Source organism: Dyadobacter soli, from assembly GCF_900101885.1.
Taxonomy (GTDB): domain Bacteria; phylum Bacteroidota; class Bacteroidia; order Cytophagales; family Spirosomataceae; genus Dyadobacter; species Dyadobacter soli.
Window position 1 is genome coordinate 1 of sequence record NZ_FNAN01000001.1, and the last position, 230,686, is coordinate 230,686.

163 protein-coding genes and 1 pseudogene (1 of these 164 cut by a window edge) are annotated in these 230,686 nt (G+C 52.9%); 89 read left to right on the top strand and 75 right to left on the bottom strand.

Going from position 1 to position 230,686, the window contains the following annotated elements:
- Window positions 1–96 precede the first annotated feature (96 nt).
- Window positions 97–1,632, top strand: a complete 1,536-nt coding sequence (locus BLQ88_RS00005; protein ID WP_090145524.1) for an IS1182 family transposase — start codon at window positions 97–99, stop codon at window positions 1,630–1,632.
- Window positions 1,633–1,760: 128 nt separating this feature from the next.
- On the opposite strand, the gene BLQ88_RS00010 is transcribed toward BLQ88_RS00005, so the two are convergent.
- Entirely contained in the window at window positions 1,761–2,543 is a 783-nt protein-coding gene (locus tag BLQ88_RS00010) for a methyltransferase, TIGR04325 family (RefSeq protein ID WP_090145525.1), read from the bottom strand.
- A 267-nt stretch (window positions 2,544–2,810) separates the two neighbouring features.
- Between BLQ88_RS00010 and BLQ88_RS00015 the strand changes: the two genes are divergently transcribed.
- From BLQ88_RS00015 to BLQ88_RS00025, 3 genes are read left to right on the top strand one after another with little or no spacing between them, the layout of a single operon-like run.
- Entirely contained in the window at window positions 2,811–3,800 is a 990-nt protein-coding gene (locus BLQ88_RS00015) for a glycosyl transferase (protein WP_090145526.1), read from the top strand.
- Between the two features lie 18 nt (window positions 3,801–3,818).
- The gene (locus BLQ88_RS00020; RefSeq protein ID WP_090145527.1) at window positions 3,819–4,199 is read left to right on the top strand and encodes a sugar 3,4-ketoisomerase; all 381 of its coding nucleotides are present in this window, start codon (window positions 3,819–3,821) and stop codon (window positions 4,197–4,199) included.
- A 24-nt stretch (window positions 4,200–4,223) separates the two neighbouring features.
- Window positions 4,224–5,087 (top strand): glycosyltransferase family 2 protein, encoded by an 864-nt coding sequence (locus tag BLQ88_RS00025; protein WP_090145528.1) that lies wholly within the window; start codon window positions 4,224–4,226, stop codon window positions 5,085–5,087.
- Here BLQ88_RS00025 and BLQ88_RS00030 read toward each other — a convergent pair.
- The 4 genes from BLQ88_RS00030 to BLQ88_RS00045 all read right to left on the bottom strand — a co-directional run bounded on the left by BLQ88_RS00030 (window position 5,084) and on the right by BLQ88_RS00045 (window position 9,538).
- Window positions 5,084–5,788, bottom strand: a complete 705-nt coding sequence (locus BLQ88_RS00030; protein WP_090145529.1) for a glycosyltransferase — start codon at window positions 5,786–5,788, stop codon at window positions 5,084–5,086. The two genes, BLQ88_RS00025 and BLQ88_RS00030, sit on opposite strands and share 4 nt — an antisense overlap.
- 3 nt (window positions 5,789–5,791) lie before the next feature.
- Entirely contained in the window at window positions 5,792–6,640 is an 849-nt protein-coding gene (locus BLQ88_RS00035; RefSeq protein WP_090146256.1) for a glycosyltransferase family 2 protein, read from the bottom strand.
- Window positions 6,624–7,421: a glycosyltransferase family 2 protein gene (locus BLQ88_RS00040; RefSeq protein ID WP_090145530.1), complete on the bottom strand. Its 798-nt coding sequence runs from the start codon at window positions 7,419–7,421 to the stop codon at window positions 6,624–6,626. The genes BLQ88_RS00035 and BLQ88_RS00040 overlap by 17 nt, the downstream gene beginning before the upstream one ends.
- Window positions 7,422–8,113: 692 nt before the next feature.
- Entirely contained in the window at window positions 8,114–9,538 is a 1,425-nt protein-coding gene (locus tag BLQ88_RS00045) for a sulfatase (protein WP_176884827.1), read from the bottom strand.
- A gap of 149 nt (window positions 9,539–9,687) precedes the next feature.
- On the opposite strand from BLQ88_RS00045, the gene BLQ88_RS00050 reads away from it, so the two are divergent.
- A complete protein-coding gene (locus tag BLQ88_RS00050; RefSeq protein ID WP_090145532.1) occupies window positions 9,688–10,827 on the top strand; it encodes a TlpA disulfide reductase family protein in 1,140 nt (379 codons plus the stop codon).
- Between the two features lie 14 nt (window positions 10,828–10,841).
- On the opposite strand, the gene BLQ88_RS00055 is transcribed toward BLQ88_RS00050, so the two are convergent.
- The 3 genes from BLQ88_RS00055 to BLQ88_RS00065 all read right to left on the bottom strand — a co-directional run bounded on the left by BLQ88_RS00055 (window position 10,842) and on the right by BLQ88_RS00065 (window position 14,467).
- Window positions 10,842–12,077, bottom strand: coding sequence for an MFS transporter (locus tag BLQ88_RS00055; RefSeq protein ID WP_090145533.1), 1,236 nt, complete (start codon window positions 12,075–12,077; stop codon window positions 10,842–10,844).
- 86 nt (window positions 12,078–12,163) lie between these two features.
- Window positions 12,164–13,066: a helix-turn-helix domain-containing protein gene (locus BLQ88_RS00060; protein WP_176884829.1), complete on the bottom strand. Its 903-nt coding sequence runs from the start codon at window positions 13,064–13,066 to the stop codon at window positions 12,164–12,166.
- Between the two features lie 45 nt (window positions 13,067–13,111).
- On the bottom strand, window positions 13,112–14,467 hold the full coding sequence (locus BLQ88_RS00065) for a hypothetical protein (protein ID WP_090145535.1): 1,356 nt from the start codon (window positions 14,465–14,467) through the stop codon (window positions 13,112–13,114).
- A gap of 231 nt (window positions 14,468–14,698) precedes the next feature.
- On the opposite strand from BLQ88_RS00065, the gene BLQ88_RS00070 reads away from it, so the two are divergent.
- The 13 genes from BLQ88_RS00070 (at window position 14,699) to BLQ88_RS00130 (ending at window position 31,893) form a co-directional block, all read left to right on the top strand.
- On the top strand, window positions 14,699–17,113 hold the full coding sequence (locus BLQ88_RS00070; RefSeq protein ID WP_090145536.1) for an ABC transporter permease: 2,415 nt from the start codon (window positions 14,699–14,701) through the stop codon (window positions 17,111–17,113).
- Window positions 17,114–17,280: 167 nt separating this feature from the next.
- A complete protein-coding gene (locus BLQ88_RS00075) occupies window positions 17,281–18,417 on the top strand; it encodes a cytochrome-c peroxidase (RefSeq protein ID WP_090145537.1) in 1,137 nt (378 codons plus the stop codon).
- Window positions 18,418–18,492: 75 nt separating this feature from the next.
- The gene (locus BLQ88_RS00080; protein ID WP_090145538.1) at window positions 18,493–19,470 is read left to right on the top strand and encodes a ThuA domain-containing protein; all 978 of its coding nucleotides are present in this window, start codon (window positions 18,493–18,495) and stop codon (window positions 19,468–19,470) included.
- Between the two features lie 301 nt (window positions 19,471–19,771).
- Window positions 19,772–20,944 (top strand): tail fiber domain-containing protein, encoded by a 1,173-nt coding sequence (locus tag BLQ88_RS00085; protein ID WP_090145539.1) that lies wholly within the window; start codon window positions 19,772–19,774, stop codon window positions 20,942–20,944.
- A 43-nt stretch (window positions 20,945–20,987) separates the two neighbouring features.
- Window positions 20,988–22,424, top strand: coding sequence for a T9SS type A sorting domain-containing protein (locus BLQ88_RS00090; RefSeq protein ID WP_090145540.1), 1,437 nt, complete (start codon window positions 20,988–20,990; stop codon window positions 22,422–22,424).
- 28 nt (window positions 22,425–22,452) lie between these two features.
- Complete coding sequence (locus BLQ88_RS00095) at window positions 22,453–23,640, top strand: tail fiber domain-containing protein (protein WP_090145541.1); 1,188 nt, start codon at window positions 22,453–22,455, stop codon at window positions 23,638–23,640.
- 472 nt (window positions 23,641–24,112) lie between these two features.
- On the top strand, window positions 24,113–25,105 hold the full coding sequence (locus BLQ88_RS00100; protein ID WP_090145546.1) for an alpha/beta hydrolase: 993 nt from the start codon (window positions 24,113–24,115) through the stop codon (window positions 25,103–25,105).
- Window positions 25,106–25,150: 45 nt separating this feature from the next.
- A complete protein-coding gene (locus BLQ88_RS00105; RefSeq protein WP_090145547.1) occupies window positions 25,151–25,963 on the top strand; it encodes an alpha/beta fold hydrolase in 813 nt (270 codons plus the stop codon).
- Window positions 25,964–26,043: 80 nt separating this feature from the next.
- Window positions 26,044–27,090 (top strand): alpha/beta fold hydrolase, encoded by a 1,047-nt coding sequence (locus BLQ88_RS00110; protein ID WP_090145550.1) that lies wholly within the window; start codon window positions 26,044–26,046, stop codon window positions 27,088–27,090.
- Window positions 27,091–27,131: 41 nt separating this feature from the next.
- A complete protein-coding gene (locus tag BLQ88_RS00115; RefSeq protein ID WP_090145553.1) occupies window positions 27,132–28,139 on the top strand; it encodes a bestrophin family protein in 1,008 nt (335 codons plus the stop codon).
- Window positions 28,140–28,158: 19 nt separating this feature from the next.
- Window positions 28,159–29,226: a hypothetical protein gene (locus BLQ88_RS00120; RefSeq protein ID WP_090145554.1), complete on the top strand. Its 1,068-nt coding sequence runs from the start codon at window positions 28,159–28,161 to the stop codon at window positions 29,224–29,226.
- A gap of 98 nt (window positions 29,227–29,324) precedes the next feature.
- On the top strand, window positions 29,325–31,406 hold the full coding sequence (locus BLQ88_RS00125; RefSeq protein WP_229212505.1) for a sigma-54-dependent Fis family transcriptional regulator: 2,082 nt from the start codon (window positions 29,325–29,327) through the stop codon (window positions 31,404–31,406).
- Between the two features lie 169 nt (window positions 31,407–31,575).
- Window positions 31,576–31,893, top strand: coding sequence for a YciI family protein (locus BLQ88_RS00130; RefSeq protein WP_090145557.1), 318 nt, complete (start codon window positions 31,576–31,578; stop codon window positions 31,891–31,893).
- A 69-nt stretch (window positions 31,894–31,962) separates the two neighbouring features.
- Here the strand turns inward: BLQ88_RS00130 and BLQ88_RS00135 are convergent, their stop codons facing one another.
- The 8 genes from BLQ88_RS00135 to BLQ88_RS00165 all read right to left on the bottom strand — a co-directional run bounded on the left by BLQ88_RS00135 (window position 31,963) and on the right by BLQ88_RS00165 (window position 38,862).
- On the bottom strand, window positions 31,963–32,313 hold the full coding sequence (locus BLQ88_RS00135; RefSeq protein ID WP_090145558.1) for a YciI family protein: 351 nt from the start codon (window positions 32,311–32,313) through the stop codon (window positions 31,963–31,965).
- 50 nt (window positions 32,314–32,363) lie between these two features.
- The gene (locus BLQ88_RS00140) at window positions 32,364–32,591 is read right to left on the bottom strand and encodes a hypothetical protein (protein WP_090145560.1); all 228 of its coding nucleotides are present in this window, start codon (window positions 32,589–32,591) and stop codon (window positions 32,364–32,366) included.
- Window positions 32,592–32,606: 15 nt separating this feature from the next.
- Entirely contained in the window at window positions 32,607–33,485 is an 879-nt protein-coding gene (locus BLQ88_RS00145; RefSeq protein ID WP_090145562.1) for a pirin family protein, read from the bottom strand.
- A gap of 75 nt (window positions 33,486–33,560) precedes the next feature.
- A complete protein-coding gene (locus BLQ88_RS36620) occupies window positions 33,561–33,734 on the bottom strand; it encodes a hypothetical protein (RefSeq protein ID WP_176884832.1) in 174 nt (57 codons plus the stop codon).
- Window positions 33,735–33,791: 57 nt separating this feature from the next.
- Window positions 33,792–34,541: an SDR family oxidoreductase gene (locus tag BLQ88_RS00150; protein ID WP_090145563.1), complete on the bottom strand. Its 750-nt coding sequence runs from the start codon at window positions 34,539–34,541 to the stop codon at window positions 33,792–33,794.
- Window positions 34,542–34,713: 172 nt separating this feature from the next.
- Complete coding sequence (locus BLQ88_RS00155) at window positions 34,714–37,368, bottom strand: sigma-54-dependent Fis family transcriptional regulator (RefSeq protein ID WP_090145567.1); 2,655 nt, start codon at window positions 37,366–37,368, stop codon at window positions 34,714–34,716.
- A gap of 144 nt (window positions 37,369–37,512) precedes the next feature.
- Complete coding sequence (locus tag BLQ88_RS00160; protein ID WP_090145568.1) at window positions 37,513–38,376, bottom strand: hypothetical protein; 864 nt, start codon at window positions 38,374–38,376, stop codon at window positions 37,513–37,515.
- Window positions 38,377–38,556: 180 nt separating this feature from the next.
- Window positions 38,557–38,862 carry a recombinase family protein gene (locus BLQ88_RS00165; protein WP_090145569.1) on the bottom strand — a complete coding sequence of 102 codons (306 nt, stop codon included), beginning with the start codon at window positions 38,860–38,862 and terminating at the stop codon, window positions 38,557–38,559.
- 162 nt (window positions 38,863–39,024) lie between these two features.
- Here BLQ88_RS00165 and BLQ88_RS36330 point away from each other — a divergent pair, with 162 nt between their 5' ends.
- Window positions 39,025–39,498: a hypothetical protein gene (locus BLQ88_RS36330; RefSeq protein WP_143016760.1), complete on the top strand. Its 474-nt coding sequence runs from the start codon at window positions 39,025–39,027 to the stop codon at window positions 39,496–39,498.
- Window positions 39,499–39,833: 335 nt separating this feature from the next.
- Here the strand turns inward: BLQ88_RS36330 and BLQ88_RS00180 are convergent, their stop codons facing one another.
- Window positions 39,834–40,280, bottom strand: a complete 447-nt coding sequence (locus BLQ88_RS00180; protein WP_090145572.1) for a hypothetical protein — start codon at window positions 40,278–40,280, stop codon at window positions 39,834–39,836.
- 276 nt (window positions 40,281–40,556) lie between these two features.
- Between BLQ88_RS00180 and BLQ88_RS00185 the strand changes: the two genes are divergently transcribed.
- From BLQ88_RS00185 to BLQ88_RS00195, 3 genes are all read left to right on the top strand, one after another.
- Window positions 40,557–42,959, top strand: a complete 2,403-nt coding sequence (locus BLQ88_RS00185) for an ABC transporter permease (protein ID WP_090146260.1) — start codon at window positions 40,557–40,559, stop codon at window positions 42,957–42,959.
- A gap of 47 nt (window positions 42,960–43,006) precedes the next feature.
- Complete coding sequence (locus tag BLQ88_RS00190; protein ID WP_090145574.1) at window positions 43,007–44,389, top strand: sulfatase-like hydrolase/transferase; 1,383 nt, start codon at window positions 43,007–43,009, stop codon at window positions 44,387–44,389.
- Window positions 44,390–44,506: 117 nt separating this feature from the next.
- Complete coding sequence (locus tag BLQ88_RS00195) at window positions 44,507–45,259, top strand: SDR family oxidoreductase (protein WP_090145575.1); 753 nt, start codon at window positions 44,507–44,509, stop codon at window positions 45,257–45,259.
- A gap of 6 nt (window positions 45,260–45,265) precedes the next feature.
- Here the strand turns inward: BLQ88_RS00195 and glgX are convergent, their stop codons facing one another.
- Window positions 45,266–47,437 carry a glycogen debranching protein GlgX gene (glgX, locus tag BLQ88_RS00200; RefSeq protein WP_090145577.1) on the bottom strand — a complete coding sequence of 724 codons (2,172 nt, stop codon included), beginning with the start codon at window positions 47,435–47,437 and terminating at the stop codon, window positions 45,266–45,268.
- A gap of 231 nt (window positions 47,438–47,668) precedes the next feature.
- On the opposite strand from glgX, the gene BLQ88_RS00205 reads away from it, so the two are divergent.
- The 9 genes and pseudogenes from BLQ88_RS00205 to BLQ88_RS00250 all read left to right on the top strand — a co-directional run.
- Entirely contained in the window at window positions 47,669–48,157 is a 489-nt protein-coding gene (locus BLQ88_RS00205) for a response regulator (protein ID WP_176884835.1), read from the top strand.
- Window positions 48,158–48,160: 3 nt separating this feature from the next.
- Window positions 48,161–48,631, top strand: coding sequence for a (2Fe-2S)-binding protein (locus BLQ88_RS00210; protein ID WP_090145578.1), 471 nt, complete (start codon window positions 48,161–48,163; stop codon window positions 48,629–48,631).
- A complete protein-coding gene (locus tag BLQ88_RS00215) occupies window positions 48,624–49,643 on the top strand; it encodes an FAD binding domain-containing protein (RefSeq protein ID WP_090145579.1) in 1,020 nt (339 codons plus the stop codon). The genes BLQ88_RS00210 and BLQ88_RS00215 overlap by 8 nt, the downstream gene beginning before the upstream one ends.
- A 22-nt stretch (window positions 49,644–49,665) precedes the next feature.
- A complete protein-coding gene (locus BLQ88_RS00220) occupies window positions 49,666–51,903 on the top strand; it encodes a xanthine dehydrogenase family protein molybdopterin-binding subunit (protein ID WP_090145581.1) in 2,238 nt (745 codons plus the stop codon).
- 42 nt (window positions 51,904–51,945) lie between these two features.
- Window positions 51,946–55,209, top strand: coding sequence for a histidine kinase dimerization/phosphoacceptor domain -containing protein (locus tag BLQ88_RS00225; RefSeq protein WP_143016761.1), 3,264 nt, complete (start codon window positions 51,946–51,948; stop codon window positions 55,207–55,209).
- A 6-nt stretch (window positions 55,210–55,215) separates the two neighbouring features.
- Entirely contained in the window at window positions 55,216–55,950 is a 735-nt protein-coding gene (locus BLQ88_RS00230; protein ID WP_090145585.1) for a LytR/AlgR family response regulator transcription factor, read from the top strand.
- 373 nt (window positions 55,951–56,323) lie between these two features.
- Window positions 56,324–56,989: a peroxiredoxin gene (locus BLQ88_RS00240; protein WP_090145588.1), complete on the top strand. Its 666-nt coding sequence runs from the start codon at window positions 56,324–56,326 to the stop codon at window positions 56,987–56,989.
- A gap of 77 nt (window positions 56,990–57,066) precedes the next feature.
- Window positions 57,067–61,464 carry a T9SS type A sorting domain-containing protein gene (locus tag BLQ88_RS00245; protein WP_176884837.1) on the top strand — a complete coding sequence of 1,466 codons (4,398 nt, stop codon included), beginning with the start codon at window positions 57,067–57,069 and terminating at the stop codon, window positions 61,462–61,464.
- Between the two features lie 18 nt (window positions 61,465–61,482).
- Window positions 61,483–62,220, top strand: a pseudogene (locus BLQ88_RS00250) (KilA-N domain-containing protein); the annotation flags it as partial.
- Between the two features lie 75 nt (window positions 62,221–62,295).
- Here BLQ88_RS00250 and BLQ88_RS00255 read toward each other — a convergent pair.
- The gene (locus tag BLQ88_RS00255) at window positions 62,296–63,273 is read right to left on the bottom strand and encodes a GntR family transcriptional regulator (RefSeq protein ID WP_090146263.1); all 978 of its coding nucleotides are present in this window, start codon (window positions 63,271–63,273) and stop codon (window positions 62,296–62,298) included.
- A 117-nt stretch (window positions 63,274–63,390) separates the two neighbouring features.
- On the opposite strand from BLQ88_RS00255, the gene BLQ88_RS00260 reads away from it, so the two are divergent.
- The gene (locus BLQ88_RS00260) at window positions 63,391–65,469 is read left to right on the top strand and encodes a glycoside hydrolase family 127 protein (RefSeq protein ID WP_090145593.1); all 2,079 of its coding nucleotides are present in this window, start codon (window positions 63,391–63,393) and stop codon (window positions 65,467–65,469) included.
- Here BLQ88_RS00260 and BLQ88_RS00265 read toward each other — a convergent pair whose 3' ends face one another.
- Window positions 65,470–66,729, bottom strand: a complete 1,260-nt coding sequence (locus BLQ88_RS00265; protein ID WP_090146264.1) for an Hsp70 family protein — start codon at window positions 66,727–66,729, stop codon at window positions 65,470–65,472.
- A 453-nt stretch (window positions 66,730–67,182) separates the two neighbouring features.
- Here BLQ88_RS00265 and BLQ88_RS00270 point away from each other — a divergent pair, with 453 nt between their 5' ends.
- The 5 genes from BLQ88_RS00270 (at window position 67,183) to BLQ88_RS00290 (ending at window position 70,861) form a co-directional block, all read left to right on the top strand.
- Complete coding sequence (locus tag BLQ88_RS00270) at window positions 67,183–67,404, top strand: tautomerase family protein (RefSeq protein WP_090145594.1); 222 nt, start codon at window positions 67,183–67,185, stop codon at window positions 67,402–67,404.
- Between the two features lie 18 nt (window positions 67,405–67,422).
- Window positions 67,423–68,169 (top strand): SDR family NAD(P)-dependent oxidoreductase, encoded by a 747-nt coding sequence (locus tag BLQ88_RS00275; protein WP_090145596.1) that lies wholly within the window; start codon window positions 67,423–67,425, stop codon window positions 68,167–68,169.
- 115 nt (window positions 68,170–68,284) lie between these two features.
- Entirely contained in the window at window positions 68,285–70,168 is a 1,884-nt protein-coding gene (locus tag BLQ88_RS00280; RefSeq protein ID WP_090145597.1) for a PAS domain-containing sensor histidine kinase, read from the top strand.
- A gap of 9 nt (window positions 70,169–70,177) precedes the next feature.
- Window positions 70,178–70,579 (top strand): response regulator, encoded by a 402-nt coding sequence (locus tag BLQ88_RS00285; protein WP_090145599.1) that lies wholly within the window; start codon window positions 70,178–70,180, stop codon window positions 70,577–70,579.
- A 27-nt stretch (window positions 70,580–70,606) separates the two neighbouring features.
- The gene (locus tag BLQ88_RS00290) at window positions 70,607–70,861 is read left to right on the top strand and encodes a SemiSWEET transporter (protein ID WP_090145600.1); all 255 of its coding nucleotides are present in this window, start codon (window positions 70,607–70,609) and stop codon (window positions 70,859–70,861) included.
- 21 nt (window positions 70,862–70,882) lie between these two features.
- On the opposite strand, the gene BLQ88_RS00295 is transcribed toward BLQ88_RS00290, so the two are convergent.
- Complete coding sequence (locus BLQ88_RS00295; protein WP_090145602.1) at window positions 70,883–71,893, bottom strand: AraC family transcriptional regulator; 1,011 nt, start codon at window positions 71,891–71,893, stop codon at window positions 70,883–70,885.
- 156 nt (window positions 71,894–72,049) lie between these two features.
- Here BLQ88_RS00295 and BLQ88_RS00300 point away from each other — a divergent pair, with 156 nt between their 5' ends.
- Together BLQ88_RS00300 and BLQ88_RS00305 are read left to right on the top strand one after the other, a co-directional pair.
- Window positions 72,050–73,105, top strand: coding sequence for a hypothetical protein (locus BLQ88_RS00300; RefSeq protein ID WP_090145603.1), 1,056 nt, complete (start codon window positions 72,050–72,052; stop codon window positions 73,103–73,105).
- 18 nt (window positions 73,106–73,123) lie between these two features.
- On the top strand, window positions 73,124–74,590 hold the full coding sequence (locus tag BLQ88_RS00305; protein ID WP_090145605.1) for an MBOAT family O-acyltransferase: 1,467 nt from the start codon (window positions 73,124–73,126) through the stop codon (window positions 74,588–74,590).
- Between the two features lie 56 nt (window positions 74,591–74,646).
- Here BLQ88_RS00305 and BLQ88_RS00310 read toward each other — a convergent pair whose 3' ends face one another.
- From BLQ88_RS00310 to BLQ88_RS00320, 3 genes are all read right to left on the bottom strand, one after another.
- Window positions 74,647–75,975, bottom strand: coding sequence for a rhamnogalacturonidase (locus BLQ88_RS00310; protein ID WP_090145606.1), 1,329 nt, complete (start codon window positions 75,973–75,975; stop codon window positions 74,647–74,649).
- Between the two features lie 75 nt (window positions 75,976–76,050).
- Window positions 76,051–76,791, bottom strand: coding sequence for an SDR family oxidoreductase (locus BLQ88_RS00315; RefSeq protein WP_090145608.1), 741 nt, complete (start codon window positions 76,789–76,791; stop codon window positions 76,051–76,053).
- Between the two features lie 187 nt (window positions 76,792–76,978).
- The gene (locus BLQ88_RS00320; RefSeq protein WP_090145609.1) at window positions 76,979–78,235 is read right to left on the bottom strand and encodes a hypothetical protein; all 1,257 of its coding nucleotides are present in this window, start codon (window positions 78,233–78,235) and stop codon (window positions 76,979–76,981) included.
- A 246-nt stretch (window positions 78,236–78,481) separates the two neighbouring features.
- Here BLQ88_RS00320 and BLQ88_RS37330 point away from each other — a divergent pair, with 246 nt between their 5' ends.
- The 3 genes from BLQ88_RS37330 (at window position 78,482) to BLQ88_RS00330 (ending at window position 80,506) form a co-directional block, all read left to right on the top strand.
- Window positions 78,482–78,610: a hypothetical protein gene (locus tag BLQ88_RS37330; RefSeq protein ID WP_262485689.1), complete on the top strand. Its 129-nt coding sequence runs from the start codon at window positions 78,482–78,484 to the stop codon at window positions 78,608–78,610.
- Window positions 78,611–78,747: 137 nt separating this feature from the next.
- Window positions 78,748–79,512 carry a hypothetical protein gene (locus BLQ88_RS00325; protein ID WP_218132870.1) on the top strand — a complete coding sequence of 255 codons (765 nt, stop codon included), beginning with the start codon at window positions 78,748–78,750 and terminating at the stop codon, window positions 79,510–79,512.
- Window positions 79,513–79,585: 73 nt separating this feature from the next.
- Window positions 79,586–80,506, top strand: a complete 921-nt coding sequence (locus BLQ88_RS00330) for a sugar phosphate isomerase/epimerase family protein (RefSeq protein WP_090145613.1) — start codon at window positions 79,586–79,588, stop codon at window positions 80,504–80,506.
- Here the strand turns inward: BLQ88_RS00330 and BLQ88_RS00335 are convergent.
- A complete protein-coding gene (locus BLQ88_RS00335; protein ID WP_090145614.1) occupies window positions 80,503–82,077 on the bottom strand; it encodes a glycoside hydrolase family 43 protein in 1,575 nt (524 codons plus the stop codon). The genes BLQ88_RS00330 and BLQ88_RS00335 overlap by 4 nt on opposite strands.
- Before the next feature lie 150 nt (window positions 82,078–82,227).
- On the opposite strand from BLQ88_RS00335, the gene BLQ88_RS00340 reads away from it, so the two are divergent.
- Window positions 82,228–83,289 (top strand): endonuclease/exonuclease/phosphatase family protein, encoded by a 1,062-nt coding sequence (locus tag BLQ88_RS00340; RefSeq protein ID WP_090145616.1) that lies wholly within the window; start codon window positions 82,228–82,230, stop codon window positions 83,287–83,289.
- A 416-nt stretch (window positions 83,290–83,705) separates the two neighbouring features.
- A complete protein-coding gene (locus tag BLQ88_RS00345; protein ID WP_090145617.1) occupies window positions 83,706–84,386 on the top strand; it encodes a hypothetical protein in 681 nt (226 codons plus the stop codon).
- Between the two features lie 147 nt (window positions 84,387–84,533).
- Here the strand turns inward: BLQ88_RS00345 and BLQ88_RS00350 are convergent, their stop codons facing one another.
- Entirely contained in the window at window positions 84,534–87,839 is a 3,306-nt protein-coding gene (locus BLQ88_RS00350) for a glycosyl hydrolase (RefSeq protein ID WP_090145619.1), read from the bottom strand.
- A gap of 175 nt (window positions 87,840–88,014) precedes the next feature.
- Here BLQ88_RS00350 and BLQ88_RS00355 point away from each other — a divergent pair, with 175 nt between their 5' ends.
- Window positions 88,015–88,476, top strand: coding sequence for a hypothetical protein (locus BLQ88_RS00355; RefSeq protein ID WP_143016764.1), 462 nt, complete (start codon window positions 88,015–88,017; stop codon window positions 88,474–88,476).
- 2 nt (window positions 88,477–88,478) lie between these two features.
- Window positions 88,479–88,784 (top strand): helix-turn-helix domain-containing protein, encoded by a 306-nt coding sequence (locus BLQ88_RS00360; RefSeq protein ID WP_090145622.1) that lies wholly within the window; start codon window positions 88,479–88,481, stop codon window positions 88,782–88,784.
- A gap of 97 nt (window positions 88,785–88,881) precedes the next feature.
- Here BLQ88_RS00360 and BLQ88_RS00365 read toward each other — a convergent pair whose 3' ends face one another.
- From BLQ88_RS00365 to BLQ88_RS00375, 3 genes are all read right to left on the bottom strand, one after another.
- Window positions 88,882–91,446, bottom strand: coding sequence for a TonB-dependent receptor (locus BLQ88_RS00365; RefSeq protein ID WP_090145624.1), 2,565 nt, complete (start codon window positions 91,444–91,446; stop codon window positions 88,882–88,884).
- A gap of 263 nt (window positions 91,447–91,709) precedes the next feature.
- A complete protein-coding gene (locus BLQ88_RS00370) occupies window positions 91,710–91,940 on the bottom strand; it encodes a thioredoxin family protein (RefSeq protein WP_090145625.1) in 231 nt (76 codons plus the stop codon).
- Window positions 91,941–92,064: 124 nt separating this feature from the next.
- Window positions 92,065–92,478: a DoxX family protein gene (locus tag BLQ88_RS00375; RefSeq protein ID WP_090145627.1), complete on the bottom strand. Its 414-nt coding sequence runs from the start codon at window positions 92,476–92,478 to the stop codon at window positions 92,065–92,067.
- Between the two features lie 220 nt (window positions 92,479–92,698).
- Here BLQ88_RS00375 and BLQ88_RS00380 point away from each other — a divergent pair, with 220 nt between their 5' ends.
- The gene (locus tag BLQ88_RS00380) at window positions 92,699–93,586 is read left to right on the top strand and encodes a glycoside hydrolase family 43 protein (protein WP_090145629.1); all 888 of its coding nucleotides are present in this window, start codon (window positions 92,699–92,701) and stop codon (window positions 93,584–93,586) included.
- 825 nt (window positions 93,587–94,411) lie between these two features.
- Window positions 94,412–96,067: an arylsulfatase gene (locus BLQ88_RS00385; protein WP_090145631.1), complete on the top strand. Its 1,656-nt coding sequence runs from the start codon at window positions 94,412–94,414 to the stop codon at window positions 96,065–96,067.
- Window positions 96,068–96,268: 201 nt separating this feature from the next.
- Here the strand turns inward: BLQ88_RS00385 and BLQ88_RS00390 are convergent, their stop codons facing one another.
- Both BLQ88_RS00390 and BLQ88_RS00395 read right to left on the bottom strand, forming a co-directional pair.
- Window positions 96,269–97,081 (bottom strand): helix-turn-helix domain-containing protein, encoded by an 813-nt coding sequence (locus BLQ88_RS00390; protein ID WP_090145633.1) that lies wholly within the window; start codon window positions 97,079–97,081, stop codon window positions 96,269–96,271.
- 6 nt (window positions 97,082–97,087) lie between these two features.
- A complete protein-coding gene (locus tag BLQ88_RS00395; RefSeq protein WP_090145635.1) occupies window positions 97,088–98,119 on the bottom strand; it encodes an SDR family NAD(P)-dependent oxidoreductase in 1,032 nt (343 codons plus the stop codon).
- Between the two features lie 140 nt (window positions 98,120–98,259).
- Here BLQ88_RS00395 and BLQ88_RS00400 point away from each other — a divergent pair, with 140 nt between their 5' ends.
- The 4 genes from BLQ88_RS00400 to BLQ88_RS00415 all read left to right on the top strand — a co-directional run bounded on the left by BLQ88_RS00400 (window position 98,260) and on the right by BLQ88_RS00415 (window position 100,678).
- Complete coding sequence (locus BLQ88_RS00400) at window positions 98,260–99,267, top strand: glycoside hydrolase family 43 protein (RefSeq protein WP_090145637.1); 1,008 nt, start codon at window positions 98,260–98,262, stop codon at window positions 99,265–99,267.
- An 82-nt stretch (window positions 99,268–99,349) separates the two neighbouring features.
- Complete coding sequence (locus tag BLQ88_RS00405) at window positions 99,350–99,775, top strand: hypothetical protein (RefSeq protein ID WP_090145639.1); 426 nt, start codon at window positions 99,350–99,352, stop codon at window positions 99,773–99,775.
- Window positions 99,776–99,953: 178 nt separating this feature from the next.
- On the top strand, window positions 99,954–100,133 hold the full coding sequence (locus tag BLQ88_RS00410; RefSeq protein ID WP_090145641.1) for a hypothetical protein: 180 nt from the start codon (window positions 99,954–99,956) through the stop codon (window positions 100,131–100,133).
- A 167-nt stretch (window positions 100,134–100,300) separates the two neighbouring features.
- Entirely contained in the window at window positions 100,301–100,678 is a 378-nt protein-coding gene (locus BLQ88_RS00415) for a hypothetical protein (RefSeq protein WP_090145642.1), read from the top strand.
- Between the two features lie 232 nt (window positions 100,679–100,910).
- On the opposite strand, the gene BLQ88_RS00420 is transcribed toward BLQ88_RS00415, so the two are convergent.
- A complete protein-coding gene (locus BLQ88_RS00420; protein ID WP_090145644.1) occupies window positions 100,911–101,615 on the bottom strand; it encodes a DKNYY domain-containing protein in 705 nt (234 codons plus the stop codon).
- A gap of 284 nt (window positions 101,616–101,899) precedes the next feature.
- Here BLQ88_RS00420 and BLQ88_RS00425 point away from each other — a divergent pair, with 284 nt between their 5' ends.
- From BLQ88_RS00425 to BLQ88_RS00435, 3 genes are all read left to right on the top strand, one after another.
- Window positions 101,900–105,505: a two-component regulator propeller domain-containing protein gene (locus BLQ88_RS00425; RefSeq protein ID WP_090145646.1), complete on the top strand. Its 3,606-nt coding sequence runs from the start codon at window positions 101,900–101,902 to the stop codon at window positions 105,503–105,505.
- 3 nt (window positions 105,506–105,508) lie between these two features.
- Window positions 105,509–106,273: a LytR/AlgR family response regulator transcription factor gene (locus BLQ88_RS00430; RefSeq protein WP_090145647.1), complete on the top strand. Its 765-nt coding sequence runs from the start codon at window positions 105,509–105,511 to the stop codon at window positions 106,271–106,273.
- Window positions 106,274–106,349: 76 nt separating this feature from the next.
- Window positions 106,350–106,736 carry a hypothetical protein gene (locus BLQ88_RS00435; protein ID WP_090145649.1) on the top strand — a complete coding sequence of 129 codons (387 nt, stop codon included), beginning with the start codon at window positions 106,350–106,352 and terminating at the stop codon, window positions 106,734–106,736.
- Between the two features lie 9 nt (window positions 106,737–106,745).
- Here the strand turns inward: BLQ88_RS00435 and BLQ88_RS00440 are convergent, their stop codons facing one another.
- The 6 genes from BLQ88_RS00440 to BLQ88_RS00465 form a co-directional block, all read right to left on the bottom strand.
- A complete protein-coding gene (locus BLQ88_RS00440; protein ID WP_090145650.1) occupies window positions 106,746–108,461 on the bottom strand; it encodes a glycoside hydrolase family 43 protein in 1,716 nt (571 codons plus the stop codon).
- Entirely contained in the window at window positions 108,448–110,112 is a 1,665-nt protein-coding gene (locus BLQ88_RS00445) for a glycoside hydrolase family 28 protein (RefSeq protein ID WP_090145651.1), read from the bottom strand. Before BLQ88_RS00445 ends, BLQ88_RS00440 begins: the two co-directional genes overlap by 14 nt.
- A gap of 48 nt (window positions 110,113–110,160) precedes the next feature.
- A complete protein-coding gene (locus tag BLQ88_RS00450; RefSeq protein ID WP_176884841.1) occupies window positions 110,161–111,807 on the bottom strand; it encodes a RagB/SusD family nutrient uptake outer membrane protein in 1,647 nt (548 codons plus the stop codon).
- Between the two features lie 21 nt (window positions 111,808–111,828).
- Complete coding sequence (locus BLQ88_RS00455) at window positions 111,829–115,128, bottom strand: TonB-dependent receptor (RefSeq protein ID WP_090145654.1); 3,300 nt, start codon at window positions 115,126–115,128, stop codon at window positions 111,829–111,831.
- Window positions 115,129–115,260: 132 nt separating this feature from the next.
- On the bottom strand, window positions 115,261–116,307 hold the full coding sequence (locus BLQ88_RS00460) for a FecR family protein (RefSeq protein ID WP_090145655.1): 1,047 nt from the start codon (window positions 116,305–116,307) through the stop codon (window positions 115,261–115,263).
- Window positions 116,308–116,713: 406 nt separating this feature from the next.
- Window positions 116,714–117,262, bottom strand: coding sequence for an RNA polymerase sigma-70 factor (locus BLQ88_RS00465; RefSeq protein WP_090145657.1), 549 nt, complete (start codon window positions 117,260–117,262; stop codon window positions 116,714–116,716).
- A 344-nt stretch (window positions 117,263–117,606) separates the two neighbouring features.
- Between BLQ88_RS00465 and BLQ88_RS00475 the strand changes: the two genes are divergently transcribed.
- The 3 genes from BLQ88_RS00475 (at window position 117,607) to BLQ88_RS00485 (ending at window position 120,049) form a co-directional block, all read left to right on the top strand.
- A complete protein-coding gene (locus BLQ88_RS00475; protein WP_090145661.1) occupies window positions 117,607–118,917 on the top strand; it encodes a Gfo/Idh/MocA family protein in 1,311 nt (436 codons plus the stop codon).
- A gap of 75 nt (window positions 118,918–118,992) precedes the next feature.
- On the top strand, window positions 118,993–119,562 hold the full coding sequence (locus tag BLQ88_RS00480; protein ID WP_176884843.1) for a Crp/Fnr family transcriptional regulator: 570 nt from the start codon (window positions 118,993–118,995) through the stop codon (window positions 119,560–119,562).
- A 13-nt stretch (window positions 119,563–119,575) separates the two neighbouring features.
- The gene (locus BLQ88_RS00485; protein WP_090145664.1) at window positions 119,576–120,049 is read left to right on the top strand and encodes a hypothetical protein; all 474 of its coding nucleotides are present in this window, start codon (window positions 119,576–119,578) and stop codon (window positions 120,047–120,049) included.
- Here BLQ88_RS00485 and BLQ88_RS00490 read toward each other — a convergent pair.
- The 7 genes from BLQ88_RS00490 to BLQ88_RS00520 all read right to left on the bottom strand — a co-directional run bounded on the left by BLQ88_RS00490 (window position 120,046) and on the right by BLQ88_RS00520 (window position 132,456).
- Entirely contained in the window at window positions 120,046–121,005 is a 960-nt protein-coding gene (locus tag BLQ88_RS00490; protein ID WP_090145666.1) for a c-type cytochrome, read from the bottom strand. The two genes, BLQ88_RS00485 and BLQ88_RS00490, sit on opposite strands and share 4 nt — an antisense overlap.
- Window positions 121,006–121,131: 126 nt before the next feature.
- Window positions 121,132–123,651, bottom strand: coding sequence for a sodium:solute symporter family protein (locus BLQ88_RS00495; RefSeq protein WP_090145668.1), 2,520 nt, complete (start codon window positions 123,649–123,651; stop codon window positions 121,132–121,134).
- A 28-nt stretch (window positions 123,652–123,679) separates the two neighbouring features.
- Window positions 123,680–124,597 (bottom strand): dihydrodipicolinate synthase family protein, encoded by a 918-nt coding sequence (locus BLQ88_RS00500; protein ID WP_090145669.1) that lies wholly within the window; start codon window positions 124,595–124,597, stop codon window positions 123,680–123,682.
- A gap of 25 nt (window positions 124,598–124,622) precedes the next feature.
- Window positions 124,623–125,771 (bottom strand): sialidase family protein, encoded by a 1,149-nt coding sequence (locus BLQ88_RS00505; RefSeq protein ID WP_090145671.1) that lies wholly within the window; start codon window positions 125,769–125,771, stop codon window positions 124,623–124,625.
- A 36-nt stretch (window positions 125,772–125,807) separates the two neighbouring features.
- Window positions 125,808–127,280: a RagB/SusD family nutrient uptake outer membrane protein gene (locus BLQ88_RS00510; protein WP_090145673.1), complete on the bottom strand. Its 1,473-nt coding sequence runs from the start codon at window positions 127,278–127,280 to the stop codon at window positions 125,808–125,810.
- A gap of 235 nt (window positions 127,281–127,515) precedes the next feature.
- Window positions 127,516–130,860 (bottom strand): SusC/RagA family TonB-linked outer membrane protein, encoded by a 3,345-nt coding sequence (locus tag BLQ88_RS00515; protein WP_090145674.1) that lies wholly within the window; start codon window positions 130,858–130,860, stop codon window positions 127,516–127,518.
- Between the two features lie 897 nt (window positions 130,861–131,757).
- Window positions 131,758–132,456: a FadR/GntR family transcriptional regulator gene (locus tag BLQ88_RS00520; RefSeq protein ID WP_090145676.1), complete on the bottom strand. Its 699-nt coding sequence runs from the start codon at window positions 132,454–132,456 to the stop codon at window positions 131,758–131,760.
- A 467-nt stretch (window positions 132,457–132,923) separates the two neighbouring features.
- Between BLQ88_RS00520 and BLQ88_RS00525 the strand changes: the two genes are divergently transcribed.
- The 4 genes from BLQ88_RS00525 to ggt are packed head-to-tail and all read left to right on the top strand — an operon-like array spanning window position 132,924 to window position 138,570.
- Complete coding sequence (locus BLQ88_RS00525; RefSeq protein WP_229212506.1) at window positions 132,924–133,769, top strand: heme-binding protein; 846 nt, start codon at window positions 132,924–132,926, stop codon at window positions 133,767–133,769.
- Window positions 133,770–133,805: 36 nt separating this feature from the next.
- Entirely contained in the window at window positions 133,806–135,002 is a 1,197-nt protein-coding gene (locus tag BLQ88_RS00530; RefSeq protein ID WP_090145677.1) for an FAD-dependent oxidoreductase, read from the top strand.
- A 10-nt stretch (window positions 135,003–135,012) separates the two neighbouring features.
- Window positions 135,013–136,776: a flavin monoamine oxidase family protein gene (locus BLQ88_RS00535; RefSeq protein WP_090145679.1), complete on the top strand. Its 1,764-nt coding sequence runs from the start codon at window positions 135,013–135,015 to the stop codon at window positions 136,774–136,776.
- A gap of 54 nt (window positions 136,777–136,830) precedes the next feature.
- The gene (gene ggt, locus BLQ88_RS00540; protein WP_090145680.1) at window positions 136,831–138,570 is read left to right on the top strand and encodes a gamma-glutamyltransferase; all 1,740 of its coding nucleotides are present in this window, start codon (window positions 136,831–136,833) and stop codon (window positions 138,568–138,570) included.
- Window positions 138,571–138,764: 194 nt separating this feature from the next.
- Here ggt and BLQ88_RS00545 read toward each other — a convergent pair whose 3' ends face one another.
- Together BLQ88_RS00545 and BLQ88_RS00550 are read right to left on the bottom strand one after the other, a co-directional pair.
- On the bottom strand, window positions 138,765–139,328 hold the full coding sequence (locus tag BLQ88_RS00545; RefSeq protein ID WP_090145682.1) for a hypothetical protein: 564 nt from the start codon (window positions 139,326–139,328) through the stop codon (window positions 138,765–138,767).
- A 312-nt stretch (window positions 139,329–139,640) separates the two neighbouring features.
- Window positions 139,641–140,375 carry a DUF3800 domain-containing protein gene (locus BLQ88_RS00550; protein WP_090145683.1) on the bottom strand — a complete coding sequence of 245 codons (735 nt, stop codon included), beginning with the start codon at window positions 140,373–140,375 and terminating at the stop codon, window positions 139,641–139,643.
- Between the two features lie 154 nt (window positions 140,376–140,529).
- Between BLQ88_RS00550 and BLQ88_RS00555 the strand changes: the two genes are divergently transcribed.
- The 8 genes from BLQ88_RS00555 (at window position 140,530) to BLQ88_RS00590 (ending at window position 159,542) form a co-directional block, all read left to right on the top strand.
- Window positions 140,530–142,887: a right-handed parallel beta-helix repeat-containing protein gene (locus tag BLQ88_RS00555; RefSeq protein ID WP_090145685.1), complete on the top strand. Its 2,358-nt coding sequence runs from the start codon at window positions 140,530–140,532 to the stop codon at window positions 142,885–142,887.
- Between the two features lie 103 nt (window positions 142,888–142,990).
- Window positions 142,991–147,289: a hybrid sensor histidine kinase/response regulator transcription factor gene (locus BLQ88_RS00560; protein WP_229212507.1), complete on the top strand. Its 4,299-nt coding sequence runs from the start codon at window positions 142,991–142,993 to the stop codon at window positions 147,287–147,289.
- A gap of 223 nt (window positions 147,290–147,512) precedes the next feature.
- Entirely contained in the window at window positions 147,513–150,644 is a 3,132-nt protein-coding gene (locus BLQ88_RS00565; protein ID WP_090145688.1) for a SusC/RagA family TonB-linked outer membrane protein, read from the top strand.
- Window positions 150,645–150,661: 17 nt separating this feature from the next.
- Window positions 150,662–152,341, top strand: a complete 1,680-nt coding sequence (locus BLQ88_RS00570) for a RagB/SusD family nutrient uptake outer membrane protein (protein ID WP_229212508.1) — start codon at window positions 150,662–150,664, stop codon at window positions 152,339–152,341.
- Window positions 152,342–152,410: 69 nt separating this feature from the next.
- Entirely contained in the window at window positions 152,411–153,979 is a 1,569-nt protein-coding gene (locus tag BLQ88_RS00575; protein WP_090145689.1) for a glycoside hydrolase family 30 protein, read from the top strand.
- A gap of 301 nt (window positions 153,980–154,280) precedes the next feature.
- Window positions 154,281–155,591, top strand: a complete 1,311-nt coding sequence (locus BLQ88_RS00580) for a hypothetical protein (RefSeq protein ID WP_090146268.1) — start codon at window positions 154,281–154,283, stop codon at window positions 155,589–155,591.
- Window positions 155,592–155,771: 180 nt separating this feature from the next.
- A complete protein-coding gene (locus BLQ88_RS00585) occupies window positions 155,772–156,374 on the top strand; it encodes a DinB family protein (protein WP_090146270.1) in 603 nt (200 codons plus the stop codon).
- A gap of 330 nt (window positions 156,375–156,704) precedes the next feature.
- The gene (locus tag BLQ88_RS00590; RefSeq protein WP_090146272.1) at window positions 156,705–159,542 is read left to right on the top strand and encodes a PQQ-dependent sugar dehydrogenase; all 2,838 of its coding nucleotides are present in this window, start codon (window positions 156,705–156,707) and stop codon (window positions 159,540–159,542) included.
- A gap of 63 nt (window positions 159,543–159,605) precedes the next feature.
- Here BLQ88_RS00590 and BLQ88_RS00595 read toward each other — a convergent pair whose 3' ends face one another.
- Together BLQ88_RS00595 and BLQ88_RS00600 are read right to left on the bottom strand one after the other, a co-directional pair.
- On the bottom strand, window positions 159,606–161,330 hold the full coding sequence (locus BLQ88_RS00595; protein WP_090145691.1) for an alpha-L-fucosidase: 1,725 nt from the start codon (window positions 161,328–161,330) through the stop codon (window positions 159,606–159,608).
- A gap of 2 nt (window positions 161,331–161,332) precedes the next feature.
- A complete protein-coding gene (locus tag BLQ88_RS00600; protein WP_090145692.1) occupies window positions 161,333–161,923 on the bottom strand; it encodes a hypothetical protein in 591 nt (196 codons plus the stop codon).
- Between the two features lie 300 nt (window positions 161,924–162,223).
- Between BLQ88_RS00600 and BLQ88_RS00605 the strand changes: the two genes are divergently transcribed.
- The 3 genes from BLQ88_RS00605 (at window position 162,224) to BLQ88_RS00615 (ending at window position 168,154) form a co-directional block, all read left to right on the top strand.
- Window positions 162,224–165,400 (top strand): SusC/RagA family TonB-linked outer membrane protein, encoded by a 3,177-nt coding sequence (locus BLQ88_RS00605; RefSeq protein ID WP_229212510.1) that lies wholly within the window; start codon window positions 162,224–162,226, stop codon window positions 165,398–165,400.
- 24 nt (window positions 165,401–165,424) lie between these two features.
- Complete coding sequence (locus BLQ88_RS00610) at window positions 165,425–167,275, top strand: RagB/SusD family nutrient uptake outer membrane protein (RefSeq protein ID WP_090145695.1); 1,851 nt, start codon at window positions 165,425–165,427, stop codon at window positions 167,273–167,275.
- 165 nt (window positions 167,276–167,440) lie between these two features.
- On the top strand, window positions 167,441–168,154 hold the full coding sequence (locus BLQ88_RS00615) for a hypothetical protein (RefSeq protein ID WP_090145697.1): 714 nt from the start codon (window positions 167,441–167,443) through the stop codon (window positions 168,152–168,154).
- Window positions 168,155–168,159: 5 nt separating this feature from the next.
- Here BLQ88_RS00615 and BLQ88_RS00620 read toward each other — a convergent pair whose 3' ends face one another.
- From BLQ88_RS00620 to BLQ88_RS00655, 8 genes are all read right to left on the bottom strand, one after another.
- Window positions 168,160–170,880: a substrate-binding domain-containing protein gene (locus BLQ88_RS00620; protein WP_090145698.1), complete on the bottom strand. Its 2,721-nt coding sequence runs from the start codon at window positions 170,878–170,880 to the stop codon at window positions 168,160–168,162.
- A gap of 94 nt (window positions 170,881–170,974) precedes the next feature.
- Window positions 170,975–172,477, bottom strand: coding sequence for a glycoside hydrolase family 32 protein (locus BLQ88_RS00625; protein WP_090146274.1), 1,503 nt, complete (start codon window positions 172,475–172,477; stop codon window positions 170,975–170,977).
- 76 nt (window positions 172,478–172,553) lie between these two features.
- Window positions 172,554–174,266 (bottom strand): RagB/SusD family nutrient uptake outer membrane protein, encoded by a 1,713-nt coding sequence (locus BLQ88_RS00630; protein ID WP_090145700.1) that lies wholly within the window; start codon window positions 174,264–174,266, stop codon window positions 172,554–172,556.
- A gap of 19 nt (window positions 174,267–174,285) precedes the next feature.
- Window positions 174,286–177,447, bottom strand: a complete 3,162-nt coding sequence (locus BLQ88_RS00635; RefSeq protein WP_090145702.1) for a SusC/RagA family TonB-linked outer membrane protein — start codon at window positions 177,445–177,447, stop codon at window positions 174,286–174,288.
- Between the two features lie 31 nt (window positions 177,448–177,478).
- Window positions 177,479–178,450: a carbohydrate kinase family protein gene (locus BLQ88_RS00640; protein ID WP_090145703.1), complete on the bottom strand. Its 972-nt coding sequence runs from the start codon at window positions 178,448–178,450 to the stop codon at window positions 177,479–177,481.
- 24 nt (window positions 178,451–178,474) lie between these two features.
- Complete coding sequence (locus tag BLQ88_RS00645) at window positions 178,475–179,809, bottom strand: sugar porter family MFS transporter (protein WP_176884845.1); 1,335 nt, start codon at window positions 179,807–179,809, stop codon at window positions 178,475–178,477.
- A 193-nt stretch (window positions 179,810–180,002) separates the two neighbouring features.
- Window positions 180,003–180,638 carry an NUDIX hydrolase gene (locus BLQ88_RS00650; protein ID WP_090145705.1) on the bottom strand — a complete coding sequence of 212 codons (636 nt, stop codon included), beginning with the start codon at window positions 180,636–180,638 and terminating at the stop codon, window positions 180,003–180,005.
- Window positions 180,639–180,779: 141 nt separating this feature from the next.
- Window positions 180,780–184,433 carry a choice-of-anchor Q domain-containing protein gene (locus BLQ88_RS00655; RefSeq protein ID WP_090145707.1) on the bottom strand — a complete coding sequence of 1,218 codons (3,654 nt, stop codon included), beginning with the start codon at window positions 184,431–184,433 and terminating at the stop codon, window positions 180,780–180,782.
- A 146-nt stretch (window positions 184,434–184,579) separates the two neighbouring features.
- Here BLQ88_RS00655 and BLQ88_RS00660 point away from each other — a divergent pair, with 146 nt between their 5' ends.
- Window positions 184,580–188,548, top strand: coding sequence for a hybrid sensor histidine kinase/response regulator transcription factor (locus BLQ88_RS00660; RefSeq protein WP_176884847.1), 3,969 nt, complete (start codon window positions 184,580–184,582; stop codon window positions 188,546–188,548).
- Window positions 188,549–188,550: 2 nt separating this feature from the next.
- Here the strand turns inward: BLQ88_RS00660 and BLQ88_RS00665 are convergent, their stop codons facing one another.
- Complete coding sequence (locus tag BLQ88_RS00665; RefSeq protein WP_090145710.1) at window positions 188,551–189,414, bottom strand: AraC family transcriptional regulator; 864 nt, start codon at window positions 189,412–189,414, stop codon at window positions 188,551–188,553.
- 86 nt (window positions 189,415–189,500) lie between these two features.
- Here BLQ88_RS00665 and BLQ88_RS00670 point away from each other — a divergent pair, with 86 nt between their 5' ends.
- A complete protein-coding gene (locus BLQ88_RS00670; RefSeq protein ID WP_090145711.1) occupies window positions 189,501–190,634 on the top strand; it encodes an alkene reductase in 1,134 nt (377 codons plus the stop codon).
- 63 nt (window positions 190,635–190,697) lie between these two features.
- Window positions 190,698–191,231 carry a DinB family protein gene (locus BLQ88_RS00675; RefSeq protein ID WP_090145713.1) on the top strand — a complete coding sequence of 178 codons (534 nt, stop codon included), beginning with the start codon at window positions 190,698–190,700 and terminating at the stop codon, window positions 191,229–191,231.
- Window positions 191,232–191,446: 215 nt separating this feature from the next.
- Here BLQ88_RS00675 and BLQ88_RS00680 read toward each other — a convergent pair whose 3' ends face one another.
- The 10 genes from BLQ88_RS00680 to BLQ88_RS00725 all read right to left on the bottom strand — a co-directional run bounded on the left by BLQ88_RS00680 (window position 191,447) and on the right by BLQ88_RS00725 (window position 201,455).
- Window positions 191,447–191,923, bottom strand: coding sequence for a hypothetical protein (locus BLQ88_RS00680; protein ID WP_090145714.1), 477 nt, complete (start codon window positions 191,921–191,923; stop codon window positions 191,447–191,449).
- The gene (locus BLQ88_RS00685) at window positions 191,923–192,456 is read right to left on the bottom strand and encodes a hypothetical protein (protein ID WP_229212511.1); all 534 of its coding nucleotides are present in this window, start codon (window positions 192,454–192,456) and stop codon (window positions 191,923–191,925) included. Before BLQ88_RS00685 ends, BLQ88_RS00680 begins: the two co-directional genes overlap by 1 nt.
- Before the next feature lie 8 nt (window positions 192,457–192,464).
- Entirely contained in the window at window positions 192,465–195,182 is a 2,718-nt protein-coding gene (locus BLQ88_RS00690) for a hypothetical protein (RefSeq protein ID WP_229212512.1), read from the bottom strand.
- Entirely contained in the window at window positions 195,175–195,957 is a 783-nt protein-coding gene (locus tag BLQ88_RS00695; RefSeq protein WP_229212513.1) for a hypothetical protein, read from the bottom strand. Before BLQ88_RS00695 ends, BLQ88_RS00690 begins: the two co-directional genes overlap by 8 nt.
- A gap of 9 nt (window positions 195,958–195,966) precedes the next feature.
- Window positions 195,967–196,536 carry a hypothetical protein gene (locus tag BLQ88_RS00700; protein ID WP_229212514.1) on the bottom strand — a complete coding sequence of 190 codons (570 nt, stop codon included), beginning with the start codon at window positions 196,534–196,536 and terminating at the stop codon, window positions 195,967–195,969.
- A gap of 669 nt (window positions 196,537–197,205) precedes the next feature.
- The gene (locus BLQ88_RS00705) at window positions 197,206–197,973 is read right to left on the bottom strand and encodes a LytR/AlgR family response regulator transcription factor (RefSeq protein WP_090145718.1); all 768 of its coding nucleotides are present in this window, start codon (window positions 197,971–197,973) and stop codon (window positions 197,206–197,208) included.
- On the bottom strand, window positions 197,954–198,973 hold the full coding sequence (locus tag BLQ88_RS00710) for a sensor histidine kinase (RefSeq protein ID WP_090145720.1): 1,020 nt from the start codon (window positions 198,971–198,973) through the stop codon (window positions 197,954–197,956). The genes BLQ88_RS00705 and BLQ88_RS00710 overlap by 20 nt, the downstream gene beginning before the upstream one ends.
- 18 nt (window positions 198,974–198,991) lie before the next feature.
- Window positions 198,992–199,459: a hypothetical protein gene (locus tag BLQ88_RS00715; RefSeq protein WP_090145722.1), complete on the bottom strand. Its 468-nt coding sequence runs from the start codon at window positions 199,457–199,459 to the stop codon at window positions 198,992–198,994.
- Between the two features lie 89 nt (window positions 199,460–199,548).
- Window positions 199,549–200,322 (bottom strand): DUF1223 domain-containing protein, encoded by a 774-nt coding sequence (locus BLQ88_RS00720; protein ID WP_090145724.1) that lies wholly within the window; start codon window positions 200,320–200,322, stop codon window positions 199,549–199,551.
- 191 nt (window positions 200,323–200,513) lie between these two features.
- Window positions 200,514–201,455 carry a heme-binding domain-containing protein gene (locus BLQ88_RS00725; RefSeq protein WP_090145725.1) on the bottom strand — a complete coding sequence of 314 codons (942 nt, stop codon included), beginning with the start codon at window positions 201,453–201,455 and terminating at the stop codon, window positions 200,514–200,516.
- 512 nt (window positions 201,456–201,967) lie between these two features.
- Here BLQ88_RS00725 and BLQ88_RS00730 point away from each other — a divergent pair.
- Window positions 201,968–202,420 carry an organic hydroperoxide resistance protein gene (locus BLQ88_RS00730; protein ID WP_090145727.1) on the top strand — a complete coding sequence of 151 codons (453 nt, stop codon included), beginning with the start codon at window positions 201,968–201,970 and terminating at the stop codon, window positions 202,418–202,420.
- A gap of 238 nt (window positions 202,421–202,658) precedes the next feature.
- Here BLQ88_RS00730 and BLQ88_RS00735 read toward each other — a convergent pair whose 3' ends face one another.
- Window positions 202,659–203,579 carry a LysR family transcriptional regulator gene (locus BLQ88_RS00735; RefSeq protein WP_090145728.1) on the bottom strand — a complete coding sequence of 307 codons (921 nt, stop codon included), beginning with the start codon at window positions 203,577–203,579 and terminating at the stop codon, window positions 202,659–202,661.
- A gap of 98 nt (window positions 203,580–203,677) precedes the next feature.
- Here BLQ88_RS00735 and BLQ88_RS00740 point away from each other — a divergent pair, with 98 nt between their 5' ends.
- Window positions 203,678–204,301, top strand: coding sequence for an NAD(P)H-dependent oxidoreductase (locus BLQ88_RS00740; RefSeq protein ID WP_090145730.1), 624 nt, complete (start codon window positions 203,678–203,680; stop codon window positions 204,299–204,301).
- Between the two features lie 12 nt (window positions 204,302–204,313).
- Window positions 204,314–205,360, top strand: a complete 1,047-nt coding sequence (locus BLQ88_RS00745; protein WP_090145732.1) for an SDR family oxidoreductase — start codon at window positions 204,314–204,316, stop codon at window positions 205,358–205,360.
- Here BLQ88_RS00745 and BLQ88_RS00750 read toward each other — a convergent pair.
- From BLQ88_RS00750 to BLQ88_RS00770, 5 genes are all read right to left on the bottom strand, one after another.
- Window positions 205,357–205,788 (bottom strand): SRPBCC family protein, encoded by a 432-nt coding sequence (locus tag BLQ88_RS00750; protein WP_090145733.1) that lies wholly within the window; start codon window positions 205,786–205,788, stop codon window positions 205,357–205,359. The genes BLQ88_RS00745 and BLQ88_RS00750 overlap by 4 nt on opposite strands.
- Before the next feature lie 21 nt (window positions 205,789–205,809).
- The gene (locus BLQ88_RS00755) at window positions 205,810–206,142 is read right to left on the bottom strand and encodes an ArsR/SmtB family transcription factor (protein WP_090145735.1); all 333 of its coding nucleotides are present in this window, start codon (window positions 206,140–206,142) and stop codon (window positions 205,810–205,812) included.
- A gap of 149 nt (window positions 206,143–206,291) precedes the next feature.
- Window positions 206,292–208,697, bottom strand: a complete 2,406-nt coding sequence (locus BLQ88_RS00760) for a TonB-dependent receptor (protein ID WP_090145737.1) — start codon at window positions 208,695–208,697, stop codon at window positions 206,292–206,294.
- Window positions 208,698–208,865: 168 nt separating this feature from the next.
- On the bottom strand, window positions 208,866–209,090 hold the full coding sequence (locus BLQ88_RS00765) for an SH2 domain-containing protein (RefSeq protein ID WP_090145739.1): 225 nt from the start codon (window positions 209,088–209,090) through the stop codon (window positions 208,866–208,868).
- Window positions 209,091–209,173: 83 nt separating this feature from the next.
- On the bottom strand, window positions 209,174–209,764 hold the full coding sequence (locus BLQ88_RS00770) for a hypothetical protein (protein ID WP_090145740.1): 591 nt from the start codon (window positions 209,762–209,764) through the stop codon (window positions 209,174–209,176).
- Window positions 209,765–210,107: 343 nt separating this feature from the next.
- Between BLQ88_RS00770 and BLQ88_RS00775 the strand changes: the two genes are divergently transcribed.
- The 7 genes from BLQ88_RS00775 to BLQ88_RS00805 all read left to right on the top strand — a co-directional run bounded on the left by BLQ88_RS00775 (window position 210,108) and on the right by BLQ88_RS00805 (window position 222,625).
- A complete protein-coding gene (locus tag BLQ88_RS00775; protein WP_090145742.1) occupies window positions 210,108–210,512 on the top strand; it encodes a response regulator in 405 nt (134 codons plus the stop codon).
- Window positions 210,509–213,502 (top strand): ATP-binding response regulator, encoded by a 2,994-nt coding sequence (locus tag BLQ88_RS00780; RefSeq protein ID WP_090145743.1) that lies wholly within the window; start codon window positions 210,509–210,511, stop codon window positions 213,500–213,502. Before BLQ88_RS00775 ends, BLQ88_RS00780 begins: the two co-directional genes overlap by 4 nt.
- Before the next feature lie 141 nt (window positions 213,503–213,643).
- Window positions 213,644–214,237 carry an RNA polymerase sigma factor gene (locus BLQ88_RS00785; RefSeq protein WP_090145745.1) on the top strand — a complete coding sequence of 198 codons (594 nt, stop codon included), beginning with the start codon at window positions 213,644–213,646 and terminating at the stop codon, window positions 214,235–214,237.
- Window positions 214,238–214,322: 85 nt separating this feature from the next.
- Window positions 214,323–215,423 carry a FecR family protein gene (locus BLQ88_RS00790; protein WP_090145747.1) on the top strand — a complete coding sequence of 367 codons (1,101 nt, stop codon included), beginning with the start codon at window positions 214,323–214,325 and terminating at the stop codon, window positions 215,421–215,423.
- A gap of 210 nt (window positions 215,424–215,633) precedes the next feature.
- Window positions 215,634–219,203: a TonB-dependent receptor gene (locus BLQ88_RS00795; RefSeq protein WP_090145749.1), complete on the top strand. Its 3,570-nt coding sequence runs from the start codon at window positions 215,634–215,636 to the stop codon at window positions 219,201–219,203.
- A 23-nt stretch (window positions 219,204–219,226) separates the two neighbouring features.
- A complete protein-coding gene (locus BLQ88_RS00800; RefSeq protein ID WP_090145751.1) occupies window positions 219,227–221,005 on the top strand; it encodes a RagB/SusD family nutrient uptake outer membrane protein in 1,779 nt (592 codons plus the stop codon).
- Window positions 221,006–221,098: 93 nt separating this feature from the next.
- Window positions 221,099–222,625 carry an FG-GAP-like repeat-containing protein gene (locus tag BLQ88_RS00805; RefSeq protein WP_090145754.1) on the top strand — a complete coding sequence of 509 codons (1,527 nt, stop codon included), beginning with the start codon at window positions 221,099–221,101 and terminating at the stop codon, window positions 222,623–222,625.
- A gap of 272 nt (window positions 222,626–222,897) precedes the next feature.
- On the opposite strand, the gene BLQ88_RS00810 is transcribed toward BLQ88_RS00805, so the two are convergent.
- A complete protein-coding gene (locus tag BLQ88_RS00810) occupies window positions 222,898–227,064 on the bottom strand; it encodes a DUF6923 family protein (protein WP_090145757.1) in 4,167 nt (1,388 codons plus the stop codon).
- Window positions 227,065–227,495: 431 nt separating this feature from the next.
- On the opposite strand from BLQ88_RS00810, the gene BLQ88_RS00815 reads away from it, so the two are divergent.
- From BLQ88_RS00815 to BLQ88_RS00825, 3 genes are all read left to right on the top strand, one after another.
- Complete coding sequence (locus BLQ88_RS00815) at window positions 227,496–228,029, top strand: YceI family protein (protein ID WP_090146282.1); 534 nt, start codon at window positions 227,496–227,498, stop codon at window positions 228,027–228,029.
- A 133-nt stretch (window positions 228,030–228,162) separates the two neighbouring features.
- Complete coding sequence (locus BLQ88_RS00820) at window positions 228,163–228,978, top strand: helix-turn-helix domain-containing protein (protein ID WP_090145759.1); 816 nt, start codon at window positions 228,163–228,165, stop codon at window positions 228,976–228,978.
- 99 nt (window positions 228,979–229,077) lie between these two features.
- Window positions 229,078–230,686, top strand: the 5' portion of a protein-coding gene (locus BLQ88_RS00825; protein ID WP_090145761.1) for a TonB-dependent receptor domain-containing protein. The gene runs 842 nt beyond the window's last position; the window shows 1,609 of its 2,451 coding nt (coding positions 1–1,609); it begins with the start codon at window positions 229,078–229,080; the stop codon falls past the right edge of the window.

Sequence of the window (230,686 nt, forward strand, 5' to 3'; positions counted from 1 at the left end):
AAGAGGCTGTCTCACATGAGGCAGTCTTTTTTCATTTTCATGGTTGGGTAATTTTTCTGAATTGATTATCTTTAGGTATAAGCAAATCAAGGAAAAATGGGTCGACGACAGCCTAATTTCAAGCCCTATCACCAGCAGCAGTTAATGCTGCTTCCCCCAAGTTTAGATGAATTAGTCCCCAAAGGTCACGTTGTACGTGTGGTCGATGATGTGATCAATAAGATCAATTTAGAGTCGCTCAATGCTGCCTACTACCTGACCGGCCCGGCGAGCTACCATCCCCAGATGCTGTTAAAAGTGCTTGTATTCGGCTACATGAGCAATATTTATTCAAGTAGGAAGCTGGAAGCGGCTTGTAAGGAGAGCATTTACTTTATGTATTTGAGCTCAATGAGCTTCCCTGATCATAACACCATTAACCGTTTTAGGGGCGTTCGTTTAAAGGATACGTTCAGGACGATTTTTGAGCAAGTGGTCAGCTTGCTTGCCCAGGAAGGATATCTGAGCATTGAGGAAGTATTTACCGATGGAACCAAAATTGAAGCGAACGCCAATAAATACACATTTGTCTGGAAGAAGGCGATTGCCAGCAATAAGGAGAAAATGAAAAAACAACTGGCTGAGATCTGGGCGTATGCACAGAGCGTGGCTGCCACCGAAGACAACATGCCCGAGCCGCCAGACTTGACCACAATCAATAAGGAGAAAGTCCAGGATACGGTCGATACGCTTAACCAGGTGCTCGGTAAAAAGGAGAACATCGACAAGAAAATGAAGACCAAACTGGGTTATGTGACCAAGCATTACCCGGCCAATATTGCCCGCTACGAGCAGCAGGAAGCCATTTTAGGTAGACGAAACAGTTATAGCAAGACCGATCCTGACGCTACCTTTATGAAGTTGAAGGAGGACCATATGCGCAACGGCCAGCTCAAACCTGCCTATAATGTTCAGATATCAACCTCAAATCAGTTCATCGTAAATTACTCCATCCACCCCAATACCACTGATACGAACACGCTGTCCAGTCACCTGGAACAGCATGAGAAAAGCTTTGGCGCTGCCCCCAAATCGCTGACTGCCGATGCCGGTTACGGCTCGGAGGAAAACTACACTTTATTGGAAGAAAAGAAGGTGACTGCCTTTGTGAAGTACAACCTATTTGACAAACGCCAGAACCGCGCCTTCAACAGGAAACACCCATTTGCCACCGACAAACTTTATTACAACCCGGGGCAGGACTATTATATCTGTCCGATGGGTCAGAAAATGGCTTACATAGGCGATCGGACAAGGAAAACAACCACCGGCTTTGGGCAGACCGTAAGGCTTTACAAAGCCAGAAACTGTCAAAATTGCCCATTGAACGGAGCTTGTCACAAGTCACAAGGCGATCGGGTGATTCAGATAAATGTCAATCTAGAAAGGCAAAAGCAGCAAGCTGACCAGCTGCTAACAAGTGAAGAAGGCATCCAGAAACGAAAGAAGCGATGCTATGATGTTGAACCGGTCTTTGGCAACATCAAAAACAATCACGGCTTCCGGCGATTCATGCTCCGCGGCAAGCAAAAGGTCGAAATCGAGTGGGGATTAATAGCATTAGCCCAAAATCTAAGGAAAAGAGCGGCCTAAGACAGCCGTTTTTTGCCTTCATTAACCAAATCGAGCCCAATAGCTTCTTGTCTAAGATATTACTGCCGATTCCAGATCATCAAAAATAAAATGAAAGAGGGTGCCTCGTTTTTTAATTGAGACACCCTCTATTTTTTTATCAGGAAAAATCCTTTGTCATACCCGGCCTTCACGTGGTCGATCTCCATTTCCTGTTCGCCTGCCACAAACGATTCGAACTCCATTTTGATCTCGTAGCCTTCGAAATGTGCGAGAAAGCGCTTTTCATTGAAAAACCAGGCGGGATAATGGGCTTCGTAAATCTCCGGCGGCACTACTTGCAGCGTGAGCCGGTCGGCGCGGTCGCCCTTGATGAAGGCCGTCCGGTCGACGAGGATGTATTTGAAATTGTACTTTTTAATCTCTTCCAGGAAATCGTGGGGCTTTTCGAGGTATTGCACCACGCTCGATAGCAGCAGTACATTGGCCTTTTGCGCTGCCATACTTTCTTCGATCGTGAAATGAAATTTTAATATTTCATCCTCAAAATGCGCCTGCCCGCAGCGCACGTAACTTTCCTGTTCCACAACGCTCCAATGCAGCCGCACGTTTTGCGGAACGACGTCTTTTACCTGATAATAGGTACTGCCCAATGATCCGCCGAAATCGATCACATTCAGCTCGTTGCCGCATTCGATAGCAGCATAAAGTAGCGCGGAAATGACGGAATAGGGATAGATTTTTTGATCAAACAAAACCGAATCGCGCTCGTACACCGCTTCGCCGTTCTTCACTTTCAGGAGCGCATTCTTCGTTTTTTCCAAAATAGGCTCAGCCTCGTAACCTCCGGACAGCGCGGTGAGTGCTTCCCATTTTTTGTAGTCACCAAACCAGCCGTACGGATTCTTCTTTTTGGGTTTAAAGAACGACATATTATTCTTTTAGGATTGCCCGCAAGTTAAGGCTTTATTTAGTAACTCCGGTATAATACGATCTTAGCACAGCCAACTCGATGAATATGAGCGTAGTTGTAAATTATATAACTGACAGTCAATTATTTCAAAAGATATTTTCCAACCTTGTCTCTGAAAAAATAGTCGGTAATATATTATTTTACCAACCGGGAGGATAGCCACTTTTACGATTTATCACAGATATTTGTACAAGAAGTTACCCTCTTCTACCCCTAACATACTTTAATGCAGCATTTTTGTACCCTTTTCAACTCGGGCTACCTCTCGCGGGGATTGGCGATGTACCATTCGCTGGTGCGGCAAGGGGCTGATTTTCACTTGTATATTTTCGCATTCGACGATGCCTCCGATGCATTGCTGCGCCGCCTGGAGCTGCCGCACGCGACAGTCATTTCACTGCAAGAATTCGAAACCCCCGACCTGCTGGCGGTAAAGGGTACACGTACGGCGGGGGAGTATTGCTGGACCTGCACGTCCTTCACGATCTGGCATTGCATTCACACGTTTGCTCTCGACCATTGCACTTATGTCGATGCGGACCTGCTGTTTTTTGCCAACCCGAAAGTCCTCACCGACGAAATGGGCGAAAATTCCGTGCTGATCACCGCGCACCGCTATGCCGCGGAGTACGATCAGTCGGAGAATAGCGGCATTTACTGTGTTCAGTTTGTGACATTTAAAAATACACCCGACGGCCTGGCAACGCTTGCCTGGTGGATGAATGCCTGCCTGGAATGGTGCTATGCCCGGTTCGAGGACGGCAAGTTCGGGGATCAGAAGTACCTCGACGACTGGACCGAGCGCTTCGCAGGTGTACACGTGCTGGCCCATGCGGGTGGTGGGGTTGCGCCCTGGAACTCTGTCGATTATGCTTGTGAGAATGTGAATGAGCAGGTGTTTGTGCGCAAATCAGGGGAACAGGCGGTCCCGCTCGTATTCTACCATTTTCACGATTTCCGGTACTGTGTGGATGGCAGCTTCCGTCTCACAGCCGAGCAATACCGACTTCCCGAAGGCATCGTCCGGTATGTATACGGCCCCTATATCCAAGCACTTTCCGCTGCGGAATCGCAAATCATAGCGACTGATCCGACGGCTGTTTTCCATGAGCCACCGATGGTTTTGAAATGGATAAAGGTCAGTTTGTCGCGACGTATACAGTTCCGGTTGCGGGGCCGCTATAAGAATTATACCAAAAAGAATGCATTAACCTAATCTAATCGTAAACACCCCTTGGCTCATTTAATCAACCTGAAAACCTTTACGGATACCCGCGGCAGCCTGACTGTCATCGAGCGCGTGATCCCGTTCGAAATCAAACGTATCTTTTACGTCAACGGGCCCGATCATTTCAAAAATAGCGGCAGGCGCCAGGCCATGAAGCAGGCTGTCATTTGTCTGAAAGGAAGTTGCCTCATTACCAGCCACACCGGTACCGAAGAGCAACGCTTTGTGCTGAATACGGCGGACCAATGCCTGCTGCTCGCGCCCGAAGACCGTCACGAGATGCTCGAAATCACGGACGAATCCATTCTGATGGTGCTGGCCTCAGAGCCATTCGAGCATGAGATCGTCGTGCAGGAGCCCCGGGAATACGAATTTTCGCTTACTTAACGGATTGTTAACGAGCCAGATGTAATGCATACCCCGCTGCCGAAAATTACCGTCGTGACCCCATCGTTCAACCAGGCGAAATACCTGGAAAGTACCATTCTTTCCGTGCTTGGGCAGGGCTACCCCAACCTGGAATACATGATCATCGACGGCGGCAGTACCGATGGGTCGGTAGACATTATCCAGAAGTATGAGCAGCAGCTTGCCTATTGGGTAAGCGAGCCCGATAACGGCCTGTACGACGCATTACAAAAAGGCTTCGCGCGGTCGTCGGGAGACATCATGGCCTGGCTCAATGCCGATGATATGTACCATTCGAAATCCCTGTTCACGGTTGCGGAAATGTTCGGGCGGTTTGAGCATGTGAAATGGATTATGGGCACCAACACGTTTTTCGACGAAGCGGGCCGGCCGTTCGTATACGACGACCTGCCGTACGGTCAACGCTGGTCGCGGTTACGGCTGCAATTGTACGATGGGCGGTTTATTCAGCAGGAATCCGTTTTCTGGCGGCGCACATTGTGGCAGCAGGCGGGTGGCTTTATCGATCAGAATTATGCATTAGCGGCCGATTTCGAGCTTTGGCTGCGGTTTTTCAAGTACGAGCGCTTGTATTCGACCTCATTCATGCTCGGTGGCTTCCGCTTCCGGACCGAAAACCAGAAGAGCTACAATCAGCGCGATCAATACCTTGCAGAAATGAAGCGTTTGCTCGCAAAAGAAAACAGCAATGCACCACAACTGGCACTTTGCCGCGTGATGATGTTTTTAATTAGAATAGTACCCAAAAGAAAATGGCGGAGCCGCCTGTTGGCGAAGGTGCTCGGTTTGCCTCCCAAAATTGTATTCGACAGAAATGCCGGAATGGTGATGCAGAATGTTTCTTAGCGGTTGAAAAGCCGCTCCTTCAACCTTTTGAACAAAAATCTCAGGTAAATAGCCGGGCCGAAATGTCGCAAGATCAGTCCGGCTTTTTCTTGCTCGAAGACGGCGTCTTTCTGCAACGACGATATGCCCGTATCGTTGAAAATAGCAATGTCGAAATCTCTGAAAATGAACTGGTAACGCTTGTCGCTGTGACACTGCATGTTGAACACGTGGTCGGCGGAAATGCGGTAACGGGTGTCGTACCTGCGCGTGGAAAATATCCCCGCCGGGTAGATGATCGCCTGGTGGTTGATGCCCGTCTTCGCCTGCTTGTAAGGCGCCATTTCGCCCAGGTATTTCTGGCCTGCTTTGAGGACGCTTCCGTAGTAAATCGCTTGCGTATCGGTTAACTGTTCCGCCATTCCGGAGAATGCGGAGGTTAGAATATCGTCGGCACCAATGAAGTAGATCCATTGCCCGCGCGCGTGGTCGAGGGCTTTGTTCATGGCCTCGTAAATACCGCTGTCTCGTTCGCTTTTCCAGAAAGCGATGTTGTCGGTATTTTCATAAAGGATAGCGGCGGTGCGGTCGGTGCTGCCGCCGTCCATGACAATGATCTCTAAATGAGGATATTGCTGATCGTAGATGCTGTCGAGGCACCGTTGCAAAAACTTTTCCGCATTGTATGTGACCAGGATGACGGAGATCAGTGGGTTATTCATGCATTAAAGCGCAAATTCTCTTTCGGTCAGTCGCACCGGCTCGACGTGGGCAATGTATTGATGAAGCCCCTGGCCGCAGTACACCGTCTTGTTCAACAATGCCTCCGTAAGGTATGCCTCGTTCTTGGGGCAATGGCCACGGTCGACCTCGGGGTGGTAAATGTGAAAAACGACCCCGGCAAATTTGGCGGCGCGTTTTTTGAGACCCGAATTAAGCAGCCTGACTGCAATTTCATTATCCTCGCGGCCCCAGCCGTGAAAAACTTCATTGTATCCGTTCACGCGCAGCAGGTCCTCGCGCCAGAACGCCATGTTGCAGCCGCGCAATGCGAAAATATCGTGCGTTTTGTAACGGTCGGCCATGTACCGGCTTAGCCATGCAATGCTGAACCGGTTCGTAAAGTTGCCAAGCCCCGACTGGAACGGCGTGACCTGCGACTTGCGCAGGCTGAGCATTTTTTCGGAAAGTTCGCGGTTCATCAGCACCCTGCTGCCTGCTACGAAAGTCCCCCGTTTGCTCAGTGAAAGGTGGTCTTTGATAAAATTTTTATGGAGAATGAGGTCGCCGTCGATCTGGATAATGTAGTCGCACGAACTCGTGGCAATGGCTTTATTGCGGATTTTTGACAGCTGAAAACCTTCGTCTTCCTGCCATACATGAACCAGTTTCACCGGAAACATCGGCCGCAACGCTTCGATCACCTCCGCGGTTTGCCCGGTGGAGCCATCATCGGCGATAATTACTTCATCGGGCAATACCGACTGCCCCAATACGCTGAGCAGGCAAAGCTGCAATGCTTCCGGCCAATTGTAGGTGGAAATAATCAGCGCGCTTTTAGAGAAGGTTTTCATATCCATTACGGCATCTTTTGACTTTTGTTAGCAGGGTATTTTCGATGATCTCGCGATGAAACGGCTCGTTCGACCGGGGCAGTTCTTCGTGATGAAGGTGGTATTGCACCGCGCCCAGCTTCACGATCTTCTTGATGATATTGTTATTGATGAAGCGGGCTGCCAGTTCTTCGTCTTCGTGGCCCCACCCGCTGAGTTCGTTGTTATAGCCGTTTACCCGCAGGAAATCGTCTTTCCAGTATGCCAGGTTGCTGCCGCGCACACTCCGCGATTTCATTTCCTTTCGCTGCCCGAGCGATTGCAGCACCGGCAGCCGCACGGCATTGAAGCGGTTGTAAACGCCCTTTGAAAAGATACTTACAGTCGAATCGGCATTCCGGAGCAGCTCGTCGGTTTTCGCGGGCGTAAGGCGCGCACGCGTACCGCGTATGAAGGCGCCGCGCTCGGCCGCCGCGATGTGATCCTGGATGAACGAGCTATGCAAAAGCACGTCGCCATCCACCTGGATTAGATACGAACCCGAGCATTGGCCGACCGCCTTGTTGAGAATCTGGCTTTTACGGAAACCGAGGTCCTCGTGCCAGGCATGGATGATAGGTACGGGAAACTTTTCCTGCATTTTGCGGACAAGTTCTTTGGTCCGTTCGTCGGACCCGTCGTCGGCAATAACCACCTCCGTTGGTAAAATTTTTTGCTTACTAACGCTCAAAAGGCTGCAATGCAGCGCTTCCGCCCAGTTATAAGTAGCGATAATGAGCGATGTTGTCTGTGCGGAGACCATCAATAATCTGAGTTATTTTCCTGATACACCTGGTGTCGGATATTTCAAAAGCCTTCCTGGTCTGATTGTCAACCATACTTTTCCTTTTTGAAGGGATATAGCAAGCATGAGACACACGCGGATTATCCATGGTTGTAACCGAATGATAATTCATCGGTTAAATAGATAATTGCCTATCCGAAAGAGGAAAAATACAATTCAGGCCGGGAAATGAGGAATTATTCGGGAAACCGCCAGTTACTTGTGTTACTATACGTTGGGCGGTATTTGCGCCGGACCTGCGGCGAGAGGTTATGCAGAAAACTGTTGATAGGGGACATGCTTTACGTTTGTTAGGGATTGAGCGTCTTCTCTTTTTTGGAGACGTCATAAAGATCGAAAAAGTATAATAATTAAAGCAAAGCAGTTTCTGATTTTTTCTAATTTATTTTTAATCTTCCTCTGAATGTTGATTTGGAGTGGATTAGGTAAGAATATACAGAAAAAAGCCACTCTGTGCGCTTGAATGGCGTTTTTAAGGCTAATTGCGTTAGTCTGCCAGGCTGCCGGTGGGTTATTCAAAACTCCCGACTGGGCAATCGAATGGACCCGTTAGCCAAGCAAGAAAAAGCCCCGTTTCGTTCCGGATGGATTTGCGAAAATCGTATAGTAATTAGTGGTAATCCTATACAGATCAATACACTGATACGTCGTTATTTCTTCCCGATCAATGCCCTGAGCTGGCTGCGCAGCGAATCGCGCAGTGTTCCCGCCATTTGCGCTTCGATATTATCCGTTTCGTCCGGGTCGTTCCGGTGATCATAAAGCTCGCGCGCGACGACCGAATCGGTATTGAAGCGATACCATTCGGTGTAGCGATAGCGGTCGGTGCGGAGTGAGTAGCCCATGGTTTCGATCTTGCTTTCATTTTGCAGGGCAGCGTATGGGCGGATAAACTGGCTCAATGCAAAACCTTTGAATGCAGCCTGAGGATTTTGAAGCAATGCAGACAAGCTGTGGCCTTGTACCTCCCTTCGCCGCGGCAAGCCGCAAAGCTCCGAAAGGGTAGGATACAAGTCGAGCAGCTCCACAATCGCGTCCGACTTCGCTGGCTTTGCAATGCCCGGCGTAGCGATGATGAATGGCACGCGGACTGCATTTTCAAAGTTGGTCGATTTGGCCCACTGGCCCTGCTCGCCGAGGTGAAAACCATGGTCCGACACAAGTACGATAATGGTATTCCGGCGGAGCTTCAACCGATCCAACTCAGCAAGTACCTTACCGATCTGGGCATCTGTGTAGCTCACCGCTGCGTAATATCCCTGCCACAATTGCTTCGCCAGTTGTTCCGAAATGGGTTCTTGCTGCGGAATATCCGAATAGCCGTGCAGCTCCTGCGAGTTGTGGAACGCGATGGCGGGCGCGTTTTTGGGACGTTGGTATTTTGGAAAAGGGAAATTGGTTTTATCAAACGGCTTCCAGTACTTATCAGGTGCGGTGAACGGCAAATGCGGACGCCGGAAGCCTATCGCCAGAAAAAATGGTTTCCCCGCAACCTGCCGCAATACCTCGATGGACGCCTCGGCTACCTTGCCATCGATATAGGAAGTATCGGCTGTGGTTTCGCGCTCGGTGGACGCGCCTTTTCCGCCTTTCAGATTGGCGTCGAGGATGTATTTGTGGCCTTTCCCATTGCCCGTGACATTGTACATAACCGGCCCCGACCACGAGGCACTGTCCTGATGCGATGCCGGGTCATGGAAAATCTTCCCGACCTGCGCCGTAACGTAACCATTGTTTTTGAAATGCTGCGGCAGCGTGACGGCATCCGGCATGGTCTCCCGGAATGCCCTTTTTAAGCCCCATACCTGCGTTTCGTCGGGTCGCAGGCCTGTGAGCATGGACGTACGCGAGGGGGAGCATACCGCCTGCTGGCAATAGGCGCGGCTGAATAGCGTGCCTGTACGTGCGAGCGCGTCCATGTGCGGGGTGCGTGCGAGGGCATCACCATAGCAACCCATTGCCGGCCGAAGGTCGTCCACCATGATAAAAAGCACATTCGGCTTCGGCGCCGCATTTGGCCTGCCGTGGGTATTGAGTGCTGCACCAGCCAGCGCCAGCAGTAGGAGAAATTTCACAGAATGCATTGTTGTATTGTTAACCTATCAAATTTATAGTTTTTAATATTGATAAAGACTATTCCAAAACATAAGACGGTAGGAACCTGCAATAGCCATCTTTTGCCATTCGTTACACAAGTAACCGTTATTCACTAAAATATCACTCAATGAAAGGTCTGGTAACCCTGATTATATCTTCCATTCCCCTGTTTTCGATGGCGCAATCCGCATTCACCATTCAGGGTAAAGTGAGCCAGTTGAAAAACAATGATAAAATATTTCTCATTTACCAGGTGGGCGACCGGCATGTTACCGATTCGGCCACGGTTCAAAACGGTGGGTTTCAGTTCAAAGGAAAGTTGGATTACCCGGCGCTGGCGGGCCTCTATCTTCATAAAGACCCTTATAAAACCAAACTGCAAGCAGGCGAAAAAATGGATTACCTCCGGTTTTACCTTGCGCCCGAGCAGCAGGTAATGTCGGCCAGTGATTCTTTGAAAAACGTCGTGATCGCCGGTTCTGAAATCAATCAGCTAAATAAGAAGCTCCGGACGATGCTGAAAAAGAATGAGGACGATTTTACGGCTTTGCAAAAGGAATTCGAAGCATTACCGGCCGAAAAGCAAAAGGATAAGTCGGTGTTCGACGGTTTTGTGGCGAGAGAGCGGCAGTTATTGAACGAAAGCTTTCAGGTGCACCTCGATTTCGTGAACCAGCACCCGGATTCGTACCTGAGCGTCATCAGCTTATCGCACATCGCGGCGCAGCCTGCCGTGACGGATGGTGCCGCCAAGGCTTATCAAAAGTTACCGGAAAACCTCAAAAATACGCCGATGGGTAAGGAAATACCGGTATTGCTCGCCTCGCAGAGCCTGGTGCAGGCCGGGAAACCTGCGCCGGATTTCACGCAACCGGCCGTGGACGGCAGCGAAGTGAAGCTTTCCGATTTCCGGGGTAAATATGTGCTGCTGGACTTTTGGGCAAGCTGGTGCGGGCCCTGCCGTGAGGAAAACCCAAATATCGCGGCTACATACAAGATGTACCGCGACAAGGGTTTCGAGGTACTCGGCGTGTCGCTCGATGGCCCGTCTCAAAAAGCCGCCTGGCTCAAAGCCATTGAAAAGGATCAACTGACCTGGAAGCAGGTCACCGATTTGAAAGGCTGGGACAATGCCGTCGCCAAATTGTATGGAATCCGCGGAATCCCGGCCAACTTCCTGATCGACCCTGAGGGTAAGATCGTTGCCCGGGATTTGCGGGGGAAAGATTTGCCCGAAAAATTACAAAGCATCCTGGCGGGGAAATAGTATCCCATCCGGTTTTACTCTACGGCCAATCTGACTTCCTGCTCGTTCAATGCTTCGCTTTTTGCGCCGCGTTCAATCCATTTCGTACGGATAATGAGCGTTAGCACGGCGAAAATCAGCACCGCGTAGCCCGCGCCGAGCCACACCTGGCTATCTATCTGAATGGTTTTGACGATGATGTAGCTGAATGCCGAGGTGGAAATAATGTAGCCGCCGCCTGTCAGGCCACTTGCCAGGCCACCGTATTGTGAAAATCTGGTAAGGCAATAGGCAAGCATGCCGTTGAAAATAAAGCCGGATGCCGAATGGAGCAAAACCACGTAGACCATCAGCGTGTACAGGTTATGGTACTGCAATGTGAGCAGTATGAGCGCCCCCGACACGGTCAGTTGTGCGATGGCCGCCGTGAAAAGTCGTTTGTAAAATGGCTTGGAAATGAGCGCTTTCGATAACAAACTGCCGCCCAGCATGGCCAGCCCTGAAATCATGGAGCAATTGCCGGTGACCGTCGCAGGGTAATGCATTACTTCCTCGATCAGGAACGGGCTCGACATGTTGTAGATCATCAGCACCGCGTACGACAGGCCAAGAATGAGCAAGCCCGACGTGAAATCCCAGGTGCCGAGCATCGATCGATAAGCATTGCCAATGGTTTTGAGGCGGAATGGCGCTTTGGCGGCGATGGTCTCGCCGCTGAATACGAGCTCCAATACGAGAAATGCCAGCGCGAATACGCCGAGGAAGTAAAAGTTGGACTGCCAGCCGAAATGCGTTTGCAGGTAGCCGCCCAGAAATGGCGCGATAATGGGTGCCGCCGACCAGATCACCGAGAACAGGCTGGTGTAATGTCTCAGTTTTTCGCCTTGGAAAAGATCGAAGAAAAACGAGCGCTTGCTCACCACGATCACCGCCGACATTACCCCCTGAATCGCCCGCATGACGTATATTATTTCCAGGTTTTCGGTACCGGCAATGACGAAACTGGCGACGCCGAAACCCGCCAGGGCGAAGATGTTAGGCCAGAAGCGACCGTAGCTGTCCAGCAAGCCGCCGACCAGCAGCTGGCTCACGCCGTAAGTTGCGAGAAAAATAGAAATGCACAGCTGTACGGCTTCAGGCGTAGCGTGCAGCCGTGCGCTCATGGCCGGGAGCGAGGGAATGAACACGTCGAGCGCGAAGCCGGTGATGGGGATCAAGGCCAAGGCGAGAACGGTACTTACTGCTTTATTGGATTCTTTAAGTGTTTTCATATGCTTACAATTAATGTCCCAAAGGTAGGGCTGCAAGCGGGATCACAGGTAATAAGAATCAAAGCAATGCTTATACAAATCAAATGTCAGTTGGCATGCCGCAATTGCTCGCGGAAGAGCAGGGGAGTAGTTTGGGTGTTTTGTTTGAAATACTTGTTGAAATGGGAAGGATATTCAAAACCAAGCGTGTAGGCGATCTGGGCGGCATCCCAATCTGTGTTCAGTAACAGTGTTTTAGCCTCTTCCACAATGCGCTCGTGAATGATCTCCCGGGTGGTTTTGCCGGTCGATTTTTTGAGCACATTATTCAAATGGTTCACGTGGATGCTCAACTGGTCGGCGTACGCGGCGGGAGTGAGCAGTCGCAATGGATTTTCCGGTGAGTCGACGGGGAATTGCTGGTTGAGTAATCCGAAGAAGCGCGAAATCAGACGATCGTTGGTGTTTTCGCTCACGACCGGCCCTTGTAAACGGATTCCTTCGAGGATGATCATTTGCAAAACGCTCCGGATCATATCGAGACGGTAGGTATAAGTGCCTGACAATAAGGATTCCATCTCGCCGAATAGCTGGCGAAAGCGCTCCTGGTCGGCCGTTGTGAGCGGGATAACCGCCTGAATGGCAGGATTGAACAACGCGCTCCGGTACCGGACCTCCTGCCGGACGCTGTTCAGCAAAAATGTGTCATTAAAAAGGCAGTAAAACCCCGTTTGCGATTCCGAAACAGCGTGGTACGACGACGGTACCCCCGGATTGGAAAAGATAATGCCCGCGCCTTCGATGGGCGTTTCGCGGCCGTCGGCAACATGCATGCCCTGCCCGATGATGAGGCATATCTTATAGTAATCGCGCCGGTTGTACGGCGTCATGCGGTTCAGGCAGGTGCGCTGCTTCACATTGAAATGGCTGACATTCGCCTGCGACGCCAGTTCCGCGGGCATTGGCTGTTTCGTCCGTTCGTAAAACTGTTGAAGCGTTTCGGTATGCATGGGTACTTTGGTGTTATACAAATCAAAGCCAAAGATAACCATTTATTAGTCCATAATATGAATGAACTGGCCGTACTTCTCAGTTTTGTCGTTGCCGGTAATCATGTATGCTTCATACTTTCCCGCCGGAACATCATTCGGAATCTCGTAGGCCAGGAACACTATAAAGCCATCGAAAATCGGGTAGAAATTGCCTTGATAAGACATAATGTATTCTTTTTTGCTTTGCGCGTCCACCAGCACGAGGTCGTTTCTATCCGGAAAAGCGCCCGAACGCTGCCGGTAGGCGATGATCGGCTCGCTCCGGGAAACATCCACGAAGGAAGGGAAGTAACCGAGCCGGACCCCCATTTCCGTGACAAACGATTTTCTGCGGGAGGGCTGGCTGAGAATACGCAAAACCGGCTGATCCGTCGCTTTTTTGATATAGAATTGATCCTCGCCCATGTATTTTTCAACACCCGTTTTGTCGTCGTAAGGCTCCACGACCTTGCCGTCTTTCCAGTAAATCGCTTTGTAATTGCCGGTTGGAAGGTCGGCGGGCAGCTCACCGCTCAGCGCACCGGCGTTTTTGAACTGTAAAGGAATCCTGAGCGACGCTGCGTGGTCGTTACCGATGGTCATTTCGTATTTGCCGTCTTTTGGAATATTGTAGCCGCTCAATTCGAAATACCGGGTGGATTGGAGCATTTGCCATCTTGGCGTTTGAAGTTGCAGCGCGCCGGGCTGAATGGTGATGCTACGTGACAAAACCTCGGTTTTCGCGCCCCAGATTACCTCTGCTGTATAAGTGCCGGCGGGTATGGTGGGCGGAAATGCAAGGCTGAGCTTCTGACCGTCCTCCGAATGTTTCTCGGTCGGGTACAACCAGTGGGCTATCGCGCCTGTCGATTGGTTTTTCAGCACAACGACCGGATGCTGGACAATCGCCCCGCTATCATTTACTGTGAACCTCGTGCCGCCAAAGCTGGCCGGTACCGCAATGGCGGCGTCCGGCCCCAGCACGACCTGGTGATCGCGCGCAGGTTCCGTGAGCGTGACAGACTTATGTGGAATTACGATAATTTGAAAAGTCCGGGGATTTCTCGTGGCGCTTTCGAGCGGTAGGCTCAACTCTTTTCCCTCAAAACTAAACCCTTTCACAAGCTCCGACCGGCTGGAATATCCCGTTCCGAATGTGATATGCGGTTTGATAAAATCGCCACCCGCATAATTCTCAGGTAAGTGAATGACTATCAGGTCCTTTTCGACGATGACGTCCTTCGATTCGACACCGTCGACGGAGATATCGATTACGTCTATTTCCTCAATGGGACCGGTTTGAGGGATAGGGCCATCCTTTTTCCTGCATTGCTGGAAAAGTAATGCCAATAACAGTGTCAGGGATAGAATTCGCTTCATAAGTTTACCGTCGTTTACCTGTTAAAGTTAGTAAAAACTAAATGATACTCAGTGCGTTTCGCGTACAGGTTGTAAAAGCGTCCTTCTTCGGTCACATCTGTGCGATAATGGACATTATTTTTAGTTTATTTTTATTTAATTAATTGAAATACAATTGCTTGTGTATTTGGCATTTGTTTTTACTACCCTACCGCAGCAGACATATCATTTCGCGTAAAAACATCCTGAGCCATGTTCAGAAATTACCTCAAAATCGCCTGGCGTAACCTCTGGAAAAGCAAGACTTTTTCATTCGTCAATATCACGGGACTGGCTGTCGGCATTGCCGGTGTGCTGCTCATCACGTTTCACATCCGCCACGAGCTGAGCTACGAGAAAGGTTTTGAAAAGGCCGATCGCATTTACCGGGTGACTTACCAAAGTACCGACGAAGACGCCCGGCATTGGGCTGCCACTGCGCCCCCGCTGGTGCCGGCATTGCAGCGTGCTTTTCCGCAGATCGAGGCGGGCGTGAGGCTGCACCGGTTGTTTCCGTACCAGCTTTTCAGCTACACCAATCCCGGCGGTGAGGTGAAGCGGTTTGAAGAAAAGGGCGGTTTTTTTGCTAATGAAAACGTGACAGAGGTGTTCGAGCTGCCATTCGCGGCGGGCGACCCGAAATCTGCGTTGAAAAACGCGAACACCATCGTACTCAGCGAGGCCATGGCGAAAAAGTACTTCGGAAACGCCGATCCGATGGGCAAAACGATCCGCGACGAGCGTGCCGGAATACCGCTGCTGGTAACCGGCGTCGTAAAAGCACTCGATTTCCCGAGCCATTTCCAGTTCGATTACCTGGTTTCGATGCCGACCGTTGAGCGATATATCAACCAGCGGATGATGGAAAACACCGGTTGGGCTGGCTTTTACAACTATGTTTTGCTTCGCGAGGGTACTACGCAGGCGCAGGTTGAGGCCGCATTACCTGCATTTGCCGTTAAATTTTTTGAACCTTCGGGCGATTCCGAGCAAAAGATCCTCGCCACCCGTCACCTGCATTTACAGCCTATTCGCGACATTCATTTGCATTCAAAGCTGGAAAAGGAAATGTATCCCAACAGCGATATTACCTACATCTATATTTTCGCCGTTGCGGCAATATTCATTTTGCTCGTAGCGACCGTCAACTTCATCAATATTTCTACCGCGCTCGCGTTCAACCGCATGAAAGAGATCGGTTTGCGCAAAGTTGTGGGCGGCACGCGGGGCCAGCTGCTGCGGCAGTTCCTGGGCGAATCGTTGCTCATTACCCTGCTGTCTACGGCGGTGGCGGTGCTGCTTTTCAAAATCATTATCCCTTATTATACCAATGTAGCCTCGGGTGGTTTTGTGTTCGAAAGCATGTTTACCTGGGCCAATATGGGCATCGTCGCATTGCTCATCATAGGCATTGCATTGCTGGCGGGGCTGTATCCGGCGTGGTTTGTGGCGCGGTTCAACCCGGTGGTGTCGCTGAAAGGCAAGCGCCTTTCAGGCACGACCGTGAATTTCGTCCGAAAAGGGCTGATTGTCTTCCAGTTTACAGTCTCGGTGTTCATGATATTCGGCACGATGATCGTCTACCGGCAAATGCGGTTATTCCATGAACAAGATCTTGGCTTCAATAAAGACCAGTTGGTGGCCGTAACGATGTACGACCAGATGCAGGAAAAATACGGCGTACTCGCGGACGATATGTCAAAAAACAGCAACATCGCCAGTTTTTCAATCATTTCCACGCTGCCAGGCGAACGTTTCGGTAACTACGACGCGTCGCCGCTGCACCGGCCGGAGCAGAATCCGCTGCCGGAAAACTCGCGCATGCTCTGGTCGGATGAGAAGTTCTTAACCACGCTCGGTATTCAGCTGAAAGACGGCAGGGCTTTCCGCAAGCAATTTCCCGAAGTCAAAAACCATGAATTTATCCTCAACGAAGCGGCTGTCAAAGTGTACCGCCTCAAAAATCCGGTCGGTGAGGCATTTGTGGCCGATGGTGATACGGGTACGGTGGTAGGCGTGGTCAAGAACTTTAATTTTGCTTCGCTGCACGGAGGCGTGGAGCCGCTGGTGATCCAGTATATCCCTTTCCGGTCCAATTACATTCTCGTGAAAGTGAAGGGCGGGTCGTTGCCCGCGACCATCCAGTTCCTTGAAAGCCGCGTGCACGCGCTGGCACCGGATGCTAAATTCACCTACTCGTTCCTGGACCAAAATCTCGACAAGCTTTACGTGACCGAGAACCGCATGAGCAAAGTGTTCACCGGCTTTGCGGCATTGTCCATATTCATTTCCTGCCTCGGTTTGTTCGGGTTATCGGCCTATTCGGCGAAGCTGCGGGTGAAAGAAGTAGGCGTTCGAAAAGTGCTGGGCGCCTCGGTGGGCAGTGTGGCATTCCTGCTCTCGCGCGACTTCCTGCTGCTCGTGCTCATTGCCATCGCGGTATCGCTGCCATTGGCCTGGTGGGCGATGGATCGTTGGCTGGGAGCATTCACCTACCGCATTACCATTGGCTGGGAAGTGCCGGTAGTGGCTGCCCTGGCGGCATTGCTGCTGGCGGTGGTGACGATCAGTTTCCAGGCTGTCAAGACGGCGCTGCTGAACCCCGTCCGGAATTTGCGGGCCGATTAAGAAGAACAGTATGACCTTCGTCATTGTTATTCAGGTCGTGTGAATGGTAAATTTCAGTTCCTACTCGCCTTATATAAGGGAGTTTGAGTTGAACAGGAGATTTTGGAATGGCAGGAATAACGATTGGAATACTAAGGAACTGTATTTTAACCCTGGGTGCGGCCACTATGCTTTGGGCTTGCAGTGGCGAACGAAATGCACCGTCGGAAAAGGAAGAAGAACGGGTGGAAACGATCGCCGACCTGGGCGCATTGCCGTTGAAGGCTGTCGATCCCGCGGATAACCCCTCGACGCCCGAAAAGGTGGCGCTGGGCCGGTTGTTATTCTTCGATCCGGTACTTTCGGGGAACAAAGATGTATCCTGCGCCACCTGTCACCAGCCCGAATTTAACTATGCCGAATTCCTCGAAACGTCCATTGGCGTAAATGGTGTCGGGCGTGGGCAAAGCCGCCGGTTTGTGGATCCCAACGACATTCCGTTTGTAAAAAGAAACTCACAAAGCGTGCTCAATACCGCCTTTAACGGGCTCAGAAACAATGAGGAATACGACCCGGCATCCGCTCCGATGTTCTGGGATATGCGCGCCAAAGGCTTGGAACAGCAGGCGTTGGAACCGATCAGGACTTTGGAGGAAATGCGCGGGAACGGCTTTCACGAAACCGGTATCCTGGATGAAGTCGTGATCAGGCTTTCCAAAATCCCCGAATACCGCCGGCTGTTTGCTGTGGCTTTTCCGGCAGAGCAGTCGCCCGTCAGCCAGCTCAGCCTCGCACGCGCGCTCGCTGCGTACGAGCGCACGCTCATCGCGACCAACACGCGTTTCGACCAGTACATGCGCGGCGACAGCAATGCATTATCGACCGGCGAGAAAGAGGGGATGAATGCATTCCTCGTTACGGGTTGTGCCAAATGCCATTCCGGCCCGATGTTCTCGGATTTCAAATTGCACACCCTGGGCGTGCCCGACACCGAAAACCGGAAGGAAAGCGACTCGGGAGCCGATAAAAAGTACGGATTCCGCACACCGACACTCCGCAACCTCCGCTTTACCGGCCCTTATATGCACAGCGGCAAGTTCGCCACGCTCGACCAGGTGCTCATGTTCTATGAAGATATCGCCGGTGGTAAACTGCTGAACCCTTATGTAAAAGAAGGGCAGGTGGACCCGCTTGCGACGCATATGGACGTCAATTTCAAAGACATATCGCGGATCGTCGAGTTTTTGAATACGCTCAATGACGATTCGTTCGACAAATCGGTACCCGAAAGTGTTCCCAGCGGATTGCCGGTGATGGGTAGATAAGGCATGCAGGCTACATTTGGTTTGAAGTATACATTGCTTTACCTTGAAAACTTTCTCCCAGTAACCCGTCGATTTATGACAATCAATACTAAAATCCTGGTTTTCCTGCTCGCATTGCTTGGGGCGGGCACCATTTCCGTTCCGTCGTCCGCGCAAAAGTCGCCTTTGAAAGTGCTCATTGTCGATGGGCAGAACAACCATGAGCAATGGCCCAAGATCACGGCCATGATGAAGTACTACCTGGAAGACAGCAAAAAATTCGCCGTCGACATCCAGCGCACGCGCTACACCTGGCAGGGCGACAAGCTTGTGCAGGAATATCCCGTAAGCGGCCCGGCCACCGAAGCGTTGAAACAGCCCAAAATGGATTCCGCTTTTCACCCCAAATTCTCCAATTATGATGTGGTGATATGCAATTTCGGCTGGAATGCGGCGCCGTGGTCGGCCGAAGCGCAGAAGGACTTTGAAAAATTCATGAAAAACGGTGGCGGGCTCGTGGTCATTCACGCAGCCAACAACTCGTTTCCGCAATGGCCCGCCTACAACCAGATGATCGGCCTCGGCGGCTGGGGCGACCGGACCGAAAAAGACGGCCCGTACGTTTACTACGACCAGAACGGCAAAGAAGTGCGGGACACTCAGCCGGGTAAAGCGGGCTCTCACGGTGCGCAAATGGAGTTTAAAATCACCGTCCGCGAACCAAATCACCCCATTACCAAGGGCATGCCTGCCAGCTGGCTGCACAGCCGCGACGAGCTTTACGACCGTCTCCGCGGCCCTGCCGAAAACATGCAGATCCTGGCCACCGCATTTTCCCCGAAAACAAACAACGGTACCGACCGCAACGAGCCGATGCTGATCGCGCTACGCTACGGCAAAGGACGCATTTTCCACATGGCATTAGGCCACGCCGACTATTCGGTGGAATGCGTGGGCTTTATTACCTGCCTGCAACGCGGGAGCCAGTGGGCCGCAACCGGGAAAACAGATATCCCTATTCCTTCCGATTTCCCGACAGAGACCGAAACGAAGCAGCGCAAGTTTGCAAAGTGATTTACCTTAAATGTGGACCGGCAAGCGCCGCGGAACGATCTTCCGCGGCGCTTTTTTGTAAATACTTATTAAACGGTTTGGGAAGGATTGGTCGGGGTGTATCCGGCGGTAAATCAGTGAGTTATAAATGCCGACGGTCGGGTGCAAAAAAGGTCGCGTAGGGAAGTTTGGCCTTGTAATAGGGTTGTAAATATATTCTACAAATACATGAAAGATTCATTTAGAAGTATTTCATCTTCATAGTTGTATTTTTGGAAATAGTTGTACTATTTATAACAGCACCTAATCCAATATTTCTACTATGATTACATTTTTTACCTCGAAGTTTTATTTCAAAAAGTCGTCGAAACTGCCATTGCGGCGCCTGGGCCTGAAAGCCCTGATTGGTTCATTGCTTGTGCCTGCGGGCGTATACGCGCAGCAGACCGATACACTTCTTGTAGCGAAAGATACTATTCAGAATGTGCGAATGGCCGTTTTTCAAAACGGCGGTTTCGTCCTGGGCGGCGAATATACCGGAGACGCGATGGGAATCGTGCCTGCCGCGGGGCCCGGGACGCGCCTGTTTTGGTATCCCGGAAAGGCAGCATTTCGTGCGGGGTCAGTAACCGGTTCGCAGTGGGCTGGCCAGCTAGTAGGAGATTATTCCATTGCCGTAGGCTACAATGTACGTGCATCGGCATCGGGCGCAACGGCGTTCGGCAATGGCACGACCGCAGCACAGGTGTCATCATTTGCAGTAGGTGAAAGTAACGTCGCCAGCGGAGCCGCCTCTGTTGCAATGGGTTATCACGCACATACCAATGCCCGCCAGGGAAGCTTTGTATTTTCCGACAGGTCTTCCGCGGACACGCTCCGTGCCGGTGTGAACCACTCAGCCAACTGGCGCCTGAGCGGCGGGTTCCGCATATTCACTTCTTCCAATCTTAGTACCGGCCTGACAGTCCAGAGCGGATCTACTGTCAGTAACTGGGGACAATCGGATGCCGTGATCTCTACTTCTACCGGCGCTATGCTAACGACTGGCGGGGTATGGCAGAATGCGTCGGACGTGAACCGCAAGCACCGCTTCGAACAGATAGCAAACGAAGAGATACTCGAAAAGCTCAGGAAGCTACCGGTAACGCGCTGGAGCTACAAAACGGAGGCCGAAAATATCAGGCATATCGGGCCGATGGCGCAGGATTTCTATGCGGCATTCGGGCTGGGCAGCGATAACCGGGGTATCGGCACCGTCGATGCCGACGGTGTGGCACTAGCCGGTATCAAGGCACTGGAAGAGCGCACCCGCAACCTCGCGGGTGAACTGGAAAGCCTGAAAGCGGAAAACGCAGCGCTTCGTCAGCAAATGCAGGATAACAATGGTAATTCCTGGATGGGATTTGCCGGTTTCGGTTTGCTTGCGCTGGGAGGTGGTTTGGTGTGGGCACGCCGGCGGATGGCGTCGGGCGGAAGCCGGGTTTTCCAGGCGTAGCGCATTCAGTCCTTTCCTTTTTATTTAATCCAAAATATTCCAAATGAAAGCTATACTTATGATGGCGGTCCTTGCCGGGCTCAGCGGGAGTGCCGCTGCGCAGGGATTGTCAACCGTCGACGGGGCGCTTACCGTCCAGGGCGGCATTTTGCAGGTGAAAGGCAACCTGGAATTGGGCGGCGGATCATTTACGAACAATGGCAATGTATTCGTGTCCGGAAACGTGGTCAACAACCAGGCGATGGCGGAAGCGGATACAGGGACATTGACGCTCGACGGCTCCGCGTCGCAAACCATAGGCGGCAGCCAGGCCTATTTTACTCGTCTTCTGACGATCAACAACCCCTCGGGCATAGTGCTCACCAACAACCTCAAAGTCGGAGGGAAAGTTATCTTCTCCAATGGGCTCGTGGACGCTACCAACGGCCTGGGTGCGCTGGTGATTGGGGATACCGCTACGGTGGTGGGGGTATCCGACGAAAGACATGTGAAGGGTTACGTGGTCAAAACCGGGACGGGCAGCTTTGCGTATCCTGTTGGCGATGGGCTTCGGTACCAGCCCGTTACATTGGAGCTGACCGACAACAGCGCCGGCATGAGCGTTCGTTACTATGCGGAGGATGCGGGTACAGGCACTTTCACAGGTACCGGCGCTTCCGACATTGCCCTGGAAGCCTACAACAACGAAGAATACTGGGATCTTTCGCCAAGAGGAACCGCTACCGGCAAGGTGATTATTACCTATGACGATTATAGAAACCCGACTATCACCGCCTCCGAAAACCCGAACGTTTTCAGCATTGCCCACCTCACGGGAGGCAACTGGCTCAATGAAGGCCATAATGTCAGCGGCACGCTTACAGCCGGCACCGTAACGAGCGAGGTGATCTCCGTGTGGAGCCCGTTCACCGTTGGCGCCATCCCGGAAGCCGGTTTGCCTGTAACGCTTGTCAGCTTTAATGCCAGGGCGGTCGAGAACAATGCACTGATCGAATGGCAGACGACGAGCGAGGAAAATGCTTCGCATTTTGAAGTGGAGCGCAGCCTCGATGCCAGGAAGTTTGTGAAAATCGGTACTGTCAATGCGGCGGGTAACAGCAATGCATTGCAACGGTACAGCCTCACAGACCGCACTTTCGGCAGCCAGACGCAAACGGTGTACTACCGTCTCCGCTCCGTGGATCTGGACGGTACTTTCAGCTTGACGAGGGCTGTTTCCCTGCAACCGCGTGGCGCGGGCCGGTATGCAGGCGTGTATCCGAACCCCGCCCGCAAGGCGGGCACGGTAACTGTCTCTTCCGGCATTCCGTCAGGCCAGGTGAGCCTTTGGGACATGCTTGGTCGTGAAATACCCGTGCGTAAATCGTCCCTGTCCGACGGTTCGGTACAGGTGAACCTGAACGGCGTCGCATCCGGTATGTATTTGCTGAAACTCACTACCAATCAGGGTGTTGTGAGCCACAAGCTTGTTGTTGAATAGCCATTAACCCCCCTTTGATCCATCAGACATGAAACGAATTATCATAACTTCTCTTTTTGCATCTATATCCATTTACGCCAACGCCCAGGTGGGAATAGGCACAACCACGCCCCGCGCCGGATTGCATGTGGCCGACAGCAGCGTCGTGTTTGCCGCCCCCGGTGACGTGTCCGGCAACAAACCCGTGCCCGTAACTGGAGACGGGCGGCGCATGATGTGGTATGTTGACAAAGCTGCATTTCGTGTTGGTTATGTAGGTTCATTTTCAAGTGATTATTGGGATGCCGAGAATATCGGTAACTACTCGTTCGCAGCGGGCCAGCATGTGCGTGCTTCCGGTGCAGGTTCTTTCTCCGTCGGCTTGGCGACTACCGCAAGAGGTGAGGCGTCGGTAGCATTGGGAAACAGCAGCACGGCGTCTTCAGACCGCTCTCTGGCATTTAATGGAACTGCCGAAGGAGTGGGTGCCATCGCAATCGGCAGCGGCGCGCAGGCGTTGAACGACGACGCGACAGCCATCGGACCGTCGTCCATCGCGCTCGGACTTGCTTCGGTTGTGATCGGGCCGTCCATTGCCCACGGCGATTTTGCGGTTGCCATCGGCTTGCAAAACAGCGCGAGGGCCCGATTCTCAATGGCACTCGGCAAGAATGCGCGGGCAAAGCACCAGGGATCGATTGTGATCAGCGACGCCAGTGCCGGGTTCAGCAGTGACAGCGCTTACAGCACGGTCAATAATCAGCTGACGATGCGTTTTGCCGGAGGGGCACGGATATTCACCAATCAGGGGCTTAGCAGTGGGGTTGAAATTTCCGCAGGCGGAGGATCGTGGAGTGCCGTCAGCGACCGCCGCAAAAAGGAGCATTTCGAAGTATTGAATACTGAAAACATCCTTCAAAAAGTAGCGCAGTTGCCGCTTACCAGCTGGAACTACAAAAGCCAGCCTGCAACCACCAGGCACATCGGCCCGATGGCGCAGGATTTCTATGCTGCATTTGGCCTGGATGGTATCGGAGCCGATACGACGATCAATTCCTCGGATATCGACGGTGTGAATATGGCGGCCATCCAGGCGCTTGAAAAACGCACCAGGGATTTGCAGGAGGAAAATGACCGCCTGAAAGCAAAACTGGAATCCATGGACGCGAAAATGGCTTCCATCGAAAAGATGATCATGGGTGTACCGCGGAAAGAGGAAGTTTCGGCTTCCAGGTAACCTGAATATTCAAAGGAGCTGGACGCGGCGCGTCCGGCCATTGTTCAAGCCCGTATTCTCCTGGCAGGATACGGGCTTATTTATTTTATCCCTCCGCGCAAACACTGTATTTAGCGCCATATCACGTAATTATACGAAATATCGTATCGTAATTTGGAGTTAATATTATTTTAATTAACTGTAAATCAGTTGGTTAAAATAATGGCACGCGCCTTGCAATTGAATATACCGTCCGGGCAGTTTTTCACTGGTGATACAGTATGACAATCCTGCCGGGACAACCCATTTCACTTTCATTGAAACGAAGATGACGGATGCCAGCTCACCGAGGCTGCTGTAAGGGGTGTGCACTTTCCATCCGTTCGTGCACGGGACAAACCAACGTCGGCGCGCCGTTCCCGCGAAGTCCGATCAGCAACACGGTGATTCAATGAGGGGGAGTTTTCAGGATTAATAAAAGAACTTAACCAACATGAAAAAGAAGAAAAAAAAGCAAGCTATCAAAGACTATGCGACTGATCCTAACCTTTCCAGGGACGTCCGGGAGTTCCTGAAAATCGTCAATAATTCCGGGGGGCCCGCTCTCGAAACATTACCGCTGGCCGATGCACAAGCCGGGCTGGCCAATGCACAGGCTTCCGTGGAAGTAGATGTTTCGGGTGTTAAAATAGACCTGAAAACCATTACCAGCGACGGCTACACGGTAGATCTGCACATTGTACGTCCCGAAAACGCAACCGGCACGCTGCCTGTATTCATGTTCATTCACGGAGGCGGCTGGATACTCGGCGATTTCCCGACGCACCACCGGCTCGTCCGCGACATCGTGCTCGAATCGGGTATGGCGGCGGTTTTTGTGAACTACTCCCGCACTTCCGAGGCGCGTTACCCGCAGGCGATCAACGAAATTTATGCCGCTACGAAATGGGTTGCGGCCAACGGGGCGACAATCAATGTCGACGGCAGCAATATGGCCATCGTCGGAAACAGCGTAGGCGGTAATATGAGTACCGTTACCTGTCTGATGGCGAAGGAAAAAGGCGGGCCGGAGATCAAGCTGCAAGTGATGATGTGGCCGATCGTGGATGCCGATTTTGAAACCAAATCCTACCGGAAATTCGGCAAAGACCGCTTCCTGAGCACCTCGCTCATGAAATGGATGTACGACCTCTACATCGAAAATCCCGAGGAGCGCAAAAGCATTTACGCCTCACCATTGCAAGCGACGCTGGAACAGCTGAAAGGCCTGCCGCCAGCCCTTATCCAAACCGCCGAAAACGATATTCTCCGCGACGAAGGCGAGGCCTACGGCCGCAAACTCGACGAAGCCGGCGTGCCGGTTACCACTGTACGCTACGACGGAATGATCCACGACTTCGGGCTGCTCAATGGCCTGGCCACATTACCGGCCGTGCGTTCGCACATCCGGCAGATCGGCGCGGAACTGAAAAAATACCTGGGCTAGTCCCCGTCATTCTCCAAAAGATTCACCCCTAATCCATTGAATATCATGTCAAAATTTAACTCCATCGCTGTTGGAATGCTCGCTACTGCATTGTTTGCATTCGTGTCGCGCCAGCAAATAGAATCGAAACAGAAAGCGGAAGAACCGAAAAAAGGCGTCAAAAACATCGTGCTGGTACACGGCGCATTCGCCGACGGTTCGAGCTGGTCGAGAGTGATCCCGCTCCTCGAAGCAAAAGGTTTCAAAGTGACCGCGGTACAGAACCCGCTCACCTCGCTCAATGACGACGTTACTGCTGCCAAACGCATTATCGCATTGCAGGATGGCCCGGTGCTGCTCGTAGGGCATTCGTGGGGTGGCGTGGTGATTTCCGAAGCCGGCAACGACCCGAAAGTAGCCGGGCTCGTATATGTAGCAGCGTTCGCGCCCGACAACGGCGAGTCGCTCAATGACGTGGCGCAAACCGCCTCGCCGGGACCGGGCAACGAGCAGGTAAAAGCCGACGCCTCAGGCTTCCTATCATTGACGCCCAAGGGGATTTTCGAAGATTTCGCACAGGATCTTCCCATGTCCGAGCGAAGGGTGATCCTCGCCACACAAGGCCAATGGGCCGCCTTCACCACCGGCGAAAAGGTGAGCAAAGCCGCCTGGCACGACAAGCCATCGTGGTTCATCGTAGGCGGGAAGGACCGGATGATCAATCCCGGATTGCAACGCACATTGGCCAAAAAAATCGGTGCACAAACCCTTGAACTGAATTCCAGCCACGTACCGATGCTCTCGCAGCCTGCGAAAGTGGCCGCATTCATCGCCAATGCCGCCAGTAACGTGGATAGCAAAGGGTTGGCTTCCAAATGATTTTAAAAGTTCCCAGGTCACCTTTCACTTCGTCGACAGGTGGCCGGGAATTTCTTTTCGCATTTAAACACATAACGCTGATGAGCGCCCGATACAGCCGCCGAAACTTCCTGGACAATGCCGTGCTCACCCTGGCAGCGGGGCCATTTATGTTTCCCCAGGCCTCGTACATACACATGTACCGCGTGGGCAGGCGCGCGGCGCCCGAAACCCTGCCGCAGGACCCGTTGGGGAATATCCTGCAAATTGAAGCGGGGGAACTGTCGATCGGATACGCCGAGCTCGGCCCGAGAGACGGGACGCCCGTGCTGCTCCTGCATGGCTGGCCCTACGATATGCACAGCTACGAAGCAGTAGCGCCTATGCTCGCTTCGCGCGGGTGCCGCGTGATCGTACCGCATTTGCGCGGGCACGGTACCACGCGCTTCCTGAGCGATTCCACGCCGCGCGCGGGACAGCAGGCGGCCGTCGGTAATGATGTGATTGCCTTGATGGACGCATTGAAAATTCCCCGCGCCGTGCTGGCCGGGTACGATTGGGGCGGGAGGGCTGCCTGCGTGGCGGCCGCGCTGTGGCCCGAGCGGTGCATTGGGTTGGTGTCGGTGAACGGCTACCTGATTCAGGATATCGCCCATGCATCCCGGCCATTGCCTGCCCGTATCGAGGCGGGTTTCTGGTACCAGTACTATTTCCTCACCGAGCGCGGCCACGCCGGGCTGACCGCCAACCGCCGCGAGATCGCCCGGCTGATGTGGACGCGCAATTCACCTCAATGGAAGTTCGGCGAGGACACGTTCAACCGCAGCGCAGCCGCATTCGATAACCCCGATTACGTCGATATTACCATTCATTCATACCGTCACCGGCTGGGTTTTGCCGAAGGTTTTCCGCTCTACGACGACATCGAGCAGCGCCTCGCCGCGCAGCCCGTGATTACCGTGCCAACCATTACCCTCGACGGTGGTGCGGATGGCGTGGTACCCGCCACGGACGGCAAAGCGGCCGCCGCCCGTTTTTCGGGCGAGCGGCAACACCGCATTGTACCCCGCGCGGGGCATAATCTCCCGCAGGAAGATCCGCGCGCATTTGCCGCGGCGGTGTGGGAGCTCGTCTCACGACACAGGTAAGCGAATTCATTTTTTTATACCAAAACAAATACCAAAACACAATGCACATTGGCAAATCATACCGGCTCGGTGAATTTCTGGTCTGGACCCGGCGGAACACTTACATCCTTTTCTTCTTCGGACTTTTTGCGGTGGTGATCCACGAAGTTTGGGGGCTGAAATGGCTGAATGTACCCTGGCCGGTAGTGGCGCTGCTGGGTACGGCTACGGCTTTTACCGTGGGTTTTAAGAATGCCCAAACCTATAACCGGGCGTCGGAAGGGGGGCGGCTGTGGACGGACATTCTGAGCCTGAGCCGTTTCTGGGGCGTTATGAGCCTCGATTTTTTGAATAATCCTGCCAAAAGCAAAGAGCTGATTTACCGCCACATTGCCTGGCTCACGGCGCTGCGCTACTACCTGCGCGAGGACCGCGTGTGGGAGAGCAACGAAAAGAGTCATAACAAGGAGTACCAGCGGTTTTTTCACATTCCGGAACGCATTAATTCCCTGGAAACGGAGCTGAAAGCGCTGCTGCCGGCAGATGAGCTGGAACAGGTATTACAGGCGAGAAACAAGATGAGCAAAATACTGGGCTTGCAAAGCAAAACCGTCAAATACCTGATGGAGCATGGGGAGCTGATCGCGCCGCAATATCCCGCCATGCAGCAGATGATGAAAGACTTTCACGGCTTGCAGGGCAAATGCGAGCAGCTCAAAGATTCGCCTTACCCGAGGCAATACGCGGTGATCAACAGCATTTTCGTGTGGACATTCTGTTTTATGCTGCCGTTCGGAATTGTGCACGATTTCGATTTGCTCAATGAAGTAGTGAATGAGCCGTTGCGCGGGTACATGGCCTGGGTGACGATCCCGTTCAGTATGCTCATTTCCTGGATGTACATTTCCCTCGAACAGGTAGGGGAGAGCACCGAGAACCCGTTTGAAGGAGGCGCCAACGATGTGCCTATCTCGCAGATCAGCCAGCAGCTGAACATAGAGCTTCGCGAAATGCTGGGCGAAACCAACCTGCCCGACGATTTGCAGCCAAACCGTAACATTATCCTTTAACCTTAAACCAAACCTCGAAATGGAAACGCTGAACCTTGAAATCCTGAATCCCGGCCCCATCCTCACCGACATGCGGGGCCAATTGCAAACCCTGGCCATGCTGCCCCACCATTACCTCCGCCGTCCCACGCCCAGCGGCTCGCCCGATTTTTCGATATGGGATTTTGGCGCCGGTCCGCTGGGTGTGCGGGAATCGGCGCTCCCCGAAGTGCTGCAACTCATGGGCATCCGCAGCCTCACGCTGAATACCGCGCAGGACCTGAGCCCGCTGTACCGCCTGAGCGCAGGCATCCCGCATACCGGCGACGAGGAGAATAAATGGCGATACCTGATGAGCGATGCCGTGACGCGCGTCTTGCAGCCGTTGCTCAGCAATTGCCGAACCATCGCATTCCACGACTGGGCCGGCCTTTCCGGCGCTTCCAATCTCTGGACGATCCTGCTCCGGGAGGCGATCAGGCCCCTCGGTTCGCAGGGTATCGAGTTCGTTTTCTACCTCGGTGATCCGCTCACCCGGCGCACATTTCAGGTGGAGGAGGCGATCGACGTTATCACCGATTTCTCCGAATACGGGCAGGTTACCATTGCGCTCGATGAAGAGGAGGCCGTTAAATTGTGGATGGTGCTGAATGGCGTGCACGAGTATGGCAGCGTGGTGAACCAGACTTTCCCGGATTTGAAAAGAAAATACATTTCCATTTTCAGGACCATCAATATCGATCGCCTGGTGGTGTACTCGGCCACGCAGGTGATGTTGTTTACCAAACAAACCCAGTTGGTACTCGCCCGCAAAAAAGTAGCGTCGTCGTTCGAGATTGCTCCCGAAGCCCGGGACCATTTCATGGAAGGTTTCTGCATTGGCCTGGTACGGCAGATGGACATCGTCCGGTGCCTCGCGCTGGGGCTGGTAGTCTTCGGCTCGCGGACCGAAAGACATTCCGTGGCAGACCATTCCGTCCCAATCCGGCACAATACACACCGGATCGGTGCGACCCGGCAAGGTGCGACCCGGCAAGGGCTCGTCGATTACATTGATCAATGGGTCGACGACCTTCAACAGCAGGAAATCATGTATCTTTACCAGTAATACATGTAATTACTGAAAGGCAATATTCCACAACAACAGGTCAACCGATGTGGGGATGAAGTGTGTGGGGCGTGAAACTTGTTGATAGGCAAACTAGTATGCTTAAAAACGAAGAACTTGCGGAAAAGGAGCGGATCAACGAGGCTTTGCTCGAACTGAGCAACAGGATGGTGAAGGTGCGCGACCGAAGGGACCTTCTGCACGTGATCAATACCGGCCTGCGCAAGGCGATTAATTTCACGGCCTGCGTGATGACGATTCTCGACGACGTACACCAGACCTACAAGGCCTTTCTGACGGACCCCGACTCCAAATCCCGCGATTATGCGGCCTATAACGAGGCGATCAGCACGCCATACCCGGTTGCGGACGGCATTTACGACGTCGCGGCACAATCAGACGCGCCGGTACTGTTCGATATGCGGCGCATCGATGTGGCCAATGCACCCGTGTGGATCAAACTGCATTACGCCGCCGGAGCGCGGGAAATGGTGATTAAAGCCCTGCCTGGCGATGATGCCCGCAGGCACAGCCTGATTCTTTTTTCCGATGAAACCGGCACTTTCGACGATTGCGCATTGCATATCATCGAGCGCATTTCCAGCCAGCTATCTACGGCAGCCAGCAATATCACCGCCAACGAGGAAATTCTTAACAGGGAAAGCGAAAAGTCTTTTCTGCTCAATTTCAGCCAGAATATTGCCGCTGTTCGGACAAAGGCCGATCTGGAAACAACCATTTCCGACGCCCTGCAGCAACTGCTGAGCACGCGCCTCGCGATGATCAGGGTGATTGAGGACGATGGCGAGACACTAACGCCTTACCTCTGGGATATTTCACTTTTTAAGGATGTAATGGATATGTACGACCAACTCGCCAACCGGCGGGCGACGGTCGGCGAGTACTTCTTCGCGCAAGTGCTCGCGAGCAAGGAGCCGATCGTGATCGACATTGCTGAAGAAGAGCGGAAGGGTAACAGCCCGGCCTACATTGCATTCTGGAAAAAGTTGGGACTGAAAAACGTGTACGCATCCGCGTTGCGCGTAGGCGAGCAAAATGTGGGAACGATGTTTTTCCTCTCCGACGAGCTTAACCTGAGCCTGCTGAAAGGTCTCTGCGCGCAGATTTCCATTGCCATTTCGAATATCCGGGCCAATGAAAAGGTGCTGGCTTACAAGCAATTGCTCGAAATCGAGAACGACCAGCTGAAAGAGCAGATCCGGACGATCTACAACTTCTCAGAGATCGTCGGCAGCGGTGCGGAAATGCAGGAAGTTTACCATTTAATGTCCCTCGTAGCCGATTCCGGTTCCACGGTTTTGCTCCTGGGTGAAACGGGTACGGGCAAAGAGCTCATCGCCCGCGCTATCCACAATGCATCCCCGCGCAAGAACAAGCTGATGATCAAGGTCAACTGTGCCGCATTACCCGCCAGCCTGATCGAAAGTGAGTTATTCGGGCACGAAAAAGGTGCATTTACGGGCGCGGTGGAGCGGCGTATCGGCAAGTTCGAGCTGGCCGACCAGAGCACATTGTTCCTCGACGAAATCGGTGAAATGCCCCTGGAAGCGCAGGTAAAGCTGCTGCGCGTTTTGCAGGAAAAGGAATTGGAAAGGATTGGGGGAAAAACGACTATTAAAGTCGATGTACGCATTATCGCGGCTACCAACCGCAACCTGGAAGCGGAAGTGCGGGAAGGCCGCTTCCGCTCCGATCTTTATTACCGCCTCAATGTATTCCCGATCGTGCTACCGCCGCTGCGCAACCGTCCCGACGACATTCTGCCGCTGGCGCATTTCTTCATAGACCGTTACAATAAAAATTCCGGCCGGAAGGTAACAGGTTTCTCACCCCGTGTCATTCAGGAGCTGCAAGCTTACCACTGGCCCGGCAACGTTCGCGAGCTCGAACACCTCATCGAGCGCAGCGTATTGCTGAACGAGGACGTGATGGTGCGGGAAATCCATTTACCTAAACCCATACCCACGGAAAAGGCGCTCGTCGCGCCGCTGAGCCAGACGCTCGCGGAAGTGGAGCGGGCCTACATCATCGAAGTATTGAAACAATTTCAGGGTAGGATTTCCGGGGCCGACGGCGCTGCCGAATTCCTCGATCTGCCTTCTACAACGCTACATTCCAAAATCAAAAAACTGAAAATCAGCAAGGCAGATTACTTCTGAACCTGCACACGAAAACGACTCGGTATTTAGCCTTTTCATCGTCAAATGGCTAAATGTCGCGTCGTTTTGCATTGTACACAAATGGTAACGTGCTTGGTAATAGCCGGTTGACTGTTTGGCATAACGCTTGCAATTTCTGGTGTAGCGACCACTTAGCTACACAAACACCATGGAGTTCGTATTGGTATTCAGAAGGGATCATCGAAGCATTGCCCCGCCATTGGAAGAGGAAGATTTGCTCATGTACCGCAAGCATTGGCAGGACTGGTACCTCAGCCTCGCCGCCCGCCAGCGACTCACCCGTCCCGTCCAGCGATGGGACACCCAGGGCATTGCCATCGGCCAGTCGGGGGTGCTGGAAAACGGGGGGACCGTCGAAGGACTGATCTTCATCGAAGCCGCCGACCGCGCCGAGGCCGCTGAAATCGCCAGGGATTGCCCGATACTGCTGCTGGGAGGATGCGTGGAGATTTTACAAGGCAAATGAAACCGTCCGGAAACACGAACGCCCCGCATTATACGGGGCGTTTGTGCTAGTTAGGAGTGAAATGCGTGATTATTGCACCGGAGGAATGGCCATGCGTACCTCTACCGAAGCACCGAACTCGATGATCGGGCAGGCGCTTGCGATTTCAACGGCCTCCTCGTAGCTCTCTGCCTGAATAAGGATGAGCCCGCCGATGGATTGTTTGTTTTCTACAAACGGCCCTTTAGAAATCTCGTTACCCTTCTTAATCACGCGGCCGTCCACGTCCCATCTTTTGGGAGGAGCCACGAGGCGGCCCTTCGCGCCGATGCCGGCGATCCAGTCCTGGTAAGGTTTCATGGCCGACTGCATTTGTGCAGGCGTTGGTATAGGATCTGCGCTGGTAATGTCTCTGTGGATAGCAATCAAAAAATCGTTCATTGTTTTGAAAATTAAATAGTTAATAAAAAAATAAAAGGATTGAAAATGAATTAATAACGGGCTCCTACGTGCAGGATCTCCCGGGCTTCTTCAAGAGAATAGTGTGCGGTAAGGTCTGCTTCCTCGATCATTTCCAGCACCTGGTCGTCGCTGAGCGAGGTGGTGGGTGATGACACCGAATCGAGTTCTATGAAATGCCCCAGCGCAAGGTCGTGGAGCATGCTGATAACGGTCCCCGAACAATCGCCGGGTAGCACTTTTACATGATATTGCTGCATAATTTGGTTTGTAATTCAGGTGGCTAAAACAATGGTCCTTTGGTCTCCTTCAATCCGGATAAAGCCCATCCGGCCCTCTTCAAAGTCTGAAATGGCTTTCCCGAGCTCTTCTTCGGAGCCCATAGCCATCGCGCCCGCGGAGAAGATCGGCTCACCGAGCGGCTTCCCGCTCAACAGGATGATCCGGGTGTCGGAAACGGCATTTAAAATGAGTAATTCTTGCCGGTCGGAGCGGCCCGCGGCCATTACCTGGCCGGTGGTGATGATCCAGGATTTGTGGTCGTTGGCAAAAACGGCTTTCCCGGATACGACGTAAATGGTCGCGGTCCACCCCGTCGGCAGGTCATGCTGGAACGAATGGCCCTGTTCAATGGTAATGTCGAGGAATGTCAGGCGGTCGGGTGTTTCGGCGGGATTGCTGCCGGCTTCGGTACGCCCGGCAACCACTTTCACGGCTGTTCCCTTGGAGGCAACCACGGGCATGTCGCGGCCATCGATAAACATCGACTGCGGAAGCTGTTGCTTGCGGTTTGCGGCGGTGTTTACGAAAATCTGCATACCATGCACGCGGGAGCCTTCGGGAACAGGGAATTCGGTGTGGACGATGCCCCGGCCCGCCCAGGTCCACATCAGGCTGCCGGGAGTGATCATGATGTCGGTTCCGGACGAATCGAGATTATGGTAATGGCCGGAATCTTCAAAAAGATAACTCACTGCCGACATGCCTGCGTGCGGGTGCGGGCCGAAAACATCGGACGTCAACTCGAAATGATCGAAACCGATCAATGGGTCCAGAAGGCCGTTGAAATGGATCGAGCGGACTTTCCGGGCGGCAAACTGCCCGTCCCCCGAACTCACGGTTTGAAATACCTTGGATACCTCTAAATGCTTCATGACTGTATTTAAAAATCTGTACTGTATTGACCGCCGACGGCTGACCGCCGACTTTGGATTTACTTACCGATAACGTTACTCGTCGTCGTCGAGCAACTGCTCGTGCATCCGGAGTGCGTCGTCCATGAATTCGCTGCCGTCGGAGCTGTGGTCCTCGTGGTGATGGATCTCCGTCGAAAGGATCTCGACCTGGTGTTTGTAGTTGTCGTCGGTGCCGTGGTTGTGCACCATTTGCATAAACAGGTTCATAGTCGTAGTTGTTTATGGTTTAGAAATGATTGAAGAAAAGAATGATTACTGTAACGGTTATACGTTAACTGCGTCGAACCACTCGGTAAACTTGTCGGTACCTACGCGCGCATCGCCCGCAGGAAGCAGTACCACGTCCGAAAGCAATGCGCCGTAATAGGTGGCCTGGCTGTCGGTTACAACCGAGCGGGTATCGCCTTTCAGATTGAGGTATTTCTGCACGAGCTCAGCGAGCCTGAAACGCTCCGGCCCCGCGATTTCGATCACACCGTTGTGCGGCGTATCGACGGCAACTTCGGTTACGGCAGCAGCAACGTCGTCCGAGGAAATGGGCTGCACATAAGCTGCCGACAGCCGTACGATCTGTCCCTGTGTGGCCGCCTGCGCAATGCCGCCCAGAAACTCGAAAAACTGCGTGGAATGCACTATGGTATAAGGCATACCCGATTCGCGGATCAGTTTTTCCTGCGCGATCTTACCCCGGAAATAACCGCTGTCCGAAAGCAGCTGCGTACCTACCACCGACAATGCAATGTGATGTTTCACGCCCGCCACCTTTTCGGCAGCCAGCAGGTTCCGGCCGGAGGTAGTGAAGAAATCGAGCACGGCCTGATCTTCGAAGGAAGGCGAATTGGCCACGTCGATCACTACGTCTGCGCCTGTCAGTGCATCCGCCAACCCTTCGCCGGTGATGGTATTGATGCCGGTATCGGGTGAGCCGGGGATCACATCGTGGCCCAGGTTTCTCAGGTTATTTACGACTTTAGAGCCGATGAGGCCGCTTCCGCCGATTACAACGATTTTCATGAGTGTTAAAGATTTTGGTTTGAAAACACTTAATAAGAATCAATCGTCGTGCCAAAGTATTAATATACTGATAATTAAGTATTTATATAAAATTTTGTATTTAAAATCACGCGATATTTCGTCTAATGACATGCATCTGCTTTAAATATCGCGTGATCGGTTCCGGGCAGGATCATTCGGCAAGGTACTGCCGCTTGGTAATGCCGAGCTTCTTGATTTTCGAATGCAGGGTAGTGGCGGGCATACCGAGGTATTCGGCAGCGCCGCCGCGGCCCGCGAGCTTCCCGCGGCAGCGTTTGATGGTCTCTATAATATGAATGCGTTCCACGTCTTCCAGCGTGCCCAGCATGGCCATCGATGCCGTTTCCGCACCCGCGTTTTTATTGGGAAGATAAACCTCCCGTATCATCGGCTCGGTCGACAGCAGCACGCACCGTTCCATGAGGTGTTCGAGCTCGCGCACGTTGCCCGGCCACGGGTAACTGGTGAGCTCGTGCAGTACTTTGGGCGAAATCTTCTTCACTTTCCGGCCCGTAGCCTTGCTGTAACGGTCCACAAACAAATGCGCGAGCGGTATAATGTCGTCGCGGCGGTCGCGCAGGGGCGGGAGGTGGATCGGGAACACATTGAGGCGGTAATAAAGATCGGAACGGAAGCGGCCCGCTTTCACTTCCTCTTCCAGGTCGCGGTTGGTGGCCGTGATAATGCGGACATTCACTTTGACGGTCGTTTTGCCGCCGATCCTTTCCAGTTCTTTTTCCTGCAAAACGCGCAGCAACTTTACCTGCGCTTCCAGCGGCATTTCACCGATCTCGTCGAGGAAAAGCGTGCTGTTATCCGCCAGTTCGAACTTCCCGATCCGGCGTTCCAATGCACCGGTAAATGCGCCTTTTTCATGGCCAAACAATTCACTTTCAATGAGATTGGCAGGCAATGCCGCGCAGTTGACCTTAATCATCAGCTTGTCCTTGCGCGGCGAAGCGCTGTGTATTGCCCTGGCGATCAGCTCCTTGCCGGTCCCGGTTTCGCCGGTAATGAGCACCGTCGAATTCGATTCCGAAACGAGGCTGATCAGGTCGTATACCTGCTGCATTTCCGGCCCGCTGCCGACGATTTCGTTGAAATTGTAAGTCCTTTTAATCTGCTCTTTCAACTGGCTGTTCTCCATTTCGAGCATTCTTTTGTAAGCCAATATCTTTTCATTTGCCTGAATGTTGGCGATGGCCGTGGAGATTTGCGAACAAATGCCTTGCAGGAGCTCGCATTTCGGGTCGTCGGTAAGTAGCCAGAGCGTGCCGAGGTCGGCCTGGGCGCTGCGGAGCGGTGCGGCGAATATGTATTTAAGGCCTGTTTGCGCCCAGAGTTGCACGAACGGGTTGTTGGGGCAGTTTTCCAGTTCCTCGGTTATTTTCAAAATTACGTGGTCTTCGGCGGCCAGGACGCGGGCGGCGATCGGTTCGTCTATGGTATTGGAAGCGGCCACCAACGCGTCGAATTGTTCAAGTGCGTTTTCGAAAAGCATTCGGTCGTACATGAACGGTTTTAAAGTAACATTGTCGTCCCCGATCAGGTTGACCATCGCCAGCTTCACATTCACCACGCGGCTCAATACTTTGAAAACTGCATTTTTCAGATCCTCTTTGGTACGGACGCGCGCTACTTCATTGCTGAATCCCAGCAGGAACGTCTTCTCGCGCTCGCGCTCGACAATTTCCTCGGCAGCCAGCACATTCGATAATGCGATCGAAATCTGTGAACCGATTGCTTGCAAAAGCGACAGATTGGCCTGCTCGATGCCCAGCCAGAGCACGCCCAGCGTGACATCGCCATTCCGCAATGCAATGCCCACCATCGTTTTCAGTCCCATTGATTTCCATACAAACAGGTACTGGCTCGCAATGCCCCGCCTGATCTCGGCGTCGACATTGACTTGCAAGGGGATGCTGCTGTCGAGCACGCGGTCCTGCAAGCCATCGTAAATCGGGACCTGGCCCTGGGTCATTTCGGTGATCTCGGCCTCGGTGGCATTGGTGACCCCGAGGTCGTATACGTAGGTCGTCATGGTCTCGTGGTCGGAGTTGATCCGCCGGATACTGAACCCACGCAGGAGATTGAACCGCACGAGCGTCGCATGGACCGCATCGGAGAGCTCCTCCCGTGTGCGTACAGCCGCGAGGCCGATGCTGCATTCGAGCAGGACCTCGTTCATCCATTCCTTTTCCCTGACCTCGTCGTTCTTGATAATGTTGGTAACCGCGCTGGAAATCTGCGGCGCGATGCCTTCTATAATGCTGATGAATTCGTCGGTAATGCTGCCGGGGCGATCCGTGTACATATGCAGGAAGCCCATGGTTTCATTTTTGCTTTTCAGGGGCGTCATGAGGATCTCCCGGATGCCCCTTTCATAGTTGATCCGCAGGAAAGTAGGGCTGCCCGGCAGGTCCATGACATCTTCCATCTGGTACAGAACCGGCTTGCCGGCATCGAGCACCGCCTCGATAAAATCGCCGCTCAGCGGGAAATCCGAATCGACCAGCGTGGCGTAGGACGGGTGCGTCTGGATGGGCGACGACATCGGGTCGAGCAAAAACGGCCGGTACGACGTCCGCTCGGGGTCGATCAGCGTTACAATCGTGTGTTTGAAATAAAAGAGGTTTTTAATACGTGAAGAAAACAGGACGATCAGGTCGTTCTTGTCGCGGATTTGCGTGATATCGTCGCTCAGGTCGAGCAATATCTTGCGCTGCTTTTCCAGGAACTCCTTGGTTTCGAGGTCCTTCGGTAGCGTAGCCTGCAAATCGTTCCCGTTTTGATTGGTTGCTTTCATGTTTGGATGTGGTTGCCAGCCCGTGGGTTACCGGCAAAAGCGCCGGGTCCGTGACGGAGGCAGTTATACGAATTTAATAAAAGTCGGAATGCAAAAAGGCTACCCGGTAAGGAGCAGCCACTGACAAGCGGTGACTTGCCGCATTCAAATATCGCCGGCCCAATCGGCCAGAAAGCGCAATACTTCCTGTTTTTCAGGAACCTTGCTGCCCTCCGCCACCGAGCCCGACGTGGCGATGCCAAGCGCCAGGGATTGCGTCGCCCCCATGCCGTTTTTCAGGCCCAATGCATAGCCTTCGATGAAGTTTGCGCGCTCGTATGCATTATGTGTATGTGCGGGCACGGGCGGACGTGTGAGGTCGAAGTACGAATCCTGCATGAGCAGCACCCCGTGGTTTTCGGAGTAAATGATAAGCCGGTGGATGTCAAGCGTCTGGAAAATAGCGCGGTAACGCCCTCTCGCGTCCGGGTCTTGCGTGTCGAACTCCGGCACGGACTTTCCGCCGAACAGTATCGACCATAGGCCCCAGGCTTCCCGCTCTTCCAGCGCGAGTGTCACATGGCCGCTGCGCGTGAAGCTGCCCATTACGTCGAGGATTTCATCTACCTCAAAGAAATGGCTGTCGGCAGGATTACCGAGGTAGAAAATAAACTCCCAGTCGTCGCGTGCGAGCGGCCGGATTACGTCGGCGAGCAGGCCATACCAGAGATCGGCAGCCTGATGCACGTCCGTCCATTCGGAAAATGGAATGACAGGGCTGCGTGAAAACAGCTCTTTGAGCGCCTCAATACCGGTTTTGGAAACAACATCCCGCCATTTAGCTGGCTGAGAATCGCCGGCCACATGATCCTGGCCGGCCCGGATCCCCATCGATTGCAGCAGGCGGGCGTCGTTTTCGGAGACGGGATCGGGTGCGAAATCGGTTTCGCGGAGCTGGGCTGAGGCTTGTGAAGCCGAATGCAGCATCGTGCGCACGGCATCGTCCGGGATAGTTTGGCGGTTCATCATGTTGCATTACGGATAGGATGCTCTCAGAGAGACAATACCTATGCCAAAAAGTTAATATGATGATTATCAATGCGGTCATTGATATAACCCCTGGAAAAAGACACGATATTTCGTCAAACCCCGGATTAGTTACGAAATACCGTAAGCACTTTTCGTGGTTAATCTAAATCCCGGAGCCGCTCAGTGCGATGCTTCCGCACAGTGGAACGTCGTGTCGCGCAAGGTGTCGAGGTCCTGGTCGATCGAGACAAAATGGGCGCATTTACAGCCCACCCGGATCAGCACGTTCAGAAAATCCAGTTCCGTGCCTGCGTGGCTGCTGTGGCAAAGTATCAGCACGTCGCCCTCGTTGAGGCTGTCTATCAGGCGCATCAGACCCGCATTGCTTCCCGCTTCCGATTCTTTGATAATTTGATGGCAGCCTGCCATTTGAAGTTTTTCCAAAAAAATGTCTTCCGCGCCGTAGGGCAAGTACCCGATAAACATGCTATAACCTGATGATGAGGCATTAAAAGTAGGGGATACCGGAGCCTTGGCCGACTCATATCGATTAGAAAAAAATTAAAACCTTTGATCCTACCGAAATATTGATAATATTTCTGAGAACGTTCATGCGTTTCCGACAACTCCTCTAACAGCACCCATAACATGAATTTGAATGACATCCGGGCCGAACTGGTCACGAAAACCGAGCGCAAAATCCAGGAAATGAAAGCCAGAAGCATTATCCTGCCCGAACGACGGGCCGATATGTGCGAGCTTTGCGACCAGCTTTCGCAGGAAATTTATGACTTCGCCGTCAATACCGCATTCCAGATCGCCGACCGCAACCACCTCCGCGGCCGCGTAGCCAACCTGCTCGACGAATTGCACGAAGACATCTACGCCCTTACCAACGGCGCACTGGACATCATCGTCTCCGCCTCGACACGCGGTCCGGGCGCAAGCCATACCCAGGAGCAGCAACCAACCGGGAAGAAGCGCCGGATATTCCGTACCCCGCCAAAATTCTTTCAGTTGGTTTATAGCTGGTTTAAGGGCTTGCGGAGTCAGGACTTTTTGGATCTGCTGAAAGTCAAACGCCCCTCCGACTCGGTGACGACATGCAAATTGTCATCCTGAATCGCATCCGCGGTCTCATTAATCAAAATTTTCTCGAAGGCAGTGGACAACGATTGTTTGCCCAACGAACCGGTTTTTGGATAAACGTAGGATAGGTAAACCGCATCTTTGGATATGTAGGCGTAGAAATAGGTGCGAAAGCCGCTGCTTCCCGCCAGACGCTTCTTGATCACTTTTTTATCGCCGGTACCAATGATCACAGCACCATGCATGATCTGTGCCGACGTGCCCTTGAAAAAAGCTGAAATAAGAGCTTCGGGAAGTGACTTGTATGAATTGTTTTTCAGCAAAATTTCATATTCACTTTTGAAGCGGTCGGTGCAATATATCCGCATTTAGAGAGAGAATAGGCGATTGGCAGAATCAACGAAATCCTTATCGGCCGGGCGGCTGAAAAAGTAACGTTCTACGTCCTGGATTACCTCTCCGAAATCCTCTATTCGCCCGACGAGCATATCGTAATATTCTTCGGAAATTTCATTCCGGAATTTTCTGGCAGTATCGGATAGCAATTGTTTAAAGAAAGAAATCGAGCCGATCATGCCATTTATCTTAGGTAGCTCTGCCTCCGAAACTTGCTGATGTGTAAGCTCTTCTGATACATAAATCATTGCATCCAACCCCTTTATGAGCATTTCGACGACATCGACCGGACGATATTTCGGATAGTTGGCGTCACCCTCCGAACCCAGAAAAACGTTGCGGATATTGTAGCTGATTTCGTCAAGCCTGTCCCTTGCTTCATCCACTCCATCGACCGATATATTTTCGAAGCTAACCATATGTATGTGTGGTAATTTGGTTGAAATGCTACCAGATAACACAAAGCTATATTTTAAAAATTCATTCTGAAAAAAATCTGTGAAAACCGTTACTAGCAAAGTCGTTGGGGTAATCTTTTACCGTGCAGCCACGGACGATCGCGTCCGATTTCGAACAGGTTAATGGTTGTAATGTTTTGATTACCAATATATTGTTGAAATGGCATGCATTTGTTAGTGCTTGCCCGGACCGAGATCCTTTTTCCGCTGCCCGATCAGGGCCCAAATGCAGACACCATGCTCAAAAACTATCTGAAAATCGCCTTCCGGAATCTGACGAAGCATAAGGCTTTCAGTTTCATCAATATTTCCGGCGTATCGCTGGGGTTGACTTGCTTTTTGTTGCTTGCCCTTTATGTGAAGGATGAGCTCGCGTATGATCGTTTTCACGAGCATGCCGACCGCATTTACCGGATGAACCGTACCTTCCTGGCCAATGACGGTACCGAATCGCTTCGGCTCGGGCATGTGGCGCCGCCGTTTGGGCCGCTCGTGAAGCAGGATTTTCCGCAGATAGAGCAGGTGGTAAGGATACTTGAAACCGACGCGTTGATCAGGTACGGCGAAAACAAGTTCTCCGAAGATCAGGTGTTTGCGGCGGAAGCCAATATTTTCAAGGTTTTCAGTTTTAAAATAGACCGGGGAAATCCCGACAAGGCGCTCGAAAATCCTTTTTCGATCATGTTTTCGAAGCCGATGGCGGAGAAGTATTTCGGGAAAGAAGATCCGGTCGGGAAAGTGGTGCGTATTGAAAATCAGTATGATTACACGGTGACCGGCGTTTTTGAGCCGCTTCCGGCGCAGTCGCATTTTCATCCCAACTTCCTCATTTCCTTCTCGACCCTGAACGACGACCGCATTTACGGCGCGGAGGGGCTTCGTTCCAACTGGGGCAATAATTCATTTTCGACCTTTCTGCTACTGCCGAAGCATTATGATCCGAAAAGGCTGACGGCATCATTTCCCGCATTTCAGAACAAACACATTGAAACCAATGCATCGAAATACTCGGTGCTGACGCTTACCAGGCTCACCGACATTCACCTGCGCTCGCACCTGGATTCCGAGATCGAGGCGAATGGCGATATTCAGTATGTGTACCTGTTCTCGGCGATCGCGGTATTCATTCTGCTGATCGCCTGCATTAACTATATGAACCTTGCAACGGCCAAATCCGCCACCCGTGCGAAGGAAGTGGGTATGCGGAAGGTGATAGGTGCGGTGCGCACGCAGCTGGTCAACCAGTTTCTGAGCGAATCCATTATCCTGGTCGTGATTTCGGTGGTGCTGGCCTTTACTGCGGTGATGCTATGCCTGCCGCTCTTCAATAATTTTACCCAAAAACAGCTTTCCGTTTCCGCATTGCTCGACCCCACTTTTCTGGCGATCCTCGTGGGCATTACCGTGTTCACAGGGTTGGTAGCGGGCAGTTATCCGGCCTTTTTCATGACGGGCTTTCAACCAATCGCGGTTTTGAAAGGTAAAATTGCTTCGGCCCTTAAAAACGGGAAGCTGCGCCAGACGCTCGTGGTGGCGCAATTCGCGATCGCCGTTACGCTGATCATCAGCACGACGGTCGTGTATAACCAGATGCGTTACATTCAAAATTATAAGCTGGGCTATGCCAAAGATCAGGTGGTGATTTTTGGCATGCCCGACGACTCGACTACCGACGTGGAGGCGATCCGGCAGCGTTTCAAAGAGCATGCGGGTGTGCGCGAGGTAGGGCGTTCGTCACGCGTTCCCTCGGGCCGGTTGCTCGATTCCTGGGATGCCTACGTGATGAAGGGTGATTCAATGGCGCCTACCGAGATCAATATCAAATCGCTCTCCGTGGATGAGGATTTTATTCCAACTTACCAGATCCATATGGCCGCGGGCCGCAATTTCTCCCGCCAGCATCCGACCGACCGCACCGAGGGCTTCGTACTCAATGCCACCGCCGCCCGTTTGCTGGGCTGGAAAAATCCGGAAGACGCGATCGGCAACCGTTTTGGCTATGGCAAAATGCGGGGGCAGATCATCGGCGTCACCGACGACTACCATTTCGAATCGCTGCACCAGAAAGTGGCGCCTATCGTGATGATGTACCAGCCGGGCAGGCTCGGGCGTGTGTCAGTACAGGTAGCGGGCGGGGATATCCAGGGCGCGGTCGCGCACCTTGGCTCGGTGTGGAAGCAACGTTTCCCCGAGGTGCCTTTCCAATACGAGTTCCTCGATCAGCGCTTCGGCGAGCTTTATGCGCGGGAAGAAACGCAGCAATTGCTGTTCGGCATTTTCGCGGGCATTGCCATCCTCATTTCCTGCATGGGGCTGCTGGGGCTTTCAATGTTCATGGCGGAGCTGCGGACAAAGGAAATCGGCGTCAGAAAAGTGTTGGGCGCGTCGGTACCGAGCATTGTGGGGCTGCTTTCGAGGGATTTTCTCAAACCCGTCGTGATTGCCATTCTGATCGCGTCGCCCATTGCCTGGTACGGCATGAAAAACTGGTTGCAGGATTTCGCCTACCACACCGATATCCGCTGGTGGGTGTTCGTACTGGCCGGCGTTTTGTCGATCGCCATTGCATTGTTTACAGTCAGTTTCCAGAGCATGCGCGCAGCGTTAATGAATCCGGTGAAAAGTTTGAGAAGCGAGTAAATTCTATGGATTTACTATATTGAGCGGAGATCGCAATATAGCAATTCATGAGACTGAACAAATTTTCAAAGCTATTGATGTGGATCATACTGTGCGTCAGTGTGTTCCCGGTATTGGCGCAACGCCGCGAGGCAGGCCGGCCGAATGTCATCGTCATCCTGACCGACGATATGGGCTACGGCGATGTCGGCGCTTATGGCGGAAGGTTCGTCCCCACGCCCAATATAGACCGGCTTGCCGCCAGAGGTCTCAAACTTACCCAGTATTACAGTGGCGCGCCCATTTGCTCGCCTTCCAGGGCCAGCATTCTCACCGGTATGCAGCCCGGCAAATGGAACTTTACCACATTTCTGGATACCCAAAAACATAACAAGGACGCCGGGCAGATCGATTACCTGACACCCGAAGCGCCGTCCATGGCCCGTTTTTTCAAAAGCTCGGGTTATGCAACCGGACATTTCGGCAAGTGGCATATGGGCGGCGGGCGAGACGTTACCAACGCACCCGGCTTTGCGCAATATGGCTTCGACGAGCACGCCAGCACCTACGAAAGCCCCGAGCCGGATCCGGCCATTACGGCTACGAACTGGATCTGGTCGGATAAGGACAGCATCAAACGGTGGGACCGCACTAAATACTTCGTCGATAAAACGCTGGATTTCATGAAGCGGCACAAGGGCCAGCCTTGCTTCGTAAACCTCTGGCCCGACGAAGTGCATACGCCCTGGGTGCCGAAGCCGGAAACCGAAAATGCCGGCAAATCAGCCCTGAAACCGCAGGAAGAAGCCGCATTCAAAGGTGTTCTCAAAGAATATGATGTGCAGATCGGCCGCCTGCTCGATGGCCTCAAAGAACTCGGACTGGCCGAGAATACGATCATTATCTTCACCAGCGACAATGGCGCATTGCCTACTTTCGGCGGTGCCCGCAGCGGCGGCTTGCGCGGGTCCAAGCTTTCGCTGTACGAAGGCGGTATCCGTATGCCGTTCATTATCAGTTGGCCCGGCCACATTCAGGCCAATAAAACCGACGACCGTTCAGAACTGCACGCAACCGACCTTTTACCTACATTATCCAAACTGGCGGGCGTGAAAATCCCCGCGACCTACCACGGCGACGGCATCGACCGGTCGGGCATACTGCTTGGGAAACCTTCATTAAGGAAAAAGGAAATGTACTGGGAATACGGGCGGAACGACATCGCCTACAACTATCCGAAAGGCACCGATCGCAGCCCGCGCCTCGCCGTACGCTCGGGCGAATGGAAGCTGCTGATGGACGCCGACGGCAGTAAGGTGGAGCTTTACAATATCGTGAAGGACTCGGCCGAAACAACTAATCTGCAAGCGAGCGAGGCTAAAATCACAAAGGAGCTGAGCGGCAAGCTGACGGCCTGGTGGAAGTCGCTTCCGAGATTGAATGCCAACTAGTTGAAGGAAATCCGGCGGTTCTGAGAATTTTGCAACTCTTGCTGTAATCCTTGTACGTCGCAGGCGCAGCGCATGGGCAACCTTTGTAGTGTTCTTTGACACTAAACAAAAACGACCATGAACTCGCTCAAAAACAAAGTTGCCGTTATCACAGGATCCGCAAGAGGTCTCGGAAAAGCCATCGCCGAACGTTACGCCGCACTCGGTGCCGACATCGTGATCAACTACTCCCGCGACAAAGCCTCGGCCGAAGAAGTAGTAAGCAATATTACCGCCATGGGAGCCCGCGTAATTGCCGTGCAGGCTGATGTAAGCAAAGTAGCCGACATTCACCGGCTGTTTGAAGAAGCTAAAAATGCATTTGGCAAAATAGACATCGTTGTAGCCAACGCCGGTATCGAAATGGTGGAAACGCCGGTTACCCAGTTCACCGAAGAGCAGTTCGACAGGCTGTTTTCGATCAATACCAAAGGCGCCTATTTCACGATGCAGCAAGCCGCATTGAATGTCGGAAACAACGGCCGCATTATCTACATTGCTTCGAGTACCACGGCATTTCCGGTTGCCGGAATGGCCGTGTACGGCGGCAGCAAAACCACGCCGCGCTATCTGGTGGATGTGTTGTCCAAAGAAATCGGTTACCGCGGCGTGACGGTGAACTCCATTATCCCGTTCGCCGTAGACCACTCGGGGATATTTGCCGAAGAGGGCAGCTACCCTGAACTGCGCAAGTCGCTGCTCGATAGCTGCCCGATGGGTCGCCTTGCCGAGGTGGAAGATGTAGCCAACATCGCCGAATTCTTTGCCAGCGACCTTTCTTCCTTCGTAAACGGCCAGCATTTGCTGGTAAACGGCGGCGCAAATCAATAAAAGTCCCTAACCTTTTGCAGGGCATTTCAATACCACTACCGACCGGTCGGCGACGTTCAGTTCGCCACCGGCCGGTATTTTTTCTTCCTTCTCGCCAATGAAGCCTTCACTCGTGCCGATCACCACGCGCCAGCCGCTACCGCATTCCTGCGCCGGCAGTTTGAACGTAACCTGTTCCGCGGACGGGTTGAATATGATGTAGAAATGGTCGTCGGTAAGCCTTTGCCCGTCCATGTTCACGCACCGGATGCCCAGCCCGTTGAGGAAAACGCCGAATGTGGCTGCATTTGCCTCTCCCCAGTTTTCGTCGGGTATGATATTGCCGTCCGGCAAAAACCAGATGATATCTTTCACGTCGGTGCCGGTTACGGGCAGGTCCTGGAACCACCGGCGGCGCTGGAACGTGGAGTGGCTCCGGCAAAAACGGATCAGCTCGCGGGTGAAGGTCAGTAAATCCTGGTCGGCATTATCCCAGTCGAGCCAGGAGATCTCATTGTCCTGACAATAGGCATTGTTGTTGCCCTGCTGGGTGCGGCCCCATTCGTCGCCGGCCACTATCATGGGCACGCCCTGCGATAACAGCAAACTAACGAGGAAATTCCGCTGCTGGCGTACCCGCAATGCATTGATGTCGGCATTGTCCGTCGGACCTTCGGCGCCGCAGTTCCAGGAGTTGTTGGTATTCTCGCCGTCTTTATTGTCCTCTCCATTGGCTTCGTTGTGTTTGTCGTTGTAGCTAACAAGGTCGCGCAGGGTGAAGCCGTCGTGGGCGGTGATGAAGTTGATACTGGCCGTCGGGCGTCGGTAGCTGTTGTGGTAAAGGTCAGGACTGCCGGTGAAGCGCTGGGCGAAATTGGTCATCTTGGTCTCGCCACCGCGCCAGAATTCTCGCATCTGGTCGCGGTAGAGGCCGTTCCATTCACCCCAGCCGACCGGAAATTTGCCTACCATATACCCATCCTCGTTAATGTCCCACGGCTCGGCAATGAGCTTCACCTGCGAAATGACCGGATCCTGGTGGATAATGTTAAAAAACGAGCTGAGGTTGTCGGTATCGTGCAGGGTACGCGCCAATGCGGCTGCGAGGTCGAATCGGAAGCCGTCGACATGCATTTGGGTAACCCAGTACCGGAGGCTGTCCATGATCAACGCGAGCACATTCGGGAGCTGCACATTCAGCGTGTTGCCGGTGCCGGTGTAATCCATATAATGCCGCTGGTCGTCCTGCACGAGCCGGTAGTAGGAAGCATTGTCGAGCCCCCTGAACGAAAGGGTAGGGCCCAGGTGGTTGCCTTCGGCAGTGTGGTTGTACACGACGTCGAGGATCACCTCGATACCCGCGTTATGCAGCTCTTTGACCATATATTTAAACTCATTCACCTGCTGCCCGGGATCTTCGGAGCTGCAATAGCGAGGGTCGGGCGCGAGGAATGCCAGCGTATTGTACCCCCAGTAATTGGTAAGGCCCTTTTCGACCAAATGCCTGTCGGCAACGAATTGGTGAACCGGCAAAAGCTCCACCGCGGTAATGCCCAGGCTTTTCAGGTAATCGATCGACGCCGGGTGCGCCAGGCCAGCGTAGGTGCCGCGGAGTTCTTCCGGTATTTGATTATTGAGTTGGGTAAATCCTTTGACATGCGCCTCGTAAATGATCGTCTCGTGGTAAGGCCTGTCTATCCGCCGGTCGTTTTCCCAATCGAAAGCTTCGTCGACCACCACGGCCTTGGGCATGAATGGGGCGCTGTCGGTTTCGTTGAAACTGAGGTCTTCCTGCTCATCACCTACGCTGTAACCAAACAGTGCGTCGTCCCAATGTAATGTGCCGCTCAATGCCTTGGCATAGGGATCTACCAGCAGCTTCGCCGGATTGAAACGGTGGCCATTTTCCGGCTCGTAGCGGCCATGTACCCGGTAGCCGTACAGTTGCCCCGGCGTGAGGCCGGGCACATACACGTGCCATACGTGGTGGGTGACCTCTTCGATCTTGATCCTGGCGTTTTCCTCGCCCTCCCTGCTGAACAGGCAAAGTTCCACGCTGTCGGCGTTCTCGGAAAAGACTGCGAAATTGACCCCTTTGCCATCCCATTGGGCGCCTAGCGGGTAAGGTTTGCCGGGCAAAGCCCTGAGGTCAATGCCGGCTGCGGTATCTTCTAGCTGGTTCTCGATATGTGCGTCCATAGTAAACGTTATAATCCAATCAGCGGCGGCATTGGTAATATCTGTGCCAGCGGTGGTTGTGCTGTATGGTCTATCCGTTCAAAGCACTTTCCCCAGCATTGTAGAACAAAAGCCACGACCGGAAGCCACGCACAGGCGGCCGAATGCCATGCGAACACGATTATTTCATGGCACAGTATTTAACATTTACACGCAAATTATTGCATGGACAATTATACCTTTTACCTTCCCATGGAACGAACCCCAAACCCGCAGCAGACAGACCCGGCCGGTGCGCAAAATAATGGACAGCTGATTTTTCTGGCGGAAGACGATCACGACGACATTTACCTTTTTGAACGCGCACTGAACGGACTGAAAACGGGACACGGATTACGCGTTTTCGGGAATGGCAAGGAATTGCTCGATGCCCTGAAAGCAGCCGGTGCGAAAGAGCCTGACATTGTTTTTCTGGATATCAATATGCCGGTACAAAACGGCCTGGAATGTTTGCTCAATATCCGCAAGCATTACTCGAAGGAACTGCCGGTGTTTTTGTTCTCCACCGCCCAGGACCGCCTCACCGTAGAGCAGGCCCGCAAGCTGGGCGCTACGGGGTATTTGTCCAAACCGAGCTCCATGGAGGAGCTGAGCAGCCTGCTCACCAACGTGCTGGCCATCCAATGGCGTACGCGATCGGTCAATGATTTTTATGTGCATTTACAGCTTGCCGATACCTGATATATGACAACAATCACACTGAATGTGAACAAACAAACGCACACACTGGAAGTGCTTCCCTGGGTTTCGCTGCTGGACGCGCTTCGCGATCGGCTGAAACTGACAGGTACCAAAAAGGGCTGCGACCACGGCCAATGCGGCGCCTGCACCGTGCTGTGCGACGGGACGCGGATACTGAGCTGCCTGTCGCTCGCCGTCATGAAAAACGGCTCCGAAATCACCACCGTCGAAGGCATTGCCGACGGCGATGCGCTGCATCCTTTACAAAAAGCATTCATCGAGCACGATGCATTCCAATGCGGCTATTGTACGCCGGGGCAGATTTGCAGCGCCATCGGTATGCTCGCCGAAGGCAAGGCCCGCACCCGCGACGAGGTGAAAGAGCTGATGAGTGGAAATCTCTGCCGCTGCGGCGCCAATACCGGCATTATCGACGCGATCATGGAGGTGAAGGAAGGAGGCGGGCGTGAATAATTTTGAATATAAAAAGGCAACCGGAACTCAGGAAGCGTCGAATGCGGTGACGGGGCATTCGGATGCAATGTTCATCGCGGGAGGTACCAACCTGGTGGACCTCTGGAAATACAATCTGCTGCACCCGAAACTGGTGGTGGATATCAACCACCTGCCGGAACACCGGCGCATTACCGAACTGGAAGACGGCGGTTTGCGTCTCGGTGCATTGGTAAGCAATGCGGATACCGCCTATCACCCGCTCGTCGAGAGCCGGTACCCGCTGCTATCGAAGGCGATTCTGGCAGGGGCGTCGGCGCAGATACGCAATATGGCTACCAATGGCGGTAACCTGCTCCAACGCACACGCTGCTACTATTTTTACGATGCCGATGTGCCCTGCAATAAGCGCGTACCCGGCTCGGGCTGCCCGGCGATGGATGGGTACAACCGCATTCACGCCATTCTGGGCGCGAGCGGGGAATGCATTGCCGTGTTTCCTTCCGATATGTGCGTGGCGCTGGCAGCACTGGAAGCGGTGGTGAATGTTTCGGGTAAAAACGGCGGGCGGCGCATTCCTTTTGCCGATTTTCACCGGCTGCCCGGCGATTCGCCCGAAATCGACAACATTTTACAGCATGGCGAACTGATCACTTCCATTGATTTACCTGAAAAAGGTTTTGCCCAAAATTATTCCTACCTGAAACTGCGCGACCGCCATTCCTATGCTTTCGCGTTGGTTTCGGTAGCCACCGCGCTCGAACTCGAAGGCGATACCATCCGCGATGCGCGCATTGCGCTCGGGGGCGTGGCGCACAAGCCTTGGCGCGTAAGGGAGGCAGAGGCGGTTTTAGTCGGAAAAAAAGCTGATGAAGCCGCTTTTACAGCTGCTGCGGAGGTATTGCTGACAGGTGCTGTGGGTTTGAAATACAATGCATTTAAAATAGAACTGGCCAAACGCGCCATTGTCCGCAATGGTATGATGGCGCTCCATCCCGAAACGCAGCTTCCGGGCGCGCAGCCATCGGCCTAGGTTCATCGACAAATCGATTTTTATGAAAATACAATCCGCGGTAGGACAGCCTGTAAGCCGGCTGGAAGGCAAACTGAAAGTGACCGGCGCCGCCAAATACGCCGCAGAATACGACGTTCCCGACCTGCTTTACGGCTACGTGGTCCACGCCACCATCACAAAAGGACGCATTACCCGCCTCGATACCGGCGCGGCGAAGGCGCTGCAAGGCGTGGTGGATGTGATCACCCATGAAAACCGCCCGGAGGTTGCATCGGCCGACTTGAAATACATCGATATGGACGCCCCGCCGGGGCTGGTTTTCAAACCGCTGACCGATCCGGAGGTGCGGTATAACGGGCAGCCTGTTGCGCTGGTGCTGGCGGAGGACTTTGAAACCGCGAGATACGCGTCGGGGTTGGTTGAGGTTGAATATGAAACCCAGGCTTTCGAAACCTGCCTCGACCACAACCTCGACAATGCCCGCGAGCCCGGAAAGGGGTTTTCGACCATGCTGAAACCCCCACCGCCCAAGCCGACCGGGAATTTCGAACAGGCGTTCCGCGATTCGCCGTTCAAGGTCGATGCGGAGTTCCGGCACGGCAGCGAGCATCACAATCCAATGGAGCTCTTTGCAACCACAACCGTGTACGAGGGCGACGGCAAGCTGACGATTTATGACAAAACGCAGGGTACCGTCAACAACCAGCTTTTTGTGGCCAATGTCTTCGGGCTGCGGTACGAGGATGTGCGGGTGCTGGCGCCGTTTGTGGGCGGGGCGTTTGGCTCGGGCCTGCGGCCGCAGTACCAGCTGTACCTGAGCGTGATGGCCGCGCTGCATTTGAAACGCAATGTGCGGGTAGTGCTTTCGCGGAAGCAGATGTTCCCATTTCCCCACCGGCCGCAGAGCTACCAGCGGCTGCGCTTCGCCGCGGATGCCAACGGGAGCCTGACGGCCATGAACCACCGGGCCATTTCGGAAACCTCGCAATTCGAGGATTATGCCGAGGTAGTGGCCGAGTGGAGCCACAAACTGTACCCGTCGCCCAATACGCTTTTTGAGTACAAACTCGTGTCGCTAGACCTTTACACGCCCATGGATATGCGCGCGCCCGGCGGCGCAACGGCCTTGCACGCGATCGAATGCACCATGGACGAGCTCGCATACGAGGCGGGCATCGACCCACTCGAATTCCGGCTCCGGAACTACGCCGAAACCGATCCTTCGACCGGAAAGCCGTTCACCAGCAAGGCGCTGCGGGAATGCTATATGCGTGCGGCGGAGCAATTCGGCTGGAAAGAGCGCAATCCCGAACCGGGGAGCATGGTACGTGGCAATAAACTCGTAGGTTATGGCATGGCTACCGGTATCTGGGACGCTTACCAGTTTCCGGCGCGTACCGAGGTGATCATCACCGGCGAAGGCAAGATGATTGTGAACAGCGCCGTGACTGACATCGGTACCGGTACGCTCACCGTCATGACCCAGGTGGCGGCCGACGAGCTGGGCTTGCCGATCGAAGATGTGACATTCAGCTATGGGGATAGTAAGAAGCCATTTTCGATGTTCCAGGGCGGTTCGGCTATGACGGCATCTACCGGCGTCGCCATAGTGGTTGCGGTGAAGGCATTGAAAAAGAAACTTTTAAAAAAGGCAAAAAGCATCGCTGGCTCGCCATTTGATCGTGCCGGTAATGATGATGTGGCGTTCAAATACGGGCATATGTTTTTGAGGAAACAGCCGTCGGTTTCGGTTTCTTTCGCGGAAATCGTGGCTGCTAACGGCGGTAAGCCTGTCAAGACGACGAATATGGGCGCGCCGCATGTTTTGAAATTGAGAAAATACACCAAATCATCCCATAGCGCAGCTTTTGTGGAGGTGGAGGTGGATAAAGATTTGAAAACGATTACGGTAACCCGCGCCGTTTCCGCCGTGGCTGCCGGGCGCATCGTGAACCCCAAAACGGCACGCAGCCAGATTGCCGGATCGATGGTTTGGGGCATTAGCAAAGCCTTGCACGAGGAGAGCATTCTCGACGAAAATCTGGGCAAATACATGAACGCCAACCTGGGCGAATACCACATTCCGGTGCATGCGGACATTAACGAGCTGGAAGTCATTTTCGCCGACGAGAGGGACGACCTGATCAACGAACTGGGTGTGAAAGGCGTCGGAGAAATCGGGCTGGTGGCCATGCCGGCGGCGATTGCCAATGCGGTGTTTCATGCCACGGGCAGGCGTATCCGTGAGCTGCCGATCCATTTTGACAAGCTTTTGTGAAATTTCGGCTATCTTGCCGCATTCACCACAAAGCTTTATTCATTGGCAGCTCGTCGGGTTTGGAAAACTGCCCCGCGCCGTTTCCGCATATGCTGGTTCCTGTTGCTCTTCCCGAATGCCCTTCAAGTGCTCGGGCAGGGCGATTCCATACGTACCAGTTTGGAATACACCATCACCAAAAGGCTGCTTTCCGTAGAAAACGGCTTCGCATCGCACGAGGTATTCTGCGGGGTGCAGGATTCGTCGGGCTTCCTGTGGTTCGGTACGCGTAATGGCCTGAACCGCTTCGACGGTACCAAATGCCTCCTTTTCACCCGCCAGCGAAACGGTCTTCAGGAGAACAAGGTAGTGCAGCTGGCCATCGACGATGCCAACTATCTTTTTCTCCAATACGGAAGCACGGGGTTTCAGCTGACGACGATCGGCAAGGTGGATGTAATGGACGCTACCACCCAGGAAGTGAAGACTTTGACCGAGGCGTTTCCTAAACTGCCATTCAAGGAACAGGATGTGTACTGGATTGCCAATGACGGTACCGATGAAATTAGCTTCCTGACGGCCTCACCGTTCCGCTATTGGCGGTATTCGGCCAAAAAGGGTTTCAGGCTGATGCTGGAAATGAAGAGCTGGGTGAGGCAGGATTCCCTTCTGGACTACCGGACTACCGGGCCTGTGAATACTTTTATCCAGGGTACCGCGCATTTGAAGCTGGTTAACCAGCAGTTGCAGTATGTGGTGAAGGACAAAAAAGTGGCCTCGTTCCGGCAGGACGACGTGTTGCGCTCGCTGCCGATCGGGTTGACCGATGACAATGAGCTGCTGATCACCTACAATACCTCGGCGAATACGGACCATTTTACAGTGGACAAACTGGATGGCCGCGGGCAGCTCGTACCCGCTCAAAATCTCGGGCAAAATCATCTGGATGCCGTGAAAGACCGGTACTGGTTTCAGGTGTGGCCGGCTACCGACGGGCAGGCCACGGCATTCTACATTGCTTCCGATGCGTTATACCTCTGGAACAGGCGTGCCTTCCTCAAAGTAATGGCCAAGTCGGAGTTGAAGGGCTTCGAAAACCTGTTCATATACCGGCTTTTTCCCGATAAACTGGGCAATCTCTGGCTTTGCACGTCGTCGGGCGTCATGCAGCTGACCATTAAAAAGAACCGTTTCAAACCCTACTTCTCGACCAGCCAGCAGGCAATGGAGCCGAACGGGCAGGCGCGGGGTATTCTGGCGGACGGGCAAGGTAATGTGATCGCGAATGTATGGGGGCATACGTTCATTCAGAACGCGGAGGGTATCCGGGGTTTCAGTCATAATTTTATCAATTACGGGCTGGCGTGGCATGGCGGTGCGCTGTACACGGGTGGGTTCGTATTGTCCAAGTTTAATGAGACGCTCAAAAGGTTTGTAGGTTTCCCTATGGCGCCTCCCTCGGAGGTATGGTCGCTTTACTCGCTGAATGACAGTCTCTTATTGCTGGGTGGTATCAACGGCTTTTCGGTGTTCAACTCATCCGCCAACCGCATTACCGCATTGCCGGTGGCTGCTGCATCAGACGGTCGGCGTGGTAGCGCGACAAGTGCCGACGCGCGTTTCGTGTACCGTTTTCTGCGTGACAAAAACGGGAAAGTATGGGCGGTGGCCGAAAACGGTTTGTACCAGCTGACAGGCAATGCCGCCGGCCAGGGTAACGCATTGCAAATTTCCCGCCTGCAATCGCCGTTTTTGAATGCGCTGAGCCTGCTCGACGCCTGGCAGGACCCGGATGGTGCCTGGTGGCTAGCCGCGAACGGGGAGGGGCTTTACCGCTGGGACCCGAAAACCAATAGCTCGCGGCAGTTCAATATCACGGCCGGTTTCCCTTCCGACGTCCTTTACCGCATCGAGCCGGACGCGTTCGACAACCTTTGGATCAGTTCTGATTACGGGCTGCTTCGTTTTAACCGCAAGAATTTTTCCATTAACACCTATACTACCACCGACGGCATTTCCCACAACGAATTTAATCGCACGTCGTCGTTCAAAGCGGCAGATGGTAAGCTGTATTTTGGTGGCTTGAATGGCGTGGTGGGCTTCGACCCGCGTGATTTCAAAACCGACACTTCGCAGCTACGCGTGCCGTTGCGGGTGATCGCATTCAACCAGTTTGTAGGTTCGGCCAATGAGCTGGTCAATAAAACCGCCGATTTAACCCAAAACCAGCGCATTGTGCTCGAACCGGACGATAAATTCTTTACGCTGGACTTCCAGTTGCTGGATTTTACGATACGCGAAGGTTCCCGGGAGGGTAGTCTCCAGAGCGCCGGCCATCAGAATGCGGGCAGGTATGCGTACAAGATAGAAGGGCTGGATGAAAATTGGGTTTATATCAATGAAAATTCCGTACGAATCAGCGGGTTACCGTATGGCGATTATGTGCTCCGGGTAAGGGCCCAGAATAGGGAAGGGGCCTGGAACAAAGAGGAGCTGAGCATTCCGTTGAGGGTTTTGAAACCGGTTTACCTGCAATGGTATTTTATCCTGACCGTGCTGCTGCTGATCGGGGTTTTAATTTACCTGTTTATCCAGTTCAGGGTCAAACAGCTCGCACGGGAGAAGCGTCGGCTGGAAGAGACTGTCAATGAGCGTACTATGCAGTTGAAGCAATCGCTTTCGGAACAAACGGCATTGCTGCTGGAAAAGGATGTACTGATGAAGGAGATCCACCACCGCGTGAAAAACAACTTGCAGGTGATTTCCGGCCTGCTCGAATTGCAGGGCAAAAGCCTTACCGACGAAGTCGCGCGGGAGGCATTGCAGGAAGGTCGCAATCGTGTGAGGAGTATCGCATTGATCCACCAGAATTTGTACCAGTTTGAAAACCTCAGCAGCATCGATCTGAAACGCTTCACCGCCGATTTGTGCAGGCAGGTACAGAGTGTATTTCAAAGGGAAAAGAGGGTTTCGCTGGCCATCGACGTGCCGGATGTACACCTGGATATCGATTCCGCGGTGCCCCTGGGGCTCATTTTGAACGAATTGTTGTCGAATTCGTTTAAGTATGCATTCCATGATGTATCCGAAGGTGAAATAAGTGTGACTATCGGCGTCGTATCGGAGGGAAGGTTCCGGTTGACCTACGCCGACAACGGGCCCGGCCTGCCGCCGAACTTTGATCCGGGCCGCGCTTCGACGCTGGGCTTGCAGCTGGTGAACGACCTGAGCAGGCAGATCGGCGGCCGTGTGCATTACCAGACGCAGAACGGGGCCATGTGTACGATCAATTTCACCAACCGGGAAGTGCGCAAAAACCAAGACTAAATCCTGATGGCAGAACTGAAAATAGGCATTGTTGAAGACGAGCTCGTGATCGCAAGAACCATCGTGAGCACGCTTGAAGAACTGGGCTACGCGCATTGCGGCCCGGCGATCAGCTACACCGAGGCCGTCGAAATGCTCGACACCGACAAGCCCGACCTGTTGTTGCTCGACATTCAGCTCGCAGGCCGCAAGGACGGTATCGACGTGGCCGAACGGCTCAACGAAACCTACAAACTCCCGTTCATCTTCCTCACCGCGAACAGCGATTTCGAAACCATCGACCGCGCCAAATCGGTAAAACCCCACGCGTATATCGTAAAGCCGTTTACAAAGGAAGAGCTCTACGCCGCAATCGAGATCGCGTTTCATAATTTTACTAACCTGCGTACAGTCAACGGCGCAGAAAAGCCCGCGGCTCCTTCACCGAGGAACTTCCTGTTCGTAAAGGACGGCTACGTCTTCCGCAAGGTATTTTTTGACGAACTGCTCTACCTCGAAAGCGAGGCCAACTACGTGCTGCTGCATTTGACTTCGCAGAAGCGAATCATGGTAAGGTCAACGATCAACGACTTTATGGAACAGCTGGAACCGGGCCGTTTTGTTCGCATTCACCGCCGCTTCGCAGTAAATACGCATTTTATCGAAGATATTTTTCCGAACGAACTCTCCGTTCACGGCGAGAAGCTACCGATCGGCAAGTCGTACCGGGAGGAGTTGTTGAGAGGGTTGGGGATTTTTTGACCGCCGACGGTAGGCCCCATCTTCCCAAACCTCCCCCCATTCATCCCACACCACCGACGTTCGTCCCTTTTTTTTGCCCTTACACGTCCTAGCGGCCATTTTTGGCGGTGTTATGGGCTTGCTCGATCTGGATAAAATTATCATTAAACGGACTGTTTTAGGAATCCGCTGCCCGGTTTGCGGCGGGAACCTCGTCGTTTCTTCGAAAAAGTGTTTTATCGGACGGCTCGCGCGGATTATTTCGCTGGGGAAGCTCAAACCTGAATGCTATGAGTGCGAAACCTGCAAAAAGCGCTACACGCTGTTTTGACGGCGCGCCCATACCCCGCACACCATCATGAATCATCCATCAACCTTTTAACCTTTCCATACCATGAGTTTGAGAATTAACGACATCGCTCCCGATTTCCAGGCCGACACGACACAAGGTACCATCCGCTTCCACGAATGGATCGGCGACGGCTGGGCTATCCTTTTTTCACATCCCAAAGATTTCACGCCCGTATGTACGACTGAGCTTGGGTATATGGCCAGGCTCGCGCCCGAGTTCGCGCAGCGCAACTGCAAGGTGATCGGCCTGAGCGTCGACCCGGTAGACAGCCATTTGAAATGGGAAAAAGACATTGAAGAAACACAGGGCCATGCCGTGAACTACCCGATGATCGGCGACCCGGACCTCGCCATAGCGAAGCTGTACGATATGCTCGCGGCCGAAGAGGCCGGCACATCGGAAGGCCGCACGGCTGCGACCAATCAGACCGTCCGCTCGGTGTTCGTAGTGGGGCCTGACAAGAAAATCAAGCTGAATCTCACCTATCCGATGACGACCGGTCGCAATTTCCACGAAATCCTCCGCGTCCTCGACTCCATGCAGCTCACGGCCCAGCACAAGGTAGCAACGCCCGTAAACTGGCAGGACGGCGAAGAGGTGATCATCGTCCCCGCCGTATCCGACGCCGAAGCCAAAGAGAAGTATCCCGCAGGATGGCGGACGGTGAAGCCGTATCTGCGGTATGTAGCGCAGCCGGGGAAGGAGTGATGCATTACCGCGATCGGCGGTCGGTGGTCGTCGGTCGGCGGTCAAACCCCGCCACTCCACCCAACCCCCAAACCCCCATGACACTACCTATACCAACCCTTACCAACCCCGCCATGCGCCGATTGCTTCTAGCTTTTTCAATGATATTACTGGTTGTGGCGAGCGCCTCGGCGCAGACTACCTGGAACGGCAGCGCGGATACCAACTGGAATAACCCGGCCAACTGGTCGAATGGCGTGCCTGATAGCGACGACGTTGTGACCATTACGCCCTCTGTGCGGTCCGCGATGATATATTCGGGTACGAATGCCTTGGCCCGTGCGGTGCTGGTGCAGCTCGAAGCGACATTGACGATCATGCCCGGCGGAAAGCTTACTACCAGCGGATCTCACGAGTATGTGGGTCAATCGGCATTTACCAGCGCGTTCATGAACGTCGGGATCGTTGACAATGAGGGTGAGATCAGCATCGGTTCGGCAGGTAGTGCAGGGACCTACGGAGTTTATAACATTGGAAATTTTAATAACAATGCCGGTGGAAAGCTACTGATCGATAACACCACCGAGGTTGGGTTTTACAATGTCAGGGGTGGGCTGTTCAACGAGGGTGAAGTGCTGGTGGGTACGGTGGGTAGTGTGGGAACCAACGGGATTTGGAACGATGCACAGATCATCGTTTACAGCGGTGCCAGGATCACCGTTGACCGTTCTCTGGTGCGAGGAATCCGTAACAATTTTGATCAGAGCCTGGGGATATTTGGCTGGATCAAAAATGATGGTGAAATAACGATCGGTGCAGCCGCCGACGTCGGCACAAGGGCTTTCGAGAACTTCGGTGCATTTCAGAATAACGGAACTGTCAAGGTCGATCGTGCGACTGCCGTGGGCTTTTATAATGAATATACGGCAAGTTTTGTAAACTACGGTGTGACCACAGCGGGTGCGAACGTCCCGGCGACAAACAGCCTGTTTAATGGAGCCTATGTAGATAATAAGGCGTGTGGGGAAATACATTTGTACGGCGCAGTTAACAATGCTTCCAACATTTCAAACGCTGGATTTTTTGAAGTAACCGCTTCCGCGGCGCATGTTCAAAACTACGATTTCGAAAATAACGGGATTCTGTCGTTTCCGCTAGGGAACCCATTGGAGAATGTTGAAAACAATCAGGTTATTATCACGCCGGATACGGTTAGCGAATGCGAATCGCTGAGCCCGGCTTTTGAGATTTCGGGTTCGGATTCCGGCATTTCCGGCGTTTTTACAGACCTCGCGGGCACATTGTCCGCAGGTGTGTACGATGCCGCAAACAATACTTTCACACCAGCCGAGGAACTGACGGCAGGAGAGCATACCTTTTACGTAAGTATTGCACAAGGTACGAGCTGTACCCGCATCGTTCCCTGGAAATTAACCCTCACGCCGTGCTGCGTGGTACCCGTGTTGACCGCGCCGACCATCGTGCAGGCTACGTGTGTTACGCCATCGGGAACGATTACCATAAACGCGACAGGACCCGGCGAGCTAGAATATAGTGTGGACAATGGCGAATCGTGGTCGGATAATGCTGTTTTTGCAAGCCTTCCTGCGGGAGAATACAACCTGAAAGCCCGTGTAAAAGGGTCTTTGGAAACATGTGAAGCCGTTTATCCGGGCAACCCGGTGGTGTTGAATCCATCCTTTACGGCCACTACCATCGATACCTGGACCGGCTGCGCGTCCACCGACTGGAACGTGGCCGCCAACTGGCAGGATGGCACCGTTCCCACGGCCGACGATGCCGTGACAATCCCGAGCGTAGCCAAAGCGCCGGTTATCCCAAACGGAGCAACTGCTGCGGTTAAGTCTTTGCACATACAATCGGACGCCTGGCTGGTGATAGGCACAGAAGCCACCCTCACCGTAAACGCCAATGCGGCATATACAGCACCATTCGCATTTACTGCGGGTATCCACAATGAAGGGAAAGTTGATAATGGCGGTACAATCGTCGTCGGCGTGACGAGCGCGGGCGATTTTGGAATCATGAACCAGGGCACTTTCAACCACACCGGTACCGACATCCGGATCGACAATTCTACCAATACGGCTATTTTCAATGCCGGCGGCACTTTCACCAACGCGGCGCAACTTTCGTTGGGCAGTAATGCGCCCATCGGCCTGCACGGCATCTGGAACGACGCCACTTTTAATAACAATACAGGTGGAGTTATCGTCTTAAGCAACAGTTCATTAAGGGCTTTGGTTAACAATGCCGACGAATTCAAATCTATACACGCAACCTTCAACAACGCCGCGACCATCGCTATCGGGGTCGCGGCCAGTGCGGGTACCGTGGGTATCCGCAACCTGGGCAGCTTCAATAACAATGCGGGAGGGAATATTATCATAGATCAGACAACCGATATCGGCTTGTACAATGCCGCGGGAACATTTACCAATACGGCATACATTACAATTGGCGCCAACAGCGGTACCGGTACCCACGGACTTGTGAACGAGGGGATATTCGGGCATGAGGGCTCGGCCAGCCTTTGGATAGGCCGGGCGACGGGCTCATCGCTTTACCATGCTGCCGGAACGTTCAACAACGGCGCGGAAATCATTATCGGCGCCGGTTTTTCCGGAGGTACTACCGGTATCGAAAGCCGGGCTGCATTCAACAACCTTGCGGGAGGCGATATCAAGATCAACCGCACATCAGAGGTAGGTCTGTACCATATCGCCGGCACTTTTACGAACGACGGCGATATCACGGTGGGCAATACCGAGGCCGTTGGTCTGTACGGAATGAGAAATACAGGCGAATTTAAGAACAATGCCGGCGCTGAGATCCGGATCGATCGCTCGACCACAGCCGGGTTATTGCAAGCCAATGCAGATGCCCCGGCCCCGAATGCCATATTCACCAATGCAGGAAACCTGACAATTGGCGCAAACGCAGCCGTGGGAGCCGACGGCCTGGAAAATCAGGCTGGATTCACCAATACCGGCACAGGGCACATCCGTATTGACCGGGCTACCAACATTGCGCTGAAAACCCCTTTCGGTACTTTTATCAATGAAGCGGAAATTACGATCGGCGGTGTAGCGAGCGTCGGCACATACGGGCTCGTCAACCGCTCTGCATTCGGCAACCTCGGTAACGGGCATATCCGTATCGACCGTTCGACCGACACCGGTCTTTACCATTCCGGCGGTACGTTCACCAACGACGCGAAGATCACCTTGGGAGCGAACCAATCGCCGGGAGTCAACGGTATTTTCAACGAGGCCGCATTCAATAATGAAGATGATGGCGATATCCGCATCGACGGTTCCACGAGTTCAGCACTCCGGAATTTTCAGAATACTTTCACCAATGCAGGAAAGATTACGACCGGCAGTGTGAGCTACACGGGGGACTTCGGTATCCGTAACGAGGCAACGTTCCTTAACAACGCGGATGGTAACATCAGCCTCGAATGGTCGCACGACGGAGTGCGCTCCAAGGGTGTTTTCGAAAATGCGGGAACCGTGCAGATTGGGCCTCCTGGCAAAGTAACTATAATGCTTACACGCGACGGCGGCTCTTTCAACAACAATAGCGGAGGGATTTTCAAAGGTACCGGTAATATTAATCCGCTGTCGCTCACAAGCAACGGAGGTACATTGTCGCCGGGCTACTCACCGGGCAAGCTGACATTCTCAACCAGCCACAATTTCACCAGCAGCACGCTCGATATGGAACTGAACGGCGTTGGCACGGCCGGTACCGATTTTGACCAGATCGCCGTCAACGGTACGGCTACATTAGGTGGCACGTTGGCTGTAAAGGTTAATTATACGCCCGCGATAGGCGACCAGTTTACGATCCTTACAGCAACCTCGATATCAGGAATGTTCAGTTCGCTGACCGGCCTGGCACTCGGCTGGAAAATTATTTACGAACCGAATGAAGTGAAATTGCGCTACGAAGACCCGATGCCCGTTACGCTCGTGTCCTTCACCGCCCGCGCGGAAAATGCGATCGTAAGACTCACCTGGCGCACGACGGCCGAAGCCGATAATGCCGGCTTCTACATCGAGCGCAGCACGGACGCATTCAACTGGCACGATATCGGTTTTGTGGACGGCAATGCGACTACATCCGTCGTCAAAGATTACAAATTCCGGGACGAAAAGCCGGTGCCCGGCCTCAGCTACTACCGACTGCGCCAGACCGATTTCGACGGCACCACCGAGCATTCCCGCGTGGTACCGGTGCGCTTCGCAGATCCCGAGCATTCCGTGACTATCTGGGCGGATGCCGTACGGCAGGTGCATATCAAATCCAGCGAACCCATCGAAAAAGCCACCGTTTACGACCTTTCGGGAAAAATTGTAATCATTTCAAAAGCATCAACGCTCAATCTCTCCAGGCAACCAGCAGGCATCGTCCTCGTGCACGTAACGACCGCAGGCGGGACGGTGGTGCGGAAGGTGTTGCTATATTGATGTAACACCGTCGAATTCCTTGGTCTTTGGGAATCTATCAACAATCCGGATTTTAAAGGTGTCGAATTCGATACGTTTAGAAGGCAAGCTGGTTTGAACAGCTTTACGCTTACGCCGAGAAAATGGATCGAGGCGACCGATGCCATTGGTATAACCTCAAAATCGGGGAGGAATGGAGGTACTTATGCCCACAAGGACATTGCGCTGGAATTTTGCGCATGGTTAAGCCCTGCTTTCAAGCTGCTTTTGCTGAAAGAGTTCCAACGACTTAAGGAAGCGGAAACGCTCAATGGAAAATGGGACTTGCGCCGGTATCTCTCCAAAGTCAATTATGTACTTCATACTGATGCTATTAAGGAGGATTTAATTCCGCACATCAATATCTCGAAAGAAGAAGAGCGGCTGGTATATGCCAACGAGGCAGACCTCCTATACATCGCGATTTTTGCAATGACCTCGAAGGAATGGCGGCGGCAAAATCCTGAACTTGCGGCAAAGGGTTATAACATTCGTGATGTAGCCGATACCCATCAACTGATTATCCTGGCAAATCTGGAAAGTTTGAACGGCATGTTGATCAATAGCGGAATGCTGGACACACAAGAGCGGTTGAAATTTCTGCGGAAGGCAGCCGTGACACAATTGAAGTCGCTGAAAGCCAGCAGAGATTTAAGTCATCAGCTTATCGAAAGTCCGCATACAAGCCCAAAGCTCCCTTCAATATCAATAAAAAAGTCAAATTCAACAGACTTATAGGGAAAACGCCGCTTGCTTGGGTTAATCCAGGCAGGTGGCGCACTGTCGTGGGCGATTGTAGCCAGGAAGCTAATTTCAAAGTGACCGCCTCACATTCAGCTGCCAGGGGTTCTCGATGGTGGAAATGGCTTTGGTGTCGATCAGGTCGGCCATGGTTTTGCCCATAAGTCTGAAATCGGTGGAGAGGGTGGTAATGCCGCCGGCGAGGACTTCTTTTAAGGGGGTGTCGTTGTAGGAAATGATGCCGAAATCGGCTCCGGGTGTGATGTTTAACGCTTCGGCTTGCTTGATGAGTTCGGCGAGATCTTCGTCTTTTACGACAATAAACAGGTCGCCGGGGCGAATGGTGTGGCCGGGGATTTCGGGGATATAGGCGTGCTCGAAGCCATGTTCCTCGCAGAACCGTTTGAGCCCGTCGTACCTTTCCTCGGGCTCTTTTTCTTCCTTTTGAACCATAAAAATCCGCTGGTATTTGCGGATCAGGTGCAGCCCGGAGACGAGCGCTTCATAGGTATTTTTGTCAAAATCCTGAAATACGGCCGAGTACTGGCCTTTCAATTCAAAATCGAAATGGTCGAGGAGGAAAACCCTGCCCATGAGCGATTCCAGCAACGGACCGATGCCCCGGAACTTGCCCGACATGATCACGTAGTCGGTGTACTTGCCGCGGGCGTCGGCGACGAGCGTTTCGAAAACCTTCCGGTTATAGTTATGGAAGTAAAGATCGACCGTGGCCTCGCTGCCGACGGACTCGATGAATGATTTGAATAAAACCTCCTTAAATCCATTCAATTCGTTGAAAAGCAGGAAGATGTTGTGGGTTGCGCCGATTTTGGTACTGCTTACAAAATAACCGACCCCGTGGTTGGAGGTGATAATGCCTTTGGAAATCAGCTCGCGCAAGCCGGCAAAAACGGTGTCGCGCGAGAGGCTGTATTCGCTTCGGAATGCATTGATGGACGGAATGCGGTCGCCGTTGCCATATTCTCCCGACTGGATGCGGTCGGTCACGTGGTTCACCACCAGTTTGTATTTCGATCTGTTTTCTTTCACAATAATGCAGTATGGCGGCAAAGGTACGCGGTTAGCCGGTTGTTGCAAAATAATAAAGTCATACCAGTTCGTACCAGTTGAAAACATTTATATATTTGGCCGAAATTAAAACCGAACATGAAAAAACATTGTCTATCGATCGGCCTGGGTGTTTCGCTGGTACTTGCGGCGGGTCAGGTTTATTCTCAGCATGCGGCAAACGCTACAACGCAACTCACGCAGGTGCGTGGGGCAACGGTTAACGACTCGTTCTGGTCGCCGAAAATGGAGCTCTGGCGCACGACTACCGCTACCGATGTGCTCGATAAATTTGAAGGAAAGCACCTGAAACCGGAGGAAAGGGCCAAAAACAACGTCTTTGAAAACTTTGATAATGTAGCTGACGGCAAAAAAGGCGGCCACGCCGGGCTACCATGGTTCGACGGACTGATTTACGAAACCATCCGAGGTATAGGGGACCTGCACCCCGACGCCGCATTGCAGGCGCGCATCGACGGCTACATTGACCGCATTTACGCCGCCCAGCAAGCCGATCCAAACGGTTATATCAACACCTACACCGACCTCATGGAGCCCGCGCACCGCTGGGGCGACAATGGCGGTTTCCTGCGCTGGCAGCACGACGTGTACAATGCGGGCATGCTCGTGGAGGCTGGCGTGCATTACTACCAGGCCACGGGCAAGACCAAATTGCTCGAAGTGGCCGTCCGCGTTGCCAACCATATGACCGCATTCATGGGCCCGGCGCCGAAGCGTAACATCGTGCCCGCGCATTCGGGCCCGGAGGAGGCCGTTACCAAGTTGTACTGGTTATTCAAAAATAATCCCCACCTGAAATCGAAGCTAAATGTGCCTGTGAATGAGCAGGCTTACCTGGCCTTGGTGCGGTTCTGGATCGAGAATCGCGGGCATAATGCGGGTTATCCGCTGTGGCTCACGTGGGGTAACGAAAAATCGGAGAAATGGATCAAGGATCAGAAATTCAAGGAAATAGCTGCTGATGCACGCCCGGCCTGGGGCGATTATGCCCAGGATTCGATCCCTGTTTTTCAGCAGAAAACCATTGAAGGCCACGCCGTGAGGGCAACATTGCTCGCGACCGGCATTACCGCCATGGCCCTGGAAAGCCAAATGCCCGAATACATGCAGACCGCCAACCGCCTCTGGGACAATATGGCCGGCAAGCGTATGTTCGTGACCGGCGGCGTGGGCGCCATCGCGCACGACGAGAAATTCGGGGCGGATTACTTTCTGCCCAGCAATGCCTACCTGGAAACCTGTGCAGCCGTGGGTGCCGGTTTTTTCAGCCAGCGGATGAACGAGCTCACGGGCGATGCCAAATATATGGACGAGTTCGAGCGCGTTTTGTACAACAATGTCCTGACCGGCGTGTCGCTGTCAGGTACGCAATATACCTACCAGAACCCGCTCAATGCGCACGATCATACGCGCTGGGAATGGCATTCGTGCCCGTGCTGCCCGCCAATGTTCCTGAAAATGGTATCGGCACTGCCGGATTACATTTACGCTTCGTCGGCCGATCGGTTGTACGTCAACATGTTTATCGGAAGCAATGCGGAAATCGGTTTGAAGGGTAATAAGGTGGCTGTTTCGCAGGAAACAGGTTATCCGTGGAATGGGCGGGTTGTTTTGAATATTAATCCTGACAAAAGCGGTGCATTCAGCGTGAACGTGCGGGTACCCGGCTGGGCGCGGGGGATCGAGAATCCTTATGGCTTGTACGCTTCCGATTTGAAACAACCTTTTACACTTAAAATAAATGGTAAATCACAGAAAGTGGCTCTGGAAAATGGCTATGCAGTGATCCGCCGTGAATGGAAAAAGGGTGATCGCATCGAGCTGGAACTGCCCGTGAAACCGCGCGTTATCACGGCAAACGCACAAGTGAAAGACCTGAAAGGCCAGGTAGCGATTGCGGCCGGGCCGGTGATTTATTGTTTGGAAACGGCGGATAATGCCGATCTGGATGCATTGCAGGTAGATGCGAAGTCGCCGCTGGCATTGCAATACCGGAAGGATTTGCTCAATGGCGTGAATGTCATTACCGGTAAATCAAAGAATGGTGCCGGCAAAGCAGCGAGCTTTACCGCTATACCTTATTACGCCATGGGTAACCGCGGCGTAAAAGGTAATAAGGTATGGCTGCCGACCGCAGGGACGCCTGCCGCAAATTAATCACGAAAACCGGGCGCGGGCGTCGTAGGCTAATCCAAGCCCGACGCTCGATAGCTTGTTTTCTTCCGACCATTCGGCGGCGGGGAACAGTTCGCGGAAACGTTCCTGGATGAGCGGGATTTCCGTCGAGCCGCCGGTCATGATCACGAGGCCGATCGCTTCGGGTGCTATGCCCGCAGCTTGAAGGCATTGTTTGGCGGCTTCGATAATGCGCTGGGTTTTGGTGCCGATCGCCTCGTTGAACACTTCACGTTCGACATTGATCTGTAAATTTTCGTCGATGAATGGGAGGGAGGCCACATAGGCGTCATTTTGCGTGAGGCCGATCTTGATGTTCTCAGTTTCGGCAAGCACCGCGTGGCCGCTTTCCTGTTCGAGTACGCTGATCAGCCGACCGTATTTTTCAGGCGAATGCGTTTCGCGCAGGAGCTGCTTGGCCTGGAATATCGTGCGGTTGGTGTACAAAAAGTTCACCTTGCTCCATTCGGAAAGATCGAAATAATGGTAGGAGGGCACTTCGAGGTTTTTGGCGCCGTAAGTGGTGCGGAAGCCCAACTCGGGCATCATACGCGCGAGGCTGAGGTCTTTGTCGAAGTCGTTGCCGCCGAGGCGTACGCCTGTATTCGCGAGGATGTCGTCGCTGCGGTCGTGCTTGCGGGCGTTGTCTTTGGAAAGGCGGATAATCGTAAAATCGGAAGTTCCGCCGCCCAGGTCGACCACCATGGCCAGTTTTTCTCCTGTAACCCGTGCCTCGTGCGCAAATGCCGCCGCGATTGGCTCGAACTGGAAGCCCACGTGTTCGAAACCAAGGCTGATGGCGATCGCCTTCAACTCGCTTTCCGCACGTTCGTCGGCGGCGGGGTCATTATCGATGAAATGCACCGGCCGGCCCATTACCACGTGTTTCAGTTCGGCACCGGTGTCGGCTTCTGCTTTCCGCTTCATCTGGTCGAGGAATGCAGCCACTATTTGGTCGAATTTCATCAGTTCGCCATTTACCATCGTGCCCTGGCGCATGGCTGGCGTGCCCAGCACGCGTTTCAAACTCCGCATTAACCTGCCCGGATTCCGGTTCAGGAACCGCTCCATTGCTACCCGTCCGAAGAATGCTTCGTTGTCCTTTCGCGCAAAAAACATGGCGCTGGGGATGGTTTTATGGTCGTTTTCTACCGGAATCAGGAAAACGTCGTCGTGGTTGGCAATGGCAAGGCTGGAATTGGAAGTGCCGAAATCGATGCCGCAGAAAACAGGAGTAGTCATTGTTTTTGGAAAATTGGGCGCGCAATTTCTCACTATTTGACCGCCAATGCAAATGCAGAACGAAAGCAGTACCGCGTATTCAAGCTTTGAAAGGCTTTCTTTTTGATAAAATCCTTTCAATTTGATAATGAAAATATTTTTACAAATGCTTCATTATCAGTTTAAAATATAGAGAAATGCTCCCTGGCGCGGCGTTAGTAGCCAGTCCTTTATTTAAAACCTGTAAAAAATGAAAGTGATGGTTTTTCATAGTTTATTTCAATACGGGCCGATGGACGATACCGACGATGATGAAGAGGATTGCGAGGGCGAGCATTAGCAAGTCTTTCGGCCGGGCGAAGTTGTGATGTATGTCACGTAACGGACTGATGGAAACCGGGTTCCTTTGTAATGTCAAATCGCAGTAATGGATTGACAACGAATACATTGGTAACCCTTTTAAAGACAGAAATCATGCCATACGTAAAAATTGAGGTAACCCGTGAAGGCGTTACCCGCGAACAAAAACAGGCGCTTATCGCCGGGGTGACCGGGCTGATCACCGAAGTACTCGATAAAGATCCCCACCTGACCCACGTAGTGATCCAGGAAGTGGAACTCGACGACTGGGGTTACGCCGGGGAACAAGTGTCGGTACTCCGCGAAAAGGGCATTACAGCAACAAGAAATCAGTAACAAACCTGACATACCATCATGAAAAAGCAAACCATCATCGTAACCGGTGCTTCTACCGGCATTGGCAAAGCAGTAGCGAGCCTGTTCCTGGATCGCGGCCATAATGTGATCATCAACTCGGCCAACGAGGCCAATCTCGCGGCTACGTATAACGAGCTGGGTAACCACGACCGGCTGGTCATGGTTGCGGGCGATATCAGCAAAAAAGCTACCGGACAGTCACTGGTCGATACGGCTGTGAGCCAATTCGGCAGCGTGGATGTGCTGGTGAATAATGCGGGTGTATTCGAACCGCGTAGTTTCCTCGAAGTGGACGAAGCGCACCTCGACTATTTCCTCGATATTAATCTCAAAGGTACCTATTTCACCAGCCAGGCGGCCATCCGGCAAATGCTCCAACAAGGCGAGGGCTCGATCATCAACATCGGTACCGTGCTGGTGGACCACGCCATCGGCGGCTTCCCGGCTACTGCGCCCATTTCGAGCAAGGGAGGCATTCACGCATTGACACGCCAGCTGGCTGCTGAATTCGGCAAGCACAATATCCGCGTCAATGCCATCGCGCCGGGCATTATCCGCAGCCCGCTGCAAGCGAAAACCGGCGTGAGCGATGCCGATAGCCTGGCCGGCCTGCACCTCGTGGACCGCATCGGGGAAACGGAAGACGTTGCGCAGCTCGCATTGTACCTCGCGGGCAGCAACTTCATCACCGGCGAGGTGATCAACCTCGATGGCGGCCACGTGGCCGGGCACCATATTGGTTAACAAACCATGGATGTGAATGTAATTCAGGCGTGCTGGCTTAGCTCCGGCACGCCTGATTTTTTTGGCATGGAATTTGCTGTGTTCCTTCCCAATTTGATTTATACCTTACCCACTCATGCATTTGAACAGCAACCTGATTTTCCACAACCTCGCCGACGGTGTTTTTTTGCTGGACGAAACAGGCCGAATCACCAATTGCAACGCCGCTGCCAGCGCTATTACCGGCTTTGAGGAATCTGAAATCGAAGGGAAACCATTTTATACGATCGGCGACGGCCAGGACGATCCTATTAAATACCGGTACGAACTGGACCAGGCACGGAAGAAAAACAAATTTGTTGCAGAGGGTTGGAAGCTGAGGAAAGACCGCACCAGGTATTGGGCAGAAACTTCCTATTCCCCGGTTTACGATGAATCGGAACAGCTCGCAGGATTTTGTGTACTGGTACGTGATATTTCCGAACAGAAGGAAAGGCAATCGGACCTGCTGGAAAGCGAGGAGCGCTACCGGCTGATGGTCGAGGCGGTGCGCGATTATTCCATATTCATGCTCGATCCCGAAGGCAATGTGCTGACGTGGAACGACGGGGGAATGCTCATCCACGGCTATGCCGAAAGTGAGATACTTGGGAAACATTTTTCCATATTTTACCCGTCCGCCGACCAGCTCGACGAAAAGCCGAAAAAGAAGTTGCACGTCGCCCGCGACGAGGGCTCCTACCGGGAAGAGGGTTGGCGGGTCAAGAAGGATGGTTCGCTGTTTTGGGCCAGCGTGGTGCTGACGGCCCTCTTTAACGACCGTAATGCATTAATAGGTTATTCAAAGGTAACGAGCGACCTTACCGGGCGCCTGAAAGACGAGGAAGTACTTCGCCAGAGTGAAGCCCGTTACCGTTCCCTGGTAGAACAGGTGGGCGATTACGGGATTTTTATGCTCGATACGAAAGGCCGCATTATCAGCTGGAACGAGGGTGCGAGGCGCATCAAAGGTTATAGTGCGGAGGACGTGATCGGAAAATACTTCTCCATTTTTTACCCGGAAGAGGACATTATCAACGGCAAGCCCGCATGGGAGCTGAAAGTGGCGCGGGCGACCGGCAAGTACGAAGAAGAAGGATGGCGCTTGCGGAAGGACGGGAGCCGGTTTTGGGCCAATATCGTCATTACCGCTGTATACGATACGGAAGGAAGGCTGAGCGGATTTTCGAAAGTAACCCGAGACCTCACCGAACGCAAGATGAGCGAGCAGGCATTGCAGGAGAGTTCGGACAAATACAGGCAGCTTGTGGCTGAGCTTTCGGTTACTAACAGTGAACTATCGTCTGTTAACCGCGAATTGGAGCAGTTTACGGCTATTGTTTCCCACGATTTGAAGGAGCCCGTTCGGACGGTACGGAGCTTTCTGCACCTGATGGACCAGCACGTCGGCCAGCAGAAGTTTGATCTCTTGAAGTCGAGCATCGGTAAAGGCGTCCTTGCCGCCCAGCGCATGCACGATCTCATCGATAACCTGCTGCATTACTCGCAGATCAGTAAAATTGGCTTGCAGCGTCAGAAGCTGAGGGTAGAGGAGGTGATCGGCGAGGCGATCCAGAACCTGAACGATGCGGTAGAGCAGTCGGGCGCACAGATCCGCGTGGAAAGCGACGTCTCGTTCATTTATGGCGACCGTGTGCAGCTGGTGCAGCTTTTTCAGAACCTCCTCGCCAATGCGCTGAAATTTACCAACGGCAACTCGCCGGAAGTGACCGTGAAATCATGGATGGAGAATGGCAATGTGCGGTTCGTGGTCGAAGACAATGGCATCGGCATTTCACCTGATCACCTGGAAAAGATCTTTGAAATTTTCCGCAGGCTGCATTTTGCGCACCAGTACCCTGGCTACGGCGTGGGGCTGGCGGTTTGTAAAAAAGTGGTAGAGCGGCACCGCGGTACGATCTGGGCCGAGTCGGTGCAGGGAAAAGGCGCCAGTTTTCATATTTTGTTACCCAAGATTTAACCCCCGAACATGAGAACATTCAGACTTGCCATTGTAGAAAATGATGAAGACGAACGCTTTTTTATGTCGGAGGCGTTCAAGGCTTCCGGAGAATTCGAAATCCTGGGAGAGTTCGGTAATGGCGATCAACTGACCGATTGGCTGCACGGTTCGCCGAAGCAGCTGCCGGAACTCGTCTTGTCGGACCTGAATATGCCGGGAAAGAATGGTTACGACATTATCGACGAGCTCAAAATTACACATCCTGGCATTGCCGTGTTCGCGACGTCCACCTCTTCCGTCCTGACCACGCGCGAGAAGTGTATCCGCGCGGGCGCAAAGGATTTCATCGCCAAGCCCGACATTTTCATTGCCTACGATTCCTTTGTTACCGAGTTTTACCAGCTTGCCTGCCGGTACCTGGGCGGCTGACTTCATCCACTTACGAAACCCATTGATATGTCTCAAACAGTGATCGGGATCATCGCCGGCGTACTCACTTCCGCTTCCATGGTTCCGCAGTTCATCAAAATACTCAGGAAAAAGGATGTCGGCACCCTGTCACCGCTGATGCTGCTCGTGCTGATCTCCGGCGTTGCGCTCTGGACCTATTATGGCTTTTTGAAAGACGAATTGCCCATTATTCTTTCCAACGGCTTTTCGGTATTGCTTAATAGCGGGTTGCTGATATGTTACTTTATCTTTAGAAAGTGACCGGCAGAAATTAACATCAAGCTATAAATCATTCTTTTTCTGAACGGGCGTCGTCTTTGTCCAGCTCTTGAATGCCCGGTGGAAAGCGCTCGGCTCGGCGTAGCCCAGCAACTCGGAAATGGAATGCACCTTGGCGTCGGTTTTGCGGAGTAAGTTGAATGCGAGATCCTTTTTAATGGCCGTGCCCAGCGACCGGTAGCTTTCGTTTTCCTGGCTCAGTTTCCGCTGAAACGACCGCTCGCTCATGTTCATATGCGCCGCAATCACTTCGAGCGGAGGTATTTTGCCTATAAAATCCCGCATGATAACCTGCCGTACCCGGTCGCAAAAGCTGCCCGACTTTTCGAACGCCGCCACTTTCTCACGCAGTGTTTCCCCGAAATGCGCATACAACGATTCGTCGTGGCTTAAAACCCGTATGTCGGCAAACGACCGCTCGTAAATCAGCCGGTTCTTTTCCTTCTCAAAACCAACCGGGCAGTTGAAAACCCGCTCATAAACGGCTTTCGACTGGTTCGCCGGAAACTGCAATTCCGCACGCATAGGCCATATCTTCTGGCCGGTAAGCATGCATATGAAATTCAACGAAGCACTCATGGCCGCCTCGACGGCATGCCGGGCCGTTTCCGGCGACACGTCCGTCCACATCTGGCTCACTCCGAACGTGACTTCGCACCCATTGCGGGTAACCTCCATCTGGTACGAAATCCAGCCGGAGAGCGTTTGCTGGTACCGTTCGAGTTCGGTATATGTATCTTTCATGGTACGGCAGCTCTGCATCAGGTAGCCCAGCAACCCGAACACCGAAGGGTTGTTTTCCATCCCCACATGCAGGCCGATGCACGGGTCGCACGTCGACGCTTCGAGTTCGCTCCACAAATCGATCACCGGCACCATACCGTCAATCCGTTTTTCGGCATTGTTAAGGTCTTCGGGTGTGATTCCCAATGCATTGCAAGCGCGTTGCAAGTTGGCTCCGCGGGCGCAGGCTGCGTAGATGAGGTTCCTTAGTACCCGTACAGTTCCGTACATAGCAATGGTTATTGGCGTGTCATTCAATCAATTGGCGTGTAGTGTCACCACTTTGGCGTGTACTATCACTTAGCGCCGGTGTAAGCGTCATTTACTTTGTATTGCCGTCGGATGCGCACCGGCGGGAGTGTTTCTTATTGTTTAATTTTTAAAGCCATGAAAAAAACAAATTACCTGAAAACGGCGTGTCTCGCTGCTGCATTTGCAGGCATTTTCGTAACCGGTTGGGAAAGCTACCTGCGTCAATGCGGATTTACACTGTCCTACAACGACGACGAAAGCCTCTGGGCCCACACCCGGAAGAACATTTACGAAGCCACGCCAGCCGGGCCGGTGATCGTGGGTACGTCACGATCCAAGTTCGATATCGACCTCGGCACCTGGAAAAGCATTACCGGCAAGGAGCCCGTGCAGCTGGCGATCGTAGGAACCACGCCGCGGCCCGTGCTGCAAGACCTTGCCAATGATCCCGATTTCAAAGGTACGGTGATCGTGGATGTGATGGAAATGCTTTTCTTTCAACCGGATGGTTCTTTCACCGAAACATCTGCCAGGAAAAGGCTGCAATACTACCCGAAATATTCGCTTTCGCAGCACGCAAGCTTTCATATCAACCGGAAACTGGAAGATCATCTGCTGTTTCTGGATGAGGAACGGTTCTCGGTGAATGCGCTGATCAAACGGTTGCCGATCGCGAGCCGACCGGGCGTATTCGTATTCCCGGTGTTCCCGATGGACTTGGAATATGTATCGCCCAACCGCCAGACTGCATTTACCCAAAACTTTTTGCGCGATACCGCCGCGCAGCATGAGGTGGAAGGCGTGTGGATGAAAATGGGCCTCGCGAGTACCAAACGCGGCGTCGGCGGCGATACGCTCACCAACATTATTCGTTCGGTAGCGCAGTCGGTCGACAAGATTCGTGCGCGGGGAGGGAAGGTCGTCTTTGTGCGGTTCCCGTCGAGCGATCCCGTGTGGGCGGCAGAGCAGCAGGCATACCCCCGCGCATTGTATTGGGAAAGGTTATTAAAGGAAACCGGCGTCACCGGCATCCATTTCGCCGATTACCCCGAGCTTTCCCGCTACGAATGCCCCGAATGGTCGCATCTCTCGCCTGCCGATGCCAAAACCTTTACCAGGGATCTCACCCGGATCATTGGCGACAAAACCAAATGGTCGCTGCAAAATGCTGTATCTCAAAACATTCCATAATAATCGTCATCATTAGCCATGGTTTTTAATTCATATACCTTCATATTGTTTTTTGTACTCCTGCTTGGGCTGCACAACCTGCCATTCTCCTGGAAAACAAAGAAGATCAATTTGCTCGGCGCCAGTTACCTTTTCTACGCGCTCTGGAACCCGCCATTTATACTGCTGCTCTGGCTGTCGACGGTCGTCGATTTTTATATGGCCAAACTGATCTCCGTCACCGAAAACCAGCGCAGGCGACAGCTCTGGCTGGCTGTGAGCCTCGTGCTGAACCTGGGAATGCTGAGTTATTTCAAATACGGCGGCTTCCTGCTCGAAAACTTTACAATGCTGATGAACTCGCTGGGCATTGCATTCCAGGCGGCGAAACCGGACATTATCCTGCCGGTCGGTATCTCGTTTTACACGTTCGTCACGCTTTCCTACACAATCGACGTATATCGGCGGAAGTTCAAACCCGAATCTTCTTTCCTCGATTTCGCATTGTTCGTGACCTACTTCCCGCATTTGGTAGCAGGCCCGATCGTCAGGCCCGAGGACCTGATCCCGCAATTCAAACAGCCTGTTAAGGCTACATCGGAGCAATTTACGTGGGGATTATTCCTGCTCACATTAGGCCTGTTCCTCAAAGTGGTAATTGCCGATGGCTGGCTTGCGGAGACTTCCGACTTTATTTTCAGCCTGCCGTTTCCGGTGAATCCGCTGGATGCCTGGTCGGCCGTGCTGGCATTTTCCGGGCAAATCTTCTGTGACTTCAGTGGCTATTCTACATGTGCCATCGGTGTTTCGCTCTGTCTCGGTTTCCAACTGCCCGAAAACTTTCGCTATCCCTACGCATCCGTCGGCTTCTCCGATTTTTGGCGCCGCTGGCACCTGACGCTCTCCACGTGGCTGCGCGATTACCTCTACATTCCGCTGGGAGGCAACCTGGCAGGGCGCTATCGCACGTATCTCAACCTGATGATCACGATGCTGCTGGGCGGATTGTGGCACGGCGCGTCCTGGAATTTCGTTATCTGGGGAGGCCTGCATGGCCTGTTTCTATGTATCGAACGGCTGCTCCGGCGCAAACCGCGTCAAACACAGCCTGCCGGGCAGCACGAAATGGTGTTACAGGCGACGGTAATCCCCGTTCGCAGCAGTAGGTTATCGACATTGCTGCGTGTGTTGCTGACGTTCTTCCTCGTCAATGTAACCTGGGTATTTTTCCGCTCGCCTGATTTCAATACCGCGCTGAAAATGCTGTTATGTATGTTCGGGGTGATCATGCAGGGGCCGAAAATGCTCAGTACGCCGGATATGCTCAAAGTGGCGATCGTGACCATCTGCTTACTGGTAACACATTGGAATATGCGTGAGCGATCGGTGAAAGGGTTATTTCAATCGCTGCCCTGGTGGTTTTCCGGAACGATGTGGGCCGTAATGCTGATCCTGATCGTACTCACTCAGAAAAGCACCGGCTCGTTCATTTATTTCCAGTTTTGATTTGAGCTGAATAAAAAACTACCGGATAGCGGACTGAATCCACGTCCGCTATCCGGTCAGTTGATCATTTTATCATTCACCTTCACATTGCTGAGCGTGAAGTCTTTGACCACGGATTTGTCGTACGCCGCGTTTTTTGCGGTAATGTCCAGGTTCTCAAAGCTGAACTTCGAAAGCTTGTCGTACTCGCCCGGGCTGACGTCGAAAAACACCTCGCATTTGAGTTTGATGTTTTTCAGGCTGATATGGTCGGAGTAGGAGAGCGGCACGTCCTTTCTGCCTTTCAGGTCGAAGAATTGCTTCCACGGTTTTACGTAAATGAGGCTGTACGCATTGCCGTCCACATTTTCGACGCTGATGAATTCGTATTTCTGGGGCGTGTCAGGGCGCATTTTCAGCCAGAGCACACGCATGGCATTCTCGATGTGGCAGTTGCGCATGACTACATTTTTGTTGTGAATGGCCTCGCTCCCGGATGTGAGCGCTGCGTGACAAAACCCGAAGGTGTTGTCTTCGATGATAATGTTTGTGTTTGCGCCATTGCCCGGATCTTTGTCGGCATAAGGGCCTTTTCCGCCTTTCAATGCAATGGCGTCGTCGTTCACGGCCAGGTAGCAGCCCTTCACGAGCACATTATTGCACACATCCAGGTCAATCGCGTCGGTACTCGGCGCCTTAATGGGCTCATGCGGTGCGGTAATCCTGACGTTCAGGATTTTAATATTATTGCATTGGTAGTAATGGCTCGTCCAGAAGCCTGAATTTTGTAACGTCACATCCCGGACCTGCACATCATCGCTTTTCCAGATAAATACGAGCCGCGGGCGTGAGACTTCGAGGTTGGTACAGTTCGGGTTTTCCTTGCGCCGCTGCCAGAATGCCTTCCAATAGTTCAACCCATTGCCATCGATTTTCCCTTTACCCGAAATCGTGAAACCATTTACACCATACGCATTCACCAACGCCGGAAAGTAATCGAGGTTCTGCCCCTCCATGCGCGAAGGCATCATGGGGTAATCGGCGATCTTGTCGGAGCCTTTCAGTACCCCGCCATCGGCCACGTACAAATGTGTTTTGGGCTTAAAAAACAATGCGCCGCTCAGGAAAGTACCTTTGGGGATCACTATCACACCACCGCCCTTCGCCCCGGCCTCGTCGATCACCCGTTGGATTTGGGCGGTCTGCACCACATTGCTATCGGCCGAAACGCCATGCTGCGTGACGACAAACTGCTTACCAAGGCTTTTCAGGTCGATTTTAGATGTGTCTGAAAACCAGTCCGGTATCTTCGTGCCGTCAGGAAATGTAGTTGATCTGCCCGATTGTGCAAATGCAACCGACGCAAGGAAATATAGTTGAAATAAAAGAAAGCAAGACTTTTTCATAACCCCTTGAAGACGAGTCTTGCGTTCTTTTACTCTTAATCCAATGTGGCAATCGCTATCGAAATTTCGCAGCCATCAAGCCATCGCTCCATTCAAGCCGATCGTCTGGCCGCTGATCCATTTCGCGTCGTCGCTGGCGAGGAAGGCGACGGTTTTGGCGATGTCTTCGGGTTCGCCGAGGCGGTTGAAGGCGTTCAGGGAAGCCAGGCGGTCGATTACTTCCTGGGGCTTGCCTTTGGTGAAAAGTTCGGTGTTGGTAGGGCCGGGCAGTACCGCATTCACATTAATGCCGCGTGCGCCGACTTCTTTGGCAAAAACGCGTGTCAGTTGCTCTACGGCGCCTTTTGTGGCTACGTAAGTGGCGTAGGTAGGCATCATCACGCGGGTGGTTGTGGACGAGAAGTTGATAATGCTGCCGCCGTCGGCCAGGCGTGTCGCTGCTTCGCGGAGTGTGTTGAATGTGCCGCGGACGTTCACTTCAAACTGCCGTGTGAAATCTTCGTCGGTGGTGTCTTTGAGCAATTTGGTGATCATAATGCCCGCATTGTTGATCAGCACGTCGATTTGGCCGAAATGGGCGATGGCCGCATCGAACATCGCCTTTACCTGCGCGGGATTGCTGACGTCGGCCTGCAATGCAATGGCTTCGCCGCCAGCCGATTTGATCGCCCCTACCGTCTGCTGGGCTGCTTCCAGTCCGCCGGTGTAATTTACAATGATTTTGGCTCCTGCTTTGGCCAGGTGAATGGCTACTGCTGCACCTATTCCCCTTGACGCGCCGGTCACGAGGGCTACTTTGTTTTCGAGTGAGTTCATGGTCGTTTTTGTTTAGTGTTAAAGAACATTACAAAGATGGCAGGTCGGCCGCGCCCCGGGCGTACAAGGATTAAAGCAAGAGTTGCAAATTTCTCAGATACGCTTTAAAACTGAAAAAGCCGCCGGTGATCCGACAGCTTTTCCCAGTCTTTAGGACGCGCAACAGGCCCTTGTTTTCAAACGGGTATTATTTAAACCCGAAAATCAAAGGGAAAACGAAGATTACCACCGCGCTCCAAATGCTGTACAAGGGGAGGAACAGGCCGAGTGACGCGCCCACCGTAGAGAGTTCCGCCTTTTTGCTTAGCACCGCAAAGAGTCTCAGTCCCACATAAAACAAATGGGCGAGCATCAGCACATTGGCGCCCAGTACTGCGGCGCGGTTCGGGGTAAGGCCCCATTCGGAAATCCGGAACAGAACCGCCGACAATGCAATGCTGTTGACCAGCAATGTGGCCGCCGATAGCAGGAACAACAATATTATTTGTGCACGATTGCCGCCCGAATGGTCGGTTTCAGCTACCGAAAAGAATATCAGGGCCATTACGCCAACGAGTAGCCCATTGAAAACAAGCAGGAATTCGCGGTCGTGGTACGGACTTTTACCCGCGACGAGCGTAGCCGCCAGGTACACCACGAGCATTACCAATGCCACCGGGCTGAACAATTTCGCGATCATCGGCGATACTTTGCTCACGAGCGTGGGTTGTACGCGGGTAATGAACGTCGCGACCATGGGTACACACGCCAGCCCGCATACGACGACATATTTGAAATAAAACCGCTGGATATCCCAGCCGATCAGATTGAAAAGATTAATGGTAAGGGCCGTGGTGAGTCCGCCAGCCAGCACCAGTAAGCCCGACATCACCACCAGTTCGCCGGTATACCGCAGGAATTCCAGCCAGTTGGCGCCATTCCGCCACTTACCGCCATTGTAAGCCGCACCCAGCAGCGACCACAGCCAGAGCGGCAAATGCAGGCAGGAAAGGATCAGCGTATCGCTGTTTTCGTTTTGGGGAAGCCAGTTGATAAATACGATAGCTCCGATCAGCAGCAAGATCGCCAGGCCACGCGTTTGCCACGAAACCGCGTTTTTCCAGGCAAAATAAGCCATAAGTACCGGCGCGACGATGAACCCGATGTTGCGCGGATAGAAGAAATCCTCGCTGATCGGGAAGATCTCGGGCAGCTTGGCAATGAGCGCCGCGAACAGCGAGGCCGCGATGACAAACGAACGTTCGGCGGGGGTACCCCAGGCCGAAGCGCCGTCGGAAAGGCCCTGACTGAAATTGAGCCGCTGGTACCAGCCTTCCGCGAGCGGGTTCGTCTGCAACTCGGGGTACAATGCATTGAAAGCTGCTTTAAAGCCAGGCTTGTTGCCCCGGTACAACCGTTCCAGTTGCAGGGCATTGTTTTGGTTCGACAGGATTTCTTCGCGCATAAGACATTGATTGAGAATGAAATTTAGCTTTTTTCTGTGGTGAGGCAAGTGTTTTCTTTGTTATTAAAAAGTACTTTGTATTTCAAAGTTAAAAATGAATTGAAAATCCGCAATGCGATTGCTGCAAATTTTTTTGCTGCCCCTTCTTTTGGCCGTTTACTAATTCTGCTAACCGGTTAATGGATAGTACTTTATTCTCGCTTTCCATCGTTTTTATTTTGTGCTGAAACTCAAATCGATACAACAATGGAATGGACGATAAGCATGTGGGCGGGAATTGCCCAGCTCGGGATCGCGGTAGCGATTGCCGCAATAGGTATCCGGATCGTGCTCGAACTGCGGAAAGCCGAAATGACCGACCAACCCTTGAAATAGGGAAGGCCCCATCGAAACTGACATGAACTGAGGACATTGTCCCTTATCGAAGCACTGAATAGGAAGTAAGGTCTGCAAGCCAATCGGTTTGCAGACCTTATTTTTTAAGCACGAATGTAACCGCAAAGTGAAAAGTTGTGGCAGTGGAGGGTAGTATTTACCTTATATCTACTTATCTCGACATTTACCACCCTAACGTCAAGATTATGAAAACATTAACGCTCATTAAAGTCGTATCGCTTTCATCTGTTCTGATGATGGCGATGGCCTTCTCCTGTCAGGACCACCAAGTACCTGAGCCCGTAAGCAACTGCGATCGCGTCGATGGTACGCCCAGGGCGTTTCCGTGCGAATTTGAGATTACCAAACTGGAATTTTTGCGGAAGAATACCAGCCAGGTGGTAAAAACAGTGCTACCAGGCAGCCCGGATGTTCAGTTGTCGTCGCGGGACGCCCTTCGGTTTAATTACGGGTCGAGCCGCGAGTACGCGATCGCGGATTTCCGGGTGCGCGTTCATGTGAAGCGAATTGCCGCCGCTTCGTTCCTGCCAGTGGGAGGCTATGAAATCACGTATTACCAGCTGTCGGATCCCGTTCCTCCGTTTCCAGCTGCTTATGATGACATTTTTGATCCGTCCCTATGGAGCGCGCCTCCGTCGTCGCCGAGCAACCCGATCACTAATCTGGACATGCTTGTGGGAGAGACACGTACTGTCGAAACTGAACTTAATATGGTGTTCGATTTCATGGGAGGGCCACAGGTATTTGGTGAAATTGTGATAGGCATTGTGAATAATAGCACCACCCATACCTTGGTCGCCGCTCCGTATAAGTACGACCGCCTGCGGGACGTGCACGAAGCGAGAATACCGTTTAAACCGTCGGTATATGGAGAGATGTAACTACTCAAACGCCAAACCGATTTGCCATTCCACACAATAGCCGATATATTTCAGGACATTTTTCCTGAACGTCATGAACCAATTATCTTCTCTGAACCGCAGGGATTTCCTGCTTGCAGCTACCGCCGGCCTCGCATTGCCTTTTGTACAACCGCTTAATGCGATGGCGAAAGCGAAACCGCTATTCTCTTTTTCCACCCTTGCGTGCCCGAAATGGGACTGGGCGACGATCGTGAAGTATGCTTCCGAAAATGGTTACCAGGGCATCGAGATTCGTGGGGTGCTGGATTGTATGGATCTGTCGAAATGCAGTGATTTCAGCAGCCCGCAAAGCATTGCGCAGGCGCGCAAGATGGCGGAAGATAAAAAGTTGATGATCGTAGACCTCGGCTCGTCGGCTGCATTGCATATGGCTGATCCGGCGGAACGTCAGAAAAATCTCGACGAGGCGAAAAGGTTTATCGATCTCGCAAAACAACTCAATTGCCCTTTCGTACGCGTTTTTCCAAATGATTTGCCCAAAAATCAGGAAGTGGATAAGACCGTGGAGCTGATTAGCAGCGGCTTGCTGGAACTGGGCGACTATGCCCGGAACTCGTCGGTGACCGTCCTGCTGGAATCTCACGGGGGCGTGACGGGCAAGGATATTCTCGCGAGGGTGATGAGCAAGGCCGAGCACGGCCACGTGGGGCTGATATGGGACATCTTCAATATGTGGTCGGTGACGAAAGAGCCGCCGACGGAAGTTTACGCCACGCTCAAAAAATACATTCGCCACACGCACATCAAGGACGGCCTTTTGAAAGACGGTAAAATTCAGTATGTACAGGTCGGCAAAGGCGAAGGACCTTTGAAAGAGGCGATCGACGTGCTTGTGAAAAACAATTACAAAGGCTTTTACAGCTTTGAATGGGAGAAAAAATGGCACCCCGAAATCGAGGAGCCGGAAGTAGTGATACCTGCGTATCCAAAGCTGATGCAGCAATACTTTTAATCGTATTTCATCTCTACGGCCTTGAATTCGCTTTTCTGGTTCGGCGTGCCGGTGATGTTGATACCGACTCTCGGTGCCCTGTCCCAGCGCGGCAGCCAGGATGCTTCTATTTGCACGGAACTCGTCAGTGAGTCGATTTTCTGGCCTTTTACAGCCCAGCTGAATGTGTAGAAGCGTCCGTAACGGCTTTGCAGTTCGAGGCGGATGTTCTTGTATTTGTCGGGAAATTCCTGGGTTTGAAGTATTTCAAATTTCCCATCCTTCACCTGCCACAGCTCGATGCGGTTTTGGCCTGCGCCGTAGCCGATCGCATTCTGGGCGTCGCCGTAAAGCAGGATGTTTTGAAATGCATCGTCTTTGCTCACGAATTCGGTGGCAAATGTGTAGCTGCCATTTTTAATGGTTTGGCCTAAGAAATTACCTGTCCTGGCTGCATTCTCGCATTCAATCTCCAAAGCGGATGCCCTTACGCCGTACTTCGGCTTCGGCAGGCTGGCGTCGAATGCCCACGGAAGCGACAGCGTATCGCGTTCGTAGTTGGCCAAAAAATTGAGATTATGCTGCGGCACGCTTCCCGCTCCGGCAGGCGATTCGGCTTGAAGCGGTGTCGTTTTGCCGTACCTGAATGCAGGCCAAAGCGTCGTTTCGTCCCAAATCAGCTCGCTAAGCACGCCCTGGCGACCGGCAAATGTGAAATCGGTGCCGTTGTACGCGTGGTGGAGGTAAAAATAGCGTTTATCGGGCGTTACTACCACCGTACCATGGCCGGGGCATTTCCAGGCATTATCCCCGAAAAGTACCGGGTTACCGGCATATTTGGCCCACGGCCCCTGCAACTTCTCTGCTCTTGCAAGGCCTACCTGATAATCGCAGCGGTCGCCACAGCAGGCATTGCCGGAGTAGAGCATGTACCAGTATTTTCCCCGCTTAAAAATAGCCTGGCCCTCGGCCCCGCCGGATTCCCAGCCGCTTGGATCTGCCTTGATGAGACTGAATTCCTTTCCTGTCACTTTCAGACCGTCCGCGGAAAGCTCGGCGCCGAGCAGCTCGATGCTCCGGTCTTTATCGAGCCCGTATGCTTTCCAGGTGATAAACAGCTTTCCTTTATCATCCACCACATAGGCGTCGATGGCCTCTTTGGTCCATTCGATAATCACGCCGTGGTCTTTGAAACCTTTGGTAATGTCTTTCGTACTCGCCACGCCGATCATCGACTGCTTGTCCGATTTGCGCCGGGCGGTATAGTAAACGTAGAATGTGCCATTACGGTAAAAAAGCTCCGGTGCCCAGTAGCTTCCCATCGTCCATTTGGGCAGTTCCGCAAAAACCGGTCCGACATATTCCCAGTTCACGAGGTCTTTGGAACTGTAAATAGGGTAGGCCGGCCCCCATTCCGACGACGTCCCGGCCGCATAATATGTATCGCCCACGCGTATCACCGACGGATCGGCGAAATCGCCGGCAATGACCGGGTTGCGGTAGGTAATAACGCGGGCAGGTGCGGGCTTTTGCGCGAATGTGTGAATAGAGCAAAGCAGCGTAAGCAGGAGCAGGCCGGGCAGGAATTTCATTATCGGGTGTATTGATGGAATTGCGAATAAAGGCATTTATTTTCGGATAAGAAACCGTGCATTGCGGCAAAAGAGTAGCGGATTACCCGCCCGCACAGTTGAAATGATGCGAAATAATTGAAATATTGCAGTCCGTACCCAAACTGAACAATGTACTATTTCAAGACCTTCCTGGAAGTTGCCGGCGTACTCATCGTGATGATGTCGCTTATCCCGCTCGTCCGCAGCGATTACTGGACTTTCCGGGTTTTCGAGTACCCCAGGTTACAAAAACTGGTGCTCAGCGTAGTCATCGCCGGCGTTTACATGAGCCTGTTTTTATCGACGGACTTACAAACGCTGGTGCTGTCCGGGGCATTCGTTTTGAACACCATTTACCTGTGTTACCTGGTATACCCGTTCACCCGCATTGCCAGTAAGGTAATCCAGTCAGCGAAGACGCATTTGCCGGAAAACAGGCTGTCAATTTTGTCTTCCAATGTTTTTCAGGACAATAGAAACACCGCAGGCTGCGTGAGCCTGATCCGGAAATACGATCCCGACCTCGTGCTGCTCCTGGAAACCGATAATTTTTGGCATCAGAATATGCTGAGCCTCCGCGAAAGCTATCCTTATGAGGTGCCGGTACCGCTGGAAAACACGTACGGAATGCTGCTCTATTCCAAATTGGAGCTTTCGGAAATACAGGTCCGCTACCTGGTGGATGAAGAGATACCGTCCATTAAGGCCCTGGTTACATTGCCTTCCGGCCAGCAGGTGCAGCTCTTTTGCGTGCATCCTACGCCACCCGTACCCGGCGAAAACCTGCACTCGACCGAGCGCGACAAGGAACTTTTGCTGGTAGCCAAAGAGGTGAAAGCGAGTAGTTTGCCATGCATTGTGGTGGGTGATCTGAACGACGTCGCCTGGTCGTACACTACTGACCTTTTTACCAAAATCAGCGGTCTGCTCGATCCGCGCATCGGCAGAGGTTTCTACAACACATTCCACGCGAAAATGCCGTTGCTCCGCTTCCCGCTCGACCACGTATTTTGCTCGACGGACTTCAAACTCGTGGAGCTCGCCCGGCTGGAAAACTTCTCATCCGACCATTTTCCTATCCTGCTTTCATTACAATACGAGCCCGCGGCAAGCATGGAGCAGGAAGAACCCGAGGCTGAGCCGGAGGATATTGAACTGGCCAATGAGAAAATTTCCAAAGAGGCCCCCTGACCCCCCGGAAAACACCTGTTTTTACATTCACGTGTTTACACGCTTACACCGCAGCCTTGGTTTGCGGAATTTTGACATGTCAATCAGGACGGGTGCTGAAAAATATGCCTGATTGGCTTGCGTCTGACTCATCAAACTAAAAGCCAGGGCAACCAAATGGTTCGGGGAACTCAAAGCGGGTTCTTCGGATCGTGGCCCGCGGCAGGAAGCCCGCGGCGCGTAGCCCGGGGCACGAAGCCCGGAGTAACTTCAAAACTTTATTAACCTAACCGATAAATCGAATTAATTCTAATTTTTAACGAATTAGTTACACGACTACCTTGCCCTTGGGTATATTGCTTTCCATTGTGCGGATGCGGGTTGCGCTGTACAATCGGAAAGCAATTGCCCTTTTAAACCATTAAATCTCAGCGATCATGCCTAAGTTTATCAGTGACGAAGTTTTTGCAAAATGGACTGCCCAGTGGCAGGCACTCGAACATAGCCGCGAACCTTTCGGCTTTTTCAATCTGGGGACTAAACTTCTTTTAGGCGATTTTTTCAACGGCGACGACTTCGAAACGCTTGTATCGACGCCGGGCATTGCCGTGATAAAAGTCCGGTTCGGTTTTGATGAGGATAAATTCAGACTTGTACTTTTTGGCGTCGACAATGCCGGGCAGATCATCACGCCTTACTATGCGCATACGCCGGGCGATTTCAGGGAAAAAGGAGACGGCCCCGGCGGAAATGTACCCGATGTACTGGCTAAACAATGGATCAAATATTGGGAAGAAATAGGCCACGCGGGCGGGATTGCCAGTCCGCTGTTCCGGACGCAGTACGGATTCCTGAACGGCTACAATTATCCTTTGAAAGAGTTGCTTGCGGCGCTTTTCAGGTTCGAGAAAATGCCGAAGATCTACATCCGCTTTGTGCTGCACCGTTATTTCCCGGCGGCTAACGAGGATGTTCAGAAGGAACTATCTGGCTCCTATGCCTTTGGGCTGCTTTTCCAGGCGATTTCCAGCCGCGAGGGCGATAGCGGCGCGCTGATCGTGCCCGACCAGGAAAGTGGTTATTACGATCTTAGCGCTCCCTGCCCGAGGACTTGCTAGTGGCCAGGTGTAGTCAGGAGTAGCCATGTTTTGTCAGATTTAGCTAGGTGAGGAGTAGTTATGTTTTATCAGGAGTTGCTTAGAAGTCAGGAACCGTCAGTACTGACAACACCTGACCACACCTGACAATAACGTTACCACTACGCATTACCGACCAGGCGTCGCCGCCAGCAGTTTCACCGGCCCCAGCAGGCCGCTGGGCAGCAAGGGGGAATCCGGTTTGTAGAATGGCATTGTCGTGAAAGTAATCTTTTTCGTAACGCCGGGTTGAGCGTCGCCGATCAGGCGGTTCACCCAGGTGTTGGTAACCTTCACCTGAATGGTATTGGCGCCTTGTTTTAATGCCTCCGTTACGTCGATTCGGAATGGCTCCTTCCAGGTAATGCCCATATTTTTGCCGTTTACAATCACCTCCGCCAGGTTTTTAACATCACCCAAATCCAGCCAGTACCGCGCATTTTTGTCGATAGCAGGTGCATTCAAAGTGTTTTCATAAGTAGCAGTCCCTGAGAAATATTTGATGCCTGCATCTGCATGCTCCGAAAGTGAGGCCAATGCATTCATTTGCGCCTGCGCGGGAGCACCCATACCTGCCTGAAAGCGCACCGTCCACGCGCCAGTTACGCCCGCGACTTCCGATTCGGTGATGGCTGGTGCGGTGTAGACATTGGTAGTCGCTTTTCCGCTAAAAACGATAAAGTATGCCTGCCACGAATCGAATTTCAACGGTATCGTCGTGCGTCCGTCGGCGATCTGGTAGGAGACTTTGCTTGTTTTGCCGGTTTCGGGATTCCAGAGGAGCGGAATTTTGCCCGTAACGCGGAAACTGATCTGCGCCTCGTTGGCGTCGTTGGAGCGGTTATCGAGCCAGTAAATGTCGCTGTCGGCGGTTTTGCGATGAATGTACAGGATTTTCGCTTTCTCGCCGGTAATCGTCACGTCTTTCGGGGTAATGCTGTTTAAAACCGTTTCGAGCGGCTGCGTGGAGACGTTCGCATTGTTCCAGATCTGATTAACTAATGCCGCAAATGCGGTAGCGTCATCGCTGAGGCTGGGGGAGCGCTCCGGTTTCACGCCTGCTACCTTCATGCCCGCGGCTACCAGCTCGCCGATTTTTTGCAGCACCGGTAAAGTCATATTCCGGGCCGTTGAATCGAGCACGAGCAACCGGTACTGCTGTCCCGAAGGTGTCACGATCGTTCCTTTTTCGATTTTAAGCATATTTTTGATTATACTCGAATTGGCAAAATCGAAGGCATAACCGACTGGAATTGAGGGGAGTTTCTGTGTGGATATCTGCGTGATATTGGAATTTTCACCATAATAATAAAGGACATCTACCACCGGCTTGCCTTGTTGCAGCATAAAGCAGCTTCTGCCTAAATAATCCATCCATGCTTTCCCCTGGTCCGCCCAAGTCTCCTGCCGGGTGAAATACTGTCCGAACGGGCCGAGCGAGAACCCCGGCTTTTTGTCGTCGAGCGGCTGGTGCACCGAAGTATGGATCACGAAACGGTTCAAACCGGAAGCCATTTCGAGATCGGCGGTGCGTTTCAGTTTTTCGGGGTACCAGGTAAATGCATTGCCGACCGACGTCATCGATTCCGCTGCGACGAGATTTTGCCCGTAAATATGCGCCACCGACGCCGATTCGCGGATATCCGCCTCGCTGCGGACCTCTTCGTCCGCGCCGCCCGCGAGGCTACCGGGCGTCCACATGGCTGCCATGGGAACGTCCGCCTTGCGCTTCACGTCCATGCCGTCGGCCAGGTAAATACGCCCTCCCTCATGCGATTCGGTGTAGCGTTTCATGCCGCGCGCCTTCAACGCATCGCCGATTACTTCATAATGGTTTTCGACGATGAGCTCGCCGATCGTCTTGCGGAAATCCCACAGAAAACGGTCGCTTTCCGCCGCACTTTTTACGACCACGCCCGTGAGCGCGGGAATCCAGGGCGTAATGTCGTAGCCGCGCCGCTTTCTAAATTCCGCGGGCATTGCTTTCGTCCAGGTCATGTGGCCGGCCTCGTAGCTGTCGAGCACCATATATTGCAGCCCTTTGGCACCCATTTGGCCGCCGGTAGCATCTTTGTACATGTCGAGGTAGGTGTTAATGTACCTGGTCACTGCCTCTTTATCTAGCTTGTCTACTTCCAGGCCCGTTGCTTCCGGCGAGGCCGGGTGGTTTTTGCGGCCGGTAAGCGAGTACCCAAGGCGCAGCACGACCCAGTTTCCGGCTGGCGGCGTCCAGCTCAGGCTAGCGTCGGCGGTCATTTTGGAAGTCAGGTCGACTACGTCGGTGAGCGGCACCGCATCCGCATTCGGCTGGATGTAGGAAGCGGTATTTTCCCTCCACGGACTGAAACCGGCCTTCTCTTCAAACTGGTCGATCCGATCAGTATTATGGAATATAATTTCGGCTACCTCGACGCCCTCCGGCTTGGCGGGCTGCGCATTACCTCCTCCAAACATCGACGCAAACGGATTGGCCGGCGCCGGTAATGTCTTGAATGCAACGCGATAGAATCTGGCGGTTACCGGGGCGAATGCCAATGTGTTTTGCGGAACAGTACTGCCTTTGATCGGCGCTACGTCGCGGAAGATCACACCGTCGTCGCTTACCTTCAATGTCCGGTTGTTTGGTGCGCCGTTGAACTCTGCCAACGCCCCGCCCGAGCTCGCGCCCACGATCGTCAATGACTTGAATGTCTGTGGAGTATCGAATTCATATTGGATCCACATATCCTGGCCTACCTCCATGGGCGGCAGCAAATTTGTTTTACCCAAATCGCCATCCGTCAGTTCCGCCACGGAGAATGCGCCTCCGCTGGACGTTACTTTCGGGTTCAGGGAGGTCATCAGTTTGTCGGAAGCAGGCAAGCGATAGGCTATTACGGCCGCGTCGGCATAGTAATCAGGTACCTCGCCGGTAGGGCCGGTGAGGCCGCCCTCCGCAGGCAGCGGCACATTCTGAAACTTGCCCGCTACCGGTTTGGGCTGCGGCAATTTGCCCGTGAAAGCCTGTCCGCCCGCCACGCGGGTTTCCGTCCAGACGTACTTTTTCATTGCGTCGGCTGCGGGTACCCACGGTCCACCCGTTACGCTCCATCCTGGAGAGCCCGCGATGGCCATTTCGAGACCCAGTTTTTCGGCAAGGTCGGTGGTGTGTTTGAATGCATCCTTCCATTCCGGTGTCATAAACACCAGCTTTTTCGGTGTCACATTGGGTGTTAAAAGGCTCGCATCGAAGTTCTGAAAACCACCTATGCCTACACGCTTCATCCATTCCAGGTCTTTGGTAATGCCTTCTTTGGTGATATTGCCATTCATCCAATGCCACCACACGCGCGGTTTGGCTGCATCGGGCGGGGTTTGGAAACCTTGTTGAAGAGCTGGGGTTTGTCCGAATGTGAGCGCGGGAAGCGCCCACGCGAGAAGCGCGAGTTTTTTCATAGTAACAAGCTGATTTACCGCCAAAAAACTGATCTGTACCGATGGTGAAGCGGCTCCCCCGTGCTTTCTACTCATACGATTTAAACGAGATATTTTTAGATAATCCCCATTTCGGCGGTCTCACTCAACATTCCTTTTTGTCCGGAAATGTTTTATCTTTGAACTTAACTTATAAGTGAATCGTATTTATTTTGAGTTGTATTCCCGGTCGCAGAAAGTTACCATCTACTCGATCAGGTATGATGGGAGTCTCAAATCCGAAACGGACAAATTTGTAAACTACTATGAAGCGAATGGCTTTGCCCAAGACGTCGAAATGATCAGAAGCTGGCTTTGGTTCATTCGGGAACGTGGAGCGCAAATGCGGTATTTCCGCCCGGAAAATAATGTGAGCGCTGGACCACTTAGATTTTCGAAACTGAGGATATATTGTATCAGGTGTAGCGAAAACATTGTCATTCTTGATGGCGGGGGAGAGAAGAAAGGGCAGAAGACGCAGGACGGTGCCGAAACTTGGAAGGCCATGAAGTTAATGATGGATATTGATAAGAAATTAATAGAAAAAATCCGGTTGGGTGACATTCGTTATACTCCGGACTTAATGCAATTGCAAGGTGAACTGTTTGTAGATATTTGATTATGAACGAGCTAGAAAAGATAGCGCCCGATCCTGCCATTCACAGATTCATTGGCACCAGTTTCGATCTCTCAGACCGCATTCATGAAATCCTCGAATCAAAAGGCTTAACTCAGAAGGATCTGGCTGAGATGATTGGCAAAAAGGAATCGCAGGTGAGTAAATGGATGACGGGGACGCACAATTTCACGATCAGGACACTCGCACTAATCGAAGTGAAGCTCGGTGTATCGATTTTTCAAGTCACTAGCGGCCCCTTCGAACCGGTGAAAAACGACTTGGAAGAGCCCGCTGATATACTGGAATAGACCGCGCAGGTTTATTTGTAAGCATAAAAAAATCGGAACGCCCCAAATGGAGCGTCCCGATCGATAGTGTTATAATATCCGTATTCCTTTCGAAATCTTAGAATGAGTAGCGCAGTGTTACGCCGTAAGTGCGCTGGTCGCCCACGATACCGGCGTACTGGCCGTAGCTGCCCGGTGCTGCGAGGAGCAGTTCGTAGTAGTCCTTGTTGAACACGTTTCTCGCCCAAACGAAGAACGAAATGCCGTTCGAACCACGGAAACCAAGGCGACCGTTGGTCAATGAGTAACCTGAAATGTTCAGGTATTTCGATGGCGACGGGTTCGAAGAGAATTCCGAGCGTGCAAACACGTCTACACCGAGGAAGTAGTTGCCTTTCAGACCGAGGAATGTACCTTTTACAGTCCCTTCACCACCCACAGAACCCGACCATTTCGAGATACCCGGCAGACGGCCGCCTGAAATGTCTTTGAAAGCCTGCTCGCCGCCTACTTCTTCCAATGGAACCGGCGCGTTTTTGAATGTCACATATTTACCATCGGTATAAGTGACCGCCGCATTGAACGACAGGTGGCTGAACCGGATGTTTCCGTCCAATTCCACGCCTTGTACGCGCACCTTTTCCGCATTCGCCAGGTAGCCGCGGTTTACGCCGGGCTCAGGAGTTTGTACCTGCGTCTGGAAATCTTTGATATCCGACCGGAAGATGGTAAGGTTCAATATCGAGTTGGCGGTAGGTTTTGTTTTGAAACCCAGTTCTTTATGCTCTACGTGCTCAGGTTTTACATTAGCAAGGTCGAGGAGTACGGCGCCATTGGCAGTCGGCAAACCACCCACGTTCACACCGATAGGCTTGTAACCGATTGAGTAAGTTGCGAATGCATTCAGGCGGCTGCTGGCTTTGTATTGCAGCGACAACTGTCCTGAGAAATTCCCCTGATCGTAGTTGGTATTGAATGCCTGGTCGGAATAAACGAGGCGTTTCAGCGCGACTAATGCCGGGTCGGTCGTTTGCAGACCGCCGTAAGTCTCTCTTTTATAGTCTACAACCTTCTTGTCGTAGTTGTAACGCACACCCGGCAAAATGTGGAATTTGTCGGTAACAGCCCAGTCGGCATTTGCGAAAACGGCCAAGCTGGTGCTTTTGATACGGTTAGTGGTGCGGATACCGAAGTTATCGAACAACCCTGGTGTTTTCCAAAGCTCACTGGTGGTGCTTTGCGCGAAACGCCATTGTGCCGAACCTGCTTCTTCTGTTTGTACAGGATCCGATTTCAGATCTTGCCAGAGACCGAACAAACCTACGACACCGCTGATTTTATTTGATATTTTTCCGGAATAACGAATCTCTTGTGACCATTGATCATGTACCGAATTACCTGATGAGATGGTGAATACCGGCAAACCAATGTAATCGCGGTCGTTGAGCGGTACCCATTTCCAGAAGCGCCATGCCGAAGTAGAGGTAAGCGTTCCGTTTCCGATTTTAATATCTGCATTGGCGGAAACACCGCCCAGTCTGTTGTCCGCTTTCGAAGGCGTATCCAGATCCAGTTTACGCTCGAATGCGCTGGAATAGGGAAGTTTGTATCCCAAATCCGCGATGATCGCGTCGAATTGGCGGTATGCTGCACGCTTCGTAGGCACTACGCCGGCTACCGGCCAGCCGTATCCGTTCGGTTTTTGGTCCGAAACGTCACCGATTACGGTAATGTTGACTTTGCTGCTCGGTTGGTAAAGGATCTGTCCGCGTACACCGATGTTGTTGATGTCGTTGATCGGTTGCTGCGTGTGCTCGTTGAAAAACAAGCCGTTACGCTGTGTTCCTGTGAATGAAACGCGTGCTGCCAATTTTTTACTGATCGGGCCGGTGAATGAACCTTTTGCCTGAATGTAACCGAAGTTTCCGTAGCTCAGCTCGAAGCTGCCGCCCGGATCGAATTGCGCAGCGCGGGTAGTGATGTTGAATGCACCGGAAGTAGTGTTTTTTCCGAAAAGCGTCCCCTGAGGTCCACGCAATACTTCAATGCGCTCAATATCAATGAAATCCAATGCGGTAGCAGCCGGACGTGCATAATATACACCGTCCACATAGAAGCCCACACCCGGGTCGATACCGTCGTTGGTCAAGCCGTAAGTAGAGCCAAGTCCGCGAATGTTCAAAGTCGTGTTACGCGCATTGGACACGTAGAGCTGCACGGTTGGAACGAGTTCCTTCAAACGGTTCACATTGAACGCGCCCGCATCTTCGGCCGCCGATCCGCGGATCACGGAGATGGGAATGGGCACTTCCTGCGCATTTTCCTGGCGGCGGCGTGAAGAAATGATCACGTCTTCGAGGTTGTCAGCGGAAGCATCCAGCTTGATAGTTACCCCGCTGCCTTCGATCACGGTTTCTTTTTTGATATAACCTAAGAATGACACAACGAGTGTAAATGGAAGTTTCTGACCCGTTACCAGCTGAAACTCACCATTTGCATCCGTTGCGGCTCCGTTGGTCGTTCCCTTAATCGTCACCGTAGCACCGATGAGCGGGGAGTCGTTGGCGGCGTCGAGAACCTTTCCCGTAACCGTGGCATTCACGATCGGCGGGTTCTGAGCCTGGGCGACAAATGAGATGAGTAGAATTGCTGTGCTGAATAGGGTCGTTATAAATGTCTTCATAAATGAGGAATTGCTTTACTGTTTTCGATGGTGTTTTGAGTGGTGGTTACTGCGAAACAGCCTGTCCTAGTGCTGCTTACCGAGCTTCGGACAACAACAGTAAGGTATAATCGGTGGCTTCATATGGTAGGGATTGTAAATTCTACGGCAAAGCTATGGATATTATTTACTATATAGAAATAGTAGAGTAATATTTTTTTAATATACCAAGCAAAAAAGGCCGGAGAGAAATCCCCGGCCTTTGTGTAATGTGCTGTAAATCATTATTTAAGATCCTCGATCGACGCGCCGAAATTAATGTGCAATACATTGCCGTTTGGCGTCAGTAAAGCCGGTACCGACTTCACGCCAGCCTTTTCGGCATCGGCAACTTTGTCTTTTTCATCGCCGAGGTGTACTACTTCTATCTGGTCTGCCGGGATGAGGTTCAGAATATCCTGTTCTGCGCTGAGACATACCGGGCAGCCCGCATGAAAGAAAATGGCCTTTTTCATTGTTTTCGATTTAAAATGGTTCAGTGCGAAATCGCAATACGAAGGTAGATCGCTGGTGGACTGTTGCTCTGGTGCAGTTTTGATAAAAGCTGCTAGGCCAGATAAGTTCGGTATGAAATCTATTTTATCGGTGCGCTAAGACGGCGGGTGTATCGAATGCGCTGCCGGAATATTTTTCCAATCTGCGGAACATAGCGTAAGTGACTGATACCATGACAAATGCTATGATTGCGTCGACCGTTGCAGCAAAGCCGATCACCGCCAGTTTGGATACGAATGCGAAAATGATGTCGAAGAAAATTCCTGCGAATACCCATTCCTTCAACCGGCGCAACTTGTTGGGAGTGAGCAGCACGGCCACGCCCGAAAGTTTGAAAACGCCCAGCAGGAAGATGAAATGCGCCGGATAGCCGAGTTGTACGGTAATATCCCACACGACGGGGTTTTTGGTGAGTTCGAAAAAGCCGCTTGCGCCGAACCAAAGAGAAGTTAATGCTGTGCCTATCCAGTAGATTGTGGTTGTTGTTTTCTGTGTCATGATCTTGTTGTTTTTGAGTGATTGATGACACAAAACTGCCCTGAAACCGCCGATTCTACATTTGCATTCATGCCGAGCTGGACACATCCGCAGCTGGAATGGACGCTACGATCGGTGACATTGCCAAAGCACCAGCGGTTTTTGGAATGGTTTTTAAGCTAAAAACCTAAACTAAATAGCTGCGACCACGTGCAAAGCCGGTTTCAGCGAATGCAGACTCATGATCAAAGAAGGCAACCCGATTATCCAAACCCATTACACCGCCGATCCTACGGTACTCGTGCATAACCAAACGGTTTATCTCTACACAGGCCACGACGATCCGCCCGAGGGCGTGGACGATTACCATATGCAAGATTGGCTTTGTTTTTCTTCAAACGACCTTGTGCACTGGACTGAACATCCGTCTCCCTTAAAAGCCACGGATTTTCAATGGGCGAGTGGCGACGCCTATGCTTCGAAAGTGGTTGAATATCAAGGTCGATTCTACTGGTTCGTGTCCGTAACGCACGCCGGCGGGCCTTACAAGGCAATAGGGCTGGCGGTTTCCGACAATCCGACCGGGCCTTTCAAAGATGCCAGGGGCTCTGCGCTCGTTACGCACGATATGCTCCCGGCGACCGATAATGACAAGGCCAATCTCGACCCGACCGTCCTGATCGACGAGGATGGACGTGCGTACCTGTTTTGGGGAAATGGGCAATGCTATTTCGCCGAACTTAATAGCGATCTCACCGGACTTGCCAGCCCGATTACGGTGGTCGACCTTCCGGGATTTGCGGAAGGTGCGCATATTCACAAGCGGAACGGCATTTATTACTTATCCTACGGTTATGGCTACCCCGAAAAGGTTGCCTATGCCATGAGCCGCAACATTCAAGGCCCGTGGGAATTCAAAGGTATATTGAATGAAATTGCCGGAAACTGTGCCACCAACAGGCCTGCGATCATTGAATTCAAAGGTTTGGATTATTTTTTCTACCACAATGGCGCGTTGCCGGGAGGCGGCAGCCATCGGCGGTCAGTGTGCGTCGATCGGCTGTTTTATGACGACAATGGTGCGATCCGCAGGGTGATCATGACAACGGAGGGCGTTCAATGCGAATAGGCATTGAATTGTTGTTGCATGCCTCACGGCATTTCGGGTGGATGTAATGTTCCTTTCTACCAATATTACATCGCTAACGCGATTTGTGTATTTACCCGACATTAGTGCTCGTCATCCCGTCGCATTAAGTGCGGTAGGCATGTAACAACGAATCCTGGCATTGGCCTCTAATATCCCGTCGCGCCAAGTGCCGCTAGGCAGGTAACCTTGGTAGGAAAAAATACACCCGTGAATTTCCAAATGCCATAGGCATGTAACAACGAATTCTGGCATTGGCCTCTAATGTCCGCCGCGCCAAATGCCGTTAGGCACGTAACCTTCGTAGCAAAAAATGCACCCACGAATTTCCAAATGCCGTAGGCATGTAACAACGAATCCTGGCATTGGCCTCTAATATCCCGTCGCGCCAAGTGCCGCTAGGCACGTAACCTTGGTAGCAAAAAATGCACCCACGAATTTCCAAATGCCGTAGGCATGTAACAACGAATTCCGGCATTGGCCTCTAATGTCCGGTCGCGCCCAGTGCCGTTAGGCACGTAACCTTGGTAGCAAAAAATGCACCCGTTAGTTTCCAAATGCCGTAGGCATGTAACAACAAATTCCAGCATTGGCCTCTAATCTCCGCCCCGCCAAGTGCCGCTAGGCACGTAACCTAGGTAGCAAAAAATTGCACCCGATAATTTCCAAATGCCGTAGGCATAAAACAACAGACATCACAGACAGCGGCACTATCAGTTGTAATTTTATTTTCAATATAGTATATAGGATATATAGAATAAATATATTTTTGCGCCTACATCTCTTGTTACACCTTTTTCCAAAATCATGAAGACCTCTGCATTCTTCGCCCTGGCACTGATGACCTTCTCCGGTGTTGTGGCGCAAAAGAAATCTGCTCCGAAAGGCCCTGATGTGCGCCCTAACATCATTTTGATCATGGTCGACGACCTGGGCTACTCCGACATCGGTGCGTATGGTTCCGAAATTAAAACCCCGAATATCGATCAGCTGGCTGGCGAGGGCATTCGCTTTCGTGAGTTTTATAACAATTCGATTTGCGCTCCCACACGCGCGTCGCTCATCACGGGCCAGTACCCGCACAAGGCAGGGGTGGGGTATTTCAATGTGAATCTCGGCCTGCCCGCTTATCAAGGATATCTCAATAAGGAATCGCTCACTTTCGGGGAGGTCTTGCGGAATGCAGGTTACAGCACGCTGCTGAGCGGCAAATGGCACGTCGGCAACGATAGCATTGCATGGCCTAATCAGCGCGGTTTCGATCGTTTTTATGGGTTTATCAATGGCGCTAGCAACTACTACGATATTGGAAAGTACGGCAAAGGCCCGGCCGTGGAGCTGGTTGAAAATAACAAACGCATTAATCTACCTCCCGACAAATACTTGACCGACGAAATCACCGACCACGCGCTCGGCTTCCTAGACGAGCAAAGCAAAACCGCGAAACCGTTCTTCCTGTACCTCGCTTACAATGCGCCGCACTGGCCGCTGCAAGCCCCGGAATCGGATATTGCCAAATACAAAGGCCGGTACAGCATCGGCTGGGATTCGCTGCGTAGCGAACGCATCCAGCGACAAAAAGAATTGGGTATCGCCGACCCGAAACAGGCCGTTGCCGTTCGCGATAAAGATGTAACACTTTGGAATAATGTACCTTTCGATGAAAAACTGCTTTGGGAGCGAAAAATGGAAATATATGCGGCGATGGTCGACCGGGTGGACCAGAACATCGGCAAGCTCCGCGATAAACTGAAAGCACTCCAAAAGGACGATAACACATTGATCGTCTTCATTTCCGACAATGGCGCGCAGGGCGGTTATGCACACGCGTCCCCGCGCAGGCCGCAACGCAACACGGGTCCGGCAGGCACGGCGGGCTCTTATGTGTATCAGGATCAACCCTGGGCGTACGTTTCGAACACCCCACATTCGGCCTACAAAAACAATATGCACGAGGGCGGCATCAGTGCGCCATTCATAGCCTGGTTTCCGAAACAGATCAAAGGTGGGCAAATCGTAAAAGGTACGGGCCACCTCATCGACCTCGCGCCGACCTTCTACGATCTGGCAAAGGCGGGTTATCCGGCTACTGAAAAGGGTATTAACATCAACCCGCTCCCTGGAAAAAGCCTCGTGCCGGTACTTACGGGCAAATCCCCCGAAGTTGACCGGAGCGGCGAGCCGATTTTCTGGGAACGTGCTGGTAACAGGGCCGTGCGGAAAGGTAAATGGAAGATCGTGTCGACGTATCCGGCATACAAATGGGAGCTCTACGACCTGGAAACCGACCGCGGCGAAACCACCGATGTGGCGTCGGCGAACCCGAATGTGGTAGACCAGCTGGCCGCGGATTACTTCCGCTGGGCCGAAAAGACTGGAGTTGTGGATTATGAGAAAATCAAGCCACAAAACCCGATCGGAGGGCCGGAAGCGCGGCCTGTCAGAAGGCCACCTACTTTTTAAGAACCGATAGTGCAAATCTCCTGACGCTTGTACAAATTTCTTGATTTGTACATTCTATTTGCAGGCTGCTCGTACAAATCTCCCGATTTGTACATACTATTCGCAGGCCTCCGGCCGGTCTTTACGGCAAAATGTTGCGGTATAGACCGGCCAGAGGCCTGCGAATAGTCAGCACGAAGGTGGACCTTCGCGCTATTTCTGCTATTTCTCACCTTCGTGCCATTTCGGCGCGTAGCCGAAATGCTTCTTGAATGCATACCCGAAATGTGAAAGGTTCTCAAACCCCGCTTCGAGGTACACTTCAGAAGGTCGCCGCTTCTTTTCCCGGATGAGGTAATGCGCCAGGTCGAGGCGTTTTTCAGTAAGCCATTTTTGCGGCGTGGTCTGGAAGGTTTTCTTAAAATCACGTTTGAATGTGGTCAGGCTGCGGCCGGTAAGGTAGCCGAACTTGGACATTGGCAGGTTGTACATATAATGCTGCTCCATGAAATCCGCCAGATTGATCTTACCCGGCTCGCCGAAATCGGCAAGTAAATGGTCGATTTCCGGTTCCAGGGTTCGCAAAATGGTAATGGCTTCCTCGATTTTAATGGTCGCCAGCGCTTCCGGCAATGGGTCGCGGAGGTCGAAATAGGGAGCGAGCGACGCCAGGCAGCTTTGCAGTAGTGGATGTTTGTCGAATGTCCTGAACGCGGGTTTCGGAACGGGTTTCACATCCACCTTATTTTTGGCATAATAAGCTTCCAGGCGATGCGAAGTCAAATGCATTACGGCCGATCGATGGGGGAGACCGTCCTTGGGATAATTAATAACGGTCACCAGTTCATGCCTTGGAAAGAAAAGTGTGTCTCCCGCGCCGAACAGGTGGGCCTGACCACGCTGTATAATTTTCGTTTCCCCGGAAATAAGCCAGACCAGCAGATGCTCCTCGAAAAGCACATCGCTTTTATGAAAATGCTCGGTAAAGCCGGAGATTTTCAGATCGGGATGAATGTAATGCGACTCGTATGCCACTGGTTATCAATTTGCTTCGAAAGTAATGCCTGTCATTTGCTCGCTCAATGTCCAAAGCCTCCGGGCATTGTCCGGGTCGATGGAGTAGGGTTTCACGCCCCGCAGCGTGAGCGGCTCATCATAGCGGTGCCCGATGTTGCCGTTATCGATTTCCGCGACTTCTGCATTTTCGCAGTATAACCCGCCTAATCCTCCCAGTTGCGGGCTGGTTGCACACCAAACAGTGGTTGCAGCACCTTGTGGAATGCTTTTCAGCTTCCGCGCCACTTCCGGGAAAATGTTTCCATGGGCATCATGTGTGCCCATTTGCTGAAAAAGTGCCATCGGTGCGACGCGGCCCAGGTCAGTACCATTCACAGAGCCCGGGTGCAGCGAGAATGCACGCACGCCGAATGCTTTTCCGCGCCGGTCGAGCTCCACGGCGAAGAGGTTGTTGGCCGTTTTCGATTGCCCGTAACCCGCCAGCGTCTCATATTCCCTGTGCTCGGAGTTGGGGTCTTCAAAATCAAATGGCGCGATATGGTGACCAAATGACGAAACGCTCACTATCCTTGCGTTACCGGCTTGTTTCAAAGCTGGCCAAAGCCTTGCTGTCAGCTGAAAATGCCCCAGGTGATTAGTCGAAAGCTGCGATTCGTAGCCGCGCGCGTCGCGTTGGAGCGGTACCCACATAATGCCTGCATTGTTTACCAATATATCCAGCGAACGGCCGCTTTCCAAGAATTTCCGGGCAAAATTGTCTATCGAAGCCGGGTCCATGAGATCGAGGGACTCGACGGTCGTGTTGGAAATGCCCGTGACGTTGCGTGCGGCTTTGGCCAGATCGCGGGCCGGTACAATCACTTGCGCACCTGCCTCCGCGAATGTCTTCACGGTTTCCAGCCCAATGCCCGCATAGCCGCCTGTCACGATAATGGTTTTGCCGGTAAGATCAATGCCTCTGATCACATCTGCTGCGGTAGAAAACGCATCGAAACCTGACGCAATCGGCTGTTGGTAAGCGTTTGATTGAACGGAAGTTATTGTTGAATGTTCCATAAAAATTTATTTGTTTTGAATGGGACAAAATTAGGCTGGGGGGCTCGTGGAGGTTTTGTTTTAAAGACCGATTTTTTTTGTTTTAAAGACATCCGCTATCTTATCGCGACAAATCATTTGCCTCAGCTACCATCGATACCATGATCCTGCCCTTTTTCAAACCGCTTTTGCATGCATGCGCCGTAATCTTATGCATCACCGGCGCCGCGCTCGCGCAGAATGCTTCGCCAGTGATAAAAACCGACGTGCCGCTGGACTCGATCCGTTTGAGCGACCCGTTTATTATGGCCGACAAGCCTTCCCAAACCTACTATATGACGGGTACCGGCGGTAAGCTCTGGAAAAGCAGGGACCTCAAAAAATGGACGGGCCCGTTTACCGTAGCACAAACCGACCCGAAATCATGGATGGGCCCGACGCCGATGATCTGGGCCGCTGAATTGCACGCGCATAATGGCAAATATTACTACTTCGCGACTTTTACCAACAAGGCCGTCAAACTAGGCGAAGGCCTGGAACGGCGCGCATGCCACGTGCTCGTGAGCGATCGACCGGAGGGGCCGTATGTGCCTATGAAGGATTCGACTTATCTGCCGGCAGATAAACTTACATTGGACGCCACGCTCTGGACGGATACCGATGGTAAGCCTTACATGATTTTCTGTCACGAATGGCTTCAAAATGACAATGGTACCGTAGAGAAAATTGCATTGAAACCGGATTTCAGCGGTACCACCGGTGCCCCAACGCTGCTGTTTCGTGCCAGCGACTCGCCTTGGAGCCGCGAAAAAAACAAGGATGGTTCCGACCGTCCCAACAAAGTGACGGACGGCCCCTGGGTATTCCGCACCAAAACGGGCAAGCTGGGTATGCTATGGACGAGCTGGATTTATGATGTTTACACGCAAGGCGTAGCCTATTCCCCAAGCGGCACGCTCGATGGCCCATGGATTCAGGAAAAAGACCCGATCACGCCTCCCAACTTCGGGCATGGCATGTTGTTCCGCACATTCGACGGGAAGCTGCTGATGTCCATTCACAGCCACAGGAGCATAAATGGCCGGACGATACGCTATCCGAAGCTGTTCGAGGTGGATGATTCAGGGGATAAGCTCGTACTAGGAAGGCAGCTGACTGACGGTCAATAATTGCTGGCATCCGGCAAGTAATCGGATTCCCGGTCGGACCTGGGGAGCGTTTAATTTGGGTTAAACCAAAATAACACCTCCCATGCTCGAAGTTGTAATATTCCTGGCCATTATTTCCTTGGTACTGCTTTTTCTCCGCGCCGGCAGGCAGAACACAGTTGTTTACCGTAGAAAGACCGCTTCACCCGACAGCGGATATTCCATTAGCGATCATTCGGCCGCTGCCGGCTCGCCTGTTTCATCTGATTTTTATAGCGACAATGGGGCATCAGCTGGCTACACTGGTCAGGAGGCACTGGCCTTTGGCGGCGGAGAGTACGGCGGAGGCGGTGCGGGTGATTCCTATGACATAGCTGCCGGCGATTCGTTCGGCGTCGATCAGAATATTTATGACACTGTCGGAGGAGATTTTGGCTCCACCGATTGCGATTCGGGGACGAATGATTCCGGAAGCGACGATTCGTGTTCCGACTCATCGGGCGACAGTTCCAGTTGTTCCAATGACTAAAATTCTGCCGCTGGTCAATGGGTTGATCTTAACACTTTTTCGCGTATTTCTGCTTGGGCAGTTTTACTGATCATTTCCAGTAGGGTAATTGAGGCAGCTCCACCGCGGCAGTTCCACTGGGGCAGCTCCACTGGGGCACAGATATTGACATGCTGTTTTCTCAAAACAAAAACAGGCTATGTCAACAACTAAAAAGAAGGGAACGGTGAAGCGGAACAAGCTGGGCGTTAAAAATTCGCTCGTTAACAATATCAACGCCCGCAAAAAGAAGGGGAAATCGCGTTCCAAAAACAAAAAGACGGTGAGTAAAAAGTCGTACTCCGCCATGAAAAAGAATTGGGGAAAGAAGAAGCGTTAGGGCGTTTTAGCGGCGGGCAGCAGATTCACCGAAATCCGGGCTTGCCCGCATTGAAAATTTTGGTATTAAATAAATAACAAATTGAAAAAATATTATTGTCTTTAATATAGACAATAAATAAACTCTTCTTTACCTTTGTCTTAGTCTTCACCAAAAACTTATTGACTATGAGAAGGGTTAGCTCTATTCTAATGATTCTGTGCCTGCTCGGCGCGGTTTGTACAAGTATTGCGCAAACAGCCGATGCGGATTTTTTTGCCGGTAAATGGGAGATTACCGTTTTCGGGACACCCAATGGCGACGCCAAGCTCGTTGCCGACCTCGCCCGTACCGACGGCAAGCTCAGTGGCCAAATCACCAACGCGACCGACCCCAGCGCCGAGAAGATAGCCATTACCAGCATCGACGAAGCGGCCGACAAAATAACCATCGGCTTCTCCGCCCAAGGCTACGATGTCACGCTCGATCTCTCGAAAGTCGATGACGATAATTTGAAAGGAAGTATGATGGGGATGTTTGACGCTTCGGCGAAAAGGGCGAAATGACGGCTGACCGCCGACGGCCGACCGCTGACCGCCGATGCGGTATGATGGACGATATGCGTGATGACCATGGACGATCGACCATTTTAATATGGATTCACATGTCGAGAAGACCCATGGTCCATCGTCGGCGGTCCATGGTCTTTTTGCATTGTTGCATTCACGTTCCATCACAGCCAATCGCCGCAGGCGCGAGAAAATCGGCGGTCGGCGGTCGGTGGTCCGCGGTCAGCGGTCACCCAAACACCGGCTGAAACTGCATCATTGCCCGGAAAACGGGCTGGCCGGAATTGCTTTGAAAGCCGTCGCCATTGAACTTGTATACGTGGCAGCGGTCGGTGAAAACACCGTTTCCGACATAATCGAAAGTATCGATATCTGCAACCCGATAGCCCTTGCCGTTGACGAATACCTTGTTGTGGTCTTTGTAGAACGTGGTTTTCTGCCACTTGCCGATGTACCTGAAATGCCCTGCGGCTTCGGAGATCACCTGGTCGTCGAAGTAGACGCGGTGGCTGTCTTTGCTCAGGCGTTCGTCGAGGCATTTGAAATTTCTGGCATCGGACGAAATCAGCTCATTCGCTTTGAAAACGTACCGGTCGTCACGGCCGAGATCGGTACCAAGAATTTGAAAATAGACAGGATTCGCTCCTGGAATGCTTTTACCCCGGAAATACACATTCTCGAAATCGCGTGCATAAAGTGAATGCGTGTGACGTGTTCCTGAGCCAGTGGTCAATACCTGGAACGTCCTGGCATTTGCATCGGGAATCACCGATTTGCGCCCGTCCTTTTCAGTATAGTAAACCAGTTTGTTCTCGATCTCATAAATGTCAAAGGATAGCGAAGGTGCGGACGATGGGGTGGCTGGGCGGAGCAGGAACAGGCTGGTAACGACAATGGTCAGGAAGACGGCGGTTATCAGGAGCAGGACTAGCATGATGAGTTAGGATGAGGTTGAGTGTGATAAGGATTATTTTTCATGGCGTTGGGAATCGAGCCGCAAATGTGCGTATCGGAGCAAGTAACGTCCATTTTTAATGAGGTAACGGTAACTATCGGCTATTTACCGGTAAATCAATGAGTATCCGGCATTATACAAAACCTCATTTCAGCCATTCTGAGGCACTTCCAGGTTTTTACCGATAAATAAATGAGCTAGTACAGTTGTATGGAATTGACGTATTTGGACTGGATATCGCAGATATTGAGTGCGAATCGTCAATGAAAATCCTGTCGGCAGTGATGCGCTTCTTTAAAAAGCTGGTTTTTGTGCTATCCCTTATACTCTGCTTGTTGAGCGGACGTCTCGGGGCACAAACGCTGTTTCAGAATATCCGCTGGCAGGATGGCCTCAGCGCCAAGCAAATCAGGTGTTTATACAAAGATCCTTCCGGCTTCTTGTGGATCGGTACTTCCGCCGGGCTTGACCGTTACGACGGGGCGGTAGTACAACGTTATCATGATACGAATGGCGGGCAGAAGCATTTTGTGAATGCGATTCTACCCTTCAAAGGCGAAGACACACTTATAATAGGATTGCGGAGGGGCGTTCTGCTATTTGATAAGAAGAACGGTAGGTTCTCACGTGATGCCCGGTTTGAAGCACTCGCCCAAAAGTACATCGTAAGAATTCGCGCCGACGGGCAGGGGCGTATCTGGATCGGTACATCCGACGGACTTTATTTATACGATCATCAAAAACTGCAATCGATCACAGAAGCAATTCCCGAAGCCCGCAAATTCGATTTTTCGCGTTTTCAACTCACCTGCATGACCTACGATACGCTGCGTAGCGGATTGTGGGTAGGAGGAAACAGGCCGTTTTTTGTGGATTGTAAAGCAAACAAGGTTTATTTCAAAGGTAATAATGTGCTGAAAAGTCCATTGCTGGAATCGGAGCATGTGAATGCGATTGCGCTGGACCGCCATGGTAATGTATGGTACGGCTGCGATACCGAACCTTCGCTCAACTACTGGCATTACCGAACCGGTAAGCTCGACAAATATTATGAGCTCGACGGCAAGATGATCGGCGAGGGGTGCAACTTTCTATTTATCGACTCCCAGGATCGGCTTTGGGTTTCAACCTGGCTTTTCGCCGCCTTTTTGAAAGAACCGGGACAGCCATTTCGTAAATTGGAATATAGTCAGGATCAGGCGTATACGATCGCGTACGGGCATTTCCGCGACGCCATTTCGGATAAGCAGGGCAATGTGTGGCTTGGTACGATCAATGGTGTGAGTAAAACATTACCTCGTGACCCCATCGAGGCCATTTATAAACTGCCCAGTTTCGAGTTTTTTCTGGAAACCAGTTTTGCTCACGCCAATTCCATCACCATTGATGACAAGACGATCATCGCGTGCAAGGAGGATGGTGTAGTGTTCTATAACACCGCGGACCGCACTTACCGCAAGTACCTTACGCCCAGCAAAAGGCTGCGGAACAACCGGGCCGTCATGACTGCCAAGGTAGGTGATACCTGGTGGTTTGCCGGTTTCGACGGCATTTATTCCCTTGCGCCGGGGCAAACGGTTTTGCAGCGTTTCGATCAGATGAAAAAAGGGCTGCCGTCGTATGAAGCGCCGTTTGTGTTCGTGGACAAGCAAGGTAATATCTGGTTCGAGATCGATGGCGATGCATATTACCGTTATAATCCGGTCACGAAAGTTTGCGTCCGGTTCGACGGTACCGATCCGCGGTATGGCCTTTTTCAATTTGCTAATTCACAGGCATTTGTCCTGCTTTCCAACGGCGACATTCTTTTCGCGGTCCAGGGAAAGGGATTGTTACGATATGATCACGCGGCGGGTCGCTTTAACGCCCTCACTACGCCTGAACTAGCCGATGAGCATCTATATGCCATGCGGCAGAGCAAGACAGGCGACATCTGGGCGGCGTCGACAGCCAACGGATTGATGAAAATCGACCCCAATGGCAGAGTGCTCAATACCATTAGTACCAAAAACGGATTGCCATATGATCAGGTTTCGTCACTCGACATTGATAATAACGGTGTTGTGTGGGCGGCCACGCGCGAGGGATTGGCGGCTTACGATCCTGTTAGCAATAATGTCAGCAAAGTAGAACTCGATTTGGGTAAGACCTTGCAGGATTACTGGAACTATGTAACCGTGGCGGGAGGCAAGATTTATGCGGTAATGCTCGACCACGTGGTGGTAATCAACCCGCTGCATTTCGCTTCCGTTCCCGTTCAGAAACCACCTGCCATCACTTCTGTGAAAGTTTTCGGGCAGGAGCGGATCAGGGGACTCACAGGGGGCCTGCTGGAATTGAACCCGGACGAGTCGTTTGTGACATTCCAGTACGCATCGCTGAGTCACCGGGACATTCCTTCGCTGCAATACAGTTATCAACTGGTCGGATTGGACGACGATTGGGTGCCGGCCGGCCGTAACATTATTGCTTCCTATACCGGCCTGCTTCCAGGCGATTACGTTTTCAGGGTGAGGAGTACCGATGAGAATGGTCGTTGGATGAAGGCAGCAGAAACCCTCAAAATTCGGGTGCTTCCCCATTGGTGGCAGACCTGGTGGTTTGTGTTCGCCTGCGTGCTTGCTGCTCTCGGAGTCCTGTATTGGATTTATCATCTTTATAATAAAAGACTGAGGAAAAAAGACCTCGAGGACACGATCGAATATTTTGCGAACAGCGTATATGGGGATAATTCCGTGAACGAAATATGCTGGGACATTGCCCGTAACTGCATTTCCAAATTGCATTTTGAAGATTGTGTGGTTTACCTATTGGATAAAGAAAGTGGGAAACTGATTCAGAAAGCGGCATACGGGCCTAAAAGTCCGAAGGAATATGAAATCCTTAACCCGATCGAAATTGCGGTTGGAGAGGGAATTGTGGGAGCGGCAGCGGCAACAGGCACATCGCAGATTATCGGGGATACATCCAAAGACCCGCGCTACATTATCGACGATCAGGCGAGGGCGTCGGAACTGGCAGTGCCTATTCTTCACGAAGGGCAGGTGATCGGCGTCATCGATTCCGAACATCCGCGTAAGAATTTTTACAATTACGGCCACGTTCGTGCGATCTCGACGATCGCCGCCATCAGCGCCAATAAAATTACCGAAGCGATGGCCCGCGCGCAGGCGGAGCGGCAGGAAATTATGTTGCTGCGGATCAATAAAATGCTCGCGGAGAGCCAGCTAATGGCCTTGCGGGCGCAGATGAACCCGCATTTTATTTTTAACTGCCTGAACAGCATTCAGGAATGCATCGTCACCCAAAAATATGCCGAAGCGAGCAGGTACCTCAACAAATTCGCCAAGCTGTTCAGGCTGGTACTCAACAATTCCGGCCGCAACCTCATCACGATTGCGGAGGAACGGGATGTTCTCGAACTCTATCTCGAACTGGAATTGCTGCGTTTCGGAGGCGGGTTTTCCTATTGCATCGACATCGATCTCGAGTTAGAGGACGATTATGTGCGGTTGCCTTCCATGCTGCTGCAACCTTTCGTGGAGAACGGTTTATGGCATGGATTAATGCATAAGCAAGGCGAAAGGCATATGAATATCAGGTTTTTCCTGATCGGGCCGGAGCTGTTTGCGTGTGAAATCGAGGACAATGGCATCGGCCGGAAAAAATCGGCGGAAATCAGGGCAAATTCCTCGCGGACGCGGGAACACGAATCACGCGGAATTCGTATCTGTGAGGACCGGATCGACGTCCTTGCCCGCCAGGGCAACCATGCCAGCCTGGAAGTGGTCGACCGGTACGATGCCGACGGCAATCCGGCGGGAACGCTTGTCAGAATAGAATTATCTACCTACTTATATCAGACATAGACAATGATCAAAGCACTTATTGTTGACGACGAGCCGAAATCAAGAAGCGTGCTGGCGCATTACATTGAAATGTATGTGGAAGAGATCCGTGAAGTGAAACAAGCCGAATCAGTGGACAATGCGCTCGAAATCCTGAAAACGTACCGCCCGAATATCGTTTTTCTCGATGTTGAAATGCCCGGTAAGAATGGCTTCGATTTTTTGAGGTCTTTGAAAGAACCCGCCTTCGAGGTCATATTTACCACCGCGTACAACCAGTATGCGGTACAGGCGATCCGGTTCAGCGCCCTGGATTATCTGCTCAAACCAGTCGATCCGGATGAGTTGCGGGCGGCCGTGGACCGTTTTCTGAAAAAGCAGAACCTGCACCAGAACCCTGTGCTGTTCGATAACCTCGTGCGTAACATTGCGCACAAGCGTGCGAGCGAGTTCCGGCTGGCCGTGCCATTCCAGGATGGTGTGTCGTTCTTTACGCTGGACCAGATCGTCAGGTTGCAGGGAGAAGGCAACTATACCAATATCTTTATCAAAAGCCGCAAGCCCGTCCTGGCCAGCAAGACTTTGAAACACTACGAGGAAATGCTGACGGAATTCGGGTTCATACGGACCCACAAGTCACATTTGGTGAACCCCAAATTTATTGCAAAACTCATGGCTGACCATGATTTGGTAGAATTACTGGATGGTAGCCGTATAGAAATATCGAGACGCAAAAAAGAGGAAGTGCTCTTACAGTTGCCCCTCGGAAACCAGCCACTCGATAAGTGAGACTGTCCGTTAAATCACTATTGTCGTACTTTGGATCAATGCGCCCTTTCTTTGAAGCCATCGAATTCTATTGGCTATGGAGATATTGGCGATACGTGCCGGGCAAATGTTGCTCATTTTATTACTGGCATTTCTGATCTTTGGAGGGCTCTGGTTTGGCCTGCGTTTCCGTCGGACAATGCTGTTGCTGGGTGGCAAGGACGTCAGGGACGGACAGGTGGCCGATGCCGTGGTACTGCTTTCAGAAGAACACCCCGGGTCTTATTTACAGGGCGAGCCTTACTATACATTTCAGGTACACGTGAAGCCCACCCGGGGTCGCAATTTTGTGACCGAAGTCCACGTCTTGCGCGAACAACTCACCCGCGTACCCCAGGCCGGCGACCGTGTTTCGGTCAGATACAATTATTCGGGCCGGAAGCCTACCGTGGTATTGAACCTCGACAGCATTGACTCCGTGTAGCAGTTACAATCATTTTGTTATTCTGAACCAGTCGTAATCCGCATAGCCGGAGTCATTTGTTTGCGTTTCCCGGGTGCAGAATAGCCCCACTTTCGCGCCGATCCATCTTCCTACTTCCGCCTGGAAAGCTTCTCCGGTCATTTTAAAATTGGTACCATCCTCGCTGAACCCGAATTCGCATTTGCCGTCCTTCATCACTTTTACGCGTAAATGCAGATCCGTCCGGGGTTTGAACTCCGCCAAAACGCGTTCCGCTTCCGGTTTTCCGTCCGAGGCTTTCTGGCAAACGGCGTAAACCAATTCCGTTTTGTTTTTCCCGCTTCTCAGGTAAATGCCCGCATAGCTTTGCCCCATGATAATCAGTCCTGTCTTTTCGTTCGTCAGATTCGCGTTCGGGGTAAATCGTAATTTGGTAGTAACCGTAAATTCTTCCGCCGGAAACTTTTGCAGGAGCACATTCGGCACGTCCCACAAGTTCCTGGCATTCTCCGGTGTTTTGTAGGAATACATTCGAAGAAAACCCGCTGCTGGCATTGCCCAGGTACCTTTCGGATTAGCCTGCCATTGCCATTGCTTCCCTAATGCCGGGTTGCTGAACTCGTCGGATTCCGGCGGGGTGGCGATGGGGTATTTTTTACCGGTCAATGGTTTGGTATAGGTCAAAACGGGATCGCCTATGCCGTCGCCGTCCGGGTCGGTGCCTATGACGGGCCAGTCGTTCACCCATTTCATCGGTTGCAAATGCACGACGCGGCCATATTCGTCTTTGTCTTGGAAATGCAGGAACCAGTCTTCTGATTTTCCATTCACAGGGCTTGTCGTCACCCACGCGCCCTGATGCGGACCGTTAATGCCCGATTTTCCTTCGGCCATTACCACTTTTCTTTCGTACGGCCCGTACACGTTTTTGGAACGCAGCACAATTTGCCAGCCCGTCGCGACGCCGCCCGCCGGGGCGAAAATGTAGTAGTACCCGTTGCGTTTGTAAAATTTAGGCCCTTCCACGGTCGGGTCGATTTTATGGCCGTCGTACACGAGCACGCCCGCGTCGGTGACTTTTGTGCCTTCCGCATTCATTTTTTTAACCGTAATCACACTTTTAATGCCGGCGCGGCTGCCCGCCCAGCCGTGTACGAGGTATACCTGGCCATCGTCGTCCCAGAGCGGGCAAGGATCGATGAGCCCTTTGCCGCCTTCTACGAGTACCGGCTCGCTCCAAGGTCCGGCAGCGTTTTTGGCCTTCATTACATAAATACCAAAATCCGGGTCGGGATAGTAAATGTAAAACTCGCCTTTGTGAAACCGTATCGCAGGCGCCCACACGCCATTTCCGTGCTGCGTTTGCTCAAAATGTTCGATAGGCACCTGACGCGGCAATGCGTGGCCGATTAATGTCCAGTTAACCAGGTCTCTGGAATGCAGAATGGGCAGGCCGGGAATGGCGTCGAAGCTGGATGCGGTCATGTAATAGTCCTCGCCCACGCGACAGGCATCCGGGTCGGAGTAATCGGCGTGCAGGACCGGGTTTTTGTAGCGACCGTCGCCCAGATCGGCGATCCAGATTTCTGAAACGGATGTTCCAACGGCTGATTTGGGCGAATTTCCGGTTTTGGAATTGGTTATGTGAGCGGCGCGTGTTTGCGGATTTGAAACAGGCTTGTTTTGTGCAAAAGCGGAGGTCGCCAGCAATGCGCCGGCGACCCAATAGTACTTATTTACCTTCATGAATGACCAGGCTTTTCTCCTGTGCTCCTTTTGAAAATTCCTTTACTTTTTGCGCTTTCGAAGCGTCGGTATGCGCGATGCTGATGTTCTGGCTGCGCTCGCCCGTAACTGAAATAAGCGTTTCGGCCTGGTTGTTGAATTGCAGGCCGTCGATGGTGACGTTTGTCGCATTATCAGCCAAAATCACCGGTTTGGAATGCTTCGTGATCAGTTTCACATTTTTGAAAGCGATCTTGTCCGCGTCGGTAAGCTCTACACCGGTTTCGGCGGAAAGTACCATATTCTCCATTTTGATATTCCGCACCGGCATTTCGGGCAGGCCGCGCACGAAAACGCCTTTAGTAGCGCCATTGCACACGATGTTTTCAAAAACCATATCCTTGAAAACCGGCGTACCTTCATTTACCACCGGGCGCATATCACGCTCGCCGTCGGTCGCGAATTTGACGAAATAATAGAGGTCAAAGAAAATCGCTTCCTGCTTGATATCCTTCATATTGATATTTCTGGCATAAATCTTCTCCACCACACCGCCGCGCCCGCGCACCGACTTGAAACGCAAGCCCTTGTCGGTACCCATGAATGTGCATTGCTCCACAAAAATATTCCGCGCGCCGCCGCTCATTTCGCTGCCTACCACAAACCCGCCGTGCCCCTGGTACACGATATTGTTGCGGATAATGCCGTTTTCAGTCGGTATGCCGCGTTTGCGACCTTCCTCGTCCTTACCCGATTTAATGCAGATCGCATCATCGCCCACATCGAGCACGCAGCCTTCGATGAGGAAGTTTTTGCAGGATTCGATATCCATACCGTCGCCATTATGCGCATATTCCGGGTTTTTGACGCGCACATTGCGGATCGTCAGGTCCTGGACCATCAGCGGGTGGAGGCACCAGGCGGCGGAATTCTGGAATGTAACGCCTTCGAGCAAAACCTTTTTACAGTTATTGAAAACCACGAGATTAGGCCGCAGATAATCCTTGATATCCGCAAAATCCGCCGGTTTTTTACCGCCCGTCAGCAGCATACTTTTGCCGTCCACACTCGCCCTTTTGAATTGCTCGCTCGGGTACCAGACCTTGCCGTCATCTTTCAACACGCCGCCCGACTCGATTTTTTCCTTCCATTGCGGCTCGGTAAGCTGGTTTTTATTGACAGCCCGCCACACATCCCCATTGCCGTCGACAATGCCTTTACCCGTAATGGCCACGTTTTCAAGGTCTTTCCCCGAAATAGGCGATTCATTCCGCGCCGCGGCTTTTCCTTCGTAAAAGCCCTCGGTAATAGCGTATTGCGATTTGTCTGTTGTGAAAAGCAACAGGGAACCCTCGTGCAAATGCAGGTTTACATTACTTTTCATCACCACAGGGCCCGTGATCCAAAGCCCGGCGGGTACCAGCACCACGCCGCCGCCCTTTTTGCTGCAACTTTCAATGGCCTGGTTAATGGCTTTGGTGTTGAGCGTGTGGCCGTCGGCTACCGCTCCGAATGCGGTAATGCGCACGGTATCCTTTCGGAAAACGGGCTGCTGAATTTTCGGCAGGTTCGACCAGCTGAATGCTTCCTGCGCGGTTGCGTCATGCGTGGACAGGCCGTAGCACGCCAAAGCGGCGGCGGTCAATGCGGCAATTCGTGTTTTGTAAGTCATAGCAAAATCGTCTTCCTGCTTTTGAGGCAGGAAGACATTTAAAATGGATTATTGGTAACCGGCATTCTGTTTAAACTCATTTTTGTTCACCACCGCATCCAGCTGGGTTTGCGGGATCGGACGCACGGTGTGGTGTTCCTGTATATTGATGGCATTGTCGGGCGCATATTTCTTCACGCGCTCCACCAGCTTGCCGGTGCGTTTCAGATCGAACCAGCGGAGTTGCTCGCCCGCGAGCTCCCGTGCGCGCTCGTCGAGGATGAAATCCAGCGTGATATCTGCTGGTTTCACCTGCATTGCCGCTGCCTTACCCGGCTTGGCAGCGCGGGTGCGGACTGCATTCACATATTGGGCTGCTGCGGTCAGGTCGCCGGTTTGCATGGCGGCTTCGGCGGCGATCAGGTATACTTCCGCCAGGCGGATCACAAACACGTCCCGTGCGCTTTGCGCCTCATTCAGGCTCGCGCGGGTTGGGTCCATGAATTTGGAAAGGGTAGGGTAGCGCAGGTTGTCCTTCACAGTCCCGTCGGCGAGGTAAATGTCACTGCGGTCGTAAGTCTGGTACTTTTTGGACGCTTCGACGGCGTCGGCGATTTCCAGTTTCGTGCAATACACAGCGGTATCACCCTTGGCGATGCCGGTGGGCAAAGTCGCGGAATTGGCATACCATGTTTCCATAAAACTGCCCTCGTAGCGCGCGTCGTCGGCCGAGAAAAGATCGAGCAGGAAGCGGGTGGGCATGTAGCGGTTGAATGGCCGGCCGTTGGTAATGTCGCGGGTCATGCCCGGGCGGTCGTCGTATTTCATCAGGAAGAGCAAATGTGCATTGTTACTGCCGCGGCTGTGTCCGTACGGGTTAAAAGTCGAGTTGGCCAGGTCGTTCAATGCGAGGTTAGCCGAGTAATCCACGGTATAGATCACCTCTTTCGATTTCAGGTTGCTCATTTTCCAGAGATCGGCGTAGTTGGCTTCGAGTTGATACCCGTAATTTCCGTCCAAAACCGCTTTCGCCATTTCCAATGCCTCCTTATGCATGCCCCTGGTGAGGTACATTCTGGCCAGAAACGCCTGCGCGGCGCCTTTGGTAACACGGCCGTACTGCGGCTGAGTCGCCGGAAGGCCGGCTACCGCGATTTTCAGGTCCTCGAAAATCTGGTTATAAAAAGTCTCCACCGGCGTTTTGTTGGCGGTCGTCAGGATACCGTTGGTTTCGGTGGTCGTGAAATGCACGCCACCCCAAGTTTCGACAATGTGCCAGTAGTAAAATGCCCGTAAAAAACGTAGCTCGCCCTCGCGCACCGGGCGCAATGCATCGGAAAGGCCCGCCTCGCCGATGCGGTTGACACCGCCGTTGCAGAGGTTAATGGCCGCGTAAAACTCCCGCCATTCGTTGGTAAGGGCCGCATTGCTGCCTTGGAGGTTGAGGTATTGGGTCAAATCGCGGTATACCTCGCCCGCGCCGCTGGTCCAGATGTCGGTACCGGTTTCGGCGAGGTTGTAGCCTTCTTCCTTGCCATACCACCAGCGCTGGTAGGAGTAGGCGGCATTCACGAGCGTTTCAAAACCTTCGGGCGTGGTGTAAACGGTTTCGGAGGTAAGGCCCGAGGGATTATATTCCTCCAATGTATTCTCACAGGCAAACAGCCCCATGAGGGAAACCGCTATAAACCCTGTTTTCAATAGTTGTGATCTCATTTTCTTGACTGGTTTAAAGGGTTACAGGTTCACATTCAGGCCAAAAATGAACAGTTTCGTCATCGGGAAATTCTCCGATCCGCCGCGTTCCGGGTCGTAATCGAGTTTGGTGAATGTGGCCAGGTTTTTCGCAGTCGCGTAAACGCGCAGGCCGCGGATGATCTTCCAGTTGAATTTATCGACCGGCAGATTGTACGCGAGCGTCACATTACGGATACGTGCGTACGAGGCATCGCGGTAACCCAATGTCGAAAGGTATTTAAGCCCCGCATTCTTGTTCGGGCGCGGATACTCGTTCGTCGGGTTCTCCGGCGTCCAGTAATCGAGGCCGGCGGTGCTGTTACCCACACCCTGTTGGTCGAAGCGGGCATACCGGTCGGAATTGATCATCGATCCGATCCGGGCGTAAATCATGAAATTCAGATCGAAATTCTTGTATTTGAGGGTGTTGTCCAGTCCTCCGCTCCATTTCGGGCGCGGTGTGCCGAGGATCACCCGGTCGTTCACGGCGTCGATCTTGCCGTCGCCATTCTGGTCTTTTACCTTAATTTCACCCGGTAACTGCGTCGGCGACAGCGCTTTTGCCTGTTCTGCTTCGGAGGTTTGCCAGATACCCAGCTTCTCATAATCGTAGAACACGCTGATCGGGCTGCCGATGAACCAGCCATTGCCGATGTCGTTGCCCTCGGTTACGAGTTCGGTGATTTCCTCCTTGTTTTTGGTAAATGTGAGGCTGGAATTCCAGGTAAAATCGGCTGTCCGCACATTGGTACTTCCCAGCACGACCTCGATACCCCGGTTGCGGGTCTTACCGATGTTCTGCTTCACGGTCGTCACACCGGTAGTCGGCGGCAAGCCGCGGTCGAGTAGGAGGTCGGAAGTACGGGTATCATAGTAATCGATCGAACCATTGATGCGGCCGTCGAAAAGCCCGAAATCAAGCCCCAGGTTTTGAGTAGCCGAAAGTTCCCAGCCCAATGCTGCATTCCCGACATTGCGGGAGAAAGTGTAGGCCGGGTAGGCCACTTCGTCAAACCCGAATGCAATGCGGGTCAGTGTGGTTTGCGTCGCATAAGGTCCCGACGGGTCGTTTCCTGCAATACCATAGCTCACACGCAGTTTCAGGTCGCTGAGTTTCTTGATATTCTTCATAAAACCCTCGTCCACGATCCGCCACGCAAAGGCAGCCGACGGGAAAAACGTCCATTTATTGCCCGGCGCGAGTTTGGACGAACCATCCTTACGGGCCGTCAATGTGAGCAGATAGCGGTCTTTGAAACCGTAATTCACACGTGCCGCAAACGATACGAGGTTGTTTTTGGAATAAGCCGAATTGATTTTAATCTCTTCCGTAGCGCTGCCGAGCGAGTAGAATAACTGCGAGGGAATCAGCTGGTTAACGCCGGATGCCGAAGCATTGTCCGAAACGGTCGCGAGCGAACTACCGATACCGGTAAATGTAAAACTATGTTGTTCAAATGCCTTTTGATAAGTCACCACGTTCTCCCAGTTGATCGTCCGGCCATTTGACACATTGTAGGTAGCCAATGACTTACCGGTCAATGAGCGGTCGATGGATTTGGGGGAAGAATAGGCACCGTTACGGGAGTTCGAAAGGTTGGCACCAAGCGTACTACGGAATGTGAGCCCTTTCAATGGCGTAATTTCGACGTAACCGTTCGTTAATGTGCGGGTAGTCAGGATGTTATTGTTAAAAACGCCCGGCTGCTCGTCGGAAAGCGGATTGGCGGTTTGCCCGTCGAGCATAATGAAGTTGAAATTACCGTTTTCGTCGTACAGCGAACCCAGCGGACTGATCTTGTTGGCCTGGTTCAACGGGTCGCGGCGTACGCTTTGGTTGTAATACGTCAGCTGGCTTTGCAAACCGATCTTCATCCAGTCGGTGAGCGTGTAATCCACGTTCAGGCGTGCTGTGTAACGTTTCATTTCGTCCAGTTTCAAAATCCCTTTTTCATTGAAATAATCCACTGAAACATAGGATTTCAACTTTTCAGAGCCGCCACGAAAGCCCAGCTGGTAGTTTTGCTGGAAGCCGGGGCGAATGAGTTCGTTCTGATAATCGGTCCAGATACCTTTTTGCAATGCATCGTATTCGGCCACGTTGGTAAAAATGGAAGGATCGTCGGCCGGTGAGTTCCAAACACCCGCTGCACGCCAGGCCTCGCGTTTGAAATCGCGGAACTCGGTGATATTCATCGCACGTGGGTACATAGTCACCTGCGACACGCCCGCGTAGGAGTTGAAAGAAATATCCGGACGGCCGCTGCGCCCTTTTTTAGTGGTAATCAAAATAACCCCGTTCGCACCGCGCGAGCCGTAAATCGCAATGGAGGAAGCGTCTTTCAAAACTTCCATCGACTCGATGTCGTTGGAGTTGATATCCGCCAGGTCGCCATACTGCACACCGTCGACGATAATGAGCGGGGAGTTGTTACCGCCTATCGAACGGTTACCGCGGATGGTAATGTTCACGCCCGCGCCCGCCTGGCCGCTGCTGCGCGTAATGTCCGCACCTGCTATCTTGCCCTGTACGGCGTCGAGGACATTGTTGGAAGGCACCTGTTTGAGCTGCTCGCTTTTGAGCTGCACCACCGAGCCGGTAAGATCGCGCTTGCGCACGGCGCCATACCCGATCACAACCACTTCCTCCAATGCGCTCACATCGGGTTTCAGCGCAATATTGAATGTCGTTTGCGACCCCAGCGCCACATCCTGGCTTTGGTAACCTACAAATGAAAACGTCAGCAACGCACCCGTATCGTCGGGAACGAGCAGGCTGAACTTGCCTTCGCCGTCGGTACTCGTACCGCGGTTGGTACCTTTCAGGATTACGCTCACGCCGGGCAGCACTGCATTCTTCTCATCTTTGACGACGCCCGTCACCGTCCGGTCGATCACCTGCGTCTGCACCGGTACTGCCGATTCCTCGCGGGCCGTGTTTTCAAGCACGATTTGCCCGCCTACCAGCCGGTAGGTAAGGTTTAAAGGGGCGAGAATCTCGTCCAGTACCGTATCCAGGCGTTTTTTACTTACTTCAATACTCACATTCCTGGCTACATTCACACGCTCGGAACTATAAACGATGCGGGCCTTGGTCTGTTTTTCAATACTGTTAATGACCTTCTCGAAGCGCTGGTTCTGGAATTTCAATGTCACGAGCTTCGACATTACTTCCTGCTGATCGGCCGCCAGTGCGGGCTGACAAAGCAGCAATGCCGCCACTACAATGCATAGCAGCAAATTTCCGGCGCTGTTCGCGTGCCGGCAGGCCCTGAAAAGTAAAGGTTCTGTTTTTTTCATACCTTTAAATGTTTTATTAAATGGAGATTTGATAAAATGAAGCTCCCGAAAAGGCGCGATTCGCTGTCGGCCTCGCAGGATTTGCTGGCGCTGGCCCATGTTCGCTGCATGGCCAGCGTTTTACGTTTGCGGCTATGTTTGCATATGGGAATGGATGGGTTTACGTATGCTGAAAGCGTGGGTCCCGCGGGATTTGCAACCGGGTCCCGAAATGCGGATGGTCGAGCCGCGGACTTTGTATTTCGCACCCAATGCGGCGCAAATGATGTCTAGCTGGGTAAAAAGCGGCTGCCCGCTCAGGTCGGCAGTCAGCGGGCAGTTCAGTATCTGGCTGTTTTCGGCCTCCACGCTCACACCCCACGCCTCATGCATATGCTGCGCTACCTGCGCGAGCGACGCATTGCGGAATTGGAATGAGACACCGGCATTCAACAACCGCGGCCGTTCCGCCAGCCCCGCCGAAAACTTGCCCGAATTCCGGTCGAATGTGGCCGTATGATTAGGGCTCACCAGCATATCGACCGCCTCTTCGCTACCCCGCTCGCTGTACACCGAAACGAGGCCGGTAACCACTTCCACCTTCGTTTGCCCGCCGTTGGCAGCCGTGCTCACATGGAAGCTTGTCCCCAACACCCGGGTAGTAACCCCGCCGGAATGCACGTAGAATGGCTTTTCAGGATTTTTACGAATGCTGAAAAAGCCGTTTCCTTTCAGTACGACCTCTCTTTTCGCACCCTCAAAGCGCTTTGGGTACCGCAGTGAACTTCCGGGCCGTAGTTCCACCACGCTGCTGTCGTCCAGCGTTACGGGCAGCACATCAGGGCTATCGTTTCGCTTTTCTTCCCATGTGTAGGCCGTCAGCGGCACATGGCGGTTGAGTACTTTCCCGGCGAAAAACCATCCGATCAGCAGGAGGGAGGCGGCCATGGCGGCCCACCGGATGTAAATGGATCGAAAAGGGCTGCGGTTATCGCCATCGCAGAGGTCGGGCAGATATGCCTTTTCCTGCATTCCGGCCCATATCCGCTCCCCGGCCCCGTCCAGATCTGCGTCGGTAAAGTTATCCGCATTTTCATTTTCAAGAAGCGCAAACCAATGTTCCACCAGCTGCCTTTCCGCGTCGGTGCACCGGCCTTCCTGATACTTCTCCAATAATGCTGCGAATTGCTCCCGGTTCATTGCCGTGTTGGCTGCTTGCTTTTTAGTGAGTAGTCAAAAGCAAGCGTCCTCGTCCGCAAAAGTTTTTAGATATTGTTGGAAAAGTTATATTAATATGACGGTTTGTGCAGAAAAATCTTTCTTTTGTGCAGTGCTGTGCCAAACAATCCCGGCGCGCCGGCGCGAAGGTCAACCTTCGTGCTCCGCTATTCGCAGGCCTCCGGCCGGTCGCTAACGTAAAATCGCGTGTGCCGTATCGACCGGCCAGAGGCCTGCGAATAGTGTGTGCAAATCAGGAGATTTGCACCAGCGTCGCGAATACTATGTGCAAACCAGCAGATTTGCACCAGCGTCGCGAATACTATGTGCAAACCAGCAGATTTGCACAAATATTTCCTCCTTTCCTCCATCCTCCTTTCCTCCCTTTTCAAAGATAATCCTTCAAATAAGACCGCAACGCCTTCACTACAAGACTCAAATGATGCTCCACCGTGCGTTGGGGCATTTGGATCTGAGTGGCGATTTCTTTGGTGGAACGGTTTTCGAGGCGGTGGAGGCGGAAAATGGTCTGGGCTTTTTCGGGGAAGTGGCTCAGCCGGGCTTCGATGCTGCGCATTAGTTCGCTGGCGTTGAGCTGCTCTTCGGTGGTGCAGATGGCGTCCGAATATCCGGTGAATGCATGTGTAACGTACTTCTCATGCACCATCGCCGATTTGAAATGGTTGATGCACGTGTATTTCACCGATGTGATGAGGTAGGCTTCCAGGTTGTCGATCTGCAACAGGCTGCGACGTTCCCATAGCCGGAGAAATACGTCCTGAACGATGCTTTCCACGGCCTCACGGTCGTCGATTTTGCGGAGGGCGAGCAGGTACATTTTTTTCCAGTAACGCTGGTAAATCTCCCGGAATGCCAGGCCGTCGTCGTCGCGCAGGGCTTCGATGAGGTGGTTGTCCGGTAGGGATTTAACGTTCATATGCGGGTTACTTAATGCCGTAAACTGGTGCCGAAAGTGAATTTTGGAAAATTGTATTTTTCCGATGTCGGGTCGATGTGCTCATTGCTGTCCGGACTTAATTTGAATCCATTTTTTATGGTGACCAATGCATTCGGCCGATTTATTTACGCAGACGTTGCCGGGAACGTTGTCATTCGGGATTTTTATAAGGAAAGCCATACTTTTTCCCGGCAATGCAAAATAATCGGGCTAGATTTGTCAGATTGACATTTGAAATATTGCAAGAATACTTTGTGTAAAAACAGCGGTAAAAGTGTGTCAAAACCTGCTTTGTTTGGCTCTGATCATCACCTTGATTTGTCATGACTATTTCCAGAAGAAAATTCATCCGCCACACTGCCGCCATAGCCGGTGGCGCAGCAATTTCACCCATTATCACCGACTTCGCGCACGCAAGCCGGCCGGTCCGTTCGGCGGCCGACAAGATCCGCGTCGCTGCGATCGGGATCAACAGTATGGGGTGGGCGGACGTCAATGCGGTGATGAAAAACCCGGGCGTGGAATGCGTGGCGCTCTGTGATGTCGACCGCAATGTGCTCGACAAACGCGCTGCCGAACTGGCCGCGAAAGGCATCAATGTGAAGACGTTCGGAGACTACCGTAAGATCCTGGACGACAAGGATATCGATGCGGTGGTGATCGGTACGCCCGACCATTGGCATTGCCTGATGATGGCAGAGGCATGCGAGGCGGGAAAGGACGTGTACGTCGAAAAGCCGATTGGAAACTCCATTGCCGAATGCCGGGTAATGGTGGCGGCGCAGGAAAAGTACAACCGCGTGGTTCAGGTGGGACAATGGCAGCGCAGCCAGAAACATTTTCGCGACGCGGTCGATTTTGTGTATTCCGGAAAGCTTGGCAAAGTGGGGCTCGTGAAAGTCTGGGGTTATTTTAATTATGGAAACCCTATTTTAAAACTACCGGATGGTGCCGCTCCGGCCGGTGTAGATTATGATATGTGGCTCGGCCCGGCTGCCAAACGGCCATTCAACCCCAACCGTTTCCATGGCTCGTTCCGCTGGTTCTGGGATTACGCGGGCGGTATCATGACCGACTGGGGAGTGCATTTGCTCGATTACGCATTGCTCGGTATGAAGGCATCCGGAACGCCCAGACGCGTCAGCGCCAGCGGGGCAATGCTGCGCAATCCCGGCGCGGAAACGCCCGATACATTGACGGCACTTTTCGAATACGACGATTTCAATATCCAGTGGGAGCACGTGATCGGTTACGGAGCGGGCATTTACAACCGCCAGCACGGCATCGCGTTTCTGGGCGAGAACGGGACGTTGATCGTCGACCGCCAGAGCTGGGAGGTAATACCTTATGAAAAGCGCATGGAGGCCGTTCCAGTACAAAAATCCTCCGACAATGGCCTCGACGAACACGCCAAAAACTTCGTGGAAGTCATCCGCTCGCGGCGCATGGACGACCTGCACGCGCCCATACGTGTGGGCGCGGAGGTGGCGACGCTTTCGCAAATGGGCAATATCGCTTACCGAACGGGAAGTATGCTCCATTGGAATGCTGAGAAAGGCGAATTCGACAACAAGGAAGCCAATAAGCTGATCGGTAACGCGTATCACAATGGTTACAAAATGCCGCGTACTTAGCCTTTCAGGAAGTCGATGCGGATAAATTGGCTTGCAAATGGTATTTTTGAAGCCGTTCGTTACCCCAAAATCCGCATGAGAGTACTTACCAATCTGGTGAAGCTGATCAACCCGCCCGAGGCGGAGCTGGCCATGATGGAAGAACGACTGCATTTGAAAGTGCTGCGGAAAAATGAGCATTTTGTGCGCCAGGGCCACATTTCCAGCGAGGTAGCGCTCGTAGAAAGGGGCACAATGCGGCTGTACATTGAGACGCCCGACAAGGAAATCTGCAAAGACTTCCTGTTTGAAAATTCCGTGGCTTGTTCGTACGACGGATTCTTCTTTGGGCAGGCGTCGCGGGTGAGCATTCAGGCATTGCAGGAAACGCATTTATTGGTTTTGACCAAAGATGATTTTCATTATTTGTATGAAAACTGCCCTGGCTGGCAGCGCTTCTGGAACTTGCTGTTGGTTGAGCAGCTCATGAAAACCGATTCCCGCGAAACAGCCCTGCTCAAAGATCCGCCCGACGTGCGGTTCCGGAATATCCTGGAAGAGCATCCTTTACTTTTCAGCAGAATACCCTTACAATACATCGCCAGTTACCTCGGCATTACCCGCGAAACGCTCAGCCGCTACCGCAGCCGGATGTTAACCGACTGAATTATTTTCCTCCATGAAAACGCCCTCGACCAACCCAAGCGCCGATACCGTGATCCGCATCGAAAGATTCCTGAATGCCGAAGGGAAGCCTCACGCGGTGCTGAGCTATAATGCTTCCAAAAACTATTTGCTGATGAAATGGATCGGCTATTCCGCCGATCCGGAAATCATTACCGCGCTTGATGGCATGAAAAACTGGTATCAGAGCAACGGCAAGGCCCGTAAATGCCGCTTCCACGTGCATGACACCAAGGAAGTGGAAGGCTCGTGGGCGGGCGCGTTGGCGTACATTTGCGACGATTTCTTCCCTGCTTGCCATCAGGCAGGCTTGTCCTGCAACCTCAGCATCATTTCTCCCGATTTTTTCTCCAAAATGGCCTCCGTTACGCTGTTCAACCAGCACGGGGCGGCGGTACCGACCGTGCTGGTGAACACCCTGCGAGAAGCCGAAAGTTTCATCGCCGAAAGGCAGTCAGTCGGTAATTAGCGTGCGACCTGGTTTTCAATCGGTTTGATGGTTTTGAGATAGCTGAAAATGGCTTTCAGATCAGATTCCTTCATGCCGGAATACATTGTCCAGGGCATCGGCGTGTTCGGCTGGGACGCCGGTATGGGTGGCGCCACGTAACCCGGCGAGGTGAATACCTTGAAACGGCCCACGAAATCCGCCTCCGTCCAGTTGCCGATACCGGTTTGCCGGTGCATGGTAATATTGGGTGAAACCAATGTTCCGGCCGGACTTTTGAACTCCATTCCGCCGCCGAACTCGGTGCCGGGGATCACGCTGCCTTTGTCGGTTTTGCTGTGGCAATCCACGCAGCCGGTGGCATTGACGAGGTACTTGCCGTATGCGACCACGTCGGTTGTGTCGGGAAGGTGCGAGAGCTCGGCTTTGGCGGGCATGGTGTTGATGATAAAGCTGACCGGGAAATCCGCCCTGGATTCGGGGACATCCTTTTTAATGGAAGGCAATGTGCGCATGTAAGCGATGATCGAGTAAATGTCCTCCTGATCCATCCGGCCGAACCGGTGGTAGCCCATGACGGGAAATAGCGCCTTGCCGTCCTTGTTCGCGCCGGTAGTAATGGCTCGGAAAAGCTCGCCGTCGGTCCAGCCAGCCAATGCGTACGGGGTAATGTTAGGCGCGTAAAATGCACCAGGGAAGCCCATTTGCTGGTCGAAGCGCTCGCCGCCGGCACCCTGGCCGGTAGCCATCATCGGCCCGGCGAAACGCGACCAGTCGCGGCTGCTGTGGCAATCCATACAAACGGTGACGTGGTTGGCGAGGTATTTTCCACGCTCCACGCGGGCGACGGTGTTTTCGATTTTAATGTCCGGTGCAGGCCCGGTGTCGGGTAACCCAAGTTTAACGTAAGTGGCTGCGATGCAAACGAGTAATACGATAGCGGCAAGCGCATATCCTGCCCACCTGAGGAATTTCATGGCTGATTTTTAAATTTAAAAATGACTGTTTCGAACTAAACGCCGCCCATTACCGGTCGGGAGCTGGGCGACGGTTCAAAATTAGAAGCGCCATTTTCAAATGCATTTGATCCAAATCACAAAAAGTCAGCTGCGTTGAGCAACCGGTACCAGTTTGCTCACAATCCATCCAAAAATCACGCACCCGAAAATCCCCACGCCGGGATACAGGAAGAAATGCACCCAGCCATTGGCCTGCACAAAATAGAGCAGCACCGCACTGATGAAAAACCCGGCGAGAATGCCCGTGCTGTTAATGGAAGGGAAGAATATGCCCGCCACGAACATCCCGGCCAGGCAGCCCCCGAAGATGCCGATCAGTTTCAGGTACTGGTCCCAGATGCTGTTGTTTTCCATAAAAACCAGCCACACGGCAATGCCGATGCCCGCCGCGCCTAGTGCAAGCGTGGTATAGCGCGCAAAGCGGAAACGTTGCAAGTCGGTGGACTTTGGCACAAAATGCTGGAAGAAATCGGTGGTGACGACGGTAGCAATGGAGTTCATGGAAGAGCTGATGGTGGACATGGTAGCGGCGAAAAGGCCGGCGATCACCAACCCGCGCAGGCCCGCGGGCAGCTGCGTGGAGATAAACCACGGGAAAATATCGTCGGTGCGCGCCACCGGGTTCAGGAGCTGGGGTGCTTGTTTGAAATACACCCACAATGCGGTGCCGACGAGGAAAAATATCAATGTAGCCGGGATGACCAGGAATGCATTGGTCCAGATCGAACGGCGGGCCTCGGCTTCCGTGGGCGTAGTAAGGTAGCGCTGCACCACCACCTGGTCGGAAGTGTAAGTCACAATTTGGGTTAAAAAATTACCCACTAAAACCACCCACAATACCGGTTCCGTAATGCCCCAGCCGCTGTTAATCATATGAAATTTGCCCGCCTCACCCGCCTGCTCGAACAGTGGACCGAAGCCGCCGGAGGCATTGGCAATAAAAAACAAGCTCAGAAACGCCCCGCCCAGCAGCACGCCAACCTGCATTACCTCCGTCCAGACGACCGCTTCGATACCGCCGGAAATGGTATAGGCGGTGGTAATGAGGCTGGTAAGGATAATGCAAAGCATAAGGTTCATGCCGGTAACCGTGCTCAGTACCAATGCAGGGAGGTAAATCACGATCCCCAGTCTTCCTACCTGAAAAACCACAAACGTGAAGCTGCCCACCAGTTTGACGGTTTTATTGAAACGGAATGCAAGGTATTCGTAAACGCTCGTGATTTTCAGTTTGCGGAAATAGGGCAGGAAAAACCAGATCACAATGGGCGCCACGACGACGATCATCGCATTGGCAAAAATGTAAACCCAGTCGGTAGCGTAGGTTTTGGCGGGAATAGCGATGAAAGTAAGTGCGCTCAGTTTGCTCCCGAAAATGCTCAGCCCGGCCGCCCACCAGGGTATGTTCTGGCCGCCGAGGAAAAAATCGTCGGTACTGGCGCTCATTTTGCGCGAAACATAAATGCTGATGCCCAGCACCAGTAGAAAATATACCGATACCACGCCCCAGTCGATGCCATTGAAAGTACCCGTGCTCACCACCGGAGTGCCCGCCACCACACGCGGCGTGCGGATACCCGGCTGAATTTCGCCCGAAGGAATCACCGGCTGCCCGTTCCAGGTCACCAGTGGAGCGGTAACCGCCGCATTACCTTCTGAAAATGCCCCAAGCGGTGCCCAGGTATCGGTAATGCTGTGGTAGGCCATGATTTCGTTGCGGAAACCGGGATGTTTTTCTTTAAGCTCCATTACCCGCTGCGCATTGGCACCGTCGTCGCCTCCCACTACGAGCAGGTGCGACTGCCCCGCCGCATACGCAGGGGAAGGCGCGGCGGCGACAGCATTCGGCAGGTCGGCAATGCGTTTCCAGGTTTGGGAAGCCGGGTTGTAAGCAAGGCATTCTTTCAAATAAGTACGCTGCACAGCCCCGGTGGCGGCATTATGGTGCAACTCCACGCCGCTGAACAGGAAGAAACGGCCATCCTGCGCACCCGCGACACCCAGCATGCGGCCATTGCCGGGGATGGGCGGCAACTCGTTCCATTGTCTTTTGTGTAAATCGAATTCCCAAAAGCGGTTCAATGCATTGGTATCGGACGGGGCGGTAGTGCCGCCGGCTACATATATTTTATCTCCCAGCAGTGCTCCCGAAGCATAAGCGAGCGGAACCGGCAAATCGGGGAGGGCAGTGAAGGCAATGCGGCCATCTTTCCAGTTCAGATAAAATGCCATACTGTAATGCTGCTTGCCGTCGGCGCCGCCGAGACAGAAAATACCTTCGGGTGTGGTGAGCGAAATGCCGTAGCCCATTGCCCGCGGCAGATAACCCGCTTTCTTCCAGCTTCCCGACGGGTTTTCCAGCACAAAAATGGCATCGTACCAGGTTTTGGGCGCGGTACCCCACGGCCCGGCATTACCCGGGAAATTGGCGCCCCCGGCTACGATCAGCGCATTGTTGCTCACGCCGGCATATGCACCGGCAAATCCCACCGCATCGGGAAGCGGCGGCAAATTTTTCCATTGCAGGGGCGAAGGCCCCGGCTGCTGGGCATTGGAAATCATAGTTTGCAGGAGAATAGTCAGGAAGAAAAAGAAACGGGTCATTGGGTCTTTCAGTTATTCAATCATTCATTCACTCATTCAATTTTGCAAAAAAGCCGATTTCGCTCAACTGGCGATGCAATGCCTCGTACTGATCGTCGGGTAGAGCAACGAGCGGCAGGCGGCAGGGGCCCATATCGAAGCCCAGCATTTTCATCACGGCTTTCTGTGCCGGAATAGGCGCGTATTGCACGACGATTCGCACCATTTCGACGCAGAAAAGCATTTGTTTCCGTGCCTTTTCAATCTCCCCCGCTTCGAAATACTCCCTTACTTTTAAATACAATGGCGCGGCGAAGTTGAAAGTACTGCCGATGCAACCCTTGGCGCCCATCGACAATGCAGGCAGGTGATTTTCGTCAAAACCGTACAGCACATCGTATTTGCCGCCTTCGTGGTTCAGGCATTCCTGGTATTCCCAAAGGGTGGATGCGGTATATTTCACGCCCGCGAAGTTGGGGATTTGCTTTTCAGCAATGCGCATGAAGTCGAGCACATCCACGGAAAAGCCGGTGAGCGAGGGAATGTGGTAATAGTAGAATGGCAGTTCCGGTGCGCCCGCGGCAATGTCGGTCATGCAGTCGGCGAGGTTTTGCACGGAAGTAGGTTTGAAATAGAATGCCGCGACGGATGAAATGGCGTCGGCGCCGGCTTCCTGTGCGTGGTGTGCGAGCTTGCGCGCCTCCGCAATGCTGGCGTGCCCCACGTGCACGATCATGCGCAGGCGACCTTTACCGGCATTAATCACGGTGTCGGAAACCCGCATGCGTTCGTCGAGCGTCAGGTTAGGGCCTTCGCCGTTGCTGCCGCAGATGAATATGCCCGAAATGCCGGTACTGATCAAATGCTCGACCAAAGCGGGTAGCAACTCATAATGCACGGAGCCGTCGGGATGTAAGGGAGTGAAAAGCGCGGCAATGAGGCCGTCGGTGTGTTGGATGGTATTCATATAAATTAGTAAACTGGATATTCAACTATTTACGGTCCCCGAAAAGCCACTGCGGGGTAATGGTTTGCAACACAATCTGCTCGTAAGCACCGGTTTTGCCGGCTTCGTAGAGGCACAGGATATTGCCGTCGGGCAATGCGGCCATGCTCGAATAGGCCGACGGCCCCGGGAAAATGGTACGGATCACCGGCCAGGTTTTCCCCTCGTCGAAGCTGGCGCGTAAGGTGAGGTTATGGCGCCTGGTCGTGCTGGCGGGGTTGAGGAAAAGCATTGCATTGCCTTTCGGGCGCTGGTACCGGATGATCGACGCCTGGCATACCGGTTCCACGAGCTCTGGAATGTCTTCCGGTGCCGTCCAGCTCACGCCGCCGTCGTAGCTGAGCGATTGCGCCCGCCGCCCGCGACCGAAGTAGGAGCGCATGTTCATCAGCAGCGTGCCGTTTCCGTCGGCCACTTCAACTACCTGGCATTCGTTCATTTTAGGGGTAATGGTGCCGCCGAGCTGCCACGTTTTGCCGTGATCGTCGCTGTAAATGGCGTGGGCGCCATATTCGAACGGGCCGTTGCGGACTTTACCGTTCGGGTCGTCGTAGCTGAAATCACAGGGGATTACGAGGCGGCCTTTGCGCGGGCCGTTTTTGATTTGTATGCCAATACCCGGGCCGGTCGCGTACCAGCCCCACTCGGGTTTCTTGGTGGTTTGGGTTATTTCAACCGGTTTGGCCCAGGTAGCACCATTGTCCGAGCTTCTTGAAAGCCAGACTGTACGCGTGGATTCGCTTTTCTTGGTGATAATGTCCTTTTCGGGCACATCGCCGCGGTTTTGGGTGAGTAACAGAAGGATTTCACCGGTTTGCTCGTCGAGTACCGGGCATGGGTTGCCGCAGGTATTCGTCCCGTCGTCCCAAACGACCGTCTGCGGGCTCCATGTTTTGCCATTATCCGTAGAACGCTTCATGAGCAGATCGATATCGCCCGCGTCGCCCGCGCCGTCTTTCCGGCCTTCGCAAAACGCGATCAATGCGCCGTTTTTAGCTTTGATCAGCGATGGAATACGGTAGCTTTTGTAGCCGTTCTCGCCTGCGCTGAACAATGCACGCGGCTCGGGGATGTCTTGGGAAAACGCCCTGGTGGCGCCCAGGACGATCAGGATCAGTAATTTCTTTTTTATCATATTAATACAAAAAATAAAAACACTTGAAATACAGGACTAGTAGCCCTCCGTTTGTACGAGCTGATTGTTATTGGCCAGTACCGTGGTGTTCAGCGGCCAGAAAAGCGGCGTAGTCTTGCCGACTAGGTTCGGTACAAACTGGTACACATCGATGGTGCCGCCTTTGTGGAACCGCACGAGGTCGTACCAGCGCTTGTTTTCAAAAAACAGCTCCCGGCCGCGCTCGTCGAGGATTTCGCGTTCGACGGCCGCTTTGGTTTTGGATCCCGCGTAGGCGCCGGTGCCCGCCCGTGCGCGGACTTTTTCGAGAGAGGTAATGGCTTCCTCCACCTTGCCCAGGCCTGCGAGGGCTTCGGCTTTCATTAAGTAAATGTCGGCGAGGCGGAAAATGATCACCTCGTTGTCGGAAATGCGGTCGTCGGAATATTTGGTCCCGGGGTATTTGGTGATCCAGGAAATTTTCGGGCCGGAAGTTTGCCGTTCGGTAACCCAGGTGAACGGAATGCGCTTGTCGGTGGTGCTTTTGGTAAACAATGCCCGCGATGGCTGGCTGATCTGGTAAGCACCCTGCCCGGTGGTGGAAGTCTGGGTGTAGGGCAAACTGTCGAGGTTAATGGCACCCTGTACGATCGTCAGGAAGGGCAATGCATTCACGCCGTAATTCCCGCCGGTTTCATCCCGGCTGAAAAAGGCCGACAAGATGATTTCTGTATTATTCGGCGCCCGCAGGCCCGTCACATTTTTGAAATCCGCATTAAGCGAAACGCCCGTCGCCTCCACTTCCGAAATGGCCGCCACAGCTGCATTGAAATCCGCCTCACCGCCGGCGAGTACTTTGGCGCTCCACAAACTGGCTTCCGCTTTGAGCGCCTGCGTGGAGCCGTACGCGAATCGGTATTTGCTCGGGTAAGAAGTCGCGGAGAAGTTACTCATGGATTTGTACAAGCCAATGGCCTGGTCGAGATCTGACTGGATTTGTTTCATCACTTCCGTTGCCGGAACGCGGGGCAGCAGCGGCACATTTTCGTCCGTTACTGCTTGCAGCATCAGCGGCGCGTCGCCGATAATGCGGGTCAGGTGGAAGTAGAAATAGGCGCGCAGGCTGTATGTTTCTGCCAGAATGCGCTTCCGGAGATCGGGATTGCCGGTGAACGGAAAGCCCTCGATCTTCGCCAGTAGCAGGTTGCAATGCCCGATGGCCTTGTACCAGTCGTTGTAGTTAATGGCCCCGGAAGTAGGCGTGATGATCTGCGACCACGCCACGCCAAACCGCGAATTGGAGCCCGCAATCAGCTCTTCGCCGCGTTCGGTACCATAAGTGACATTGTTGGCAAAAGTCCGCATATAGGTATAAATCCCGGTCAGGTAAGGTTCAAAATCGCCTTCATTCTGAAAATAAACCGCCTCGGTAATGCTCGATTGCGGTTTCACATCCAGCAAACTATCGCAGGCGCTCAGGCCCGTAAGAGCAAAAGCAGTCAGGGCGAGGAATTTAATTCTTGTGATCATAAATGGGTTGTTTTTTGTGATTGACCGCCGACCACTGACGGACGACCGCCGATCTCTGTTTCGAAGCGTTCTGCTGAATGTCTATGATGATGTTCCTCATATGCGGTCGGTAGTCGGTGGTCATCGGTCGGCCGTCAATCTAGGTTTCGAAGCGTTCTGTTCAATGTCTCTTAAAATGTTGCCTTAAGGCGATCGGCGGTCGGTGGTCGGCCGTCGGCGGTCAGGGCCGCAGGCCCTAAAACCGCAACGTCGTCCCAACCGAAAACTGCCTCGGGCGCGGGTAGCCGACGGCGTCGAAGCCGGTGTACGTTTCCGGGTTAATGCCCTTGTATTTGGTCACGTAACCCAGGTTGTAGACGCTTACGAACACATTCATGCCGGTCGAGCGGATCTTTTTGAGCAGGTTTTTGGGCAGGTCATAGGCCAGTGAAATCTCGCGCAGGGCAAGGAAATTGCCCTTTTCGATCATCGCCGATACGTCCGAGCCGTAGCCGTTGTTGTTACCCAATGTGGCGGAGCGCAGGTAGTTGCGCTGGCCGAAATCCGCGTCCGCGAAAGAGAAACGCGCGTATTTTTTGCCGGTATCGCCCGGTTTTTGCCAGATATCCGGCCCCAATGCCTGTGAAGGGGCACCTTCGTTGAATGCGCGACCCGTGCCGAGCGAGCGGGCCAGTGCGCCATCGCTGATCATGTGCCCCAGCGCATAGTCGACCGCCACGCGGAGGGAGAGGGATTTGTAGGTGAAGGTGTTTTGCATACCGCCGATCTTGTCGGGATTGCGGTAACCGATAAAAACCTGGTCTTTCGTGTCGATCACACCGTCGTTGTTAATGTCGTCGAATATGAAATCGCCTGCGTGCTTGCCAGTGGTAATGCCGGAAGGGGAGGCTAGGTTGTCCTTTTTGGTGGCGTTCCAGGCTTTGGCTTCTTCCTCGGTCGAAAACACGCCGAGTACCTGGTAGGCGTACAAGCCAAATGGCCGCTCACCTTCCGCAAGTCCGCCGGCTTCCACGTTTTTACCTGCCGCACGGTCGTACACGAGATCGCCGCCCTGGCGGTTTTTGGCGCGGCCATTATCTGGGAGCTTTTTGATGACCGTCCGGTTGAGCGCAAACGAGAAGTTGGAACGCCAGGTGAATGCGCCTGCTTTGATCACCGTCGCCCCCAGCTCGATTTCGACGCCCTTATTTTGCAGCGTTCCATTGTTGTAGGTAATCGACGCAAATGGCGCTTCGGACGGCAGCGGCTTCGATTCCAGCCTGTTTTTAGTGAGCTTGTTGTAAAAATCGACCGATAATGTCACCCGGTCGCCGAACAGCGAGGCGTCGAGCGCAAGGTCGGTGGTTTCGGTGAGCTCCCATTTCAGATTCGGGTTGGAAAGATTGGCCCTTAGAATACCCGAGCCCAATGCGTAGGTTGACGCCGAATAGCCTCCGTAGGTATCGGTAAGGCTCAGGTCGCTCGACCCCGCCTGGCCCCAGCTCGCGCGGAGTTTGAGCATACTCACCGGCGCAACGTTCCAGAACTTCTCGCGGTGGATATTCCAGCCCAGCGAAGCGGAGGGGAACAATGCATATTTGTTTTGAGGGGCAAAATTGGAGAAGCCATCGTAGCGCAATGCGCCGCTGAGCAGGTATTTGCCGTCATAATCATAATTGAACTGCCCGAAATAGCTCGCCGAACGGCTCTCGGCGAGGGTAGTCCTGAAATCCGTGACGTTGGTATTGATCACGCCATTGATAACCGACGTCGTAGGCTCGTTGATGGTGTAAATGTAATCACTCGTGGCGCGCTGCGAACCTATATTGATAATGCTGTTGGTGGATTTGGTAAAATTGAAACCCGCCAGGAATGTGAAATTGTGCACGTCTCTGAGGGTAAGGTCGTATTGCAAAATCTGATCGATCATCAACTGGCGGAAATTGTTGGTATCCTCGTTTTTCTGCCGCTGCGTCGCAGGCTGGATTTCGGTAGAAGGCGTGCCTTTCCGCATGAACATATAGCGGTAATCCTGCATTAAATAGGAGACAGCAGGTTTGTAACTCAGCCCTTTGGTAATCTGTAAATCCCCCGCAACCCGTGAAATGATCCGTTCGGTAGACGACCGCACGTCGTCGTATTTCAAGGTATGGAAGCGGTTGCGGGTGGCGTAGTTTTCGCCGGGGGTAGGGTTACCGTCGTCCTTGTATATGCGTATGAGCGGGGTCAGGCGCGTGCCGCGCGTGAGCTCGTTCTGGAATGCTTCGACGTAATTGGGAAGCACATTCTGGTAGTTCACCATCGCATCGATCCGGAAATTGTCGGCCGCTTTGAAACCGAAGTTGCCCAGGACGTCGTAGCGTTTGTATTTAGTGCCCGCAAATGTTCCCGCCTGATTGGTATAACCGGCTGATACATTGTAGTTGGCCCGCTCGCTGCCACCGTCGATGGATAAGTTGTGGTTTTGCGTCACGCCTGTATTCCAGAGCATATCCTGGTAATGATTGTCGGCAAAAAGCAGTTTGGTACCCGGGTTAATGGGGTCGTCCATGGTCTCCCAGCCGTTCGCAAGCAGCCGGTCCACGTAGGCCTGGCCTTCCACTGCAACGATATTGTCGTACAATGCGGTGAGGTTGATATTATTACCATATTGCCCTGGCGCGGTGTAGATGCGCGTTCCGGCCGAAAATCCGCCGTTGTTGAGCAGGTTGTTTTTATCGATCGGGTCGAAAGTGTTTTGTACCGTTCTTCGGGCCAATGCCAAGTAATCTCTGGCATTCAGGTATTTGTAGTCGCGTGCGTTGGTTTCCCAAGTCGTGCGGTGGTTTAACGTAATATTGGTTTTGGTGTTGAATTTCCCCCCTTTGGTCTTCACTACGATCACCCCATTGGCACCGCGCGCGCCGTAAATGGCTGTTGCAGCCGCGTCCTTCATCACCTGAAAAGACTCGATGTTATCGGGATTAATATCGTTCAAAGACCTGAAAACGCCGTCCACAATCACCAGCGGCCCGCTCGACTCCGAACTGCCAATCGAATTGCCGCCGCTATTCCCTAACCCTGTACCATAAACGTTGAGCTTCGTGCCGCCCCGGATAATGATATTCGCAGCGCCGCCACCCGGCTGCCCGGAGTTAACCGGCACCGATACACCCGCCATTTTGCCCTGCATGGCCTGCACCGGGTTGGGATTGGAAGTATTTTTGAGTTCCTCTGGCGCCAGTTTGGACACCGCTGCCGTTGTTTTTGCTTTGGACTGACTCGTATAACCCACTACCACCACTTCGCTCAACGCCTTTTCGCTCTCCGTAAGGTTGATATCGATTTTCGAACGGTTTTCAATCGCCACCTCCTGAGGCTCAAAACCGACGTAGGAAAATATCAACCGGCCATTCGCCGGCGCCTGGATCGTATACTTCCCATCGGCATCGGTGGTGGAGCCCGATGAGGTACCACCCAAAATAATGCTCACCCCAGGCAGGCTTTCACCCGTCCCGGCTGATCTGGCAGTCCCGGTGACAGTAATTTGCTGCGCCATTATGCCCGGTATCAGCAGCAACAGCGAACAACCCAGCAGAAGCACCGCGTACATTTTTTTCATAAGATCGAATTTTGAAGAGTCAGGAGTATGATATGTTTATTAGTACTTATGTACTACATAATAACAAATGTAAAAGCATTTCTCCTGAACATCCAAATATTAATTCAAAAAATAATGCAAAATGCTGAGGGGGATGCCTCCGGTAGTTTGTTGTTGCACCGGTGAGGGGGTTACGGGCCATTTTGGTATCGTTTCGTTGCCCACGTTACATTCCTGATGGCATTTATGGCTGGGCGGCAATGCCAGGCGTTCTTAGCCAACAAAATCGCGTAGCGATGTAATATTGGTAGCAAAGTGGCGGTGCGGGACGATATTGAAATGCCCTTGGGCATGGAACTACAATTTGATGGATACCAAGTCAGTCTTATATCGGCTGGATGGCGATCGTCGAAGCACGAACATTGAATTGTTGTTACATCCCTGACGGGATTTCCGGGACATTATTGGTGACGTTTCGCTACCAACATTGCATGCCTGACGGCATTTGCGGGCATGTTGGCAATGCCAGGCGTTCACATTCAATACAAAATCGCGTAGCGATGTAATATTGGTAGCAAAATGGCGACCCGGAACGATTTTGAAATGCCCTTGGGCATAGAACTACAATGCGATGGGCATCAAGTCAGTCTTGTATCGGTTGGATGGCAATCGTCGAAGCACGAACATTGAGTTGTTGTTGCATCCCTGACGGGATTTCCGGGACATTATTGGTGACGTTTCGCTACCAATATTGCATGCCTAACGGCATTTGTAGACATGTTGGCAATGCCATGCATTCACATTCAATACAAAATCGCGTAGCGATGTAATCTTGGTAGCAACACGGCGTCATGAACAATCTCGCAATGCTGTTGGCCACCTAACAACATATGCTTTATTGAAACCCGGAATGCGGGCTCAGGCCTTCAACCGGTCGAAATGCGGCTTTAAATGCGCTTTCATGCCACGTCGGAAATCTTCGGCGTCGCCGGTTCTTAATATTTCAACCAGATCATGGTGCGTGACCTTGCCCACTTCGGCCTGGCCGTTGACCTGGATTTCATAATCGAGCACATATTCGAAAACAGGCAGCAGCATTTTCTGGAAACGCATGTAGGTATCGTTCCCGGTCATCTGGTATAGTTTGCCGTGGAATGCGATTTCGTGCTCCACGCGGAAGGGCTTCTGCTGTTTGTTAACTTCCTGCGCTACAATGCTTTCCAGGGCGGCGATATCTTCCGAGGTTTTGCGGAGGTAAATAAGATCGGCCAGGCCCATTTCCAACACCAGCCGGAGCTCAAAAATGTCCCTCAATGTATTTTTACCGAGGATCAGCGGGTCCAGGACGCGTTCGAGCGAGCCAAGAATGTCAGGCTGGGTGAGCACCATCCCGCGTTTTTTGCGCGATTCGATCATACCCAGCATGCGCAGCCGACTGAGCGCCTCGCGTACGACGTTGCGGCTCACACCCAGGGCATCGGCCAGTTCCTGCTCTTTGGGCAATGCGTCGCCCGGCACGAAGGACTTCCGTTTCAAATACTCACGCAGCCGCGATTCAACCATGTCGGTCATCGTGGAAGCTTCCAAGCGTTGGATATCATTTTTAAGGTCACTCATAAACGCAATGGCCGGTTGCCGGCCGGAAAGGGATTTGGGTGCGAAGTTAATAATTCCTTTTGTAGGACATAATGGGGGTGGGAGATTTGTTGGTGTTGGCGACCGCCGACCGCCGACCGCTGACCGCCGATGGGTGCGGCCTGACCATGGACGATGGATTGGTTTGAGTTTGAGTTTGAAAAAATAGACTGGAAAGAATAGCGGTCGGCGGTCAGCGGTCGGCGGTCAACAACGTCGCCCGTCATCCCACCCCCTCAGCGCAATCCCGACCGTTAAATAAGTTAAAAAGTAGTATTAGTTTGGTTACAACTTATTTACCCAAGTTTGTCGAAAATATAAAACTAATTCTATAAAACATGGTGAAATCCGGTGCGGAGAGGATGTGGCGGCAGGTTGGTAACGATCGGATTTGCAGGCCATGAGTGCCCGGTATGCATTCTCTTTTTTCACTTTAATAATTATACACCATGTTAAAAGTTACTAGTAATGCCCCTCAAACCGTTCGTTTGGGTGGTGCCCCGGATGAAACCGTTTCGATGTTCGGTCCACTTACCGACCTGATCGGGACCTGGGTCGGTCGTAAAGGCTGGAACCTGGTGGCGGTTCCTAACCAGAAGGGCGGATTTCAGCTCCTGGTGCAGCCGTACACCGAAACGCTCACGATTACGCCATTGAGCACGCCTACGCCCAACCGCGGCACGCACATTGTGCAACAAGTCCCTACTTTGCTGTACCATCTCAGCATTCATAGCAACATCGATGGCAGTTTGCTGCATGCCGAGAACGGTACCTGGCTGCTGTTGCAGGAATGCCCGGACGAGTTCAGCATTGCGCGCCAGGCTTCGGTGCCACACGGGGATTCGCTGCTGGCGTTGGGCGGTTCGTCGGTGACGCCCGGCGCGCCTGTCATTCCGGATATCAGCACATTGCCCATTACCGGCCCCGGTTCCAAGCCGCTGGGTTATACCGATCCATACCTCACGCCGATGGAAGGTTTCAACAAGGTAAACCCGAATGCAACCCTGCGGGACGCGATCGCCGGGCAGACAATCACTTCCACGACTAATATTTCAGTCAGTACGGCCAATAAGGGCGGTATTACCAACATTCCGTTCATCGTGCAGAACGCGAACACGACGAGCTTCGAGGCTACTTTCTGGATCGAAACGGTGAAAAACCCGAATACCGGCGGTTCGTTTCTGCAACTGCAATACTCGCAGAATTCCATCATCGAATTTATCCCGCAGTTCCACGATCCGGCTAAGCTGATCCAGTGGCCGCACGTGAATATCAACACATTGGTGAAACAATAAATAATTTCATAACACCTTCACAATCAATACGACATTATGGCGCAACCAGCAGATCATCATTTTGATGTGATCGTGGTCGGGGGAGGGGCAATCGGCCTCTCCACCGGTTACCATCTGGGAAAAAGAAAGGCTAAAACGCTGGTTTTGGAGCAGTTCAACTTCAAAAATCAGCTCGGCAGCTCGGCGGGCGTTTCGCGGCAATACCGCATTCCGTACCCCGAGGAGTATATGGTTCAAATGGCGCTGGACGCGCAGCCGTATTGGGACGAGCTGCAAACCCTGACGCCTAAAACGCTGCTCGACAAAGTCGGTACGCTCTGGTTTGGTGACCCGTCGGTGCATTCCACGGAAGGCAACATTGCCGAAGCCGAAAAGGCGCTCAAAGCATTGAATGTGCCCTACACGAGCCTGACGGCAAAGGAAATCGAGGCGAAATACCATTTCCGCAATTTACCGGAAACCTATACCGGTCTTTTCCAGGCCGATGGCGCGAGCATCGATTTCCGCGCGACTATCGAAACATTGTACCAGGCCTGCGAGCGTGACTCGTACACGACCCTGCACGAAGAATCGCCGGTGACGGCCATCGAGCAGGATGGACAGTTGTTCAACGTAACGACGCCGAAAGGCACTTTTACCAGCGAAAAACTGGTGTTGGTGCCCGGGCCGTACGTGGATAGCGTGATCAACCTGCTTGGGTTCACGATCCAGGCTACCTATTGGAATATGTCGTCGTGCTATTTCAAAAAGACCGATCCTTCGATCCAGTACCCAACCTGGTTTGTATTCCAGAATGCGATCGGCTCGAACGGGAACCAGTTTTACGGCTTCCCTGGCGTCGTTTGGGACCATCCGGAATACATTCGCGTGGCGCCCGATTTTGTGATCGATCCGCTCGATAGCCCCGAGCAGCGCACGCTTGTGCCTAACCCACAGGAGCTCGCGTACACATCCGAATGGGTGCGCGATCACATGACCGGCCTCGATCCGACGCCGTATTTCACCTCTACCTGCCTGATCGCGCTCAGCAAGATTGCCAACAAGGAGCTGCTCATCGACTTTGCGCCGCCGTATGTGCCCAACCATCAGAACATCGTGGTGTATGCCACCGGCTGGGCGGCCAAGTTTACGCCGTTTTTAGGCAAAATACTGACGGAGATGGCGCTGGATGGTCATTCTACTTTCGATATCTCGCCATTCAAATTGGGTTACAATTATTTCAAAGCCATTTAAAACCATCAACATGAACAAAAACACGCCACTAAACAACGGAATGAACCCCGGCTTGAAGACGGAAGTCGCCATCATCGGTGCCGGAACATCGGGCCTGTATAGCGCCTATCGCCTCACCGACGTGGGCAAATACACGGGCGAGCAGGTACAGATTTTCGATATGAGCGAGCGCCTCGGCGGCCGCCTCGAATCGGTGATCCTGCCGGGAATGAACTTCTGGGGAGAGCTGGGAGGCATGCGCTACCTCACTTCACAGGAGATCGTAACGACGCTCATCGAGGGTTACCCGCTTACCGAGAAGGACCTGAGCAAGCGTACGCCGGTGCTCAAAGACCACATGACGCCCATTCCGTTCCCGATGGGCAATGCCGCCGATCTGCTTTTTTATCTCCGGAAGGAACATTTCAAACAGAATGCATGGAATGTGGCGCAGGACAAGGGTGAAAAACTGATAACCCGCTATTATCTCAACGACGACGACATTGGTTTCAGCTCCGACCAGCTTTTCAACAAAATCATCTACGACGTGCTGATGGCCGATCCGTGGTTTGTGACAAATTATTCCAGCCTCGTCACAAAAGGCCCGACAGCATACGATTACGGTTTTAAACTTACCAGCGAGGATTGGGACAAAGTGAAACCGAACCTTACGTACCACTTCCCTGGCTCGCCCTACGACGGCCGTAAAGTCAACGATCTCGGTTTTTGGAACCTTATCAAAGACCAGGTTTCGCAAGAGGGGTATAATTTCGTCGCTAATGCCGGTGGTTATTATTCCAACACGATCAACTGGAATGCCGCGGAAGCATTTCCTTATATGGTAGGCGATTTCTCGGCCGATGTGACTTACAAAACCATCGAGGAAGGCTACGACAGCATTGCCTACGCGCTGGCAAACCAGTATATGGGCATTCCGGGCGCCTGTATCTGGTCTGAAAACAAGCTCCTTACCTTTTCGAAAGGCCACGAGCTGCGCGACCAGTACCGCTACGAACTGACATTCCTGAATATCCCCACTAACCAGATCTGGCACGCTTATGCTAACCACATTATCCTGGGCATGCCACGGAAGTCGCTCGAACTGCTCGATCAGCAGAATTTCTTTTTTAATTCCAACGAAAATACCGTCCTCGACCGCAATATCCGGTCGGTGATCATGGAGCCTGCATTCAAAATCCTGATGGGTTTCCGCGAGCCGTGGTGGAAAAAGCTGGGAATCGATTCCGGGCATTCCATTACCGATTTGCCGATGCGTCAATGCTATTATTTCGGCACAGATCCGAACAATAATAACTCGATGCTGCTTGGTAGCTATGGCGATATGGAAACGGAGACATTCTGGAAGGCATTGTCGGATGATACCGTGCTGTTTAAGGTAAGTGCGGCCGAATCGGCCTCGCTGGTTGAACTCAAAGCGCTTGAAAGAGAGCAGGCTACGCAGTTGATGGTAAACGAAATTATGAACCAGCTGCGCGAGCTGCATGGTGCAGAAGTGGAAATCCCCGAGCCCTACGTGACCTATTTTCGCGATTGGTCCGACGATCCGTTCGGTGCCGGATACCATGCCTGGAAAGCCGGAGCGGCGGTTTGGAACGTCATGCCATATATGCGCAAGCCGGATGCCGATGAGGAGATCCACGTGGTAGGAGAGGCCTATTCCGACCAGCAGGGCTGGGTGGAAGGTGCATTTTGCGAAGCCGAGAAAATGCTGGAAGAGCATTTCGGTCTAACACGGCCGACGTGGCTGAGCCCCGACTATTATATGGGTTGGTAGTAATGGACTAAGGGACGGAATTGATTATTTTTAGGTTTTTCAAATCCTAAACCTATGAATAAGTCTTTCCTGTTTTTCGCGGCGCTGGCTGCGTACGTTTGTTTTTATGTCCCGGTGCTGGCGCAAACCGGCCGGGGCGACCGCATCAGCGGCTCCAATTTTGAATCGCGAAGCCCGGTACTGGCAAAGCACGGCATGGTGGCGACGAGCCATCCGCTGGCGACCCAGGCCGGGCTTTCCATTTTGCAAAAAGGCGGCACCGCCGTAGATGCTGCCATTGCTGCAAATGCTGTACTGGGTGCTGTGGAACCCAATAATGGGGGGATAGGCGGCGATCTTTTTGCCATAGTATGGTCGGCGCGGGACCGAAAACTGTACGGATTGAATGCGAGCGGCCGTTCGCCGAAAGGTTTGAGCTATGAAAAATTGAAGGAGCTGAATGGCGGCAAGCCCGCTGTGCCGCTGTACGGGCCGCTGTCTATTTCGGTACCGGGTGCCGTGGATGGCTGGTTTGACCTGCACCGGCGGTTTGGCAAGCTCAAAATGGCGGAAGTCCTCGCGCCGGGCATCCGTTACGCACGCGAGGGCGCACCAGTGCCCGAGGTGATCGCCTATTCGTGGGATATGGCTTTCAAACGGCTGAAAGCACAGCAGGACATTACCGAATTTGCCAATTTCAACAAGACATTCCTTATTAATGGCGCCGCGCCTGCGCATGGCGACGTGTTCAGCAATCCCGATCTTGCAGCCACTTACGAACAACTTGCGCGGGAGGGCCGTGACGCTTTTTACAAAGGTAAAATTGCCGACAGGATCGATGCCTATGCGCGCAAAACGGGCATGTACCTGCGCAAGGATGACCTGGCCGCGCACAAAAGTACCTGGGTGGAGCCGGTATCGGTGAATTACAGGGGTTATGATGTATTTGAACTGCCGCCCAACGGTCAGGGAATATCGGTTTTGCAAATGCTGAATTTGCTAGAACCTTATGATCTTAAAAAACTCGGGCATAACAGCGCCGAATACCTGCATTTGCTGATCGAGGCCAAAAAGATCGCATTCGAGGACCGCGCCCGCTATTATGCCGATCCCGATTTTGCCAAAATACCTGTGAAAACGTTGCTATCCGACGCCTATGCCGATGAACGCCGCAAACTCATCGACCCAGGCCGTGCCTCCACCCAACTCGACCCCGCGCAAGGCATTTTGAAAGACGGCGACACCATTTACCTCACTGTGGCCGACGGGGAGGGCAATATTGTGTCGCTCATTCAAAGCAATATGCTCGAATTCGGCAGCGGTATGGTGCCCGACGGGCTGGGTTTTGTGTTCCACAACCGGGGTAGCAGCTTTGCTATGACACTCGGCCACGCCAATGTGTACGCGCCGGGGAAGCGGCCGTTCAATACCATTATTCCTGGTTTTGTGATGAAGGACAACCAGCCGTTTCTCAGTTTTGGCGTCATGGGCGGCGCTATGCAGCCGCAGGGACATTTGCAGATACTCTGTAATATCATCGATTTCGGCATGAATGTGCAGGAAGCGGGCGACGCCGCGCGGTTCAGCCACTCGGGCAGCAGCGAACCCACCGGTACCGTCATGACCCAGGGCGGTAACGTTGCGCTCGAAAGCGGCATTCCCGCGCAGGTACGCGACGGCCTCGCGCAAAAGGGGCATCGTTTCATCGAAAAGGACTTTTTCGGCGGCTACCAGGCCATTTTGTTCGACAGCGTGCGGAAGATTTACCACGGCGCATCGGAAATGCGAAAGGATGGCCAGGCGGCGGGTTACTGAAAAAATGTGGTTAGTGCAGTGCTAATGCAGTTATCAAGAAACTAGAACGAAACAAGGCGCCTCGTTGGAAGCGCCCTGTTTCGTAACTTGTTCGATTTGCATGCACCCTTGAAGGGTTACATTACAATAATGTCTTTTTTCATGTCCGTTTTGTTTAACCGTGGTGGCTTAAAAGTAACGTAATGATACGCATTTCAGTTTACAATTTCAAATGTATTGCCGGACTTGAAGGTGCCTTCTTTAATGTCGTGTTTGGAATAAGTTTTAACGAACACGCTTCCCAAACCTGTGAGTTCATGCTTGCAAATTACGCGCAGCTCGACGATGTAGTGTTCATTGTCGTTGAGCATGGTTGAGATATCATCCGTGGTTAGAAACCAAAGGGCATATTCGGATTTCTCACCAACCCTGAATGGCGCAACGTAGTTATACTGGTCTTTTACGAGTGTGATAGGCACGGTGCGATGGTTCGTTTTTCCCTCCGGGCCGGTCATCGGGATCTTCTGAATGACCTCTACACGAAGGTCAAATGCCCTGAATATTGACCTGTTGATGATTTTAAAGCAATACCACTTGTTCGAATGCGCGCCATAACATTTTACATGCGTCGCGATCTGACAGCCTATTTTTATCCTCGGACGAAATAAAAACAGAAGCGCAAAGAGAAAAACGGAGGAAGTTATGAAGCCGGAGAGTATGTCGGCGATAAATGACTGGCAGAAAACTTTCTGCTCCAAAAAGATCAGCGTTTCATTCATAGAAAGGGTTGATGAAAGTTTCTTAAAATGTTGACTTTACCCGGACGAACGGGTATTGGTATAAGCCGGATAGTGGAATTTCTTATTCGCCTATCCAGCAATCGGTTGATACCAATGAGTTTGCGGTTTACGGTAGATATGGAGAGATAAACTGCTTTGCTAAGGATGGGTGCAATGCCGGTTCAAGCAGTTGCAGTTTTCGCGAGATAGCTTTTGAGTTTTCCTGATTTTTCTTTATCATTGTACTGGGATTGGGATGTCTCCCGGTCGGCAAAAAGAGTCATTCTTACTTGGGAGTGGCTCTTTTGCTTTTTAAGGGAATTTTTTGAGTCCGTATCGCTTTCCATCCTTAAAATAGAACTTGTCCGCTATCAGATCAAATGCCGGGTTAGCGCGTTCCGGATGCATCACATGATTAGAAATCGGATAGGCTATGAGATCGGACACCTGTAAGCCATTGATATTTTCCTTTTTATCCCTGAATTCGATTTTAACATCGTAGTGCTGTATTCGCTCGCGGGATACAAACCCTGTCCCTCTGGCTTTAATCTTCTCAAAGTGACTTGCCAGCTGCTGGTCTTCTTTCCTTCCCCGCTTTTCGATCACGATATTGATGGTTTTCGAATCCGCCTTCACGTCGTCCAGCAGAAATATCGATCTTTCAATGATGAATGATAGGGCAATTTCGTAGGGATTGTCTGCTATTCTGCCGTAGGTTTGCGCGTGTTTGTTTTTCTCGATTACCGCTGCAATGATCCGATAGCTGCCATTTTTGATGCAATGGTTCAATTTCTCGTAGAATTGCCGTTTTACTTCCAGATCAAGCAGCACCGCAAATTCCTTGTTGCATTTCCGGATGTCTCTGGAATGGAGAATAACTTCTTTTTCGCCCCAGAAATGCTGCTTGACACTGTTAAGGCAATCCCTCATTTGCCGATAACCTGGATTAGAAAACATGATCCCGCAAAGCGTAAAGACAGGAAAGCCGGGGTCTATTTTTTCGAGACCATGGTCACCACTCTCATCCAGGTATAGTGTAAACTCCATTCGTCAAGCCTCGATTTGCCCAATTTATATTTCATATCCAATCACATCCAATCCTCCCTTTCAAGTAAATAGTAAACCGGAACCAACCTGCTACTCACCGGCGGATGTAGTAATTACCCTGCGGTATTTCCTTTTGAATTAACGACAGATAGATATGAACAGAACTTTTAAAAAACAGATAACACTCACACTCTGCGCCCTCAGCACAGTCCTCGCAACTTCGCTTCTTGCCGCGGACATTTACATCGCGCCGAACGGCAGCGATCGTAACGCCGGATCACGGGAAAAGCCTTTGGCGACTTTGAAGGCTGCGCGCGATAAGGTTCGGAATATGCGCGGGACAGTGACTGTATTTCTACGTGGCGGCACATATTACCTTTCCGAACCGATCGTTTTTGGGCCGGAAGATTCGCGGGCGGAAGGGCAGGTGGTGACGTATAAGGCTTATCCGGGTGAAAAGGTGACGGTCAGCGGTGCGGCGGTTGTTCCGGTTAAATGGCTGGAATACAAAGGGAATATCAAAAAGTCAGTCATTGGCGGTAATTACGTTTTCGACCAGCTTTTCATCGGGCACAAAAAGCTTCACATCGCGCGGTACCCGAATTTCGATCCTGCGGCCAGCCATTTCGGCGGGTATTCGGCGGATGTGCTTTCGCCGGCGAAGATAAAGTCGTGGAAGAAGCCGGAGGGCGCATTCATTCACGCCATGCACAAGCACGAATGGGGCGATTATCATTACCGGGTGACGGGCAAAAGCAGTGGTACGACGCTGGCACTCGAAGGTGGCTACCAGAACAACCGCCAGATGGGTATGCACGACAAATACCGCTTCATCGAAAATTTGCTCGAAGAGCTCGACGCGCCCGATGAATGGTACTATGATGCCGCGTCGCGTACGCTTTACGTGTATGCGCCTGGGGATGTGCGCGAAGTATTTGCGCCGCAGATCCGCCATTTGTTCGAGTTCCGGGGCTCTGCGCAGAAGCCAGTACGCAATATCCACATCGAAGGTTTCGAGCTCGCGCACACGCTCCGTACTTTCATGGAAACGAAAGAACCGCTACTCCGCAGCGACTGGGCCATTTACCGCGGCGGTGCGGTGTTGCTGGACGGTACCGAAAACTGCGGTATCCGTAAATGCCATTTCAAGGCGGTGGGTGGCAATGGCGTGTTTTTTAGCAATTACAACCGCGGCGGCGAAGTATCGGGGTGCCATTTCGAGGAAACGGGGGCGAGTGCGGTTTGTTTTGTAGGCGACCCGGCGGCGGTGCGTTCGCCGAGTTTTGAATACAATCAGTCGGTGGCTTATGAGCGGATGGACAAGGCTCCTGGCCCTAAAACCGATAATTACCCGGCGCAATGCAAGGTTTACGATAACCTCATGCACGGCCTCGGGCGTGTGGAGAAGCAGATTGCGGGAGTCCAGATTTCGATGAGTATGGACATTACCGTGAGCCACAACACGATTTACAACATTCCCCGCGCGGGCATTAATGTGAGCGAAGGCACTTGGGGAGGCCATTTGATCGAGTTCAACGACGTGTTCGACACAGTACTCGAAACCGGCGATCACGGCTCGTTCAACTCCTGGGGCCGCGACCGTTTCTGGCATCCGGTCCGGGAACGAATGGATAGCCTCGCCGCCGCACACCCTGAATTGATACTCCTCGACGCAGGCAAGACGACCATCATCCGCAACAACCGTTTCCGTTGCGATCACGGATGGGATATCGATCTCGATGATGGTAGTTCCAACTATCACATTTACAATAACTTGTGCCTGAATGGTGGTTTGAAGCTGCGCGAGGGCTTTCAGCGCGTGGTTGAGAATAACATTATGGTCAACAACTCTTTCCATCCCCACGTATGGTTTGCGCAAAGCGGGGATGTGTTCCGAAAAAACATCGTCACGAAGCCATATGCGCCTATCCGGGTGAACGAATGGGGCAAGGAGGTGGATTTTAACCTTTTTCCCGACCAGCAAGCGCTGGAAAAGGCCCGCCAGAATGGTACCGATGCCCATAGCCTCGCTGGCGACGCAATGTTCGAGGACGCCGCCAATGGCAATTACCGCGTCAAACCGGGGAGTCCCGCATTGAAACTCGGTTTTGTAAATTTTCCGATGGATGAATTTGGTGTCGTTTCGCCTGAGCTGAAAAGCCAGGCGGCGAAGGTTCCGCTTCCGGTGGCCAAAAGCGCCGCCGACAGTAAAGTTTCGTCGGAAATGGCCTGGCTGGGTGGGAAACTGCGGAATGTAAATGGCCTGGGCGACCGTTCGGCTTACGGCCTGCCCGACGAGCAGGGCGTGGTGGTGGAAGCGGCACCCGAAAACAGCATTCTCGCACGCGCAGGTATGAAGCCGGGCGATGTGATACGCATCCTGAACCACCGCGATATCGCCAATGTGACGGAGCTGATGGACGTTTTCCAGGAGATCAACTGGATGGGAGAAGGCGAAGTCGCGTTTTTCAGGAACCAGGCCATGCAGAAGTTGAAGGTGTCATTTAAATAGTCGGCGCCGATTCTGTTATCTTTGAAGTTCCGCCCGTGAAAAATGGCGCGGCGCAGGATTACTTCGTTCCGGAAATATGTCAGAAATGTGGGTTATGCGGGTGATGAAACGCGTATTTTCAAAATTGTTCTCAAACTTGCTGCCGGTATTGTGCTGTTTAGCGCTGCCCGGTAGCGCAGTAGCCGCCGGGGCGGGCGTGGCCGGTGACAATACAGCTGGCAGGGTGCTCCGGTATTCGATCCGAGAAGGGTTGTCGTTCGGTGTGGTGAACAGCATTGTGCAGGACAACGACGGCCTGATGTGGTTCGCCACGGGCGATGGGGTGAGCCGGTTCGATGGTACCGCATTCAAAAACTTCAAATACGACCGGAACGACCCGCACAGCTTGCCCGGTAACTATGTCAAATCCATTCTCCGCGACAAAAACGGCACAGTATGGGTCTCTTCCCGCGACGGGATCGGCGAGTTTGTGCAGGCAAGCCAGCATTTCAACCGTTACAAGCCATTTCAGAACAAAAGTGGCGCGGGAAACGACGTGAGCGACATCAGCCAGGGTTCGGGCGACCGCCTCTGGCTTGCGCTGAACGGCTCCGGCTTTGCTTCTTTTAATATCAAAACCCATCAATTTACCCACCATAACCAGCGAACGCTGCCCGGGCTCTTCACGAATTCCATTCTGAATGTATTCGAAGATTCGCAGGGAATGGTGTGGCTCGGCTCGCGCGACAGCGGTATTGAAGTTTGGAAACCCGGCGGTTCCGGAAAACTGGCAAAGGCCTCGCTGGACATGCGGAATGTGCCTTCGGCGCGGATCAACGCCATTTACGAAGACCATTTACGCAATGTCTGGATCGCATCCTCGCGTGGTTTGATCCTTTTTAACAGGGCTGAAAACCGGTTTTATGATTTACATATCGATACATTCCACAACAGCGATATTTACCTTTCGCTCATGGAGGACGGCCGCCAGAACTTGCTGATCGGCGTGCAGGATGGCGGTATTTACCGGCTTGCATTGTCGCAAATGGCCTCGCTCCGGCCGGAGGCTTTGGTTTTCGAGCAGGTGCGGGATAAGGATAATAAGGGCATTACCCAGCGCTCGGTGCAGTCGCTTTACATTGATAAGGACCGCAACGTGTGGCTCGGTACTTATGGCGAGGGGACCTACCTGATCAGCGCCATTCCCGAGAAATTCAGGAAGTTTGAGCACAAAACCGTCGATTCCCGTGCGGAGAGCTATCTGCGCTATTACGGAATGTGCGCCGACAAGGATGGCAACCTCTGGATTGGTACCGATGGCGACGGGATTTACAAAACAACCGCTTCCGGAGAAACCATTAAGCATTATGCGGTTTCTGCACAACCAGGCCAGCTTCCGGACGGCGCGGTGATCGCCGCGCACCGCGACCGGCAGGATCGTTTGTGGTTCGGGACGTATTCCAAAGGGCTCGTGCGCTATGATCCGGCAACCGACACATTCAAAAGCTACGTGAATGATCCTTCGGACCCGTATTCGCTGGGTAGGAACGACGTGCGTGTCGTTTACCAGGACCGCCGCCGGAATATCTGGGTCGGCACGAATGGGGGAGGGCTCGGCCTGCTGGACGAACGGACGGGGAAGTTCCGGAATTTCATTCCTTCCAACAGCTCCATCAATGCGAACGACGTGAGGGCCATCACGGAGGATAAATACGGGAATCTCTGGATCGGGACATACGGTGGAGGCCTCAACTACCTCGATACCCGCACCATGCAGTTCGCGTCGTGGTTCAATGCGGCGGGAAAGGAACCCTATTTATCGAACCGGATCGTTTTCTCCCTGTATATGGACGGCCTGGACCGGCTTTGGATCGGCTCGGAAGGGAATGGGCTGCTGCTATTCGATACCCGTGCCAAAAAAGTGCGGTTTTTTGATGAAAAACGCGGTTTGGCAAGCAATGTGATCAATGCGATCCAGCCCGAAAGCGCCGGGAAAGTTTGGTTGAGTACGAATAAAGGTCTGTCGAGAATCGATGCGACTACGGGCTCGATCGAGAACTTCGATACTAGTCATGGGTTGCAAGGCGGGCAATTCAACCCCGGTTCTGCATTATTCAATGCTAAAAGCGGGCTGATGAGCTTCGGCGGCACCGAAGGCTGGAACCTGTTCGATCCGACACAGGTGCGGGCATCGCGGTACCAGCCCAAAGTGATGATCAGCGGGATCAGGATATTCGGTAAAGACAAAGCGAACGAAGCGATTTCGCTCTTCGAGTACCTGGGTAAGGCACGGCGGTTTTCCATCAAGCCCGACCAACCCGTGTTTTCGATCGACTACACCGCACTCAATTATGCCTACCCGGAGCTCACGCGCTACGCCTATATGCTCGAAGGGCTGGACAAGGACTGGAACTACGTGGAAAATGAGCGTTCGGCTACTTACCGTTACTTGCCGTCGGGGAACTATGAGTTTAAGGTAAAGGTGGCCAACCAGGACGGTGTGTGGTTCGAAGATCACGCCTCGCTGCCGATCCGCGTCATGCCGCCGTGGTATTACAGCTGGTGGGCGTATTTACTTTATATTCTGACAATCGGATTGGTGTTGTATTACTATCAGCAATACAAACTGGGGCAGGAAAAAATGAAGTATGAGGTGCAGCTCGCGCAGCTGGAAACGCGCCAGCAAATGGAGTTGAACGAGAAGAAGTTAGCGTTCTTCACCAATGTGTCGCACGAATTTCGAACACCCTTGACGTTGATTATCAACCCCATACGCGAGATGATACAAGGCGCCGTTGGCGCCGACGTCTCGTCGGTGCCCCCATCTGCCGACGTCTCGTCGGTGCCAGTATCTGCCGACATCTCGTCGGCGCAGCGATCTGCCAACACCCCGTCGGCGACAGCCAGCATGCACATCATTTACCGCAATGCAAAACGCCTCCTCAGCCTCGTCGACCAGCTGCTACTCTTCCGCAAAGCCGACCAGCAGACGGACCAGCTTAAACCGGCCGTGCACAACCTTCCGCAGCTGGTTACCGAAGTATTTCAATGCTTCCTGCACCAGGCTGAACAAAAGCACATTAGCTATGGGCTAATGCTCCCCGAAACCGAACTCGAAGTAACCTGCGACTGGGAGAAAATAGAAATCGCCGTTTTTAACCTGATATCGAATGCATTGAAATTCACACCCGAACATGGCACCGTGAACGTGCAGGTGACCGACCTGGGTGAGCAAGTGGAAATCGTAGTAAGCGATACCGGCCCAGGCATCCCAGCCGATGCCGGAGAGGACATTTTCAAGGTATTTCACCAATATGCCGACCGCCGTTTTGCAGCGAAAGGCGGCTTCGGGATCGGGTTGTATTTGGCTAAAACGTTTGTAGAGAACCATTTCGGGCGGCTGCGGTATGAATCCGAGCTCGACCGCGGGACTACTTTCCATGTTTTGCTTTGGAAAAACCATCCTGAGCTCGCGTCGCATGTGCGTGGGGGCGAAATGCGCGATTCCGTATTGCTGGAAGAGCTCTCGCCAGGGGTAATCCCGGCGAAGGCGCCCGCATTGCCCGACTGGCAGAACGAGCTGCTCGATATGAAGGAACCATCGACCGAAAGTCATACCATGCTGGTCGTGGACGACGACCCGGAAATCAGGCAATATCTCGGTTCTATTTTCTCGGGAAAGTACAAAATATTCGAGGCAGGAAGCGGGGAAGAAGGGCTGGATATGGTCAGAAAGCATTTACCCGACATCGTGATCAGCGATGTGATGATGGGCGGCACTTCCGGCATCGAATTGTGCCGACAAATGAAGCTCGACATGGCGCTGAGCCACATTCCAGTGATCCTTCTCACGGCCAGTACTTCGCAGGACGTGCGTCTGAAAGGCATCGAGGGCGGGGCCGATGATTACATCAGCAAGCCGTTTGATAAAGACATTCTCGTGGCGCGCGTGGCGTCCATCCTGCGCAACCGTAACGATCTGCAACGGTATTTTTACAACGAAATCACGCTGCAAACGAGCGATTTCAAGATCTCGGCCGAGTATAAGGAGTTCCTGAACGAATGTATCCGCATTGTCGAAAACCATATTACCAACCCGGCATTCAACATAAAAGTGCTCGCTTCGGAGATCGGAATGAGCCATTCCACGCTGTATAACCGCATTAAATCCATTTCGGGGCAGTCGGCGACGAGCTTCGTGCGGTTCATACGCCTGCGCAAGGCGGCCCAGTTGCTCATCACAACCGACATTACGATCAGCGAAACAGCATTCAGCGTCGGCATTAACGACATCCGCTATTTCCGCGAGCATTTCCAGAAACTGTTCGGGATGAAGCCTTCCGATTATGTGAAAAAATTCAGAAAGCCCTTTCACGAACAGATCACGATCGATAAGGACCTTTTCCGCAAAAAGTCGGTGTAACCCGGCGGTTTATTGGAGTATCCCCGGTTTTTCCTGCCCGATTCCAACAGAATCGGGCATTTTTTGTGAATTCACCCCCTCTTTAATGCGAAAATGTCCCCCCATGGCCGGGTTGAAATAGTCCTACTTTTGATTGATCAATTTATAAAAGCGGCACGCTCGTTTCGGTTTTATGATTTTACCCAGATTGATCCGCATCCAATTATTCAACTATTAAAGCTGTATGAAAAAAACTTTTTACAGAGGTGACGGCGTTCGGCGAACCGATGGACCGGCCTTCCGGGTGACGTGCTTTTTGCTGCTCCTCGTCCTGACCTCCCTTTCAGCGTTTGCACAAAACCCATTTAACGTGAAAGGAACGGTAACGTCCGAAACCGGCGAAGGACTGCCGGGCGCGAGCGTGATCCTGAAAGGCACTTCCACCGGTACCACTACCGACGTGGACGGCAAGTATTCCCTCAACCTGCCGGACGGCAGCGGGACGCTCGTATTTACTTACATCGGCTATGTGAACCAGGAAATCGTGATCGGTAACCGCTCGCAGCTGGACGTAAAGCTGGCTCCGAACGATAAAACACTGGACGAAATCGTGGTGGTAGGGTATGGTACGCAGAAAAAGGCGACATTGACCGGCTCGGTATCCGAAGTGAAAGGGGCCGACATCGTCAAAAGCCCGCAGCCTAACCTTTCCAACTCGCTGGCCGGTCGTTTTTCCGGCTTCGTGGCCAACAACCGGGGCGGTGAGCCGGGCTACGATGGTTCGAGCTACACGGTGCGCGGTTTCGCTACGACCGGTAATAATGATGTTTTGATCGTCGTGGACGGTATTCCCGGCCAGGTAGGCGGGCTCGACCGCCTCGATCCGAACGATATCGAGAGCATTTCGATCCTGAAAGATGCTTCGGCGGCGGTTTACGGTAGCCGCGCTGCGAATGGCGTGATCCTCGTGACCACCAAGCGCGGTACCACGGGCAAACCGGTCATTTCTTATAGCTTCAACCAGGGTTTTTCGTCGCCTACACGCCTTCCCAAGCTCGCGGATGCGCCTACGTATGCGACGATCATGAACGAGATCGATTATTATAACAACCCGGCCGGCGGTATGAACCAGCATTATTCCGCGGATGAAATCGAGAAGTTCCGCAACGGTTCGGACCCATTGAACTACCCCAATACGGACTGGCAAAAGGAGACCCTGAGAAATTTCGCATTGCAGAACCAGCATAACCTGGCGATCAATGGCGGTACCGACAATGTGAAATATTACGTATCGCTGGGTACCATCTACCAGGATGGTTTATACAAAAACGGCGCTACGAAGTACAAGCAGTATAATTTTCGCTCGAACATCGATGCCAATGTGACCAAGGATTTCAAGGTGAGCCTCGGCGTTTCAGGCCGCCAGGAAAACCGTGCGTTCCCTATTTCTTCGGCAGGAAATACATTCCGCTCGATTTACCGCGCTTATCCAACGGTGATCGCGCAATACCTGAACGGCTACTATTCTACCGGCGTGGAGAACCAGAACCCCGTTGTTTTGGGAACCAATATGGGCGGAACCGTGAGCAACCCGACGTCGGTTTTCAACGGAATCCTGCGCGCGAGCTACAACCTGCCGTTTGTGGACGGACTTTCGGTGGATGGATTTTATTCAGTGGATAAATCTTTCAACTTCTCGAAGTCGTTCAGCACGCCTTATACGCTTTATAATTACAACAAAACGACCGGCGCTTATACAGGCGTAGTTACCGGTGGTTCGGCGGGCGCGGCTTCAATCGACCAGTCGCAGCTCAATATCACCAATATCACGCAGAACTTGCGGTTGAACTACCTCAAAACGATCGGTAAGCACAACATCAACGCATTTGTCGCTTACGAGCAGAACAAGCGTAACGAGGCTAAATTCGGTGCGACGCGGATCAATTTCCCGACTACATCGACCCCAGAACTTTCGCAGGGAGGCGCGGCGGCTACCGATAAAAACAACTCGGGTAGCAGCTTCAACTTCACCCGTCGCAGCTACATCGGCCGTTTGGCATACAACTTCAATGAGAAATACCTCGCCGAAGTGCAGGCACGTGTGGATGGTTCATCGGTATTCCCAAAAGGCAAGCAATATGGCTTCTTCCCATCGGTCTCTGCGGGTTATCGTATTTCAGAAGAAGATTGGTTCAAAAACAGCGTCCGCTTCATCGACGACCTGAAATTCCGCGCTTCTTACGGAACATTGGGTAACGATAATGTGGGTCAATTCCAGTTCTACAACAATTATTCGTTCGTGAACCAGTATGTGCTCGGCAACAGTGTAATTTCTCCGGGTATCGACCTTACCAAGCTCGCCAACCCGAACATTACCTGGGAAACTTCCAAGAAACTGGATATCGGTTTGAATGCAGTGTTCCTGAAAAACTTCAATATCGAAGTGATTTATTTCAATCAGAAAAGATCGGATATCCTGTCTGCCAGAAATGCTTCAATACCAAATACTTCGGGGATTGTAAACCCTTACAAAACCAACGACAACACGCCATTGGTACCGGACGAAAACCTTGGAAAAGTGAATAATACCGGGGTGGAAGCGACTTTGGGCTACAACCACAACGGCAAGTTCCGCTACAACATTTCCGGAAACATTACCTACGCCAAAAGCAAGGTGGTTTTCATCGACGAAGCACCGGGAGCGCTTGATTATCAGCGCCAGACAGGCGGACCGCTTTACACCAAGCTGCTGTACAATACCCTCGGAATTTTCCGCTCGCAGGCCGACCTCGACGCTTACCCACACGTGCAAGGCGCGCAGCCGGGCGACCTCATCCTCGAAGATTACAACAAGGACGGCAAAATCACCGCCGACGACCAGGTTCGCAGCAAATACGGCAATGTGCCTTTGCTCACGTACGGTCTGACGTTCAATGCGGGCTACGATGCATTCGACCTGGCGGTGGTGTTCTCCGGACAAGGCATGGTGAGCCAGTATGTATTGCCTGAATCGGGCCAGGTAGGTAACTTTTACAGCAGCTGGGCCGATAACCGTTGGAGCCCAAGCAATACCGAAGGAAGCTTTCCGCGCGTGGATACCCGCGCTTCTTCATCGATCAACGGTGGTTTGTATGCCAATAATTTCTGGTTGAACAACTCCTCTTTCATTCGCTTGAAAAACGTGGAATTCGGCTACACGCTGCCTAAGGACGCATTGACGAGGCTGAAAATCTCCTCCCTGCGCATTTACGCAAGCGCATTCAACCTGTTCACCATCACAGGCGTGAAGGATTATGATCCGGAAGGAAACAGCGAAAGCGGCCAGTTCTACCCGCAACAGCGCATTTTGAACCTGGGCCTCAATATCAAATTTTAATGGAAATCATGATTAACATGAATATAAAAAGCTTGAAACTACCAGCCCTGGCCGCGGCGATGATGCTTTCGCTATCCGCATGCGACCAAAACTTCCTGGACGTCGTGCCCACCGACCGTGTGTCCGACGCCTCCATTCTTTCCGACTCCGTATTGTTCGAAGCATACGTCACCAACCGCTACATGGGCGTGCGCCTGACCGACAAGGAAGCGGAAGGAACATTGCCCGGCTTCGGTCGCGGGTTTGAATATGCATTGTGGTCGTCGGTTACCGATGAATCCATTTACAACAACGACGACAATACCTGGTTGATCCAGCGGGGACAGATTGCGCCGGAAAATACCGGTATCGCCGGCTCATTCTGGGGCCGCAGCTACCGCAGCATCCGCGAGATCAACTACGCATTGGCTAATATCGATGCCGTGCCGATGAGCGCCGGCCGCCGGAGCCGGTTGAAAGGGGAGTTGCAATTTATCCGCGCATTCCGCTACCACGATCTGCTGCGTAATTACGGTAAAGTAGTGTTGCTGGGCGATAAAGTTTACGAGGTAAGTGACGATCTGACCAGCCCTGAACTTTTCCAGAAAGCGGAAATTAAGGCAGGCCTGGACTACGCCATCGCGCAACTCGACGAAGCCGCCGCATTACTTCCGGCTTCAAACGATAATTCGACGTGGAAGCTCGGCCGCGCGACCAAAGGTGCCGCATTGGCATTGAAATCACGCCTGGCATTATACGCCGCGAGCCCGCTCTACAATGCAGGTACCTGGCAACAAGCCGCGGCAGCGGCCAAAGCGGTGATGGATTTGAACAAATACACCCTTTACACCGGTGGCTACGGCAATCTTTTCACGACTAACGATAATTCCGAAATCATTTTTGGACGCTTGTACGCCATAGGTGCGCGCCACGTGTGCCTCGAAATCGCCAACGGACCCAATGGCTACAACGCCTGGGGCGGTAACGTACCGACGCAAAACCTGGTGGACGACTACGAAATGATGGACGGCACGCGCATTACCGACGCGAATACCAGCTATGATGCCAAGAACCCATACAAAAACCGCGATCCGCGTTTTTATGCAACCGTTTTATACAATGGAGCACCGTATCGCGGCAGTACCATCGAAACATTCACACCCGGTGGAAAGGATAGCAAAGACGGCGCTTCCAACTGGAATACGTCGAAGACAGGTTATTACCTGAAAAAATTCATGAACGACGCCCTGCCGATCGATAACCCGTGGGATGTGGCCGGTACCCAAACCTGGATTTACTTCCGCTATGCCGAAATATTGCTGAACTACGCCGAGGCGCAGAACGAAGCTTCGGGTCCCGACGCTACGGTTTACGCGGCCGTGAATGCGGTCCGCCAGCGTACAGGTGTGGGTATGCCTGCATTGCCCACGGGCCTTACGCAGGCGCAGATGCGTGAGCGCATCCGCAACGAGCGCCGCGTGGAGCTGGCATTCGAAGAGCACCGCTTCTATGATGTACGCCGCTGGAAAACAGCTCCTACTGTCGAAAACGCACCGGCTTACGGTATTGAAATCGGTAAGAGCGGCAGTACGTTTACCTATACCCGGAAGGAAGCGCTTACCGGCCGCAGCTTTGCCGACAAGCAATATTGGCTGCCGATCCCGCGCACCGAAATCCAGGCTTCGAACAACCAGCTCGAACAAAACCCGGGCTATTAATGCAAATCCTCACTCCCGGTGCATCAGTCGCCGGGAGTTCTTTTTATCCATTCCCTGACAGACTTTTTCATGCAAATTTCTCAAAACCTGGGAACGCTGTTCCTTGGGCTTGTTATGGCTACGTCCATAAACTGCCACGGCAGCGAGCCCGTCACCGAAACAGTCGATCCGGTTGGCGACCCAGCCAAAGAGACGGTAACGATCCGTATCGACCCATCCAAAACCTACCAGACCATCCGGCATTTCGGCGGCTCCGACGCCTGGGCCTGCCAGTTTGCCGGTAACTGGCCACTGGCGAAGCGAAATGCGATTGCCGATCTGCTTTTCAGCACCGATACCCTCGCCGACGGCCATTTGAAAGGCATCGGCCTGTCGCTCTGGCGGTTCAATGCGGGCGGAGGCACCGCCGAGCAGGGCGAAGCCAGCGGTATCCGCGACGAATGGCGCCGTGCCGAATCGTTTTTCGCGGGCGACGGCGGCTACGACTGGAACAAGCAGGCGGGACAAATGTGGTTCCTTAATGCGGCCAAAGAGCGGGGCGTGAATGCGTTTCTGCTTTTCCCGAATTCCCCGCCGGTGCAGTTTACGACCAATGGAAAAGGCTATGCAACCAATGGTCAGCCCAATCTTCCCGCACAGCAATTCGACAAATTCGCCGGCTACCTGGCCGACGTGATCGACGGCGTGCGGAAGAAAACCGGCATTACTTTTCAATACGTGAGCCCGGTGAACGAGCCGCAGTGGGATTGGAGCGACGGAGGGCAGGAGGGGACACCCTATTTCAACAACCAGATCGCTACGATTACCCGCTCGCTCAGCGCCGCGCTTTTGAAGAAAAGCCTTGCTACCAAAATCAACGTCGCGGAAGCCGGGCAGATCGAGTACCTGTATTCAGAGCATAACCGTCCGGGGCGCGCGAGCCAGGTTTCTGCTTTTTTTGACAAAAACAACAACGACTACATTGGTAACCTGCCCAATGTGCTTCCAGCCATTTCGGGTCACAGCTATTTTACAACTTCCCCTTACAAAGCCGGGGCCGACAAGCGCAGGCAGCTGGCAGCCGCAGTGGCCAAAGTGCCCGGCCTCGAATACTGGCAATCAGAGTATTGCATTCTCGGGGATAATGAGGGCGAAATAAAAGGGGAAGGTCGCGAGCTGGGCATTAACCCCGCGCTGTATGTTGCGCGCGTGATCCATAACGACCTCGTGAATGCGAATGCAACGGCGTGGCACTGGTGGATCTCCGTTTCGCCCTATGATTACAAGGATGGCCTGGTTTACATTGATAAAAATAAAACCGACGGTAATTTCCAGTCCTCCAAAATGCTTTGGGCGATGGGTAATTTCAGCCGTTTCGTACGTCCTGGCGCGAAAAGAATAGACGCCTCGAGCAGCCTTGGTACCGACGGGCTATTGGTTTCTTCCTATTTAAATACCAATAATGAACTGGTGACGGTGATCGTCAACAACGACGGCGAGGACCGCGAAGTGAAGCTAGCCCTTCCGACGGACCCCAAGGCCGGAACTATCCGGGCGTACGAAACTTCTGCCGTGAGCGATCTTGCGCCTATGCGGGTTGCGGGAGGCAATTTTGTGGTCAAAGCGCGGAGTATTGTGACGGTGACCAGCAAAATGTAACCTGAGTGATGGTGATTTGATTGTCAGGTAATTGTCAGGAATTGCCATTTATTGTTGAATACGTTGGGCGGGCGGGTACTTCGGTATCGGCCCGCTTTCTTTTGTGCGGTCTTTTGTAATGTAAGACTTGCGAGGTACTTTCGATCAGAATGGGACAAATGGTGTCGCATGCACGAACCCGGTAGCGGACCACATTTTTATTCAAACAGGCGATTCCAACCAAATGGCCTTGGTGCAACTCCGTAATGTAACCGGCTGTCTCGTCTGCGGAACTGCCAGAATCAAGTCCTTAAAAACATTTATGCCTACAAGAAATATCCTTGCCTTGCTTGCCACGCTGCTGCTGATCATCGCGGCGCGTTTTTACCTGGTCGAAACCTATGCCATTGCGCTTCCCTTCTGGGACCAGTGGGATGCCGAGGGCGACTATCTTCTGCGGCCATGGATCGAGGGGCGACTGAGGATTGATGAACTTTGGCACACCCATAACGAGCACCGTATTTTTCCCACGCGGCTGCTATCGCTGCTGATTTTCAATGTTACGGGTGTTTGGGACAACGTCATCGAAGCGCGGGTGAATATCTTCCTGGCGGCTTGCATACCGCTCATTATCCTGCTTTTCCTGATGCGTCAAAGGGAGCTGCACGGCGTTCGCTGGCTGATTTTGATTGTGATTATCGCGCAGTTTGCACTTCCGTTTTCATTTGAAAACATGCTGGTCGGTTTCCAGAGCCAGTTTTATTTCCTGATGATTTTTACCCTTTTCGCCCTGATACTCGCTGCGCGCTACCCGGATAGCCTCCTGGCCATGGCCGGTATATTGGTACTGTCGTGGCTGAGCGTGCTGACGATGGCTTCGGGCATTCTTACGCCCCTCGCAGCTACGGGCGTGTATGCATTGCAAGGTTTCCTGAAACGGGAAGTCAACTGGAAACACGTGGGCATGGTGGTGGTACTCGTGGGACTTGCGGCGCTTGGCTATTCCATTATGCCGCATATCGAAGGCAACCAGATTTACCGTTCACGCAATATCGCGGAAATACGCAAGGCATTGCGGTTCATTCTGTCGTGGCCGGTTTCCAAAAGCTGGCCGGCTGCCATTGCATTGTGGTTTCCCGCGGTGGGAATGGTATGCTGGCTTTTGCGTAGCCGCGCGCTCTCCCGCGCGGACATGGTCATGGCCGGGTGCGCAATGTGGTCGCTCGGGCAGACGCTCGCCATCGCTTACGGGCGCGGGCAGGCGATGGGAGGGGTATCCTCACGTTATACCGAGCTATTCACGATCGGACTCATTGGCAATGCCTGGTTCGCGGCCCGTTTTATTGAGATAACCCTTAAAAACAAGCGCGTGGCCTGGCTGGGCGCTGTCTTTTTCGTGGTATTCATCATGGGGCACACCAGCCGTCGCAAGCGCGATATGCGTGACGTGTACCACACCTATGAGCTGTCCATGAAGCAGGAAACGAACGTACGTAAATACATGAAAACCGGGGATGCATCCGTGCTGGTCCAGCCGCTGTTTCAAATACCCTACCCGGATTCAATCCGTTTGCGCAGCTTGCTCGATAACCCGACGATCCGGCCCATCCTGCCGCCTTACCTGAGCGAATAGTGGCACGCCGTTCCCGCTAAATAATCCGGATCCCCCGAATTGTACCCGTAGGATAATTATAATTGCCAGACCATGTAAAATGAAATAGCATTGCGGCCGAATCCGGGTAAACGGCCGTGGCTAACTTTCGAAAAAGCCGTCGGCCTTTGTTTCGGAACAGGTGTTCACAAAACAAAAGCTATGAAAATCAGCACAATTTTTACATTGGTTTGGCTCTCGGCAGCCGTGCAATGCTTCGGTCAGGAAAAACTCTGGACCGCCGCAGACAAACAAACTACCCTCGACCAGTTGACGCGCACACGCGACGCGGTGGTGAAGGAAACAGAAAACCTCACACCCGAGCAATGGGCATTCCGCGAGTCGCCCGACCGCTGGTCCATCGGGCAGATCGTCGAGCACCTCGCGCTCTGGGAAATAGTGTGGTTCAGGGAGCTCACCATCGGTACCCGCAGCAAACCGCAACCGGAGCTGATCAAAACCAGCCGTCCCGACAGCTACTATGAGGAGTTTATCATGGAACCCAATCCCCACAAAGCCGCAGACATCTCAGCGCCGACAGGCTTCATCAAAGGCAAGGATAACCTGACCTTCTTCCTGCGCGGCAGAGAGCAAACCCTGACATTCATAAGCAAAAGCGAAGCCGATATGCGCGCGCTCTTCGAATTCACCGGCACCCCCGACCCCCGCAACATGCACCAGGTACTCATCTACCAATGGGGCCACACCGACCGGCATTTGCGGCAAATTTTGAAAGTAAAAAGCCATCCGTCGTATCCAAAGTAAGTTCGGAAGGAGGAAGGGGGGAAAGGAGGAAAGGAGGAAAGGGAAGAAGGGAGGAAGGGGCGACTTTCCTCCCTTTTCGTTTCCCGCCCTTCCTCTATTTTACTTTCCTCCCTTTCCTCCATCCTCCCTTCCCCCCTTTTTCCTTCCTCCCTTTCTCCCAAATTTTAAACAGATTATTAATATTAAATCTCGCTAAATGCATATATTGAATGGTTCACTTCCATTCATATATCTATGCTCCAACCTTTCCCGAACCCGCATAAAAGCCTTGTCTCATCGGTCCGCTGGTCCGTCAAACTCATTACTGTTGCTGCGCTGGCTGCATTCACCATGCAGGATACTGTCACCAAGCCGGATGAAAGCCGTTTTACACCGGTTGTTCTTGCTGATAACCTCGATGAACCGATGGCATTCGAAGTGCTGCCGGATGGTAGTTCTTACATCGCCGAGCGCAAAGGTGCGTTGAAGAAATACAACCCGTCCACTAAAACGACCGAGCTCATTACGACCATCCCGGTCAATACCAAATACGTGAGCAAGGAAGGCGTGTCGCGCGAGGCAGAAGAAGGTTTGATGGGCATTACCCTCGACCCGAATTTTGCCAAAAACCACTGGATTTATCTCTACTATGCCCACCCGACGGAGAAAAAGCACATTCTCGCACGTTGGGATATGGTGAACGACCAGTTGGTAGAAAGCTCCAAAAAGATCGTCCTTGAAGTGACTACCCAGCGTGAAGTATGCTGCCACACCGGCGGTGGCATGACCTGGGACAAAAACGGCAACCTTTTCCTGACCGTCGGAAACAACACCGGAAACGACAAAGCTGCGCAAACCGACGAGCGCCCAGGCCGTGAAAGCTGGGACGACCAGGGACATGCCGGGAACACCAACGATTTAAGAGGCAAAATCCTGCGCATTCATCCCGAGCCGGATGGCTCCTATACGATTCCTGAGAGTAACCTTTATCCCAAAGGCACCGCCAAAACCCGCCCCGAGGTTTATTCGATGGGGCACCGTAACCCATGGCGCATTTCGGTGGATAGCAAAACCGGCTACGTTTATTGGGGCGAGGTAGGGCCGGACGCCAACGAGGATTCGGAGATCGGGCCGCGGGGCTATGACGAGCTGAACCAGGCGCGCAAGCCGGGCAATTTCGGCTGGCCGTGGTTTGTGGGGAACGATCAGCCATTTCCGGTTTTTGATTATGCCAATAATAAGCCGGGTGGTAAAAAAGACCCGAAAAACCTCGTCAACACATCGCCTAACAATACCGGGTTGAAAGAACTCTTTCCCACTGCACCGAGCTTCATTTACTACCCATACGGCGTTTCCGAGAAGTTCCCGCAGGTAGGCTCGGGCTCACGCAGCGCGACGGGCGGCCCCATTTATCACCGCTCCGATTTCAAGGCTCCAAAACGCCCCTGGCCGGCTTACTATGAAAACAAATGGATCGCCGCCGACTTCTCCCGGGGCTGGATCATGGCCATTACCATGAATGCGCAAGGCGATTACGAATCGATGGAGCGCGTATTGCCCAGCTATCACCCTGTGCAGCCGATCGATATCAAATTCGGGCCGAACGGCGATTTGTACATCCTCGAATATGGCAGTAACTGGTTCCGCAAAAGTGACAATTCACGGCTCGTTCGCATCGAATACAATGGCGGCAACCGCAAACCGGTAGTGGCTGCGACCGCGGAGAAAAAGGGCGGGACGGTGCCGTTCGAAACGGTTTTGTCTTCCAAAGGCACCCGGGATTTTGACAATGATGCATTGAAATACAGTTGGAAAGTGACCAGTCCGGGCGTGGCGCCGAAGGTTTTTAGTACGGAAAACCCGAAGGTGAAATTCGATAAGGCAGGCGTGTACACGGCCACGCTCACAGTTACCGATGTCAGAGGCGCCAGCAACAGCCAGGCGGTGCGCATTATCGCAGGCAACGAGCCGCCGAAAGTGGCGATCAAACTGGACGGTAACAGCACGTTTTTCTTCCCCAACAAACCGGTCGGCTACGCGGTAGGCATTTCGGATACGGAAGACGGCAGCACGGCCGACGGTAAGATCAAGGCCGACCAGGTGGCGGTAAGCATCGATTACACCGCCGAAGGATTCGATTATGCCGAAGTTGCCCAAAGCCAGCGCAGCGTCGACGCTACGACGCAGTTTGCGGTAGCGCAGACATTGATGGGCAAAAGCGATTGCAAAGTGTGCCACCAGCCGAATACCAAGTCGGTAGGGCCGTCGTTTGCGGATGTTTCGAACAAATACAAAACCGATCCCGGCGCATTGGACAAGCTTGTCAGGAAAGTGCGCGAAGGCGGATCGGGCGTGTGGGGCGAAGTAGCCATGGCGGCGCACCCGGCATTGCCTGTGGCGGACGTGGAAGTGATCGTCAAATACATTTTGAATAGTACCGAGAAAACCCTCTCTACTTTGCCTCTGGAAGGGAAATATATACCGCAAATTCCGAAAACCGACAACGGAAAAGGCTCGGTGATCATCCGCGCGGCTTATACCGATCGTCCCGTGGGCGCGACCAAACCGGTTCCGGCCCAGACTACCGAGGAAATGATTGTCCTGCACAGCCCTGAGCTTAATGCTGCCGAAGCGCCCATTACCAAAGGGGTAGAAACCAAGGCATTGGGCTCCGCCGGGCTTGGTTTCGCGGTGGTGGCGTTTGAAAACAGCTACATCGCATTCCCGTCCATCGACCTCACGGGCATCGATTCCCTCGAACTGAATGCCGCCGCCCAGCAACGCGAGGGCAGCCTGGGAGGGACGATCGAAATCCGCCTTGGCTCACCGACAGGTACCGTCATTGGTCAGCACAAACTGGCCGTTGCCAAACCGGTGGATGTAGCCAAAATGATGGCGGAATTGGAAAGTGGTGCTAAAAAGGAGAATGCAGGTGGCGCGGCGTCTTCCGCAACCGCAACAACTTCCACAGCAACGACTAGCACCGCATCAACTGCTGCAAGTCCGGCCGCCCAGGCGCCTAAGCCTGCCCCTGCGCCGAGAAGCCGCTTTGCACAGCCGCCGGTACGCATTGCCATTCAGCCTACGACCGGCAAGCAGGATCTCTACCTCGTATTCCGCAATGCCGATGCCAAGCCGATCGAGCCGCTGATGTCGTTTTCGAGGATCAGGTTTAAAAACAAACCTTAATACAAAACAAATCGCCCGGTCAGTGAATGGCCGGGCGCTCGTTTTATAGAAGGAGAAATAATGTCAGGGAGCAAAAAGCTGAAACTCATTCACCCCGAAATAGCCGTGGTATTCCTGAATGGCCAGCCTGAATTTCTGCGCTTTTACGGGCGCGACGGTCTTTTCCCAATCGCCCATTTTCATATCCTGCGCCAGCGAAACCCACTCATTTCCTTTTAAATACAATACCTCAAATTTTTTGATCTCCGACTGCCCGTACTTCGATTCGCCGAGTTTAATGCGCCCCACCGTCTCCGGCTTGCCCAGATCGATTTCCAGCCAGCCCGTCGGCTCATACAATGCCATGATTTCCGGTGAATGGTAATGCAGGTTTTTGCCATAATATTTGGAAAAATCGACGTCTTTTCGCCGCCCGATCTTCCAGGCAGTCTTGGGATTATCGTCAAATGCGGCCGCCGCATCGTGGTAAAACTGGCCTACCGCACTGGAAGCCGTGGTCTTGTGCGCATAGGCGAGCGAGCCGGTGGCCGGGAGCGGGACCGTAGGCGCAATGGTCGAAGCGTCCTTATCGAGTGTCAGCACGGCAATGGTGGCAACCGGGTCGATTTTACCTGCGGGATAGGTAATGGTAATGCTTTTGTTATTTTGTGTAAACTGAACCGGCGTGCCGTCCGGCAACTTCGCGCTGGTTATTTTGGCTGGAATAGGCGGTAATGCCAGCGTGGCTTTATCGGCATTCAGCAAATGTACGAACACCTGCTTGCCCCGGTATGAACTTACATAATCAGGTGCAGGAGTGAACACGCCGCCTTTGGTATCGTAAATGGCCGCCTTGTTTTTTTCGATCCAATCACCCATTTCGCGTGCCCTGGCTGCAAAATCGGCGGGGAAAACGCCGGTACTATCGGGGCCGATGTTGAAGAGCAGGTTACCATTGCCGCCTACACAGCGCAGGAGCGTATGCACCGATTCTTTCAAGCTGCGCGGGGTGTCGCCGAACCGCCAGGCCCATTGGTGGCCCATGTTGGTGCAAGTTTCCCAGGGTATCTTCCCATAACCGGCCACGAAGCCCTCCGGCGTAGCATAGTCGGCGTATTGGCCCACATAGGCATGCGACTCGTCGGGCGTGAAAGGTTCGAGGCGGTTGTTGATGATGATCTCGGGTTGCAGTTTTCTGGCCAGATCATACACATTTTTGGGCTCCACCGGAGTAGGCCAGCCCTCATAATCGATCCATAGCAAACCTATTTTACCATAATTGGTCAGCAGCTCGCGTACCTGTTCGAGTACACGTTCCGCGAAAATGCCATTGGTTTGAGGGTTGCGGCAATCGGGATCTTTCCAGTCGGCCACCGAGAAATACCAGCCGATGGGCATATTGGCCTCGTGCGCTGCCTGCGCGAGCTCCTTGCACACATCGCGCCCGAATGGCGTGTGCATGATGTTGTAATCATTCGTTTTGGTGTCGAAAAGCGAGAAGCCGTCGTGGTGCTTCGCGGTGAGCACCATATACTTCATACCCGAAGCCTTCGCAAGCGCGACCCATTCTTTGGCATCGAAGCGGGCAGGGTTGAAGCCACGGTACAGCGAATCGTATTTTGCCTTACCATATCCTTCCCGCGACCAGCTGATCTCCTTCCCAATACGAGAAACCGGCCCCCAGTGAATGAAAAGGCCCATTTTAGCATCCTGCCACCACTTCAACCGCTGCGATTTCGGCATTTCAGTCTGGGAGAATGCGGGCGTTATCAACGCGAGCAATAGTAAGGTGTGAAATAGTTTTTTCATGGCTACAACGCCGATCCCACGAGGCTCACAATGCTGCCCAGCTGCTTGGACGATGCTGCCGCAGCGAGCTTTGCCGCAGGGCCCTTTTTGTCGAGGCCGGCGACGGTTTTTGTGGCTTCGCCCAGCAGCCCGTTCAGTTTCGACTCGTTGGAACCGCCCAGAATAGAGCTTCCTGCTTTGATAAGCCCCAGGTTGCTTGTAAGGCTGGCGGCATTGCCGAGCAAGCCGGATTCACCTTTTCCGAGCAACCCGCTGATACGATTGGCGCCGATCAGCATTTTTACGGCGTTAACCACCTTGCCAAGCGCGCCTCCCGACAGTTTACCTGACGATGCCAGCGGGATCATGGTTTTCAGGGCGCCGACCTTGCCCAGCAGCTTGTCTTTCAAGGTGCCGTCGGACGATTTAGCTTCTTTTTCCAATGCGGAAACACCCTGGGTAAGCGCGTCGGCCGAGCCGGCTTTGTCACCTTTCTGGGTCAATGATACTGCCTTGTCGAGCAGGCTCTCGACCGAAATACCTTGTGCGATAGCGTTGGATGCCCCTGCAAACAGAAATAATGCGGTAGCGAGCGAAAAGAGGAAACGTTTCATAGTGGTTTTAAAGAAATGTGTTTAAATGGGCGGCAAAATAATCAAAAAAATGCGGGGCTCGGCCGGAATTTTTTCAGAGAAGGGCTGCGGCATTTGTAAAGTAAGTTATTCGCAATACTACCAGCTACTTAGGCTGTACGTATAGTAATGCCCGGTTGTGGTTATCTTCAATATTTTTGATTTGACATCGAAAAAATATGACGAAATGATGTCGGGGTGGGAAAGATACAATCACGTCATGAAATATTAATGTCGCCGATAGGTGACCTAAACCCATTGTTAACCAACTTAACTGATTCAATGAAAAAAGGCTCTGCTCAGTCCCTTTTTTGCATTGCCGGGTGCCTGATGTTACTATCGCGGCCCGCCATTGCATTTCCCGAGTCCCAGGCCAGGACCGTGGTAAAAAACAGCCGGCCAAATGTAGACAAAACGGTTACAGGACAAGTGCTTGACAAGGCCGATAACAGCCCGATTCCCGGCGTGACGGTCGTTGTAAAAGGTTCAACCAACGGCACCACCACCGATGCGGAAGGGAAATTCCAGATTCTGGTAAAATCCGACAGCGATGTGCTGGTTTTTTCATCGGTAGGCTACGTTACGCAGGAAAAGCAGGTCGGTAATGCAAGTATCGTCGATGTGGTACTCAGCTCCGACCAGAAGACACTCGATGAAGTGGTGGTAGTCGGCTATGGAACGGCGAAGAAGCGCGACCTTACGGGCGCCGTGTCGCAGGTGAATGCGACCAAACTGGAAAATGAAAACCCGCAGTCGGTACAGGACGTGCTTCGCGGAAATATTCCGGGTATGAACGTGGGCTTCTCGGCATCGGCCAAAGGGGGCGGTAATGTGGCCGTAAGGGGAACCAACTCGCTCGGCGCAGGGAGCAGCCCGCTGGTTGTGCTCGACGGGGCGATTTACTACGGCGGTCTGGAAGATATTAACCCGAACGACATTGAGACCATCGACGTGCTGAAAGACGCGAGTTCGGCGGCGGTTTTTGGCGCGAAAGCAGCCAGCGGCGTAATCCTCGTTACCACCAAAAAAGGGAAGGAAGGAAAGACGATCATCAATGTCAACAGCAATATCGGGTTCGCGGAAGTGGCTAAAAACCAGCCGGTACTGGGGCCGCAGGAGTTTATTTCATGGCGGCAGGAAGTAATGCGGAACATTAACGTAACGGCCGATTCCTGGCGCTTTACCAATCCCAACAACCTGCCGGACGGCATAACCCTGGAAAAATGGCTGGGCGCCGACAAGGGCGATCCGACCACCGTCTGGTTGCAGCGATTGAATATGCAGCCGGCGGAAATACAGAATTACAAGGACGGAAGAAGCGTCGACTGGTATTCCAAAATTTTCCAGAAAGGCTTCCGCCAGGACCATACCGTAAGCCTTTCGGGAAGAAGTGACAAGGTATCTTATTACATGTCGCTGGGTTACCTGAATAACCAGGGGATCGTCGTGGGTGATGCGTATAGTACCGTACGGGCCCGCGTGAACCTGGAAGGAAAGGTTAGTAAATTCCTGACAGTCGGTATCAACACCCAGTTTGCCGACCGCGACGAGAGCCAGGTGCCGGTGAACATCGACCTGGCGCCGAACCTTTCGCCGTGGGGATCGGAGTTTAACCCGGACGGAACCTACAAGTGGCGGCCCAACGACGAGGCCAGCGGCGGTAACCACCCTTACTACGCGCGCAGTTTCACCGACCGCGATAAGGGATCGATGACGATCAACAACGTAATTTTTGCGAAAGTGAGTTTGCCGTTCGGCATTACGTACCAGGCCAATTTCACGCCGCGCTACGAAGTGTACCACCGTTACAATGCCGAATCTTCCAAAAGTATGGAATGGTCGGCGGAGGGTGGAAGAGCATCGCGTGCGGATTCGCGGTTTTTTAGCTGGCAAATCGACAATATCCTGAAATGGAACAAGACGTTTGCCGAGAAACACAGCTTCGATGTAACCTTACTTGCCAACAAGGAAAGATACCGCTCGTGGAGCGACAGCGTTTCCAACAAGGGATTTGCCCCGAACGATTTCCTGGGCTATCACAACGTCAGCGCCGGTAATGCGCCTGTGATATGGAGCGAGGACCAGACCAGCACCGCCGACGCATTGATGGCGCGTTTGTACTATACTTTCAAAGACCGCTACATGGTGACTTTGTCGACGCGCCGTGACGGTTATTCGGCATTCGGGCAGAAAAACCCGCGTGCGACATTCGCTTCTGCGGCATTGGGCTGGGTATTCACCGATGAGCCTTTTATCAAGATCAACTGGCTGAATTACGGTAAGTTGCGCGTTTCATACGGTAGCAACGGCAACCGGGATATCGGTCGGTACGATGCGTTGGCCAACCTCGCAACGGGTAAGTACCTCCACGTGAGAGAGGACGGTACCGTGGTGCAGGTGAGCCAGTTGTACGTCGACCGTATGCAGAACCCCAATCTTAAATGGGAGCGTACCAACTCGCTCAACTTCGGTATCGATTTTGGATTGTTCAACAACCGTATCGACGGTAGCCTCGAATTGTATAAATCTTCGACCCGTGATCTCCTCGTGAAACGCTTGCTGCCGAACGTGCTGGGCTTCGATTTTGTGTTGGACAACCTCGGGCAGATCGACAATAAAGGTCTCGAACTGAGCCTGAACTCGAATAACATGAAGCGCGAGAATTTCTCGTGGCGGTCGACGCTGAACGTGCAGATGAACCGCAACAAGATCGTGCACCTTTACGGCAACAAAACGCAGATCAGAGATGCCCAGGGCAATGTGACCGGCGAGCGCGAGTCGGACGATATTACCAACAAATGGTTTATCGGGCATGCGATCGACGAGATCTGGAACTTTAAAGTGATCGGCGTATGGCAGGAGGAAGAAGCGGAGGAAGCCAAGCGGTACGGTGTGAAGCCAGGCGACCACAAGATCCTGGACGTGAACAACGACGGCAAGTTTACCAATGACGACAAAGTGTTCCAGGGCTACACGAGCCCCCGCGCACGGTTTACGCTTCGCAACGAGTTTAATCTGTTCAAAAACTTCGATGTATCGTTCATGGTGTATTCGTATGTAGGGCAAAAAGGGGAATTCAACCAGATGAAGAACCGTCCGGGCTTCCCTGACCGCAGCAGTTCCTACGTGTTCCCATACTGGACTCCCGAAAACCGGAACAACGAATGGGCGAGACTTTATTCGAGCGAAGGGTCGGCTACCGGATACAATGTTTATCAAAGCAAATCTTTCGTGCGTTTCGAGAGCTTTGCCGTTGCCTATACCATTCCCAAAACCCTTGTGCAGCGCATTTCCTTGCAGAATCTGCGTGTTTATGCCAACGTGAGGAATATCGGGTTTATCTCCAACTGGAAATTCTGGGATCCCGAAAACGGTACCAACGGTGCTACGAATCAGAACCTGACGTATTCGGTTCCGAGTCCGCGCATATTTACGATGGGCGTCGATATCACCCTTTAACAGCCATTATTCCAATTGAATCAAATGAATACCATATATCAAAAATCAAAAAGAATTCTGACCGTTTCCTGCGTGCTGATGGGACTGACGGTCGTGAGTTGCAAGGACGGCTGGCTGGCGCCGGAACCGTTGTCGTTCTATAACCCGGACGAGACATTCAACGACGTCGGCGGCTTACGGGCGGCGATTGTTGCCTGCGAAAGAAACATGCGCATCGAATGGTACGGCGACGCGCCTCCGATGGTTACCGAAGCAATATTTTCCGACATCGCCGTGGAAGGGACTACCGATAAGTCGGGACCGGCGCAAAACCTCAACCTGCTGATCACGCCCGATGCACAACTTAACAGCGGTGACTATAACAAGATCGGCTGGTATTGGAGTGAAGGGTACAAAGGGGTGAAGTATGCGAATGTGGTTATTTCGCGGATCAACCAACCTACCAATTACAAGGACGATGCCGAGAAGAATGCATTGCTCGGAGCGGCTTACTTTCACCGTGCGGCGCGCTATTACCGGCTTACCCAGCAGTTTGGCGATGTTCCGCTGATCCTCGACGAAATCATCGGCCCTAAACTGGATTTTCAAACGACGAAGCGCGAGGTGATCCTGAAAAAAATGAAGGAAGATCTCGAATTTGCCGAACAATGGGTGCCCGTGGTGACCGACAAGGGGACTGTTAACAAAGGCTCGGTAAGCCATTTGCTGACCAAAGTGAATCTCGCCCTCGGATTGTTCGATGATGCGATCAAATCCGCCAGCAATGTGATCGACGGAGGTACTCACAGACTTATGACTGCCCGTTTCGGCGCGGATGCCGGTAAGCCGGAACGCAATGTGATCTGGGATCTGCACCGCCCGGCCAACAAGTCGATCAGCGCCAATACGGAAGGTCTGATGATGGTGATCGACCGCGTGAGTATTGACGGGAATATCGATGGCGGTATCCAGCTGATGCGTAACACGGTTCCCTTTTGGCATAACAATATCACTACACCGGCCGGAAACCGGGGAACGAGCGATGTCGCCAAGATCGAGATCGACCAGGTGACGACACTTGGCCGGGGGATCGGCCGCGTACGTCCGACCTACTATTCGCAGGATGGTGTTTGGGATGATAAAAACGACCTCCGCCACGCTCCCGGCAACTGGACCCGCATGGAAGACATCCTCTACAACAATCCGGAATTGAAAACGAAGCTGAACGACCCGTACTATGGCAAGCACTTGCAATTACGGAATGACGCCGGTGCATTGCTGACGATCGACACGATCCGCTGCTGGTTCGACTGGCCGAATTACAAATTGTATATCGAAGATCCCCTGAAAGTACAGCCAAACGGTGGAAACACCGACTGGTACGTGTTCCGTCTGGCAGAAACGTACCTCTTACGTGCAGAAGCCTACGCATGGAAGGGCGATCTGGTGAATGCGGCGAAAGACGTAAATGCCGTGCGCACCCGCGCAAAGTGTGCCCCATACAAGCCTTCGGAAGTCAATATCGGCGTTGTGCTCGACGAGCGCGCACGTGAGTTGTATTTCGAAGAGCCCCGCAAAACCGAGCTGACCCGCGTCGCCTACATTTTCGCGATGACCGGCAAAGCAGCGCCAAACGGCAAAACATACAATATGGAGAGCTTTTCGGAAAGCAACTATTTCTATGATCGCGTGATGGAGAAAAGCGACTTTTATAACAAAGGTGTAAAAACGCGCCACGCCGACGAGTATACGATGAGCCCTTACCACGTGCTCTGGCCGGTGCCGCAACCGGCGATCGACGGCAACACCCAGGGCCGGATCAACCAGAACAAAGGTTATAACGGATTCCAGAACAATGTGCCGCCACTGACGGAAATTCCCGCAAAGGGCGTGTAAAAAGATTCAGTGCAAAGCTCCTGTCCGGTTTCGGGCAGGAGCTTTCTGTTTTTCCAGGTGTGACGCGTACCGGTTAGTAAGATGGGTTTTTTGAGAAATGAATGTTGGGTATATTGAATTGATAGTCAAATGGTACACTCAATATTCATCTAACTTGCACCCGTTATGAAAACTTTGCGCCGCCATTGCTCCGCTGTAATCAGCCTGTCCGTTTTAGTAATTTTTACACTGGCTCTTTCCTGTACCGATCACGATGTGGCGGTCAATCTCCCCGAATCCGAATGTGTGGCCGTAGACGGCTCGCCGCGGCTTTACCCCTGCGAGTTTGTGATCGAAAGCATTACCTTTCTGGGCAATGCCGGGGCTGAGCTTGGGATGGTCACGGGCTCTTCGCAAAATATTTCCCTGTCACGGTTTCTGGCCAAATCCAACACCAATACAGGGAGTGTTGCCGGCACAAACGGTGCTGCCAAATTCGATCTGAGAATGCGGATCAAAAGGGTTGCGAGCCCTTCATTTCCGGTAGCGGTGGGTTACCTGCTCGGTTACACGCACAACGGCGCGGGGAAAATGATCCTGCACACCCCGTCATTACCCGGCGATACCTATGGTGAACGCACGAAAATCGGTTCGCCGCTCACGCTCGATATGCCAATCGGGGATAGCCGCGATGTGACTTTTGAACAAACTTTCCCTTATGAACTGATCAATACCGGTCCCACCGGCGTAAAGCCATTCGCTTTTTTTGACGTCACTTCCTATTTCCTGGACAATGACGTCACTACCCTTCAATTTAACCGGATGGTACTTCCTTACTTTTATGTGGGAAGTGTGGTAGAGGCTTACTACGAAAAATTGGGGATCCGCATTATCGACTAGCGGCACTAGCTCTTCACCAGCCGCCAATCCTTCGGCGACACCCCGAACCGGTTTTTAAAAACAGTAGAAAAATAGCTCTGCGATGTAAACCCGGTCTGATCGGCGATCTCCGCCACGGTCAGATCGGGGTTGCGGAGCAATGCGCAGGCTTTTTCGAGGCGGAGGTTCAGGATAAGGTCATTGGTACCGCCGCCGAGCAATGCTTTGGTTTTACGGAAAAGCTGCACGCGCGAAAGGCCCATTTCTTTCCCGATGGCTTCCACGGTAAGGGTGGGGTCGTCGAGGCGGGAAACGATGAGCGCGCGGAGATCATTCACGAATTTCTTATCGAGGCGCGAAAGCCCGGATTCCGAATCGCCGATATTCCGGCCGACTTGTGCGGATAGCAATAATTGTCTGTTGGTCAACAGGCTGCGAATGCTTTCCTGCAAAAACTGGGGACTGAATGGCTTGGTAACGTACATGTCCGCGCGTGCCTGCATACCCTCTACCTGCTGCTCGGGCGTGTTTTTGGCCGTGAGCAGGACCACCGGAATATGGGAAGTACGCATGTCGGATTTGAGGGTGGACGTAATTTGCAGGCCGTCCATCCCGGGCAGCATTACATCGCACACGACGAGGTCGGGCACGGTGTCGAAGCATTGATCGAGCCCGGCCTTGCCGTCGGTGGCAGTGATTACCTCGTATTGGTTCTGCAAAAGGCCGGTTACAAAGCCCAGCAAATCTTCGTTATCTTCTATCACGACCACCGTCGGCCGGTCCTGATGCTCTGTTTGAATGTGTTGATGCCCGGGTTCAATGTCGGTGGTCGTCCATATGACGGATTTTTCAATGGTGTCGCTGGTCGGATCGGCGATGTCCTCCGGCTGGAAATGGGCATTGCCGAGCGGTAATGTGACGATGAATGTAGCGCCTTCGCCTTTTTTGCCATCGGCGGTGATGGTTCCCTGGTGCAGCTCCACAAACTCGCGCGAAAGCGGCAAGCCAAGGCCGGTACCTTTGGTGGAATTTTTTCCCTGGTAAAACATTTCGAAAGCTCCGGCGATATCGGCCTCGCTCAGTCCTGAACCATTATCCTGCACTTTAATGATAACCTCGTCGGCGGCGTGGGCGATATGAATGTAAATATGCCCCCAGTCGGAGGTAAACTTGAATGCATTTGAAAGGAGATTGAAAATCACTTTATCCATCATATCCCGGTCGAACCACACATTCAGCTCCGGCAGCGCCGTGATCAGCCGGAAATCGATCCGGCGCTTTTTCGCGACTTGTTCGAAAGGCAGCATCAGTTCCCGAATGAATGCAATAATGTCGTTCCCGGCCACTTGCAGGCGGATTTTACCGCTTTCGATCTTGCGGAAATCCATCAGCTGGTTCACAAGCCACAGGAGCCGCCGTGCATTCTTTTGCACCAGTGAAAGGTTCTTCTTCACCGCCGGGCTTTCGTTTTTTTGTCTCAAAAGCTCCTCCACGGGCGCGAGTATGAGCGTCAGCGGCGTCCTGAATTCGTGGGAAATATTGGTAAAAAACCGGAATTTGGATTCGGTGGCCTCTTGTGCCTTCTCGGCAATGTCCTGAATGCGGTTGCGCTGGATCAGGATTTCCGTGTTCTTGGAATTCAGTTCCTTATTGATCTTTTTATTCTCGATCAGCGAGTACAATGCGACGGAGCCGAGAATGATCGAAACAATAAACAGGCCGGTCATGACGTACAGCAGGCCGCGCTGGGTGTGGTAAATTTCCAGTTGCTCATCGATCCGTGCCTGTTGCCGCTCGATATCGTTCTGCTGGGAAATCATCTTGTCTGTCTGCATTTTGATCATCCGTACATTCGACGAGTCGATGATCGCGGTTTGCAGCAGGTTTTCTTTCTGGTAAGGCTGTTTTTGGAGGATGTTCATCGCTACCCGCGCCGCTTCCTCCCCGCCGGTGGGGTACAGTGCCGTGGCGGTAATGTGGCCGTCGTACACCATTTGAATGTCGCCGAATTGCCCCGGCAGCCCGTCCACGCCGATGACGCGGATCTTGCGTTCGGGAAAAATTTCATTGCAAACTTCCCGCGCGCCCATCGCCATTACCTCGTTCTGGGCGAAGATCAGGTCGAGGTCGGGGAAGTTCGGAAGGGCTTTGCGCAGCTCGTTTTTGGCAATATCCTTTTCCCATTGTCCATTCAATGTCGCCACGCGCTGAATGCCCGGGCGGGTCGCGAGCGCGTCCACGAGGCCGCGGTGGCGGTCGGAGGCAGGCGAGGAGCGGGGAAGGCCGGTGATCTCGATCATCTTGCCGTTGCCGCCGAGCAAAGTATTGGCATACTCGCCCACGGTTTTGCCCACCTGGTAATTATCCCCACCCACATAAGCGGTGTAGTAGGGCGAAGAAGTACGCCGGTCGACCACAACGACTGGTATACCCTTGTGAAAAGCCTTTTCAATCACCGGCGTCAGCGGGTCCGATTCGTTGGGCGAAACGATCAGCAGCTGAATGCCGCTTTGGAGCAATTCCTCGATATGCTTCACCTGCACGGCGCTGTTGGCGTGGGCGTCTTTGAAAATCAGCTTGGTATTGTTGTGAAATGCGAGCTCGCGCTGCATACCGTCGAGCATGGCACGCCGCCATTCATCGTCACCCGTGCATTGCGAGAACCCGATCACATAATCGTCTCCCTGTTTTTCGGCACAGCCCGCAAACAACGTCAGCAACAGGAAAGCGATCAGCGCGAGTCTCATAGGATAATTTGTATTTCAAATATAATACAAAATAAAGCGGTATCCGGGAAGCAGGCCTTGTCAGGAATGTCGCTCCGGATACCACAGCTTTGTGCTACTCGATAGACGGTTTCAATGCATTGTACTGCAATTCCTCCACCTTAATGCCCTTCGCGGATTTAATGCCCAGCCCCGAAAGCGGCGTATCGGCAAAGAAAATATCAGTCATAACAGTCAACCCGCCATCGGCAAAGAGCTCCACAGACGCCACGTCGGCTACAAGCGTCAATGCGATTTTACTGTCTTTGGAAAACCGCGGTGCGGTGTGTTTTTGCCCGAAGCCCTTCTCGAAATCGGTTTTCCCGGACCTGGACCGGTCGATGTAGTATTGGTTGGCAGCCTTGTCGTAACCGATCAGCAGTTCGTTACCGGCCTTGTTGGACAGTACGAGTTCAAAATCGTCGGCCGTCGCCGTTTTCAGATCGAGCCGGAAGAGGCCGGACGCATTACCGCCCTTCGGCGCAAGGTCTACCGGTGCCTTTACGGACAGGTTCTTTTTGGTATAACCTTCCATTTCAATGGCATCCAGCTCTTTGGCAGGCACCGAGGTCAGGTACAGCTCACTACCTACTGTTTTCAGGCCCAGTTCGCGGGAAATGGTGTTGGCGCTGCGCCACGGGTCGGTAGGTACCTGGTTGGCATATTGCCAGTTGCTCATCCAGCCCATCAGCAGTGTGCGGTTACCGGTGTTAGAAAATGTGACGGCGGCATAATTATCCGCGCCCCAGTCGAGCCATTTGGTTTCTTTGGAATGCGCGGTGAAGGTTTTTCCATCAAAATCGCCCAGGAAATACTGGCCTGCCGAGCCCTTGTTCGGGCCTCCGGGATTGATATTGACGATCAACACCCACACCTGCTTGCCGTCGTGCGTAAGCGGGAGCAGGTCCGGGCATTCCCACACGCCCCCGTGCGCCCCCGCATCCGCGCCAAACTCGCTCTCTTTCGACCATTTTTTGAGGTCGGGCGAGGAGTAGAACGCAATGCGGTCTTTGGCAGCGAGCGTCATGATCCACTTTTTCTGCGGTTCGTACCAGCTTACTTTCGGGTCGCGGAAATCGGTGATGCCGGGATTGGGCAGTACCGGATTACCGCTGTATTTGGTCCAGCTCTTGCCGTCATCGAGGCTATATGCAATGCTCTGGTACTCGTGAAGGCCGGTTTTCTGCTTTTCAATCACCGGGTTATGGTGCGTGAAAATGGCAACCAAAGGCGCTTTGTCGTCCTTTCCGAAGCCGGAGGTATTGTTGACATCCACCACGGCGCTGCCCGAGAAAATGTAGCCGAGGCTGTCGGGATAGAGCGCGATCGGCTGTTCCTTCCAATGCAGCATATCCTTGCTCGTGGCGTGGCCCCAGTGCATGGGTCCCCACACTTTGTCTTCAGGGTAATACTGGAAGAACAAATGGTAGGTGCCATTATGGTACACCATCCCGTTCGGGTCGTTCATCCAGTTCGCCTTCGGCGAGAAGTGGAATTGCGGGCGGTACTTTTCAGGGGTTTCCTGAGCGTGGGCGAAGTTTGCGGCTAGAAATGCTGCTAGTATTGTGAGTTTTTTCATGTTTTTTTTATGCCACGAAGACACGAAGGAACACGAAGAGCATTCGTGAAAATTCTTGTATTCGTGGCTATTTAATTTAATACCCTGGATTTTGAACATAAAGCCCTTTCGTAAAGCTGATTTCCCGCTGCGGAATGGGCAGGTACTCGTCCCTCCCGGCAGTGAATTTGGCAGTGGAAAGGAACGGACGACGTACTTTTTCCTTTTCAAGATACGCATTCAAAGTCTGCTCCGCGATACCCCAGCGGACGAGGTCGAAAAAGCGTGGGCTTTCCGTCGCGAATTCGAGCCTTCTTTCCCAGCGTAATGCCTTTCTGGCGTAATCCTGCGTCCAGCCGGAAGCCGCATATTCTTTGATATTGTATTTCGAAGGCAATGTTCCGTCCACTTTTTTCAACCGACCGGTGCTCGCTGCGGCGCGTTTGCGGAGCTGGTTGATGAGCGGCAATGCCAGGCTGTGCTGCCCGAGTTCGATGTAAGCCTCGGCCTGCATGAGCAGCACATCGTCATAGCGGATAATGTCGATGTTTTTGGAGCTGCCGATGAACGGGCCCTCCTTGTGATATGAAGCGCTGGTGGCGAGCTGCTGCTCTTTCATCGTATGAAAAAATCCATACACACCCGGATCGCGCACCCAGCTGTTGCTGAACGGCTTGGTAGCGTCGTATTTGTAAGGATGGCCGTCGATGCCGATGGTATGATCCACGCGCGGGTCCACGGTTTCGGTCTTGAAATCCACGTTTTTGTCATTGAATGTCTCGAAAAGCGGCAGCCCGTTCGCGTCCGTGCGATAGGCGTTGGCCAGGTTCTGGCTGGGCTGGTGGAAGCCGCAGCAGCCGTATTGCGGTGCGCCATGCGGGTAGTTGAGGCCGGTAACATAGCTGAGGCGACCCACGGCGGTACCGTCGTTGATCGAGTACTGGATCGCGAAGATGGATTCGGGGCCGTTCTCGGTTTCGGCAATGAAGTTTTCGGCAAAATCGGGTTGCAGGCTGTACTGGCCGGAGGTGATCACCTGTTGGGTGAGGGTTACCACTTCCTGTAACCGGTTTTTGTTAATGGCCGTCACTTTGTGCGTTGCATCCTGCTCATAGGCCTGGAAAAGCCGCAATTTGGCGAGGTAGGAGGCGGCGGAGAGCTTGTTGGCCCTGCCGAGCTGCGCTTGCTTCTGTGGCAGGTTATCGACCGCAAATTGAAAATCCTCCCCGATTTTGTTCCAAAGCTCGTCGTTGTTGTAGCGCACATTCGACTCTTTCAGAATGTCGTCACTCGACAGCTTTTCATCAACATAAGGTACATTTTTGAACAGCATTTTGAGCATAAAGTGGGAATGACCGCGCAGGAAACGCATTTCGGCGATACGGGTAGCGCGTAGGGGAAACTCGGCGTCCGTCAATGCATTGAGGCTCGTGAGCGCCGCATTAGCACGCGAAATGGCTTTGTAAAAATTCTCCCACGTGAACGGGTGCATCAGGCCGAGGTCGGGGCGGGTGAGGTTGTAATGTTCGTAAAAATCGACTTCCGCCACGTCCGAAACGCCGCCGCCACCTTTGTAGGCATCGTCCGAGCGCACGCTCCCGTACACCCACATGCTCGTCATCGGCCCGATCATATCGTCGTTGCCGATCCCGGCATAGGCCGCCGTCACAAGCGATTCCACGGCCGAGGCCGATTTGACATTCTCCGACGACAGCAGCCCCTGCGGCTGGTAATCGAGGAAATCGTTGCAGGAGGTGGTGATCAGCAGCGTGCCGCCTGCCACCAGTCCGAATAGGTATTTGCTTTTCATAACAATGCTTTTTCAGGGATTAGAAAGAAATGTTCAAACCGAATGTGAATGTCCGCGGGATCGGGATGGCGTTGATGTCCGTGCGCTCGGGATCGGGGCCGGTAAACTGCTTCGATTTGATCAGGAAGAGATTTTCAGCCATCAAATACATGCGGACGCGCTGCAATTTGATCTTCTGTGTCAATTCCGAATTCAATGCATAGCCCACCTGGATATTGCGCAGTTTGAAATAGGAAGTGTTCACATTGAAATAATCCGAAGTACGCGTCTCGTTATTGGCGTCGGAAAGCGACAATGCGGGGATTTTGGAGCCGGTATTCGTCGGCGACCAGGCATCGAACACGCCCGGGCCTACGTTCTCGCGGCCGCGGATGAAGTTGTTATAGAAAGTGTAAATATCGAAACCCTTGCGCCCCGCAATACCCGAGCCGAAAATCGAGAAGTCGAACGACTTGTAGAATGCCTCCACTTTCAGGTTGTACTCGAATGCGGGCAATGTGGTACCGAAAAACACACGGTCGAGGTCGTCGATGCGGTTATCGCCGTTGGTATCCACATAGCGGATGCGGCCGGGGCCTGCGCCCACCTGTGCGGGAGCGGCATCCACTTCGGCCTGGTTCTGGAAGAGGCCATTGGTTTTGTAGCCGAACAAATCGAATTGCGAATGGCCGAGAATGGTCTGGATCGCATTACCCGGGTACGCGGCACGCACTTCCTCGGGCAGCTCTGTGATTTTGTCGCGAAAACGGCTCACGCCGGCCATGACATTGTATGTGAAATCGCCTTTCGGGCGGGCATAGTAGCCGGCAGAAAACTCGAAACCGCGGTTAGACTTCGCGGCGCCGTTCAGCACGCGCAACTGGCCTTCACCCACGGCGGACGCTACGGGCGGCGTGATGAGAATGTCGCTGGTTTTGCGGGTAAAGTAATCGAACGAGCCCTGGATCATCCCGTCGAAAAGCCCGAAATCGAGGCCGACGTTAGCTTCGTCGGTGGTTTCCCACTTCAAATTCGGGTTAGCGCCCTGGATCGACACGAAGCCGGAAGGCAGGTTGCCGGTGTTGGCTCCATTAAGGTCATAGGCGGTACCAATGTTGTAAAACTGGTCGAAAAAGCCGTTATGGCCGTTCGGAAACTGCGACTGCCGCGCGCCGTAACGCGTATCGTACAATCCAAAGCGGGCGAGATCGCCGATTTCCTGGTTACCGACCCTGCCGACCCCGGCCCGCAGTTTCAGATTGCTTATTTTGGTTACACCCTTGAAAAACTGCTCCTTATCGATGCGCCAGCCCACGGATGCCGCCGGGAAAATACCGTACGCATTGGCCGATCCGAAGCGGGACGAACCGTCGCGGCGGATGGTAATGGCCGCCAGGTAGCGGTCCGAAAAGCCGTAATCGATGCGCGCAAATTGCGAAAGCAGCCTGCTGCCCGAACCGGAACCGGTCACATTGGTATTCCCTGTGCCTGCATTCAAGACAAAATATTCCCTCGTTTGCACGGCGAAGCCTTCTTTACGGGCTATTTCAAAATCGGAATCGTTTTTAATGGCTTCGATACCCACCAGAAACTTGAAATGGTTGTTGCCCAAATCCAGGTTGTAACGGGCAGTATTGGACCAGGTAATGCTTAAATACCGGTTCTGATCGACGGTCAGGCTGTTGTTGGCGCGGCCGAAAGACCCTTCTTCAAAGGATTGTTCGATGTTTTTAAAACGATAGGCCGCATTGTCTGCGCCGAGGCTGGTTTTGAGGAAAAAGTTTTTGAATGGATTAATTTCCACAAACACGTTACCGAACAGCGTTAATCGGTGCGCATTGTCCCATTTGTTGATCTCCTGCATGTGTAGCGGGTTATTACGGTCGGAGTAACCCGAGCCGATGGCGCCGCCCCAGGAGCCGTCTTTGGCATACACGGGAATGGTAGGAGCGATGGTAACGGCCAGGCCGGGCGTGGCCGCACCGCCTATGTCGGTCGAAGCGAGTGTTTCGTTCGAGGAAGCGATCTGCGTATTAGCACCGATTTTCAGCTTGCCGTCGAATGCGCTGGTCAGGCCGTTGATGCGTCCGCTGATTTTGTCATAGTCGGTATAGCGGAGCATACCGGTGTTTTTGTAATAACCCACATTGATTTGCAATGAAGAAGTACCATTGCCGCCCGAGATCGTGAGCTCGTTGTTGGTCACAATGCCGGTTTTATACATCACCTTCTGCCAGTCGGTATCGCCGGCGGGCATATTGGCATTGCCGCCTACGAGTGGCTGTACTTTTACGCCATTTAATATGGGGTTGGTGAAGTCCTTGTTCCAGTCGAACTGGTATAAGGTGCCGTAACCGTCCTCGGGGTTCACCTTATCGTTCACCGACGCCTGCCACAATGCCCGTCCGCGGTCCACGGCATTCAGCATTTTAAACCGCGCATACTTCTCGGATTGCGTCGAAATGCTCGTATTGAAATCGATATTGATCTTTCCGTTCGTATTCGCGCCGTTTTTGGTGGTAATGATAATCACCCCGTTCGAAGCCCGCGAACCGTAAATGGACGACGCCGAGGCATCTTTCAGCACCTGTATCGACTCGATCGAATTCGGGTTCAACCCCTGGAACACCTCCGGGCGCTTGGTAGGCACGCCGTCGATGATGTATAGCGGGTCGGTGTTGCCCAGCGTGTTCGCGCCGCGGATCAGGATACGCGAGTTGGTACCGTTCGGAGAGCCGGTTTTTTCAATGTACAAACCCGGCACGCGGCCCTGCAATGCCTGCATGGGGTTACCGGAGCTGATGTTTTTCAATGGAGCCATGTCCACCACGGCAATGGCGCCGGTGAGGTCCTCTTTTTTGGAAGAAGTATAACCCACTACTACCACCTCGTTGAGGCTTTTCTGGTCGTAATCCAGGGTAACGTCGATGACCGTCTGGTTGCCCGTCGCCACCTCTTTCGTTTGCATGCCGATGTAGGAGAATACCAATGTCGCCCCGGCGGCCGGAGAGATCGAATAAGCTCCTGACACATCCGTAACAGCACCATTGGACGTCCCTTTTTCAAGGACATTCACACCGGGAAGCGGCTCGCCGTCGGAACTCTTGACGACGCCCTTGATCTGTGCCCTGTTTTGCGCGCGGGCGGGCATTTGTACCACGCAGGCGACCGCGAAGGCCACCAGCAGTAAAAATTTTCTCATAGTGTTTTCGATTGAAAGAATGGGGTTAAAATCAGTGGGTAACGGGTAGCTGCCGCAGTGGTAACTGCGGTAGTTGTGTGTGCATAAAGTCCTGAATATCAGATTCTCCGAATGCAGGCAATGCGCCTGCTTTTCCGGCTACGAATGCCCCGGCGGCAGAGGCGAATTCCAGCGATTCGGCCAGCGAATGCCCGGTGGCGTTCTGGTAGAGAAATGCGCCCAGGAATGCATCGCCGCTGCCGATGGTATCGGCTACTTCCACGGTGAATCCGGCATGCGATTCGAATTCGCCGTTGCGGGTGAATACCATCGCGCCGTCGCCGCCGCAGGTGAGTATGAGCATATCGAGGCTGAAATGGTCGGTCAGGAAAGCCATGGCCTGTTTTTCATTTTCGAATGGCGTGAGCCAGCCGGTTACCTCGCGGATTTCGTGCTCGTTCATTTTAACAATGCTTGCTAAGCCAAGGAGTTCGAGCACCTCCTCGCGGACGTAATGTGGCGGGCGCAGGTTCACGTCGAACACAGGTATGCAGGTGTGAGGCGTGCGGGATGCCTGCGCGGCTTGCGGGCGCGTGCCGGTATACCCCAGGTAGCGCAGGAGCGTATCGCGTGAGGTGCGGTCACGGGCGGCGAGGGTGCCGTACACGAAGTAGTCACTTGTGGTAACCTGCTCCGCGGCCGCGGCGTCGAATTGAATGTAATCCCAGGCGACGGGGTGGAGGATTTTGTAGGTAACCTCGTTGTTGTCGGATACATTGGCTTTGGCAATGCCGGTCAAATGCGTTTCGCCGGTCTGCACAAAAGTGGTGGAAAGGCCCTGCTGCGCCATGAATGCGAGCAGTTCGGCCCCCAGCTCGTCGTGGCCCACGCGGCTGATGAACGCCACGTCCATGCCGTAGCGTTGCAGGTGCGCGGCCACATTCATGGTGGCCCCGCCGGCCAGGCGAGCGTCGGGCAGCACATCCCAGAGCACTTCTCCAAAAACAGTCAGTTTCGGTGTCATAAATAATCGGTTAGCGTGGAGATATTAGTGAAGGATCAATGTCTTTTCGATCTGTTCGAGGGAAGTGCCTTTCGTTTCGGGCATGAGCTTCCACACGAATACCAGTTGGAGCACCATCATGCCGCAGAAAATCATGAAGGTGTTGCCGCCGCCGAGCGTTTCGGCGATGTAGGGGAATGTGAATGCGATCACCGCGGCCAGCAGCCAGTGCATAAAGCTGCCCATCGACTGCCCCGCAGCACGTACCTGATTTGGAAAAATTTCAGAAATAAACACCCATATCACCGCGCCCTGCGACAATGCGAAGAAGGCAATGTAAATGAACAAATATACCGGTACCGCGTACCCGCCGAGGTTGCCGCTGTAAAATGCCTGCGCCACGAGCCCTAATGTGGCGATGAGCCCGAAAGAACCGATGAACATCAGCGTACGGCGGCCGAAACGGTCGATAAGGTTGATAGCGATGAATGTGAAGCAGAAATTGACCAGCCCTACGCCCGCAGAAGAGAGCAATGCAGAACTTTTGCCCAAACCGGCCATTTCAAAAATGCGCGGCGCGTAGTAGATGATCGCATTAATGCCCGAAACCTGGTTGAAAAAGGCAAAAAGCAGCGCCAGCGCAAGGGGTAGTTTGTATTGGGATGAAAAAATGGAAAAGCTGCTGCCGTTCTCCTTACCCGCATTGACCGAATTCTGAATGTCGGAAACAATGCCGCTCACGTCGATACCGCCATTGGCTACCGATAAAATCTGACGCGCTTCTTCTACCCGGCCACGCTTGACGATGAGCCAGCGGGGGCTTTCGGGTACAAAAAGGATGGCTACGAGGAAAATAAGCGACGGGAACGCCTGTACGCCCAGCATCCAACGCCAGTCGTTGTCGCCCATGCCTACGAGCAGGAAGTTGGACAGGTAGGCGATAAGTATACCCAGCACCACATTGAACTGGAACATGGCCACCAGCCGGCCCCGTGAGTTGGCGGGGGATATTTCGGAAATGTATAATGGCGCGGTAACCGACGAAATGCCCACGCCGATGCCGCCCAGGAAGCGGAAAATGAGGAAGGAAATCCAGTCGGAGGCGAGGGCCGAGCCGATTGATGACAGCAGGTAAAGGACAGCAATGGCGAAGAGGGTGTACTTGCGCCCGTAACGCTCGGAGGGAATGGCGCCGGTGAGCGACCCGAGGACGGTGCCGATCAACGCGATGGAAACTGTGAACCCGTGCTGCACCGTAGTGAGGCCCCACAATTGCTGGATCGATTTCTCCGCGCCCGAGATGACCGCCGTATCGAAACCGAATAAAAAACCGCCCAGCGCGACTGTGAATGCCCAGAAGATTACCTTTTTGCTTGTCATGATTGTTGAATTAATTTCTGACGAAGCTACCGGCTCTCCGGGCAATCTATTTTCGAATCCGTACCAAATATTTTTAAATTTTACATGGTATAGATTTTTATATAACTAACTGTTTTTAAATGTGTTATATTAATTTAAAAAGACGCTGTTTTCAGATTTGCTACAATGTTTTGCAGAAATGTTTCGCCATTGATCAATCGCACAAAACCGGCAAACCGGGATCGGAAGCGAAAGGCAGCAACCGCGCGATCTGCGAATACGTAACCCGGTTTGCCGACAAGTCGAGTCCCGGCAGGTCGCCGAATTTTATCCAGCTCACACCGGAAGTTTCAGTTGTATTTTCAAGGATTTCACCGCCGGTAATGTTGCAAAGGATGAAGAATTTATAAACATACCAGAGCTCTTCCGGGTGATCGTGCTTGCGCTTGTCGAAAACCGCCAGCAATCGCACCGCTTCTACATGCAGGCCGGTTTCTTCGAAACACTCTTTCACGGCCACTTCAAACGGCGTGTAGCCCACATCCGCCCAGCCGCCGGGCAGCGTCCAGCGGTCGTGATCGATTTTTTCCTGAACCATCAATACTTCGTCGGTACCACGAAAAATCACAGCACGGATATCGACTTTGGGCGTCACGTAACCTACCTCATGGGGCAACAGGCTGATAATCTGCTCAATGGGTACATTGCTCGCATCCGCAAGCAACCCGAGGCTGATCTGCCGAATCTCCTCGTAACGTTCCCGGTCATATTCTCCGGGTTGAAAGGCAAGGCCGGTTTGCGAAAGGGCAAGAATGCGTTTGACGGCTGCCAGCCAGGGATTTGGGGACATAATGTTTGGAATTTCGGTTAAATGCCGGTTTCCAAGGTAACAATCAATATTCGAAAACCCCTAAAAAGCGAGAAGGCAAGCGAAGATTTACATAAATCCTGCCTGCCTCTCTTTCCAACGTTGAGTATTGACTTACGGTAGCTAGTGTGTGATCATGAGTTTCAGTGGACGTTTGCTGCCGTCGGCCATTTGTACTTCCACGGTGTAGCTGCCGGCGCCGATATTGCCGATGTTGAAATTACCTTGCCGGAGCACGGGTTGCCCAAGCGAACGACCGGTCTGATCCAGTAAACGGATTTCACGGATATCTTCGGTTTTCAAGCCTCTCAGCCCCACCTCGGACACGCCCACGGCCGGGTTAGGGTAAATAGCCACTCTTTCCGCATCAAATTCCAGCGCGGCAACGCGCGAGTAGGCAATTGAGCCGTCGATGCCGTCCGCGGCCCTATCGACCATTTTGAGCCGGTACAGATTCGTACCGGTGATAGGAAGGGCGTCGGTATAGGAATAGTCGGTATGGGTTGATACGCCGCCTTTCGAAGCCACCTGGCCCAGATATTGCCAGTTTTTACCATCGGCGCTGCGCTCGATCTCGAAGCGGTCGCTGTTGACCTCCGAGGTGGTCTGCCATTGCAAGTAGGCTTCGTTCTCCCGCTTTTTAGCCTGAAAGGACACGAGCGTAACAGGTAATGCGGCTTCGGATTGCCCCGAAATGAAGAACCCGCTGAACCCGCTCACCTGGAAGGAAACGAGGTACATGGTTTGGTCTTCGCTTTCGGTTACCGTTACGTTCGTGATCAGCTCCGTAGGCCCGGAGTAAGTGCCGGGGAAGCCGTACGGGCTGGTACCATGGTATTGCACCACTTTCAGGTTTGCAGGGAGGGAGGCATTGTTGGCGTTTCCGTAGGCCTGGTTATAGGTTTCGAAATCCTGTTTGGAGAAAAATAAAGTCACTTTCGCAGGGCCGTCGGTACCGGAAGGCGTAAAGTCGTAATGCCTTTTGACAAATACCTTTTGCCCTTCGGAAACGGTATTGCCCGGCGCCAGGAAGGTCTTGATCGTCACATTGCCGAGCGATCCGGGTGTGCCTGTCGGTTCGATGAGGCCGAATGTCTTGCAATCGCTGGTGATGGCGGTCGCGCCAGCATATACGGGTAGGGTAGCCTGGTCGCCGCTCGCGGGTAATGTGCCCGGGCCTGTGATCGCCTGCATTTCGTACGCGCCCATGTCGGTTTGGGTGTTGTAAATGCGTGCATTATGCGCCAGGTCGGTCGTAACCGTCGGGATTTCGGAGAATGCTTCATTGGTACCGCGGTTAATGGCCGGAGAGCAGGGAAGGAGCGTCCAGTCTTCCGGCCCGGCGAACTGCGGGTTGGTGGTGCCGGCCAGGTTGTGATCGGCCTCGCTGGCGGCTAAGCCTTCCACGATGCTGTATGCAACAGAAATAGTACTTTCCTGGCTGCTGATTCCGCTACCATTGCCATAAATAATACTGTTGCGAACGATCACAGGGCCTTCGAACCCGCTGATCACGCCGCCGGAGCCCTGCTGGTTACCTGCGATAGTGCAATTGACGAGCACCACACTGCCATCGTTTTCAATAGCCCCGCCGTGGTTGCTTGCCGAATTTCCGGCGATGAGGCAGTTGATGAATACGGTATTGCACGATATCCGGTTCGTAACCGCGCCGCCGTCACCGAACATGGCCGAATTGCCTCTGAATATCGTATTGATGAACTGCGGCGAGGCGCCCCCTTCATTGTACACGGCCCCGCCGGAAGTTGCATAGTTGCCAAGAAAAGCACAATTGGAAATGGTGGGTGACGAGCCGACATTACGCATCGCCCCACCGTTGCTGCCAAAAACGCCCGTAACCGTAAATCCATCGAAAAGATCATCATGGGTCAGATCATTGCCGGTGTTATCAATGGCCGGGCCGACGTTGGAAGTAATTACGCTCGCCGTGGCCGGGTCGCCGTGCGCGATGGGTAAAGTGCGCTGGTCGAGGGTGGTTTCCGTGCCGACGAAGCTGCCGTAAATTTTCACGCCGCGGACGAATGCGAGCTGAATCGACCCGATCGCATATTCGCCACGTGCGACCCAAACCTGGTCGCCATCCGAAGCAACCGTCAGGGCATCGCGCAGGCCGGCAAATGCATTGGCCCAGCTGTCGCCGGAAGGAGCAGGAATGGAACTCGCTGCATTTACATACCAGATCGAGGCGGGTGTCACCTCGTAAGGTCCGAGATCGATGGCCTGGCTGGTGAGCCGCCGGTTATCGTCGAGCGCAATAGGCGTGTCGTCTGCGTTTTTGGGAAAAGCCGAAAGGTCGGTCGCCGGGTTACCCGCGTTGGTCACCGGGCTGCCTTTGCGCTGCACGAAATTATACTGTGAAGGGTCGGTGAATTGCGGGTCGGTGTCGAGAATGTTGGTACCCCCGGCGAAGCCGCCCTGAACGAGCGAGTAGGATACCACCGGCGTTCCGCCGCCGCTGATACTGCCGGTACCGCCGGGCGAAGCAGGGTCGGTGTTTTTCCAGATAATGCTGTTTTCAATAACGGGCGACGATCCGCTGACAGCGTACAATGCCGCCCCGTTGTCCGCCGAGGCGCCGCCGCCGACTTCATTGGCCGAAAACGTGCAATTCCGGATGGTAGGGGACGAATTGTCGATAAAAATCGCGCCGCCTCTGCCAGCGGACGTCCCTTTCGCGGAATTAGCCGCAAAAATGCATTGCAGGATCAAAGGGCTTGAATTGAGCAGGTAAATAGCGCCGCCTTTGCCTTCGGTCGCGGAAGGGTCGGTGGCATTCTCGCTAAATACGCAGTTGGCGATCACCAGCGAGGAGTTCGTTGCATGTAATGCGCCCCCGCGCCGCTCGTTGTTGACAGAAAACCCTGTGCCGCCGGTAATAGTGAACCCGTCGAGGCGCGTGGTGGCGCCGGCGCCTGACGTCGTGATGACGGTACCGCCCTGTCCGGCGAGTGTGGACTGGTTGGTGAGCAACCGATCGCGCAAATCACTTTCATACCCCTCGAAACCACCGTAATAACCCACGCCGTCGGTTAGGATAAAAGGCGTGTTCGCTGCCTCGGTCTGGTACTGGCCGCTTACTACCCACACCTGCTTGATGGCCGTGTTCAATGCTGCGCCGCGTGTGGCGTGGTACATGCGTTTGAGGGGATGGTCCCAGCTGCTGCCGTCGCCGGGCGAGCTGGTGCCGCCGTCGACGTACAGAACGCCATTCGCGTCAGGCTGCGCTTCTGCGGCAGGGTCGTAGCCGCTTACGGTTCCGTTAAGGACGAAATTGTCGATCCCCGAATAATTTTGATTGGGCGTAGTGCTGTTCGTCACCGCGATCCGGATCACCATCCGGTTCCGGAGCTTGGAAACGGTTTTGGTCCGGGTAATGCCGGCCATCGTGAGGCTCGAAGTAAAAGATGCTCCGTAATTTACCCCGTCGACCTGGACTTGAAAGGTCGCATTGTCGGAAGAGAACTTATTGAATGTAATGCTGGTCAGCTCTACCTGGAAACCTTCCTTAATGTTTACGGTAAGCACATAAACATGGTTGTGTGCAGCGAGTGCCATAGCATTGTTGCCGGCGTAATTGTACGAGTAAGGTGTGTCGCCAATCCCCGTCCACGCACTCGTGAGATTGGAGTTAATGGAAGTTGGGTTGTTGAAGTTGCTGTTCGGAAACGTGTTATTGTAGATCACGGCCGGATGGGCGACAGTGGCAACCAGCAGTGCGCAGAACAGTGTGAAAAGGGGTCGTAGTAGTTGTGTCTTCATAGCTTAGGCTGGAATGATGAGTGTTCATTTCAGCCCGCAATATGGAATGCCGGGAGGCCGTGGAATTGTCAATTTTTAGTCAGAAACTATTCAAATTTAATCGCAGAAGGCTGCTTTGTCGTAAATTAGCTTCAAAGCACCCCCTTTTGAAGAAATTCTACATGCTCCGCCCGTTTATCGTATTCTTGCTGTATTGGCTGATCGCCGGTGTGTGCCTGTCCGAAACCATATCGGCGCAGTCGGTAGGCTTTCCGGTCCCCGAAATTATCACCGCGAAACAAGGGCTTCCCCAGGGTTTTGTACCCGGTATCGTGCAGGACGCGCGCGGTTTCATGTGGCTGGCCACGCGCGACGGGCTGTGCCGCTACGACGGCCGGGGATTCAGGGTATTCCAACCGTCGGACGAACAGGAGATGTCGCTTTCCTCACTAGGACTTGAAAATCTGCAAACCACCGCCGACGGAAAAATCTGGATCACCTCCGACCAGGGGCATATCGACCTTTTCGATCCGGTACGCGAGACATTCGTCAACTTCTCACGCCAGTCGTTCTACCAACGGCAGTTTGGAAAGCGTTTTTTAAGGGATATGTATGCCGACAGCCAGCACAGGCTATGGCTCATGTCGGACGGCGGGGGATTGGACTATATTCATTTAAATACCCATAAAATAAAAGAATACCACCGCTCGACCGGCGATACAAGCGCCATCGTAGAGGCGCATGTGCGGTTCGTGAGCGAAGACAGGGCAGGCGATATGTGGGCAGTTACGAACAAAGGCATTTTTGTTCAGAAAAAAGGGATGGAGCAATTTACCAAATACCATTCAGCCACACTCGCAGGCGGTATCGATCAGCGTGTGAATGCATTGAAAGGGCTGAAAGACGGCCGCCTGCTCGTGTTGTACGACACCGGCATGGCATTGCTCGATCCCACGACCGGCCTTGGCCAACGCCGCGAACTGGTACTCGATACCGAGGCGCAATACCGGCACCCCGTCGTGACCGACAGCAAGGGCAATGTGTATTTTTTCCGGATGAACCACCTCTACCGGCTCGGTACCGACGATAGCCTTGCCGAATTCCCCGTGCAAGCCGATGTGCACGAATTCAAAAGCCTTTTTATCGATCGGTCCGACGTGCTTTGGGCGGGTACCAACGGGCAGGGCATTCGGAAATACAATTTGAGAGCGAGTTATTTTATTACAAAAGCCTATTCTTCTGGTTTTATCCCGGATCTGCTGCAATACTTTCTGAAAGTGCCGCAAGCCGAAATCGCGCAGCTGCCGACCGATCTTTTTTCCTATAATTTCCGCTATGCATTCGAAAACCCGCAAAAAATGTGGTTCAGCGCCGGCAGAACGCCACTTTATGAACTCGATCTGTCGACACGGAGCATTCGCAGCATTCCTTTTCCCGTAGAAATCAAGGATATCAAACGGTCGGAGCTGGCGGTCAGCATCGCGAAAGATCCCGACGGCCGCATGTGGGCGGTGCATGACAGCCTTTTGTTTTCCTACAAAAACGGCACCTGGACGCGCTTCCAGTATCCTATTCGTCCGCGTATCGAATCGGGTATCAACCAGATTGTAGCCGACAGGCAGTACCTATGGGTCTCGACGACTACCCGTGGGCTTTACCGGATCGATAAGGCCTCGGGCGCGATCAGGCGGTATGGGTATAATGCACCCGCGGGATCGCTGAGTAATGATAACCTGTACTGCCTTTTCGCCGATCCGCTGGACGATCACCTGCTTTGGATCGGCACATTCGGCGGCGGCTTGTGCAAGTTCGACAAGCGTACGGGACGTTGCGAGCTGCTTTCAAAACAAAACGGCCTGCCAAATAACGTGGTATACGCCGCCATTCCCGACCGACGGGGCAATGTGTGGGTGGCTACCAACCAGGGATTGTGCCAGGTAGACAGGAACACGCTGCGTACGCGCACGTATACCCGCGAGGACGGTCTCATGGCCGACGAGTTCAACCGGTTCCACACCCTCGCATTACCCGACGGCCGCATTTTCCTGGGCGGAATGGAGGGGATAACCGCATTCGATTCCAGGCAGGCGAACGAGGACCATTACCGCCCTCCGGTTTTTATCACCGCTATTTCCATCAACAATGCGCATTTGGAACCGCGCTTATCGGCCGGCGAGCTGCCGGTGACCTCCATGCAAGCCCTCAACCTGGCGCATTGGCAGAACTTCCTCTCCATTGAATTCGCGGCCATGCAGTACAACCGGAGCGACAAAATCCGCTATCGCTACCAGCTGGAAGGTATTGACGAGCATTGGATCGAGACGGAAACGCCCGTTACGAAGTACACCGACCTGCGCCCGGGGCATTATGTGCTGCGGCTGAATGCATCCAATACGCTCGGCGTGTGGAGTTCTGATATCCGCGAGCTGCATATCCGCATTGCCCCGCCCTGGTGGCGGACGTGGTGGGCTTATGGGCTGTATTTTCTGCTATTTCTGGGTGCGGTTTACGTTTTGTTGCGTGCTTATATCAACCGGGTAAGGATGCAGCAGTCTATTTTATTCAAGCAAAAAGAAATAGACCTGAAAGCGCGGGAAGCGGAGCAATTGCGTGAGCTGGACGAAATGAAAACCCGTTTTTTCTCCAACATTACCCACGAATTCCGGACGCCGCTGACGCTGATCCTCGGACCGGCCGGCCAAATGCTGGAAGAGCCACGGCAGGAAAAGGACAACAAGCGGCTTTCATTGATTGAACGGAATGGGCGGCAGCTGCTAGGGCTGATTAACCAGTTGCTCGATTTGTCCAAACTCGAAGCCGGTACCACGCAGGTAGATGCGGCCTGGGGCGATCTCGCGGATTTTGTGGAGATGCTTACGGGCACATTTCAAATGGCTGCGGAGGCTAAAAATATTGAATTGGCGTTCCAAAACAGCCTTGAAAGCCGGTATTACTGGTTTGATCACGAAAAACTGGAACGGATTCTCACCAACCTGCTTTCCAATGCCGTGAAGTTTGCCAATGAAAACGGCCGGATACAGGTCGCATTGAATATAACCGGTGAGGAAGGTATTGAAATCACAGTTTCGAATACCGGGCCCAGGATACCCGGCGCGCAGCTCAGCCGCATTTTCGACCGGTTTTACCAGGCCGATCAGCAAGCTGGTTACCGCGAAGGCACGGGCATTGGTCTGGCGATTGTGAAGGAACTGGTGGATTTGCAGGGTGGGAATGTGTCGGTTGAGAGCGGCGCGGACGGTTTCGATACGGTGTTTACCGTGGCTATGCCTTATCGCCGGGGAGAAGCGCGGCAATCAACCGAAAACCTGACTCCTAGGCTGAATGGAAACAGCCATTTGAAGCATAACGAAACGCATTTACACAAAATCCTGCTGGTGGAAGACAATGCAGGCCTGGCGGATTTCGTATCCGACAGCCTGGCTGAAAATTACCGCTTTTACCACGCGAAAAATGGCGAGGAAGGATTGGCAATGGCCATAGAAATCATGCCCGACCTGATCATCAGCGATGTGATGATGCCGGTGATGGATGGTTATGTTTTTTGCAAACACATTAAATCGAACCTCGAGACAAGCCACATTCCGGTGGTGCTGCTGACGGCCAAATCGGCCCTCGAAAGCCGGGTGGAGGGGCTTGAACTCGGTGCGGACGACTACATTACCAAACCGTTCCACCTGCCCGAGCTGCGCCTGCGCATACGTAACCTGCTCGATCGCCAGGCGCGCCTGTACGAGCGCCTCCGCGCGGGCTTCGCGACGCCCGCTGCATTACCCGCCGAGCCGGAGCGCATTACCGACCCGTTCCTGACGAGATTGTACCACATCCTCGACACCCGCCTTGACGACCCCGATTTCGGGGTGACCGAACTGATCCGCGAGATCGGCATGAGCAACAGCAGCCTGAACCGGAAGCTCAAAACGCTGACCGACCTTTCGGCCGTTGAGCTGATCCGTAATTATCGCTTGAAAAAAGCGGCTGCAATGCTTTCCGGAGGTATTTCGGTGTCGGAGGCAGCCTATGCGGTGGGTTTTGATAACTTGTCCTATTTTGCCAAATGCTTCCGTGATTTGTACGGAATGACGCCCCGCGAGTTCGCGGCGAGCGGCATTCCATAAGGTCAGGCCGCTATGACGATGCCTTTTCGGAAAGCCGACGGGCTCGTGCCGTGGTGCTTACGGAACTGGCGGCTGAGGTGGCTTTCGTCGGTATAACCCAGTTCGGCGGCTATCTCGCTGACAGTGAGGTTGCTTTGGGTGAGACGCTGCGCCACAAGCTTGATCCGTGACGAGGCCACATAGCTTTGCAGGCTTTCTCCCGTGTATTTCCGGAAATATTCGCCTACATAGTTGGGTGACAGATTGAATTGCTCCGCCAGATGGTCGACGCGCAGCTTTTCAGGATCGGCGATATGCCGCTGGATATGCAGTAACAGCCGGTTGATAAGCCCTTCCTTCGCGCCCGGGTTGTCGGTAGTGCGTCCGTCGTGCACATTGCGCGTAATGACATTGAGTATCAGCGTGACCAGATGCCGCAGATTGTCCTCGTGGCCGGGCTGGCGCTGCTCGTATTCGGTGATCAGGTGCGAAATCAGCGAAGCGATCATCCCGCAATCGCCTTCGTTGCGGATCAGGAGCTCTTCGAAACGGTTATGGTGTGCAAAAATCGTTTCCAGCTGTTTCAGCCAGGCGGTAATCCGGTCCTTGTCCTGCTCGGTTTTGTATTCGGACAGGAATACTTCCGAAAAACGGATGGAGCAGAACCGCGTGGGCGTTTGCACATCAAAGCCGCGGCAATCGAGCGGGGTGAAAAGGAAAATGCTGCCGGGGCCATATTGGAAGCGGTTCCTGTTCGTCTCCCGCGTGCCGGTACCGTCCATGATCCTGACGATCTCGAAGAAATGGTAGATCAATGGCCGCTCATTCCAGCAATCCATATCGGCCACGTGAACTTCAAAGGGCTGATGCAATGTCTTTTGTTTCATAACCCGTAAAAATACCGAAAAAACCGTGCAATGTCACTGCCGGACGGCAGGTAGCGGAGATAGTTTTGTATTCAAAAAAAGCAACTATGAATACGGAGAAAAAACTATTGGCACCACTCATAGCCGGAGCGCTCGCACTACAAAACCGCGTCGTAATGGCTCCTATGAATCGTAGGAGGTCATTGAACGGCATTCCGGGCGAATCCGCAGCCATCTATTTCGGGCAACGCGCAAGTGCCGGGCTCATTATTACCGACAACACCGCCGTAGCGCCGAACGGCATCGGTTACATGGGAACCCCCGGAATTTACAACCAGGTGCAGATCGACGGATGGAAGCACGTAACCGGCGAAGTGCATGCGCGGGGCGGCCGGATTTTCATGCAGCTCGTGCACGCGGGCCGCATCGGGCATTACCTCAATAACGAAGGGCAGATGCCGCTGATCGCACCGTCGGCGGTGACGGCGGAAGGGCTGATACGCACTGCGGGAGACATTCATTTACCGATTAGCGAGCCTTTGGAGGCCTCCCTTGACGATGTGCGCAGGCTGATCGACGAGCACATTCAAGGTGCCGTGAACGCCATAGCGGCTGGTTTCGACGGCGTGGAGATACACGGGGCGCACGGTTTCCTGCCCGAGCAATTTCTCCACCCGCACACCAACCGGCGCACGGACGCATACGGTGGAAGCATTGCCGCCCGCAGCCGTTTTCTGCTCGAAATCGTGGAAGGTACCATAGCGGCAATCGGGAAGGAGCGCGTGGGGATACGCCTTTCGCCGTTCGTGAAGCTCAACGACCTGCCCGATTATGCGGAGGAGGCGGAGACGCAGCGTTACATTGTGGATGCATTGCAGGAAATGGGCATTGTATACATTCATTTGTCCGATCAGGGGCCCGTGGGGCTGGGCAAAATACCGGAAGCATTCCTCCGGGACCTGCGCCAGCGCTACCAGGGGCTAGTCATACTCGCCGGCGGCTATTCTGTCGAAACGGCCGAAGCTGCGTTGCAGGCCGGTTTGGCCGATCTGATCGCATTCGGAAAGCCTTACATCGCCAACCCCGACCTCACGGAGCGTTTCAAGCTTGGCATTCCGCTTGCCACCGGTGATCCGGAAACCTATTACCAGGGGGGCGACGGCGGGTATATCGACTATCCTTTCGCCAATCTTACTCGCAACCGCATATTTGGCTCAAATACCACCGCAGATTGTCGTTAAACCCCGCGCATTTTAACAGGTGATCCGGTTAGGTTTGTATTTAAAATCAACAATACTATCAACATGAGGGTCAAGGATTACCACCACACCATCGATATCTGGCTTCAATCGCTGGAAGCTTCTGATATTGCGAGGCTGCTGGCCCAGCCGGGGCCGGGCGCCTGGTCGCTGGGGCAGGTGTATATGCACATTCTGGACGAAACGGAGTTTTATTTCAGCCAGATCAAAATTTGCCTCGCATCGAACGACCACGCGATGGAGGACTGCACTTCGGAGGCCAAAGCAATGCTGCGCAATAATGCATTTCCCGACGCGATCCTCGAAGGGCCGCCTTCGAATGCATTCGTCCGCCAGCCGGGCTGCAAGCAGTTCCTGGTCGACCGGCTCGTCCAGCTGAAAACGTTGGTTGCCGAAACCGACCTTTTGATAGCCAGGAGCCTCTTCCACGGAAAAGCAAAACACCCGGGCCTGCATTACCTGTGCGCCGAGGAGTGGTTTCAGTTTTCGGAGATGCATTTCAGGCACCACTTGCGGCAGAAGGCGAGGATAGAGTCGTTTTTGGAGCGTACATTTGGCAAGTACGAGCCTCAAAACTGAGTAGCAATGGCGCGAAGGTCTACCTTCGTGCTACTATTTGCAGGCCTCCGGCCGGTCGGCACTGCGATAAAGCTGCGTTATGGACCGGCCGGAGGCCTGCGAATAGTGTGTACAAATCAAGAGATTTGCACCAGCGCTTTCAGCGCTGCCAACAACGTCGCTAACATGCAATCGGCCGTCAATGGTCAGCGGTCGGCGGTCAGGCCGCAGGCCCCTCACAACCCCGAAATCGTATAAGTCACCGTAGCCGTGTACGTCTTCACCGGCAGCATCACCGATAATCCTTCGATTTTGTATTGAATGGGGATGTTGTCGCGGTGGGCGAGGAGGTTGAGGAGGCCGGTGAAGAATACTTGCGGGGTACTGGTGAGCTGGATGTAGGTGGTGCCCCCGCTGAGGATCGCGATGCCGGTGCCGTTGCCGGTGCGCTGCACGTACAGTTTGAGCGATGGGTCCCAGTTGGAGGTTGTGCTGAGGTGCGCGGTGAGGGTCCAACCCAGTAATGCATTCACTTTGAACAAGGTCTGCGACGCGCTGCTGGTTTCTACGTGCTCGTAGTTTTTGCCGGCTTTGGTGATCGTCGATGAGAGGGAGGGAATGGACCACGTGTTTCCGCTGTTGATCGTAATCGTTTGCGCGGAAGCAGTGAATATGCTCAGGATTGCAATGCAAAAAGCGGTAATGTATCTCATCAGTTGTCGACCATAGTGTACCGCACCGTCACATTCGAGGTGCCGCTGCGAATGTTGGCATAATTCTGAATTTCAAGCGAATAGCTTAGTCGGAACCCGCTGCTGCCGTAGGTAATGCCGGTGTAGGCGCCTTTGATATTGTCTATAAAACTTACGGGCGTGTTGGTCAGGTACTTGTTGGCCGTGACGTAGCTGTTGCCGCCCGTAAAGCCTTGCCCCGTACCGACGTAACTGGCCACATCGAGGCGCAGCCGAATGCCAGGCGGAAGTGTTCCTACCACATCGCCTTTGATGCTCCGCGATGCCCCGGAAGTCACTGCCGAGGTGAATATGAGCCAGTTGGCACTGTTTGCAGTGCCCGTTCCAAGGATATTGCCGGCTTCGGTGGGGGCGGTCATTTGCAGGGTAACGCTGCTGGAACCCGACGGCAGGATATCCACGAGCGCCACCGACGGCATCGTGAGGCTAACGTCCACCGTCGCGACGGTCTGCGCGTACGAAGCGAAGCCGGGCAGGAAACAGTACAGGAGCATCAGATACCTCATTTTTTCACAGATACTTCAAAATTTCTTTCCGAAAAATGGATACGCTTCTCGTTTGGTCTGATCCGGAATGTCAGATCGAGCGTTTTATCGGTTTCTACCGTGAGCTGGCGGCTGCTTTCTTCTACCACGAAACGGTCCTGGGTACCGGGGATGAATACCGATATTTCCCAGTTGCCCGGCCGTATTTCGCGAAACGAAAACTCGCCCTTGTCGTTCAGTTCGGTAAGGTAGTTGCCGTTCTCTCCATTCAGTTTTACCAGAACCGAAGGCTTTTCATTCAGTACCGACGAGAGGCCATTCTGTTTGGCTCTTAAAAATTCGATCCTGCCCGCGATGCTGCCCGTGCGGGTGAACGGAATTTCCACCATTTTGAGACTGTCGGCGCGCACATCTACCAGCATTGGCATGCGTACTACCGGCACTACGCCCTCGCTGCCCGACTCGTTTTGGGTGATGCTGAGGTAATAGCGGTCGGGTGCCACGCCTTCGAACGTGAACATGCCGGTGCTGTCGGTCATGAACTTGTGGCTGCCGAGCTGGATGAGGTTACCCTGCTTGCGGTAGCCGAAGCCCGTGAGTTGGCCTTTCACCGTACCGATATTCTTTTTCCGGCCCAGCGGCACATTCAGCCGCAAAGCGTACCGGATATTAAAAAAGAGCGTATTCTGGTCGGTATTGGCCAGATTAGGAATGTAGGAGCGGCCACCGGAGAAAGTGAAAACGTGTCTTTTCAAATCCAGCATTACCGAAGCGTCTACGAAACTCCTGCGCACGTACAGCTCGTCGGGCGCATAATTGTTTCGGTATAAAAAGCTCGCATACAGGTTCCTTTTGATACTTACCCGCGCATTACCGCCGTAAAAGAACAGGTTTTCGATCGTGCCGGACGCCGAGAATTTGCTCGTATGCTGGTGTTCGAAATATCCGCCCAGCCATATCCACGGGAATAGCCGAACGGCCGGTTGCGCCTGGTTCGAGAACGACTCGTTCCGCCCGTCGCCGTCAGGGGCCAGGTGGTTTTTGGAATAACCATAACGGCCCTGGTAAAAGAGCGTGAACTTTTTGGAAGTTAGGTTATAGGAAAAATTGCTGAAATTCTCGGAGTAATGGAACGACGCGGGCTGTTGCCTGTCCTTGCGCTCCGCTTTGGAATAGAACATAAAAAACCGGTTCCGCTGGTCGGGCTGGAAGGAAATGTAACCCATATAGCTGCGGTCTTTGGGCGAGACGCTGTACAGGTTGGCGTCGAGGCTGGGGTTTACGTCGGAGAAATTGTTACTTGCGCCGATGGTGAGTTTGCGCGTGATATTGAAGCCGATATTGTTGTTGAAAAGGCGGCTGTTGTTGTAAAAGCCATAAAAATGCTTTCCGGCATAAATGACATTGCTGGTAACGCTGATCCATTTTTTGGACAGTTGAAGCCGCAGGAATGCGCCGTAATCCGTTTTGCCGATCGCCTGCCCGGCGCTCAGCTCGCTTTCGAGGTTGAATTCCCGTGTGTGTACATTCGCTGCCAGACCCGTCATGTGTGACCAGAAACGCCGGTCGTGGAAAAACACATTTTTGGAAGCGTACTGCACCCCGATATCGGCCTTCTCATTGATTTTGAACAAAAACTTACCTCCGAACGAGTCTTTCTGATTCAGGAAAAACCTCGCTTTCTGGTAAAATACGGTGTAAGCCATTTTCTTAAACTGCTGTTCCACGCGCAGCCCGCGCCCGAAACGGCCGAATTCCATCAGGTTATTTAGCTGCAAAACATAATCACCCACCGATACGGACAGGCGCTTGCGCCATGCATAATCGAGCGAATACTGGTCGTAAGTACCCACCGCCGGAAATACGAACTGGTTGGGACCCCGGACGGTAAAATCGATGTAATGGCGTTCTTTCTGGTCGATGAAGCCTTTGCCGGTAGCCTGATACTGGTAGGCAGTAACCTGCCGGCCGCCGTACCGGTACGACAGATACGTACCGCCTACTTCCACCGGAAAGCGGAAGTAGCGGTCGATCTTTCTGACTTTGGAGGAAAAAACGGGTATGCTGGTAACGGAATACACGGGCTCGGCGCCGCCGGTCATCACGACCGAAAGGCTTGATGAGGCCTGCCATGCATTGTTGTCGGTGACAGGAATGATTTGCGAGACGGTCACATTGGTACCGGCTCCCGGTTCGAGGGTGAGGCTGTCGGGAATGTCGTCGAGCTTGCCACGTTCCGGTTTCAAAAGTATCTTTTCGGCATTGTTCCCCGAGTTGCGGAGCTGGTATGTGAGCCGAAGTGTATCGCCCTCGCGGATAAATTCGGGCTGGGAAACTACGAACAGCTCCACGTTCCGGATTTGCCCGATTGTGAGCGGGACATTCGTGGCCACGCCATTTACGGAAAACTTTACCTGGTACTCGCCCGAGGCCGAGGTGGCGGGCGTGCCTATCACGTAAAAATAGCGCACCGTCCGGTCGTCGGCTGTTCTTGCAGGTCGCCGCTGGGAAAGCAGCCGCCATTTTTCGGGCAGCTGTATTTCTTCCCGTAGCGAATCTGGTAGGGGTGAGGAGGATTTTACATCAAATAGTAGTGTGATATGCCCACCGGGTATAACCGTGTCGGGCATGTTGGCGAGGCTGACGGCCACCGGCGATTGCCCGTAACCATTCAGGCCCGACATTAAAATCAATATGGCGATGAGCCGGTACAATGGAAGAGGAGGATTATTCAATCTGTAAAGAAATGTTCGATCCGAACAGGTCTTTTTTCGTGTCGGCGATGATCACGCAGTCGTATTTGCCTTTCGGCACGTCGGTAACAGGTATCTCAAACGTGCTGCAATTGCCCGGATAGAGCATTCGGGTGTTGGGTTGCGTGGTTTTGAGCTTGTTGCCGTTGCTGTCGTAAACTTCGAGTACCACATTCGTACGCGCGCCGTAAGAGCCGTTGTTCTTCAAAACTACTTTCAGAAGCGACTGTTCGGCAGAAACCTTTTCGTAGGCGACCTTCTCATAGGACAGCGGCGGCCCTTCCACCGGCCCGATGTCCACGATCACCTGAATGGCGTAACGTACTTTCGAATTGACCTGTATGCCGCCGTGCGCTTCCTCGCGCACAGGATCGGCGACTTCCACCATGATCACCTCCCAATACGTGCCCGGCTGGCGGTTCGGATCGCCTTCGATCGTGTACCGCAGGTCGTAGGCCTCGTTGATGGCGATCACCCGTTCATCGACATTCGTCTTCAAACCGGCTCCCAGCGACCTGCTGTGGCTGCCGATTTCCGGGTACGCCGCCTGCTGATCGCATTGGGCTACGAGGTCCTGACGGTATACCAATATACGGGAGTCTTTTCCGCCCTCATTTTTCACCTTGATGGTCCCCTGGACCTTCGTGGAGGCGGTCGGAATGCTGTGGCTGTGTGTCAATCCGTTCAAGATCACTACCGATGCCCGCATCGGGAGGGGCACCAGTAGCATCATGCTAAGTAAGGCAGTCCATTTCATTCGGTAACCTTAGTTGTCCGCGAGCGTGTAAGTTACTGTAACTGTCGTTTGGCCCGAGCGCAGGTTTGCGTAGTTGGCGTCGGCAGCGAGGAATGTGTAAGTGAGCTGATGTCCGCTGGTCGGTCCGGAAGCCGTGTAGGCGCTTCCGATGTCGGAAATGAGCGTCTGATCAGTGGTAGTGAGGTTAAAACCGGCCGTAGGCGTTCCTTTCGAACCTGCACCGCCTGCGGCAGCAGCTGCCACAAGGTGGATGTCTACGCCCGCAACCACCGCACTCGCTTTCACATTCACTTTCTTGGTAGTTGTTCCCGCCTGGATCGACGTGTAGTTGAGCCAGATCGAGTTGTTGGCAACAGGTGCCACGATTTTTTCACCCGCTTCGTCGTTTGCCGGTTTGGTGAAGGTGGCATTTAAAGTTTTTGAAGTAGCGCTTTCAAGATCAAGCAGGGCCACTACGGGCACATCCACAATAATCTGATGGTTGTCGGTTTGTGTATCCGACTGCGCCACTGCACGGCCCGACAGGCCTGCTAACATCACCACAAACATCGACGAGACGAGGGTAATTTGTTTTTTCATAATCATGAAAGAATTTGATAAGTGAATTTTAGGTACTTCCGAGAAAGTTTACAAATGTAGAAGTACTTTTACAAATATCCAAGAGGGTTGGGAAAATATTTCCACACAAATCGCTGATTTAAAATACCTTCGGTTACATGTGCCCGAAATGGCTCAAATGGACGATTAAGCAAACCTGCCGGGGACATAGATTTTTTTATGGAAAGATAATTTTGAAAGCTCCGGAAGCCATTGCATCAATACATCAAAAAACTGATGCAATGAAAGTTACCTATCGCTGCCATTCGTGCTTGAAGTAGGCAGAATGATCTTTTTCGACCGTTCATTTCGGGCAGCGGACTTGCCGGTTGCATCGGGCCAAACTACATGAAGGTGGATTATATTTCTGTATCATGCGGCCATTCCGGTCAGTCGCACGACGTGGGGTGCATCATTAGCAATAATCATGCCAAGCTGGTGGGTGGTTGGGTGCACTACACGCGTTTTGGAGCGCGTGGGAGGAGCATATGCGGGGCGGCTGCATTTTTAATTCATTTTTAATCACACCGCCTGCTTCTTAACGATATATTTCGCCCACAATAACAAGTACACCAAGTGCGGTTATTGCTATTGAGTTATGTAGTTAAAAATCCATTGATCATCTTATGTTCAATGGATTTTTCTTTTTGATCACCTGTTTTCCAGCCAGCCGAGGAATTGGCTTACTTTTTCTTTTCCAATCAGCAGCTTTTCTGGCGTCGGAATCGTGAGCTTAATGAAGAGTTTTCTCGAAAAATAATGCTCTACTTCCTTCACCGCGTCGAAATTGACGAGGTACTGGCGGTTCAGCCGGTAAAATTGTGAAGATGAAACGACTCCCTGCACTTCTTCCAGCGGCTGTGTGATGGTATAGTCCTGGTTATCAAATGTCCGCAACCAGGTAGTTTCATTGTGAATGTAGAAGAATGCGATCGTCTCGGTTTTGATGGTGATGTATTTGTTTTGCTTGAAAACGAGGAAGCTTTTTTTGCCTTCGGGTTCGCCGAGCCTTTTCAAAAGCATTTCCAGCTCGGGTACCAATGGTTTTTCGGTAGAAAAATAGCTTTTCAGCTGGCTCAGCTTGTCAAGCGCGCCTTCAATGTGTTCTCTTTTGAATGGTTTGAGCAGGTAATCGATCCCGTTGGCCTTGAATGCTTCGATCGCGTAATGGTCGTAAGCGGTGCAGAAAATCACCGGCGGCACCACCTTCACCGACTCGAAAATTTCGAAACACAGGCCGTCCGAAAGCTGGATATCCATGAAAATCAGGTCGGGCTGGGGCGATTCGGTTAGGTAGGAAACGGCCCGTTCCACGCTCTGGATCGTGGCTACCACCTCGGCTTCGGGGCGGAGCGTGGTGATCAGCTGCGCGAGCGAGCGGGCCGTTTTGATTTCGTCTTCAATGATTACGATTTTCATGAATAAGCGGCAGTTTGACCCTGAAATATTCCTGGTCGTTTTCGATTTGTACTTTTTGGTTCAGCAGGTGGAAATACCGGCGGTTGATATTGTCGAGCCCCACTTCGGTCGAATGCTCGGGGTTCTTTTTCAGTTGCAGCGGGTTTTCTACGATCAGCAGGCCGTTTTCTTCGTAAATGGCAATATGCAGCGGCTTGTCAAGCGATACGACATTGTGCTTAATGCAATTTTCAACCAATAGCTGCAATGTAAACGGCGGTATCCACGTGCGGTAAACGTTCTCCGGCACCCGGTATTCCAGCTCGATACCTTCCTCGAACCGCGCTTTCAGCAAATACATATAGGCGTCCAGTATTTCGATCTCTTCCGAAAGGCTGATCAGGTCGAGTTTTCTGTTTTCTAGTGTAAACCGGTAGAAATCAGATAGTTTTAATATGAAATCTACGCTATTCTTATCTTCCAGCTCCACCATTGATTTCAGTGTACTGAGACTATTGAAGAGGAAATGCGGATTTACCTGCTGTTTCAGCAACTCATATTGCGCGCCGAGGTTATCGGCCTTGCTGCGTTCGAGTTCCAGGATCACCTGCTGGTTGCGGTGCGTCTGGTAAAGCAAATGCAGCAGCATATAGAAGATCAGGTTGATCATAATCCCGCGTACTTCGAACATCAGTACCACCGGCCCGAAATCCAGCGTCGGGATCGCCAGCTTCTGCGCGCCTACCATCAGGAACATGAGCACGATCCCGATGGCGATGCTGCGGAACAGCAGCGGGTACGAAAAGCCCGAGGACGAATGCTCTTTCGTGAATTTGGGCAGCGAGTAGATATTGAAATACCACACAAACAATGTGAACGAGGTGGTGATCAACGCGCTGGTAACCGCCTCGAAACCATTGGGATGCTTCTCGGCTATTTTAGGAACGGTGGTGAGGATGCCCAGCGACAGGGAACTGAGCCAGACGATCACCGCCGAAACCCTGAATGTCTTTTGTACCATGATTGTTCGTGAACCGGTTTACGGGAAAACAGACGCCCGTTGGGCAAATATAAAACTAATCCGCTCTGCATTGCTCAAAACGGCATTTTCGTCCTTTTTTTGGCTGGAATCATCCTTAGCATAATCGATCGCCGGGCCCGATTCCCCGGCGGAAACCGTTACCGTCTCCACCGATTGCACATTGCCGTTGATATTGCTGCCAAACCAGAGCGGATTCTGTTTCAGGTCCCACGTGACGAGTTTGAAAACTTCGCCAGGCGTACCGACGCGCGGCGTGTGTGCGTCGCGCTCCTTACCCGCATTTGCGAGGGCGTCGTCGTTGCCGTAAAGAACCGCAATGGTGCGGGTACGGTCGTTGTGGAACGAGGTAATGACGTGCAGGCCATGGTCGTCGAAGATCGTTTCGGGATTCGGTGCGAGCTTCCGGGAGTCGTGGCAGGCGTCTAATGCGATGGTGGCGAAGATGAGTGCGATGAGGCTTTTCATGATGGTTGTTTTTTTGACCGCCGACGGCCGACCGCCGACCGCCGATTGCGGGGTGAGTTGATAGATGATTAAGGGACGATGGTCTTTTGCTACAATCGGCGGTCAATATCCGGCCGGTTGGCGGCGATGATGGCGCCGTTTTGTGTGCTTTGCAGGAAGGTAATTACTTCCCATTCGTTCGGGTTGAAGCCTTCGGGGAGGTTTACCGAAACGTTGCCGCTTGCAGCTGCCGGGAAGCTTTGAATGCGACGGACGATCTGTACGTGCGGGAGCAACCGACCGGCGTTCTCGCCACGTTTCACCATCGTATGCGCTACTTTTTGTACCAATGCGACCTGTAAAACGGTACCGCGACCTGCATTCGTGGTTTGATAAGCAAGTTTCAATTTCCCCGCCTCGATCTGCGCCTCGGCATTCAGTTGCGCTGTCGGGGTTGCATTCAGTTCGATGTTAAGGGCGCGTTTCAATGTCTCTTCCTGCGAACCGATCAGTTCATGCCGGCCATTCACGACGGCCTGCGGCGTGTAGACGGTTTCGAGGTTCAGCCAGTTGGCGTATTGGTACTGGCGTTTGGTGTACTCTTTGTCGCTGAACACGTCCCGCCAGCCCTGGTGGTTCCAGTAATCGACGTGAAATGCGAGGAGGTAAACCGGCTTGCCAGCATTCTCCTCCTGGATTTTCGCCAGTAACTTATCAGCCGGCGGGCAGCTCGAACAGCCTTCGGAAGTGAAGAGTTCGATGACGGCAAAGCCTTTGTTGGCGTCGGGGTTATCAGTAGTTGTTTTTGAATTTAGATCGGAAGCCATGGCGGAAAGTGAGATGCCTAGCGTAAGGAAAAGCGAAGTGATGATGTTGGTTTTCATGATGGTTACCGGGTCGCCGGTGCGGTTGGTTTAAGTTGGTAATTTTTTTGACCGCCGACGGCCGACCGCTGACCGCCGAATGCGGTAATGGTGGAGCCTTTGCGGGTTTTGGTTTTTGTTGTAATCAAGAGATGTTATCAATCAAGAGGTCGGCGGTCCGTGTCGGCCGTCGGCGGTCAGGCTTTCGGCCCTTAACGCGCCGGCTTGGTCGGGATGTCGAATACGAACCCGGTACCTTTCGCCAATTGGTGGCAATTGATGCAAGAAGTCGCAAATGAAACCGTCTTGCCGTAGGGCTTCAAATCGAGGCCGCTGAACCGGGCGAAGCCCCAGCCTTCGGTGCTGGCGAACTTTTTGGCGTCGCGTACCATGATCTGGATGTTGTTGAAGTTGCCTGGTTTTACGTTGCCGTCGGCGTCGGGGGCCTGGCTGGTCCATACTACTTTTACGATCACCGCGCCGTCGGGCCAGGGGAGGATCTTGTTTTCTTCCAGGGCTTTTACGGCGATGTCGTTGCCGTAAATGATGCGCGAAGTGCCATTGTCGGGGCGGCCGGTCGAGCTGATCACCTTCCAGTTTTTGTAATCATCGAAGTATTGAATGCCGTTGATGGAAGTCGGTACTTGCGCTACTTGCTTTTGTTCGACGATCCGGGCGGTGTCTCCGAGCTCATAATGCTTCTGCGAAATGCTGGTGACGTAGTTTTTCAGGATCGTGAGCTCCGCGGGCGTCACCTTCGCATTCGGGTGTGTGGCTGCGTATTCAGGCAGGGGCATGCGGCCCGCGTCGATCATATTCACGATGTACCAAAGCTTGCCTTCCTGATCGGCTTTCGGGATACTGTCCCATTCCGAAAAGTTGAAACGTTTGCGGGCTTCCTCCACATCGGCAGCGACTTTATAAGAGAACGGCGCTACTTTGTCGTACCAGCGCAGGTTGGTCTCATTGGAGTGGCAATCGTAGCAGGAGCGTTTGAGAATGCGGGTCACCTCTTCCGGCCCGTGAAATTCCGACGTTACCGGCGGGTTTTCAATTTTCGGGCTGTTGACTTGCAGCACGACAAAGCTGGTAAAAAGAATGCCTGCGAGGATTGCGACGGCGTTGCGGTATCTGTGGCGTTTCAGGGCGTTCATAGCGGTTTGTTTTTTTCTCAAAAGTAGCGCGGCGCGTCGCCGCCGGGAATCGGTTTCAGGCCGAATTGGACAGATTCGGGGGTGAAGTGGACAGGGGGGATTTTGGGGGGAAAGGGAGGAAAGGGGGAAAGGGAGGAAGGGATGAAAGGGAGGAAGGGAGGAACGGGAAGAAAGGAGGAAAGGAGGAATGGGAGGAAGGAGCCAGGTGGTCAAATCGCGTAGCGATGCAATATTGGTAGCAGAAATGCGGCCAGGTTCGAATTTTCTTGCATTTCCATCCTCCCTTCCTCCCGTTCCTCCTTTCCTCCCATTTCTCCATTCCTCCCTTTGAAAATTCAAAACTGCTCCCTGTCCATTTCGCCCGCGAATTTGTCCATTCCGGGTGGTTTGCGCTGTCGGGGGCGGCGAGATTGTATTCTATTTGTATCAGAAATCGCAGCGGAAACGCCGGTTTCGAGTTCAATTAGAAACTTTTGAAAGTCGCAAAAATCAATTTAAATCATTTCAGAAAAATGGAAACCATCGAAATCACCAAAGCAGCAGGTACTACTACCATCGATAAAGTACTTTACACAGGAAAAACCCACACCTCAGGTGGCCGCGACGGCGCTTCACGCAGCTCGGACGGTAATCTGGATATTAAATTGTCGTCACCAGGCTCGAACGGCGCGGGTACAAATCCTGAACAGCTTTTTGCAGCCGGTTGGTCTGCATGTTTTATCGGCGCGATAGGCATTGCAGCGGCGAAGAATAAAATCGCACTACCGGAGGGTACTGCCGTAGATGCCGAGGTGGATCTGGGCGTTACGAAGTCGGAATACTTCCTGCAAGCCCGCCTGAATGTAAGCCTGCCCGGCCTGGACGAGACAACCGCCCGCATCCTGATCGAAGCGGCGCACCAGACCTGTCCTTATTCCAAAGCGACGAGGGGGAATATCGATGTTACTATTAATGTGAGCATCTAGGTTTCGACCGCCGACGGCCGACCGCTGACCGCCGATCGCTTGTGGCCTGCGGCCTGATCATAGACGATCGACCATGGATCATGGCAATGATATTTGTCCTGGTCTGTGGTCTTTTTATTTTCGGCTGAATCCATGGTCTATGGTCCATCGTCCATCGTCTATGGTCAGCCACCCAATACGGTACCACACAACCCATCGGCGGTCAGCGGTCGGCGGTCAGCGGTCATCAGCCCGCCCCTCACGCCACAACCGCCGCGGGCGCCTTCCACTTACTCACAAACAAATCCTGCAACTGCTCGATTTCTTGCTGGTAGATGGTCTTTTTCCGGGTGCCGAAGTATAAGGTGTTTTCCATCGGAGTGGTGCCTTCCCACACGAGCTGGATCTGGCCGGTTTCGATGGCTTCCGTGCATAGGAAATGCGGGACGATCGAGAAGCCTTCGCCGCCGCTGAGGCAGCGGATGATCGAGCATATGTTGGGTACGATGTAGTTGGGGCGGAAATCGGGGTGCTGGTCGAAGTTTTTGAGCCAGAAATTCTTCAAATGCTCCATATCGGCTGCGGTGCTGTACCAGATCTGCTGTTTGAGCCAGTTGGCGGCTTCGGTCTTCCTGGGCTGGCCGAGTAGGTCGATCAGCGGATCGATGTCGGTTTGATTACCGGCGATAAGCACGATACGCTCTTTGGAAAAAGGTTTGTAGACAAGGTTCTGCTGGTTGCCCTGCTGCGGCGTCACGATCAGGTCGAGCAGGCCGTTGTCGAGGTCCTGCTGCATTTGCGGGTATTCGCCGAATTTGATGATCAGGTTGAACGGCAGGGTTGGAATGTGCTCTTCCAATGTGTATTGAAAGGTTTCAAAACACATCCCGACGCTGATGGTCGGCCGCTCGGATTTGGAGCTTTTATGAAAATGCTGCTCCACGGCTTCGAGTTTCCGAAGCGGGTCGAGCACGAAGTTGTACAACACCTTTCCTTTCTCGGTCGGTACCATTTTGCGTGGTGACCGGTCGAACAGCTTATGGCCCGTATAAGCTTCCAGCGAATTCAAATGCAGGCTCACGCCCGGTTGAGATATAAAAAGCTCCTGGGCGGCCGCCGAGAGCGTCCCCGTTTCGTAGATCGCCTTGAAAGTGCGGAGCCATTCCAGATTGAGTACCATACCTATCTATAAGTTTTATAATACAAATATACAATTTAAGTTATTTTGATAATGCATCAGATCGCCGGAAATTTGTAGCATCAAAATCAAAACAGACTATGAAAAAGATATTTGTCATTAACGGCGGTCAGCATTTCGCGCATTCGGGAGGAAAATTCAACCATACGCTAACGGATCTGGACCAATCCTATTTTACAGCAGAAAACGGTTTCGAGCTGCAAGTAACGGGCATCAACCAGCCCTACGATCCCGATGAGGAGGTAAGGAAGTTCGTGTGGGCGGACGTGGTCGTATACCACACGCCGGTATGGTGGTTTTCAATGCCTTATAAATTGAAGGAATACATCGATACCGTCTTCACGGCAGGTCACCGAAAAGGCATTTACCGCAGCGACGGCCGCAAAACCGATAACCCCGCCATCAATTACGGCACCGGCGGAATGCTTCACGGCCGCAAATACATGCTTACCACCACCTGGAACGCACCCGAAACCGCATTCACATTACCGGGAGAATTCTTCCGCGAGCATTCGGTCGACGAAGGGGTAATGTTTGGTTTCCACCGCATGAATGCATTCACCGGTATGGAGCCGCTGGAAGGTATGCATTTCCACGACCTCGAAAAGAATGCCACGCCCGAGCGTATCCAGGAATACAAAGATCAGTACCTGGCGCACTTGGCCGGTGTTTTTAACAATCTGGAAATAGAAGCAGCCGCTTAAACCGATAGCAAAATGGCACATTTAAAAACAGCATTGGTAGTAGGAGCGAGCGGGTTAATCGGCAAAAACCTGACGGCCTATCTGCAATCGTTGCCCGATTGGAAGGTGATAGCAACATCCAGAAAACCGCTGCCGGGAAATGTGGAAACGGTGACCGTCGATTTGCTCGACGAGGCTGACGTAGCAGTGAAATTCGCGACGCTGGCTTCCGTAACCCACGTTTTTTACACCGCCTACCAGGACAAACCGACCTGGGCCGAACTCGTAGCACCCAACATGGCAATGCTCCGGAATGTGGTGCAAACGATTGAAAAAGTATCGCCCAAACTGGAACATATCAGTTTTATGCAAGGCTATAAAGTATATGGGGCGCATTTGGGGCCGTTCAGGACGCCAGCGCGGGAGGACGACCCGCCCATTATGCTTCCCGAATTCATGACTGAGCAGCAACGGTACATTACCGCGGCGCAACAGGGGAAATCGTGGAGCTGGTCGGCGATCCGGCCGTCGGTTGTGGGTGGTTTTGCACCGGGTAATCCGCTCAACCTGCTGTCGCTGATCGCGGTTTACGCTTCGATAAGCAAGGAACTGAATGTGCCTTTCCGCTTTCCGGGAAAGCCCGGCGCCTATCATCCGCTCATCGAACTGACGGACGCCGATTTGCTTGCGAAAGCCACCGTCTGGGCGGCCACTACGCCTGAGGCTGCCAATCAGGCATTCAATATCAATAACGGCGACCTCTTCCGCTGGGAGGAAATGTGGCCCAAACTGGGCAGGTATTTCGGATTGGAAACCGCTCCGCCCGTGCAGCTCCCGCTCGCGGAGGTGATGCGCGACAAGGAGCCCGTGTGGGAAGCGCTGCGCGAGCGCCACGGATTGCAATATGGTTACGAGGCATTGTCCGCCTGGCCGTTCGGAGACTTCGTCTTTTCCTGGGATTACGATTTTCTCGCAGACGGCTCGAAGGCCAGGCGGCTCGGGTTTCACGAATATGCGGATACCGAACAGATGTTCTACCGCATATTCGATCAGTTGCGTGCCGAAAGGGTGATTCCTTAACCTTCCTGCTCCACGAATTCGGTGAGGCTTTTGCTGATAATGTGGGTCCAGCCTGCGGAGAAGCTTTCCGGTTTGAAATCCGCGTGGTCTTTCGGGAAGGTGTGCAGGCCCTTGTGCGTGAGGCGTAGGCGGGTTTTTTCACCTTCGGGAATGAGTTCGAAACTCACTTCGGAGTCGCCGGGGTAATCGGCGTAGCGCCACGAATAGGCGAGCTTGCGGTTAGGCTCGGCTTCTGTGACTTTGCAGAGGTGGCGGTACTGCCTGTCCTCGCTGCCCGCCGTGAATTCGAACTCGAAGCCGGGTTCTGCCTTGAATTCCGGAATGTCGAAATACCATTTCTGCATTTGCCCTGCGTCGGTAAGGGCTCTCCACACCCGCGCCGGCGGGGCATTCAGTACTTTTTCTAAAACAAAAGGTTCAAAAGCCATGGTTATGATGGGTTTAAAAGTTCAAAGGTTTTCATCAGGAAGGTCTTCATCCAAAAAGCGTTCGAGGGCGTCGAGCTTGTCTTGCCAGAATTGCTGATAGGTATTAGCCCAGTCGGAAACTTCTTTGAGGCCTTTCAAATCAGCCTGGCAGAAGGTTTCACGGCCGCGGGTCTGCACGGTCACGAGGCCGCATTCCGTCAGTATTCGAATGTGCTTGGCGACGGCCGGCCTGCTGATCGTAAAATGATCGGCTACATTGTTGAGATTGAGTGTTCGCCGGGACAGCAAACCGATTATCTCCCGCCTTGTAGGGTCTGAAATGGCCTGAAAAACGTCTCGTCGTACCTGGTTCATGGGTTTGGAAACGGTTATAAAAGTAAAATGGAAACCATATGGTTTCCAAATATAAATGAAACCAAACGGTTTCCAAAAAAATAGCCCGGATTTTTTGAAAAACCCGGGCTTAACCCCAATTCAGTCCGATTTAGTAATGCAGTTGAACCTTAATTGTTTCCTTCACCAGCCTTTTTATCATCATTGCTAATCCGCTTCTTCTGCCGCTGGTTGCCCGATACCTGCCCGAATTCATATTTCAGGTTGAGGCGCCAGCCGCGGCGGTACATCGCCACGTCCTGCGACTGCACGAAATTCGCGCCCACGAATTCGTTTTTCCACCGGATCCGTCGGTTGAACGGATTATCATAGCCAAACCCGATCGTCCCTTTCTTTTTCAATATCTCTTTTTGTAATACAATATTATAGAACCCGAATCCGCCGTAGCTGCCCTGAATGTTCACGCGCTTGGAGTTGTAGAACCCGAATAGCTGCGCTTTGATGCCCTTCCCGAAATCGATGGTGGAGTTCAGGTTAATGCGGTACATCCAGTCGGCGTTGCGGGTTTTGAGCTCGGCGCTTTCGAGTACATTATAGAATACGTTGAGCGAGCCGTTCACGCTCCATTGTTTCATCAGCTTAGTATTGGCACTCAGGTTGACGCCGTATGCGGAGTTTTCGGCTACATTCTGGAAAATCTGTTTCAGCACGCCGCTGCTGTCCACATTGCTGATGCTCTCAATCGCATTGTTGGTCTGGCGGAGGAAAAAGGACGCATTAATGCTCGTCTGCTTGATCGAAACGCTGTAATTGGCCTCGACCGAATGCGTCAGTTCCGGTTTCAGATAGGGGTTACCGCCGTACTGGTTCTTCGAATCGGCCTGGTTTACATATGGATTGAGGTAAAAGAACTGCGGCCGTTGAATGCGCTGCGTGTAGCTCACCCGCAGTTGCTGGCTCTTTTTAAGGCTTCGCGAGAGGCTTACGCTCGGAATGAGGTTGCCGTAATTGTTCGAAAATGCCGCGGTACCATTCAGGAAGTTTGCCTGGATGAATGTGTGCTCGTAGCGCGCGCCCAGGTTGATGCCCCATTTGTTCTTCGGCGTGCGGTTGTAAACGAGGTAGGCCGCGGTTACCTGCTGCGCATAGTCGAACACATTGGCCTGCTCGGGCATATCGTGGAAATCGTCGGAGCCGTCGATGGCGCTGGAAATGCGGTAATCGCTCAGGATCTGGCGGAAAATGGTTTTGGTGCCGGTTTCGAGCGTGCTGATGCTGTCGAGCGGATTGGTAAAGTCGAGCTGGATCGTTCCTTCCTTATTATTGCTGATATTATAGCTCTTTTCGCGGTAGTAAACAGCATTGCCGCGGTCCATGAGGTCCGAATCATAATCGCTGTCCTCGCCTTCGAAAGAGTACATCATGAGCAGGTTCAGCTCTCTTTTGGGTTTTTTGAACAAACGGGTATAATCGAGGTTGACGGTTGCGCCCTGCCAGTCGTACGTACGGCGCATGTCACGGCGGAAATACTGGCTTGAAATACCCCGTCTGCGCTCGTCGAAGGTAATGTCGAACCAGTTGGTGTTGATACCATTGTAGTAGTTGATCCCCGCGCCGACGCGGTTGAGGGAGTCAATGTCCCAATCGGCATTGAACGACCCGTAGAAGTTCTTGCCGCGGCCGCGTACCCATTGCAGCTGCTCCTGGTTGGTGACGGAATCCGCATTGCTGAACGTGCGGTATTGCTGCATGTACCGTTTGTTTTTCCAGTTGCTGAACCCGCCGTTGGCAGAGAGCGTAAGTCCTTTGTTGCGGTGGCTGATGCTCGCATTGGGCCAGTTGTTCCATTGCCCGAAATTAGGGCTGACCGAGCCGTTGGTACCTTTCAGGGTATTCTTTTTGGTAATAATATTGATGATCCCCGCTGTTCCTTCTGCATCGTATTTGGCAGAAGGTGAGGTGATTACCTCCACTTGCTTGATAATGTCGGCCGGAATTTGTTTCAAAGCTTCGGAAACGCTGCGCGCTACTACATTGGAGGGTTTGTTGTTGATCAAAACCTTGATATTACCACTTCCGCGCAGCTGTACATTGCCCTCGATATCCACGGCAATGGAAGGTATTTTTTTCAAAACGTCGGTCGCGTCGCCGCCTTTAATGCTGATGTCCTTTTCCGCATTGTAAACCATCCGGTCGGAACGCTCTTCGAAAAGCGCCTTTTGCTCGCTGACGGTAACCTCTTTCAGATTCTGTGCCGCGGAGGTCAGCTTGATGACGCCAATCTCGATATCTTCCTTGTCCGCATGCACCGGGCCAAACGTTTTGGTAGTGTAACCCATCAGCGACGCCTGTACAATGTAAACGCCCGGCGCCACTTTCGTGAATGTGAACCGGCCCTTGGCATCGGCCGTCACGCCTTCGGTGATTTTTCCGTCTTTCAGCAAGGCGACCGTCGCAAATTCGACAGGCTTATTGGCCGTCGAGTCCATCAGCAGGCCCGAAATGCGTACTTGCTGCGCGAAAAGGATATTCATGGTAACGGCCAGAATGGCCAGGGTGAGTAGGGGTGCTTTCATACATGGCTAATTAACGACTGTTCGATTTGTGTCCATCCGGTGACCGATTTGGCGGCGATCGGATGCAATGCAATGACGACCGAGTTTCCGAAACGTTGCACGGAAAAAACAAAAAAAGGCCCGACGGGGCCTTTTTTTGTTGTTAATCAGATGTAAAAAACAGGGGCGTCAGGCCTTCTGCGCGTGGAATGGCGCCTGGTCGTGTCGGACCTGCTCTGCCAGCCTGGAAATATAGGGAATGCCCTCGCGCTCATAGGCCGCGATCTGCGCGGCTGTGAGCCGGATCTCGAATTCGTACACACCTACTCCTCCGCACACGACGGAGAGGACGTAGTCTCCGGGGCGATGTTCGGAAAAAGTATAATTCCAGGCTTCTTTGGCAATTTCTTTCATGTAAAAAGGCGTTATGCGGGGCTAAATATACGTCAAAAAGCCAAAGGACAGCGCGTTGCCCAACGCGCTGTCCCGTTTCATGGTTATAGTGGTGTTTCCGTGTATTTTCCCTTAGGTATTTTGTTGACGACCGCCTCGGAGTAGCCCGTAGGAAGGTGGCCGCCCGGCAACCACAGGTTGTTGGCACCCATTTCATTGCCCGAAGGCAGGCGCACATTCAATGCTTTGGGGTCAGGGATCGAAATGCGGACCATTTCCTTGCCCTGCCAGCTGCCGGCAGGGATGCCCAGCTCCGTTTCGATTTTGCTGATGTCTTTACCGGTTTTGGTCAGCATTGCATCCATTTCGGTTTTCGTCATCACAAACTGCGTGTTGTCGGGGTAGCCCAGCGTGTCGCGGCCATAGTCGTCCAGTGCCTTTTTAGTGACGAGGTACGTCGCGCCGCCGTTGAATTGCGCGAGGTGGAAATCGATGTATTTCTGGTCCAGGTATACCGAAGGATCGGGGCGCTGGCCTTTGGCAATGTCGAGTACTTTCTGAGAATTCCAGCCGTCTTTCCAGGAATCTTCGAGTTTGATAGTTTCGGGGTTTGTGTCGTGGTCATCGTCACTACACGAGAAGGACACGGCCGTCATCAGCATGAGCAGCCACAGGCGAAGGAGATTTTGCTTCATTGAAATAGTGTTGGGTAAATGATTGTGTCCGCAAGTATACTGAAAAGTAAATTAATTCGACTTTTATACTTGTCATTTTTGAATAAATTCTACAAATGCTCGTCCGGGTGCAAGCGTTTCCCCGCTTTGTTAAATCCGTGCAAATTTTTTCCCTATCATCACGGAATTAACGGTTTCGGACAGGCGTGCGGGTTCATAATTCGCGGATTTTCTATGCGCCAGTCCCTGATTTCGCCATTGGCGATCATGGAATGAATTTTGCAATTCACCTGAATACCGGAACGAGCCGGGAACGTATAGGGTGAGGGGGCGTACCGGCCGATAACAAGAATTTACCGATAAAATGATGATACCTGGAAACATTTCGATTCTACTGGTGGACGACGACGTCGATGACCAGGAGATCTTCCTGCTAACTATGCAGGATACAGGCGCGGGTGTGGATTGCGAGTTCGCATGCGACGGTATCCAGGCACTGGAAAAGCTGGGCGGCGGGGCATATCAGCCTCAACTGATTTTTATAGACATCAATATGCCTAAAATGAATGGAATGGAATTGCTTGCCGAATTGAAGCAAAACCCCCGGCTGGTACAGACACCGATTTACATGTATTCGACCTCCGATCAGAAAGAAATCGTTACAAAGTGCATGGAACTCGGTGCGTCCGGTTTTATGAAGAAAAGCCCTGATATAGATGAGCTTAGGAGAGGTTTTACGCAATTGATAGATAACCGCGCAGCTCTATGACCGACCCGACGGAACAAACCACACTTGAATTTTTGGCAGGTGGAGGCGAGATGGGCCGGCGCATACGGGAATTCGATTGGCATACTACCGGCCTGGGAAGCCCCGGAGGCTGGCCGCAAAGCCTGAAAACGTGCATCCGGATCATGCTCAGCTCGAAGCAACCCATTTGGATCGGGTGGGGGCCAATGCTTTTGAAGTTTTACAACGATGCCTATATCGACATTGTGCGCGGCAAGCACCCGCATGCGCTCGGGGAGCCGGCGTCGGTGGTATGGAAGGACATCTGGAAAGATATTGAGCCGTTGCTCACGCGTGCGATGGAGCGCGACGAGGGCACTTATGTGGAATCCCGGCTGCTGATAATGGTGCGAAGCGGGTTTCCGGAAGAAACTTATTATACTTTTTCCTACACACCCGTGCTGGGCGATGATGGGCGCCCGGCAGGGATTATTTGCTATAATACTGCTGATACAGAGCGTATTATTAATGAAAGGGCGCTCAAAACCATACAAATGCTCGATACGCTCGGTGAGAAGAAGCGGGAAGATGAAGTTTTTGCGCAGGTAGGAAAGGCATTGTCTGCCAATTCGCTGGATTTCCCGTTTGCCGTACTGTACAGAATCTCGGAAGATGGCGAACAGGCCAGTCTCGTAGCAACATCGGGCATTAGCAGCACCGACAAACACCTCGATGCACACATTGACCTCACCGTCCACGGTACCCATTACGAACAGCTGGTATCGACTGTGCGGGAGAACCGCATGACCGAGGCGATCAACCGCGGGCATTGGAAACACCTGGCCAAGGGAGGCTGGGACGTGACGCCCAAATATGTAGTTTACCTGCCCATTCAATCGGCAAACCGTGCATTTCCGCTCGCATTGCTGGCCGTCGGGCTGAACCCCTACCGCAAGTTCGACGAAGCCTACCGTAATTTTCTCCAGCAGATCGCCGACCGCATTGCATTGGGCCTTGGGAATGTAATGGCTTACGAAGAGGAGCAGCGCAGGCTGCATATCCTGGAAGAGCTCGACAAGGCCAAAACCCTGTTTTTTACCAACATCAGCCACGAGTTCCGGACGCCGCTGATGCTGATGCTGGGCCCGCTGGAAGAACTGATGAACCGTAAGGTGACGGAATGGTCGGAAGGGGAGCGGGCAAAGGTGGAAGTGACCCATCGCAATGCATTGCGTTTGCTAAAACTGGTGAATACGCTGCTGGATTTCAGCAGGATGGAGGACGGACGCGGGCACGCGCGGTTTGTGAGGACGGATATCGCGTCGTATACACGGAACCTGGCGGCCAATTTCCGCTCGGTCATCGAAAAGGCGGGGCTTAAATTTGAAGTAGCTGCCGACACTGATGCGATCGCCTACGTAGACCAGCAGATGTGGGAAAAAGTGGTGTTCAATCTTTTGTCCAATGCATTTAAATACACATTAAACGGCAAGATCACGCTAACACTCGAAATGCGGGAGGGGCACATCCGGCTGTCGGTCCGCGATACCGGCGTGGGCATTCCCGCGCACGAGCTGCCACATATGTTCGAACGTTTCCACAGGGTACAAAATTCGGGTGGGCGCACGTATGAAGGCACTGGAATAGGCTTGTCGCTGATTAAAGAGCTTGTAGGCCTGCACGGCGGCGACATCGGCGTTGAAAGCACGGAGGGTAAAGGAAGCTGTTTCACCGCCAGGATTCCCGAAGGCAAAAGCCACCTCGAAGCGTCGCAGGTGTACGAAGAGAACCCCGAAATCGACGAAGCCATTTCGGATTTCTATGTGCGTGAAGCGGAAAGCCTGCTGGCTTCATCGGAAAGGGAAAAGCAGGATAACGAATGCCGGGAGGACCGTCATGGAGAATGCGTGCTCATTGCCGACGATAATGCCGATATGCGCGAACACATCCGCTCTCTTTTGGGCACCCAATACAAAACATTGACCGCCTCGAATGGTGCCGAGGCGCTGGGGCTCATCCGGAGATACCGGCCGGTGCTGGTACTGAGCGATGTGATGATGCCCGAAATGGACGGCATCGCATTATTGAAAGCGGTCAAAAGCGACCCGGCGGTATGCCACACGCCCGTCATCCTGATCACGGCGCGGGCGGGGGAGGAGTCGCGGATCGAGGGGATCGAAATCGGGGCGGACGATTACATTGTGAAACCGTTTTCGAGCAAAGAACTCATTGCGCGGGCGCAGGCGCAGATACGCATGTCGGGCGAGCGCAACCGCATTACCGACGAGCTCGAACGGCAGGTGGAACAACGGACGCAGGACCTGCTGAATGCCAACCGCGAACTCGAATCATTTAATTATGTGGCGAGCCATGACCTTCAGGAGCCGTTGCGCAAGATCCAGACCTTCATTCATCTCATCGAGCGTAATAATTTCGATAGTGAACTTTCGAAGGGCTATTTCCAGAAAATATACCTTTCGGCACAGCGAATGGGCGAGCTGATCCAGTCGGTGCTATCGTACAGCAGGCTGTCGGAGAACGGCGAAGCATTGCAGGTAGTGGATATGAACAAGGTCATCGAGGACATCAAAGTGGATTTCGAGCTGGCAATCCAGGAGAAGGAGGCGCTGGTTATCGGCGAAAATCTTCCGGTAGTCCGCGCGAACCTGCTGCAAATGAACCAGCTGTTTTCCAACCTGATCAGCAATTCACTGAAATTCTCGACTACACAGCCTGAGATACGGGTTACTGCTGGCCGGGACACCGGCCGTGATATTCCGCTGGTACCCAAAGAGTTGGCCGATCGCACTTACCACCACATTTGCGTGAGGGACAACGGCATCGGCTTCGAACCCGAGTTCAGCGAGAAAATATTCGCATTGTTCCAGCGCCTCCACCGCAAGCACGAGTACGCGGGTACGGGTATCGGGCTCAGTATTGTCAAGAAAATCGTGGAGCAGCACGAAGGCTTCGTTTCCGCCGAATCACACCCGGGGGAAGGTGCCGCTTTTCACATCTGGTTGCCGGCGTAATTGCTGTGTAACCAGTATTTTACGGTTGAAAAGATGTCAATATCAAATAAGAAAATGCTAATATTCGAAGTATAAGTGCGGCGGAATTGTTCTATTTAAATATTTTTTAGTATTTTTGATAAAAAGCAAAAACCTGACTATTTGGCTTCTTTCTTTACTGATACCGATGATAGAATGCTCTGGCAACGCTTCCGGCAGGGAGATGAGGAAGCATTCACCCTGCTGTATCAGCGGTACGTGAGGGTTCTTTACAGTTACGGAAAGAAGCTGATCTCCGACGAAGCCGTGATCGAGGACCTTGTCCAGGATTTGTTTATCGACCTATGGCAAAGCCGTACCCGCCTGGCCGACGCCGAATCTCCCCGTTTTTACCTTTTCCGTTCACTGAGGCGCCGCATTCACCGCGCCGGCAATGGCCGCTTCAACGAGCGTTGGGACTTGCTCGATGAAGACCTTCACCCGATAGCACTGCCCAAGGAATCGGAGATCATCGAATTCGAGCAGACCCAGAAACAGAAAGACGACCTCGATACCTGGCTGAAAAGCCTCCCCGGCAGACAGTACGAGGTAATGATCCTGCGTTTTTACAATGATTTCAGTTATTCCCAGATTTCCGAGCTGCTCACAATCAATGAGCAATCGGTAAGAAACCTTGTACAAAGGGCCGTTTCCAAGCTCCGCCAGCTCACCATTTCAGCCGTTATCTACGGATTATTTCTATTTCTTCTAAAATAATTCACGAAAAGTGAGTTAAGCCGCCATTCTGAATGCTCTTTCTATATGAGCACCAAGTCAAATTTTTCATCAAATATTTATACTGATGGGTTACTATCATTACGAAGTAACTGATTTTCTGGAAGATCAATATTTCAAATCCTGGGTACTGGCCCCGTCCCGGGAGTCCGCTGATTTTTGGAATAACTTTTTACTCACACATCCCGAAAAAGCCGAGGCTGTGGCGGGCGCTAAATCATTGCTGCTGGGTATCCATGCCGAAGTGGAAGCGGATTTCCCTACCGAAGGACAGGTTACAGCCATGCTGGAAGAAATCCATAGCCGCAAGAATGCGGTGAGCCGCTGGCAAATGCGTGGATTGTGGTTGCGTTTGGGCGCATCGTTATCGGCTGCGGCGGCCGTATTGCTGGTCATCGGCTGGCTCCGGCAGCCCAACCGGCACGATAGCCATGTGAGTTACGAAGAGTTGTTGTCGGCCGTGGAGGCGCCATTGATGGAGCAATCCAACACGACCACCGCGCCGATCCTGCTCACATTGCCGGATAGCAGCACGATCCTTTTGCAGCCGAAAAGCAGCGTGAGTTACCGTAAAGACTTTTCCGAGAGTACATTACGGGAAGTTTACCTGTCGGGTGAGGCGTTTTTTACAGTGACCAAAAATCGCCGCCGGCCTTTCGTCGTGTATTCGAATGAGTTGGTTACCAAAGTATTAGGTACCAGTTTTATGGTGAAAGCGTTCAAGGATGCCAAACAGGTGGAGGTGAGTGTCAAAACCGGCAAGGTGTCGGTGTTTCCACGTACCGATACCGAAGTATGCGACGGCTTAGCCAGTCCTGAACTGGCCGGGACGATCATTACGCCGAACCAGAAAGTACTTTTCTCACGCGAGCAGACGCAGATCCGCAAAGGGTTGGTCGAGTCGCCGGAAATCCTGGCCTCGGCGGTGTTACCAGCACCGCTGTTGAAGTTCCAGGACATGCCGGTGTCGGACCTGCTGGGCAATATCGAAGAGACCTACGGGATCGACATCGTATATGACCACCGTTTGTTCGGCCAATGCCTGCTGACGGCCTCGTTCACGACCGAAAGCCTGTACGAGAAAATGGACCTCATCTGCAAGGGTATCGAAGCGGATTTTGAGGTAGTGGACGGCAAGATGGTCGTTACAGGCCGTGGATGCAATTGATTTTGAATGATTACCAATGCTAACAAACCTAACTGATAACCTTAACCCAGAACTGCTTCTATGATTTAACCAAACTCCCTAAAAAAGAAAAGGTTGATGATGTTGCACCATCACCAACCCAGAGTTCATCCCCAATTCGATTGCATCCGTTACCGGCGGATGGAGGACTCGTTTTGCCCATTTTTCCATGTTACAAAACTTAGTAAAGTTATGAAAAAATTGTATCCTAACTATGCTTATTGGCAGATCCTTATGAGATTCAGTTGTATGCAACTCATCATTGCTGCACTCCTGACGACCGTGGCCGTGGCTGGTGTTACCGAAGCGCAGGAGGTCCTGAATAACCGCGTGACGATCCAGATGCAGAATCAGGACGTTCGTAAAGTGTTGTCAGCGATTGAAGACCAGGTTAAAATAAAATTCCTTTACAGTTCCAATCTCATCAAGGCGCAGCGCAAGGTGAGCGTGGACGTGAAGCAGGAGCAACTCGGCTCCGCATTGAAATCCATTCTGACGCCACTGGACCTTGATTTCGAGGTTTCAGGCAAGCAGATCATCCTCAAAAGAGTGAAACTGCCTGTCGAAAAGCTCAATCCCCAAAGCTACAAATCGGCAACGCTCGATCGCAGCATTTCCGGGGTGGTAACCGACGGCAACGGCTCGAAACTGCCCGGTGTGTCGGTAGTGGTGAAAGGTACCTCGCGTGGTACAGGTACCGATGCCGACGGTGTTTACAAGATCGAAGCGCCGGACGGCAATGTGACGCTGACATTCAGCTTTGTGGGTTTCACGCCCAAGGACGTGGATGTGATGGCAGGCCAGAGCACCGTGGATGTAATCCTCACGCAGGACGAAAAGCTGCTTAATGAAGTGGTGGTAGTAGGTTACGGAACGGCAAGCCGCAAGGACCTCACCGGCGCCGTTTCCATTGTGAAGGTGGCCGAACTGACCGAACAACCCAATGCAAACCTCAGCAACCAGCTGCAAGGCCGCGCCTCGGGTGTAACCGTACTTACTTCCGGTCAGCCGGGACAAGCGCCGCAAATTCGTATCCGCGGTATCAACTCGTTCGGTAACAACACGCCGCTATTCGTCGTGGACGGTGTTCCTACCCAGGACATCAACAACCTGAATCCGAACGATGTTGCTACGATGCAGGTATTGAAGGATGCGGGCTCAGCTTCTATTTACGGGTCACGGGCTTCCAACGGGGTGGTGATCATTACTACCAAGCGCGGACAGGGTAAGGTTAAGGTAAGCTACGATATGTTCTACGGCACGCAAACCGTGAAGAAAGGCAATGTATATGACATCCTCTCGCCGCAAGGTATGGCCGACCTGAAATTCCTCGCACTCCGCAATTCCGGCGCGGCTATCAACGACCCGCAGTATGGTAACGCTGAAAAGCCGGTACTGCCCGACTACATTGTGCCGACCGGCCTGAGCGAAAGCCAGGTAGACTTCTCGAAGTATTATGTGAACCCTAATTATACCGACAAAGCGGACATGGATTCGTTCTACCGCATTGTGAAGTCCAATAAAGGTGGTACCGACTGGTTCCATGAGGTGTTCAAGAATGCACCGATGCAGAGTCATAACCTTTCGGTGAGTGGTGGTGGCGAGCAGGGGAACTACATGTTTTCTTTCAACCATTTCAACCAGCAGGGAAACCTGATGAACACTTACCTGAAACGCTATACGCTTCGGGCCAACAGCCAGTACAATGTGAGCAAGCACATTCGCGTGGGTGAAAACATCGCACTTACGCTCGTGAACAACCCGCGCACGGGAATCCTGGAAGAAGGCGGCGGTATCGGTATGGCTTACCGTATGCAGCCGATCATCCCGGTGTACGATGTGCAAGGGAACTATGCAGGTTCGTTCGGTAGCGGGTTAGGTAATGCTAAAAACCCTGTTGCGATCCGCGACCGTGCGCGCAACAACAAGGGGCTTACCAACTCGATATTCGGTAATATGTTCGCCGAAGTGGATTTTCTCAAAGATTTCAACTTCCGGACCAGTTTCGGGGGCGGATTGTTTACTTACGCAGAGAACACATTCGCATACCCTGAATGGGAGAACTCCGAAAACGTAACGACCAATGCTTACTCGGAGCGTGTAAATTCGGGCTACAACTGGACCTGGACGAATACGGTTACCTGGGAGCATTCATTCAATGACAAACACAATTTCAAGGTGTTGGCGGGTACCGAGGCTTACAGCAGCAGTTACCGCGAAGTGGGCGGTTCCACGCAGAGCTATTTCTCGTTTGACCCCAACTATACCAGCCTCACCACCGGGTCGGGAACACCTACCAACTTTTCTAACCGCTCCTGGGATGCATTGTTCTCCTACATTGGCCGCATCGACTATAACTACAAGGACAAGTATTTGTTGAGCGGAACCTTGCGTCGTGACGGTTCTTCGCGGTTTACCAACCAGTACGGCTGGTTCCCGGCTGTGAGCGCAGGCTGGCGGATCAAGGAAGAGGAGTTCATGAGAACGGCTACCTGGCTTACCGACCTCAAAATCCGCGGTGGATGGGGTATTATGGGTAACCAGTTCAACGTGGACCCTGCGAATGCATTTACGACTTACGGCCAGAACAGGAGCTTCGCGTTCTACGACATCAAAGGAACCGGCAACAGCACTGTTATGGGCTTCCAGCGCACCCGCGTGGGCAACCCGAATGCAAAGTGGGAGGGTAATATCAATTCCAATATTGGTATCGATGCACAGCTGTTCAATGGAGCGATCGACTTTACCATCGATTACTACCAGAAAAACATCGACGACCTGCTGTTCTCCCCTGAACTTGCGGGAACAGTTGGGCAAGGAACTGCGCCAGCTGTGAATATCGGTAAAATGAAGAACAAGGGTATCGATATGTCGATCTACGGTGAGAAGAACATCACCAAGGATTTTAAATTGAATGCGACCGCTACCCTGACGACCTACAACAATAAGATCGTGAAGATTACCGACGGCGTAAGCTATTTTGACCAGGAAGGCCGCCGTTTCAATGGTAGTACCATCGTACGCAATGCGGTAGGGCATTCCATCGGACAGTTTTATGGCTACAATATCGTAGGTTTCTGGAATTCCCAGGCGGAAATCGACCAGGCTAATGCGCAGGCGGCAGAACGCAGCGGTAACCCGGCGGCTGTTTATCAGAACGAGGTAAAAGTTGGACGTTTCCGTTATCAGGATGTGAATGGCGATGGTCTCGTGACTGCCGACGACCGTACATTCCTCGGCAATCCCAGCCCTAAATTCAGTTATGGTCTGAACATCGGTGCAACCTACAAAAACTTCGATTTCGGTATTTTCCTTTATGGCGTGCAGGGCAACCAGATCTGGAACAACCTGAAATGGTGGCACGACTTCTACACCAATTTCCAGGGTGCGAAAAGCAACACCGCATTGTACGATTCGTGGACACCCGAACACATGAATGCTACTGCGCCTATCCAGGAAAACACCGGTTCGTTCAGTACCACCAACGTGCCAAACTCCTACTATGTGGAAAACGGCTCATACCTCCGTGCGAAGAATGCGCAGATCGGCTACACGCTGCCTAAAAACATCACCCAGGCATTGAAAATCGACCGCCTGCGCGTGTATGTGCAAACTGCCAACCTCTTCACGATCACGAAATACTCCGGCCCGGATCCCGAAGTAGGACAAAGCCAGGTAGGTGGTTCGACGGCATTTGGTCTGGACGAAGGGGTTTATCCGAACACCCGTCAGTTCCTGGTAGGTTTAAATCTGACATTCTAATTCACTGTATAAAACAGAAAGAGATGAAGACATTGAGATTTTCAAAAATAGCGCTGGTTGCGATGTTCGGTCTGATTTCGTATTCCTGCCAGGAGAGTTTTCTCGACAAACCTGCACTGGGATCGCTGAGTGACGCCCAGCTGAGTACCAAAGCCGGCGTGCAGAGCCTGCTGATCGGTGCCTATGCGGCGCTCGACGGTAACGGGGTAGGAGCGGCCAGTGCCTGGGACGCTGCGGCGGACAACTGGATTTACGGCAGCATTGCCGGCGGTGATGCCAAAAAAGGCAGCGACGGCGCCGACCAGCCCGGTATCAACTCGATCATGATTTACAGTGCCGGCCCGAGCAACGGTTTTTTCAACAGCAAATGGCGGGCTGCCTACGAGGGCATCAACCGCGCCAATACGGTGCTGAAATTCATTCCGCTCGTTACTTCCGGGATGACCGACGCCGAAAAGACCGATTATACGGCACAGGCGCGCTTCCTGCGCGGACATTACTATTTTGAACTCAAAAAGATGTTCAATATGGTGCCGTGGGTGGATGAAAACACGCCCGACCCGGCTGCGGTAAAGAACGACGTAGATATCTGGACGAATATCGAAGCGGATTTCAAGTTCGCGATGGACAACCTGCCAGCGACGCAGGCCGAAGTAGGCCGGGTGAACAAATGGGCTGCCGCCGCTTACCTGGGCAAAACCTATCTGTACGAGAAAAAGAATAATGAGGCAAAAACTGTTTTCGACCAGGTAATTGCTTCCGGCGTAACGAGCAATGGTTTGAAATACGAGCTGTTGCCGAAATTCCAGGACAATTTCGACGCCGCGCAAAAGAACCTTGCGGAATCGGTTTTCGCGATCCAGATGGCTGCCAACGATGGTACCAACACCATCGACAACGCCAATACCGGCGGTATGCTGAACTTCCCTTACAATTCGCCTTTCCGCTGCTGTGGTTTCTACCAGCCCAGTCTCGATCTCGCGAATTCCTTTCAGACGGACGCCAATGGTTTGCCGAAAGTGGATGGGTACAATGCCACGACGCTGAAAAACGACATGGGTGTCAAGTCGGACGCAGCATTTACACCCGATGCGACTACCGCACTCGATCCGCGTATCGACTGGACCGTCGGTCGCCGCGGCATTCCATTCCTCGACTGGGGTAACCATCCGGGTCAGACCTGGATCCGCGACCAGAGCTATGCCGGACCGTATTCGCCTAAGAAAAATATCTACTGGCAGGCTACCCAGGACAAGTATTCCGACCAGCATTCGTGGGCACCGGGAACGGCTATCAACATCCAGGTGATCCGTTTCGCAGATGTATTGCTCATGGCAGCCGAGGTGGAAGCCCAATTGAACAACCTTGCGAAGGCGCAGGATTACGTGAACCGCGTGCGTGCACGTGCCGCGAAACCCGAAAGCTGGGTGTATACCTACGCCGATGCTTCCAAGCCGATGGGCGGTTTTACCAAAACACCGGCCGCGAATTACAAGATCGCGCAATATCCTGCCGGCGCATTTGCTGCCAAGGGTAAAGACGGTGCATTGGCAGCGATTTACTTTGAGCGCAAACTGGAACTCGCGATGGAAGGCCACCGGTTCTTCGACCTTTCGCGCTGGGGTGTCGCTGAGCAGACTTTAAATGCCTATATCGCATTTGAAGGTAAAATTACGCCTGACGTGCGTGGTGGAAAGTTCCTGAAAAACGTGAACGAATACTATCCGATCCCCCAACGGCAGATCGACCTTAGTACGAAGAACGGAGCGTCGTCATTGAAACAAAATCCCGGTTACCAATAAACAAACTAATACCAAAAGGGGGGCGACCCTCTGCAAGGGGGCGGTGCATAACTGCCCCTTTTTGTTTATAATAGAAGGTTAATTGATTGGATCATGACATTGTCGAAATGGCTTTCGGCCTTACCGCTGGGGATTTTCTTATTTGCAGCTTGCATGCAGGCGTGCGGCACCACGGGACGGTCGGACGAGCAGGAACTGACTGGCGAAATCGCCGAAGGCCGGGATGCGGCACAGAAGCATTGCAGTACCTGCCATTTGCCGGTCGAACCCGCATTGCTGGACAAGGAAACCTGGAAAAACCGCGTGCTGCCTGCTATGGCGCAATATTTTGGCATTGAAGTGTGGCAGAAGAACCAGTATTTCGCCGCCGAGCGCGCGGTAATGCCTATTGCCGAATGGATGAAGATCGTGGCTTACTATGATTCTCTCGCGCCTGCTCATTTACCTGCGGCGCGCCCGCCTGTCCCCGTACGTAATGATTGGGCCGGTTTCACTGTCAAAACCCCCGCTTCCGACACATCCCGCCTGGCCACGACAACCATGGTGGCGATCGATAGTGCAGACAGAGCTATTTATACCAGCAGCTCCGAAATGCCTGCATTGGTGCATTGGGATAAGGATTTTGGTAAAATAATTAAAGGAAGTTTGTCTTCACCGGCTATGCATATGCTGTTTTCTGCCTCTCGCGCCCCGATTGTCACGGTGGTGGGTGAAATGCGCGCCTATGACGTAGCGCAGGGCGAGCTAGGTAGTTTGAAACCTCCGGGTGAGTATGACCCGGCGCCATTTGTGACCGGCTTGCGAAGACCGTTGCACACGTCGGCGGCTGATTTTAACCGCGATGGAAAAACGGATTACGTGGTTTCCGCATTCGGCCATAACCAGGGCGGGCTTTACGTGCTGCGGCAAATGCAGGACGGTAAGTTTGAAAAAATACCCGTGCGGGAAGTTGCCGGCGCTACGCAATCGATTACCGGAGATTTCAATAAGGATGGCCGGCCCGACATCATAGCCCTCTTCGCACACGCGCAGGAAGGGATCTGGCTCTTTACCAACGACCGGAAAGGCGGTTTCTCTGAAAAGCCGCTGTTGCGTTTCCCACCGGTTCAGGGCTCTTCCAGTTTCCAGCTCGCCGATTTCAACCGCGACGGACTGCCCGATATTCTGTACACGGCAGGAGACAATAGCGATTACTCCCGCATTCTGAAACCCTACCACGGCATTTATATCTTTTTGAACAAAGGTGATTTTCAATTTGAGAAAAACTGGTTTTACCCGGTCAATGGCGCTACCAAAGCCATGACGGCCGATTTCGACGGGGATGGCGATCTCGATATCGCGTCGATCGCATTCTTCGCCGACCTGCTCCACAACCCGGCGGAGAAGTTTCTGTATTTCCGTAACGAATCGTCAAAAAGCGGTACAGATTTGAAATTCCAGCCGTTTTCGCCCCCGGTTGCGCAATACGGCCGCTGGATTTGCATGGATGTAAACGACTGGGACGGCGACGGCGACCCGGATATTGTTCTGGGTAATTATTCCAAAGGTTTTCTGAATCAGGAAACGGTAAAGGCGGATTGGAATGTGTATTTGCCGTTTGTGGTGTTGGTTAGTGAGTGAAGGGTTCGATGTGGTCAGGTGTTGTCAGGTGTTGTCAGGAGTGGTCAGGTGTTGTCAAGAGTGGTCAGGTGTTGTCAAGAGTTGTCAGGTGTTGTCAAGAGTTGTCAGGAATAGTCAGGAGTAGAGACAATACCTGACAATACCTGATTATTCCCGACAACACCTGACTATTCCTGACCACATCTGACAATACCCGACAACACCTGACGACACCTGACACAAAAAAAGCACAGACCAGGTGGCCTGTGCTTTTTTTACATTACGTTTTTAACTTATCTCACTATTATAACCTTTTGCAAATGCTGGCTGCCGTCGGCGAGGGTGAGTTTCACGGTGTAAATGCCGGGAGCGAGCTTGCTGATATCCAGTCCTTCCGAACCGATAGCCTTGCGGTCGATTACCTTCACGCCCGCTGCATTGTGCAGTATGACGGATTTCACTTTGGCGAAATCCTTGAATTTCAACCTGTCGCTGGCGGGGTTGGGGTAGGCGGCGAGCAAGCCGTTTCCACCAAATTCCACGCTCGCAATGCGGCTGTATGCAAATTCGGCCTCATTGCCTTTCACAGCGCGGTCCACCATTTTGAGGCGGTAGTAGTTTAATCCTGCCGCTGGTGCCTGGTCTGCGAAATCATACTTGCGCAACACTTTGCTTTCGCCGTGCGATGCCACGGTACCAATCATTTTCCAGTTTTTCGCGTCGGTGCTGCGTTCGATTTCGAAGCGGTCGCTGTTGGTTTCCTCGGTGGTTGCCCAGTTGAGGAGCGCGGTGCTGTTGGCTTCCTTGGTAACCGAGAACGACACCAGGGTCACCGGTAATTCGCATTCCTCTTCGCTTCTCACTGACAGCAATGCCGTGCCGGAGGTGAGCGTACACAAGTCGCTGTCGCTGTCGACGATCACGCGGTAGCGGTTGTCGTTCCACACTATGGTAGCAGGCGTGAGTGTCAATGTGTTCGAATTCGCGCCCGAATAGCTTCCGTTGGCATCGGTAGCACCGCCAGGGGCGAGGTCGGTCCAGGTGTCACCGCCATCCGTGCTTACCTGCCATTGGTATGCAAGTGTGCCGGTGCCGGTGGCCGCTACCGCGAATGTGGTCGTGTTGCCGACGCAAATGATCCGCGTTTCCGGGTTAGGCTTGGTAAGCTCGATGTCGCAAAGCGTTGCCGTCACACAGTTCGCACCGTCGTTGCTGTTGGAAGGGAGCGAAGTCGACATGTAGCTGGCGGAATTGCCCACCGGATCAATTTTGTAAAAACGGCCCGAATCGTTGTGGAATGCGTAAAGTTTGCCTGTTGCGTCCGCGAAAACAGCTCCGAAACCACTATTGCCGGGGAGGCCGGATACCGGTGCGGAACCCACCGTAACGGCACCCGTGAGTGGGTTGATCGTCGAAATGCGTGCATCGGTCGTAAATCCGTAGATCAGCTGGGTCGAAGGCAGGTAAGCAAAATCGGACCCGGCGAATGGCTGGCTCAGCGCCACGCCGTAGGTCGGGCCGGTTTGGAGTGCGAAACCGTTAGTCGGGTCCACCAGTTTCAGGTAGGTCGACGGGCGGTTCGGGTCCACGTCGATCACGTAGAAGCTCGGTGTATTGGTCTGATAAATCATCATATAACCGTTTGGCAACTCCACGCCGACATTGAAGTTTCCGCTCAGGTTCGCGATCGGATACTCCACGGTACCGCCTTCGCGGTCGATCTGCACAATGCTGTTGGTGCCGTTGCGGGTCGCCCACAGCATATTGTCGGCCGAGTTGAAGATCAGCGAGTTTACGGTCATCGGCAGCGGCGCGATTTCCGTACGGGCGCCGGTATTCACATTGTATGCGTAGAGTGTAGAAACAGGCTCTCCGGCAGCAGCAGCCACCTGGTAGGTGATACCGTCGGCACAATCGAATGGCAGGTTTTCCAGGATCGAGTTCGGGCAGCTGGCACCGTCGTTGCTGTTCGAAGTAATGCTGGTCGAAAGCAATGTGGAAGTGGCGGCGGTAGGATTAATGCGGTGGAATGTGCCCGGGTCGTTGGCAAATGCGTAAAGCTTTCCGCTGGGGTCGGCAAATACCGCACCGAAAGACGTGCCGGTCGGCAGACTGGCCACTATCGCCCCGACGGTACTTGCACCGGTAACGTGGTTCAGCGTCACCAATCTCGCACTGGTTGATTCAACACCGTAAATGAGGCCGGTAACCGGTTCATACACCAGGTCGGCCACGTTAATACCGGCGGTCAATGCTTTGCCGTAAGGCGCGGCAGTCTGCAATGCATACCCATTGGCAGGATCTACCAGGCGCAGGTAAGTAGCGCGTGAGGGATTAATATCGATCACGTAATAGCGCGGCTGATTGGTGCTGTAAATCAGCATATAACCATTGGGAAGTCCCGTGCCGACATTGTATCCGCTGACAGGCAGGTTTGCGATAGGGTATTCAACCAAAGCACCGTCGGCTGCAATGCGGACGATCGAATTCGTATTGTTTTTAGTCGCCCAGAGCGTGTTATCCAATTCGCTGTAAATAAGCCCATTCACTAGCGTAGTGAGTGGCGCGATCTGCGTCCTCGTTCCGCTTACCACGTTGTAGGCATACAGCGTCGACACGGTTTCGCCACCTGCCGCCGCGACCTGGTATGCCACGCCGTCCTCGCATTCGAATGGCGTCAGGCAGCCCGTGATCGTAATTGGCTGGCTCACCGGGCCTTCACAACCCGGATTCTCGTAACGTGCGTAATAGGTACCCACAGGTGCCTGCGTGGGATCGGCTACGAGCGTAGCGGGCGATGGCGTCGATGAAGTGTAAAAGCGCAATGTGCTGCCGGCAGGGATAGGGCCAGCTACCAGGCGGTTGAGGTCGTAGGTGTCGGCCGGACAAATCGGTGCGTCGGTACCGGCTACCAATGTCGGTTCGCCCGGTATGGCATACACGTTCATGGTCGCCGACGACGAAGGTGTCGTACAAAGGTTGCTGGTAATCACGCACCGGTAGCGGTAGTTGTTCCAGACCGCGGTGGATGGTGTTACGGTGAGTGTGGCGGTACCGCCGCCGGAATAGCTGCCGTTGGGGCCGGTGAACGGGGTGGTTTGCAAATTGGCCCAGTTGCTTCCGCCGTTAGTGCTTTGCTGCCATTGGTAGGTGAATGGCCCGTTGCCGTCGGGTGCGACGGTGAAATTGGTGGTATTGCCCGGGCAGAGGGTTACATCGGCCGGTACCACGGGAATATCCGTATCGCATTCCACGAATGCATTGGGGCAGCTTGCCGCGTCGTTTCCGCCGGAAGGAGGGCTGGTCGAGAGCAAGGTAGCGGTATTGGTCGCTAGGTCGATGCGGTAAAACCCGCCGGTGGAGTTATTGAATGCGTATAGTTTGCCGGCTTTATCGCTGAACAAGCCGCCATAAGGGGCGTTGGGCAGGCCTGCGATCGGGGACACACTGGTCGTCACCGCGCCGGTTGCGGGATTGATGGTGGTAAGGAAACTGCTCTGGTTGATCCCGTACCCGAGGCCTGTCGATGCCAGGTAGGCCATATCCGACGCGTCGAAGCCGGCGGAAACCGTTGTACCGTAGGGCGCGGCCGTTTTCGGCGCGTACCCGTTGGTCGGGTCGACGAGTTCCAAAAACGTAGCACGTGACGGATCAACGTCTACCACGTAAAACTCGGCCGCATTGCTGCCGTAAATCAGCATGTAAGCATTAGGCAGTTCCACACCCACATTATAGCTGGCTGTCGGCAGATTTTCGATGTCATACACCACGGTTCCTGATCCGGCACCGATCCGTGCAATGTCGTTCGAGTTGCCCACCGTTGCCCATAAAAAGTTGTCGGTGGCGGTGCTGTAAATGAGCGAGTTCAGGGAATAGGGAGTAATGCCGCCGATCTGGGTGCGTGCGCCGGAGCTCACATTGTAGCTGAACAGCGAGGATTCTGTTTGTCCGGCTGCGACTGCTACCTGGTAGGCAATGCCGTCCAGACAGCCGAACGCCGTCTGCTGGCCCATGCGAAAGTTCTGGTTCTGCATGTTTGCGGCCTGGTTCGCGAGTGCGATTTCACCTACCAGCGGCGCATTGGCCTGGTTCGCCGTGTTGCTGCCGCCTACCACGTCTTCGGCCACATAATAGGCGCCCGGCACGCGGTTACCCTTCGGATTCGTGGCGGTGCTGGTAAGCACAAGCTTGTGCCCGGCCAGGTTGTTGGTCAGGCCGGTAAATGAATAACCGCCCGCAGGGCCTACTTGCGCGGAAGCGATAATGGCGCCTGTCGTGTTGTTGACCACATTGACATACATCGGACCGCCGAAATTGGTACCGGTTTCGCCGGCATCGACAATGCCGTCGCCGTCGGTGTCGATCCACACGGTCCCGGTAATGTTGACCGCCATGGCCATTCCATAGCATAGCACTCCCACGAGCAGGAAAAGTGCTCTGATCAATAGATTTTTGTTCATAAGCAAGCGTTTGAATTAGGTGGAAAAAATGGTTAGTGCGGGACATAAAATGCCGGGCGGCCTCATCGGAAGGCTGCAAATAATCCGGAATGAAATTCTGGTTTAATGGAGGATAAGTCGCATTCGACTCGCGGACAAATATCGAGCTAATTGTTAACATGACACGAATGAATTCTAGAATATGATTCTACAAATCGAGGCTTTTTATATCGAATTTTTTCTAGAAATAAAGTTTTAAAGGCCATTCTGGGCTGGCAAATCACCAGGCGCTATACCAGAGTATACTGGTAACCTCGGAGTAAGCAGTCGATCTCGCGTGTGGATGAGGGCTAATTTTGTATCGCCGCCCGGCCCTGATGGCAGGCTGTCCGAAACGGCTTCCTATGAGGGCCAGGTGTGAAAGTATTCATACCATCAAACACAATGAAATCATGTCAAAGACAACCTGGAATGTAGATGTTGCACACTCAGAAGTGCAGTTTAAAGTAAAGCACCTCGTCATTTCGACGGTAACCGGTTTTTTCCGCACTTTCAGCGGATCGGCATCGACCGAGGGCGATAGTTTTGAAAATGCCAATGTGAATTTTACCATCGATGTCAACAGCGTAGATACCGGCCAGCCTGGCCGCGACGAGCATTTGCTCAATGCCGATTTCTTCGAATCGCAAAAGTTTCCCCAGTTTAGTTTTGTTTCTACATCTCTGAAAAAGGACAAGGGCGATTTGTACAAACTTGTTGGTGACCTGACTATCAAAGGTGTTACCAAAGAGGTAGAACTCTCAGCCGAATACGGCGGTACGGAGCGCGATCCGTGGGGAAATACCAAAGTCGGTTTCGAAGTAAGCGGTACCATCGACCGCAAGGAGTTTGGCGTGACGTTCAACTCGCTGACCGAAACGGGCGGCCTCGCATTGGGTGAAAACATCAAAATATTGGCGAATATCCAGCTCGCGAAACAAGCATAACAGCCATTATTTAGAGTAGCTGATGTGCGAGAGGGTGTCCTGTTTCGGGGCACCCTCTTTTTCTTTATAAAGGTTTTTTAACTTAATTTACATACTCTATTAAATCACTAGAATATCCCCGTGCCCCGTTTGCATGCAAATCGAGATTAAGAATAAGCTGAACGACAAGGAGTTGTTCAGGATCAAGAGAATGAAGGAGGTGATCAAGGCCACCAACCCACACGGCCATAAGGAATATCTCGAAATCATTTACCTCACGCAGGGCGAAGGTGTTCACCAGATCGATCATCACCGTTTTCCGGTAAGCGTCAACAGTTTGTACCTCGTCTTGCCGGGCCAGATTCACAATTGGGCGCTCACAGCCATTCCGAAAGGCTTTGTGCTGATGGTACAGAAGGATTTTCTGCTCGGCCATCCGTTATACGATGTGCTTTTTCAGACATTCCCCCTCGCATTTGACAGCGGTTACTCGCTCGAAACCACGGGTAGGACCGTTCAGGGGATTTTCGAAAGTATTGAAAATGAATACAATGCCAGGCAATCTAATTACGAAGCTGTTATCCAGACCTACCTGCTGCTGCTCTTTAACCTGCTGAAACGCGAAGCGCATTCCGACCGCAGCCAGCCTGAACCTCCATTGCTCAGATCTTTCTTCGAACTTGTGGCGACGCATTACAAAACCACGCATGAGGTAGCCTGGTACGCAAGTGAACTGAATGTGACCGCCAAAACCCTGAATGCCAACTGCCGGAAGTATCTCGACAAGACGGCCGGGGCGGTGATCAACGAAAAATTGACGGCGGAAAGCAAGCGGCTGCTGCTATACTCGCAGGCCAATATGGGCGAAATCGCCTACGAACTCGGTTTTACGGACCCTTCGCATTTCAACAAGTTCTTCAAAAGGCAAACGGGCGTCCTGCCGAGCATTTACCGCAAAGGAATTTCCTAGATATACCAGTTTTCGGACGGAAAATACAAAAGTCTACTGATTTTGTAGGGTTATTTTTGCCGCAGCACTCAACACCATGAACAGGCGGAAATAACCCTTATGAAGTTCTTTTTTACCATCGCATTCCTTTTTGGGCTGATGCCCCCCGCCGTGGCGCAAAGCCAGGTTACTATTACTGGTATAATCACCGACCAGCATACCGGTAGCGGCTTGCCTTATGCGGCCGTCGCATTATATCGCTCGGCCGATTCGGTGCTGGTGAGTGGTGTCCTGGCCGACGATAAGGGTGGTTTCCGTTTTGAAAAACTGAACGCGGCAGCCTATTACCTCGAATCGCAATACATGGGCTACCGGAGGACCCGCACGTCAATACCCGGAGGTTCAGGTGTGATCGAATTGCCGCCCCTGGCCATGCAGGCAGATGGCCGTGTCCTCGACGCGGTGAAGGTTACCGGCAACCGCGCTGCCGTGGAGAGCCGGATCGACCGGCAGGTGTACCGCGCCGGCGCATTCCTCAGCAGCCAGGGCGGGACGGCGGTAGATGTGCTCAAAAACACGCCCTCGGTGACGGTGAACGGCGAAGGTGACATTACACTGCGTGGCTCTACGGGCTTCCTCGTGCTCGTGAATGGGAAACCTGTGCAAACCGACCCGGCTGTCGTGCTCAACCAGATTCCCGCCAACAGCATTGAAAATGTGGAGATTATAACCAGTCCCTCTGCACGTTACGACCCGGACGGGAAGTCGGGGATCATTAATATTACTACCAAAACCGTCGACAGGAATAGCCAGAGCCTGAGCGTGAATGTACAGGCCGGGTTACCGTCGGTTCATACTTATAATAATTTGAAAAACCCGCAACGTTTCGGCGCGGATGCGGCCTGGGGCGTGAAAGCAGGCAAATGGGAGGTTAACCTGAGCGGAAATTACCTGCGCAACGATATTACCGGCCGCAGGATCGGGGATGTGAACACAACGATAAATGGCGTTTTTACTGCCTTTCCTTCGGACGGCGAACGCAGTTTCAAGCGGTACAACTACACCGCACGGGCATCGGTCAGTTTCACGGCCGGTCCTTCCAATGTGGTTTCAGCAGGTTTTTACAAGGGTTATCGTTTCCAGTCGCGGAGGGCGGATTTGGTTTATAATAATACTAAAACCGACCTGGAAACGGGACAGAACTTGGGTAAGATCACCTATTTCAATTCCAATATCGCGGAGAAAACAGCTGACGTCATTTCCGGTAACCTCGATTACCTGCACCGCTTCGGTAACAAATCGGAGCTGACATTGTCGGGACTAGTCGAGTCGGCGGACCTCGACGGGCTGACGACCAATATCAATCTCGTGGAACCCGGTCGCACGCGTACATTGCAGCGCACACGCAACCCGAGTGAGAACCCGCTGAATGCATTGCGGTTACAGGCCGATTACGTTATTTCCATCGGTAAAGGCAAGCTGGAAACGGGTTACCAATACCGCAGTCAGGTGCAGAAAGGTGTATTTCAATATTTGGATCAAAACCTGGAAACCGGTGAATTTGTGCTGGTACCACAGTTTTCCAGCCGGACACGCCTGCGAAACCAGATTCATTCGGTGTACGGGCAATACGGCGGGAAATCCGGCAAACTGGAATACTCGGGCGGTTTGCGGTACGAATATGCTACCCGGCAGTTCACCGCTGAGGGTAACACCACGCGCAACCTCG

Bases quoted from the DNA above. Each gene is read 5' to 3' on its own strand.
- BLQ88_RS00130 (WP_090145557.1), top strand. From the start codon at position 31,576: ATGGAGTTCGTATTGGTATTCAGAAGGGATCATCGAAGCATTGCCCCG.
- BLQ88_RS00815 (WP_090146282.1), top strand. From the start codon at position 227,496: ATGTCAAAGACAACCTGGAATGTAGATGTTGCACACTCAGAAGTGCAG.
- BLQ88_RS00720 (WP_090145724.1), bottom strand. From the start codon at position 200,322: ATGAAAACCAACATCATCACTTCGCTTTTCCTTACGCTAGGCATCTCA.
- BLQ88_RS00795 (WP_090145749.1), top strand. From the start codon at position 215,634: ATGAAAAAATTGTATCCTAACTATGCTTATTGGCAGATCCTTATGAGA.
- BLQ88_RS00555 (WP_090145685.1), top strand. From the start codon at position 140,530: ATGAACAGAACTTTTAAAAAACAGATAACACTCACACTCTGCGCCCTC.
- BLQ88_RS00005 (WP_090145524.1), top strand. From the start codon at position 97: ATGGGTCGACGACAGCCTAATTTCAAGCCCTATCACCAGCAGCAGTTA.
- BLQ88_RS00240 (WP_090145588.1), top strand. From the start codon at position 56,324: ATGAGTTTGAGAATTAACGACATCGCTCCCGATTTCCAGGCCGACACG.
- BLQ88_RS00445 (WP_090145651.1), bottom strand. From the start codon at position 110,112: ATGACTTACAAAACACGAATTGCCGCATTGACCGCCGCCGCTTTGGCG.
- BLQ88_RS00395 (WP_090145635.1), bottom strand. From the start codon at position 98,119: ATGGAACATTCAACAATAACTTCCGTTCAATCAAACGCTTACCAACAG.
- BLQ88_RS00115 (WP_090145553.1), top strand. From the start codon at position 27,132: ATGCACATTGGCAAATCATACCGGCTCGGTGAATTTCTGGTCTGGACC.
- BLQ88_RS00415 (WP_090145642.1), top strand. From the start codon at position 100,301: ATGAGAAGGGTTAGCTCTATTCTAATGATTCTGTGCCTGCTCGGCGCG.
- BLQ88_RS00595 (WP_090145691.1), bottom strand. From the start codon at position 161,330: ATGAAAAAACTATTTCACACCTTACTATTGCTCGCGTTGATAACGCCC.
- BLQ88_RS00095 (WP_090145541.1), top strand. From the start codon at position 22,453: ATGAAACGAATTATCATAACTTCTCTTTTTGCATCTATATCCATTTAC.
- BLQ88_RS00790 (WP_090145747.1), top strand. From the start codon at position 214,323: ATGGGTTACTATCATTACGAAGTAACTGATTTTCTGGAAGATCAATAT.
- BLQ88_RS00675 (WP_090145713.1), top strand. From the start codon at position 190,698: ATGAGGGTCAAGGATTACCACCACACCATCGATATCTGGCTTCAATCG.
- BLQ88_RS00310 (WP_090145606.1), bottom strand. From the start codon at position 75,975: ATGAAAAAGTCTTGCTTTCTTTTATTTCAACTATATTTCCTTGCGTCG.
- BLQ88_RS00340 (WP_090145616.1), top strand. From the start codon at position 82,228: ATGTACTATTTCAAGACCTTCCTGGAAGTTGCCGGCGTACTCATCGTG.
- BLQ88_RS00760 (WP_090145737.1), bottom strand. From the start codon at position 208,697: ATGAAAGCACCCCTACTCACCCTGGCCATTCTGGCCGTTACCATGAAT.
- BLQ88_RS00295 (WP_090145602.1), bottom strand. From the start codon at position 71,893: ATGTACGGAACTGTACGGGTACTAAGGAACCTCATCTACGCAGCCTGC.
- BLQ88_RS00080 (WP_090145538.1), top strand. From the start codon at position 18,493: ATGACAATCAATACTAAAATCCTGGTTTTCCTGCTCGCATTGCTTGGG.
- BLQ88_RS00105 (WP_090145547.1), top strand. From the start codon at position 25,151: ATGTCAAAATTTAACTCCATCGCTGTTGGAATGCTCGCTACTGCATTG.
- BLQ88_RS00360 (WP_090145622.1), top strand. From the start codon at position 88,479: ATGAACGAGCTAGAAAAGATAGCGCCCGATCCTGCCATTCACAGATTC.
- BLQ88_RS00455 (WP_090145654.1), bottom strand. From the start codon at position 115,128: ATGAAAAAAACAGAACCTTTACTTTTCAGGGCCTGCCGGCACGCGAAC.
- BLQ88_RS00140 (WP_090145560.1), bottom strand. From the start codon at position 32,591: ATGCAGCAATATCATGTAAAAGTGCTACCCGGCGATTGTTCGGGGACC.
- BLQ88_RS00625 (WP_090146274.1), bottom strand. From the start codon at position 172,477: ATGAAAAAACTCACAATACTAGCAGCATTTCTAGCCGCAAACTTCGCC.
- BLQ88_RS00160 (WP_090145568.1), bottom strand. From the start codon at position 38,376: ATGATGAACCGCCAAACTATCCCGGACGATGCCGTGCGCACGATGCTG.
- BLQ88_RS00680 (WP_090145714.1), bottom strand. From the start codon at position 191,923: ATGAGATACATTACCGCTTTTTGCATTGCAATCCTGAGCATATTCACT.
- BLQ88_RS00500 (WP_090145669.1), bottom strand. From the start codon at position 124,597: ATGAATACCATCCAACACACCGACGGCCTCATTGCCGCGCTTTTCACT.
- glgX (WP_090145577.1), bottom strand. From the start codon at position 47,437: ATGGACGCACATATCGAGAACCAGCTAGAAGATACCGCAGCCGGCATT.
- BLQ88_RS00145 (WP_090145562.1), bottom strand. From the start codon at position 33,485: ATGAAGCATTTAGAGGTATCCAAGGTATTTCAAACCGTGAGTTCGGGG.
- BLQ88_RS00640 (WP_090145703.1), bottom strand. From the start codon at position 178,450: ATGACACCGAAACTGACTGTTTTTGGAGAAGTGCTCTGGGATGTGCTG.
- BLQ88_RS00745 (WP_090145732.1), top strand. From the start codon at position 204,314: ATGGCACATTTAAAAACAGCATTGGTAGTAGGAGCGAGCGGGTTAATC.
- BLQ88_RS00740 (WP_090145730.1), top strand. From the start codon at position 203,678: ATGAAAAAGATATTTGTCATTAACGGCGGTCAGCATTTCGCGCATTCG.
- BLQ88_RS00710 (WP_090145720.1), bottom strand. From the start codon at position 198,973: ATGGTACAAAAGACATTCAGGGTTTCGGCGGTGATCGTCTGGCTCAGT.
- BLQ88_RS00520 (WP_090145676.1), bottom strand. From the start codon at position 132,456: ATGAGTGACCTTAAAAATGATATCCAACGCTTGGAAGCTTCCACGATG.
- BLQ88_RS00370 (WP_090145625.1), bottom strand. From the start codon at position 91,940: ATGAAAAAGGCCATTTTCTTTCATGCGGGCTGCCCGGTATGTCTCAGC.
- BLQ88_RS00630 (WP_090145700.1), bottom strand. From the start codon at position 174,266: ATGAAAAGCAAATACCTATTCGGACTGGTGGCAGGCGGCACGCTGCTG.
- BLQ88_RS00765 (WP_090145739.1), bottom strand. From the start codon at position 209,090: ATGAAAGAAATTGCCAAAGAAGCCTGGAATTATACTTTTTCCGAACAT.
- BLQ88_RS00775 (WP_090145742.1), top strand. From the start codon at position 210,108: ATGATGATACCTGGAAACATTTCGATTCTACTGGTGGACGACGACGTC.
- BLQ88_RS00635 (WP_090145702.1), bottom strand. From the start codon at position 177,447: ATGAGAAAATTTTTACTGCTGGTGGCCTTCGCGGTCGCCTGCGTGGTA.
- BLQ88_RS00090 (WP_090145540.1), top strand. From the start codon at position 20,988: ATGAAAGCTATACTTATGATGGCGGTCCTTGCCGGGCTCAGCGGGAGT.
- BLQ88_RS00515 (WP_090145674.1), bottom strand. From the start codon at position 130,860: ATGAAAAAAATGTACGCGGTGCTTCTGCTGGGTTGTTCGCTGTTGCTG.
- BLQ88_RS00385 (WP_090145631.1), top strand. From the start codon at position 94,412: ATGAAGACCTCTGCATTCTTCGCCCTGGCACTGATGACCTTCTCCGGT.
- BLQ88_RS00605 (WP_229212510.1), top strand. From the start codon at position 162,224: ATGAAAAAAGGCTCTGCTCAGTCCCTTTTTTGCATTGCCGGGTGCCTG.
- BLQ88_RS00695 (WP_229212513.1), bottom strand. From the start codon at position 195,957: ATGAAATGGACTGCCTTACTTAGCATGATGCTACTGGTGCCCCTCCCG.
- BLQ88_RS00410 (WP_090145641.1), top strand. From the start codon at position 99,954: ATGTCAACAACTAAAAAGAAGGGAACGGTGAAGCGGAACAAGCTGGGC.
- BLQ88_RS00645 (WP_176884845.1), bottom strand. From the start codon at position 179,809: ATGACAAGCAAAAAGGTAATCTTCTGGGCATTCACAGTCGCGCTGGGC.
- BLQ88_RS00320 (WP_090145609.1), bottom strand. From the start codon at position 78,235: ATGCGCGAAGAAATCCTGTCGAACCAAAACAATGCCCTGCAACTGGAA.
- BLQ88_RS00075 (WP_090145537.1), top strand. From the start codon at position 17,281: ATGCTTTGGGCTTGCAGTGGCGAACGAAATGCACCGTCGGAAAAGGAA.
- BLQ88_RS00805 (WP_090145754.1), top strand. From the start codon at position 221,099: ATGACATTGTCGAAATGGCTTTCGGCCTTACCGCTGGGGATTTTCTTA.
- BLQ88_RS00475 (WP_090145661.1), top strand. From the start codon at position 117,607: ATGACTATTTCCAGAAGAAAATTCATCCGCCACACTGCCGCCATAGCC.
- BLQ88_RS00755 (WP_090145735.1), bottom strand. From the start codon at position 206,142: ATGAACCAGGTACGACGAGACGTTTTTCAGGCCATTTCAGACCCTACA.
- ggt (WP_090145680.1), top strand. From the start codon at position 136,831: ATGAATAAGTCTTTCCTGTTTTTCGCGGCGCTGGCTGCGTACGTTTGT.
- BLQ88_RS00650 (WP_090145705.1), bottom strand. From the start codon at position 180,638: ATGTCCCCAAATCCCTGGCTGGCAGCCGTCAAACGCATTCTTGCCCTT.
- BLQ88_RS00400 (WP_090145637.1), top strand. From the start codon at position 98,260: ATGATCCTGCCCTTTTTCAAACCGCTTTTGCATGCATGCGCCGTAATC.
- BLQ88_RS00305 (WP_090145605.1), top strand. From the start codon at position 73,124: ATGGTTTTTAATTCATATACCTTCATATTGTTTTTTGTACTCCTGCTT.
- BLQ88_RS00345 (WP_090145617.1), top strand. From the start codon at position 83,706: ATGCCTAAGTTTATCAGTGACGAAGTTTTTGCAAAATGGACTGCCCAG.
- BLQ88_RS00600 (WP_090145692.1), bottom strand. From the start codon at position 161,923: ATGAAACGTTTCCTCTTTTCGCTCGCTACCGCATTATTTCTGTTTGCA.
- BLQ88_RS00285 (WP_090145599.1), top strand. From the start codon at position 70,178: ATGAGAACATTCAGACTTGCCATTGTAGAAAATGATGAAGACGAACGC.
- BLQ88_RS00535 (WP_090145679.1), top strand. From the start codon at position 135,013: ATGAACAAAAACACGCCACTAAACAACGGAATGAACCCCGGCTTGAAG.
- BLQ88_RS00590 (WP_090146272.1), top strand. From the start codon at position 156,705: ATGCAGGATACTGTCACCAAGCCGGATGAAAGCCGTTTTACACCGGTT.
- BLQ88_RS00735 (WP_090145728.1), bottom strand. From the start codon at position 203,579: ATGGTACTCAATCTGGAATGGCTCCGCACTTTCAAGGCGATCTACGAA.
- BLQ88_RS00655 (WP_090145707.1), bottom strand. From the start codon at position 184,433: ATGAAGACACAACTACTACGACCCCTTTTCACACTGTTCTGCGCACTG.
- BLQ88_RS00205 (WP_176884835.1), top strand. From the start codon at position 47,669: ATGGAACGAACCCCAAACCCGCAGCAGACAGACCCGGCCGGTGCGCAA.
- BLQ88_RS00580 (WP_090146268.1), top strand. From the start codon at position 154,281: ATGCCTACAAGAAATATCCTTGCCTTGCTTGCCACGCTGCTGCTGATC.
- BLQ88_RS00405 (WP_090145639.1), top strand. From the start codon at position 99,350: ATGCTCGAAGTTGTAATATTCCTGGCCATTATTTCCTTGGTACTGCTT.
- BLQ88_RS00315 (WP_090145608.1), bottom strand. From the start codon at position 76,791: ATGAACTCACTCGAAAACAAAGTAGCCCTCGTGACCGGCGCGTCAAGG.
- BLQ88_RS00725 (WP_090145725.1), bottom strand. From the start codon at position 201,455: ATGAACGCCCTGAAACGCCACAGATACCGCAACGCCGTCGCAATCCTC.
- BLQ88_RS00570 (WP_229212508.1), top strand. From the start codon at position 150,662: ATGAATATAAAAAGCTTGAAACTACCAGCCCTGGCCGCGGCGATGATG.
- BLQ88_RS00440 (WP_090145650.1), bottom strand. From the start codon at position 108,461: ATGAAGGTAAATAAGTACTATTGGGTCGCCGGCGCATTGCTGGCGACC.
- BLQ88_RS00350 (WP_090145619.1), bottom strand. From the start codon at position 87,839: ATGAAAAAACTCGCGCTTCTCGCGTGGGCGCTTCCCGCGCTCACATTC.
- BLQ88_RS00380 (WP_090145629.1), top strand. From the start codon at position 92,699: ATGATCAAAGAAGGCAACCCGATTATCCAAACCCATTACACCGCCGAT.
- BLQ88_RS00290 (WP_090145600.1), top strand. From the start codon at position 70,607: ATGTCTCAAACAGTGATCGGGATCATCGCCGGCGTACTCACTTCCGCT.
- BLQ88_RS00260 (WP_090145593.1), top strand. From the start codon at position 63,391: ATGAAAAAACATTGTCTATCGATCGGCCTGGGTGTTTCGCTGGTACTT.
- BLQ88_RS00300 (WP_090145603.1), top strand. From the start codon at position 72,050: ATGAAAAAAACAAATTACCTGAAAACGGCGTGTCTCGCTGCTGCATTT.
- BLQ88_RS00505 (WP_090145671.1), bottom strand. From the start codon at position 125,771: ATGATAAAAAAGAAATTACTGATCCTGATCGTCCTGGGCGCCACCAGG.
- BLQ88_RS00770 (WP_090145740.1), bottom strand. From the start codon at position 209,764: ATGAAGCAAAATCTCCTTCGCCTGTGGCTGCTCATGCTGATGACGGCC.
- BLQ88_RS00180 (WP_090145572.1), bottom strand. From the start codon at position 40,280: ATGGTTAGCTTCGAAAATATATCGGTCGATGGAGTGGATGAAGCAAGG.
- BLQ88_RS00100 (WP_090145546.1), top strand. From the start codon at position 24,113: ATGAAAAAGAAGAAAAAAAAGCAAGCTATCAAAGACTATGCGACTGAT.
- BLQ88_RS00530 (WP_090145677.1), top strand. From the start codon at position 133,806: ATGGCGCAACCAGCAGATCATCATTTTGATGTGATCGTGGTCGGGGGA.
- BLQ88_RS00585 (WP_090146270.1), top strand. From the start codon at position 155,772: ATGAAAATCAGCACAATTTTTACATTGGTTTGGCTCTCGGCAGCCGTG.
- BLQ88_RS00545 (WP_090145682.1), bottom strand. From the start codon at position 139,328: ATGAATGAAACGCTGATCTTTTTGGAGCAGAAAGTTTTCTGCCAGTCA.
- BLQ88_RS00055 (WP_090145533.1), bottom strand. From the start codon at position 12,077: ATGAAAACACTTAAAGAATCCAATAAAGCAGTAAGTACCGTTCTCGCC.
- BLQ88_RS00220 (WP_090145581.1), top strand. From the start codon at position 49,666: ATGAAAATACAATCCGCGGTAGGACAGCCTGTAAGCCGGCTGGAAGGC.
- BLQ88_RS00485 (WP_090145664.1), top strand. From the start codon at position 119,576: ATGAAAACGCCCTCGACCAACCCAAGCGCCGATACCGTGATCCGCATC.
- BLQ88_RS00460 (WP_090145655.1), bottom strand. From the start codon at position 116,307: ATGAACCGGGAGCAATTCGCAGCATTATTGGAGAAGTATCAGGAAGGC.
- BLQ88_RS00615 (WP_090145697.1), top strand. From the start codon at position 167,441: ATGAAAACTTTGCGCCGCCATTGCTCCGCTGTAATCAGCCTGTCCGTT.
- BLQ88_RS00280 (WP_090145597.1), top strand. From the start codon at position 68,285: ATGCATTTGAACAGCAACCTGATTTTCCACAACCTCGCCGACGGTGTT.
- BLQ88_RS00120 (WP_090145554.1), top strand. From the start codon at position 28,159: ATGGAAACGCTGAACCTTGAAATCCTGAATCCCGGCCCCATCCTCACC.
- BLQ88_RS00610 (WP_090145695.1), top strand. From the start codon at position 165,425: ATGAATACCATATATCAAAAATCAAAAAGAATTCTGACCGTTTCCTGC.
- BLQ88_RS00210 (WP_090145578.1), top strand. From the start codon at position 48,161: ATGACAACAATCACACTGAATGTGAACAAACAAACGCACACACTGGAA.
- BLQ88_RS00155 (WP_090145567.1), bottom strand. From the start codon at position 37,368: ATGAAAGCAACCAATCAAAACGGGAACGATTTGCAGGCTACGCTACCG.
- BLQ88_RS00700 (WP_229212514.1), bottom strand. From the start codon at position 196,536: ATGAAAAAACAAATTACCCTCGTCTCGTCGATGTTTGTGGTGATGTTA.
- BLQ88_RS00670 (WP_090145711.1), top strand. From the start codon at position 189,501: ATGAATACGGAGAAAAAACTATTGGCACCACTCATAGCCGGAGCGCTC.
- BLQ88_RS00665 (WP_090145710.1), bottom strand. From the start codon at position 189,414: ATGAAACAAAAGACATTGCATCAGCCCTTTGAAGTTCACGTGGCCGAT.
- BLQ88_RS00050 (WP_090145532.1), top strand. From the start codon at position 9,688: ATGAAAGGTCTGGTAACCCTGATTATATCTTCCATTCCCCTGTTTTCG.
- BLQ88_RS00750 (WP_090145733.1), bottom strand. From the start codon at position 205,788: ATGGCTTTTGAACCTTTTGTTTTAGAAAAAGTACTGAATGCCCCGCCG.
- BLQ88_RS00525 (WP_229212506.1), top strand. From the start codon at position 132,924: ATGTTAAAAGTTACTAGTAATGCCCCTCAAACCGTTCGTTTGGGTGGT.
- BLQ88_RS00010 (WP_090145525.1), bottom strand. From the start codon at position 2,543: ATGTCGTTCTTTAAACCCAAAAAGAAGAATCCGTACGGCTGGTTTGGT.
- BLQ88_RS00490 (WP_090145666.1), bottom strand. From the start codon at position 121,005: ATGAAATTCCTCAGGTGGGCAGGATATGCGCTTGCCGCTATCGTATTA.
- BLQ88_RS00810 (WP_090145757.1), bottom strand. From the start codon at position 227,064: ATGAACAAAAATCTATTGATCAGAGCACTTTTCCTGCTCGTGGGAGTG.
- BLQ88_RS00425 (WP_090145646.1), top strand. From the start codon at position 101,900: ATGAAAATCCTGTCGGCAGTGATGCGCTTCTTTAAAAAGCTGGTTTTT.
- BLQ88_RS00085 (WP_090145539.1), top strand. From the start codon at position 19,772: ATGATTACATTTTTTACCTCGAAGTTTTATTTCAAAAAGTCGTCGAAA.
- BLQ88_RS00015 (WP_090145526.1), top strand. From the start codon at position 2,811: ATGCAGCATTTTTGTACCCTTTTCAACTCGGGCTACCTCTCGCGGGGA.
- BLQ88_RS00550 (WP_090145683.1), bottom strand. From the start codon at position 140,375: ATGGAGTTTACACTATACCTGGATGAGAGTGGTGACCATGGTCTCGAA.
- BLQ88_RS00780 (WP_090145743.1), top strand. From the start codon at position 210,509: ATGACCGACCCGACGGAACAAACCACACTTGAATTTTTGGCAGGTGGA.
- BLQ88_RS00190 (WP_090145574.1), top strand. From the start codon at position 43,007: ATGAGACTGAACAAATTTTCAAAGCTATTGATGTGGATCATACTGTGC.
- BLQ88_RS00270 (WP_090145594.1), top strand. From the start codon at position 67,183: ATGCCATACGTAAAAATTGAGGTAACCCGTGAAGGCGTTACCCGCGAA.
- BLQ88_RS00510 (WP_090145673.1), bottom strand. From the start codon at position 127,280: ATGATCACAAGAATTAAATTCCTCGCCCTGACTGCTTTTGCTCTTACG.
- BLQ88_RS00435 (WP_090145649.1), top strand. From the start codon at position 106,350: ATGGAGATATTGGCGATACGTGCCGGGCAAATGTTGCTCATTTTATTA.
- BLQ88_RS00495 (WP_090145668.1), bottom strand. From the start codon at position 123,651: ATGACCCGTTTCTTTTTCTTCCTGACTATTCTCCTGCAAACTATGATT.
- BLQ88_RS00150 (WP_090145563.1), bottom strand. From the start codon at position 34,541: ATGAAAATCGTTGTAATCGGCGGAAGCGGCCTCATCGGCTCTAAAGTC.
- BLQ88_RS00375 (WP_090145627.1), bottom strand. From the start codon at position 92,478: ATGACACAGAAAACAACAACCACAATCTACTGGATAGGCACAGCATTA.
- BLQ88_RS00245 (WP_176884837.1), top strand. From the start codon at position 57,067: ATGACACTACCTATACCAACCCTTACCAACCCCGCCATGCGCCGATTG.
- BLQ88_RS00035 (WP_090146256.1), bottom strand. From the start codon at position 6,640: ATGAAAACCTTCTCTAAAAGCGCGCTGATTATTTCCACCTACAATTGG.
- BLQ88_RS00185 (WP_090146260.1), top strand. From the start codon at position 40,557: ATGCTCAAAAACTATCTGAAAATCGCCTTCCGGAATCTGACGAAGCAT.
- BLQ88_RS00275 (WP_090145596.1), top strand. From the start codon at position 67,423: ATGAAAAAGCAAACCATCATCGTAACCGGTGCTTCTACCGGCATTGGC.
- BLQ88_RS00060 (WP_176884829.1), bottom strand. From the start codon at position 13,066: ATGCATACCGAAACGCTTCAACAGTTTTACGAACGGACGAAACAGCCA.
- BLQ88_RS00025 (WP_090145528.1), top strand. From the start codon at position 4,224: ATGCATACCCCGCTGCCGAAAATTACCGTCGTGACCCCATCGTTCAAC.
- BLQ88_RS00110 (WP_090145550.1), top strand. From the start codon at position 26,044: ATGAGCGCCCGATACAGCCGCCGAAACTTCCTGGACAATGCCGTGCTC.
- BLQ88_RS00040 (WP_090145530.1), bottom strand. From the start codon at position 7,421: ATGGTCTCCGCACAGACAACATCGCTCATTATCGCTACTTATAACTGG.
- BLQ88_RS00715 (WP_090145722.1), bottom strand. From the start codon at position 199,459: ATGAAAAGCCTCATCGCACTCATCTTCGCCACCATCGCATTAGACGCC.
- BLQ88_RS00465 (WP_090145657.1), bottom strand. From the start codon at position 117,262: ATGAACGTTAAATCCCTACCGGACAACCACCTCATCGAAGCCCTGCGC.
- BLQ88_RS00430 (WP_090145647.1), top strand. From the start codon at position 105,509: ATGATCAAAGCACTTATTGTTGACGACGAGCCGAAATCAAGAAGCGTG.
- BLQ88_RS00195 (WP_090145575.1), top strand. From the start codon at position 44,507: ATGAACTCGCTCAAAAACAAAGTTGCCGTTATCACAGGATCCGCAAGA.
- BLQ88_RS00030 (WP_090145529.1), bottom strand. From the start codon at position 5,788: ATGAATAACCCACTGATCTCCGTCATCCTGGTCACATACAATGCGGAA.
- BLQ88_RS36330 (WP_143016760.1), top strand. From the start codon at position 39,025: ATGAATTTGAATGACATCCGGGCCGAACTGGTCACGAAAACCGAGCGC.
- BLQ88_RS00165 (WP_090145569.1), bottom strand. From the start codon at position 38,862: ATGTTTATCGGGTACTTGCCCTACGGCGCGGAAGACATTTTTTTGGAA.
- BLQ88_RS00450 (WP_176884841.1), bottom strand. From the start codon at position 111,807: ATGAGATCACAACTATTGAAAACAGGGTTTATAGCGGTTTCCCTCATG.
- BLQ88_RS00330 (WP_090145613.1), top strand. From the start codon at position 79,586: ATGAACCAATTATCTTCTCTGAACCGCAGGGATTTCCTGCTTGCAGCT.
- BLQ88_RS00705 (WP_090145718.1), bottom strand. From the start codon at position 197,973: ATGAAAATCGTAATCATTGAAGACGAAATCAAAACGGCCCGCTCGCTC.
- BLQ88_RS00335 (WP_090145614.1), bottom strand. From the start codon at position 82,077: ATGAAATTCCTGCCCGGCCTGCTCCTGCTTACGCTGCTTTGCTCTATT.
- BLQ88_RS00685 (WP_229212511.1), bottom strand. From the start codon at position 192,456: ATGCTCCTGTACTGTTTCCTGCCCGGCTTCGCTTCGTACGCGCAGACC.
- BLQ88_RS00265 (WP_090146264.1), bottom strand. From the start codon at position 66,729: ATGACTACTCCTGTTTTCTGCGGCATCGATTTCGGCACTTCCAATTCC.
- BLQ88_RS00730 (WP_090145727.1), top strand. From the start codon at position 201,968: ATGGAAACCATCGAAATCACCAAAGCAGCAGGTACTACTACCATCGAT.
- BLQ88_RS00365 (WP_090145624.1), bottom strand. From the start codon at position 91,446: ATGAAGACATTTATAACGACCCTATTCAGCACAGCAATTCTACTCATC.
- BLQ88_RS00820 (WP_090145759.1), top strand. From the start codon at position 228,163: ATGCAAATCGAGATTAAGAATAAGCTGAACGACAAGGAGTTGTTCAGG.
- BLQ88_RS36620 (WP_176884832.1), bottom strand. From the start codon at position 33,734: ATGAACCTGTTTATGCAAATGGTGCACAACCACGGCACCGACGACAAC.
- BLQ88_RS00620 (WP_090145698.1), bottom strand. From the start codon at position 170,880: ATGAGACTCGCGCTGATCGCTTTCCTGTTGCTGACGTTGTTTGCGGGC.
- BLQ88_RS00420 (WP_090145644.1), bottom strand. From the start codon at position 101,615: ATGCTAGTCCTGCTCCTGATAACCGCCGTCTTCCTGACCATTGTCGTT.
- BLQ88_RS00480 (WP_176884843.1), top strand. From the start codon at position 118,993: ATGAGAGTACTTACCAATCTGGTGAAGCTGATCAACCCGCCCGAGGCG.
- BLQ88_RS00125 (WP_229212505.1), top strand. From the start codon at position 29,325: ATGCTTAAAAACGAAGAACTTGCGGAAAAGGAGCGGATCAACGAGGCT.
- BLQ88_RS00065 (WP_090145535.1), bottom strand. From the start codon at position 14,467: ATGAAGCGAATTCTATCCCTGACACTGTTATTGGCATTACTTTTCCAG.
- BLQ88_RS00800 (WP_090145751.1), top strand. From the start codon at position 219,227: ATGAAGACATTGAGATTTTCAAAAATAGCGCTGGTTGCGATGTTCGGT.
- BLQ88_RS37330 (WP_262485689.1), top strand. From the start codon at position 78,482: ATGGAATGGACGATAAGCATGTGGGCGGGAATTGCCCAGCTCGGGATC.
- BLQ88_RS00135 (WP_090145558.1), bottom strand. From the start codon at position 32,313: ATGAACGATTTTTTGATTGCTATCCACAGAGACATTACCAGCGCAGAT.
- BLQ88_RS00070 (WP_090145536.1), top strand. From the start codon at position 14,699: ATGTTCAGAAATTACCTCAAAATCGCCTGGCGTAACCTCTGGAAAAGC.
- BLQ88_RS00575 (WP_090145689.1), top strand. From the start codon at position 152,411: ATGCAAATTTCTCAAAACCTGGGAACGCTGTTCCTTGGGCTTGTTATG.
- BLQ88_RS00230 (WP_090145585.1), top strand. From the start codon at position 55,216: ATGGCAGAACTGAAAATAGGCATTGTTGAAGACGAGCTCGTGATCGCA.
- BLQ88_RS00560 (WP_229212507.1), top strand. From the start codon at position 142,991: ATGAAACGCGTATTTTCAAAATTGTTCTCAAACTTGCTGCCGGTATTG.
- BLQ88_RS00565 (WP_090145688.1), top strand. From the start codon at position 147,513: ATGAAAAAAACTTTTTACAGAGGTGACGGCGTTCGGCGAACCGATGGA.